Origin of the sequence: Ferroplasma acidarmanus Fer1, assembly GCF_000152265.2 — an archaeon.
Taxonomy (GTDB): domain Archaea; phylum Thermoplasmatota; class Thermoplasmata; order Thermoplasmatales; family Thermoplasmataceae; genus Ferroplasma; species Ferroplasma acidiphilum.
In genome coordinates this window covers 922747-1153432 of the sequence record NC_021592.1, presented here as the reverse complement: position 1 = coordinate 1153432, position 230686 = coordinate 922747, and the positions used below count along the sequence as shown (strand labels likewise).

At 37.1% G+C, this 230686-nt stretch carries 261 protein-coding genes, 10 tRNA genes and 2 rRNA genes (2 of these 273 running past the window's edge); 119 read left to right on the top strand and 154 right to left on the bottom strand.

Going from position 1 to position 230686, the window contains the following annotated elements; all coding sequences use genetic code 11:
• Both FACI_RS05935 and sat read left to right on the top strand, forming a co-directional pair.
• Positions 1–701 carry the 3' portion of a phosphoadenylyl-sulfate reductase gene (locus FACI_RS05935; protein WP_009887224.1) on the top strand. 37 nt of this gene lie to the left of the window's left edge, so only the last 701 of its 738 coding nucleotides appear in the window; the start codon falls outside the window, past its left edge; its stop codon occupies positions 699–701.
• Positions 694–1842 carry a sulfate adenylyltransferase gene (gene sat / locus FACI_RS05930; RefSeq protein WP_009887223.1) on the top strand — a complete coding sequence of 383 codons (1149 nt, stop codon included), beginning with the start codon at positions 694–696 and terminating at the stop codon, positions 1840–1842. Before FACI_RS05935 ends, sat begins: the two co-directional genes overlap by 8 nt.
• 128 nt (positions 1843–1970) lie before the next feature.
• Here sat and FACI_RS05925 read toward each other — a convergent pair whose 3' ends face one another.
• The 5 genes from FACI_RS05925 to FACI_RS05910 form a co-directional block, all read right to left on the bottom strand.
• On the bottom strand, positions 1971–3545 hold the full coding sequence (locus tag FACI_RS05925; RefSeq protein WP_009887222.1) for a DUF5591 domain-containing protein: 1575 nt from the start codon (positions 3543–3545) through the stop codon (positions 1971–1973).
• Positions 3546–3583: 38 nt separating this feature from the next.
• On the bottom strand, positions 3584–3799 hold the full coding sequence (locus FACI_RS05920) for an LSM domain-containing protein (RefSeq protein ID WP_009887221.1): 216 nt from the start codon (positions 3797–3799) through the stop codon (positions 3584–3586).
• A gap of 9 nt (positions 3800–3808) precedes the next feature.
• The gene (locus tag FACI_RS10260; protein WP_009887220.1) at positions 3809–3967 is read right to left on the bottom strand and encodes a hypothetical protein; all 159 of its coding nucleotides are present in this window, start codon (positions 3965–3967) and stop codon (positions 3809–3811) included.
• Positions 3954–4529, bottom strand: a complete 576-nt coding sequence (locus FACI_RS05915; protein ID WP_009887219.1) for an exosome complex RNA-binding protein Csl4 — start codon at positions 4527–4529, stop codon at positions 3954–3956. Before FACI_RS05915 ends, FACI_RS10260 begins: the two co-directional genes overlap by 14 nt.
• Positions 4530–4643: 114 nt before the next feature.
• Positions 4644–5537, bottom strand: a complete 894-nt coding sequence (locus tag FACI_RS05910) for a heme o synthase (protein WP_009887218.1) — start codon at positions 5535–5537, stop codon at positions 4644–4646.
• A 136-nt stretch (positions 5538–5673) separates the two neighbouring features.
• Between FACI_RS05910 and FACI_RS05905 the strand changes: the two genes are divergently transcribed.
• The 4 genes from FACI_RS05905 (at position 5674) to FACI_RS05890 (ending at position 7758) form a co-directional block, all read left to right on the top strand.
• On the top strand, positions 5674–5979 hold the full coding sequence (locus tag FACI_RS05905) for a hypothetical protein (RefSeq protein ID WP_009887217.1): 306 nt from the start codon (positions 5674–5676) through the stop codon (positions 5977–5979).
• A gap of 34 nt (positions 5980–6013) precedes the next feature.
• Positions 6014–6574, top strand: coding sequence for an METTL5 family protein (locus FACI_RS05900; RefSeq protein ID WP_019841610.1), 561 nt, complete (start codon positions 6014–6016; stop codon positions 6572–6574).
• Positions 6575–6616: 42 nt separating this feature from the next.
• A tRNA-His gene (locus tag FACI_RS05895) sits at positions 6617–6688 on the top strand.
• A 131-nt stretch (positions 6689–6819) separates the two neighbouring features.
• Positions 6820–7758: a deoxyhypusine synthase gene (locus FACI_RS05890; RefSeq protein ID WP_009887215.1), complete on the top strand. Its 939-nt coding sequence runs from the start codon at positions 6820–6822 to the stop codon at positions 7756–7758.
• Between the two features lie 29 nt (positions 7759–7787).
• Here the strand turns inward: FACI_RS05890 and FACI_RS05885 are convergent, their stop codons facing one another.
• Entirely contained in the window at positions 7788–9116 is a 1329-nt protein-coding gene (locus FACI_RS05885; RefSeq protein ID WP_009887214.1) for an MFS transporter, read from the bottom strand.
• Between the two features lie 122 nt (positions 9117–9238).
• Here FACI_RS05885 and rrf point away from each other — a divergent pair.
• Together rrf and FACI_RS05875 are read left to right on the top strand one after the other, a co-directional pair.
• Positions 9239–9359 (top strand): 5S ribosomal RNA (rrf, locus tag FACI_RS05880).
• Positions 9360–9422: 63 nt separating this feature from the next.
• Positions 9423–10715, top strand: a complete 1293-nt coding sequence (locus FACI_RS05875) for a tryptophan--tRNA ligase (protein WP_009887213.1) — start codon at positions 9423–9425, stop codon at positions 10713–10715.
• Here the strand turns inward: FACI_RS05875 and mtnA are convergent.
• The gene (mtnA, locus tag FACI_RS05870; protein WP_009887212.1) at positions 10691–11707 is read right to left on the bottom strand and encodes an S-methyl-5-thioribose-1-phosphate isomerase; all 1017 of its coding nucleotides are present in this window, start codon (positions 11705–11707) and stop codon (positions 10691–10693) included. The genes FACI_RS05875 and mtnA overlap by 25 nt on opposite strands.
• Positions 11708–11857: 150 nt before the next feature.
• Here mtnA and FACI_RS05865 point away from each other — a divergent pair.
• The 6 genes from FACI_RS05865 (at position 11858) to FACI_RS05840 (ending at position 20409) form a co-directional block, all read left to right on the top strand.
• Positions 11858–11931, top strand: a tRNA-Lys gene (locus tag FACI_RS05865).
• A gap of 13 nt (positions 11932–11944) precedes the next feature.
• Positions 11945–12205 (top strand): DNA-directed RNA polymerase subunit H, encoded by a 261-nt coding sequence (locus FACI_RS05860; protein ID WP_009887211.1) that lies wholly within the window; start codon positions 11945–11947, stop codon positions 12203–12205.
• Between the two features lies 1 nt (position 12206).
• Positions 12207–15794, top strand: coding sequence for a DNA-directed RNA polymerase subunit B (locus FACI_RS05855; RefSeq protein WP_009887210.1), 3588 nt, complete (start codon positions 12207–12209; stop codon positions 15792–15794).
• Positions 15791–18454: a DNA-directed RNA polymerase subunit A' gene (gene rpoA1, locus FACI_RS05850; RefSeq protein WP_009887209.1), complete on the top strand. Its 2664-nt coding sequence runs from the start codon at positions 15791–15793 to the stop codon at positions 18452–18454. The genes FACI_RS05855 and rpoA1 overlap by 4 nt, the downstream gene beginning before the upstream one ends.
• Positions 18451–19968: a DNA-directed RNA polymerase subunit A'' gene (gene rpoA2, locus FACI_RS05845; RefSeq protein WP_019841609.1), complete on the top strand. Its 1518-nt coding sequence runs from the start codon at positions 18451–18453 to the stop codon at positions 19966–19968. Before rpoA1 ends, rpoA2 begins: the two co-directional genes overlap by 4 nt.
• A 9-nt stretch (positions 19969–19977) precedes the next feature.
• On the top strand, positions 19978–20409 hold the full coding sequence (locus tag FACI_RS05840; protein WP_009887207.1) for a NusA-like transcription termination signal-binding factor: 432 nt from the start codon (positions 19978–19980) through the stop codon (positions 20407–20409).
• Between the two features lie 152 nt (positions 20410–20561).
• Here the strand turns inward: FACI_RS05840 and FACI_RS05835 are convergent, their stop codons facing one another.
• Complete coding sequence (locus FACI_RS05835) at positions 20562–22310, bottom strand: APC family permease (protein ID WP_009887206.1); 1749 nt, start codon at positions 22308–22310, stop codon at positions 20562–20564.
• Positions 22311–22649: 339 nt separating this feature from the next.
• Here FACI_RS05835 and eif1A point away from each other — a divergent pair, with 339 nt between their 5' ends.
• The 4 genes from eif1A to FACI_RS05815 all read left to right on the top strand — a co-directional run bounded on the left by eif1A (position 22650) and on the right by FACI_RS05815 (position 24402).
• Positions 22650–22982 carry a translation initiation factor eIF-1A gene (gene eif1A, locus FACI_RS05830; RefSeq protein WP_009887205.1) on the top strand — a complete coding sequence of 111 codons (333 nt, stop codon included), beginning with the start codon at positions 22650–22652 and terminating at the stop codon, positions 22980–22982.
• Positions 22972–23736: a serine protein kinase RIO gene (locus FACI_RS05825; RefSeq protein WP_009887204.1), complete on the top strand. Its 765-nt coding sequence runs from the start codon at positions 22972–22974 to the stop codon at positions 23734–23736. Before eif1A ends, FACI_RS05825 begins: the two co-directional genes overlap by 11 nt.
• The gene (locus FACI_RS05820) at positions 23729–24286 is read left to right on the top strand and encodes a KH domain-containing protein (RefSeq protein ID WP_009887203.1); all 558 of its coding nucleotides are present in this window, start codon (positions 23729–23731) and stop codon (positions 24284–24286) included. The genes FACI_RS05825 and FACI_RS05820 overlap by 8 nt, the downstream gene beginning before the upstream one ends.
• Positions 24287–24327: 41 nt before the next feature.
• A tRNA-Met gene (locus tag FACI_RS05815) sits at positions 24328–24402 on the top strand.
• Here FACI_RS05815 and FACI_RS09980 read toward each other — a convergent pair.
• The 3 genes from FACI_RS09980 to hemL are packed head-to-tail and all read right to left on the bottom strand — an operon-like array spanning position 24384 to position 27200.
• A complete protein-coding gene (locus tag FACI_RS09980; protein ID WP_009887202.1) occupies positions 24384–25103 on the bottom strand; it encodes a uroporphyrinogen-III synthase in 720 nt (239 codons plus the stop codon). The two genes, FACI_RS05815 and FACI_RS09980, sit on opposite strands and share 19 nt — an antisense overlap.
• Positions 25090–25947 carry a hydroxymethylbilane synthase gene (gene hemC / locus FACI_RS05810; RefSeq protein WP_009887201.1) on the bottom strand — a complete coding sequence of 286 codons (858 nt, stop codon included), beginning with the start codon at positions 25945–25947 and terminating at the stop codon, positions 25090–25092. Before hemC ends, FACI_RS09980 begins: the two co-directional genes overlap by 14 nt.
• Positions 25938–27200 carry a glutamate-1-semialdehyde 2,1-aminomutase gene (gene hemL, locus FACI_RS05805; RefSeq protein WP_009887200.1) on the bottom strand — a complete coding sequence of 421 codons (1263 nt, stop codon included), beginning with the start codon at positions 27198–27200 and terminating at the stop codon, positions 25938–25940. The genes hemC and hemL overlap by 10 nt, the downstream gene beginning before the upstream one ends.
• A gap of 120 nt (positions 27201–27320) precedes the next feature.
• On the opposite strand from hemL, the gene FACI_RS05800 reads away from it, so the two are divergent.
• A complete protein-coding gene (locus FACI_RS05800) occupies positions 27321–27848 on the top strand; it encodes a PadR family transcriptional regulator (protein WP_019841607.1) in 528 nt (175 codons plus the stop codon).
• Positions 27849–27949: 101 nt separating this feature from the next.
• Here FACI_RS05800 and FACI_RS05795 read toward each other — a convergent pair whose 3' ends face one another.
• Positions 27950–28894 (bottom strand): alpha/beta hydrolase-fold protein, encoded by a 945-nt coding sequence (locus tag FACI_RS05795; protein ID WP_009887198.1) that lies wholly within the window; start codon positions 28892–28894, stop codon positions 27950–27952.
• A gap of 87 nt (positions 28895–28981) precedes the next feature.
• On the opposite strand from FACI_RS05795, the gene FACI_RS09800 reads away from it, so the two are divergent.
• The 5 genes from FACI_RS09800 to purF all read left to right on the top strand — a co-directional run bounded on the left by FACI_RS09800 (position 28982) and on the right by purF (position 32301).
• Positions 28982–29959, top strand: coding sequence for a class I SAM-dependent methyltransferase (locus FACI_RS09800; RefSeq protein ID WP_009887197.1), 978 nt, complete (start codon positions 28982–28984; stop codon positions 29957–29959).
• Between the two features lie 35 nt (positions 29960–29994).
• Complete coding sequence (locus tag FACI_RS05785; RefSeq protein WP_009887196.1) at positions 29995–30444, top strand: phosphate-starvation-inducible PsiE family protein; 450 nt, start codon at positions 29995–29997, stop codon at positions 30442–30444.
• 91 nt (positions 30445–30535) lie between these two features.
• Entirely contained in the window at positions 30536–30790 is a 255-nt protein-coding gene (locus tag FACI_RS05780; RefSeq protein ID WP_009887195.1) for an LSM domain-containing protein, read from the top strand.
• Between the two features lies 1 nt (position 30791).
• Positions 30792–30956, top strand: coding sequence for a 50S ribosomal protein L37e (locus tag FACI_RS09975; protein ID WP_009887194.1), 165 nt, complete (start codon positions 30792–30794; stop codon positions 30954–30956).
• The gene (gene purF / locus FACI_RS05775) at positions 30877–32301 is read left to right on the top strand and encodes an amidophosphoribosyltransferase (RefSeq protein ID WP_009887193.1); all 1425 of its coding nucleotides are present in this window, start codon (positions 30877–30879) and stop codon (positions 32299–32301) included. The genes FACI_RS09975 and purF overlap by 80 nt, the downstream gene beginning before the upstream one ends.
• On the opposite strand, the gene FACI_RS10390 is transcribed toward purF, so the two are convergent.
• From FACI_RS10390 to rpl3p, 30 genes are read right to left on the bottom strand one after another with little or no spacing between them, the layout of a single operon-like run.
• Positions 32292–33014, bottom strand: coding sequence for an NOP5/NOP56 family protein (locus FACI_RS10390; RefSeq protein WP_236940637.1), 723 nt, complete (start codon positions 33012–33014; stop codon positions 32292–32294). The genes purF and FACI_RS10390 overlap by 10 nt on opposite strands.
• Positions 32899–33954 carry an RNA-guided pseudouridylation complex pseudouridine synthase subunit Cbf5 gene (locus tag FACI_RS05765; RefSeq protein ID WP_009887191.1) on the bottom strand — a complete coding sequence of 352 codons (1056 nt, stop codon included), beginning with the start codon at positions 33952–33954 and terminating at the stop codon, positions 32899–32901. Before FACI_RS05765 ends, FACI_RS10390 begins: the two co-directional genes overlap by 116 nt.
• Positions 33955–33981: 27 nt before the next feature.
• Positions 33982–34524, bottom strand: a complete 543-nt coding sequence (gene cmk / locus FACI_RS05760; protein WP_009887190.1) for a (d)CMP kinase — start codon at positions 34522–34524, stop codon at positions 33982–33984.
• Complete coding sequence (locus tag FACI_RS05755; protein WP_009887189.1) at positions 34521–35207, bottom strand: DUF106 domain-containing protein; 687 nt, start codon at positions 35205–35207, stop codon at positions 34521–34523. Before FACI_RS05755 ends, cmk begins: the two co-directional genes overlap by 4 nt.
• Position 35208: 1 nt before the next feature.
• Positions 35209–35751, bottom strand: a complete 543-nt coding sequence (locus tag FACI_RS05750; RefSeq protein ID WP_009887188.1) for an adenylate kinase — start codon at positions 35749–35751, stop codon at positions 35209–35211.
• A gap of 2 nt (positions 35752–35753) precedes the next feature.
• Positions 35754–37514 carry a preprotein translocase subunit SecY gene (gene secY / locus FACI_RS05745; protein ID WP_009887187.1) on the bottom strand — a complete coding sequence of 587 codons (1761 nt, stop codon included), beginning with the start codon at positions 37512–37514 and terminating at the stop codon, positions 35754–35756.
• Positions 37507–37914: an uL15 family ribosomal protein gene (locus FACI_RS05740; protein ID WP_009887186.1), complete on the bottom strand. Its 408-nt coding sequence runs from the start codon at positions 37912–37914 to the stop codon at positions 37507–37509. The genes secY and FACI_RS05740 overlap by 8 nt, the downstream gene beginning before the upstream one ends.
• Positions 37895–38389, bottom strand: coding sequence for a 50S ribosomal protein L30 (locus FACI_RS05735; protein ID WP_009887185.1), 495 nt, complete (start codon positions 38387–38389; stop codon positions 37895–37897). Before FACI_RS05735 ends, FACI_RS05740 begins: the two co-directional genes overlap by 20 nt.
• Positions 38367–39032 carry a 30S ribosomal protein S5 gene (locus tag FACI_RS05730; protein WP_009887184.1) on the bottom strand — a complete coding sequence of 222 codons (666 nt, stop codon included), beginning with the start codon at positions 39030–39032 and terminating at the stop codon, positions 38367–38369. Before FACI_RS05730 ends, FACI_RS05735 begins: the two co-directional genes overlap by 23 nt.
• Positions 39033–39034: 2 nt before the next feature.
• Complete coding sequence (locus FACI_RS05725; RefSeq protein WP_009887183.1) at positions 39035–39508, bottom strand: 50S ribosomal protein L18; 474 nt, start codon at positions 39506–39508, stop codon at positions 39035–39037.
• Positions 39486–39962 carry a 50S ribosomal protein L19e gene (locus FACI_RS05720; protein ID WP_009887182.1) on the bottom strand — a complete coding sequence of 159 codons (477 nt, stop codon included), beginning with the start codon at positions 39960–39962 and terminating at the stop codon, positions 39486–39488. Before FACI_RS05720 ends, FACI_RS05725 begins: the two co-directional genes overlap by 23 nt.
• On the bottom strand, positions 39959–40363 hold the full coding sequence (locus tag FACI_RS05715; protein WP_009887181.1) for a 50S ribosomal protein L32e: 405 nt from the start codon (positions 40361–40363) through the stop codon (positions 39959–39961). Before FACI_RS05715 ends, FACI_RS05720 begins: the two co-directional genes overlap by 4 nt.
• Positions 40353–40898 carry a 50S ribosomal protein L6 gene (locus FACI_RS05710; RefSeq protein WP_009887180.1) on the bottom strand — a complete coding sequence of 182 codons (546 nt, stop codon included), beginning with the start codon at positions 40896–40898 and terminating at the stop codon, positions 40353–40355. Before FACI_RS05710 ends, FACI_RS05715 begins: the two co-directional genes overlap by 11 nt.
• Positions 40899–40910: 12 nt before the next feature.
• Positions 40911–41300: a 30S ribosomal protein S8 gene (locus tag FACI_RS05705; RefSeq protein ID WP_048074184.1), complete on the bottom strand. Its 390-nt coding sequence runs from the start codon at positions 41298–41300 to the stop codon at positions 40911–40913.
• A 10-nt stretch (positions 41301–41310) separates the two neighbouring features.
• The gene (locus tag FACI_RS09965) at positions 41311–41469 is read right to left on the bottom strand and encodes a 30S ribosomal protein S14 (protein ID WP_009887178.1); all 159 of its coding nucleotides are present in this window, start codon (positions 41467–41469) and stop codon (positions 41311–41313) included.
• A gap of 5 nt (positions 41470–41474) precedes the next feature.
• A complete protein-coding gene (locus FACI_RS05700) occupies positions 41475–42002 on the bottom strand; it encodes a 50S ribosomal protein L5 (RefSeq protein WP_009887177.1) in 528 nt (175 codons plus the stop codon).
• A complete protein-coding gene (locus tag FACI_RS05695) occupies positions 41992–42708 on the bottom strand; it encodes a 30S ribosomal protein S4e (protein WP_019841601.1) in 717 nt (238 codons plus the stop codon). The genes FACI_RS05700 and FACI_RS05695 overlap by 11 nt, the downstream gene beginning before the upstream one ends.
• The gene (gene rplX / locus FACI_RS05690) at positions 42698–43198 is read right to left on the bottom strand and encodes a 50S ribosomal protein L24 (protein WP_009887175.1); all 501 of its coding nucleotides are present in this window, start codon (positions 43196–43198) and stop codon (positions 42698–42700) included. Before rplX ends, FACI_RS05695 begins: the two co-directional genes overlap by 11 nt.
• A 9-nt stretch (positions 43199–43207) precedes the next feature.
• Complete coding sequence (gene rpl14p, locus FACI_RS05685; protein ID WP_009887174.1) at positions 43208–43606, bottom strand: 50S ribosomal protein L14; 399 nt, start codon at positions 43604–43606, stop codon at positions 43208–43210.
• Positions 43607–43927 (bottom strand): 30S ribosomal protein S17, encoded by a 321-nt coding sequence (locus FACI_RS05680; RefSeq protein ID WP_009887173.1) that lies wholly within the window; start codon positions 43925–43927, stop codon positions 43607–43609.
• Complete coding sequence (locus FACI_RS05675) at positions 43924–44226, bottom strand: ribonuclease P protein component 1 (RefSeq protein WP_009887172.1); 303 nt, start codon at positions 44224–44226, stop codon at positions 43924–43926. The genes FACI_RS05680 and FACI_RS05675 overlap by 4 nt, the downstream gene beginning before the upstream one ends.
• Positions 44223–44522: a translation initiation factor gene (gene yciH / locus FACI_RS05670; RefSeq protein WP_009887171.1), complete on the bottom strand. Its 300-nt coding sequence runs from the start codon at positions 44520–44522 to the stop codon at positions 44223–44225. Before yciH ends, FACI_RS05675 begins: the two co-directional genes overlap by 4 nt.
• Complete coding sequence (gene rpmC, locus FACI_RS05665) at positions 44519–44716, bottom strand: 50S ribosomal protein L29 (protein ID WP_009887170.1); 198 nt, start codon at positions 44714–44716, stop codon at positions 44519–44521. Before rpmC ends, yciH begins: the two co-directional genes overlap by 4 nt.
• Positions 44700–45368, bottom strand: a complete 669-nt coding sequence (locus FACI_RS05660; RefSeq protein WP_019841600.1) for a 30S ribosomal protein S3 — start codon at positions 45366–45368, stop codon at positions 44700–44702. The genes rpmC and FACI_RS05660 overlap by 17 nt, the downstream gene beginning before the upstream one ends.
• A 4-nt stretch (positions 45369–45372) precedes the next feature.
• Complete coding sequence (locus FACI_RS05655) at positions 45373–45822, bottom strand: 50S ribosomal protein L22 (protein WP_009887168.1); 450 nt, start codon at positions 45820–45822, stop codon at positions 45373–45375.
• Positions 45823–45826: 4 nt separating this feature from the next.
• On the bottom strand, positions 45827–46282 hold the full coding sequence (locus FACI_RS05650) for a 30S ribosomal protein S19 (RefSeq protein WP_009887167.1): 456 nt from the start codon (positions 46280–46282) through the stop codon (positions 45827–45829).
• The gene (locus FACI_RS05645) at positions 46276–46974 is read right to left on the bottom strand and encodes a 50S ribosomal protein L2 (protein ID WP_009887166.1); all 699 of its coding nucleotides are present in this window, start codon (positions 46972–46974) and stop codon (positions 46276–46278) included. Before FACI_RS05645 ends, FACI_RS05650 begins: the two co-directional genes overlap by 7 nt.
• Before the next feature lie 10 nt (positions 46975–46984).
• Complete coding sequence (locus tag FACI_RS05640) at positions 46985–47233, bottom strand: 50S ribosomal protein L23 (RefSeq protein ID WP_009887165.1); 249 nt, start codon at positions 47231–47233, stop codon at positions 46985–46987.
• A complete protein-coding gene (gene rpl4p / locus FACI_RS05635; protein WP_009887164.1) occupies positions 47234–48004 on the bottom strand; it encodes a 50S ribosomal protein L4 in 771 nt (256 codons plus the stop codon). It abuts the gene before it with no gap.
• Between the two features lie 2 nt (positions 48005–48006).
• Positions 48007–48999 (bottom strand): 50S ribosomal protein L3, encoded by a 993-nt coding sequence (gene rpl3p, locus FACI_RS05630; RefSeq protein WP_019841599.1) that lies wholly within the window; start codon positions 48997–48999, stop codon positions 48007–48009.
• A 348-nt stretch (positions 49000–49347) separates the two neighbouring features.
• On the opposite strand from rpl3p, the gene FACI_RS05625 reads away from it, so the two are divergent.
• Positions 49348–50724, top strand: a complete 1377-nt coding sequence (locus FACI_RS05625; protein ID WP_009886083.1) for an IS1634 family transposase — start codon at positions 49348–49350, stop codon at positions 50722–50724.
• Between the two features lie 22 nt (positions 50725–50746).
• On the opposite strand, the gene FACI_RS05620 is transcribed toward FACI_RS05625, so the two are convergent.
• From FACI_RS05620 to FACI_RS05595, 6 genes are read right to left on the bottom strand one after another with little or no spacing between them, the layout of a single operon-like run.
• Positions 50747–51361, bottom strand: coding sequence for an MBL fold metallo-hydrolase (locus FACI_RS05620; RefSeq protein ID WP_009887162.1), 615 nt, complete (start codon positions 51359–51361; stop codon positions 50747–50749).
• A 31-nt stretch (positions 51362–51392) separates the two neighbouring features.
• The gene (gene cyoE / locus FACI_RS05615) at positions 51393–52259 is read right to left on the bottom strand and encodes a heme o synthase (protein WP_009887161.1); all 867 of its coding nucleotides are present in this window, start codon (positions 52257–52259) and stop codon (positions 51393–51395) included.
• 56 nt (positions 52260–52315) lie between these two features.
• Positions 52316–53146 carry a cytochrome c oxidase subunit II gene (locus FACI_RS05610; protein WP_009887160.1) on the bottom strand — a complete coding sequence of 277 codons (831 nt, stop codon included), beginning with the start codon at positions 53144–53146 and terminating at the stop codon, positions 52316–52318.
• 10 nt (positions 53147–53156) lie between these two features.
• The gene (locus FACI_RS05605) at positions 53157–53771 is read right to left on the bottom strand and encodes a sulfocyanin (protein WP_009887159.1); all 615 of its coding nucleotides are present in this window, start codon (positions 53769–53771) and stop codon (positions 53157–53159) included.
• The gene (locus FACI_RS05600) at positions 53768–53989 is read right to left on the bottom strand and encodes a hypothetical protein (RefSeq protein ID WP_009887158.1); all 222 of its coding nucleotides are present in this window, start codon (positions 53987–53989) and stop codon (positions 53768–53770) included. Before FACI_RS05600 ends, FACI_RS05605 begins: the two co-directional genes overlap by 4 nt.
• A gap of 11 nt (positions 53990–54000) precedes the next feature.
• Positions 54001–56508 carry a cytochrome c oxidase subunit I gene (locus tag FACI_RS05595; RefSeq protein WP_009887157.1) on the bottom strand — a complete coding sequence of 836 codons (2508 nt, stop codon included), beginning with the start codon at positions 56506–56508 and terminating at the stop codon, positions 54001–54003.
• Between the two features lie 444 nt (positions 56509–56952).
• Here FACI_RS05595 and FACI_RS05590 point away from each other — a divergent pair, with 444 nt between their 5' ends.
• Positions 56953–57711, top strand: coding sequence for a DUF929 family protein (locus tag FACI_RS05590; RefSeq protein WP_009887156.1), 759 nt, complete (start codon positions 56953–56955; stop codon positions 57709–57711).
• Between the two features lie 778 nt (positions 57712–58489).
• On the opposite strand, the gene FACI_RS05585 is transcribed toward FACI_RS05590, so the two are convergent.
• A complete protein-coding gene (locus FACI_RS05585; RefSeq protein WP_009887155.1) occupies positions 58490–58708 on the bottom strand; it encodes a hypothetical protein in 219 nt (72 codons plus the stop codon).
• A gap of 82 nt (positions 58709–58790) precedes the next feature.
• Entirely contained in the window at positions 58791–59012 is a 222-nt protein-coding gene (locus FACI_RS05580) for a hypothetical protein (protein WP_009887154.1), read from the bottom strand.
• 623 nt (positions 59013–59635) lie between these two features.
• On the opposite strand from FACI_RS05580, the gene FACI_RS10255 reads away from it, so the two are divergent.
• Positions 59636–59791 carry a hypothetical protein gene (locus FACI_RS10255; RefSeq protein ID WP_009887153.1) on the top strand — a complete coding sequence of 52 codons (156 nt, stop codon included), beginning with the start codon at positions 59636–59638 and terminating at the stop codon, positions 59789–59791.
• A gap of 104 nt (positions 59792–59895) precedes the next feature.
• Here the strand turns inward: FACI_RS10255 and FACI_RS05575 are convergent, their stop codons facing one another.
• Positions 59896–61434 (bottom strand): hypothetical protein, encoded by a 1539-nt coding sequence (locus FACI_RS05575; protein ID WP_019841594.1) that lies wholly within the window; start codon positions 61432–61434, stop codon positions 59896–59898.
• Positions 61435–61572: 138 nt separating this feature from the next.
• Here FACI_RS05575 and FACI_RS05570 point away from each other — a divergent pair, with 138 nt between their 5' ends.
• Both FACI_RS05570 and FACI_RS05565 read left to right on the top strand, forming a co-directional pair.
• Positions 61573–63744 carry a 4Fe-4S binding protein gene (locus FACI_RS05570; protein WP_187288938.1) on the top strand — a complete coding sequence of 724 codons (2172 nt, stop codon included), beginning with the start codon at positions 61573–61575 and terminating at the stop codon, positions 63742–63744.
• An 11-nt stretch (positions 63745–63755) separates the two neighbouring features.
• The gene (locus FACI_RS05565) at positions 63756–64532 is read left to right on the top strand and encodes a hypothetical protein (protein WP_009887150.1); all 777 of its coding nucleotides are present in this window, start codon (positions 63756–63758) and stop codon (positions 64530–64532) included.
• 2 nt (positions 64533–64534) lie between these two features.
• Here FACI_RS05565 and FACI_RS05560 read toward each other — a convergent pair whose 3' ends face one another.
• Positions 64535–65161, bottom strand: a complete 627-nt coding sequence (locus FACI_RS05560) for a helix-turn-helix domain-containing protein (protein WP_009887149.1) — start codon at positions 65159–65161, stop codon at positions 64535–64537.
• 66 nt (positions 65162–65227) lie between these two features.
• Complete coding sequence (locus FACI_RS05555) at positions 65228–65389, bottom strand: DUF2080 family transposase-associated protein (protein ID WP_009886141.1); 162 nt, start codon at positions 65387–65389, stop codon at positions 65228–65230.
• 35 nt (positions 65390–65424) lie between these two features.
• On the opposite strand from FACI_RS05555, the gene FACI_RS09795 reads away from it, so the two are divergent.
• From FACI_RS09795 to FACI_RS09790, 6 genes are all read left to right on the top strand, one after another.
• Positions 65425–66465: an ISNCY-like element ISFac3 family transposase gene (locus tag FACI_RS09795; RefSeq protein WP_009886142.1), complete on the top strand. Its 1041-nt coding sequence runs from the start codon at positions 65425–65427 to the stop codon at positions 66463–66465.
• A 129-nt stretch (positions 66466–66594) separates the two neighbouring features.
• Complete coding sequence (locus FACI_RS05545; RefSeq protein WP_019841591.1) at positions 66595–67806, top strand: MFS transporter; 1212 nt, start codon at positions 66595–66597, stop codon at positions 67804–67806.
• 77 nt (positions 67807–67883) lie between these two features.
• Positions 67884–68381, top strand: a complete 498-nt coding sequence (locus FACI_RS05540; protein ID WP_009887147.1) for a hypothetical protein — start codon at positions 67884–67886, stop codon at positions 68379–68381.
• 62 nt (positions 68382–68443) lie between these two features.
• Positions 68444–68517 (top strand) — tRNA-Lys (locus tag FACI_RS05535).
• Positions 68518–68610: 93 nt separating this feature from the next.
• Positions 68611–69006 carry a hypothetical protein gene (locus FACI_RS05530; protein WP_009887146.1) on the top strand — a complete coding sequence of 132 codons (396 nt, stop codon included), beginning with the start codon at positions 68611–68613 and terminating at the stop codon, positions 69004–69006.
• Positions 69007–69055: 49 nt separating this feature from the next.
• Entirely contained in the window at positions 69056–70210 is a 1155-nt protein-coding gene (locus FACI_RS09790) for a DNA recombination protein RmuC (RefSeq protein WP_009887145.1), read from the top strand.
• Here FACI_RS09790 and FACI_RS05520 read toward each other — a convergent pair.
• The 6 genes from FACI_RS05520 to FACI_RS05495 form a co-directional block, all read right to left on the bottom strand.
• Positions 70198–70482 carry a DUF357 domain-containing protein gene (locus FACI_RS05520; protein ID WP_009887144.1) on the bottom strand — a complete coding sequence of 95 codons (285 nt, stop codon included), beginning with the start codon at positions 70480–70482 and terminating at the stop codon, positions 70198–70200. The genes FACI_RS09790 and FACI_RS05520 overlap by 13 nt on opposite strands.
• A 51-nt stretch (positions 70483–70533) precedes the next feature.
• Positions 70534–71754, bottom strand: coding sequence for a translation initiation factor IF-2 subunit gamma (gene eif2g / locus FACI_RS05515; protein ID WP_009887143.1), 1221 nt, complete (start codon positions 71752–71754; stop codon positions 70534–70536).
• A complete protein-coding gene (locus tag FACI_RS05510) occupies positions 71754–72143 on the bottom strand; it encodes a 30S ribosomal protein S6e (RefSeq protein WP_009887142.1) in 390 nt (129 codons plus the stop codon). Before FACI_RS05510 ends, eif2g begins: the two co-directional genes overlap by 1 nt.
• An 80-nt stretch (positions 72144–72223) precedes the next feature.
• A complete protein-coding gene (locus FACI_RS05505; protein ID WP_009887141.1) occupies positions 72224–72772 on the bottom strand; it encodes an XTP/dITP diphosphatase in 549 nt (182 codons plus the stop codon).
• Positions 72773–72926: 154 nt separating this feature from the next.
• The gene (locus FACI_RS05500; protein ID WP_009887140.1) at positions 72927–74522 is read right to left on the bottom strand and encodes a bifunctional N(6)-L-threonylcarbamoyladenine synthase/serine/threonine protein kinase; all 1596 of its coding nucleotides are present in this window, start codon (positions 74520–74522) and stop codon (positions 72927–72929) included.
• Positions 74523–74612: 90 nt separating this feature from the next.
• Entirely contained in the window at positions 74613–74885 is a 273-nt protein-coding gene (locus FACI_RS05495) for an HU family DNA-binding protein (RefSeq protein ID WP_009887139.1), read from the bottom strand.
• Between the two features lie 283 nt (positions 74886–75168).
• On the opposite strand from FACI_RS05495, the gene speE reads away from it, so the two are divergent.
• Positions 75169–75990, top strand: coding sequence for a polyamine aminopropyltransferase (speE, locus tag FACI_RS05490; RefSeq protein WP_009887138.1), 822 nt, complete (start codon positions 75169–75171; stop codon positions 75988–75990).
• On the opposite strand, the gene FACI_RS05485 is transcribed toward speE, so the two are convergent.
• Genes FACI_RS05485 through FACI_RS05475 form a run of 3 tightly spaced genes read right to left on the bottom strand, consistent with a single transcriptional unit; the run spans position 75991 to position 77688 of the window.
• Positions 75991–76356 (bottom strand): DUF3198 domain-containing protein, encoded by a 366-nt coding sequence (locus FACI_RS05485; protein WP_009887137.1) that lies wholly within the window; start codon positions 76354–76356, stop codon positions 75991–75993. It abuts the gene before it with no gap.
• Positions 76357–76378: 22 nt separating this feature from the next.
• Positions 76379–76666 carry a DUF5611 family protein gene (locus FACI_RS05480; RefSeq protein WP_009887136.1) on the bottom strand — a complete coding sequence of 96 codons (288 nt, stop codon included), beginning with the start codon at positions 76664–76666 and terminating at the stop codon, positions 76379–76381.
• An 8-nt stretch (positions 76667–76674) separates the two neighbouring features.
• Positions 76675–77688 carry a TIM barrel protein gene (locus FACI_RS05475; protein ID WP_009887135.1) on the bottom strand — a complete coding sequence of 338 codons (1014 nt, stop codon included), beginning with the start codon at positions 77686–77688 and terminating at the stop codon, positions 76675–76677.
• A gap of 325 nt (positions 77689–78013) precedes the next feature.
• Here FACI_RS05475 and dnaG point away from each other — a divergent pair, with 325 nt between their 5' ends.
• The 3 genes from dnaG (at position 78014) to FACI_RS05460 (ending at position 81834) form a co-directional block, all read left to right on the top strand.
• A complete protein-coding gene (gene dnaG / locus FACI_RS05470) occupies positions 78014–79300 on the top strand; it encodes a DNA primase DnaG (RefSeq protein WP_009887134.1) in 1287 nt (428 codons plus the stop codon).
• Complete coding sequence (locus FACI_RS05465) at positions 79285–80766, top strand: ATP-binding protein (RefSeq protein ID WP_009887133.1); 1482 nt, start codon at positions 79285–79287, stop codon at positions 80764–80766. Before dnaG ends, FACI_RS05465 begins: the two co-directional genes overlap by 16 nt.
• Before the next feature lie 438 nt (positions 80767–81204).
• Positions 81205–81834, top strand: coding sequence for a MarC family protein (locus FACI_RS05460; protein ID WP_009887132.1), 630 nt, complete (start codon positions 81205–81207; stop codon positions 81832–81834).
• A 160-nt stretch (positions 81835–81994) separates the two neighbouring features.
• Here the strand turns inward: FACI_RS05460 and FACI_RS05455 are convergent, their stop codons facing one another.
• Complete coding sequence (locus FACI_RS05455; RefSeq protein ID WP_187288937.1) at positions 81995–82663, bottom strand: type I 3-dehydroquinate dehydratase; 669 nt, start codon at positions 82661–82663, stop codon at positions 81995–81997.
• A gap of 84 nt (positions 82664–82747) precedes the next feature.
• On the opposite strand from FACI_RS05455, the gene FACI_RS05450 reads away from it, so the two are divergent.
• Positions 82748–83014 (top strand): hypothetical protein, encoded by a 267-nt coding sequence (locus FACI_RS05450; RefSeq protein ID WP_009887130.1) that lies wholly within the window; start codon positions 82748–82750, stop codon positions 83012–83014.
• Between the two features lie 196 nt (positions 83015–83210).
• Positions 83211–84419: an NAD(P)/FAD-dependent oxidoreductase gene (locus tag FACI_RS05445; RefSeq protein WP_009887129.1), complete on the top strand. Its 1209-nt coding sequence runs from the start codon at positions 83211–83213 to the stop codon at positions 84417–84419.
• 41 nt (positions 84420–84460) lie between these two features.
• Here the strand turns inward: FACI_RS05445 and FACI_RS05440 are convergent.
• Positions 84461–84534: transfer RNA gene (locus tag FACI_RS05440), tRNA-Thr, on the bottom strand.
• 64 nt (positions 84535–84598) lie between these two features.
• Complete coding sequence (gene pdo / locus FACI_RS05435; RefSeq protein ID WP_009887128.1) at positions 84599–85261, bottom strand: protein disulfide oxidoreductase; 663 nt, start codon at positions 85259–85261, stop codon at positions 84599–84601.
• A gap of 469 nt (positions 85262–85730) precedes the next feature.
• On the opposite strand from pdo, the gene FACI_RS05430 reads away from it, so the two are divergent.
• Complete coding sequence (locus FACI_RS05430) at positions 85731–87107, top strand: transposase (protein ID WP_009887127.1); 1377 nt, start codon at positions 85731–85733, stop codon at positions 87105–87107.
• Positions 87108–87147: 40 nt separating this feature from the next.
• On the top strand, positions 87148–87864 hold the full coding sequence (gene alaXM / locus FACI_RS05425; protein WP_009887126.1) for an alanyl-tRNA editing protein AlaXM: 717 nt from the start codon (positions 87148–87150) through the stop codon (positions 87862–87864).
• Here the strand turns inward: alaXM and FACI_RS05420 are convergent.
• A complete protein-coding gene (locus FACI_RS05420; protein ID WP_019841589.1) occupies positions 87851–88966 on the bottom strand; it encodes a pyridoxal-phosphate-dependent aminotransferase family protein in 1116 nt (371 codons plus the stop codon). The two genes, alaXM and FACI_RS05420, sit on opposite strands and share 14 nt — an antisense overlap.
• Positions 88967–88968: 2 nt before the next feature.
• Positions 88969–89871, bottom strand: coding sequence for an NAD(P)-dependent oxidoreductase (locus FACI_RS05415; protein ID WP_009887124.1), 903 nt, complete (start codon positions 89869–89871; stop codon positions 88969–88971).
• Positions 89872–90119: 248 nt separating this feature from the next.
• On the opposite strand from FACI_RS05415, the gene FACI_RS05410 reads away from it, so the two are divergent.
• The 3 genes from FACI_RS05410 to FACI_RS05400 are packed head-to-tail and all read left to right on the top strand — an operon-like array spanning position 90120 to position 92310.
• Complete coding sequence (locus tag FACI_RS05410) at positions 90120–90713, top strand: hypothetical protein (protein WP_009887123.1); 594 nt, start codon at positions 90120–90122, stop codon at positions 90711–90713.
• A gap of 56 nt (positions 90714–90769) precedes the next feature.
• Positions 90770–91690, top strand: a complete 921-nt coding sequence (locus FACI_RS05405; protein ID WP_009887122.1) for a transcriptional regulator — start codon at positions 90770–90772, stop codon at positions 91688–91690.
• 2 nt (positions 91691–91692) lie between these two features.
• On the top strand, positions 91693–92310 hold the full coding sequence (locus FACI_RS05400; RefSeq protein ID WP_009887121.1) for a hypothetical protein: 618 nt from the start codon (positions 91693–91695) through the stop codon (positions 92308–92310).
• On the opposite strand, the gene FACI_RS05395 is transcribed toward FACI_RS05400, so the two are convergent.
• Genes FACI_RS05395 through FACI_RS05385 form a run of 3 tightly spaced genes read right to left on the bottom strand, consistent with a single transcriptional unit; the run spans position 92307 to position 95329 of the window.
• Positions 92307–92891, bottom strand: coding sequence for an SAM-dependent methyltransferase (locus FACI_RS05395; RefSeq protein WP_009887120.1), 585 nt, complete (start codon positions 92889–92891; stop codon positions 92307–92309). The two genes, FACI_RS05400 and FACI_RS05395, sit on opposite strands and share 4 nt — an antisense overlap.
• A gap of 8 nt (positions 92892–92899) precedes the next feature.
• Positions 92900–93274 carry a glycine cleavage system protein GcvH gene (gene gcvH, locus FACI_RS05390; protein ID WP_009887119.1) on the bottom strand — a complete coding sequence of 125 codons (375 nt, stop codon included), beginning with the start codon at positions 93272–93274 and terminating at the stop codon, positions 92900–92902.
• 48 nt (positions 93275–93322) lie between these two features.
• Complete coding sequence (locus tag FACI_RS05385) at positions 93323–95329, bottom strand: threonine--tRNA ligase (protein WP_009887118.1); 2007 nt, start codon at positions 95327–95329, stop codon at positions 93323–93325.
• Between the two features lie 92 nt (positions 95330–95421).
• On the opposite strand from FACI_RS05385, the gene FACI_RS05380 reads away from it, so the two are divergent.
• Positions 95422–95757: a DsrE family protein gene (locus FACI_RS05380; RefSeq protein WP_009887117.1), complete on the top strand. Its 336-nt coding sequence runs from the start codon at positions 95422–95424 to the stop codon at positions 95755–95757.
• A 53-nt stretch (positions 95758–95810) separates the two neighbouring features.
• Here FACI_RS05380 and FACI_RS05375 read toward each other — a convergent pair.
• The 3 genes from FACI_RS05375 to tpiA all read right to left on the bottom strand — a co-directional run bounded on the left by FACI_RS05375 (position 95811) and on the right by tpiA (position 97278).
• Positions 95811–95883 (bottom strand) — tRNA-Gly (locus FACI_RS05375).
• A gap of 59 nt (positions 95884–95942) precedes the next feature.
• A complete protein-coding gene (locus FACI_RS05370) occupies positions 95943–96623 on the bottom strand; it encodes a hypothetical protein (protein ID WP_009887116.1) in 681 nt (226 codons plus the stop codon).
• A 4-nt stretch (positions 96624–96627) separates the two neighbouring features.
• On the bottom strand, positions 96628–97278 hold the full coding sequence (gene tpiA / locus FACI_RS05365; protein WP_009887115.1) for a triose-phosphate isomerase: 651 nt from the start codon (positions 97276–97278) through the stop codon (positions 96628–96630).
• 231 nt (positions 97279–97509) lie between these two features.
• Between tpiA and FACI_RS05360 the strand changes: the two genes are divergently transcribed.
• From FACI_RS05360 to aroF, 8 genes are read left to right on the top strand one after another with little or no spacing between them, the layout of a single operon-like run.
• Positions 97510–98763 carry a TrpB-like pyridoxal phosphate-dependent enzyme gene (locus FACI_RS05360; RefSeq protein WP_009887114.1) on the top strand — a complete coding sequence of 418 codons (1254 nt, stop codon included), beginning with the start codon at positions 97510–97512 and terminating at the stop codon, positions 98761–98763.
• Positions 98760–99494: a tryptophan synthase subunit alpha gene (locus tag FACI_RS05355; RefSeq protein WP_009887113.1), complete on the top strand. Its 735-nt coding sequence runs from the start codon at positions 98760–98762 to the stop codon at positions 99492–99494. Before FACI_RS05360 ends, FACI_RS05355 begins: the two co-directional genes overlap by 4 nt.
• Complete coding sequence (gene trpD / locus FACI_RS05350) at positions 99487–100461, top strand: anthranilate phosphoribosyltransferase (protein ID WP_009887112.1); 975 nt, start codon at positions 99487–99489, stop codon at positions 100459–100461. The genes FACI_RS05355 and trpD overlap by 8 nt, the downstream gene beginning before the upstream one ends.
• Positions 100458–101057, top strand: coding sequence for a phosphoribosylanthranilate isomerase (locus FACI_RS05345; RefSeq protein ID WP_009887111.1), 600 nt, complete (start codon positions 100458–100460; stop codon positions 101055–101057). Before trpD ends, FACI_RS05345 begins: the two co-directional genes overlap by 4 nt.
• Positions 101035–102186, top strand: a complete 1152-nt coding sequence (locus tag FACI_RS05340; protein ID WP_009887110.1) for a chorismate-binding protein — start codon at positions 101035–101037, stop codon at positions 102184–102186. The genes FACI_RS05345 and FACI_RS05340 overlap by 23 nt, the downstream gene beginning before the upstream one ends.
• Positions 102164–102724 carry an anthranilate synthase component II gene (locus FACI_RS05335; RefSeq protein WP_009887109.1) on the top strand — a complete coding sequence of 187 codons (561 nt, stop codon included), beginning with the start codon at positions 102164–102166 and terminating at the stop codon, positions 102722–102724. The genes FACI_RS05340 and FACI_RS05335 overlap by 23 nt, the downstream gene beginning before the upstream one ends.
• Complete coding sequence (locus FACI_RS05330; RefSeq protein WP_009887108.1) at positions 102721–103434, top strand: indole-3-glycerol-phosphate synthase; 714 nt, start codon at positions 102721–102723, stop codon at positions 103432–103434. The genes FACI_RS05335 and FACI_RS05330 overlap by 4 nt, the downstream gene beginning before the upstream one ends.
• Before the next feature lies 1 nt (position 103435).
• Positions 103436–104218, top strand: a complete 783-nt coding sequence (gene aroF / locus FACI_RS05325; RefSeq protein WP_009887107.1) for a 3-deoxy-7-phosphoheptulonate synthase — start codon at positions 103436–103438, stop codon at positions 104216–104218.
• Between the two features lie 28 nt (positions 104219–104246).
• Here aroF and FACI_RS05320 read toward each other — a convergent pair whose 3' ends face one another.
• Complete coding sequence (locus FACI_RS05320; protein ID WP_009887106.1) at positions 104247–105674, bottom strand: RtcB family protein; 1428 nt, start codon at positions 105672–105674, stop codon at positions 104247–104249.
• 95 nt (positions 105675–105769) lie between these two features.
• Between FACI_RS05320 and FACI_RS05315 the strand changes: the two genes are divergently transcribed.
• Genes FACI_RS05315 through FACI_RS05290 form a run of 6 tightly spaced genes read left to right on the top strand, consistent with a single transcriptional unit; the run spans position 105770 to position 109938 of the window.
• Positions 105770–106012 carry a hypothetical protein gene (locus tag FACI_RS05315; protein WP_009887105.1) on the top strand — a complete coding sequence of 81 codons (243 nt, stop codon included), beginning with the start codon at positions 105770–105772 and terminating at the stop codon, positions 106010–106012.
• A gap of 48 nt (positions 106013–106060) precedes the next feature.
• Positions 106061–106384: a transcriptional regulator gene (locus tag FACI_RS05310; RefSeq protein WP_009887104.1), complete on the top strand. Its 324-nt coding sequence runs from the start codon at positions 106061–106063 to the stop codon at positions 106382–106384.
• Entirely contained in the window at positions 106381–106911 is a 531-nt protein-coding gene (locus FACI_RS05305; RefSeq protein ID WP_009887103.1) for a GNAT family N-acetyltransferase, read from the top strand. Before FACI_RS05310 ends, FACI_RS05305 begins: the two co-directional genes overlap by 4 nt.
• 55 nt (positions 106912–106966) lie before the next feature.
• Entirely contained in the window at positions 106967–107983 is a 1017-nt protein-coding gene (locus FACI_RS05300) for an ABC transporter permease family protein (RefSeq protein WP_009887102.1), read from the top strand.
• Positions 107973–108794: a hypothetical protein gene (locus FACI_RS05295; protein ID WP_009887101.1), complete on the top strand. Its 822-nt coding sequence runs from the start codon at positions 107973–107975 to the stop codon at positions 108792–108794. Before FACI_RS05300 ends, FACI_RS05295 begins: the two co-directional genes overlap by 11 nt.
• The gene (locus FACI_RS05290) at positions 108781–109938 is read left to right on the top strand and encodes a hypothetical protein (protein ID WP_009887100.1); all 1158 of its coding nucleotides are present in this window, start codon (positions 108781–108783) and stop codon (positions 109936–109938) included. Before FACI_RS05295 ends, FACI_RS05290 begins: the two co-directional genes overlap by 14 nt.
• 2 nt (positions 109939–109940) lie before the next feature.
• Here the strand turns inward: FACI_RS05290 and FACI_RS05285 are convergent, their stop codons facing one another.
• Positions 109941–112301 (bottom strand): ABC transporter substrate-binding protein, encoded by a 2361-nt coding sequence (locus FACI_RS05285; RefSeq protein WP_187288936.1) that lies wholly within the window; start codon positions 112299–112301, stop codon positions 109941–109943.
• Positions 112302–112686: 385 nt separating this feature from the next.
• Here FACI_RS05285 and FACI_RS05280 point away from each other — a divergent pair, with 385 nt between their 5' ends.
• Positions 112687–113769, top strand: a complete 1083-nt coding sequence (locus FACI_RS05280; RefSeq protein ID WP_019841585.1) for a sugar phosphate nucleotidyltransferase — start codon at positions 112687–112689, stop codon at positions 113767–113769.
• On the opposite strand, the gene FACI_RS09785 is transcribed toward FACI_RS05280, so the two are convergent.
• Positions 113750–114175, bottom strand: coding sequence for a TIGR00304 family membrane protein (locus FACI_RS09785; RefSeq protein WP_009887097.1), 426 nt, complete (start codon positions 114173–114175; stop codon positions 113750–113752). The two genes, FACI_RS05280 and FACI_RS09785, sit on opposite strands and share 20 nt — an antisense overlap.
• Positions 114176–114382: 207 nt before the next feature.
• Here FACI_RS09785 and FACI_RS05270 point away from each other — a divergent pair, with 207 nt between their 5' ends.
• Positions 114383–115498 carry an RNA-guided endonuclease InsQ/TnpB family protein gene (locus FACI_RS05270; protein ID WP_019841583.1) on the top strand — a complete coding sequence of 372 codons (1116 nt, stop codon included), beginning with the start codon at positions 114383–114385 and terminating at the stop codon, positions 115496–115498.
• 124 nt (positions 115499–115622) lie between these two features.
• On the opposite strand, the gene FACI_RS05265 is transcribed toward FACI_RS05270, so the two are convergent.
• Positions 115623–116507, bottom strand: coding sequence for a coiled-coil protein (locus tag FACI_RS05265; RefSeq protein WP_009887095.1), 885 nt, complete (start codon positions 116505–116507; stop codon positions 115623–115625).
• 189 nt (positions 116508–116696) lie between these two features.
• Here FACI_RS05265 and FACI_RS05260 point away from each other — a divergent pair, with 189 nt between their 5' ends.
• The 4 genes from FACI_RS05260 to FACI_RS05245 all read left to right on the top strand — a co-directional run bounded on the left by FACI_RS05260 (position 116697) and on the right by FACI_RS05245 (position 121175).
• Entirely contained in the window at positions 116697–117671 is a 975-nt protein-coding gene (locus tag FACI_RS05260) for an aminotransferase class I/II-fold pyridoxal phosphate-dependent enzyme (RefSeq protein ID WP_009887094.1), read from the top strand.
• Positions 117672–117718: 47 nt separating this feature from the next.
• Positions 117719–119140 carry a cobyric acid synthase gene (locus FACI_RS05255; RefSeq protein ID WP_009887093.1) on the top strand — a complete coding sequence of 474 codons (1422 nt, stop codon included), beginning with the start codon at positions 117719–117721 and terminating at the stop codon, positions 119138–119140.
• Positions 119137–120093: a cobalamin biosynthesis protein gene (locus tag FACI_RS05250; protein WP_009887092.1), complete on the top strand. Its 957-nt coding sequence runs from the start codon at positions 119137–119139 to the stop codon at positions 120091–120093. The genes FACI_RS05255 and FACI_RS05250 overlap by 4 nt, the downstream gene beginning before the upstream one ends.
• A 71-nt stretch (positions 120094–120164) precedes the next feature.
• Positions 120165–121175: a nicotinate-nucleotide--dimethylbenzimidazole phosphoribosyltransferase gene (locus FACI_RS05245; protein WP_009887091.1), complete on the top strand. Its 1011-nt coding sequence runs from the start codon at positions 120165–120167 to the stop codon at positions 121173–121175.
• Between the two features lie 40 nt (positions 121176–121215).
• On the opposite strand, the gene sppA is transcribed toward FACI_RS05245, so the two are convergent.
• Positions 121216–121935: a signal peptide peptidase SppA gene (sppA, locus tag FACI_RS05240; RefSeq protein WP_009887090.1), complete on the bottom strand. Its 720-nt coding sequence runs from the start codon at positions 121933–121935 to the stop codon at positions 121216–121218.
• Positions 121936–121951: 16 nt separating this feature from the next.
• Positions 121952–122587 carry an orotidine-5'-phosphate decarboxylase gene (pyrF, locus tag FACI_RS05235; RefSeq protein ID WP_009887089.1) on the bottom strand — a complete coding sequence of 212 codons (636 nt, stop codon included), beginning with the start codon at positions 122585–122587 and terminating at the stop codon, positions 121952–121954.
• 79 nt (positions 122588–122666) lie between these two features.
• Here pyrF and pyrE point away from each other — a divergent pair, with 79 nt between their 5' ends.
• Positions 122667–123167, top strand: coding sequence for an orotate phosphoribosyltransferase (gene pyrE / locus FACI_RS05230; RefSeq protein ID WP_009887088.1), 501 nt, complete (start codon positions 122667–122669; stop codon positions 123165–123167).
• On the opposite strand, the gene FACI_RS05225 is transcribed toward pyrE, so the two are convergent.
• The 8 genes from FACI_RS05225 to FACI_RS05190 all read right to left on the bottom strand — a co-directional run bounded on the left by FACI_RS05225 (position 123162) and on the right by FACI_RS05190 (position 128562).
• Positions 123162–123818 (bottom strand): translation initiation factor IF-6, encoded by a 657-nt coding sequence (locus tag FACI_RS05225; protein WP_009887087.1) that lies wholly within the window; start codon positions 123816–123818, stop codon positions 123162–123164. The genes pyrE and FACI_RS05225 overlap by 6 nt on opposite strands.
• Before the next feature lie 4 nt (positions 123819–123822).
• Positions 123823–124095 carry a 50S ribosomal protein L31e gene (locus tag FACI_RS05220; protein WP_009887086.1) on the bottom strand — a complete coding sequence of 91 codons (273 nt, stop codon included), beginning with the start codon at positions 124093–124095 and terminating at the stop codon, positions 123823–123825.
• A 9-nt stretch (positions 124096–124104) separates the two neighbouring features.
• A complete protein-coding gene (locus FACI_RS05215) occupies positions 124105–124260 on the bottom strand; it encodes a 50S ribosomal protein L39e (protein ID WP_009887085.1) in 156 nt (51 codons plus the stop codon).
• 2 nt (positions 124261–124262) lie between these two features.
• Positions 124263–124604, bottom strand: a complete 342-nt coding sequence (locus FACI_RS05210) for a DNA-binding protein (protein WP_009887084.1) — start codon at positions 124602–124604, stop codon at positions 124263–124265.
• 48 nt (positions 124605–124652) lie between these two features.
• The gene (locus FACI_RS05205) at positions 124653–125105 is read right to left on the bottom strand and encodes a 30S ribosomal protein S19e (protein WP_009887083.1); all 453 of its coding nucleotides are present in this window, start codon (positions 125103–125105) and stop codon (positions 124653–124655) included.
• Between the two features lie 21 nt (positions 125106–125126).
• Positions 125127–126719: a hypothetical protein gene (locus tag FACI_RS05200; protein WP_009887082.1), complete on the bottom strand. Its 1593-nt coding sequence runs from the start codon at positions 126717–126719 to the stop codon at positions 125127–125129.
• Positions 126716–127489 (bottom strand): ABC transporter ATP-binding protein, encoded by a 774-nt coding sequence (locus tag FACI_RS05195; protein ID WP_009887081.1) that lies wholly within the window; start codon positions 127487–127489, stop codon positions 126716–126718. The genes FACI_RS05200 and FACI_RS05195 overlap by 4 nt, the downstream gene beginning before the upstream one ends.
• Positions 127490–127572: 83 nt before the next feature.
• The gene (locus tag FACI_RS05190; RefSeq protein ID WP_009887080.1) at positions 127573–128562 is read right to left on the bottom strand and encodes a VIT1/CCC1 transporter family protein; all 990 of its coding nucleotides are present in this window, start codon (positions 128560–128562) and stop codon (positions 127573–127575) included.
• A gap of 203 nt (positions 128563–128765) precedes the next feature.
• Between FACI_RS05190 and FACI_RS05185 the strand changes: the two genes are divergently transcribed.
• Positions 128766–130118, top strand: coding sequence for an acetyl ornithine aminotransferase family protein (locus tag FACI_RS05185; RefSeq protein WP_009887079.1), 1353 nt, complete (start codon positions 128766–128768; stop codon positions 130116–130118).
• Here the strand turns inward: FACI_RS05185 and FACI_RS05180 are convergent.
• Together FACI_RS05180 and FACI_RS05175 are read right to left on the bottom strand one after the other, a co-directional pair.
• Positions 130113–130628 (bottom strand): PDDEXK family nuclease, encoded by a 516-nt coding sequence (locus tag FACI_RS05180; RefSeq protein ID WP_148285732.1) that lies wholly within the window; start codon positions 130626–130628, stop codon positions 130113–130115. The two genes, FACI_RS05185 and FACI_RS05180, sit on opposite strands and share 6 nt — an antisense overlap.
• Positions 130629–130637: 9 nt before the next feature.
• Positions 130638–131120 carry an acyl-CoA thioesterase gene (locus FACI_RS05175; RefSeq protein WP_019841577.1) on the bottom strand — a complete coding sequence of 161 codons (483 nt, stop codon included), beginning with the start codon at positions 131118–131120 and terminating at the stop codon, positions 130638–130640.
• A 62-nt stretch (positions 131121–131182) separates the two neighbouring features.
• Between FACI_RS05175 and FACI_RS05170 the strand changes: the two genes are divergently transcribed.
• On the top strand, positions 131183–131944 hold the full coding sequence (locus tag FACI_RS05170) for an amino acid kinase family protein (protein WP_009887076.1): 762 nt from the start codon (positions 131183–131185) through the stop codon (positions 131942–131944).
• Between the two features lie 49 nt (positions 131945–131993).
• On the opposite strand, the gene FACI_RS05165 is transcribed toward FACI_RS05170, so the two are convergent.
• On the bottom strand, positions 131994–132602 hold the full coding sequence (locus FACI_RS05165) for a thymidine kinase (RefSeq protein ID WP_048074056.1): 609 nt from the start codon (positions 132600–132602) through the stop codon (positions 131994–131996).
• 141 nt (positions 132603–132743) lie between these two features.
• Here FACI_RS05165 and FACI_RS05160 point away from each other — a divergent pair, with 141 nt between their 5' ends.
• The 4 genes from FACI_RS05160 (at position 132744) to FACI_RS05145 (ending at position 134295) form a co-directional block, all read left to right on the top strand.
• The gene (locus FACI_RS05160; protein ID WP_148285731.1) at positions 132744–133043 is read left to right on the top strand and encodes an Lrp/AsnC family transcriptional regulator; all 300 of its coding nucleotides are present in this window, start codon (positions 132744–132746) and stop codon (positions 133041–133043) included.
• A gap of 4 nt (positions 133044–133047) precedes the next feature.
• Positions 133048–133305, top strand: coding sequence for a UPF0147 family protein (locus FACI_RS05155; RefSeq protein ID WP_009887073.1), 258 nt, complete (start codon positions 133048–133050; stop codon positions 133303–133305).
• A 104-nt stretch (positions 133306–133409) separates the two neighbouring features.
• On the top strand, positions 133410–133766 hold the full coding sequence (locus FACI_RS05150) for an ArsR family transcriptional regulator (protein WP_009887072.1): 357 nt from the start codon (positions 133410–133412) through the stop codon (positions 133764–133766).
• 52 nt (positions 133767–133818) lie between these two features.
• A complete protein-coding gene (locus tag FACI_RS05145) occupies positions 133819–134295 on the top strand; it encodes a hypothetical protein (RefSeq protein WP_009887071.1) in 477 nt (158 codons plus the stop codon).
• On the opposite strand, the gene FACI_RS05140 is transcribed toward FACI_RS05145, so the two are convergent.
• Positions 134283–135455 (bottom strand): AMP-binding protein, encoded by a 1173-nt coding sequence (locus FACI_RS05140; RefSeq protein WP_009887070.1) that lies wholly within the window; start codon positions 135453–135455, stop codon positions 134283–134285. The two genes, FACI_RS05145 and FACI_RS05140, sit on opposite strands and share 13 nt — an antisense overlap.
• Before the next feature lie 25 nt (positions 135456–135480).
• Positions 135481–136854 (bottom strand): bifunctional ADP-dependent NAD(P)H-hydrate dehydratase/NAD(P)H-hydrate epimerase, encoded by a 1374-nt coding sequence (locus FACI_RS05135; RefSeq protein WP_009887069.1) that lies wholly within the window; start codon positions 136852–136854, stop codon positions 135481–135483.
• Positions 136855–136938: 84 nt separating this feature from the next.
• On the opposite strand from FACI_RS05135, the gene FACI_RS05130 reads away from it, so the two are divergent.
• Together FACI_RS05130 and FACI_RS05125 are read left to right on the top strand one after the other, a co-directional pair.
• On the top strand, positions 136939–137148 hold the full coding sequence (locus tag FACI_RS05130) for a CDGSH iron-sulfur domain-containing protein (protein WP_009887068.1): 210 nt from the start codon (positions 136939–136941) through the stop codon (positions 137146–137148).
• A 220-nt stretch (positions 137149–137368) separates the two neighbouring features.
• Positions 137369–137875 (top strand): DinB family protein, encoded by a 507-nt coding sequence (locus FACI_RS05125; RefSeq protein ID WP_019841573.1) that lies wholly within the window; start codon positions 137369–137371, stop codon positions 137873–137875.
• Between the two features lie 133 nt (positions 137876–138008).
• Here FACI_RS05125 and FACI_RS05120 read toward each other — a convergent pair.
• The 7 genes from FACI_RS05120 to FACI_RS05090 form a co-directional block, all read right to left on the bottom strand.
• Positions 138009–138081 (bottom strand) — tRNA-Pro (locus FACI_RS05120).
• Between the two features lie 38 nt (positions 138082–138119).
• Positions 138120–139193, bottom strand: coding sequence for a hypothetical protein (locus FACI_RS05115; RefSeq protein ID WP_009887066.1), 1074 nt, complete (start codon positions 139191–139193; stop codon positions 138120–138122).
• A 5-nt stretch (positions 139194–139198) separates the two neighbouring features.
• Positions 139199–140707 carry a cytochrome ubiquinol oxidase subunit I gene (locus tag FACI_RS05110; RefSeq protein ID WP_009887065.1) on the bottom strand — a complete coding sequence of 503 codons (1509 nt, stop codon included), beginning with the start codon at positions 140705–140707 and terminating at the stop codon, positions 139199–139201.
• A 135-nt stretch (positions 140708–140842) separates the two neighbouring features.
• Complete coding sequence (locus tag FACI_RS05105; protein WP_048074177.1) at positions 140843–141658, bottom strand: menaquinone biosynthesis family protein; 816 nt, start codon at positions 141656–141658, stop codon at positions 140843–140845.
• Between the two features lie 185 nt (positions 141659–141843).
• Positions 141844–142248: a Zn-ribbon domain-containing OB-fold protein gene (locus tag FACI_RS05100; RefSeq protein ID WP_009887063.1), complete on the bottom strand. Its 405-nt coding sequence runs from the start codon at positions 142246–142248 to the stop codon at positions 141844–141846.
• 1 nt (position 142249) lies between these two features.
• Positions 142250–143422 carry a thiolase domain-containing protein gene (locus FACI_RS05095; protein ID WP_238553345.1) on the bottom strand — a complete coding sequence of 391 codons (1173 nt, stop codon included), beginning with the start codon at positions 143420–143422 and terminating at the stop codon, positions 142250–142252.
• Positions 143406–144461 carry a hydroxymethylglutaryl-CoA synthase gene (locus FACI_RS05090; RefSeq protein WP_009887061.1) on the bottom strand — a complete coding sequence of 352 codons (1056 nt, stop codon included), beginning with the start codon at positions 144459–144461 and terminating at the stop codon, positions 143406–143408. The genes FACI_RS05095 and FACI_RS05090 overlap by 17 nt, the downstream gene beginning before the upstream one ends.
• A gap of 286 nt (positions 144462–144747) precedes the next feature.
• Here FACI_RS05090 and FACI_RS05085 point away from each other — a divergent pair, with 286 nt between their 5' ends.
• Positions 144748–145593 (top strand): SPFH domain-containing protein, encoded by an 846-nt coding sequence (locus FACI_RS05085; protein ID WP_009887060.1) that lies wholly within the window; start codon positions 144748–144750, stop codon positions 145591–145593.
• On the opposite strand, the gene rsmA is transcribed toward FACI_RS05085, so the two are convergent.
• The 14 genes from rsmA to FACI_RS05015 form a co-directional block, all read right to left on the bottom strand.
• The gene (gene rsmA / locus FACI_RS05080) at positions 145571–146290 is read right to left on the bottom strand and encodes a 16S rRNA (adenine(1518)-N(6)/adenine(1519)-N(6))-dimethyltransferase RsmA (RefSeq protein WP_009887059.1); all 720 of its coding nucleotides are present in this window, start codon (positions 146288–146290) and stop codon (positions 145571–145573) included. The two genes, FACI_RS05085 and rsmA, sit on opposite strands and share 23 nt — an antisense overlap.
• The gene (locus FACI_RS05075; RefSeq protein WP_009887058.1) at positions 146287–146835 is read right to left on the bottom strand and encodes a DUF655 domain-containing protein; all 549 of its coding nucleotides are present in this window, start codon (positions 146833–146835) and stop codon (positions 146287–146289) included. The genes rsmA and FACI_RS05075 overlap by 4 nt, the downstream gene beginning before the upstream one ends.
• Positions 146836–147105 (bottom strand): Rpb4 family DNA-directed RNA polymerase subunit, encoded by a 270-nt coding sequence (locus FACI_RS05070; protein WP_369678025.1) that lies wholly within the window; start codon positions 147103–147105, stop codon positions 146836–146838.
• Positions 147106–147140: 35 nt separating this feature from the next.
• Complete coding sequence (locus FACI_RS05065; protein ID WP_019841567.1) at positions 147141–147437, bottom strand: 50S ribosomal protein L21e; 297 nt, start codon at positions 147435–147437, stop codon at positions 147141–147143.
• A gap of 6 nt (positions 147438–147443) precedes the next feature.
• A complete protein-coding gene (locus tag FACI_RS05060; protein WP_009887055.1) occupies positions 147444–148586 on the bottom strand; it encodes a tRNA pseudouridine(54/55) synthase Pus10 in 1143 nt (380 codons plus the stop codon).
• 7 nt (positions 148587–148593) lie between these two features.
• A complete protein-coding gene (locus FACI_RS05055) occupies positions 148594–148725 on the bottom strand; it encodes a DNA-directed RNA polymerase subunit P (RefSeq protein WP_009887054.1) in 132 nt (43 codons plus the stop codon).
• Positions 148718–148975 (bottom strand): 50S ribosomal protein L37ae, encoded by a 258-nt coding sequence (locus FACI_RS05050; RefSeq protein WP_009887053.1) that lies wholly within the window; start codon positions 148973–148975, stop codon positions 148718–148720. Before FACI_RS05050 ends, FACI_RS05055 begins: the two co-directional genes overlap by 8 nt.
• A 4-nt stretch (positions 148976–148979) precedes the next feature.
• Positions 148980–149762, bottom strand: coding sequence for an exosome complex protein Rrp42 (gene rrp42, locus FACI_RS05045; protein WP_009887052.1), 783 nt, complete (start codon positions 149760–149762; stop codon positions 148980–148982).
• Positions 149763–149764: 2 nt separating this feature from the next.
• Positions 149765–150487 (bottom strand): exosome complex exonuclease Rrp41, encoded by a 723-nt coding sequence (rrp41, locus tag FACI_RS05040; RefSeq protein WP_009887051.1) that lies wholly within the window; start codon positions 150485–150487, stop codon positions 149765–149767.
• A complete protein-coding gene (gene rrp4, locus FACI_RS05035; RefSeq protein WP_009887050.1) occupies positions 150488–151156 on the bottom strand; it encodes an exosome complex RNA-binding protein Rrp4 in 669 nt (222 codons plus the stop codon).
• A 107-nt stretch (positions 151157–151263) separates the two neighbouring features.
• Positions 151264–151956, bottom strand: coding sequence for a ribosome assembly factor SBDS (locus FACI_RS05030; RefSeq protein ID WP_009887049.1), 693 nt, complete (start codon positions 151954–151956; stop codon positions 151264–151266).
• 29 nt (positions 151957–151985) lie between these two features.
• Complete coding sequence (locus tag FACI_RS05025) at positions 151986–153098, bottom strand: OFA family MFS transporter (RefSeq protein ID WP_009887048.1); 1113 nt, start codon at positions 153096–153098, stop codon at positions 151986–151988.
• Positions 153099–153128: 30 nt separating this feature from the next.
• Positions 153129–153374 (bottom strand): hypothetical protein, encoded by a 246-nt coding sequence (locus tag FACI_RS05020; protein ID WP_019841564.1) that lies wholly within the window; start codon positions 153372–153374, stop codon positions 153129–153131.
• Positions 153375–153411: 37 nt separating this feature from the next.
• Positions 153412–154014 (bottom strand): hypothetical protein, encoded by a 603-nt coding sequence (locus tag FACI_RS05015; RefSeq protein ID WP_148285730.1) that lies wholly within the window; start codon positions 154012–154014, stop codon positions 153412–153414.
• A gap of 115 nt (positions 154015–154129) precedes the next feature.
• Between FACI_RS05015 and FACI_RS05010 the strand changes: the two genes are divergently transcribed.
• Positions 154130–154738, top strand: a complete 609-nt coding sequence (locus FACI_RS05010; RefSeq protein WP_009887045.1) for a sulfite oxidase-like oxidoreductase — start codon at positions 154130–154132, stop codon at positions 154736–154738.
• Between the two features lie 82 nt (positions 154739–154820).
• On the opposite strand, the gene FACI_RS05005 is transcribed toward FACI_RS05010, so the two are convergent.
• Together FACI_RS05005 and FACI_RS05000 are read right to left on the bottom strand one after the other, a co-directional pair.
• Positions 154821–155579, bottom strand: coding sequence for an exodeoxyribonuclease III (locus FACI_RS05005; RefSeq protein WP_009887044.1), 759 nt, complete (start codon positions 155577–155579; stop codon positions 154821–154823).
• Between the two features lie 195 nt (positions 155580–155774).
• Positions 155775–156701, bottom strand: a complete 927-nt coding sequence (locus tag FACI_RS05000; RefSeq protein ID WP_009887043.1) for an IS5 family transposase — start codon at positions 156699–156701, stop codon at positions 155775–155777.
• A gap of 174 nt (positions 156702–156875) precedes the next feature.
• On the opposite strand from FACI_RS05000, the gene FACI_RS04995 reads away from it, so the two are divergent.
• A complete protein-coding gene (locus FACI_RS04995; protein ID WP_009887042.1) occupies positions 156876–157403 on the top strand; it encodes a winged helix-turn-helix domain-containing protein in 528 nt (175 codons plus the stop codon).
• 66 nt (positions 157404–157469) lie between these two features.
• Positions 157470–158054, top strand: a complete 585-nt coding sequence (locus tag FACI_RS04990) for a hypothetical protein (protein ID WP_148285729.1) — start codon at positions 157470–157472, stop codon at positions 158052–158054.
• Positions 158055–158167: 113 nt separating this feature from the next.
• Here FACI_RS04990 and FACI_RS04985 read toward each other — a convergent pair whose 3' ends face one another.
• The 9 genes from FACI_RS04985 to FACI_RS04945 form a co-directional block, all read right to left on the bottom strand.
• The gene (locus FACI_RS04985) at positions 158168–159700 is read right to left on the bottom strand and encodes a hydantoinase B/oxoprolinase family protein (RefSeq protein ID WP_009887040.1); all 1533 of its coding nucleotides are present in this window, start codon (positions 159698–159700) and stop codon (positions 158168–158170) included.
• Entirely contained in the window at positions 159697–161652 is a 1956-nt protein-coding gene (locus tag FACI_RS04980) for a hydantoinase/oxoprolinase family protein (RefSeq protein ID WP_009887039.1), read from the bottom strand. Before FACI_RS04980 ends, FACI_RS04985 begins: the two co-directional genes overlap by 4 nt.
• A gap of 198 nt (positions 161653–161850) precedes the next feature.
• Positions 161851–162873: a stage II sporulation protein M gene (locus FACI_RS04975; RefSeq protein WP_009887038.1), complete on the bottom strand. Its 1023-nt coding sequence runs from the start codon at positions 162871–162873 to the stop codon at positions 161851–161853.
• Positions 162848–163801 carry a M48 family metallopeptidase gene (locus FACI_RS04970; RefSeq protein WP_048074053.1) on the bottom strand — a complete coding sequence of 318 codons (954 nt, stop codon included), beginning with the start codon at positions 163799–163801 and terminating at the stop codon, positions 162848–162850. Before FACI_RS04970 ends, FACI_RS04975 begins: the two co-directional genes overlap by 26 nt.
• Positions 163802–163867: 66 nt before the next feature.
• Positions 163868–164341, bottom strand: coding sequence for a hypothetical protein (locus FACI_RS04965; protein WP_009887036.1), 474 nt, complete (start codon positions 164339–164341; stop codon positions 163868–163870).
• Positions 164342–164785: 444 nt separating this feature from the next.
• Positions 164786–165844 carry a DUF763 domain-containing protein gene (locus FACI_RS04960; protein WP_019841563.1) on the bottom strand — a complete coding sequence of 353 codons (1059 nt, stop codon included), beginning with the start codon at positions 165842–165844 and terminating at the stop codon, positions 164786–164788.
• Positions 165845–165952: 108 nt separating this feature from the next.
• Entirely contained in the window at positions 165953–166303 is a 351-nt protein-coding gene (gene pth2, locus FACI_RS04955) for a peptidyl-tRNA hydrolase Pth2 (protein WP_009887034.1), read from the bottom strand.
• Positions 166297–166854: a CDP-2,3-bis-(O-geranylgeranyl)-sn-glycerol synthase gene (locus FACI_RS04950; RefSeq protein ID WP_009887033.1), complete on the bottom strand. Its 558-nt coding sequence runs from the start codon at positions 166852–166854 to the stop codon at positions 166297–166299. Before FACI_RS04950 ends, pth2 begins: the two co-directional genes overlap by 7 nt.
• Positions 166847–167425, bottom strand: coding sequence for a CBS domain-containing protein (locus FACI_RS04945; protein WP_009887032.1), 579 nt, complete (start codon positions 167423–167425; stop codon positions 166847–166849). Before FACI_RS04945 ends, FACI_RS04950 begins: the two co-directional genes overlap by 8 nt.
• 96 nt (positions 167426–167521) lie before the next feature.
• Between FACI_RS04945 and tmk the strand changes: the two genes are divergently transcribed.
• The gene (gene tmk / locus FACI_RS04940; protein WP_009887031.1) at positions 167522–168142 is read left to right on the top strand and encodes a dTMP kinase; all 621 of its coding nucleotides are present in this window, start codon (positions 167522–167524) and stop codon (positions 168140–168142) included.
• Here the strand turns inward: tmk and map are convergent, their stop codons facing one another.
• The gene (gene map, locus FACI_RS04935; RefSeq protein WP_009887030.1) at positions 168143–169018 is read right to left on the bottom strand and encodes a type II methionyl aminopeptidase; all 876 of its coding nucleotides are present in this window, start codon (positions 169016–169018) and stop codon (positions 168143–168145) included. It lies immediately after the preceding gene.
• A gap of 52 nt (positions 169019–169070) precedes the next feature.
• Complete coding sequence (locus FACI_RS04930) at positions 169071–169601, bottom strand: DUF6789 family protein (protein ID WP_009887029.1); 531 nt, start codon at positions 169599–169601, stop codon at positions 169071–169073.
• Positions 169602–169745: 144 nt separating this feature from the next.
• Here FACI_RS04930 and FACI_RS04925 point away from each other — a divergent pair, with 144 nt between their 5' ends.
• A complete protein-coding gene (locus FACI_RS04925; RefSeq protein WP_009887028.1) occupies positions 169746–170519 on the top strand; it encodes a HesA/MoeB/ThiF family protein in 774 nt (257 codons plus the stop codon).
• Here the strand turns inward: FACI_RS04925 and FACI_RS04920 are convergent.
• Positions 170514–171263: a sulfite exporter TauE/SafE family protein gene (locus FACI_RS04920; RefSeq protein ID WP_009887027.1), complete on the bottom strand. Its 750-nt coding sequence runs from the start codon at positions 171261–171263 to the stop codon at positions 170514–170516. The genes FACI_RS04925 and FACI_RS04920 overlap by 6 nt on opposite strands.
• Before the next feature lie 122 nt (positions 171264–171385).
• Here FACI_RS04920 and FACI_RS04915 point away from each other — a divergent pair, with 122 nt between their 5' ends.
• Positions 171386–171859 (top strand): NOB1 family endonuclease, encoded by a 474-nt coding sequence (locus tag FACI_RS04915; protein WP_009887026.1) that lies wholly within the window; start codon positions 171386–171388, stop codon positions 171857–171859.
• Between the two features lie 2 nt (positions 171860–171861).
• Here the strand turns inward: FACI_RS04915 and FACI_RS09780 are convergent, their stop codons facing one another.
• The 3 genes from FACI_RS09780 to FACI_RS04900 form a co-directional block, all read right to left on the bottom strand.
• Positions 171862–172443 carry a hypothetical protein gene (locus FACI_RS09780; RefSeq protein WP_009887025.1) on the bottom strand — a complete coding sequence of 194 codons (582 nt, stop codon included), beginning with the start codon at positions 172441–172443 and terminating at the stop codon, positions 171862–171864.
• 347 nt (positions 172444–172790) lie between these two features.
• Positions 172791–174464 carry an FAD-binding protein gene (locus FACI_RS04905; RefSeq protein ID WP_009887024.1) on the bottom strand — a complete coding sequence of 558 codons (1674 nt, stop codon included), beginning with the start codon at positions 174462–174464 and terminating at the stop codon, positions 172791–172793.
• Positions 174464–174781 carry a Rieske (2Fe-2S) protein gene (locus tag FACI_RS04900; RefSeq protein WP_009887023.1) on the bottom strand — a complete coding sequence of 106 codons (318 nt, stop codon included), beginning with the start codon at positions 174779–174781 and terminating at the stop codon, positions 174464–174466. Before FACI_RS04900 ends, FACI_RS04905 begins: the two co-directional genes overlap by 1 nt.
• A 164-nt stretch (positions 174782–174945) precedes the next feature.
• Here FACI_RS04900 and FACI_RS04895 point away from each other — a divergent pair, with 164 nt between their 5' ends.
• Positions 174946–175773, top strand: coding sequence for an SMP-30/gluconolactonase/LRE family protein (locus FACI_RS04895; RefSeq protein ID WP_009887022.1), 828 nt, complete (start codon positions 174946–174948; stop codon positions 175771–175773).
• 153 nt (positions 175774–175926) lie between these two features.
• Positions 175927–177288: a transposase gene (locus FACI_RS04890; RefSeq protein WP_009886912.1), complete on the top strand. Its 1362-nt coding sequence runs from the start codon at positions 175927–175929 to the stop codon at positions 177286–177288.
• A 95-nt stretch (positions 177289–177383) separates the two neighbouring features.
• Here the strand turns inward: FACI_RS04890 and FACI_RS04885 are convergent, their stop codons facing one another.
• The 4 genes from FACI_RS04885 to FACI_RS04870 all read right to left on the bottom strand — a co-directional run bounded on the left by FACI_RS04885 (position 177384) and on the right by FACI_RS04870 (position 181361).
• A complete protein-coding gene (locus FACI_RS04885) occupies positions 177384–177956 on the bottom strand; it encodes an endonuclease dU (protein WP_009887021.1) in 573 nt (190 codons plus the stop codon).
• A complete protein-coding gene (locus FACI_RS04880) occupies positions 177953–178816 on the bottom strand; it encodes a ribose-phosphate diphosphokinase (protein ID WP_009887020.1) in 864 nt (287 codons plus the stop codon). The genes FACI_RS04885 and FACI_RS04880 overlap by 4 nt, the downstream gene beginning before the upstream one ends.
• 76 nt (positions 178817–178892) lie before the next feature.
• Positions 178893–179903, bottom strand: coding sequence for a zinc-binding dehydrogenase (locus tag FACI_RS04875; RefSeq protein WP_009887019.1), 1011 nt, complete (start codon positions 179901–179903; stop codon positions 178893–178895).
• Between the two features lie 45 nt (positions 179904–179948).
• Entirely contained in the window at positions 179949–181361 is a 1413-nt protein-coding gene (locus FACI_RS04870) for an MFS transporter (protein WP_009887018.1), read from the bottom strand.
• A 241-nt stretch (positions 181362–181602) separates the two neighbouring features.
• On the opposite strand from FACI_RS04870, the gene FACI_RS04865 reads away from it, so the two are divergent.
• The 4 genes from FACI_RS04865 to FACI_RS04850 all read left to right on the top strand — a co-directional run bounded on the left by FACI_RS04865 (position 181603) and on the right by FACI_RS04850 (position 184602).
• Complete coding sequence (locus FACI_RS04865) at positions 181603–182058, top strand: peptidylprolyl isomerase (RefSeq protein ID WP_009887017.1); 456 nt, start codon at positions 181603–181605, stop codon at positions 182056–182058.
• 73 nt (positions 182059–182131) lie between these two features.
• Positions 182132–182482, top strand: coding sequence for a hypothetical protein (locus FACI_RS04860; RefSeq protein ID WP_009887016.1), 351 nt, complete (start codon positions 182132–182134; stop codon positions 182480–182482).
• Position 182483: 1 nt separating this feature from the next.
• Complete coding sequence (locus tag FACI_RS10250; protein WP_171481805.1) at positions 182484–182720, top strand: hypothetical protein; 237 nt, start codon at positions 182484–182486, stop codon at positions 182718–182720.
• The gene (locus FACI_RS04850; protein WP_009887014.1) at positions 182689–184602 is read left to right on the top strand and encodes a type B DNA-directed DNA polymerase; all 1914 of its coding nucleotides are present in this window, start codon (positions 182689–182691) and stop codon (positions 184600–184602) included. The genes FACI_RS10250 and FACI_RS04850 overlap by 32 nt, the downstream gene beginning before the upstream one ends.
• Here the strand turns inward: FACI_RS04850 and FACI_RS04845 are convergent.
• The 4 genes from FACI_RS04845 to FACI_RS04830 all read right to left on the bottom strand — a co-directional run bounded on the left by FACI_RS04845 (position 184567) and on the right by FACI_RS04830 (position 188450).
• On the bottom strand, positions 184567–185655 hold the full coding sequence (locus FACI_RS04845) for a Cdc6/Cdc18 family protein (RefSeq protein ID WP_009887013.1): 1089 nt from the start codon (positions 185653–185655) through the stop codon (positions 184567–184569). The two genes, FACI_RS04850 and FACI_RS04845, sit on opposite strands and share 36 nt — an antisense overlap.
• 265 nt (positions 185656–185920) lie before the next feature.
• Complete coding sequence (lysS, locus tag FACI_RS04840) at positions 185921–187444, bottom strand: lysine--tRNA ligase (RefSeq protein ID WP_009887012.1); 1524 nt, start codon at positions 187442–187444, stop codon at positions 185921–185923.
• Between the two features lie 2 nt (positions 187445–187446).
• On the bottom strand, positions 187447–188028 hold the full coding sequence (locus tag FACI_RS04835) for an orotate phosphoribosyltransferase-like protein (RefSeq protein ID WP_009887011.1): 582 nt from the start codon (positions 188026–188028) through the stop codon (positions 187447–187449).
• Positions 188025–188450, bottom strand: a complete 426-nt coding sequence (locus FACI_RS04830) for an HIT family protein (protein ID WP_009887010.1) — start codon at positions 188448–188450, stop codon at positions 188025–188027. The genes FACI_RS04835 and FACI_RS04830 overlap by 4 nt, the downstream gene beginning before the upstream one ends.
• 248 nt (positions 188451–188698) lie before the next feature.
• Here FACI_RS04830 and FACI_RS04825 point away from each other — a divergent pair, with 248 nt between their 5' ends.
• Positions 188699–189595, top strand: a complete 897-nt coding sequence (locus FACI_RS04825) for a ribokinase (RefSeq protein ID WP_009887009.1) — start codon at positions 188699–188701, stop codon at positions 189593–189595.
• Positions 189596–189639: 44 nt separating this feature from the next.
• Positions 189640–190470 (top strand): Mrp/NBP35 family ATP-binding protein, encoded by an 831-nt coding sequence (locus FACI_RS04820; RefSeq protein WP_009887008.1) that lies wholly within the window; start codon positions 189640–189642, stop codon positions 190468–190470.
• A gap of 213 nt (positions 190471–190683) precedes the next feature.
• Here FACI_RS04820 and FACI_RS04815 read toward each other — a convergent pair.
• Positions 190684–193595, bottom strand: a 23S ribosomal RNA gene (locus FACI_RS04815).
• Between the two features lie 414 nt (positions 193596–194009).
• Positions 194010–194249 (bottom strand): hypothetical protein, encoded by a 240-nt coding sequence (locus FACI_RS04810; protein ID WP_009887007.1) that lies wholly within the window; start codon positions 194247–194249, stop codon positions 194010–194012.
• A gap of 85 nt (positions 194250–194334) precedes the next feature.
• Between FACI_RS04810 and FACI_RS04805 the strand changes: the two genes are divergently transcribed.
• The 3 genes from FACI_RS04805 to FACI_RS04795 all read left to right on the top strand — a co-directional run bounded on the left by FACI_RS04805 (position 194335) and on the right by FACI_RS04795 (position 195580).
• A complete protein-coding gene (locus FACI_RS04805; protein WP_009887006.1) occupies positions 194335–194559 on the top strand; it encodes a helix-turn-helix domain-containing protein in 225 nt (74 codons plus the stop codon).
• A 67-nt stretch (positions 194560–194626) separates the two neighbouring features.
• Positions 194627–195241: a peroxiredoxin gene (locus tag FACI_RS04800; RefSeq protein WP_009887005.1), complete on the top strand. Its 615-nt coding sequence runs from the start codon at positions 194627–194629 to the stop codon at positions 195239–195241.
• Positions 195242–195580, top strand: coding sequence for a carboxymuconolactone decarboxylase family protein (locus FACI_RS04795; protein ID WP_009887004.1), 339 nt, complete (start codon positions 195242–195244; stop codon positions 195578–195580). It begins immediately after the preceding gene.
• A 20-nt stretch (positions 195581–195600) separates the two neighbouring features.
• Here FACI_RS04795 and FACI_RS04790 read toward each other — a convergent pair whose 3' ends face one another.
• Both FACI_RS04790 and purM read right to left on the bottom strand, forming a co-directional pair.
• On the bottom strand, positions 195601–195954 hold the full coding sequence (locus FACI_RS04790; RefSeq protein WP_009887003.1) for a NifB/NifX family molybdenum-iron cluster-binding protein: 354 nt from the start codon (positions 195952–195954) through the stop codon (positions 195601–195603).
• A 58-nt stretch (positions 195955–196012) separates the two neighbouring features.
• A complete protein-coding gene (gene purM, locus FACI_RS04785; RefSeq protein ID WP_009887002.1) occupies positions 196013–197020 on the bottom strand; it encodes a phosphoribosylformylglycinamidine cyclo-ligase in 1008 nt (335 codons plus the stop codon).
• 265 nt (positions 197021–197285) lie between these two features.
• On the opposite strand from purM, the gene zfx reads away from it, so the two are divergent.
• Positions 197286–197720, top strand: coding sequence for a zinc-containing ferredoxin (gene zfx, locus FACI_RS04780; protein ID WP_009887001.1), 435 nt, complete (start codon positions 197286–197288; stop codon positions 197718–197720).
• 10 nt (positions 197721–197730) lie between these two features.
• Here zfx and FACI_RS04775 read toward each other — a convergent pair whose 3' ends face one another.
• Positions 197731–198321: a hypothetical protein gene (locus tag FACI_RS04775; RefSeq protein ID WP_009887000.1), complete on the bottom strand. Its 591-nt coding sequence runs from the start codon at positions 198319–198321 to the stop codon at positions 197731–197733.
• 121 nt (positions 198322–198442) lie between these two features.
• On the opposite strand from FACI_RS04775, the gene FACI_RS04770 reads away from it, so the two are divergent.
• The gene (locus FACI_RS04770) at positions 198443–199633 is read left to right on the top strand and encodes an argininosuccinate synthase (RefSeq protein ID WP_048074173.1); all 1191 of its coding nucleotides are present in this window, start codon (positions 198443–198445) and stop codon (positions 199631–199633) included.
• Between the two features lie 32 nt (positions 199634–199665).
• A complete protein-coding gene (locus tag FACI_RS04765) occupies positions 199666–200982 on the top strand; it encodes a lyase family protein (RefSeq protein ID WP_009886998.1) in 1317 nt (438 codons plus the stop codon).
• An 89-nt stretch (positions 200983–201071) separates the two neighbouring features.
• Here the strand turns inward: FACI_RS04765 and FACI_RS04760 are convergent, their stop codons facing one another.
• Complete coding sequence (locus FACI_RS04760) at positions 201072–201404, bottom strand: hypothetical protein (protein WP_009886997.1); 333 nt, start codon at positions 201402–201404, stop codon at positions 201072–201074.
• Between the two features lie 494 nt (positions 201405–201898).
• Here FACI_RS04760 and FACI_RS04750 point away from each other — a divergent pair, with 494 nt between their 5' ends.
• Positions 201899–204217, top strand: a complete 2319-nt coding sequence (locus FACI_RS04750) for a valine--tRNA ligase (RefSeq protein ID WP_009886995.1) — start codon at positions 201899–201901, stop codon at positions 204215–204217.
• Here FACI_RS04750 and glnA read toward each other — a convergent pair.
• The gene (gene glnA, locus FACI_RS04745) at positions 204214–205539 is read right to left on the bottom strand and encodes a type I glutamate--ammonia ligase (RefSeq protein ID WP_009886994.1); all 1326 of its coding nucleotides are present in this window, start codon (positions 205537–205539) and stop codon (positions 204214–204216) included. The genes FACI_RS04750 and glnA overlap by 4 nt on opposite strands.
• 311 nt (positions 205540–205850) lie before the next feature.
• Here glnA and FACI_RS04740 point away from each other — a divergent pair, with 311 nt between their 5' ends.
• Genes FACI_RS04740 through cca form a run of 3 tightly spaced genes read left to right on the top strand, consistent with a single transcriptional unit; the run spans position 205851 to position 208466 of the window.
• Positions 205851–206825, top strand: a complete 975-nt coding sequence (locus FACI_RS04740; RefSeq protein ID WP_148285728.1) for a hypothetical protein — start codon at positions 205851–205853, stop codon at positions 206823–206825.
• A 24-nt stretch (positions 206826–206849) separates the two neighbouring features.
• The gene (locus FACI_RS04735; protein ID WP_009886992.1) at positions 206850–207182 is read left to right on the top strand and encodes a nascent polypeptide-associated complex protein; all 333 of its coding nucleotides are present in this window, start codon (positions 206850–206852) and stop codon (positions 207180–207182) included.
• Positions 207183–208466, top strand: coding sequence for a CCA tRNA nucleotidyltransferase (gene cca, locus FACI_RS04730; RefSeq protein WP_009886991.1), 1284 nt, complete (start codon positions 207183–207185; stop codon positions 208464–208466).
• 3 nt (positions 208467–208469) lie between these two features.
• Here the strand turns inward: cca and FACI_RS04725 are convergent, their stop codons facing one another.
• From FACI_RS04725 to FACI_RS04685, 9 genes are all read right to left on the bottom strand, one after another.
• Positions 208470–208664 carry a MoaD/ThiS family protein gene (locus tag FACI_RS04725; protein ID WP_009886990.1) on the bottom strand — a complete coding sequence of 65 codons (195 nt, stop codon included), beginning with the start codon at positions 208662–208664 and terminating at the stop codon, positions 208470–208472.
• A 2-nt stretch (positions 208665–208666) separates the two neighbouring features.
• Positions 208667–208739 (bottom strand) — tRNA-Gln (locus FACI_RS04720).
• A gap of 65 nt (positions 208740–208804) precedes the next feature.
• A complete protein-coding gene (locus FACI_RS04715; protein ID WP_009886989.1) occupies positions 208805–209452 on the bottom strand; it encodes a DUF1641 domain-containing protein in 648 nt (215 codons plus the stop codon).
• 6 nt (positions 209453–209458) lie between these two features.
• On the bottom strand, positions 209459–210694 hold the full coding sequence (locus FACI_RS04710) for an NAD(P)/FAD-dependent oxidoreductase (RefSeq protein ID WP_009886988.1): 1236 nt from the start codon (positions 210692–210694) through the stop codon (positions 209459–209461).
• Positions 210695–210880: 186 nt separating this feature from the next.
• On the bottom strand, positions 210881–211951 hold the full coding sequence (locus tag FACI_RS04705) for an isocitrate/isopropylmalate family dehydrogenase (protein ID WP_009886987.1): 1071 nt from the start codon (positions 211949–211951) through the stop codon (positions 210881–210883).
• Entirely contained in the window at positions 211945–212427 is a 483-nt protein-coding gene (locus FACI_RS04700) for a LeuD/DmdB family oxidoreductase small subunit (RefSeq protein ID WP_009886986.1), read from the bottom strand. Before FACI_RS04700 ends, FACI_RS04705 begins: the two co-directional genes overlap by 7 nt.
• Before the next feature lies 1 nt (position 212428).
• Positions 212429–213670 carry a 3-isopropylmalate dehydratase large subunit gene (locus FACI_RS04695; RefSeq protein ID WP_009886985.1) on the bottom strand — a complete coding sequence of 414 codons (1242 nt, stop codon included), beginning with the start codon at positions 213668–213670 and terminating at the stop codon, positions 212429–212431.
• A complete protein-coding gene (locus tag FACI_RS04690) occupies positions 213663–214829 on the bottom strand; it encodes a homocitrate synthase family protein (protein ID WP_009886984.1) in 1167 nt (388 codons plus the stop codon). The genes FACI_RS04695 and FACI_RS04690 overlap by 8 nt, the downstream gene beginning before the upstream one ends.
• Positions 214830–214987: 158 nt before the next feature.
• Positions 214988–215060, bottom strand: a tRNA-Phe gene (locus FACI_RS04685).
• Between the two features lie 301 nt (positions 215061–215361).
• Between FACI_RS04685 and FACI_RS04680 the strand changes: the two genes are divergently transcribed.
• The 18 genes from FACI_RS04680 to FACI_RS04595 form a co-directional block, all read left to right on the top strand.
• A complete protein-coding gene (locus FACI_RS04680) occupies positions 215362–215589 on the top strand; it encodes a hypothetical protein (protein WP_009886983.1) in 228 nt (75 codons plus the stop codon).
• A gap of 234 nt (positions 215590–215823) precedes the next feature.
• Positions 215824–216930, top strand: coding sequence for a glycine cleavage system aminomethyltransferase GcvT (gcvT, locus tag FACI_RS04675; protein WP_009886981.1), 1107 nt, complete (start codon positions 215824–215826; stop codon positions 216928–216930).
• A 305-nt stretch (positions 216931–217235) separates the two neighbouring features.
• A tRNA-Ala gene (locus tag FACI_RS04670) sits at positions 217236–217307 on the top strand.
• 126 nt (positions 217308–217433) lie between these two features.
• Positions 217434–218162 carry an isopentenyl phosphate kinase gene (locus FACI_RS04665; RefSeq protein WP_048074052.1) on the top strand — a complete coding sequence of 243 codons (729 nt, stop codon included), beginning with the start codon at positions 217434–217436 and terminating at the stop codon, positions 218160–218162.
• A complete protein-coding gene (gene fni / locus FACI_RS04660) occupies positions 218162–219211 on the top strand; it encodes a type 2 isopentenyl-diphosphate Delta-isomerase (protein WP_009886979.1) in 1050 nt (349 codons plus the stop codon). The genes FACI_RS04665 and fni overlap by 1 nt, the downstream gene beginning before the upstream one ends.
• Positions 219212–219712, top strand: a complete 501-nt coding sequence (locus tag FACI_RS04655; protein WP_009886978.1) for a ZPR1 zinc finger domain-containing protein — start codon at positions 219212–219214, stop codon at positions 219710–219712.
• A gap of 47 nt (positions 219713–219759) precedes the next feature.
• Positions 219760–220653 carry an ABC transporter ATP-binding protein gene (locus FACI_RS04650; protein WP_009886977.1) on the top strand — a complete coding sequence of 298 codons (894 nt, stop codon included), beginning with the start codon at positions 219760–219762 and terminating at the stop codon, positions 220651–220653.
• Between the two features lies 1 nt (position 220654).
• On the top strand, positions 220655–222139 hold the full coding sequence (locus tag FACI_RS04645; protein WP_009886976.1) for an ABC transporter permease subunit: 1485 nt from the start codon (positions 220655–220657) through the stop codon (positions 222137–222139).
• Between the two features lie 99 nt (positions 222140–222238).
• Positions 222239–222466 (top strand): ATPase, encoded by a 228-nt coding sequence (locus FACI_RS04640; protein ID WP_009886975.1) that lies wholly within the window; start codon positions 222239–222241, stop codon positions 222464–222466.
• Between the two features lie 12 nt (positions 222467–222478).
• A complete protein-coding gene (locus FACI_RS04635) occupies positions 222479–223048 on the top strand; it encodes a V-type ATP synthase subunit E family protein (protein ID WP_009886974.1) in 570 nt (189 codons plus the stop codon).
• Positions 223048–224109, top strand: a complete 1062-nt coding sequence (locus FACI_RS04630; RefSeq protein WP_009886973.1) for a V-type ATPase subunit — start codon at positions 223048–223050, stop codon at positions 224107–224109. The genes FACI_RS04635 and FACI_RS04630 overlap by 1 nt, the downstream gene beginning before the upstream one ends.
• On the top strand, positions 224110–224418 hold the full coding sequence (locus tag FACI_RS04625; protein WP_009886972.1) for a V-type ATP synthase subunit F: 309 nt from the start codon (positions 224110–224112) through the stop codon (positions 224416–224418).
• Entirely contained in the window at positions 224419–226188 is a 1770-nt protein-coding gene (locus FACI_RS04620; protein WP_009886971.1) for a V-type ATP synthase subunit A, read from the top strand.
• Positions 226181–227557: a V-type ATP synthase subunit B gene (locus FACI_RS04615; protein ID WP_009886970.1), complete on the top strand. Its 1377-nt coding sequence runs from the start codon at positions 226181–226183 to the stop codon at positions 227555–227557. The genes FACI_RS04620 and FACI_RS04615 overlap by 8 nt, the downstream gene beginning before the upstream one ends.
• Positions 227557–228195, top strand: a complete 639-nt coding sequence (locus FACI_RS04610) for a V-type ATP synthase subunit D (RefSeq protein WP_019841541.1) — start codon at positions 227557–227559, stop codon at positions 228193–228195. The genes FACI_RS04615 and FACI_RS04610 overlap by 1 nt, the downstream gene beginning before the upstream one ends.
• A gap of 136 nt (positions 228196–228331) precedes the next feature.
• Positions 228332–228655 (top strand): V-type ATP synthase subunit H, encoded by a 324-nt coding sequence (locus tag FACI_RS04605; RefSeq protein WP_009886967.1) that lies wholly within the window; start codon positions 228332–228334, stop codon positions 228653–228655.
• A gap of 4 nt (positions 228656–228659) precedes the next feature.
• Positions 228660–230588: a V-type ATP synthase subunit I gene (locus tag FACI_RS04600; RefSeq protein ID WP_019841540.1), complete on the top strand. Its 1929-nt coding sequence runs from the start codon at positions 228660–228662 to the stop codon at positions 230586–230588.
• Positions 230589–230634: 46 nt separating this feature from the next.
• On the top strand, positions 230635–230686 hold the 5' portion of the coding sequence (locus FACI_RS04595) for a mandelate racemase/muconate lactonizing enzyme family protein (RefSeq protein ID WP_009886965.1). The gene runs 1124 nt beyond the window's last position; only the first 52 of its 1176 coding nucleotides appear in the window; the start codon lies at positions 230635–230637; its stop codon lies off the right edge, out of view.

Here is a 230686-nt window from a genome sequence, read left to right as displayed (position 1 = left end):
TTGAAATGCTGGGAAAAATTGGGAAATATTATGGAAAAGGTGCTGTGTTCACTTCAAGCCTGGGGCTGGAAGACATGGTCATCACAGATATGATTGCCAGAAATAATATTAATGTTGAAATTGCGACTATAGATACAGGAAGACTCCCTGATGAAACATACCAGCTTATGGAAACGGTAAGGTCGGAGATGGGTATTGATTTAAAAATATATTTCCCTGAAAGAGAAGATGTTGAGGACATGATCAATTCCAGAGGAATCAATCTTTTCTACCATTCGTTAGATAACCGCCATTTTTGCTGTAATGTGAGAAAGGTAAAACCACTTAAAAATATACTTCGCAAAAGGTCGGTTTGGATCACAGGAATAAGGGCAGAACAGACTGTTGCAAGAAAAAATGCCAGAAAAGTTGAATATGTAAGGGATCACAATGTCTGGAAAGTCAATCCACTTCTGGACTGGAGCAGGGATGAAATATGGTCATATGTGAGTATTCACAAAGTTCCATACAACATTCTGTTTGACCAGAACTATAAGAGCATAGGTTGCCAGCCATGTACAAAGGCAGTGGGAAAGGATGATGACGAAAGATCTGGAAGGTGGTGGTGGGAGAACGGCGTAAAGGAATGCGGCCTTCATTTGACAGGAGGCGTCAATACAGATCTTAATTTGGGAAAGAATTCTGGTGATATTGTTGATTAACTCTCCGGCAAATATGAATCTCTCAGCGCATGGTGGAAAACTTGTTAATATCCCTGATGTCAGTGATAGGGAAGCACACCATACAATTGAAGTTAGCTACGGTACTGCCATCAGGATAATGAATATGAAGATGGGAATCCTGAGTCCTTTGAAGGGATTCATGGGAGAAAGTGATTTCCATTCTGTGGTTGAGAACCAACGTCTGGAAAATGGTCTTCCATGGAGCATTCCATACACACTGGACATAGGAGAGAAAGAATTCAGATGTGTAAGAGCAGGTGATACTGTCAGGTTAAGCCAGAACTCAGGGGTAATTGCCATAATGGATGTAACAGATATTTACAGATATGACAGGATTGAATACTGCCGGAAAGTATTTGGAACTACCTCAACCGACCATCCGGGTGTCAGAAACATCAGGGAAAGTACGGGTATATGTATGGCCGGGGAAATCAAGTCAGCTAACCTTCCAGAAATTCCATTCCTGAAAGAAACACTTTTTCCGGTGGACACAAGGCAGATATTTCTGGAAAGAGGGTGGAAAACCGTTACTGGATTCCAGACAAGAAATGTTCCACACAGAGGGCATGAAGAGATGCAGAGAACTGCACTGCGTGTTACGGACGGCATTTTCATAAATCCTGTAATTGGTAAAAAGAAACCGGGTGATTACAGGGACGAGATTATTATGAAATCATACGATACCCTCATAAATAATTATTACCCTTCAAACAGAGTCCTCTTTTCACCCCTTCACTATGAAATGTCATATGGAGGGCCCAGAGAGGCCATGATACATGCAATCATGAGAAAGAATTTCGGGTGCACCCACTTTGTAGTGGGAAGGGATCACGCTGGTATCGGAAACTTTTATGGACCATATGACGCCCAGAAAAATCTCCAGGCCTTTGAACTTGGCATAGAAATCATGAATATGGATGAGGTCTTTTACTGCAAGAAGTGCGAACAGCTGGCAACTTCGCGGGATTGTTCCCATGTGGATGGAGATAGAGTTCATTTCAGTGGAACAATGGTGAGGGATACTTTGAAAAACGGATTATCTCCAGAAACTTATCTCTTTAGAAAAGACGTATATGAAACAATAAACAGGCATGATAATAAATTTGTAGAGCGAGTTTAGACAGGAATGCGAATGTAATTATGCAGTGAATAAGTAAAGAACAGGATGTGGAAAATATTAAGATGTGACTACCAGGCGAATGAAACGGAGGCACTATAACAATACATAAGGTTTGAGTGTAGTGGATATTAATTCCTAATTCCCGATCTTACCTTTACAGCCGCACCGTTATTCAGGTCTACCATGGCCCTTGATGGCATTAATGCTGTACCGGTCCCCCTTAATTCATTGTTGTATGTCATTATGACCTCATCAAAGGCTTTTATATCCGGTGTGGCATTCTGAATGCCCATGGCATATACAGTAGATGTGGGCCTGAAATCATCTATTGAAACATTGAATTTATCATTTTCAAGGAAAAATTTTCCCGATTCCGGAGTAATGGAAAAACGCCCTATGGATTCATTGTACACGAAAAGTATTCTGCTGCCCTCCACAATCATGTCCTGATGGAAACTGTTTATTAACTTTACATTGGAAATGTATGGAATTATCCAGTCACCAAATTGAAACCTCAATAAAGCACGGTAATCATCCAGTTTCTTGGCATATTGACTTTCTGCTGTCACGGTGTCCTTCAAAACAGTTGCAAGCCTTGCTATATTATTATCATCTGTAACTTTTCCCTCTATTATTTTTGCATTGTCTGGTATGGCATCACGAACAAAATCAAGGTCCTCCGGTATATATGCTATTACATCTTCATATCTATTTTTGTTAAAATATGCAGAAATGAGATTTTTCATCATGAGTTTTTCATCCTCATACCATGTGCCTATGACAGGTATATCATAAAAACGGGCGGGGTATCCCTTTTCCAGCTCCCGGGGAACTAGCCCAACGGGGGATGTAACAATCAATTCGTGGAGATATCTTCTGTACTGCCATATTCCTGAAAGTATTTTCTTATGGGTTTTTGAATCAGAATAGGGTTTTTTGGCGGAACATGGAAGCAGAAGTGCAATATTCCTGCGGTCTGGTTTTACATAGGATGATATTTTATTTCTGTAAGCAACAATATCAGGCCTGTTGAGTGACTCCAGGGAGTTGGCCTGGATATAGGGTGTCCTTGATGGAAATACACTGGAAAAATCTTCATAATATCTTGTGTCTGCTATTCTCAATATTTCCATTGCCTTTCCAGATATGGCAATTTTTTCTACTATTTCCCGTAATGTGTTATCCCGGGTTGAGACAAAAATTGATTCCAGTATAGATTCTGCAAATTGTATGTTCTCTTCAAAGGGTTCATAATCAACTCTTGATTTCCCGGCAACGTTGTATTTTATATGTTCCCTGCTTTCCTTTCTTATATACAGATCGTCAAAAATATTGACCCCAAGATAGGACAGTACCGGCATAAGATATGGATCTGAAATTCCCTGGAGATAAAACATTTTTGTGAAACCGTATTTTTTCCGTAATTCCATAAGAAACGAAACGAGGTGCACTGGCCTCTGTATTAATTCAAGGCCATTGTATATTATGATTATATCATTCCCTTCAATAATTTTTTCGCCGCTAAGGAAGGATGGATAGTATATTTTTTTTTGAAATTTTTCTCCCAATATTTCTATACTATCCTTCTCATTTTTATAGTCATCTGAAAATGTGTTTAATAAAATTGGGAATCTTTTTCCATTTCTGTATCCTGCCCATGTGAATCCCATCACGTATTGTTTGTCTTTTATCTTTTCAGGCATAGGATGCTATTAAAACAGATTATATATACTTTTAAAAATTATTTTGTGGTGATCCTTACCACATTGCTTCCACGTATGATGACTTTGCCGATTTTTCTCTGAACCTCTCCGTTCTCCTCTGCATCGTCCAGGGTCATGTTCATATACTCATCATACCCAACCAGTGTACCTACAAGCGACCTGTTGTCCTTTAATAATAACGTAACTTTTTTGTTTAAATTTTCCTCAAGCATTTTCATTGGTAATGTTGCCATTTTATTCACCTAATTATATTCATCCTCGTCGTTAAACTGATTGTCATGGTCCATCATGACTTTTATCAGGCCACCTAAAAGCTCCTTCATACTATCTATTTCCTTTCTCATATCCCTAACTTCTCTGGAAAGCTCCTGGACGTCCTTTATTTTATCAGCTTCTTTCATAATTAACACCTGATATATTTATATTGCCATAATCTGAGGCAATTTTTCTCTGTTCGACTCTCCCACAGTTCCTGCAGTATAGTTTTCCATTCTCTGCAACTAGGTCGCTCCTGCATATTGTACATTTGCTCTTCAGTATACCAAGATTGGGGTCAAATATTGTGGCATAAAGTGGTCGTGTACTTATAATTTTTGCCCTTACAAGGTCTCCAAGAGTAATAATATGAGAATACATAGTTTTGTTGGGAATTGGCAACTTAAGCCTGGCCTCTGTGTTGGCCGGTACAAGGGCATTTCCTTTTACAACCCCTGAAATCAATATTACTGCCTCCTTGTTTAATATTTTTATTATTTTGCCATATACAATGTCATATCTCTTTACTATTACTGGCTGCCTGGATGTATCAACCGATATGGTAAGAGATTTGTCATCCCTGCTGACTCTTCCGAAAGCAGTAGATATGACATCACCATCAATGTCCTGTGTATTCTTTCCTGAAAGGTATTCTTCCTCCTTGGCTATTATGTCACCTGGGAATACTATATCTTTAACTTGTTCCATTCAATTACCTCTATCACGCTATGCAATTATCAATTACTGGTTGATTCAACATATGTGCATAACATGCTTTTATATTAAGTAATTCATTTATTATTAATTTTTTGATTGGTACCCTCAGGCAGAATGAAGTAAATTTAATAGCCGCAACACGTTCAATATTATAATAAGGGTGAATACAAATGTGAGATACGGCGCAGTATACACAAACAGCCGGAAAGAGGTTTTTCTCCCTGGATTTTTTATGAAATTGTATGAGAATATTATTACAGGAATTGATAAAATTGCTACTGGTATAAGATAAACAAGATTGTAAAACCCCATAAAATAGGGTATTAAAGAGAATACTATCAGTAATACTGATGAAAATGATATGGCAATTGCTGTAGACCTGTCGGAATGAGTGACTGGAAACATTGGTACATTTGCCTTTTTATAATCTTCCCTGTATCTGTATGCAAGGCTCCATACATGAACGGGAATCCAGAACATGACAAGGAAAAATAATATCCATGGAAGCCATGAAAAGTCTGATGTTATAGTATACCATCCTATAAGGACGGGAAAAGCGCCGGAAAAGCCACCATAAATAATACTGTAGGGTGAAACCTTTTTAAGAAGATAACTGTAGATGAATACATTGTCAAATATCCCGATTGACATGAATATAGATGCTATGAATCTTCTGAATGCCAGCAGTATTATCACAGACAGTACTGCAAGGGAGTAGCCGAACATAAGAGCCTGTTTTTTGGTTATCTCGCCAGTTGGCAATGGCCTATTTTTGGTTCTTTCCATTGTAGAGTCCATTTCAAGGTCAATGTAATTTGTCAAACCCTCAGCGCCCATTGACCCCATTGTAACAGCTGCAATAGCCACAAGTATCATTATTATGTTATTAAAAGAAAAATTATTAACAGCCAGTATAGCCCCACCAAAAGCAATAAAAACTAGAAGCCACCAGACCTTTGGTTTTGAGTATTCTATATATATAGCTATTTTACTTGGCATTAAATCTTAATCTTTATGTTAATCTTAAATAAATATATTGGCTAATCCATGAAATTTATAGCTATTAAACTTACAGGATTAATGATCAAGACAATAAAAATGAAATGTTTATAAGGTTGTTATCAATGAAAGACTAATGTCAGACGGAAACAACATCAACAAAATAATGGAAAGGACAAGAAACGATAATAGCTTAAGGGATATCCCTGGAGTTCTCGTCCCAGTTTGGCAAATAAAAATACGTGAAAGATTTGGCATTAATGTTGACAGGGAAATAGCAGAATATATTGTTCTTGCGGTTCATGAAAATGGTACATGGAAAAAGCAGAGGGCTGTAAGAAAAATTGAAAAAATACTCATAGAGAGAGGCAATGAAATGCCGGTAGCCAAAAAACTCGCAAAAAACATATTGGAGATGGCAGTTGGAACCGCACAGGAATAAGATAAATAAGAAATCGCTGGAAATTTTTTTGTCCATGCTTGAAAAACCAGCTTCCTATAATATTGATCTGGAACAGTATCCCACTGATGCAAACTCTGCGTCAACCCTTTTGACTGAAGCATACATGGACGGAAATATTTTAGGAAAAACAGTAATAGATCTTGGAACGGGCACTGGAATATTCGCCATAGGGTCGTGCTACCTTGGGGCGAGCCATGCTACGGGAATAGACATAGACCCTGCTATGATTGAGATATCCAGAAGGAATGCAGAACCGTTTCCATGTGCTGAATTCATAAATTCTAGTATTTCAGAGGTTCATGGCAATTATGATACGGTCATAATGAATCCGCCATTTGGATCTGTTATAAAGCATGACGACATGCCATTCATAATAAAAGCCCTGGAAATAGGGACACACATATACAGCATACACAATATAAAGAGTTATGGATATATAAAAGAATTTTATTCAGAAAGAATGCGGTTAATAAGGCAGGAAAGGATTTTTATAAAGGTCCCCAGGATATATCCACACCACACTGAGGCATACCATGAAATAGAATCACTGCTTGTATATGGCATTAAGAATTAAAAAAATAATTATACATAGTTATAATATCCATTGGTTCAAATGGCCGGGGTGGGGTAATGGACATCCTTGGGGACTGTGGATCCCCGGACCCGGGTTCGATTCCCGGTCCCGGCCCTTGTTTCTTTTTCTGTAGCTATAGGAATACTATGATCAATTGTTATTCCTTTTGCCACTAAATAACATGTTTAAAGACCGCATAGGGAATGAAACCGATAGATTGAATTATAAAATTACTATCATGTCCCATGGAAATAAAAAGAGAGGATTTGTTAAAGAATCCTGTAAAGGACATGAAGATAAATAAAAACACTACTTTAATGCAATTAATGGAAATGTTTGGCACCAGCGGCGGTTTCACATCAAAAAAGATATACGAGGGTTATCAGATTTTAAAGGAGGAATTTACATCAGATGAAACCACATTTCTTTCATTCCCAGCAGATATAATATCCACTGGCACAAGAGGTATAATAAACCAGCTTGTAAAAAACAAACTTGTCGATGTTATTATCACCACCAACGGAACACTGGACCATGATATTGCACGTGTGTATACCGATTATTATGCAGGTACATTCAATTTTGGCGATGAAAAACTTAAGGACATGAATATAAACAGGTTGGGGAATGTATTTGTCCCTGATGAAAGCTATGGTGTCATAATAGAGGAAAAACTGATGCCCATGATAGAGGAGCTATACAGCAAAAAGAAAGAATGGGCACCTGTAGACCTGATTAGGGAGGTTGGGTTAAAGCTGAACAATGAGAACTCAATTCTATATAATGCCGCAAAGAATGGGATACCGGTATTTGTGCCCGGCATAACCGATGGCTCTTTTGGATCACAGTTATGGTCTTTCTATGAGATGCACCATGATTTCAGGATAAATTTGCTGGAAGATGAACACAGGCTTTCGGACATAGTTTTTGATGCAAAGAAAACAGGTGCACTGATGATAGGCGGTGGCATTTCTAAGCACCATACAATATGGTGGAATCAGTTCAGGGATGGCCTTAACGAGGCAGTTTACATAACCACAGCGCAGGAATACGATGGGTCATTGTCTGGTGCAAAGCTTGAGGAAGCCATCACGTGGAAGAAAGTAAGAAAGGATGCAAAATTTGTAAATATTTATGGGGATGCAACGGCCATTCTTCCCATTATGGTTGCACCGTTTCTTTAAACTTTTATCCATTTATTAGTTTTATAAATTCAGGTTAATGCCTTTCCTTTTGTTTCTGGGGCATATTTCAGAGTAAGGGCCAGTCCAATGAATTCGAATATGGCAAAGAATATAATTATTGCCTTTAATCCGTATAATGCATCTATTATTGGAAATGAGAAAACAGCAACTATAGACCCAATACGGGATACAGATGTAGCGAAGCCCATAGCAGTTCCCCGTATTCTTGTTGGAAATATTTCCACAGGATATGTATATGTAATCGGGCTTGGCCCAACGTTATGGAAAAAGTGGACAAAACCGAAAGCACTGAAAGTCATCAGTAGCCCTACAACCATGTACTGGTTAACAAAAAAGAATAATATCAGTACGGCAAATGACCCCAGGAATCCAATAATCAGGAGGAACCGGCGGCCAATACGGTCAACATAGTATATGGCAATTAGAAATCCTATTACTACTGGTATTGATTCTGCCATTCCGGTAAAGACCACATAGAGGTCGGCATAATATGATGTTATTTCAGTAGAGAATATAAGTGGTGAATATGTCCATATGCCATAACTCACAATATCATAGGAGAACCATGCTATGGAAATGAATATGATGTATGCTGCATATTTTCCCTTAAAAACATCCCTCAGCCTTGTCTTTCCCGGGCTTATTTCCGGAAGGTTTTCGATTGAATACCCTGTTGATGCTTCGAATTTGTCCTTTGCCTCTTCACCGGCCACTTTACCATATTTATGCTGTACCCAGTATGGGCTTTCTGGTATTTTTTTCCTTGAATATAGAACAAGAATAGGAAAAACAGCTCCTATCATGTACATATAACGCCATGCATTGACTCCTGTAAACAGAACAAGCGGCACGGCAAACCCCAGAAATATAAGAGAACCAATGGAAAATGAAAATATGTTAAAAAACATAAACTTTCCCCTGGACTTTGTTGGCGAGAATTCTGCCTGGATTGATGAACTTACAGGATAATCTGCACCTATTCCAATACCAACTATCAACTCAAGAATTGAAAAATTGATATAATTTGTTGCAAGGCCTGTAAGAAAGATAAATATTGAAACAAGAAAAAGGTCGTAAATATATATGAACCTCCTTCCGTAGATGTCGGCAATGTATCCGGAAATAAAACTGCCTATAAGAACTCCACCTATTGATGATATCCCCATAATTGAGATTTCATAGCTTTTCAGTGACATTACGTTTATCAGATAGAGCAATGCATAGGAAAAAACTGTGAGCGTGTAACCATCCATCATAACCCCCATGGAAGAAAGTACAGTAATTTTCCTTAGAAATGGCGAAGAGGGTGCATCTGATATTGTCTTATAGCTGTTCATTCCATGGATTATAGCAATGTAATATATAAATAATTAGTATTTACTTAAAATTAAGTATATAGGTAATATTATATGGCCCCTGTTAAAAAAAATATTTATATATCTGTTATTGATTAAGTGTTGACGACGGTCATAACATCGGGGAAATACCAGGTCTCATTCCGAACCCGACGGTTAAGTCCGATGTGTTGCATACTGTACTATCTTCCGCGAGGGGACGGGAACTATGTTTCGCTGTCGTTTTTCAATGTCCATTTTTTATTGGTTTTTAAGGAAAATTAATTAATATAATTTCCATTGGGTATTATGATTAATCCATGGAGTTCCTCACAGTATTTCGATTATGAGAAATTGATTAAGGAATTTGGCATTCAAAGGCCGGACAACTACTTTGACTATTTTATGTTCAGAAGACATCTGATATTCGGCCAGAGAGGATTGGATTATCTTGAATATTCCATTAAGAATAGGATTAAATTCAATGCCATGACCGGTTTAATGCCCTCTGGCCAGATGCATCTTGGAAATAAGCTTTCTATTGACCAGATAATATACTTCCAGTCACTGGGGGCGGATGTATACATTGCTGTTGCCGATCTTGAATCCTATGCAACAAGAGGTGTAGGGTTCAAAAAAGCCCGTGAAATCGCTATAAATGAATATATAGCCAATTATATTTCAATGGGACTGAAACCATGCAAGATATATTTCCAGTCTGAGAATTATGATACCCAAAGTTTATCCTTTGTACTTTCAAATGAGACAAACATGAATGAATTGAAGGCAATATATGGGCTTACGGATTCATCCTCAATTTTGCATGTAAATTCCCCTATCATACAGGCTGCTGATGTGTTGCACACACAGTTGAAACACCTGGGAGGACCAAGAGCCACAATTGTCCCTGTGGGAGTTGACCAGGACCCGCATATAAGGCTCATGCGCGATATAGCTAAAAGACTCAGGGTTTATAATGTGAAAGTGGAAAACAGCAAAATTTCCGTTTATATAAAGGGAAATGAGGATCCAAAAGATAAAATAGATCGTGCCATGGAAATTCTGGCGGAAAATGGATATGAAAGCAATGCAAATTATGAATACCGTGCCCTATACATAAAAAACTCATCGGTTGAGGATAGAATAAAAATAGATATGATTCTTGTACTGGAGGAAAGTGCCATAAATGATTTCGCCTTCATAGAACCATCCGCAACATTCCAGAAACTGGAAACGGGATTGAAAGGGGGTAAAATGTCATCATCGATTCCTGACTCCCTGATTAGCCTTAATGATAGTGGAGAAGAAGCTACTAGAAAGATAAAACATGCAGTTACTGGCGGCAAACAGACCATAGAAGAACAGAAAAAATATGGTGGCAACCCGGATATATGCCCTGTTTTTGAACTGTATAAATACCATAGCACGGATGATAAGTATGTCACTAGAGTTTATGATGAATGCAAAGGAGGTGTTAGAATGTGCGGAGCATGCAAATCAGAGGCAGCAGAAAATATATCAGGCATGTTAAAAATACTGGCTGAGAAAAAGGATGAATCACTTAAAAAATTGGATAATTACCTCATAAAGAGGTCTTCATGAATTAAACTATGCAGTTTTCTAAGCTCCTCCGGCCTGAATATGCCATATTCCGTTATGAATGCGGTTACATATTCATGGGGTGTGACATCAAATGCCGGATTTTTGGCGTGTCCTTCAGCCGGTCCCAGCCTTGAATTATTGACCATTAGTACCTCATTTTCATCCCTCTCCTCTATTGGTATTCCTTCTCCGGTTTTAAGTGAAAAATCAAAGGTGCTTCCCGGAGCCGCAACATAAAAAGGTATATTGTTCACCTTTGCCAGCACGGCTTTTTCATATGTCCCTATCTTGTTTGCAAAATCTCCATTAGCAGCTATTCTGTCGGCTCCCACAATTGCAAGGTTAATGTCCCCGTTTTTCATGAAATATCCCGCTGCATTGTCTGCTATTATGGAATAATCTATTCCCTCCTGCTGGAGTTCCCAGGCAGTAAGCTTTGCACCCTGCAGCCGGGGTCTTGTCTCGTCAACATATACAAATATTTTCTTGCCTGAATCATGTGCTATTCTCATGGGAGCAAGGGCTGTTCCCCAGTCGACAACTGCAAGGGCACCTGCATTGCAATGGGTCAAAATATGGTCATTGGCCTGTATAAGCGTGTTCCCGTATTCGCCTATCTTCCTTGACCTTTCAGTAATTTCCAGTGCATACCTCCTCGCTGCAGATTCAGAAAAATTATTTGCTTTCATGAAATCAATGGCTTTGAAAAGATCGTATGCAGTGGGCCTGGACGATGATATTGTTTTCACTGCTTTTTCCATGTCCTCCATATTTTTTGATGCCATGGCAAGCCCATATGCAGCAGTAACCCCTATTGCCGGTGCGCCACGAACAACCATATTCTTAATTGCATAATAAATATCATCACTGTTTTTTGCAGAGTATATTTCAATTGTTTCAGGAATTTTTCTCTGGTCTATAAGCTTAACCTGGTTTTCTTCAAACCACACTGCCAGAATTGCCTTTGATTCGCCGTTTATGTTAACTTTCATTATGGAATATGAGAGAAATAGATATTAAATTTTTCATGTAATTAAGCCTACACAAATCCAGAAAAAGTAAAACGTTAAAATACTATTTAGTAATGTCATAATACAAAAAAAGTTATATGTTTCAAATGTATATGGCTGACTACATATTGTGGGTCCGTAGCTCAGCTAGGTAGAGCGTCTGGCTTTTAACCAGGCGGTCAGGGGTTCAAACCCCCTCGGACCCGTTTAGGTGAAAATATGAGTAAATTCAATGTGCTTGAGCACGAAATAGTGCCAGAACACCATCTGGTTCCTGTGGAAGAAGAGGAAAGCGTTTTAACCAAGCTTAATGTGACAAAGGATGACCTGCCCAAAATTGGTATTAATGATCCCACTATTAAGGCGCTGGAGGAAATTCACGGAAAACTTGTACCGGGCAGGGTAGTTAAAATTATTCGCAAAAGCCCCACTGCAGGTTATTATGAGTATTATAGAGTTATTGTTAAGAGTGTGATATAAGATGAATCCTATTTTAGATGCGTTTTTCAAATCAGAGAGTGTAGTTAATTATCAGATTGATTCCATGAATTATTTTTATGCTTCAAAGAACAATCCGGATAATATAATGCAACAGATAGTGGACGAAACCAAGATATCCGATGATGCAACACCTGGAGTAATAGATCTTGACCCTTCAAAAACAAAGGGCAAGGACATAAAAATTTATTTTGGCAGGGAAAGGCAGAATGGCAAGGCTACGGGAGATCCAACGATATGGGTAGACAAACCTGAAATCAAGGAAGCTTCCGGTGCTACAAACCAGATAACACCACAGGAAGCCAGGCTCAGGGACCTTAACTATATGGCACCCATAATGTTGCGGCTGCGTATAGTGGAAGATGGGATAGAAAGAGATGCAAATACCATTAAAATAGGGGAAATACCGGTAATGGTAAGATCAAAAATATGTACATTGTCAGAACAGAATCTGGACCTTTACATTGAAAAAAACAATGGCCCTATAGATGAAACAAGGGAGAACAAACTGAGATATGTAGACGAGGATCCCACAGACCCTGGAGGATATTTTATCATTGGCGGATCAGAGAGGGTAATAGTTTCACTGGAAGACCTTGCGCCAAATAAGATACTTGTTGAGTATGAAGAAAAATATGATTCAAGGGTAGAAGTTGCAAAGATTTTCTCCCAGAAGAGCGGATTCAGGGCATTGATATCTATGGAAAAAGGAAGCGATGGTATAATTAACGTTTCTATACCCACTGTAGCTGGAACAATACCTCTTGTAATACTGATGAAGGCGCTGGGAATCGACAAGGATGTTGATATCCATGAAGCAATTTATACCGATCCGAGAATGGATCCATTAATCTATGCCAATATAGAGGATTCAAGAAATCTTAAAATTCTGCCACCCAATGGAATTAACAATAATGAAGATGCACTGTCTTACCTGGAAAAGAGGTTTGCTGCAGGGCAGGCCAAAGAGTTCAGGGATAAGAAGATCACACAGATGCTGGATCGTGCTTTGCTTCCACACCTTGGAGATGATGTTTCAGACAGGTTAAAGAAGGCTATTTACCTTGGAAGAATGGCAAGATCACTTCTTGAGCTTAATTTAGGAATGCGTCATGTTGACGATAAAGACCATTATGCAAATAAGAGAATCAAACTTTCCGGCGACCTTCTGGATGAACTTTTCAGAAATGCATTCCAGTCAGTTATGAAAGATCTGAAATACCAGCTGGAAAAAACTTACAATAAAAAAAGAGGTATCAGGCTGAGGCCTGCAGTCAGGCAGGATCTGCTCACACAGAAAGTACTGCATTCCATGGCAACAGGAAACTGGATAGGTGGAAGGACAGGCGTGTCCCAGCTGCTGGACAGGACATCCAATATGTCCACATTGAGCCATCTGAGAAGGATTATTTCTCCACTGACAAGATCGCAGCCGCATTTTGAGGCCAGAGATCTCCACCCGACACAGTGGGGGAGAATTTGCCCTAACGAGACCCCGGAAGGTCAGAACTGTGGCCTGGTTAAAAATGCATCACTTATAATTAATGTAACCCAGGGAATAGATCCTGATATTGTAATGGAAGAATTGCAAAACATGGACATACACGAAGTAACAAAGGAAGAAGCTTCCGGGCGTATTTACCTGAATGGGGATTTCATAGGGTACCATAATGACCCGGCAATACTCACCGACACAATAAGAAATTTAAGAAGGTCGGGAAAATTATCAAACGAGGTAAATGTTAAATACGATTCCAACACAAATGAGGTTATTATTAACTGCGACCGCGGAAGGCTAAGAAGGCCATTATTTGTCGTAAATGAAGGAAAAACAGTAATGAATGAGGAAATGCTCGAGAAATTGAGAATGGGCGAATATACAGTAAATGACCTTATTTCCAGTGGAGCCATAGAATGGCTTGATGCTGAAGAAGAGGAAAACGCATATATATCAGTATTTCCATTCGAATTTCCCGATAATTGCCCAGATTGTGGCAAAGTTCTTTACAGGGATAATGTCACATGGATAAATCCAGGAAATAGTGATGTTACTCTTGAGTGCGATGAATGCCATGCACACTTTAAGGGTACAAATAACCTATCCATGGATCACACACACTGTGAAATAGATGCTTCAATGATCCTTGGAGTTGTTGCTTCCCTTATTCCATATCCGGAACATAACTCCTCACCAAGAATAACAATAGCTTCTGCAATGATTAAGCAGTCCATAGGGTTGCCACAGGCAAATTACAGGATAAGGACAGATACCAGGGGGCATTTATTGCACTACCCGCAGATTCCACTTGTTACAACCAAGGTTATGGATTTCATTAAATACAGGAGGAAGCCTGCAGGCCAGAATTTTGTTGTAGCAATAGTATCCTACCATGGGTACAACATGCAGGATGCAATTATAATGAACAAAGCATCTATAGAAAGAGGGCTGGGCAGGAGTTCATTCTTCAGGACATATACAGCAGAGGAAAGAAGATATCCAGGAGGGCAGGAAGATAAATTTGAAATTCCAAGCCACGATGTGCTTGGGGCCAGAGCTGAAGAATATTATAAAAATCTTGATGAAAATGGAATAATATTCCCTGAATCCAAAGTAGAAGGTTCAGATGTGCTTGTTGGAAAAACATCACCACCGAGATTTCTGGAGGAAGAAAATGCCGACAAACTTGGCCCACTGAGAAGGAGGGAATCTTCTGTTACAGTAAGGCCTACTGAATCCGGATATGTTGACAATGTTTTCCTTACAGTTTCTGAAAGCAACAGCAGGATAATTAAGGTTAAGGTAAGAAGTGATAGGATACCCCAGCCAGGAGACAAATTTGCTTCAAGGCATGGGCAGAAAGGAGTTATAGGTTATGTAGCCGCCCAGGAAGACATGCCATTCACAGAGGATGGAATTATACCAGACCTGCTTTTCAATCCACATTCAGTTCCTTCGAGGATGACTCTGGGACATGTGCTTGAAATGATGGGTGCAAAGGTTTCTACAATGAGCGGTGAGAATATAGATTCCACAATATTTGATGGGGAACCTGAGAGAAGCCTTAGGGAACAGTTAAAGAAATATGGGTTCCGTGAATCCGGAAACGAAGTCATGTATGATGGAATTACCGGAAAGAAATTTGAAGTGGATATATTTATGGGCGTAATTTATTACCAGAAACTCCACCATATGGTAGCCAGCAAGTTCCATGCAAGGTCTAGAGGCCCTGTACAGATACTTACCAGGCAGCCAACAGAAGGCAGATCAAGGCAGGGAGGTCTGAGATTTGGTGAAATGGAAAGGGATACTCTGATAGCCCATGGTGCGTCTATGGTTATAAAAGACCGTTTGCTGGATCAGAGTGATGGTACAATACTCTATGTTTGTGGAAACCCTACCTGCGGGCATATAGCTATTTATGATTTCAGGAAAGGGACATTGCGGTGTCCTGCATGTGGCAATACAGGCAATATTTATCCCATAGAAACAAGTTATGCATTTAAATTGATGAGGGATGAATTAAGTTCAATGGGAATTGTAATGAGATTGGAGCTGGGTGATATGAAATGAATTTTAATAATGTTTCAAAGAGAATAGAAAAAATTAAATTTGCCCTTTTATCTCCTGATGAAATCAGGAAAATGTCACAGATCAGGGTTATAACGCCCGATACATATGACGATGATGGTTATCCCATAGAAAGGGGATTAATGGATCTTCATATGGGTGTAATAGAGCCTGGGCTTAAATGCGCTACCTGCGGTGGAAAAGTAGATGAATGCCCGGGGCATTTCGGGCACATAGAACTGGCAATGCCTGTTGTCCACATAGGTTTTATTAAGGAAATCAAAACCATGCTGGATGCCTCATGCAAGGAATGCGGCAGGATTAAATTAACAGATGATGAAATAAATAATTACCGTACACAGATAAGTTCTGTAGATTTTGAAACCACCGACCCTGAAATTATAGATATGACGCTAAAGAAAATTCTTGATGTGGCAATACAGAGAAACATATGCCCGCATTGCAGTTCAGAGAGCCCGAAGGTTATACTGGATAAGCCCACAACATTCCGTGAGGGTGGAATAAAAATAACGCCAAAGGAAATAAGGGAAAGGCTTGAAAGAATTCCCGACAACGACCTCTTATTTTTCGGGATCAACAGCACGGCAGCAAGGCCAGAATGGATGATACTTACTGTACTGCCTGTTCCTCCAATTGATGTCAGGCCTTCAATTACACTGGAAACTGGAGAGAGAAGCGAGGATGACCTTACACACAAACTTGTGGATATAATTAGAATATCACAGAGACTGAGGGAAAGCAGGGATAATGGTTCTCCACAGTTAATTATTGAAGATTTATGGGATTTATTACAGTACCATATTACTACATATTTTGATAACCAGACTGCAGGGATACCTCCAGCCAGGCACAGATCCGGGCGTGCTTTAAAGACACTTGTACAGAGGCTTAAGGGAAAAGAAGGCAGGTTCAGGGCAAACTTATCCGGTAAGAGGGTAAATTTCTCATCCAGAAGTGTTATCTCACCGGAACCATTCCTTTCCATGAATGAGGTAGGAATACCTGAAGTAGCAGCAAGGGAACTTACAGTTCCTGTCCTTATAAACTCCTTTAATATAGATAAAATGAAGGAATGGATAAAAAGAGGTACTGCACCCAGAACTCCTGATGGAAAATATTTAGCAGGCATAAATTACCTTATAAGGCCGGATGGCAGAAGAATAAAGCTTACAGACCAGAATGCTGAAATAAACAGTGACCGTATTGATATAGGATGGACAGTAGAGCGCCAGATGACAGAGGGAGATATTGTGCTGTTCAACAGGCAACCTTCACTTCATAGAATGTCCATGATGGCACATGCAGTAAGGGTTCTCCCGGGAATGACGTTCAGATTTAATTTATCAGATTGCACCCCATATAATGCTGATTTTGATGGGGATGAGATGAATCTGCACGTTATACAGAGTGAGGAATCAAGGGCAGAAGCCAGGATAATCATGAAAGTACAGGAACAGATCATGTCACCCAGGTTTGGTGGGCCTATTATAGGAGCCATACATGACCACATAACATCACTTTTCCTCCTTACGCACAATAATCCTCTGATCAGTGAGGATGATACACTGCATACAGTTTCATATATTGAGTTTGACAGGCTTCCGGAACCGGTTATAAAAGACGGCAAGAAGTATTACCATGGCAGGGATATTTTTTCGCTTATATTGCCTGAAGGATTAAATGTTAAATTCAAAAGCCATCTATGCGCAGGTGCCAAGGATAAATGTGAATATGAGGATGATCCTGCAGATACGTATGTTGTTATCACAGATGGAAAACTGGTTCATGGAACAATTGATGATGAAGCAGTTGGGCCATTTTCCGGTGTTATAGTTGATAAAATATTCAGAAATATAGGACCACAGGCAGCTGCAAAATTTATTGATAGTGTAACAAGGCTTGCTGTTGGGTTTTTGAGCCACAGGGGCTTCTCCACAGGTATCAAAGACTATGATATACCGAAGGATGCTATTTCCAGAATTCAGGAAATATCCAATGAAACACTTGAAAAAATAGAAAAACTGGTGGATGCTTTCAGGTCAGGACAGTTACAGCCGTTGCCCGGGAGATCCGTAGAGGATACCCTTGAAGTTGAAATACTTAGCAGCACGGGTGGTGTCAGGGATGAATCAGGTAAAATTGCATCACAGTATCTGGGGTTAAATGATCCGTCCGTTATCATGGCAAGATCCGGTGCAAGGGCAAAAATGCTTAATATAGCAGAAGTAGCCGGAATGGTAGGGCAACAATCAGTCAGGGGAGGCAGGCTCAACAGAGGATATGCGAACAGGACACTTTCACATTTCAAGGAGAATGATCTTGGAGCATATGCAAGGGGATTTATTAAATCCTCATACAGGGCAGGTTTAAATCCCACAGAATATTTCTTCCACAGTATTGGAGGCAGAGAAGGACTGGTGGATATAGCAGTAAGGACATCAAGGAGCGGTTACATGCAGAGAAGGCTTATCAACGCTTTCGAGGACCTCAAGGTAAATGAAACTAGAAGAGTTGAAGACACAATAGGTTCAGTTGTCCAGTTTAAATATGGAGAAGACGGCATAGACCCGACCAGAAGTGATGAGGGCCAGACGGTTGACGTAGATTATGCAGCATATGATGAATTTGGTGATGAACAATGATGTCACTGGTATGGAGAGATACAAAGAAGAATGTTGAACAGATCGCACAGAATGCACCGTGTGGCTATGCAATAGACTATATGCCTGAAGGAAAATTTGACACCGCTTATATTTCCACTGACAAAGTGAATGTTGATTATGAGGTAAAAATATCAGGTATTTCAAAATATGAACCTGCCGATGACCTTATTTTCAAAAGGAAAACAGGCCTTAAAGCTATACTGAAAATAGATAGCATAAGAAAAATTGACAGGGTACCTATCAGTGAATTTGATATGGAAAAAGGTTTTAAGGAACTTGCCTCATTTGCCATGGGGGAAAAATTCCAGGTGGATTACAAGGAAAAAGAGGCATTCCACCTTTCCACTGAAGCAACAAGTATTATGGAAGATGCAGAATCACGGGGATATAAAATTCCTGTTTCAATAGCAAATAAACTTGTAAAATACAGAAAAGCTTTTCCTGACAGCAAATATGAGAAACTTCTTGAAAGGGTTGACAGAGAATTAAGAAAAAGGGAAATAGACCCATTCGAGGCTGTTGGAATTATTGCTGCGCAGAGCATAGGTGAGCCCGGTACACAGATGACAATGAGAACGTTCCACTTTGCAGGAGTGGTAGAAATGAACGTTACCCTGGGGCTTCCAAGGCTTATTGAGATCGTGGATGCGAGGAGAATACCCAGTACTCCATCAATGACTATATACCTGACAGAAAAATACAGAAAGGATGAGAATAAAGTCAGGGAATTAATCAAGAATCTGGAAAATACCACTATAATAGACGTTGCCGAAATTGTAACTGATGTGGGCAATATGGAGCTAACGATCAGGATGGACAGCAATAAGAGCCGTGACAGGCTTGTGTCTATAGGTGATATACTCTCTGCCCTTGAGAAGAGAAAGGGAATAATTTTCGCTCAGGTTGATGATAGCAATATTTCCATTAAGCTTCAACAGGAATCGTTTAAGTCACTATACCAGGTCCAGGAACAGCTAAAGTCAACCCCCATAAAGGGAGTCAATAAAATAAGCAGGGCCATAGCAAGGATAGACCCGAAGGAAGATGCATGGGTAATTTATACACAGGGGTCAAACCTGCGGGAAGTACTGAATATTGAAGGTGTAGACTCAAACAGGACAACCACGAACGATATAATAGAAATAGAAAACGTCTTTGGTATTGAAGCTGCTAGAAATGCTATATATCGTGAGGCAGAGAACACACTTAGCGAGCAGGGGTTAAATGTTGATAAAAGGCATTTAATGCTTGTAGCTGATATGATGACTTTCTCAGGTGCGGTAAGAGCTGTGGGGAGGCAGGGGATTTCAGGACGGAAGAGCAGTGTCCTTGCAAGGGCAGCCTTCGAAATTACGTCAAAGCACCTTCTTAAAGCAGGGCTTCTCGGTGAAATAGATCCTCTGGCAGGCGTTGCTGAGAATATTATAGTGGGACAGCCTATAACACTGGGAACAGGTGCTATAGACCTTGTCTACAGGGGAAATAAAAAATAAAGGGATACCATGAATGAAATAACACTGGATAATCAGACAATAGGATTTATAAAATTATTTGAAAGCTATACTAGAACTAACGTATTTGAATGCCTTGAAAACGAAGAGATGGTCCTCTTTGTTGTAGGTGAGCACAAACTGGCAGATATTTTTAAAAAACATGAAAATATAATTGCAGATTTAAAAGCAAAGATCAACAAAAGGATAGTCATGGCAGAGTTTTCCCCTGACCTTCTAACATTTACAAAGAATTTATTTTACAGGTATGGGGTAAATGAGATTAATCTCATATGGAAGGACAATATAACAAACATTTTTGTAGGAATAGCGCCGGAAAATATAGGGAAAGCTATCGGCAAAGATAGCAGAAACATAAAATTAATGAGGGATGCTATTTCCAGGTACTTTAAAATAAAAAATGTAATAATAAAGCAGAGATAAATTTTTTAAAGTTTTAATTTATAATATCCTGAAATAAGTTTCTTAATTAATTTATATAAATTTTGAGTGCCGTTCAATGCCAGTATAAAATATCATAGAAATTTAAACGTAAAAAAAGTAAAATATATTAAATTGTAATTATTAAAAAAAAATTATTTTTGCCCTGCGGTAGTGGTAACATCCTCTTCCTGGATATACTGTGTTCCTGATTCTATTATATCGCTTATTTCCTCTGTCCTGTAGCCAGACCTTATGGATATCAGATAGAATATAATGGCTACTATTATTACCACAACAAAGTCATATGGGTATGGAAGAGTATTTGTTCCCCCATAGTCTCCTTCTCCAAGGTATGATAAAAGCGTTAAGACCAGTATAAATCCAGGTACCCACCATCCAGCTTTGATATTTTCTTTCGTGAATACGTTCTCCACTTTGTGTGTTGCCAGTATGATCAGGTAAACCACAATGCCCAGGAATATTCCTATTGCTAGGTACGGTATTGTAGGCCATCCTGACCAGTATACTATAAGTGTGGCACCGATGAAAGCTATAGGGGCAAGTATTTTGGCAAATGGGAGTTTAAATGGCCTTTTCAGTGCATCCGCTTCCCTTCTCAACACCATCAATGCTGATCCTCCCACTATGTATGTGAATGCCGTGGCTCCGGTTATTAATCCTACAAGGGCATACCAGCTCGGGAATGGAGCAAGGAATATAATACCGATGATCACAGATAGTATTATCGGCAGAACAGGAACATGGGTCTTTTTGCTTACAACTGAAAGCTGTTTCGGGAAATATCCGATTTCAGCTAACCCGAACAGGGTTCTTGTTGAAGTTCCGGCGTATACATTAAGTGTACCGGCTGGAGATACGTATGCGTCTGCGTATAATACATAAGTCAGGACAACAAGTGCAAATATTCCAGAGCTTTTTGCAAGGAATGCAAATGGCGCTGCTACAACACTGGCTGCATATGTGGTGGGGGTTGATGATACAAGCCCGAACCATCCTCCGGCTGCTGCAAGTTTAGTTGGGTCTATAGCCCCTATAAAAACAACCTGCAGCAGGACATATACAACAATACCTGTCAGCACAGAGAAAATTGTTGCCCGCGGAATGGATTTCTGCGGCGTTTTTGCCTCTCCGCCATAATCAAGCGCCTGCCTGAATCCCAGGAACGAAAATACTATCCCATCCGTTGAAACAGCTTCAAATATTGTTGCGCTGTTGTTTCCTGGAAGGAATCCACCGAGTGCTGGTGAGGTGAAGTTTGAGGTGTGAAAAACAAGGAATGCAAGCATTACTATAGTTATTGAAGGTATTATTAATTTCCACCATGTCATACCTGTATTTGTTTTCCCCATTATCCTTACACCAGCGTAGTTTAATGCAAAGAAAGCAACTATGAGTATAGCGGCAAGCAATATTCCAAGTCCGGTTAAAAGGGCCACAGTCGCTGATGGATTTATGGGATTCGGAGCGCTATATGATAGCCCTTTAATATATGAACTCGCATATGTAATTACAGCCTCAGCTTCTATAGCTGGCACTGATACAGCCGAGAGGAAATAGGTCCACCCGAAAAACAATCCAGCTACTCCACCGTGCGAATAGTGACCATACCTGCTAATTGCTCCGGTCCTGGGTATCATGCTTCCAAGCTCAGCATAAACAAGAGCGATAAACAATACTATGACACCGCCAATAATCCATGATAGAATAGCGGCAGGTCCAGTAGTTCCTGCAGATGCTGCAGCAGCGAAAAGCCATCCTGAGCCAATTATGCCACCAAGGCTTAGGAAGTAAAGGTCCCATGTGTTTAATGCCTTCTTTAACCTCTTATCCTGCAGTTTACTATTGGCGATAACAGTTTTTTCTGATATTGAATCAGCCATGTGAGAATATTTAGCAGTTATATATAAATATTTCTTAATAAATTTCGAACATATACATAGGATGACACGGAATTTAGCAAGCAAATTTCCGAAATATTCATGGAAGAATACATTGTTTCTTGCATATCCACCGGTAATTTTATATTTAATCTAGAGAATGCTAATATAAAAGCTTAGAAATTATTATGTGCTTTAAAATACCAGAATTTCAATGTAATAGAGGATATTGCCAAAATTAATCCCACGGCATGTGCGGCCTATTTGCCTATACTCCGGTAAGATAAAGTGCATGCAATTGGATTATATTTATATCCCTGCATATGATTATGTATTATATATATGGATCATAAAATAGAAGATAATGGAGAAAATATTACGAGGGTTATTACACCCAATAAAAGAAAGGGAGAAATATACGGAATAGTTGAAAAATTATCCGGTGCATCACGCCTTACCGTTATGTGTGAGGATGGCTCAACAAGAAATTGCAGAATACCTGGCAAAATGAAAAAAAGGATGTGGATAAGGGAAGGCGACCTTGTTATTGTGAAACCATGGGATTTCCAGGATGAAAAGGGAGATATAATTTACAGGTACACAAGGACCCAGGCATTATACCTTAGCCGTAACAGGATGTTGCCAGAGATTATAGATGTATTCAATGAACGATAAAAGTGCACTGAAGCAATTAATTGAATCGGATGAATTTTCCAACAGGCTCAATCTTGATAGGAAAACATACGGCCTTGTATTTGACAGGAGAACGTTAAATGCTATTTATGAAGTTATTAAAAAATATGATATAGATTACATTGATTTTCCAATTTCCAGCGGCAAGGAATCACTGATCTTCAATGTTAAGTTAAGAAATGGGATTACCAGGGCGCTTAAAATTTATAAAATGTCTACATTAAAATTTTCCAATACCATGGAATATATAAAAGGTGATTACCGGTTTGATAAGGAAAAAATTAACCGGTCAAATCTTGTATTTGTGTGGGCACAAAAGGAGTTTACAAATCTTCAAAGCCTCAGGGATTCTGGAGTCCATGCACCTAAGCCCTATGGATTCTATAAAAATATACTTCTAATGTCCTATCTTGGGAGTTCTAAAGGGCCAGCATTGCAAATTAAAGATCTCAATGGAGGTTTTGATGAAATTTATGTTAAATTGAGGGAGGCTATATGGAAGATGTATAATAAAGCCGGCATAGTCCATGCTGATCTCAGCGAATATAATATATTATATTACAGAAATAACCCATATATCATAGATGTTGGGCAATCGGTGTCCACAAAACATCCTATGGCACTGGAGTTCCTGAAAAGGGATATAAAAAATATATCAACATTTTTTATTAAAAAAGGGGTTAAATGTGACCCTATAGAACTCTATAGTTATGTTAAAGGTGATACACATGCTTGAAATAGGAAATATTAAAGTCCCCTTTGCCAGAATAGGGGTGCTTATAGGAAAGGAAGGGACAGTAAAAGCTAAAATAGAAGAAGAAGGCAAAGCCAAACTGGATATTGATTCAGAAAATGCAATAGTTACCGTATACCAGAAAAATGATCCATTGAAGGCCCTGATGGCATTAAACGTTGTTCAGGCTATAGCAAGGGGTTTCAATCCGGAAAAAGCCATGCTCTTATTTGATGACAGTGTTCAACTCATAGTAATATCCATTAAGGAATTTGTAAACAAAGATGCCAAAAGGATAAAAGAAATACGTGGGAGGTTAATAGGAAAAGAGGGGCATACGAGGGAGATAATTGAAGAATTAACAGGAACATATATTTCTATAAGTGGAAATACTGTTTCAATACTGGGTGATTTTATATCAATTCAATATGCAAGGGAAGCGGTAAACATGATTTTGCAGGGAAGAAAGCACAAAACCGTATACTCTTATCTTGAAAAAAATGTCGGAGAATTAAAGTTCAGGAAGATGGAAGAAAGCTTCGGCGGGAGTTGAAATCGTTAAAGTTTATATTCTTTCTTGCAATACATAATTACAGCGGGGTAGGGTAGTCAGGAGATCCCGACGGGCTCATAACCCGTAGATCAATGGTTCAAATCCATTCCCCGCTATTGCAGTTTTCCTTGTCTATTTTTTCTATCATGGCTTCGAAATCAGAATTTCCTGTTAATGATACCTTATATCCAAGTGATTCCAGTGTGGAAGTAGTTATTTTCCCAATTGAATAAATTTTTTTGCCACCGGTATAGGTTCCAATAGTTTCTCTAAATATCCTCGCCTCCATAGATGATGTAACTAATATTCCATTGCAACTGGATGAAAGAAATGAGTCCTTTAATCCTGTATTTTCCAGCTGTATTACATCGTATACATGATATTCATGGTATTTTACACCCCTTCTGGTTAAAGATTCCCTGATAATATTATTGGATTCATTGCTTCTGAATAAGGCAATATCTGTATTTTCATACCCTGAAAGCAGGTCCAGTACCCCGTATGAATCTTTTACTGTTGGAACCTTTACATTTCCGGCATATTTTCTTATTATGCCCGCAGTTTTTTCCCCTATTGCTACAAAATCCGGATTTACTGTAAATTTATAATAATTTTTAAAAAATTCCATGGCTCCAAATGAACTTGTAAGCACTATTACCCCTGGCTTTGCCTGAATTAATTCCTTACCTATATTTTCATCAAAATTGCGTGCCTGGATGGAAGTGAGAGGTATATTCAATATATCTATGCATTGAGTTTTTACAGGCTTGAATTTAATTCCAGGCCGTGTAGTAATTATGTATTTAGAAGTATCCATAGTCACTTATCCCCTCTTTTATATGTTCTACAACAGAATCCAGGTTTTCCGCACTGAACACCATATCCCTGTGTTCATCAGAATCCAGTGAATAGAACCTTGTTTTTATTTTTCCATCTTTTGAAAGTATTCCAACGGGCATGGAACACCCTAGATTTAATGATGTAGCGATAAACCGTTCGTTCTTCATGTCTCTATATGTTTCTCTGTCATTGATTTCTCCAGATATAATGGAGGCGGGGGAATTGCTTTTTCCAACTATAGCAATTATACCCTGGTTCGGCGCTGGCAGGAATTGTTCTTCAGAGAGGATAAAATGTTCAATATCCAGTTTCATCCGTTTATAAGCAGCCATGGCAATGATGATGCCAGTGTATTTTTTTTCCGTATACTTTGATATCCTGGTATCAATATTTCCCCTGATATCTGATACAGTTATTTCTGGATTCACTGTCATGGCTTGCCTGATCCGCCGCATGCTGGATGTGCCTATTACCGAACCTGCTGTCATTTCTTCCAATGGTGTCCGTGAGATTAAAACGTCCCTGAAATCATCTCTTCCCGTTACTGCTGTGATTTCAAGCCCTTTCTGTATATTTGATGGAATGTCTTTTGCGCTGTGCACTGCAAGGTCAATCTCACCTTTCAGTACCCGTTCATTCAATTCATCCACAAAAACACCGGTAGAACTCATGCGATACAATGGAATATTTTTATTTGAGTCACCTGCAGATGTGTAGCTCTTTATGTTAACTTCATAACCTCTGGATTCCAGGGCATCTTTCACACTGTTTGCCTGTATCAGTGCAAGTTTGCTATTTCTTGTGCCAATTGTTACAGGCATTTCAACACCGATGAAAAGGCATCCACGGTAGATTCCAGATCAGTTTCTGAGTGGGCAAAACTTACAAACTCGGTTTCAAACTGGCTTGGAGGGAAAAATATGCCCTTCTCCAGTAACGTATGGAACATTTTATTGAATTTTTCTGTATCTGATGCTGTTGCTCCCTTGTAATCGGTCACCTTATTCTTATTGAAAAATATCTGGAACATGGAGTGGCATCTATTGATAGTCGCATCAATATTGTACTCAGATATCAATGAGTTAAGTTTTTCTTCAAGCCTGGCTGCATAGTTAGTTATGGCTGAATAATCCTTGCTCTTTAACTGGTCAAGAGTTGCAATTCCTGCAGCCATGGTCAAAGGATTCCCCGAAAACGTTCCCGCTTCGTATACATCACCCTGAGGGGCTACATGCGCCATAATATCTTCACGCCCGCCAAACATGCCTACAGGAGCGCCTCCCCCGATAATTTTTCCCATAGTGGTAAGATCAGGTTTTATTCCTGCAATGTCCTGATATCCCTTAAATCCGAATCTAAAGCCGGTTATTACTTCATCAAATATGAGCAGGGATGAATATTTCTCAGTTATTTCCCGTAGAGAGTTCAAAAAATCATTCTCCGGATTTATAACACCGATATTTCCAAGAACCGGTTCTGTAATTACCGCAGCAATTTCATTCCTGTGTTCTTTGAACAGCTTTTCAATGCTTTCAGCGTCATTGTATCTCCCAACAAGCACTGTTCTGGAAACTTCCTCCGGTACACCTGCAGAAGATGGAACTCCGAATGTCATGGTGCCACTGCCGGATTTTATCAGGGCATAGTCATGTGCACCGTGGTATCCGCCTTCCATTTTTACAATGTACTTTTTCCCCGTGAATCCTCTTGCCAGCCTTATGGCATGCATTGTGGCTTCAGTCCCGGAATTTGTAAATCTTAGCCTTTCAATGGAACCCACAGCATTCTTTATGGTTTTGCCAAGTTTTATTTCATTCTCACTTATAGAGCCAAATAAGATTCCTTTATCAACCTGTGATTTTATGTGATTGGAAACATCAGGGTTTGCATGCCCAAGTATCATAGGGCCGAATCCCAGGGAATAGTCTATGTATTCTTTTCCATTTACATCTAAAATTTTCGAACCATGCCCCTGGGCAAACATTACAGGTTCAGGTGAATAATATCTAACAGGTGAATTTACGCCCAGAGGGAACAGTTCCAGCGCTTCCTTAAATAATTCCGATGATCTCATGTATCTACATTCTTATTAAGGATTTATTTTTTTACGCAGCCTGGCTGAAAAACCACAATGTTTAAATATCTATTATCGATATCTAATTTAGATATCTATAAAAGATATCTGGTGATATATATGTATGGAAAAAGATACAGTGAAAAAGATGAAAAGGATTGCAATGGAATGAATGGTGAGATGGGGCATCGTATGGGAAATATGGGACACCACAGAATGGGTTCAGGAGAAAACAGGCGTGGAATGCATGGATTTGGATTGAAATATCTCATACTTAATATGGCTTCCAGTGAGGAGATAACAGGTGTGGATGTAATAGACAGAGTAGACCGGAGAACAGAAGGAAGATGGGTGCCATCACCCGGAGTCATATATCCTGCACTGAGAAAATTGTATGAAGAAGGCTATCTTGAAATGAGGGAAGACAACAATAAAAAATACTACAAGGCAACAGAGAAGGGAAAAGAGGTAGTAAAAGATACAATATTTCCGTGGAACCAGCGCAAGGAGGAAATAAACAGCATAGATACCATTCTGGAAAGAATGGAAGATTATGCACAGTTCATTATTGACAACTCCAGCAAATTGAATGACACGGAAAAGGACAGGATTAAAAAAATAAACAGCCAGCTTGGTACGTTCAAATAATATTATTTTAAAATTTATTAATTTATTTTAATTTTATTTCTGCTTAAACGCTTGAAGTGTTACGGCACCCTTTGCAAGGGATATTAAAAATATTATTAATTTTAACTCAATTTTTCAACAAGAAACGGAAGTGATTCCTCATACCTTGGCGTGTTGTAAAAATGGCCGCCATCAAACTCATTATACCTGTGGCTTATATTGAAATTTTCCATCTTTCTATGCAGAGACCTCATCCCCATATACAGGTTATATTCATCCTTAATCCCGACATCAAGATAAATTGCGTCGAGTTTTTTCAGGTTCTCAATATTATTATCTACATTTCTGGCAGGGTCAAAGCTGGACCAGCGGCCCCATATATCGTCACGGAACATGCCGGTTTTTCTATCGAATGGGAGGTCGAATCCAGATTCAGAATTATTATATGAATAAAAGGCCGACATGCCAATTATATTAAGTGTCCTTATTTCATTGTCGTTGAGGTCTTCTTTAAGGGATTTTTCGTTAACGTATTCATTTATATCTTTATCTCCAAGTTCCCTGTATGTAACCGGGATATCCGGAATATACACATATTCGAATCCGCTATCACCGAAATGGTCTGCAAATCCATTGATAATTTCTGGATTTCTTGCAGCCAGTGTATAAGCCCCGAATCCCCCGGAAGATTTTCCAAAAAGGGCAGTTTTCCCGGTTTTATACCTTTCTGAAATAAAAGGAATAATCTCTTTAATTATAAAATCCTCATAGTTGCCTGCGGCTGGAGAGTTCGTATACTGGTTAACATGATATTTTGTAGAAAAATCCGGGTTAATTATCACTGCATTGCCCAGCATATTTTTTTTGTATAACTTATTCAGTACCTGTGAAAAACGGTTATTCAACTTTGGCGTTCCGTTCAGCCCGGCAAGCTCTATTAGCAATGGTGCTCCGGGAACAAGCTCTTCTGGATGGAAGACAAGGATTTTCCGTTCATCAGGGTCTCCAAGTGCATTGTTTCTCAAAACTTTGCTTTTAATATCAACGAGTTCTGACTGTAAAGGCATATATAGGTATTACTGAAAAATATTTATTTTTAATTAAATCTTGCCGCAATTTATAAATCTTAAATTGTATGATTTAATCTACCTGCAATGGAAAGAAGTTGCATCAGGTTCAGCAAAATTTCTGCAGATGATGCCATAAAAAAGTATAGGGCACTGGGATTGCTTGACACTACTTACCATATTGAACAGGATGAAAATTATGTATACATTCCTCTTATCAGGCATATTGACGGATCTATCACGCATGACTTCAAGCCGCGTGAAGATGCATTTACAGTAATAGGAAAAAAACCTGGACGTAAGGGATTGAAAAATACAGGAGCTTCATATATCAGGCTTGGCAATTCAATCATATTCAAATCCAGCATAAGCCAGAAGGTTGCACATGAATATGCATCACGGTTAAAAGTTGACAATGTATATGTGGAGACCGGCAAAATTCAGGGAATTAAGAGGGAACCATCGCTCAAATTAATTTACGGGAATGGTGGGGAAACAGTGGTAAGGGAGTCTGAAGTTTCCTATATTATGGATTTGCAAAAAGTCATGTTTTCGCCAGGAAATATAAATACCAGAAGCAAAATGAAATTTATAGATTTTACAGGCATGATTATCCTTGATATGTTCTGTGGGATAGGGTACTTCTCACTGCAAATTTTAAAAAATAGCAGGCCTGCCAGAATGGTAATGTGCGATATTAACCCAGATTCCATACATTATCTAAAAAAGAATTTACAGGTGAACAGGATTAAATCAAAGGTAGATATATACACAGGAGATTCACGGGCAGTATTGCCAGCCATGCAGGCAGATTACATAATTATGGGCAATTTTAATTCTATTAATTTTATGGTAGCTGCACTTCTGCGTTCAAGGATTGGAACGCAGATTTCAATGCATTACCTCACCCCAACTGAGAGTATGAATAGCACTCAGGATGTCATTATAGATATTGCAAGGAAATTGGGTTATGTTATTGAATGCATTGAAAATACAAAGGTGAAATCTGTAGGGCCACATTATCAACACATGAATACTATATTTAATGTGACCCGGATACTATAAATAAACATTAATATGCATATATCTTATACAAATAAATGGAAAAGCATTTCGATAAAAAATTCATAAACATTGTTTCACTATTATTAAGGTCTTTGCTGTTGATAGCATTCGTTGCAGTTATTCTCCATATGTTTATAGGAATTTATTATTCAGTGGTGGGGGCAGTAAATTCACCATCTTCCATTGAAACCTACATATATTCTTTTATTGATATTATAGTAGAGGACTCCCTTCTTGCAGTTGTAATATTTGAAATATATGAAAGTGTTGTGGAATTTTTCCATGGTGAAGGTGATACTATCCTTTACATTATAAATGGTGCCATATCGTTCACTGCCAGGGAAATAATAGTGACTGTCTTTACCGTACATATTTTTAGGATTGTAAATGTCTACGAAATCATAGGATTTTCAATACTTATATTTGCACTGGTAGCCTCCAGGTATCTGCTTGTAATCTCCGGAGCAGGGAAAAATGAATTATGAAATATTCAGGGTTATAAATCATAAAAGTTATTATATTATTTTCTAATCACCATTTAGGATAATGATACATCCATTAAATTGGTGATAATAAATGGTTAACAATAATAGGTCAGGATATGTTCCCAAACCAATGGAAACATTGAAAAACTCACTTGAAAAGAACATCATGATAGATGTTAAGGGCAACAGAATGTACTCGGGTATACTGGAAGGATACGATATATACATGAATCTTGTGCTGAAAAATGCTACAGAGACTATAAACAATGAAAACAAGGGAACTTTCAGCATGATGCTATTGCGCGGAGACAATATAATTTTCGTGTCTCCACCGGGAGGTGAATAAAATGAGCAATGGAACAGCATCAATGGGGAAGGCTAATACTAAAAAGATTCACATAAGATGCAGGAGATGCGGCCATAACAGCTACAATGTCAGGGAAAAAAGGTGTTCTTACTGTGGATTTCCATCCCCCAGAATTAGACATTACAACTGGGCAAAAGCCAAGTGAAGAATGTGCTGTTGTCGGATATATAGGCAACAATGCATATACCAATATAATTTTTGCACTGAGGGCACTGCAGCATAGGGGGCAGGAGAGTTCAGGCATAGCTACTTTTGATGGAAAAATACATATAAAAAAGGGTATGGGTTTTGTATCCGAAGTGTTCAGGGATGAATTTTTAGAGGGGAGAATAGGAATAGGCCATAACAGGTATTCAACTGCAGGATCCAAGGGTGTTGAGAATGCAGGGCCATTTGTAATATCTTCCTCCATGGGATATATAGGCATATCCCATAATGGTGAGGTTACCAATGCACATGACCTGCGGGAAAAACTAAAAGAAAAGGGTTACATATTTTATAGCTCCAGCGATACAGAGGTTATGCTCACAGAAATTGTGAGTGAGATCAATAAATACGGCATCAGGGATGGGATTAAAAAAGCCATGCTGAAAATTAAGGGTGCCTATGCGCTGGCTATTCTTATCAATGATACATTATATGCTCTGAGAGACCCTTTCGGATTCAGGCCACTCATACTTGGAAAGAATAATGATGGATATATAGTGGCTTCTGAGAGTGCAGCAATTGACACGGTTTCCGGGAAGGTTATCCGGGATGTGAAACCGGGAGAATTAATAGAGATCAGGGAAACAGGCTACAGGAGCATATTTACCATAGAACATGAGAAATCACACTGTATGTTTGAATATGTATATTTTGCCAGGCCGGATAGCATAATTGACGGAAAGGAAGTTTTTGATGTCAGGTATAACATAGGCGTAAGGCTTGCAACTGAAAACCCTGTAAACGCCGATGTGGTTGTTCCGGTGCCTGACTCCGGAAGGTCACAGGCACTTGGGTATTCTGTATATTCTAAAATACCTTACAGTGAAGGGTTAATCAAGAATAGATACTCTGACAGGACTTTTATACTTCCTGACCAGGAATCAAGGTATAATGCAATTAAAATCAAACTTAATACCATTAAATCCGTGATAAACGGAAAAAGGGTTGTTCTGGTAGATGACAGCATTGTGCGGGGCAACACAATGAGGCATATCATAGGAATTCTGAGAAAAGACGGAGCTACCGAAGTCCATGTCCGTGTGGGTTCACCACCGATAATAGCCCCATGTTATTTTGGTGTTGATATGAAAACCAAGGATGATTTCATTGCAAACAACAATTCAATAGAAGATATTAGAAAGGAAATAGGTGCTGACTCCCTCGCCTACATATCAATAGAAGGGTTAAAAGAGAGCATAGGGATGAATGAGTTATGCCTGGGATGCCTTACCGGAATATACCCTGATGACATACCGGAAGGAGCAAAGCCAAATTACACCTGAATATTCATTTTCTTTTTAATTTCATTTACCATTCCTTCAGTATCTCCATCTGTTTTAAAAAAATCCATTTTCAATGTTATTGCCATCTTATTTGCTATTGCCCTGGCAACCTTTCCACGCTGGTTTGGTGGCAATGCAGAAAGCCCGGGATAGTTAAAAATAATTCCATGTTTAGGTGGTGGTGTGCCCTTCCTCATATGGTTAAAAAAAGCTTTTTCTGCACCAAGTATTTGTAGGGTTCCAGCCGGGTATTTCACAAGATTTTCCAGGCTGCCAGATTTAAGAAGAAAGTCAAGTGCAAGTGTTTTCCCTATCAATGATACTGTATGTGGCATGTATTTTTCTATTTCATTGCCCAGATAATTGTCCAGATAAGACCTGAAGCTACACATATTGATTCCCATCTCAGCGGCCGCATTATCCACATCCTGCAATCCTGCATTTTTTAATTTTGAGAAATAAAGGCAGGGATCATTGTTATATTTTATATCAAGCAAAGTGTATATTGAAACAAGCTTCTCCAGATACAGGTTAATTATTTCCTCTAATTCCTTTTTAACAGAATAAACTTTTATGATGTACTGATCGTGGGAAAATTCAGAATTTATTCTTTCTTTTTCGAATTTTAGAAGGATTTCCCTTAAATCCGGGATTTTTTCTGAACATGTCTCTTCCGTTTCCGGGATTATCCCTTGCCTCAGGCTTTCTAATATGTTCATGTAATCTTTTTGCAGGTTTCTGTACAGGTATATTTTTTTGTCTATTATTTTTCCGTACCACATTATTTTCTCCATATTTATCACTCAATATTCCATCAAGGTCCACTGCCTTAAGGTCATTTAAACTGTCCACGAGCATTGTGCCAAAGGCAAGCAGCTCATTATCACCAGAGTATATAGCAACACGGCTTCCCTTGTGTATATCCCCTATCAGGGCTTTTATTCCGGAAGGGTATATATCCGAACCGTGCATAATATTTTTTATTGCCGTATTTTTCACGACAACCTTTGGAGAATCGGCGAAAACGAAATCCATAGGGATTACCATATTGTCAAACAATGATGTGTCTCCCTGTTTTTTTAAAACTACTGAATCGCTGAGTTCCTGCAGGGTGTGTATATGCGATTCATTAAACTGCCCTGTTGAAAGCCTTCTCAAATCCGCCATCTGGGCCCCTGTACCAATTACATAGCCCATATCCGTACATAATGTCCGTATATATGTCCCTGACTCACATTTAACCCTGAAAAGTATTAATTTTTCCTGAATTTCCAGTACATCCATATTATATATTGTCCTTTCCCTGACTTGCCTTGAAACTGCTGACCTCACAGGGGGCAACTGGTAAATCTTCCCGGTGAATTCTTTAAACACCTTCATTATATTATCTGTATCAGCAGTGGAGTAAAGCCTCATAACAGATATATATTCTTTTGGCCTTTCGTGTACTATATCTATCAGTTTTGTGGCCTTTCCAAGTGCCATTACAAGGACACCGGATACATTCGGGTCCAGTGTACCTATATGGCCCACTCTTTTTTCACCTGTGATTTCCCTGACCCATGCATCGATCTGGTGGCTGGTCGGGCCCTTCGGCTTGTCTATCACGATAAAACCGTTTATTTCTTCCGGGGTTGAATTTGAAGCATACATAGATTATAGTTTATTATAAACCTGATTTTAACCTTTGTTTTTATCAGGTTCGAATTTATTGTAAAAGTCTACTATATCGTTAACAATATTCTCAGGAGATATATGGTCTGTGTCTATTATATAGTCATAGTTTGTAAAAACCCGGTAATCTATTCCATAGAAAATCATATATCTTAAAAACTCTGACCTTGCCCGCGTCATTATTCCAGCCCTATCTACTCCTTTGTCTCTGCTGGCTAATCGATCAACTCTGGTGGCAATATCTGTGTTCAAATAAATTTTAATAGCATTTATATTATTCTTATATGCCATATATCCCGATAATCTTGATTCAAGTATAATATCGTCATTATGCTGCATGAATTCAACAATCATCCTATCTTCTTCTTTATCAATTTCAGGATGATGCTCCGCATAATTGCTAAAGTCAATTAGATCCATGTTATATTCTTCAGCTTTCTTCCTGAAAAAATAACCGCCAGAAAAAAATTTATAATTTAAACTGGAAGCCAGCAATTTGCCAACTGTAGTTTTGCCTGATCCTGATTCTCCGCTGATTGTTATTATCATAGTGAACGCGCTGAGTCATCATCCAATTTTCTTAGTTTGTATGTAAAGTCCACAAATTTCATAATACTGGTAACGAAGTATCCTACAGCAAGGTTTCCAAGTGTGTATAGTGCCATCCACAGTGGCATAATATATATTTTTGATGTAACTATGTTAAGATTTAAATCCCAGGGCATTGAAACATACTGGTAGTGTATTGTAAGCATAAAGACGTATAGCCATATAAATATCAGGAAAAAGAATATTTCTGTGACCATAAGTGGTTTCATTGTATTCATTGAAAGTGCAGCCTGGTCCATCTGCCTCTGCATTGACAATTTCTGTAATTTCTGCTGCCTTGCACGATCTCCAGACCTGTACGCTTCCCTCATAGCTTTCTGGTATGCCTTACTAATCATCTGTGTTTTTCCCATTTTCAGCCAATCAGTGAAGAAATACCTTGGTATTGAAGATATAAGACCCAGAACTATTCCGGTAAGCATTAAAGTCAAAATCGGCAGTTCGTAATTAAAACCTAATAATGGCATAAAAACATAATTAAGGTAGTGCCCCAGAGGATTTCTTATTGATGGATCACTGATAATGAATATTAACCCGAGACCTGCGAACATGAAAACAAACTCTATCATCATGAACTTAGTCATCTGCGGATTCTGTGCTGGCCTATTATTTCCCTGTTGCATATTATAAACCTCTCAAAATAGCCTCTGCTGCTATCTCTGGATGATTGTCTGGATTGTATATATACTTTATTGTGGCCCCAGAGTATACAGAATATGCTGCGGCATAATACCTGTTAACCTGCTGGTGTTCTTCTATGTCATTGATAGTATCTTCATCCCTGCTTCTTGTGGAATCATTGTCACGGCGCCGCTTAATTTCTGCAGGAGTTGATTCAATGAGAAAGTATGACGACACCATCAGTTCATTAAGAACCCATGCTGGCAACCCCGGAAGGTAACCTGCAGGAGATTTTATTGACATGTGTGTGTCGATAATGATATTATCCATCTTTCCCAGCTGGTTGGATGTTTTTTTCTGAAGATTTCTCTGAGTATCCACATCGAGCCTTCTTATATCATCTCTGGATTTGACCAGATCAAGGTCTCTGGCCATGTCAAACATAAGTGACCCGAAATTGATAATTTCGTACATAGACTTCTTTGAAACCATATCAAGTATTGTAGATTTTCCTACACCCGGTATTCCTGAAATAACTACTCTCATTTTTATCCACCATTGAAGAACTGTCTTATCAGAGGATGCATTTCCATAAGCTGTTCCCTTCCCATTGCTTCATAGAACTGGATTACTATTCCCACGGCCAGAAGCAAGCCGGTTCCACTGGTATCACCTACCGTCCCGATAAGGTCTGCAGCCCCCGCAAGGATACCAACTATAGCACCACTGAATATGGTTATGGCTGGTATATATTTGCTAAGCACCTTTGCCATTATACGGGGGTCTCTTCTGAAACCCGGTATCTGCATGCCACTGGACCGTATCTGTTTCGCAACTGCATCTGGACCCATGTTGGTTGTTTCAATCCAGAATTTTGCGAAGAGTATACTGAATCCGACCAGGAACACCATAAATACCACAATATGTATTAATTCCTCCACAGGCGTGTGACCCAATAACACGCTTTGAGATACAGATGGTTGCAATATGGGGAACAACCAGTCCGATAAGCCGTTAGGCGTATACAGATAATACGCGAGACCTCCGGTGGGAGTTGTGCTGGATATTCCCAACGCAGAGATCTGCGCAGCACTTGCATACGAACCTAAGAGATGGCTATGCCCCAGTATAGGAATTTTACTCAAGACCGGACTATCCCAGAACAGAAGTGTCCACATTGAGATATTTGCCAGCAGGGCAGTCGCAAGTATTACCGGTATGTTAGATGCATATAAAAGCTGCAAAGGATACCGTCCCCGTGCTCCCCGCACCCGTTCATGCGCTATAGGCAATTCTATCTTGCTACTCTGGAAGAATGCAACCACAAAGAATATAAGCAGGGTTCCAACCAGTGCAATCATAGGATTTGGCTGTGCGAAAAGAATCTGCTCCATTCCTGTATTTGTTAGATATGAACCGGGAGCATTGATAAACAGGTAAAGTGCCTTTGGTATTGCTCCGGCAGGAGGATTAGATAATGATAATGGAGAAGTTATAGTTGATGGAATCCAGTTAAATGTGCCGGTAAACAACTGCTGTGACACACCTGCTGCTATAAAGAGCGAAATTCCAGAACCTATACCGTATTTTGATACTACTTCATCCATCAGAAATACAAGGTATGATCCAAAGAATAGCTGCAATATAATTATTGATTGTGCCAGAAACTCACCGTATCCAGGAACAACATGGGCTATGTTTGAGACAAGCCCTGCATCAGGTACCAGAAATCCAAAGGCCTGGGGTATAGCTTCAACAAATATCATTATTATTACCAGAAGTTTCTGGAAACCCTGATAAATAGCCTTATCACTGGAATCACTCAGATCCAGGTTAAATATTTTTGCTCCGGCGAAAAGCTGCATTACTATACTGGCTGTGACTATTGGGCCTATGCCAAGATCCATTAATGAACCTGATGCACCGGCGAATATTGCCCTGAATGAAGCAAAAACATCCACTGTTTTCGATGTGTTTAATCCATATATGTAGATATTCGTTAGTGCAAAATATATCAGCACTACTACAGCAGTCCACATCAATTTATATTTAAACGGTACGTGTCCCTTAGCCTTCTTAATTGCAGGCAACTTTGCGGTAAGATTTTCCAGCCCATATAGCCTGCTCTTCTTCGGTCCTTTATAACTCAATAACAGGTATGCAATAATAAATAATGGGGATGATAACAAGCCCAGTATGAACAGCTTTAGTCCTGTATAATGAGAAAAATAATAAAATACAACAATAAAAAGAGCGAATATGAATATTACTGGGATAGCCGCTCCCTTATTTCTACGGATTTCAGTCATGTTCTATCGTGATACCATGATTGGAAAGCTTATTAATAGATTTTTCGGTAGCCTTGGGAATTTTGATTTTGCATTTGATCTCAAAATTTCCGCTTGCTAGTAATTTTGTGTATCCAGCACTTTCCAGGTCTATAACGTCATTTTCTACATATCCGCTGGCTTTGAGCACTTCATACCTATCATTCAGCTGTCTGAGTGTTATAGGATTTTCATATGTAGTTGAATGGCTTGTAAATCCATGGACACCGTAATGGTTCTTGTCGTGAATGATCAGCCATATTTTCTTATGCCCGCCAAGCCCGGCCATACCGCTTCCTCCACGCTTTCCTTTTCCTCTTCCGGATTTCATGCCTCTGCCATAATGGCCTCCTCTTAATTTTTTAGTTTTTGTCCTTACCATTTAAATCTACCCCTGGAACAATCATGCGCCTAATAAGGTTATTAATCTTGCTGCCCCTGTAACCTGCAGAACCATTCTGATGGAATGGCTTCTGTATTGCTTCATAACCGCCCTTTGGCGGATTGAGCCTTATTACAGGTTTTACATCAGGAAGGTCTTTTATCTTTACTTTGTTTTCTGACAAAGCCTTTGCCAGCTCTTCTATAGAAGAGTAACCGGATGATTTTAGATAATCTTCCGTCAATTTTTTCCTTCCATTAAGGAGTACCCTTTCCTTAAGAAGCAACTCAAGGGTTTCAGTGTCAACCTCCCCCCATGTTACATAATCTTTGACCCTGTTCAACATACCGTTTAAACTTTCAGATTCTTGAAACAGAACCATATGGTTAATCCTGTTAAGGTTCAGCAGTTCAGCCGTTTTCCCTGCAAATGGCTTTATGCCAGTGCTTCCTCTAATTCTTATTATTGCTATCATGTTCTATTCCTCCTACGTATATGGGCGTTGTTAGATTAATCTGCGAATTCATCTTCATCGATACAGTTTTCTTAAGTGCATCAAATGTTGCAAGTGCATAATTTACTGTTGTTTTTGTGTGGCCTGATGCGAATCCCCATGCATCTTCTATTCCTGCCATCTTAAGTATAATTTTCACTACATCACCGACAGCAAGCCCGACTCCCTGGGGGGCTGACTTTAATTTAACCACAACTGAACCTGATTTTCCAATGATTTCAAATGGGAGTGAATGTGGCCTTCCACATCCGCATTCCCATGATCCACACCCTCTTTTAATTTCTATGATATTTGTTTTTGCATTGTTAATTGCTTTTCTTATTGCTGGAGCAGCTTCCTTTGCCTTGCCCCTTCCGATACCAACATATCCATTTCCGTTGCCTACTACTGCAGTAATTGAGTAATTCATTCTTCTCCCGGAGTCAGTCATCCTCTGGGCTCTCTCTATGTTAATTACCTCATCCTGCAGATCAGGAATTAGATAATCAACTATTTGATATTCCTGAAGTGGAAGCTTTGTATGTAAAGCATCTCCTATACTCTGAATTTCGTTATTTGCAACCAGCCTTCCAAGTTCCGTCTTCGGAATCCATTCTTCATCCATAATTATTCACCTTTTTTAACGTATTTTGAAATATCCACCTTATTTTTGAGATGTTCACCATTTATCCTGGATTCGTCAGGGAATACATCCTCGCTGGCAGGTATTTCTATCCCGGAATCAACTATTCCCTTCAATGCTGCAGCTAATCGGCCTCCGTGTATAAATTTATACCTTCCTGTATCAAATATTGCTGATTCTATTCCCTTTTCTGCTGCCTTTTTGCCTGCAAGGTAGCCGGCAAGGTACATAGCCTGAATGTTATTGCCATATACTCCGTATTCCTTTTGCAGTGTCTTGTCTGTAACAGTAACCTTTACCAGGTCTCCAGAAGGGCTGTAATCAACAAATTCAATCATGAGTCCTTTATTTGTTGGCCTTACAACTGCACGTGTCACGTTTGACTTTAATAATCTGTATCGTTTCTGGTAGTCTGTTATGCCCAGATTTCTTCTTTTAAGTACTGGTGTCGTTTTCATGTTTATCCTCCTTTATCAATGATTCCGTTTTAAGGTGAGAAACAAGCTGTGCCCTTGAAGAGAAAGACCCGCTCTTTATGGTTCTGTAATATTTGCGGTATGTTGTTTTATCGATTGATTCTTTCTCTTTTAAGGTTTTCAGTTCATCTCTTAAAGCCCTTATGGTTGTTATCCATCTTCTCTTTCTTGGATATCTCGCATATTTTGTTCCTCTGACAGAACCCGGACCCCTTCTTCTGCCTTTGGTTAGCTGGTTTATTCTTTTCTTCAGTCTCTGATTTGAATGGTTCTTCTTATCCCTTCTCTGTATTATATTAAGGCCTATCAGTTTCTTTATATCCTCACGGGATGTTGCATCCAGTACCCTATCAAGATTATTTGTATCTATCCAGACTCTGGATATGCCAACCTTAAGCTCATCTGCTGATATTTCCTTAACGCTGGACATTTTCATTTGACCACCCTATTAAATATGTGTATGCCGAGATTATCAGCTTCAGATTCTATATCTATTCTTTTTCTGTATCCAACAGAAGATGCAATTCTTGCACCTTCCAGATCAGGATTTATTTTAGACAGTTCATTTACATTGTGTACAAGAACTTCCCTGAATCCTGATGGATGAAGGCCCCTTACAGCTCTCGGGGTTCTATACCCGGGGCCGACTACAGGAGACCTGTACCCTAGATGTGTTCTGAGCTTTGAATGCTTTCCTCTCGGTCTTCTCCATGAATCATCAAATTTCTTATACCTGAACCATTCCTGCCTGTGGAATTCTACTCTTCTTCTATTTACTTCATTTTTTTTCTTTAATAGTACTTTCTGTTCCTTAGTTAATAAGGGCTTATAACTCATCCGGATTCACCCCCTTAAGCAGATATATTCCATCCTGGAACACACGGGCATCGAAATGTTTTATATAAGTTGCTCTTTCTATATTAGCAGCTGTATCCCCCATGTCCCTCTTGTCAATGCCTTCAATAATTACACGGTCCCCCTTTACCGATACCTTGCAATTTTTGATCTTTGCAATTCTCGGGGCTTTCCCGCCCAGGAAGTTTTCAACGTGCAGTTCATTTCCACGTACTGAAACCCTCATAGGGAAATGGGTGAAATCTATTTTCATTTCATATTTGAACCCATTGGACACACCGTGAAAAACAAGTTTTAGTTCGGAATACCATGTTCCTATGATTCCGTTTGTGAACTTGTTTTCCTTGCTAACCGCTATTATTATTGAATTTTCCTTTTTGTATACCTTTACGTATTTATCCCTGAAATTCCTTGAGGCTTCCCCAAGTTTTCCCTTAACATTAATGACAGTGCCATCAATGTCTAAACTTATTCCTTCAGGTATTTTTAATTCCATTTTATCTTTCCAATTTACCATTCATTCCACCTCTCAGTAAACATAGGCCAGCAATTTTCCACCTATCCCAAATTTCCTGGCTTCAAGGTGGCTCATAACACCCTTAGTGGTAGTAAGTATTATTATGCCGAAATCCTGTGCGGGTAGATATCTTGATTCATATCTTCCTATGCTAGATCTTGTAACAGATAGCCTTGGCTTTATTACACCACAGTTATTTATTGTATCGCTAAGGACAACACTGAATTTGCCACCTCTTTCTTCTTCTATTACCTCAAAGCTCTTTATGTAGTTGTAATCCTGCATCACTTTAAGGACACGCCCTATGATTCTCGAAGCGGGGCTTATGGTTATCTCGTTTTCACCTATTCTCGAGGCCATCTTTATGGTATTTATTACATCATTTAACGGATCACTTTTCATTAATATCACCTCAACTGTATTTACGGAAACCGATCTTCTCAGCCGTTTCCCTGAAACATTGCCTGCACATTCTGATACCATATCTTCTTACCAGACCTCTTTTCCTTCCACATCTGACGCATCCCTGAGAATGCCCGAAATTCTTTTTTGGTTGTAATTTTACCTGCATTGATATTACCTCACAATCTGAGCGTTGAAGTTCTCCTCAAGAAACTGTATTGTTTCTTCCTTTGATATTCCTATGCTTCTTGGTATACTCTTGGGTGCAATCCTTCTGCGTGGCAATCTGTATCCGCCTGCCCGTTTAAGTATTATAGCGATATCCATTCCGAATATTCCTATATCCGGATCATATTTCATGCCTTTGAAATCTGTATAATCTGTTATCCCGAAATAGGCATTTCCCTGCTTATCAAAGGAGTACACAGGAATTTTATAGTCCTTCGCATAAAATGCTTCTTTCAGGAATTTATAAGCATCATCTTTCCTGAGGGTGACCTTTGCGCCTATGTTGAGCCCTTTCCTTATGTTGAAATCCCTTATTGTTTTCTTAGCACTTGTAATCACGGGTTTATGGCCCGTCAATAATTCTATAACCTTGGTTGCTTTTGTAAGCCTCTCGCCGGCTGCACCAACACCAATATTTATTACTACTTTGTCTATGGCGATTTTCCTCATCGGGTTATCTGTTTTACTCATCATTTGATATCACCTCTATTTCCGGTGTTTTAAAGGTATACTTGGGCGTGCCTACGACAAACATATAATCTTTTATTGTTGAAAAGCCCTCGTTAAGATATACCATATTCTTAACTGATGATTTTTTTACCTCGATAGATTTTATAGTGGCAAGTTCGCCAACGTGTGAACCACCGGTGATAAACACTTTATCTCCTTCAGCTATTTTCAGCACATTTTCTATTTCAAGGTCAGGTATCTTCATTAATAGGACATCGGAAGTGTTTATGTCTTTTCTATCGGTAACTATTGTTTTTCCATCATGGAAACCAAGCTGTATTTTCCCTGTACCTATAATAGTTTTTTTAACAACTTTAAATAATTTCAATCCTTTGTTGCCAGGGGCATTCTGGCGAATTACAAGTTTGCCCTTCCTGTCATAAACAATTATATAGTCATTTTCCAGTGTATCTATTGAAAGAACATCCATGAATCCAACAGGAAATCTTCTATCTTTAACTATCCTGCCATCGACTTTTACCATATTGTTATTCAGTATCCTGGTAATTTCACGTTCCTTATCCCCGAGTTTAAGGTAATCCCTTAAAGCAATAAGCATCGGAATGGAATCCTCCTTGCTATGGGTGGCTGGAGTCGGAGTAACTGACCAGAAATTTGTTTTTCTTGGAATTTTCAGTTTTCTCGAAGCCATCATTATTTTAGTTTTCATTATCATCATCCTCTTTTATATCGTCTGTTTCTTCAGTGTCACTATTATCTTCCTCAAGTTCGTCCCCGTTATCTTCTGGAAGGTCAATAGTTTCGCCACTGCTTTCTCCTACATCAACTGGCTCAGATTCTACCGGTGTTGCTTCCGACTCCGCCGGTTTTTCTGGTTCAGGCGTTGGAAGGTTTCTCCTGGCTGTTATTTCTTTAATCTTGTTAAATCTGCCTTCTATTGAAAGATCCAGTTTGGTGACCACAAGATTGCTGTGGTCAATATAATACTCAACCTGTTTTCCATCGGCCTTGGCAATTGTTATGCCCTCTATTGCTATCTTCTTAGTTTTATGGCTGACACCTATAACCTTGCCACTCTCGCCTTTCCTTGAACCTGATACTATCTTTACTATATCTCCTTTAACGACCGGGAAACGGCGGATGCCATATTTCTTCTTCAGATCGCGATTCAGAGACACATTTATTTTTGTATTTAACATTATAATACCTCACACTATAGTTGACGCAATTGCGGCAATTCTTGGCCATCTCTCTGCGGCTTCCCTGGCAACAGGGCCTTTAATTTCTGATCCCCTTACTTCCCCTTCCGGGGTTACAAGCACAGCAGCATTATCTTCAAACTCGATAATATTGCCATCTGCCCTTCTATATGGCCTTCTCTGCCTCACAACAACTGCATAGACGACCTTTGCCCTCATTTCCGGTGTTCCTTTTCTAACACTGGCAATAAATAGGGTACCGACACCAGCAGCTGGTATTCTTCTAGCCACAGTATGCAAATCTTTAACCCCTATGAGGCTAATCATTTTAGCCCCTGTATTATCAGCACATGGAATAACAGCCCCGAGAGGCAGCCCCCTTGATTCATTTCCTGAAATACCCTTCATTTAGTTCACCCTTTCTATAACCACAAAATCTATGGTTTTTGCCAGTTTCCTGCATTCAGCAGCCTTAACGCTGTCACCAACTTTTACGTCTATACAGTCTGGAAGATGAGCATGGTATTTGGTAAATTTTGTTATATACCTCTCATATTTTTTAACATATACCTTGGCTTCCCTCCGTATTACAACACTACGCTTCATTTTGACTGAAACAACCTTGCCCTCCAGTATTTGACCATGGACAGGAAGTTCACCGTGAAATGGGCAATTAATATCATTGCATTCCTTTTCAGGTGGTTTCACATCTATTCCTATATTATTCATCTTGATTCGTACCCCCTTAATTTTTTATATATTTTTCTTTTCTCCTTTGTTCTATCTTCAGGCTTTATTAATATGGCATCTCCATTAATATCGTAATGTGCACCTTCATTGAATTCGATTCCAAATATGGTGCCTGATTTCTGTATGCTGCATATTTTAGACCCATTCCATATATACATCATGTTTTTTGTTTCGTCAATTAATTTGCCTTTAATGCCTACATTTTTAATGTTATGTGAATTTTTTACCGTTATATTTTTGCCGATAAATTCCATTAAATAGACTTCATTTGCATTCATGCCATCTGCACCTTGAATCCCATGCTTTCCAGTTCCTTTTTCATAACATCGCGATGGTCCCCCTGCAATTCAATACTCCTACCATCTTTGACCGTTCCGCCTGAGGCAGCTTTCTTTTTTAATGTTTTTGCGATGTCGTTTATGTTCTCTGTTTTCGGATCAATACCATCTATAACAGTTACAAGCTTTCCATACCTTCTTTTATCTACACTTATTTTAATAAGCTCACTGTCACGGTTAAATCCTTCCCATGGTTGCAGTTCTTTTGGCATTCCTGTGAAATCTTTATCTTTCATTCTCTTTTTTCCTCCATAACAGTAAGTATCCTTGCAATCTGCTTTTTTATAGAGTGCATTGTGCCCGGGCTTGCTGGAGCACCACCCATAGCTATAGCTGATCTCTCTTTCAAAAGGGATTCCTTTAAGGCCTTAAGTTTCTCATTTATTTCCTCATCGGACATTGCCCTTAATTCCTTAGCTTTTAGTTCCATCTTCCTCTACCTCTTTACTTTCTTCTGGCATCGATTTTTTATCGGGTACTGGTATTTTTCTTTCTGTGTTTATTGATATCTCATCCGGTAAATGGTAATCCTGCCTTAGCAGCCTTACGTAAATTCCTATGGCACCGGTTTTAAGCATTGCAACTGAGTACCCGGTTATGACACCAGCCCTTGCAGGTTCACCCGAATATTTAATTTCTCCATACATAAACTTCTGGGTTCTTGCTCTCTCTCCAGATATCTTTCCACCGATCCTGATTAATACTCCCCTTGCGTGTTGATCAATTATTCTCCTCAATGTGGTATTTCCTGCTTTTCTGTAATTCCACCCCTTTTCAAGGGAAAGTGCTATTTTTTTAGAAATAACCTGCGGGTTAAGATCAGCGTTCTCTACCTCCTTTACCTCGATCTGGGGAGATTCTAAACCATATTTGGTCTCCAGAATGCTGGTCATTGCCTTGATTTTAGATCCGTGCCTGCCGATAACAAGCCCTGGCCTGTTAACATAGAGCGTTATATTGGTTCCGAAAGGGGTACGCTTCATATCCATACCACCGAAACCGGCACTATCGTTCTCTGATTGCAGGTATTCAGTAACCAGCAGTTTTTTAATATTGTCACTTACAAATTTTTTCTCCTTCATCATATCACTCCTTTTCATTTTCTATTACGACTATATCAAGATTGATCAGATCTTTGAAATTCGCACCTGCCCTGCCGTATGCTTTGGGAGTGAATTTCTTAATCATCCTTCCCTTAGATGCGGAGATATGGAATATTTTTAAATCATCTGTTAAGCCTTTAAATTCGGCATTTGCTGATACATCATCAAGCAATTTCTGGAATGATTTGACCGCCTTTACAGGATATCTTCCAGGACCTATGCCTTTCCTGTGTGACACGGAATCAAGGTACCTGAAATAGGGCACAGCCATTTTCTTCTCAACAACAAGGTTAAGGGCATTTTTTGCTGCCTCAAGATCCATATTTCTGATGAAATGGGCTACGTTAACTGCATCCTTCAGAGATATATCGGTCTCTTTAACCTGTGCTCTAGCATGCTTTTCCGGCATTTTATCAATACTGTATCCTTTCATAATATCACTTCAGTGGCAGGAATTTTGATGACCTTGTAGCTCCGACTCCTGGACCGGAATGCTTTACCTCTTTTCTTGTTGGCGCAAACTCACCTAGATAATGGCCTATCATTTCCGGCTTGATTTCAAATTTCAAATAGGATGTGCCATTATATAGCTCTATTTTCTTTCCCACAAATTGTGGCAGGATTATTACATCCCTCACATGTGTTTTCAATGTTTCCTTATCCCCGAGAAGATCATCAAACAGTTTCTGCTGCTCGTGATTCATTTCCCTATTGTAGGATCTTCTTACACGGGCAGGGAACAACTCCAGAAGCTCCGGAAGTTCCATCTGCTCAAGTTCTTCTATAGTTTTTCCACGGTAGGAGAACTCTCTAGCTCTTCCCGTAATGGCTTTTTGAGCCTTTCGTGATCTTCTCTTTATCGATTTTACAGATACCTGTCTTCTAACTACCATTTCTTATCCCTCCTTTTTGGTGATAATCTACCAACCTTTGCTCCTGGTGGTGATCCTCTTGCTACAGTGCTTGGACCTCCAACATGCTGGTGATTTCCACCACCATGTGGGTGATTTACTGCATTCATTGCTACACCCCTGACGGTATACGGCCTTTTGGCCTTGCTTTGAAGATATTTTATATGCTTTCCAGCTTTTAATATTGGTATATCCCTGGCTCCTGATCCAGCTACCACGCCGACAGTTGCCTTGCAATTTGGATTAAGCTCCCTGGTTTTACCAGATGGTAATTTTATTGAAACTGAATTGCCATGGCTTATTATCAGTCCGGAAGACCCTGCAGTTCTGCAGAACTTCCCGCCATCACCGGGATGGTTTTCTATATTGTATACATATGTTCCATCTTCTATTTTTGATAGTGTTGTGGTAGTGCCGTTGTTTGAATTGCCGACCTCCCCTGCATACAATTTCTGGCCCTTGAAAGCTCCGTTGAAAGCTATCATATAACTGATCTCATTCTGTTCATTTTTAAGTGACAGTAACGGTGCATTTCTACCCGGTGCCTGAATTATATCATCTATACTGTAATTTCCATTGGAAAGATGCTTAATTTCAGCAAGATGCCTGTGACTCGGGCTCCTGTATGTTAATGAACCGTGTCCTCTCCTCTGTGCTACTATATGTTTTCCCATTATATTCACCTTAGAATATTCCTATTCTGCCGCCTATTTCCTCTGCGGAGTAATCATCGGATAATTTAGCTATTGCCTTTTTACCCTTTTTGGTTATCAGGATATTTAATCCAATTACTTTTACGTCAAATCTTTCTTCTATTTCCTTCTTTATATCTTTTTTTCTGCCTCTGCGGTCAACTATGAAAGTGAGTTTGTTCTCTTTTTCCATCATCAATGTGGTCTTTTCTGTAACCACCGGAGATATAACATAATCCATTTAATTCACCTCCCTAAGGTTTTCAATTGTGGATGCAGTATAAATTGTCAATCTCCCTGGATTTCCTCCAGGTGCGAGTTTGGTTATGCTAAGGCTATTAAGTGAAGCAAGATCAACGCCTGGCAGTGAAGCAAAAGCCCTTAAGCTCTCCACAGAAGAACCAACAATAAGTAAACTTTTAGGTTGCTTATATGTTCTGTTTCTCATTTTTCCACGTCCGGCCCTTATTTTCTTCCCGTCCTTAGATCTTAATACATCGTCATAAACACCAAGATTTGATAACACCTGAACTGCGTCCTTAACCTTTGTAATACTTTCAATATCATCTTCTACTACGACAGGAAACGTTAACTTTTCAATAGATTCCTCTGAAATTCTATGCCCTCTCTGCAGTATGCGTTCCTTATTTGCAGTAAAGGCGATCGCACTTAATTTAGCAAGCCTGCGTTCCTTTTTGTTGATCTTTTTATATAAAACCTTATCACTGCGTGGTGATAGGGCACTTCTTCCACCTACCATGCTGGCCAGAAGAACTCCCCTCGACCCGCTTGCAAGTCTTGGAATCCTTGAGATACCATGGTTAGGTCCAAGATTGTGGCCCACTCTTCTTGTTCCTGCCAATGGGCTAGACCCGTAAGGTTGCCTCATAGACAGCGAAATTGCCCTGAATGCCTTGTGTATCAAATCTTCCCTGGTTTCTATCTCGAATACCTGTGGAAGTTCTATTTCCTTTGTAACTTCTCCCTCAATAGAATAAACGTTAGTTTTCATTTTTAATCACCCTGCTTAGATTCTCTGGATATGTATGTAATATCGACTTTGTCCGTATTTGGAACAGCCTGCCTTGCGGGGTCTCTCATTTTAATAAGCCGTTTTGATGGCCCGGATATGGAGCCGTAAAGAAGTATGTAATCATTTCTGACAAGCCCGTACTTCAAGAACCCACCTTTGACGTTAATTTCGTCTACCTGTTCTTTCGTTGCAGTTTTCATTATCCTGATATTATGTATTGTTCTTTGGTGTAACCCAACCTGCCCGGCTTGTGGGACAGTGTTTCTTACCCAATCGGGATGCCATGGACCAAGGGTTCCGATCATCCTTCTGTGTTTTCTGTTGCTCCTTGGTAAAAGTTTAACTCCAAATCTTTTTACTACTCCCTGAAAACCTTTTCCCTTTGTAACTGATATGACGTCGACAAAAGAACCGGTAGAGTTGAAATCATCAAAGTGAAGTTCTTTGCCTAATTTTTCTTCTGCCAGTTTGATTCTGTCTGCTATGGTAGAACCTGATATTCTAACTTCAAATATCTCAGGGGTTTTAGTTGGAATTCCAGTAACAAGTTGAGGATTTGTATTCACAAGTAAGCGGACATCAGCGACGTCCTTTATTTCAATATTTTTTGGTTCTTTATTTTTAATTTCAGGAATCCTTTTGAATACCTCTTTCTCTATTTGTTCAGCTCTTTTCTCAGCGAAAACCTGAAGCCCGTTGTCTCCATCTTCATAGTATCTTATAGCTATGACATTGATCGGAGGAACTTCCACCACAGTTACAGGAACCATAATTGTTTTTCCAGCAGTTACACTGGTTTTTCTATAGTCAGTAACCTGTATGTGTGTCATACCTACTTTATATCCAGCGAATGCCTGAATCTTCGATTTGCCCTCTATCTCTGGCCATGAACGAATTTCAGCCCCAATTTTTTTAGCACGTACTCTGGGATAGTACGCCATTGATCCCCTTCGGGAATGATGCGGTGTTGCCATTTTATATCACCAACCGTTACACTTGCTATATTGCCAATAAATTGCAATATTACGGGTTGCATTTAGCATTGCCCAATGTGTATGGTTAAATTCTAAAGGTTATTAGATTAATATTTATTAAGTTTGTTATTTAATTTATACGTTCACTATGGATTTAGTGGATTATAGAAAAGATATCTTATGGTAGACTGAATATAAAAATATATTTAACCTTAACTATTAGTTTTTTACGTTATAGATCATCTTTATTCTTTCTATCAATGTAATAGTGAGTTAGTGTTTTACGGGGTTTATTACCACATTAGATTAGAGAAATATTTATATACATATTACGTATATATACGTTATATGAATAATATGCCAGACTGGGTACTGGAACATAAGGGCAAAGGGATAGAAATAAGGAGATTCGGTGACAGGTATTATGCATATGAATCGTCAAGCAGGTATGACAAGGATCTCAAAAGAGCAAGGAAAGTTACAGGCAAATACCTTGGTGTTGTAACACCTGCAGGGATAATAAAGAAGAGCGATGTTTCGGGCATAAGGGGAGACTATGAATATGGAAATATTGCATTACTGTATGGAATAGCAGGGAAGACAGTACTCCCGGTACTGAAGCAGGTATTTCCATACATGTACGACAGGATAATAATATATGTTATCCTCAGGGATATACAGCCACTTCCAATGAAATCTTTAAGGTATTTATATGAGAAAACATACCTTTCAAGAATGTATAGGGAATCCATGTCTCCCGGGTCTATTTCCGGAATGCTGTCATCACTGCCACAGGAAGGCATGGTAAATGCAATGGGGAAGCTCACGGAGAAGGGAGAATATGTTTTAATGGATTCAACAGCCATATTCTCCAGATCGGATAATATATCATTCCTGGAACCCGGCCATAATTCTAAGGAGATACACCTGCCACAGATCAATGTTATGATGTTATTCTCATCAACAAGGACTCTACCCACATTTATAAGGGTACTTCCAGGGTCAATAAGGGATGTGTCAGCTATGGCAAATACAATAGACATGGCAGGTATTGAGAAATGCGTTATAGTTGCTGACAAGGGTTTCTTCTCCGCAGACAATATTAAAAAGCTAAAGAAGAGGCACCTGAGCTACATAATACCATTGAGGAGGAATTCTTCCCTTGTACCTGATACTGATGATTTCCTTGGTGTATTCATGTACAATGGGAAACCAGTAAAGTACTGGAAGCCTGAGAATGGTGTTTACATGTTTGAGGACCCTGTTCTAAAATCAGAGGAAGAGAGGGACTATCTCATAAGGATTCATGACAATATAAGGCCTAAATCATCATACTATGACCATTCTGGTGACTTTGGAAAGCTTTACCTCCTTTCCGATATCAATGATGAACCAGAAAGGATATACAGATTGTACAAAGATCGTGAATACGTTGAATACGCTTTTAATGTGTACAAGAACGATCTTGAGGCAGATAGATCATATATAAGGGACGACCACATGCTTTCAGCATACATGTTCCTTAATTTACTATCACTGTACCTGCATTTCCAGGTACTTAACATGATAGATGGAAAATACAGTGTAAAGGATGTTCTCCTGATACTTTCAAGGATAAAAATATACAATACAGGGAAAACTGAGATGGTAAGTGAAATACCTAAGAAGGCAAAGGAGCTTATATCAAAATTAGGGATAGACCTGGACATATTACGTAAAAAATGAAGAGTTAAGGATTTAATGATGGTTATTCACACCTGTATGGATTCCCGTGTGATGGGAATAAGGTTGCCGGGCAAAATTCTTTAATTTTATCAAGAGACGATCTAGCCATCTGCATATTTTGTGTAAACATGCTATCAATTTTTATTTTGTTCCTTTTAATTATAATAGAGTCCCCAACAAATAGTGAATTTTTATCACGAAAATAAATTGAAACATTATCCATGGTATAACCAGGAGTTCCAATAACTTCCAGAAAATCAATATCCATTTTGTTATATGAATAAACGTGCTGTATTCCTTCAAATTGTAGCCCTTTGCCTTCTACTTCAAGAATACCCCTGAGCGTAGGACCATTTTTCATACTCCCCATTTCCCTCTTTGGAACGTATATTTTCGGATTGTATACGTCGTAAATATCCCTTAGTGCGCCTACATGGATGTAATCTACCGCGGTAATCAGAATGTAGTCGGGGTTCAAGCCGGAATCCTTATAAAAATTGATAACTTTATTAGCGTCAGATTTAATTCCAGCATCTATCTGTATAACTGTTCCCATATATTTTATAACATATACATTTACAACCGTATTTGGTATGATCATAATTCCTTCAGGAAAATCAAAATTAATTTTAGACAAATATCATTACCCCGAATGCTATTAATTTAAATTATATAAATGGATATATTATGATTACCAGCAATAATATCATAAGATACATATTGGAAAAGCCGAAAGCTTTTCTGAAATATTTTTTATCATACGACTTGAAAGCTGGCTTTAGAACATAGTATAACAGAATTATATCCATTATGATAGCTATTGGTATATATGGCAGGCCAAGTTTTATTGAAGGTACAAATAGAGGTATTAACGAATAAAATATTAGAATCACAGTATTTATAACAATCCAGAACTCTGTTTTCTTTATTCCAACTATTGCTGGAAGCATTGGCACTTGGCTGGCTTTGTAATCGTCCACATTGTTAATTGAGAGATTCCAGAAATGAGTTGGCGTCCACATGAACACAAGAAAAGCCAGAAATAGAGATGTAAAGGATACAGAGTTGGTTAATGCTGCCCATCCAGCCAGAGCTGGAAAACCTCCCGCTATACCACCAATAACTATATTCCATGTAGTTCTTCTCTTGAGAAGAATAGTATACAGGAAAACATAGCTAAGGAAACCCCCAAAAATGAATAACGCCGTGAGTAAGTTAATAAATACTGAGCTTAAAACAAAAGAAACAACTATCATTGCAGCAGCTATACTGAAGATAAGCCCTCTTGTGCCGGGATTAAGTGTAGATGACCGGGACCTTGTTCTCTTCATTTTGGTATCTATATCCATATCATAAATATTATTGAACATGCTGGCTGACATCGATGCCAGAGTCCCACTCAAAATCAATAAAAACAATATAAGAGGATGGGAAAAACTGCCTGGTACCAGAATAAATGCTGTAATGGCAACTAAGTCAATTAGAATCGTAATTTCTAACTTTGTAATTTTCATGAAATTTGTAATTTTGCTCATAATTAGTCACCATAAATAATGTTTATTAAAAATTTTAAAAGATAAATTTATTTTATTTATGCACCGGCTGAAGGTGGAGTTATTACAGTTCCATTATCATAGTTGTTGGGTCCGTAGTTTTCAGAGTAAGTACCGACATGGAATTGTTCTACCATTTCGCCTCCCCTGGTTGTTTTTAACCAGCTTTCATACTGTGCTTTAGGAAGGACGAAAGCCTGTCCTCTCATATGAGCGTGTCCAAGACCGCAGAGTTCGACACACTCAAATTGGTATTCTCCGGTCAATGTAATATTAGACCATACATAGTTGTAATGACCCGGGAAAGCATCCACTTTAGTTACGTTAATCAGGTAAAACGAATGCATCACATCCACACTAGTTACATTAAACTGTATAGGCGTATCAGCTGGAAGTACAAGGAAATGCCTGCTTGATGCTCCGTTGGGGTATATGAACACCCACTGCCACTGGTAACCTACAACATTGATATCCATATAATGGTGGCTATCTGTAGGTGCGGATGGTGCAGCGCCAGCGACCCTGATACCATATGCAGGCGGTAGGTCATAAACCAGTAAAGACAGCAATATTAACACAACAAATAAAACGAATATTTTAAATATTGTTTTATTGCCACGTTCAAGGTTTTCAATCCTGCCCGGCCTCATATCCATATCTTTGTTGTATTTCTCCTTCTCAAATTCATCTGCATTTTTAGGCTTATAGCTTTTTAAAAAGACATATACATACCAGAGGGCAAAACCCCCTCCTATCAATATGCCTGGTAATACATAAGCCAGAAATATAGATGTTATTTCGGCCCCCGTAATGGAACCCCTGGGTATCAAATGATACACACTTGGAATTATATTATATATTTCAAACATCTTATCCACCTCATTTTATAGTATAGTATGGAGTAGTAACGCTACTGCTAACTATCACAAACGCATACATGCCTGCTTCAGCGTGGGTAGTTAAACCACAGACTACCCAGTAATGGCCAGACGCTGTATCGTTCCACCATATTGATCTGTAATGTGCGACATTACCATACCATATAGGATCTATTGTTCCTGTACTGGCTATTACTTTTTTGACGTGCACACTGGTATGTGCCCATATAGGACCTGTCGACCACTGTGAACTATACGGTAATTCAAACTTCAAAGTATGTGGTTTTACCTCATAATTTGTCATGTTAGCATGAATATCGGCATTCGCAGGCAGATAAATGGTCATCGCACCGTATGAAGTCCCATTAAAGTTAAACGGGTAGGCGTTAGGATACCCATTCCCCTGACCCCATGCGGCAAGTGACAGGTTCACAACTTCAACATGTGTACCATTGATTGTTGTGTTGTAATATGGTATATCCCGGTGCGAAACTGCTCCCTGATCAGACATTATTGTGTTCATCGGATGATACTCAGCCGTCACAATACCTATAGCAGCTATTAGTACTATAGCTATTGCCAACACAGCAAATGCCGCCTTCAGAATCGGTTTCAACTAAACCACCTCCCAAGGAAGACCTGTAGAAACAGCCATAGTGAAAACCATATGGCTATTATAATAATAGCCACTGCATATGGATTTTTCAATATCCCTACCTGGTTATATTCAAGGTCGTCATCGCCTATTTCCATGTCAATATCTTCATATCCATATTTCAATGGCACTTTATTGACATTTACATTTTCTGTTTGTTCTTTATTTAAATTATCCATATTTTCTCACCTCATACCACGAAAGCTATAGTAGTAAAGATACCTGTTAGGAACACAAACGCAACAAACCACATCACGACATCCGCCCTTGTTGCGGTTCTTCCCCAAAGTATCTTCTTTCCCCTCTTTAGATGTACTACGTAATTTATCATCACGGCTATCACACCTATAGAGAATAGCAGGTCCATAAGGGATATTAGCCAATACATTGACGCTATAGGATTATTCGCAGTTGCGCCACCATAGCTTAATGCCGGATGCGCATTGATTACAATTAGGGAAAGCAATGATGTTATCAGTGATATCACTGCTAATACAACACCTGCAGTCATATAATTGGCGCTTTTATTGCGTTCCTTTCTTATTGCTCCATATGTAGAACCCCATGCTAGCAAAGCTGCTATTCCTATTGCAACTATGGAAATTACTATGTATACTGTTGCCATGGTCGGGAAGAACCAGGTAGTAGGATCATTGCCATCCACGTATGGTGATGCGGACTGCAATTTAAGCCATTCAACCATCCCATAGAAAGTCGCCATCCATATCATGTTGCCTGCAAGAAACATAAGCATACCTAGCCTTGTATTGTTAAATCCTTTCATTACAGGCTCTTTCTTGTACATAGGAGGTACATTCGGTGATCTCAGTTTGAAGTCATCATACATCCATCCTATGGTGCCCCACAGGAATATAGCTGCTGCAAATGCTATTATTCCATATCCAAGGTAAGCATATGCAGGACCAAAGGCGTATGGCTTGTATCCCATAAGAGTAACAGCTGCACCGATGAATGCTAGAACTACTCCCACTCCAATTAATAATGGCCTCGTAGAAAGTTCCACCTTTGGTGGTTTTATCGGATTATTTTTATCCAGTAGAAGATCTCTGTGATCCTCTCCACCGACATATGGCTCGTAATCGAAATTGTAGTATTTCGGTGGATTTGATGTGAACCATACAAATCCAGCTGTAGCCTTATATGGATTCTGATCTGTAAGTGGTGCATGTTTTTTCATAGAATAGGCGAAATTCGCGAACATTATCAGGAATGATAAACCGAAAATAAATGCCCCCGCCGTTGATATTTCGCTAAATATAGTATATCCGTAGCCAGCCGGATATGTGTATACCCTCCTTGGCAAATCGTAAAGGAAGAACATCGGGAAATAGAGTACATTAACTCCAATATATGCAATAGCCCAGTGTATTCTTCCCCATGTTTCACTATACATTTTTCCAGTGAACTTAGGGAAGTAATAATACAGGTTTCCCATTAATCCCATCACAGCAACTCCTACCATGAAGTAATGGAAATGTGCTACAACGTAGTAATCTCCATGCACAATTGTGTCAATTGCAAGTGAAGATTGCGTTACACCGGTAATTCCGCCGATCATAAAGGATGTTGAAGCCGCAAGTGCAAATAGTATGGGTGTCTGGAATTTATGCTTAGCTCCCAATAGCGTTGCTATTAATCCCACTATAAGCATTCCAGTTGGTATTGAGATTGTCTCTGTAAATACACTAGTTGCCATTAACCATGCAAATACTATTCCAGTCATGAATGTGTGGTGTAGGAACACCATTACGCTATCGACAGAAATTGCACCCATGGCAGCTATCATCCATTTCTTCAGGTAGGGTGCCCTATGACCAAGATTAGATAGATAATCGAACATTGCTCCGGTACCTGGCAATAATAGTAAATACACTTCCGGGTGCCCGAAATACCAGAACAGGTTTTCCCACATCAAAGCACCGCCATAAGTGGATATGAAGCCACTAAGTCCAAGAACATTAGATACAACGAGGGTAAAGAACATTGCGCCGATTTCAGGGAACACATACCATGATATCATGGATACCCATAGAACTGCCCATACAAATAGGGGCATATTCATTAATCTGAAGCCACGGGCCCTTGCCTTGAAAACCGTGGCAATTACCTCCGTCGACGCAATTATTGTCCCAAGGCTCCTTACAACCACAGCGGCTGCTGCAGTATCTGCCCCTAAGTACGGCGTGAATTTAAAAGATGATAATGGCTGATACACTGTCCATCCGGTATCAAGGTTTCCTCCTGGCAGGAAGAAACCTATCCAAAGGAGAATACCGCTAAACAGATAAAGCCAGTAGCCAAGGGCATTAATCCTCGGGAATATCATATCCCTTGAGCCAAGAGCCAGTGGGACCAGATATATACCAAGACCGAATCCAAGTGGCCCCAAAAACCATATTAACATCGGGAAACCATGTATAGTTACAAGCTGGTTATACTGCAACGCATCCAAGAATCTTCCTGAAAATAATCCATAGTGCACAAGATCATATCTGGGTATAGCGAGCTGAACCCTCATTAAAAGAGCCAGCACTCCACCACCTATAAAGAAAACCAAAGATGTAAGTATATACAGCAGTCCAACTTGTTTATGATTCGTAGTAAAAATCCAGCCTCTGACTGAATTGTATATTTTGTTATTTCTTTCATAAATCTGGTCGTTACTTTCAGCTTCCATGGCTTTACTATTTCACTGTTCAATATAAGACTAATTATAGAATATTTTCGTGGATAATTTATGCGTATATTTTGATTGCTTACGATTTACAGCACTTCTTTATTGCGTTTTTCCATATTATCGTCCGGGAAATAGTTTAATTAAAAAAATAACCACACAATGAAACAAAAAAATTTATTTCTGGATACAAATATCAGTTAACATATATTACATGTTAAATTGTGTACTTTTTTATATACCTGCCCATAAATAAAGGTGCTCTAAATGAATACACATGATGAAACTTTGTTTGTTAAAAGGGTTTGGTGTGTGAGGTCCTTAATTTACATTAAAATGTGGCTAAATCATGTCGGGTTAATAGGTACGCCCTTCTCTTGTTACTCATATTGTCGCACATCAGTTCTATAAAAATATCTAAATATCTTATTAAACTTATTATCCAAAATGACCGATGAGAGAAAAAATAACAGAAAATTACTGGCATTTTTTATCGTATTTTTTGTTGTAATAGCATTTCTTGCTATTTATGGAGCGGAACATTATAATGCTCATGATGAATCTATAGAACTAGAAACATATTGCAAAGTTTCAGACAGTGCACTGATTAAAGATAATACCAGCACGTTTGTTTACTATATTACCTGGGGTGGAAGCCCTACAGGGGATGCAGGTTCATGGGCTCTGTATGATTTCCTCCACAGTAACGGGTTTAATATGAATGGAACATTCAATGAAACCCAATCCATGAGTGGTTACCAGTACAATAATACTCCCGGACTTATCTTTAATACCAGTTATACGTATAGCGTTACATATGATCATAGAAATACAATTGTAGTTCCAGTGTATCTTTATGGAGAAAATTTGAATAATAATACAACACCTGCAGCCGGCTTAAAAGTTTTAAAGGCAGACGTTCCTTCATCTGTATATAACGTAGTAAAAGGATATACAACTGAGGCGATAGTTGGTGGATTAAGTATTTCCAGTGATAATATGAGCAGTATACCGCATATAAACTCAGTTACACTTATTACAGGGCCATCTGGGGCATACCTTTTCAACGGGTATATAGTTGATCCAGCTGATTATACAAATGACACGCCTGGAGAAGTACTACATGATGTAAATAATAATACTAATGATAATGGAATAAATACAGGCATGGAAGGTTTGGAAGCAACTATCAAAGATGTCAGATGATTGTGCAAAAATTTTTGTTTCTATTAAACTCTTTATTATCAAATATCCCGTTACATTATAACTTGATTTTATGACAATTTATATTATGTATATTGACAACGACAAGCAACTTAAAATTGAGTTGATATAACGTTCAAATCCTAACCTGTTAATTTTTTTAAGAAAGTTAAGCTAGTATCCTGGAAAGTAAAAGGGACCGCGATACATATCCAGGCAAACTAACAGAAGGCCGAGTATAAGACTGTTTGTATCCTGGAAGTGGATCATAACATTATCATCATATAAAGAAACGACTTATTAATTGTGCTGCTAAGATACCATACATAATAATCAGGTGGCTAGACAACTGGAAAGTACAGAGATTTGCCACTAGTAGAGAGAAAACGCTATGCTCCTAGTCGAAGAATTTAAAATGATGCTTCCAATGGTTGAATTCCACTGCACAATAGAACATGCAAAGCATGTAGACAGAGGATAGGTGGAGTTCAATGCAATAAACACAGATGGTATATGGAATGTTTAATTTTATGAGAAAATCTAAAAGTTGTGAGGGCAGAAAAGAAGGTAGCAAAAAAGTGAAAAATTAAAAAGGAAAAGTTATAGGGGTCTTCTAAAATATAATATGGAACAATTCACTTGCAAAGGTTATAAGACATATAAGTTAACTATAACTATATGCTTTGATTATAATACTTCAATAAAAGTGATACATATGGCAAAAATAGATATTGGTTCGATAAAATACATGGCATAATTTTATATGGTCCCGTGCATCAAATTAGGATTTAAACTTGCCCTTGAATTTCAAGATAATCAGAGCTGCAATAAAGGCAATAGCAACAGCCAGCATGAATAAATCCACTGCATACCCATCAGCATAAAATCCGGACACAATGGAACCCGTTGAATCTGGATTGAATGCAAGCAACAACGCAAACATTCCCAATAGGGGCATTGAGAATAATTTTTTATTAAGATTTTCTAATTTTACTGTCATGTATTTCTATAATTTTGTATTATACTTAAAAGTAATTGTAAAATATATTTATAATTTAAATATATCATTAATGAATGAATATCTAATCTATTTTATTATCATTTCCGGCATTCAGAGAAATTTTAGTTGATGCCAATGCTGTAATTCCTAGTCCTATGATAAAAACTGCCACACCCAATATTGCAGTATAAGCTTCGAATGGCAAAAGGGAATATATAGAAAGTATAGCAGTTCCGAATCCGCCTAGTAACAGCCCCATACCTGTAGCTAATAGTTTAACTCCACCTATTTTTATGTCTATCACCGTATAAGTATAAACTAATTATATTTAATATTTATTATAGAATTTAGTTAGTGAGGTACTGTTTTGATATATATTATCACATTAGAGACGGCAAATATGATTTTCTCAGGTGTTCCGGTTTAATTGAAATGAGACAGCGGTAGAATACTTAATTACCATAAGTTGATTTTTATTCTAGCCATCATAAGTATAGTGAAAGTTTGCGTCAATATTGGTAGATAAGATTACTATAGTGTTATTATTGAGATTTTTATTCCAGTTTTTGCGATAATTTTTTGGCCCAGTTTATCTTCCTTTTGTATTCCAATGAACATAGAAATATTTGCCAATAGAAAATAATTTCGGTTGAAAATACATAAAACACTGCCAAATTAATACTGCATCCTTTCCGGGGAATACAGAATAGAACATGATAAGAGACTTCAAAACTATATTGCATAAAGAGACTATTATATTCCGTATCTTTTTTCCAGGATATTATTTTCAAGTTTAATACAGGTGCCTAACCTAATCACCAGCCTTATAATTTGTGGAACTTATCATATGTGGTGAGACATGTTTGGAAGTGAATAGTTGAATATATTCATTAATAAGTATTTTATATGTATATGTAATAAATTACTATGATACCAGATATATTAACAGCGATGATTACTCTTCATCCGGCAGCTTATAATCCCAATACCGAGACTTTCTTTTTAGAGGTTATAATGGGAATGTGTGCTGCGATTACGATAGGTGCGACTATTTTCGTAAAAGAATTTATTTTAAGGAAATAAATTCAAGTTACCTTTATATTTTAATAACTCTTTTTAAATCTTTTTGATTATCTCTTGGAATATTATGATTTTATAAAAATTAGTTAATTTTAAAAATATTACAATTATTTACCGGCCTGTATTGCTTTTCCCTGGTGGTGGGCTTTTTGCAATATTGGTGTATCAACTATAGAATGCCTGTACATTGTTTCAATTGTACTCAACCACATAAATGGAAGTGTTATTCCCCACAGGATAGCAGAAAAATACAACTGTTGCTTTATACCATAAAATGGGAAAAGATCATCAAGTGATATTATGGATATGTAGAAAAATACAAGGGCGGTCATACTGAACATCATAGAGTTAAACTCGATATAAGCGGCCTTAAATTTAGATATGTTAAAGTACACCAGATAGGTTAAAAGCCCTGAAATTACACCCATTATATTCATGAGAAAATAGTAATAATAATTGGTATATGCAAAATATGCAACGGGCGGGATAAACCAGATAAACATCAAAATTGAAGCAATTGCCGCAAGTATTGCCTTTATCTTAACAGTTTTGATAAATGGTTTCATACCGATCTTTGTAATAGCATACATCAAAAATATGCCTGATACAAACATCAGTATGTTAACTCCATAAAAGAATGTTAACGAAGTTAATTGAAGATGATAGAATATTCCTATTACCTCCATGACTGGAATTAACATAACAAAAAATATTGCAAGGAGAGGAAAATAATTACTATTTCTAAGATCTTTAATGTGTGATATGAGTTTAACTCTTGCCCGCCGGTTGAAAAACACCGTAAGCATAAAATTGCTGATTAATAGCAATAATATACTTTCTGACAGCAATGCCGTGGAAATGGCCGAGGCAACAACGGCAGCAATAGTTGGCAATATAGCCGTCAGTCCTTCGCACTGGCAACTCAGTGCGGATACAGCACCACTTATTGCAGGCGTTACCATTGCACTTGCCCCTCTTCTTCCATTTGATTTTTTTCTCGAAATCCCACCGTTAATATTTACTATACTGAATATAAGGAAGTAGTTCTCGGTTAACAGCGCTGCCAATATCAAATAAAGAATAATTGATTGGATTCCCATTGTAAAGTCAATATAATTTACCCTCATTATAATGCCATAATAGAATAGGAATGGCACCTGTGAATGTGGGAAATCGGCGTATATAGAATCAACAACTATTTTCGTTGGTTCAACCGGTACAGATATGACAAAGAACCTGGACACCAGCAACATTACAAATAGGATAAGCACAAATGTTGCACCACGGTAAAATAGTGGCTTATTTTCCTTATAATATAAATTGTCTATAATATCTGTATAAAATGCTATTGTAAGCAATACCATTATCTCCATCAACGGGTAAACTATGTATGTGAATAAGAGTACAATAAATGAAAATAGCCCTATAAATAAGAAATATAGATATATCCTGTTAATCACCGAGTTTTTTCTGAAGAAAACCAGAAGAGGAAGCACAACATAAGGCAATAGAAAAGCAAGAAATTGGTATATTGATGGATATAATCTTGTATTATAAACTACAAATACCCCCGTAATCGCGGAGTATATAAACAGATAAAGTGTAAAAACCGAAATTATTAGACTTTCAACTATTTCTCGCTTCATTTTATCCTTTGAATATTTCTTGATAAGGATAAGTTTAATTATAGAATAATATCTACAATTAATTAATAATAAAATCACTTAATGCACAGCCACATGTTTGATACGATATTTTTGATTGGAATTATGACAATTATTTTTATGGTAACTTACATTATTTTTGTATTTTCATATATACTCAGACATAAGACTGATATATCGTTTCTTAGAATTGCAGCAATAGGAATTTTCACGGCCATGATGGCAAGTATGCTGGACGCGTTCCTGCTTTATATAACCACAGTTCACAATTTTCTGGACACAGGTCTGGCATTTACATTTGGTATGATATTAATGTCACAACCCGTAGTTGCAGTATTTGTAGGTGTAATGCATGGTGGTTTGGATAGAAAAGGGCTTACAAAGGCAAATGCAACAGCATTTACTGGTTTGATTATATGGAATGAAGTTTCAATGGGGCTGTTTTTGTTTTACCTGTTCAACCCAACTATAATACATTTCGATTATTATCATACTATTTATTCATTTGATTTTGTAAGCGCACTTAGCAATGGGATAAACACGATATATTTCATTGTTCCAATGAGCATAGAAATGTTTGCCCTTTTCCTTGTATACAAGCCAAAGGGCATGCACAAATATGCTGCAATATCTATATTCACCATGGATCTTTTCGCACCAACGCTTCTAGGCAATGACAAATTCGTCTTTATAGGTGGTGTTGGGGAAACAGCTATCATGATAATATTTATGATTATATTTTTTGAGTTCATGGCAAAACACAAACTCATTTTACCAAAAGATGATGCTTATCATATTAAGATGATATTTATTGATTATCTCTTAATGGGTATCGGCACCTTCATCGGAACTATAATCTTGAAACCTTTCGGATTTGCCTGGATATTCTTTGCAGTGGCAATACTGTTTGGCATGTGGTATTACTTTAGCAGTATGTTTTCTGTGAAAACGCCATCTATTAACGTGACAAAAACAGAGAATAATGTCGTAATTAAAAGGAAAAAGATAATTAATAAACCAGCCAGATTAATATTTTTTGTGCTTGTTGCATCCTTTGTATCAGAATTGTTTATGGCGGGTTCAATGGATTTTGCAACGTACAATTACCTCCCATTTTTCAGGGCAATAGACACATTGCCATCATTTCATGGAGTATCTGTGGCGGGCTTTTATGCGCATGATGTTTTAAGAGAGTTTGTTTCACCATTTGTGCCTGCATCTACCGGGACTTATAATTTTTTGATGTTTTATGGAATGGTAGGTGGTGTTTATAAATTTACACCGGTATCCACATTTATTGAAATTCTTTACATAATAGGTTACATAACGGATTCACCAACATTTCTTATAATTATGGGAACGGAAATGATAGCTCTTGTTATAGCCCGGATGAGAGTTTTAAAGGATAGAGGAAAGAAAATAAATCTGGCCTTTGCCATAACAGCATATATTCTCTATACGACAGTGGGGCCTAATTTTTTAAACCCCCTATATTATAATAAACTCCCATTCTGGGCCAATACTGGAGCACAGGCTGCACTATACCCTTACCTTGTTATACCACTTCTGGGTTCATATGCATTATATGCATTCCTTGCCCTCCTTTTCGGCAGGAGGTCCTATTGTTCAACCTTATGCCCATCAGCAGTAATGTATGGTGGAACACTCGGGCAGGCAATGGGGAGGTATAACTGGGAAGCAAAACCCAGCCGCAAAATGAGATCAAGCCATTTTACCGATTCAATACTGTTTATAGCCAGTGGGGCATGGATATGGGCTATCCTGGCATCCCTATTCTCATATATGTATACGGCAACTGGGAGCCTTAGTTTTAGCATTTATGGAATAGATCCATCCGTGTTTTATTCCTATTTTATATGGAATATTCTGTGGTATGTATTCTTCTTTTCCATCCCGTTTGTGGGTATGAGCCCATGCAGAAAGTATGGGTGGTGCTCCACAGGTACGCTGGTTGGTTTCTTCAGTGTACTGGGTTTCTTCAAACTTAAAGTAAAGGACAAAAATGTTTGCAGAACCTGTGAAACAAAGGCATGTGCCACTTCCTGTGAGGTTGGAATATCTACTTTGCCGGGCCAGTTTATAGAGAAAGGGTCTTTCAAAAGTGTTAAATGTGTAGGAGCCGGGGATTGCAAGAGGGCATGCCCATACGACAATATATACTTTTATGATGTCAGAAATTTTCTTAACGAAAGATTAGGAATATGGAGAAAAAATAAAGATTATAGTAGTGATATTGTAATGGTAAAGAAAAATTCGGGGTTTAAGAAATAAAGGTGAATTTAATGAATGTAATATTATATTATTATTTTCTATTCCAGGTAATTCTTGCATTTGGAATAGTTATAGTTGGCGGGACAGTAGAAGGATATGGATATGGATTGTCACTCGGGACAAAGTGGCCATATACCAAAGATATGCCTCTGAAAGCAAAGGCAGGTGACCCTGAAGTATGGCACAGGATACTGGCCACATTGCTCGGGGTTGACGCTGTAATTATGGTAGTTCTTATCCACGGAACACTGGAAATTACAGGGCTAATTCTTGTAGTTTTAACAGCATTGCTGGGAATGGCAACGCTATATACCCTTGCTGGCAAAGCACCATCAGTTGTTCAGGGCCTGCATGACATACTGGCTTACTCAACAGCATTGACATATTTATTGATAATATATCCTGTAGCTGGAAATGTGCTGGAGCTTGTGATACACAACATTCCATTATACTTTTTCTTTGCAGTAATATATATGGGAGGAATGACAACAGGCGAGCGTGGATATCAAAAAGCAATCGGGTATTTCAAAATACCTAAAACAAAAGCGCAGTGGATATGGACTATACACGGGCTAGCGGTATTGTTATTCCTATTTACCCTGATATTATTCTTCTTCACTTACAACGTTGCTTTAATAATAATAGGAGTACAGATCATAGTAGGAATAATTGTTTTCATATCTGTAAACAAATCAGCATCGAGGCCAGGATTTATAATTCCTATGCACCAGTTTTTTACAATATTGATTGTTCTTTCAATAGTATTCCAGCTGAGTATTTTTAAATAAATTTATTTTATTGTTTGTTGTATAACCTGCCTTAGCTGCCTTCTTAATAATAAATCAAGCGTAGTTGGTGGGATATCAAGCGTAGATGACAGCTCTTTTAATCCTATCTTTTTCGGAACATCAAAATATCCCCTTTCGAATGCTTCTTTTAAAATATACTCCGATTTAATGCTTATACGCCTACCATTGAAGGTCTTTATATTACTATCTTTTATATCGTATATTTCCCTTAAGGTATCGTCAATATGCCTGATTTTATTGTAATTGCTAACATTTAATTCCCAGAATAGGTTGCCGGAGTAGTCTATCCGTTCAAGTTTAATTTTACTATCTGAATTCATTAACTTTTTCTTCATAACTTCGACAAGCGGGCAGCTTTTAGCAACAACGTTAAGCGTTACAAAATTGGCACCTTTCTCTACGATAGTCACATCTTCTGAATGTTTATAGTTTTCAAGGTAATCAATTGTTTTTTTGAGAATATCTTCAGATTCTGAATATAATGATAATGTTTCATAGATATATTTGTCGCGAAATTCCTGCTCAACTATTTTGATTCTGATCTTAAAGTCATTTATAAGTTTTGAAGCAAAACAATTTTCGTATTTAAATGAGTATAATATTTGCATGCAACATCGAACAAACATAACCACCTAATTATTAAAGATTTTCATTTTTTCGGGTGTGGGACACTATTATTCGTCCCTGGTTATTACAATGTAAACCCTTTTGCCGAGAAATTCCTTAGGGCAATCCACCTTTGCACCCGATCCGAACTTTGTTACTTTCCTCTCTATGAATCCATATATTCCTTTTATAGAGACCTCTGTTGTCTCATGTATTTCCACTTTTCCCATAGTAATGTATATATACATTGTATATATATCTATCTATGGGTCTTGTCAGGAGTGAGGACATACAGTATAAACTTGAGGAGATAAACAATATACTGGGGAAGAAGTATGTACAGGAACATCCGGAAAAGGGGAGAAACTGGAGAACATACGAATCCGAGTTTTCACGGAGAATTAAAACTGCAATGAAGGAACTTGATCCCCTTATTGAAAAAGCCGTATCCATTATGCATATTGCTAAAAGGCCAGGGCATCCACATTCATTATTACTTGCCCAGAGGGTGAAATTAATACTTATAAAACAGCTTGTTGGCGAATCAAACAGGATGTTTGTTAATATGCTCGATATATTTTCTATGCTTTCAGGCATAGATGTATCATATAAAACAATAGAAAGGCTATATTCAGACAATGAAGTTGTAATGGCCATATTCAATCTCCATGTATTGTTACTGAAGAATAAGAATATTGCAAATTCAGATGCAACAGGCGATGGCACGGGCTATTCATTAACAGTAAAGAAGAACTACGAATCCTATGCACAGAGGTTGAAAGACCTTGCAAAGGAGAATAAAGAAATTGGAAAGGAAGAACATAAGGATAAAAAATCAAAAGGGCATAGAAAAAGATTGTTTGCATATTCCTTTTCCATTATGGATTTAAGGACAAGGATGTATATAGCCTCCGGAACAAGCATGAAATCTGAAAGAAATGCATATGACAATGCAATGAGGATTGTCAACAAAATAGGTATTAATATAGATTCTATAAGGCTTGACAGGTATTATTCATCACCTTCATATGTAGATAAATTAGGGGATACAAAGGTATACATTATACCTAAGAAGAATTCTACATTGCACGGTTCACATAAATGGAAATCTATAATAAGGGAATTTCTCAATGACACTATGAATTACCTTGAAAAGTACCATAAAAGAAGCAATTCAGAATCAGGATTTGCAGCAGACAAGAAGATGCTGGGATGGAATATGGCACAGAGAAGGGATGACAGGATAGGCAATGCACTGTTATGCACCAATGTCTGGCACAATTTATTCAATATGGGGAGGTATTAGAATAGTGTCCCACACCCCATTTTTTCTTACCATTTGTTAGATAACAAATATGAAACAGTTTTTATAAAATTATTATAGTCATATTTTGTCGAAAAATAGCACTTAATTAATGATATAGTACAATATAGCATGCAAAATAATATAATAAATGGCGCTATTTGTGGATACATGATGCGCGCTTTTGATAAGAATCAATTTAGAATCCTTTCACTCGTTTCAGTTACAATTGGGTTGAGAACACTGGGATTATTTATGGTATTGCCTATATTTACATTATATGGAGAAAAATTCACAGGATCGTACTTATTAATTGGAACAGCACTAGGAGCTTACGGCATCACAATGGCTTTATTCCAGACTTCCCTTGGGCGGCTTTCTGATAGGTATGGCAGGAAGTTAATTATCTCTATAGGAATTGCAACATTTATTATAGGCAATCTTATATGTGCTGATCCGATCAATATTTATGGCCTCATACTGGGAAGGCTTGTAGAGGGGGCAGGAGCAGTAAGTTCTGCAGGAATTGCCCTTGTACATGAAAGCGTTCCTGTAAACAGGCGGAACATATCAGATGCAATTATAGGAGTTGCAATCGGGTTATCATTTATGCTTGGGGTTATAGTAGGGCCTTTGCTTGCAACTATTTTCAATTATTCTTCAATTTTTGTTATAGCGGCTATCATAGGTGCCATATCTTTTATCCCTCTATGGAAAGTTAAAGAAACAAAGAAGGAAAAAATGTTTAAAATAAAGGCGCACATAGATTCAAAATTGGCAGTTATATCAATAATCAGTTTTTTCATTTATTTTTATATGATTGTGTTTTATCTTTATCTTCCAGTATTTTCATTGAAGTATTTCCCTGTTAGTAGATTCTATGAATTCCTTATTCCTGTAGTTTTCATTGCTGGTATAATAGGGCTTGCTATAGCAAGGCCGGCAGATAAAAATAAAACAGTGCTATTTTCACTTGTATCACTCATTGTGTTACTGATAAGCGTGCCGTTGTTCTTCCTTAATACGCACGTAACTGATGTTACATACTTCGCTTTAAGTGTTGCAGGCTTCTATTCCGGGTATATAATTAGTGAAACAGTTTTTCCAACACTTATAACCAGATTGGCTCCGAAAAACAGCTACGGTGGAAACCTTGGATTTTATACCTCAATGCAACATGCTGGTGTGTTCTTCGGTGCAGTTGTAGGTGGATTGCTTATAATCAAGGTCAATCATGATATACCTATAATGATTATTATCTTTACACTATTCGTATTTAGCATAGTACTGCTTTACTTTATTACGCAATTCAGGGAGATATATTTGAGCAACAATGTGGAATAGATATATTATTTAAGCTATTTTGTAGAATATATTAACCAATATGAAATTTAAGTTATAAAGCCCTATTAGAAATATTTATGAAAAAATGGATTCTTGTACTTGGCGTGGTGATGTTGATAGTTGGTGTTTCTATGTACGTATACAGTGGCATGGAAAAACCAAAAATTAGCGAAAATAATTTTACAGTTAAGGGAAATGAGTACATATCAAAGAACATATCAGTTGATTCCAAACATTTTATAATATCTATTACCAACCCCGTAACCAGTTCTGGGCTTGTTCCATCTAAAGATATAGGAAATGTTACTAATACCACGGCTTTATCCGCTTTAAGCCTCCCTACCTATACAAGTTTCGGGAACATAAAAGAGTATAGGAACATGACTGAAGGAAGTTATGCTTTCATAGAATTTACAGGATCACATCCGGCTACTTCCATAACATACGGGCCGACTGGATATCTGGTTTATATCGGGTATGTTGCAGATTTTTCCACATTCCTCATATTGATCGGTATTATAGTAGCAATTGCTGGTATTCTACTGAACAACAAATTTAGATTAAGGGACTTTTAAATTGTCAACTAAATATTTAAAAAGTTAAAATAGTATTTTGTTATAACCTTATTTAACTAACTGGGTCCGTAGCTCAGCTAGGTAGAGCGATGGACTCTTAATCCATCGGTCAAGGGTTCAAATCCCTTCGGACCCGTATAATATAAAATTGTTTAAAATCCGGTTTCTAGTTATCCAATATCGTATCTTTTTCAAAAAAGATTATATATAAATATTCCAATAAGGGACTATGAAAACAAAGGACAGAGAATTTAACGGAAAGAACATAGACCTGGATAAATTATCAAATGTTGTAGAGCAGTATTTTCAGAATGAGAAGTTTAAAACCCAGCTAGGAAAACATCCAAATGGAACCCTTATCCAGGCAACAAAGGAAGGGTTGCTAAGAAGCATAGCCGGTATGGACAGATCATATTCTATTACTATTTCCGGAACACCGGATAATGTAAAAATAAGTATTGGAATGGGCAAATGGCTACAGAATCTGGGGGTGGCAGCAATAGAAAGTTTTCTTTTAACTCCTGAACTGGCATTTTTCGAAGTCCCTGAATCATTATGGGGATTTGAAATCGAGGATAAATTCTGGAAATATATAGAAAACCAGATAGATCTTGGCATACAATAAACACAATTTGTATGACAAATTTATTTTATTTGTTTAGTATATTGTAAATATGTTTTTTGTGCTTGTAATAGGAATTATTGCAGGATTCATTTCTGGATTTGCACTTGCTATAGTAATATACTCAATGATAAATAGAAAAATGTCCGGCAATGTTGAGGATAAGTTAAAAGCTTCCATGCATGAATTTATTGAATCTGAGAGCAGGAACCTTCTGAATACCGGCACAATTGCTTTTAAAAATGCACTGGAAATTGAGAGGAGCGAGCGTGAAAATACCGGATTAAAATTGAATGGCCTGATAGAGCCATTAAAAGATTCTTTGAAAACCTACCAGACATACATAGAGAATATAGAGCGTGAACGCAAATCCGAATCAGGTGCATTGAAAGATAATCTGGATACACTATCACGGAAAATAACAGACCTTGAACATGATACTATAAAATTATCAGGCGCCCTCAAAAATCCGTCTATAAGAGGCAAATGGGGTGAGATCACATTAAGGCGAACCGTAGAGATAGCAGGCATGACGCCATATTGTGATTTTATCGAACAGGCAGTTTCTGAAGACCGGTTAACTAAGCCAGACATGATTATAAAGCTCCCAAACCGCAGAACAATAGTTGTTGATTCAAAGGTCCCCCTATCCGGATATTTTGAACATATGAATGGTGAAGAGGACAAAACTTTCCTGGATAAGTATATGCTTGCTTTCAATAGCCATGTGAGGGACCTTGCATCAAAAAAATACTGGGAAAAATTCGATGGGTCTGTTGATTTTGTCGTTATGTTTCTCCCCATGGAATCATTGTTAAGCCTTGTTATGTCAAATAAACCGGAAATTATAGAAGATGCAATATCAAAGAAGGTAATTATAGCAACGCCGGTAACATTGATATCTCTATTGCTTACCGTGCACATGGGATGGAAAGACATCAATACTGTGGAAAATTTTAATGGCCTGATAGCAAAAATCAAGGAGTTTTACAACAATATGCAAACCTTTGTGGGAGATTTAAATGAAACATCAAAAAACCTTTCAAAATCAATAGATTCATTCAATAGGATGACAAGGGATATTAAAAATAAGCTTGAACCGGTTATTGAGAATTTAATAAAGACAGATGTGGCAAATAACGGTGCAAATATGGATTTGCATGGAGTTGAGAAAAGTCCAGATGACTATGATAGTTATTTAAAATGAGTGAAGAGCCTGTGATCTGAGTTTCCATCGAACAGCCCTATGCGGATTGCCGAATCTATCCACCCATATGAATAATTAAGAGCCGCAAAGGCGTTAATAAAATCATTTTTGCTGTAGAAGTATTTTGCATCATTATAATAATTTAAAACCATGTCCATATGATCTTTGGCTATTCCGTATATGTATGAGTCTACAGGAGCTATTATACGGATCTTGTCAAGTGCAGCTTTTTCAATTTCAAAATATTTCTCAACCTTTTCCTTCAATTCCATATTCCAGAATATAATGATGATATTTATTTAATTTTATAATGGTTTGAAAAATTAATATATAGTCAGTATAGAGCCGTATCCAATAAGTCTCCATCTGTTGGATATACGCCTTCCTATCGCCATTCGGTCATTTATACTGGCAGCTACGGGATATTTCAATGAGACACCGACACGTTTGTCTTTAATTGAAGTCACAGTTCCTATTGTATTTGCAGTCCCTACAGTTAACATGATCATTTCATTTGATTTTAATGGTTCAACATTAACTTCTTCGTCAAAGCCGACAACACGGTTAAGCAGATGTATATCCATCTCCATGTTAAATACGGTTTTCGGAACATTGCCCTTTAATCCGATTATTCTGCCTGTAAATGAATCTCCTTTTGTAAGGAATGGGTCAAGTTCAGTTCCAACTGCTGCCAATCCACCTGGCAAAATAGATTCATATGAAGACGAACCTGCCATCAAGGACGTAATTTTTGTTGTGACATTATCCCATGTAGTTTTATTTCCTTTAGTAATCTGAACTCCCGGAGCAATTTCAATTTCATCTCCTACTGTAAGTTTGCCTCTAATTAAAGCACCGCCGAGTACGCCCCCTTTCAATTTTGAGGGTTTGGTTCCCGGTTTGTTAATATCAAATGAGCGGGCTATATACATCATAGGTGCATCATTATCATTGAATGGTGGAGTTTTAATTATTTTCTCTATGGCTTCAAAAACTACGTCAATATTTGTGTTATGATATGCACTTACAGGGATAACCGGTGCATTTTCTGCAATGCTGCCCTTAAGAAAATCCTTTATTTCTTTGTAGCTTTCCATAGCCCTTTCTCTGGTTACAAGGTCAATTTTATTCTGTACAACTATGATTTCCTTTATTCCCATTATTTCCAGGGCAGTTAAATGTTCCCTTGTCTGTGGTTGTGGGCATTCTTCATTTGCTGCTATTACAAGGATAGCACCGTTCATGATGGCAGAACCTGCGAGCATTGTAGCCATTAATGTTTCATGGCCAGGTGCATCCACAATCGATATTACGCGGGAAAGCTGGCAATTATCAGAATTTTTCTTATTGCTGTAAAATTCTTTTCCTGTTTCATCTGTGCACCTGTATATGGGTGTATCAGCGTATCCAAGTTTAATTGATATCCCACGCTTAACTTCCTCAGAATGCACATCTGTTTTTTTGCCGGTTAAAGCAAAAGTCAGGGTGCTTTTTCCATGGTCAACATGACCAACCATACCTATATTAACAGATGGCTGCTCCATTATTGTTCTCCTTTTTCTTCTGTTTCTTCCTTAGCATCAAGTGGTTTTGTACCGTACTGTGTAATAACAAGATTAAGCTGGGATATATCTGAACCTATTGTATTCCCCCTGAATGTTACTCTTTTCCTAACACCATTTTTCCCCTTTCTGCCTTTATTATAGGTTATAAGTATCCTCTTTTTGCCCATAATTGAAAGGTCTTTCTTCATAGGAAACCCGTCATTTGCGCTTCCACCGGTTAACTTCATCTTATAACCGGGCATTTCAAAAAATATACCGTCTATCTCTTCTCCTATTTTTCTGCCAGCTAGAGAACCAAGAACATCCTCTGAGATGTCCTTCTTGTATGTTTTACCACTATTCCTATCCGCAATTACTGCAACAACCATAATATACACCTTAAACTTTATTTATTCCTAATTATATGCTCATTAATAAAATTATAGATTAAAATAGTTCTGAAAAACTATTATTTTATACCTCTGGAAGATAGGAAATCCATGAATTTATCGAGTGCTCTGCCACGATGTGAAATAATATTTTTTTCCTCTGTCGAAAGCTCTGCCAGTGTTTTATCATAGCCTTCTGGTATAAATATGGGGTCATAACCGAATTTGTTAGTTCCGGATTCCTTCTTTGCAATATGGCCATTTAATATTCCTGTAAATGTGTAGATTTCACTTTCCATGCTAAATCCTATCACAGTTTTGAAGTGTGCCTCTGAACCTGCCCCAATTTCCATGATTCTTGAATTCCCTAATGTAGACTGTACGTATGAGGCGTATGGGCCCGGGAAGCCGTTTAAAGATTTTATATAGAGCCCAGTATCATCAATAAAAAATGGAGAATCAATTTTTTCTGTTAACTTCATGCAGCTATCCCTGCATATTAATTCATTATCCTCTGCCTGGATTTCCTCATATTCCATTTTAACCCATGAAAGCTCTATATTTTTGCTTTTAAATAATGCCTTTGCCTCTTCGTATTTATGGCTATTGCTGGTAACAAATTTTATCATATAATACAGGAATCATATTATAATTTATTAATTATGCTGTGATGTTAATAATAATTTTAATACCCATAGTTAAATATACTCACGGAACAACACACGATTAAACAGGGCACTTCCAGGTATAACATATTACAGAAATTGTATATATTGTTTTATATCAAACATATCTCCTTCTTTGCTTTATTTCATCCAGCGTTTTTATAATTTCTACATAATTGGTGGATTTTTCCTTATAAGAACTTATAAAATGATTTTCAAGCACATCATAGTTTGAATACAGATTTTTAAATGATTCTGTGAGGAGGAAAATGTCATCTGCCATATCTTCTATTTCACAATTAAATTTTCCCATGCTGGGGTCTATTAGATATATATCTGGCCCAACAACCATGATATTGTTGGGGTTCAGATCGCCATGTGAGATTAATAGGTTATGCATTTCTCCTATTATCTGGCCAAGTTTATTTATAACCGCCATATAGTTATCCCCAGACCTGATTAGTTTATTGAGTGTTATACCATCAAGTTTTTGCATAACTAATGTGAAATTATACTTATCAAAATCATACAGAATAGGAGAATTTATTCCATTGCTTTTTAGCCTGAATATAAGGTTAAACTCATTTTTCATTCTTTCTGTTCTTATTTTGCGATCCAGTTCCTGATTTCTGTATTCTTTTTCTACGCGCTGTTTTGTAATAGTTTTCCTACCATAAAACTGCGATTCTGAAATCAATGCTTCTGCCCCCCTGTTATTGCTTATAACAGGCTTTTTTGAGTTAATCCAGGGAACCTTGACTTCATCGATCCTGAAACTTTGATTTACCTTTGTATCCATTATATGCTGCCTCTGCCCAGAAAGATACATTAACATGCCTGCCTGTGCGATCATGGCACCATTATCCATACAGTATTTTTTATCTGTAAGATAGGCAACATATCCAGATGACTTTGCCATATGTGAAACCATTGAACGGAGCCGATCGTTTCTGGCTACCCCTCCTGCAAGTAAAATCTCCCTTTTATCTGTATAATATAATGCCCGTTCTAAAACCTCTACCAGCATGGAAAAGGTTGTTTCCTGGACGCTATAGCATATATTTTCTATGGATTCCCTTCCTATATAATTCCTGGCTGCTGTATAAATTCCTGAAAATGATGTATCCATTCCCTTTACAGAGTATGGCAAATCCAGCAATTTATCACCTTTTAAAGCAAATTCCTCTATTTTTGGTCCTCCTGGAAATGGTATGCCTACATCCCTTGCCAGTTTGTCCAGCAGATTTCCCAGCCCAATATCCATGGTCTCCCCAAGAACTTTATAGGAATTTTCTTCATGTGCTATAATCTGTGTATTCCCCCCGGAAATATATAACATTATAGGATCCTTTGCCCCGGAAAGTTTCCTTCCTATTTCCACATGCCCGAGCGGGTGGTTAACACCTATTAATGGAATCCCGTATTTAATTGAAAATGCCCTGGCAGCTGTAGCTACAACCCTCAAACACGGCCCTAGGCCGGGGCCCATGGAAAAAGCCACCAGGTTTATCTGGCCAGGTGATAGGCCACTTTCTTCAAATGCTTTCTTCATAACAGGCAATATGTTATCGGCGTGGTGGATTGCTGCTTCCCTTGGATGTATGCCACCATTTTTTGGTATGTAAGTTGATGAGAAATTTGAAATGATTCTATTATCGTCTACGATACCGGCACTTATTGTATGAGCTGTGCCCTCAAGCCCCAGGACTTTCATAGTACATTATTACCATTTATTATTTTACCATTATAGTTATTTAATTAATAGAAAAATTATTGTTATGTATAAAAATCTAAAAATTTTGGATTAATCTTTGTATTTTATAGCAGAAGATGCCCTGAATACAAATTTGTCTTTAGCTGGAACTTTGATTTCTTCTCTGGTTTTAGGGTTTCTTGCAACTCTTTCCTTCTGTTCCTTTCTTTCAAAGATTCCGAAATCAGCAAGGTTGACTTTGTTTCCTGCATTGACTGATTCTACTGTTTCCTTAAGGAATGCCGTTATTATCTCTGCTGTCTTCTTCTGGGTCGTGTTTGTAGTGCTGGCAACCTTCTTTGATAATTCACTTATACCTACCATTATTTCACCAATACATAATATAATTTGTAATATAAAAACTTTTCTCTAAAAAATCCAATAAAACCTTAAAATTACTGAATTTGCTTTAGATTTGAACTGGAATGCATACATTTATTACACTTATTCATGGAGTGCCAATTGAAATATAAGGAATATTAACTCTATTCTGCCTTTAAATATGGTAAGGATTTATAACTCAAATAATTTCCAGGCATTTCCTGCTATGGAATAAAATTTATACGGGTTCCGATAAGAATTATATACGCAATAAATATAAACTTACATGAGATTAATAGAAAATTGGTTTTCGGAAAGATACTCGGACAATTTGCAACTATCCTTCAGGGTAAAGGACCAGCTACTTTCCGTTAAAACGGACTACCAGAGAATAGACCTTTTCGATACCTATGATTTTGGAAAGTTATTATCCATAGATGGAACCGTGCAATTAACTGAAAAAGATGAATACGTTTACCATGAAATGATAACTATGGTTCCCCATTATTTCAACTCCAGGCCATCAAATGTATTAATAATAGGCGGCGGGGACGGTGGAGCAGCCAGAAGGTTGCTGGACCTTGGGACAGATAAGATTACAAATGTTGAAATTGATGGAAATGTTGTAGAGATTGCAAAAAAATATTTTCCAGATATATCGTCATCTTTCAAGGATAGCAGGGTAAAATTAATTGTAGGGGATGGAATAAAATACATAAAAGAAACAGAGAATAAATTTGACAGGATAATAATAGATTCCACGGATCCTGTTGGCCCGGCCGAGGGATTATTCTCCAGAGATTTCTATGAGGACATAAAGGCACATTTAACAGATGATGGAATAGTGGTAACACAATCGGGTTCTCCATACTATCAGCCAGCTGCCCTGGCTATGGCACATAAAGGCATGTCAGAGGTATTTAAAAGCGTAAAGACATACTGTGCATTTATACCCACATATCCAAGCGGACTATGGTCATTTACAATGGCATCTTCCGGAGAAATGAAACTGAGGGATGAAAAAGCAAAGTCTGGCAAATATTTCAATAGTGATATATTGACCGGTTCATTTTATCTTCCGGAATTTGTTAAAAATATACTAAAATAATTATTTTTTTATTCCCCATTTATGTTTTGCCTGCTTAAGCAGCTCATCATAGTTTTTCCCAAGCCTCTTTGAAATTCTTTCCAGGCTGGGCATATTATCAATAAAAGTTTTTTTGCTGCTGCTCTTTAATAATTTTTTAAATGTGTATATATCATTAAGTATTGAATATGTCAAATAAGCAAAATATATGAATACAATTGTTGAGGCTATCAATATCCAGTACTGCCAGTTGCCAAGTGACTTTAACGGGATCAGGTTTATCAAATATTGATTATGGAATAGCAAACCGTTTAGAGAGATTATAAGAAAAAATAGTGATACAATGCTTATTATAATATATACTATATATAATTTATCCCTGTACATCTAGTAATGGTAATAAGATAAACTATTTAGATATTAGCTTCTTACGTTCCTTTGTTGTATATCCGGTGAGGGCTTCAAGCAGGTTGTTGAAGAATTTTATTGTTTCCCCTGGATTACTGTACTGGGTATCTGTTTCTGTTTCAACATATAATTTCTTCCCGTCTGTCCATAGTTCAATTTTTTTTAGTCCGGGATATGAAGAAATTATATGGTTTCCTTCCTGTTGAAATTCAAGGTTTCTAGATTTCAGGGTTTCCATTACATACGTTTCATTAATTTTAATTGTTTTTTTAACAGGATATGTTCTCATTTTTTCACCTATATTTTCTTTGCGAGTTTTTTCTGATATTTTTTTGAAAGTGCCCTCCAGTACATTAACTCCATATACTGGGCATCATGTTCAAGCAGGGGAGACATGGATATAATATCCATATCCCTGTCACTGGTAGATATTACCTCTGCAAGAGTTTCGAATTTGAGGTCTCCGTGTTTTATTGCAGTTATCTTTAATTCGTTCCCGTTATCGTATTCTACTCCACCAAATTCTGAATACAGATCATACTTTGCATATTTCGCAAATGCAGCAACCACATCTTCAAAGTTCTTCGCGTCTATAAGTGAACCATTATTTATGGAGTGGATGTGTGGGAAGTTAAGTATGGGTTCCACCTCCGGTATCCGATCCGCAAGATAAAACAGTTCTTTCTGTGTCCCGAACAGGTCTTTTTTGCCGGAAGCTTCTACGCCAATATATGGATATCCATTTTCATGTGAAAATTTTTTTGCAACGTCTGCATAAATATCAAGGGCGTTTTTGAGGCTTTCAGATTTTTTTCTGGTATAAAATCCTGTATGGGTAATTATTCTTTTAGCCCCCATGGCCTTTCCTATTAAAAGCGACCATCGCAAATGGTTAAGTGACTTCTCTGCCATTTCCCCGCCATTTAATAGATCCATATAATATGGAGCATGCATTGATATATCCACATCAAGTTCCCTGGCTATTTCACTTCCCTCTTTCAATTCATCATAATTGCGTGCCATATTCCAGAAAATTTCCTGCACTATGTCATCTTCTTCTATTTCCTTTTCAGTGCCTATGCTTCTATAGTTACCGGTGTCATCAGGCCTTAAAACGTCAACAATGATGGAGTCTGTAACATCCTTAGGATACATATCAACATATTCAATTGCCGGGTCTTCACTCACATTTACCCTTAAAAGTTGAACTTCAAGAGAATTTAAGCCGAGATTTGCCACTTCCTGAATTGAATCCATATACGTTCTTCCCTTACTGGTAAGTGGTATTCCAGCAACACCAAACTTTATCATTCTTTTAATGATATATCTTACTTATTTTAACCTTTTGAAAATTCCTGCATATTCTCTACGAATTGAGGAAGCATTATAAATAATGCACAGTGAAAATATTCTTTATATTTTATCTCCAGATTGAGGTACTAATTATAGTTATAGAAATTTTGAAAATTCATGCTATGGTTTAATCTTCTGCAGGAATCAGCACTGCATATTGCTTTAATTATTAATTCATGCCAGAAATGATAACGAATAGATTATATACATTTTATACATAACAATTTAATGGTAAGTAAAAATTATCATAATAACTTAATTAACACAAATAACGGTGATAATAATGAATGTCGATCCAAACATAACGAAATATGTTATCAAAGCAAAGATAGTAACTGACGGAGTTGTTGAAAAACCAGATGTTGTTGGTGCAATATTTGGTCAAACTGAAGGATTATTGGGTGAAGAATTAGATTTAAGGGATTTGCAAAAAAGTGGGAAAATTGGAAGAATTGAAGTTGAGATAGATACTAAAAAAGGCAGAACAGAGGGCTTTGTCCTTATTCCGTCCGGGCTTGACCAGGTTGAGAGTTCAATTCTTGCTGCTGCTCTTGAAACTATAGACAGAATAGGGCCCTGTAAGGCGAAGGTTGATATAGAAGACGTGGAAGACGTAAGAATTAACAAAAGAGATAAGGTTATACAGAGAGCCGAGGAATTGTATAAAAAAATGGGTACAAACGGGAAAAGCCTCAGTGAAAGTATTATCCAATCTGTAAGGGAAGAAGTCGAAAAAAAGGAGATTCTTTCCTATGGAGAGGAACACCTCCCTGCTGGACCGGCTGTTGGAACTTCAGATTCTATTATAGTTGTTGAAGGCAGAAATGATGTCCTTAATCTGTTAAGGTATGGCATAAAAAATACCATAGCTGTACAGGGAACAAGTGTTCCAAAAACGGTTAAAGAGCTTTCCAAAGCAAGGACTGTAACATTATTTGTTGATGGTGACCATGGGGGCGAACTAATAATAAAGGAAATGCTCCAGGTTGCTGATGTTGACTTTATAGCCAGGGCTCCACCAGGAACAGAGGTTGAGGAGCTTACATATAAGCAGATAGTAAAAGCACTTAAATACAAAGCACCTGTAAACCAGTATCTTGAATCCCACGGAATGATTGAGGAACTGAAGGAATTTACCGAGAAAAACAATAAAGCCATAGCAGATATGAACGTAAATACTACAGTTAAGGAGGAGCCCCAACAGAAGAAACAAGAGAAAGAGCCTAAACACGTGGAAACCGCTGAAGTGGAAGCACCGGTAATAGAGGAAATCAACGATATAAACGATCCAAGATTTGTGAGAAATAAATTGAACGAGTTATTTGAAAGCAAAGCCGTTGAAATTTATGATGATGCGGGAAATCCCATAGCAAGATATCCAGTATCCGATGCAGCTGAATTGATGCAGAGCGTAAAAAACGGAACAACAATTATTAGTGGCGGAGTAATATCCCAGAGATTTGTTGATATTGCTTTCAGCATGGGCGTAAAATCTATTTATGGCATGAAAATCGGACATGTGACAAAAAAACCGGATGAGATAAGGGTGGTTACATGGGAACATATGTAAATTATACAGAATACCCCGATACATCATTCATAAAAATCCCATCTAACCCCCTTGATAGAGTAATAGGGCAGGAAGAGGCTGTTCGCCTGGCATTAATTGCCGCAAAACAGAGAAGGAATCTTTTACTTGTAGGTCCACCCGGTGTTGGAAAATCAATGATAGCCCAGGCAATGTCATTTTACATTAGCAGGCCTGAGGAAGAAATAAGGGTTGTCCACAATCCTTCGTATCCTGAACGGCCGTTTATTGAGGTCAGGACAATTGCCGAAATTGAAAATGAAAAACACGAAATGAATTCGATAGAGGGAGAGATTATAGAACCAAAAGATGCACCTGATAATGTTGCACAGAGGCTGGGTTATAAATGCCCGCACTGTGGTTTTTACTCATCTCCTACGGAAAGTGTTTGCCCGAACTGCAACAACCCGAAGGTTGTAAACAACACACAGGGCCCATTTAATGATGTTTTCAATGTAATAGGAGTTGCTTTTGGTGTAAACAACAACAATGACAGGGTAACCCAGACAAGAAAAGTGGGAGATAAAGAGCAGATAGTTGTATACGAAAAATACGGTGACAAAATACGTGTCCTGGATGAAAAAACTCTGGAACGCAGGCGGAAGCTTGAGAAAAAGAGCCCGAGCAAGGTTATTGTCCCAATTGATAGAAATCCATTTGTGCTGGCTACAGGAGCCAGTGAAACAGAACTTTTAGGAGATGTAAGGCATGACCCCTATGGCGGGCACCCCCAGCTGGGGACTATGCCATATGAGAGGGTTGTTGCCGGTTCAGTGCATATGGCCCATGAGGGTGTTCTTTTCATTGATGAAATCACACACTTAGGCAATCTACAGCGTTTTATCCTGACAGCAATGCAGGAGAGGAAATTCCCAATAGTCGGAAGAAATCCACAGAGTGCTGGAGCCAGCGTCAAGGTTGATGATGTGCCAACAGATTTTATTCTAGTAGCTGCTTGCAATATTCAGGACTTGCAATATATACTCAGCCCGTTAAGATCCAGAATTGTGGGCAATGGATATGAGGTATTAATGGAAAATTCTATACCTGATACAAAGGAAAACCGCATGAAATACCTTCAATTCATAGCACAGGAGATAAATGTAGATGGGAAGATTCCACATATGACTATGGATGCTGCTGATTTGATTATAAATGAGGGCAGGCGCAGGGCATTGGAGGAGCATAAAAGCAATGCTTTGACACTTAAATTGAGAGAACTTGGCGGCCTGATTCGCGCCTCCGGTGATATGTCAATTGAAAATGGCCACAAACTCATAGAAAAATCCGATGTTAAAGAGGCATTATCGCTTTATGTCCCGGTTGAGGAAAAAATAAAGAAGTACTATGGCAGCATGAATAACGCACTGGGTGAGGAAGCGACAGGTTCCCAGCGTGGAGAATACTATAATTACTACAACAACAGTGAGGACCGGTCATACCAGTGAACTACCTCATGCTAAAGCATAGAGACTTTCTGCTTCATTGACCATACTTTAACTTCACATAGGAGCTAATACTAAGCCATTCAAAGCCGGAGGCAATAATCTCCACAGGCGTAAATTCCCTGCTATCCTCAGGTACAATATAGGTGTTGATGCCTTATGTTTAAGTGCGCCGGTTATTCCACCTATATCTATGGGTTTGATATTATTGTATAAGCCTTGCGGTACATAATAATTATCTCAAAAATGTTTAATTTATTGTTATTTTAAAAATTATTCCATTCGTAGTATTTTAAAATTGTTTAAATATTAATTAATTATAAGATGTTTAACAATTCCAGCAATTCATCCACATCGTAAACTCAGTGGCTTTCTTTCTGGTAGAATGATTTGTAATTTTTTAAACCAAAAGCATTAATACATTTTACTTATGCACATTAAATGGCAATTCTACTTTTGTTTATCACTGTATTCGTGGCATTATTCGCAATAATGAATCCAATAGGTGCAGTCCCTATACTGATAACGCTTACAGATGGATACAGTCTGAAAGAACGGAAGGAAGTTATACGTAGAAGTGTGTACATGGCTTCCGGCATGGTTTTCGGATTTATGTTTCTGGGAGTTTATATTTTTGATATACTTGGAATTAGCATTTACGATTTTGAAATAGCTGGAGGCATACTGCTTTTCAAGGTTGGTTTTGATATGCTTCAGGGCAAAACATCAACAACAAAGATAACAAATGCAGAACAGCAGGATTCAGCTGATCGGGAAGGCATAGCTATAGCACCGATAGGAACGCCTCTACTGGCAGGGCCAGGAACTATAACCACAGCAATTATTTACTTCAACAGAGCTGGAATAGACATATTTTCCAGGCTGATGGTAGTTCTAGCAGTAATACTTGTATTAGTCCTGGCGTTTATTATTCTCAGGTATTCCCTTCCCATATTCCAGAAAATCGGGAAGACCGGATCAATAGTAATATCAAGGATAATGGGATTGCTGCTTACTGCTATAGCCGTTGACCTTATTACAACAGGTATCATCCATATTTTTCATGTGTGATAAATTTTCTGGAATAGAAGGCATAACTTAATTCCGTGATGCCTTAGTTAATGGCTGAGTTGTACCGGTTTTAATTATCCCCTGCTATTTGATATACTATAGTCAATAATTTCTATAAACTCATATATAGATGCTATGGCATAGCAACATACGGCGTTTCTCATACGGGGGTGTCTGGACGGAACATTTCCAGAACAGCTTGAAATTGTTCCTTCGATATTTGCCCGGGAGCTGTAGGTTGTGTATATGATGCGTAGGAATAATCGGAAACGAGATATGCAGATACTACTCTTAAAAAACTATTTTCCGAGCCCATAGGTATGTAAGCTAATTTTATCCCGTTCTTTTTTCTGTAAGCATAAAGGTAATTGAGGTCCTTGAGAAATTTTTCTATGTCAGTATATGCGAGTGCGATCTTGTAAATGTCAGGGTTGAATTCTGACATATCTTCTAACAGGGCTGGAACATCATCATTATTATCTCCGTGGAACGATATCATAAGCTTTGAGTTGTTAAACATATTTCTATTGAATGTAAATGATTTAATATCAATATCAATAACCGGTGGGCTGAATTTTAATGCAGTACCATATACCTTCTCTATTTCATTTTTATCTGCAGACCTGAATGTGAATATATAATCAACCTTATGTGAATTTAAATACATAAGCATATCTTCTAGATTTTTCAGGCTCTTATCATTAAAAAGGTCGTATCTGATTTCATAATGGCCCTTGAAATTATCTTTATTTTTGTCAAATTCCAGTTTCATCTGGCGGGAGTCAGGAAAAAACATTGACGTATATATAATGCATGAATTTTCAGGCATAATTGAATATACAACACTCATATAAAATTATATATATAATGCATAGTACGATAAACCTTTTTACATAGAATACTATACCAGAATATGGATATGATAGAAATTAAAAAAGGCGGTGTGTACACAGTTGTTTCATCAAGCGGTGATGACAAGCCGATGATTACTGAAGGCGAATACGTGGGATATGCAATACTTGGTGAGGAAGGTTCCCTGGTTTTAAGAGTAAGCTCGGAGGGCAAGTCAAAATTAAGGCTTATACCTGTTGGAACAATATCATATATCGAATTCGATGAAGAGAATATAGTGTCAAAGAATAAGGAAGATGACAAAGGGAAAACAACATATTTTAATTAAATTTTTAAAATAGCATGATAAATTCTTCCATGAACCCTTATTTTAGAGTAATGGATGAACATCATACACCCACGCAGAATGAATGAGAAGAAATAATATGTATGCATTTAAACACTTGAAATCAATAGCTTTGATTTCAAGGCACTGAGTTATAGCCCTAAAACAATATTTTTATACACATTAAACATGAAATAATATGGCCAGTGATAAACATATTAATTCTGTAATAGTTGTAGGTGGGGGCAGTTCCGGAACCAGTATTGCGTATAATCTCGCAAACCGTGGGAAAAAGGTAAAGTTAATTGAAAGGGGAAATATAGCTTCCGGCAATACTGGAAAATCAAGTGCCCTTGTAAGGACACATTATAGCAATGAATTAATTTCATCACTTGCACTTTATTCTATCAGGGAATTTATGAATTTTGGCAATACTGGATATTCTGGTTTTACAAAGACAGGCATGGTATTCCCGTTTAATGGCTCAAATGCTTTGGAAGCCAGCAAGAATTTTAAAATGTTGAAATCCCTTGGAATTAATGAAAAAGAAATTTCTCTGAAAGAAGTTAAAGAGTTTTTTCCGGATATAAGTACAGAAGGTTATGATTATATTTTATACGAACCGGATAGTGGGTATGCTGACCCGGTTGCCACTTCCAATGCATATGCATCGGCTGCAAAGAACCTTGGTGCAGAGATAGTTACCGGTAAATCAGTCAAAACGGTTTCTTCTGATAATGGCATGGCACATGTAGAAACGTATAATGGGGAGAAATTCTCTGCAGATGCTATAGTTCTGGCGACTAATACATGGACAAATGACTTGCTCCAGAGGTCAGGTGTTTCCAGTGCAGACCTTTTGCCTATATATGCTTCGGTACATGACACAATATACCTCAGAAGGCCTGAAGAATATACAGGAATAAAGCCTACATTATGGGATCCACAAAATTCATCATATTACAAGATGGAGGGGGCTTCCATAACTGCTATAGGAAGCCTTGACCCTGCTATAGACACAAGAGAATTTGACCCGGATGGAGATATTGAAAACCACATAACCGATGAGTATATAGAACAGTATCTCGGAAAATTAACTGATAGGCTGCCTGGAATGGCTAATGCTTCTGTAATCTCAACCGTTTCCGGGTTGTACGATATGTCACCAGATGGGCAGGCAATAATAGATTCATTGTCAGGAATAGGGCTGGATAATGTTTATGTATGTGCTGGGCTGAGCGGGCACGGATTTAAATTGTCCCCTGCATATGGGAGAATAGTGGCGGATATGTTGACGGTAAATGAACCGGAAAAAGCATTGTTTGACTGGCGCAACTTCTCTGCAAGCAGATTTAAAAGTAAAAAACCCATTAAATCTATGTATTCAGGGATAGGTACAATATATTAACTTTATAGAGAATAAAACCATGATTATTATTATATTTAGCAAGCCATCGGAGGGATTCGATCCCCCGACCTGCTGATTACAAATCAGCCGCTCTACCATGCTGAGCTACGATGGCGTAATTAGTGTATTAAAAATTATTATATAAAATTTCTATTTATTCGAAAAATAAAATTAAAATTTTATTCCTGGTGGTTGTATGCTTCCATTACATATTCGGCAAACTGGTCATCAGGATATGCGCCTGGAAAAGTCACATCATCATTTATTACTATGTGTGGAACAGCAGATACTCCAGCATCTGAGGCTTCCTTGTCAAATTCCAGTGACTCTATCATCTCGCTTTTTATGTTTTTGTTCATCAGAGCAAATTTATGAGCGGTTATAACAGCCTTCGGGCAATACTGGCATGTGGGAGTTACGTAAACCTTAATTGTAATAGGTTTGTCTATTTTTGATATAAGGTCAACAGCTTTTTTGGAAACGTCGGCTTCTCCAACAGATACATTTTCAAGGTCCTCAATTAACGAACCGAATTCATATCCTGATGGAATTCCATAGTATATTATCCTTCCATCCTTATCATCGTGCCTGGCTACTATTGTTGCAGGATATTTCTCAACGCCATATTTTTCTACCATTTCCTTATCTTTTTCGTAGACATATTTAACAATGTTAATTTTGTCAGATAATGCGCCGACTTCATCAACAAGGGATATGGTGTCCTTGCAATACTTGCAATCGCTGCTTTCCGATGAAAATACAACCAGATCAACAGTATTTTTTAATTTTTTATCGAAATCTTCCCTAAGGAATTTTGCATCCTCGTCTCTTATTAAACTCATAATTATCTTTTTGATATTTTATTAAGTTATAAAAACTTTACTGCACAAATATGTATAGTGACATGATAATGTACCGGCAGTTATTCTCCCATAAAGTACGGTATTAACTGGTTAATGCACATTATCTATGCTTTCCAGTTTATACATTATTCCGTCCGTATTTAGAAGTCTTATAGGGGGCATTCCATGAAGGATAGACAATGTGGGTTATGCCGAGAAGTTTAAGCGTTGAACAGGTAATGACTTAATAAGTTCTTTAGATAGATGTCAGGTTAACGGAAATCATAACCTGAAAATGTGGAACTTCTCTATTTATTTCCTTTAAATTAATCCTTAACTCTTAGTTTTTTACGTTATATGTCACATTTTCTCTCTCCATCTATGTAATGGTAAGTTAGTGTTTTACTGAGTTTATTACCATATTTGATTGGAGAAATATTTATATACATATCACGTATATATACGTTATATGAATAATATGCCAGACTGGGTATTGAAACATAAGGGAAAAGGAATAGAGATAAGGAGGTTCGGCGACAGGTATTATGCATATGAATCATCAAGCAGGTATGATAAGGAGCTAAAAAGGGCAAAGAAAGTTACAGGCAAATACCTTGGGGTTGTAACACCTGCTGGAATAATAAAGAAGAGCGATGTTTCAGCCATAAGGGGAGACTATGAATATGGAAATATTGCATTGTTGTATGGAATAGCAGGGAAGACAATACTCCCGGTACTGAAGCAGGTATTTCCATACATGTACGACAGGATAATAATATATGTTATCCTCAGGGATATACAGCCGCTACCAATGAAGTCCTTAAGGTATCTATATGAGAAAACATACCTTTCAAGAATGTATAGGGAATCCATGTCTCCCGGGTCCATTTCAGGAATGCTGTCATCACTGCCACAGGAAGGCATGGTAAATGCAATGGGGAAGCTCACGGAGAAGGGAGAATATGTTTTAATGGATTCAACAGCCATATTCTCCAGATCGGATAATATATCATTCCTGGAACCCGGCCATAATTCTAAGGAGATACACCTGCCACAGATCAATGTTATGATGTTATTCTCATCAACAAGGACTCTACCCACATTTATAAGGGTACTTCCAGGGTCAATAAGGGATGTGTCAGCTATGGCAAATACAATAGACATGGCAGGTATTGAGAAATGCGTTATAGTAGCGGATAAGGGTTTCTTCTCCGCAGACAATATTAAAAAGTTAAGGAAGAGGCATCTTAGCTACATCATACCATTAAGGAGGAATTCTTCCATTATACCTGAAAACGGTGATTTCCTTAATGTATTCATGTACAATGGAAAGCCTGTAAAGTGCTGGAAGCCTGAGAATGGTGTATATGTATTCGAAGACCCTGTTCTAAAATCAGAGGAGGAGAGGGACTACCTCATAAGAATCCATGACAATATAAGGCCTAAATCATCATACTACGATCATTCCGGTGACTTTGGAAAGCTTTACCTTTTATCCGATATCAATGATGAACCGGAACGGATATACAGATTGTACAAAGAACGCGAATACGTTGAATACGCTTTCAATGTATACAAGAATGACCTTGAAACGGATAGATCATATATCAGGGATGATCACATGCTTTCATCCTACATGTTTTTGAATTTACTCTCACTTTACCTGCATTTCCAGGTACTTAACATGATAGATGGAAAATACAGTGTGAGGGATATCCTGCTTATCCTCTCCAGGATAAAAATCTACAGTACAGGGAAAACTGAGATGGTAAGCGAGATACCGAAGAAGGCAAAGGAACTCATATCAAAATTAGGGATAGATCTGGACATATTACGTAAAAAATGAAGAGTTAAGGATTAATATAATAAATAATATTATCACACATATGACTGAAAAACTGTATTATAATGATATGTACGGACGGGAATTTGATGCCTCCGTGATTTCGGTTAAGGATAACTATGTGGTACTGGACAAAACATTATTTTATCCTACAAGTGGAGGCCAGCCAAACGATACGGGTATACTCAAAACTTCTAATGGTGAAATGAAGATAATAGATGTTATCCAGGAAGACGGAGAAATCAGGCATATAGCTGACAAAATAGAGAATGTTACACCTGGGGCCAATGTACATGGCGTAATAGACTGGGATAAGAGGTATATACATATGAGATACCACACAGCAGTCCATATAATAGACGGCGTGGTGAATAATGATTATAAAAATGGGCTTCTAACCGGGGGACAGATATATGATGACCATGCGAGGGTGGACTTCAGTTTCGATATAATTGACCGCGACCTTATAACGCAGATTATCTCAAAGGCGCAGGATGTTATAAATTCAGGGCACAAAGTTTTTGCCCGTGAGATTAGCAGTGAAGAAGCACTGAAAATACCTGGGCTCGCCAGGACAGAACCGGGCAGGCAGTTAATAGAAAAATTGCCTGTTGTGCGTATTATAGAAATTGAGAATTTCGATTTCCAGGCTGACGGAGGGACACATGTAAAAAATACCGGAGAAGTGGGAAGGATAGAAATGCTAAAAATTGAAAATAAAGGAAAAGGGCACAAGAGGCTTAGCTTTAAGCTAGACTAACATCATCAACTAAAAAGTCAGGCAATCTGGTAGATGGTGGTATGTCGCTTTCCTTTATAATAATATTTTTTCCTGAGATTTTGAAATAGCTGTTCAGGAATTTTTCTATATAGTGGTTATTTATCATGCCCATTGTACCGACCCTCAATGTTGTATTTGCAAGTTTTCCCATTCCTTTAGAAACTGTTATTCCATGTTCAGCCAATTTGTTTACCATATCCGGATCATTGTTGTAGAAACATACAACAGTGCTGGAGTATGTGCCTTTATTTCCAAATATTTCTACACCATTATCAGAAAGGGAAGACCTTATGAAATCGGCAGATGATGTTATCCTTTTTACTCTGTTGGCAAACCCTTCTTTTTCAAGTATTTTCAGGGCAAAATTCAGCGATATAAAAGCACCGGTTGATGGTGTGTAAGCCGTTTCATTTTTTTCAAGAAACTTTAGTGAAGTTTTCAGGTCCAGATAAAATGGCGTATTTGTTGAAACTTGCGACATCACATCATTATACGCTTCAATAGAGAGGAATATTATTCCAATTCCAGGGATAGAGGCCAGGTTTTTCTGGCTGCCTGTTACCATAGCATAAATTCCATTCATATCCATATTATAACCGGCGAAACCGGATACATCGTCAACAAGCAGTTTAGCACCTTTTTCTTTAACTATTTTAATGATTTCTGTAAGGTCTCTTATTGCGGTGCCATTGGAAGTTTCATTGTGGACAAGGAACAATTTATCAAAATCCCTGCTGCGTATTTCTTCAAGAAGGGTTTCAATATTAAGCTGGTCATGCGTGATAAACTGAGTATTTGTGGTTTTTTTAGCTATTGAATCTATAAGCCGTTCTCCAAAGTTTCCATAGCTTATGGACAATACACGGTCATTATTGTTTATCAGGGAGAAAACCATGGTTTCTACAGCCAGTGTTCCGGATCCGGTAACCATTACTGTTTTATACGCTCCTGAAAATTTGTTGAGTAATGATTCATTTTCTTTGACAACATTCTTAAATTCTGGAGAACGATGGTTTGAAACAATGGATCCAGCATTTGAAACTGAATATGGGACTTCAACCGGGCCAGGTATGAGAAGCACTTTTACCACTCGTTAATTATATTGTCAGCGGTCATAATAGCAATCCGCTTCTGTGCTTCCTTTGTCTGTGCACCAAGATGTGGTGTGATCATGACATTGTCCAGCTTCAGCATTTCCATTTCATATTCTTCCTTTGCCGGTTCATTCCAGAAAACATCACTTACAAAAGCTGAAATTTTGCCATTTTTTAGATATTTTAACATATCCTTGCCATTTATTGCCCTCGCCCTGGAGGTATTCACTATGATTACTCCTTCCTTTAATTTTGATAGTTCATTATCATTTAATATGTAAGGAGAATCTTTTCTCATTGTAACGTTTATGGATATAACGTCGGATTGTTCCATTAATTCGTCAAGTGAGACTTTCTTGACATATTCAGGGTATTCTACCGGCATAGGATCGTATGCAATAAATTTCATTTTGAAAGTCCTGGAAGCATCAACTATTGCTTTTCCTATCCTTCCAAATCCTAAAATTCCTAAGGTTTTTCCCTCCAGTTCCATGCCCTTTAACTTTGTAAAATCATTCTTCCTTGTGTTTTCCATTCCTTTGTAAAGTGATCTGGCACCTATTACCATCATAGCAAGTGTAATTTCAACCACACTTTCAGTTGAAGAACCAGGCGCGTATACAACTTTTATATGTTTTTCCTCTGCATAATCTGTATCTATGTTATCTACACCAATTCCTGCCCTGGCGATTATTTTTAGCTTTTTTCCATTAGAAATTACATCCTTTGTGATTTTTGTCCGGCTCCTGACCACAACGACATCATAATCCTTTATAACTTCAAGGAGCTCCTGTGAAGATATTTTTGGTTTATAATCTATTTCAAATTTATCCTTTAACTTGTCTGTCATAACAGTGTCGACAGGGTCACATATCAGTACCTTTCCGTACATAGAAGGGGATGCCATTATTATTTATAACAATTTCTTTCTCGTTATAAAATTTTCGTACAGCGTTAATTTTTGCCAGTTCATAGACATATAAGTTAAATCTTTGGAGATACAGCTATATGTTAACAGTGGGGAGAAGTTCTATATTCTACAACTGCCTGCAGGATTGCCGACAAAATAAAAATATGTTCAGTTCCTGGAAATTATAAAATTCTGTATAAAGTATTTATATTATGCAGGATTGAACATCTATGCAGCTTGTATTCGACGAATATTTTAAAATCTATCCGGTTAAAAAAAGAATAGTTGAGGGGCTGTACGCCAGTGGAATTTCCATAGTAAACGAAAAATTTTACTTAAATAATATTGAAATTCCCCTTAGTAGCATTGCCAGTACATTAAAGGTTAACAGACGGACATTATACGAGACTATAAAATTTGTAAATAGAAACCCTGTAGTAAAAGAAATTATGGAAAACGTTTCAGTGTTGCCGGACACAAAAAAAATCTCCCTTCTAATGAAGAATGAAGTGGTTACCGTTTTCATTGATAAGGGAATGTATTTCAAAGTGATACCTGAAATAATAAGAATCCTGGAAAAGCAAATGTCAAATATCAAAGAGATATATTCGATAAATTCAGATTATGAAACAAGTTTTATCAGGCTAATTTTTTACAATGAGGTTGAAGAAGAGGTATTCAGGAAATTTAACAGTGTAACGGGTATTAATAAAATTCTAATCGACTCCCCGGAGGAAATAGATGTTATCTGTGATAAATGCGAAATAAAAATATGCCAGCATAAAATATCAACGAGTTTTAAAGAGCATAGTATATATAAATAATTATATAAATGCCTATATAATAGAAAATTATATATACAGACGTATTTTGTTATATCGTGGACCAGAGACAACAGTTAATCAGGGACATATACGATTTCCTTAAAAGAAATGATTTTGTAGTGTCAGAGCCAGATCTATATGGCCTTGTCACATTTGATTTAATTTGCAGGAGAGGAGATGAACGGTATATTCTCAAAATTCTGTATAATGTGAATACATTCAGCAGAATTGGAGTTGTTCCCCTTATCAAAATGAGTGTAATGACATGGTCAAAAACACTCATAATAGGAGAAAAGGCAGGGAACAATATGCTTGAAAGGGGCGTACTGTATTTCAGGCACGGAGTACCAATACTTTCATTTGAAAGCTTTAAGGATTATATCGCAGGTGAGCCCCCGTTTATATATTCTGCTCCGGGAGGCTTTTATGTCGGGATTAATGGGCAGAAAATGAGAATATTGCGTGAACAGAACAATTATTCCATAGGGTATATAGCACAGAAGCTTGGTGTATCAAGAAGGTCTGTATCACTTTATGAATCTGGCAGTTCAGCAACAATTGATATCTATTTGAAGCTTGAGTCTATATTGAGAGGCGACATAAGCAGAAACGTGGATGTATCTATTTCAAACGAGGAGCCGATGCCGGTTAATGCGGCAAGTGGCTTTATAAACGAAGTGCTTACGGTAATGAATAATATAGGATATATTTCCGAATATATTAGCAGGAATCCCTTTGATGGGCTTTCATACAATTCAGATTCGCATCTGATCATAGGGGCATTCAATAACGTAAATGAAAATACAAATAGAATAGTATCCATAAAGAAAATCAGTGAGGTTCTTGGAGATATCCCTGTATTGATTAATAAGGAGAATTCTAACAAACGCAATATACATGGATGCACAATAATAAGTTTCAATGAGCTTAGAAAAATTTATGATGTTGATAGCTTTAATGAATTCCTAGAAAAATAAAAATGATGCATAAAATTAATGATAGATTTTACATATTCGGTGGAGTAAAAGGATTGGTGAGGGATGGCGATGAGCTCAGGAAAGAACTTTTAGAAAAGCGCCCGGATATAGTTTTTATTACAATAGCACCTGAACAGGTAGATGGTATGAAAGAGTTCCTGGAAGACCCATTCGAAATGAATCTTTCAGATTATGAGATTTTGTATGGAATCAATCTTTCCAGATACGGTGAGGTTATGACGCCATCACCTGTATATATAGAGGCAACAAGATATTGCAAGGAGAACGACATAGAAATGATCGGGCTTGACATGGATGAAGGAGATTACCAGATAATTTACAGCAAATATGTAAAAACAACCGACCTTCTCAGGCATTCTATGCGAAAGAAAAAGGTAAGCAAGTATAAATTTGACGCTGAAACTCCAGAGGAATTTGTAGAATCCTGGAATAATGTGGTAGATTTAAAATCTTTTAAAAAAGTAAATGCTGAAAGGAAAAAATACATAATAGAAAGAATAGACAGCCTGCAAAAGGAATACAGTGACAGAAATATATTCTGCATAGTCGATTATGATTATTACAAAGATGTTTTAAACCATTTTGAAAATAGATATTAAATTTTATCCTTGAATATTATGTAAACTTCCCTGCTATGCTGCCTTGATGCATTTGGCTTTGTAACCTTATAATAGTTAAAATAAACCTTCCACTTATTTACAAATGCCATCGTTGAGTCTCCCTGAAACTGCTTTAAAACAACATTTCCACCCGATGACAGCAAGTCTATTGACAGGTTCATGACATTATCGCAGAGAAGATAAGACCCCATATGATCCCGGTCATAATTGCCGCTGGTTTTAATCATAGCATCGGATAGAACTGTTGATACTGAGCTTATACCAAGGGAATCCATAGCAATTTTAATTTTTTCTGATAATTCTGGGTCATTTATATTGCCCTGCACAAATGTCACATTTTCAATGGGGTCCATTGGGCTAATATCAATAGCGATTACCGGCTTTTCCGTTAACTTTTGAACTACCTGGGTCCACCCACCCGGGGATGAACCGAATTCAATCACATAATCGGTTTTCCATATTACATTAAACTTTGATTGTATTTCAAGAAGCTTATATGAGGCGCGGCTCCTGAAATTATCCTTTTTTGCCCTGGTATAATATCTGTCTTTTCTATTCATGCTTAATTTTATTCTCCTATGTATGATTTATATTCTGCCGCGGTCATGGAATCGTATTTATTATCAGTTAACTTTATTTTGACAAGCCAGTTTTCATAGCAATCAGAATTTACCAGTTCAGGCTTTTTATCCAGTTCTTCATTTGTTTCTATTACCTCTCCACTGACGGGGAAAAATACATCCTCTGCGGATTTTACTGATTCTATTGTTAAAAGGGTATCTCCTGCCTTTTTTACGGTGCCTTTCTTAGGCATATCAACATAAACTATATCCGTAAGTTGATGCTGTGCAAAATCTGTGATGCCAACGGTAGCCACATCTCCATCAATTTTAAACCATTCGTGTGATTTGGTATATTTTAAATTTTCCGGTATTTTAGACATAATACTGTATAAATATTAAATATAAAAATGCATAGGCAGTATTGCGGATTAAAATGCCTGTTCTATTTTCTTTTCCCTTATTTCTTCTGCCATTATGCCCATAAATTCATCCATGCCATATTCCCTGGTCTTATCCTTTCTGTTTCTTACTGAAACTGAATTATTTGCAAGTTCTTTTTCTCCCACTACCAGAATATATGATGGCCTCATGGTTCTGATAAGTTTGATCTTCTTGGATATTGTCCCGTCGGATATGTCAACCTTTGACCGGATGCCTTTTTCTCTCAATTTCTTATTTATTTCCGTTGCATATTCGTTATATGCCTCTGACACAGGTATTATGTATGCCTGTAACGGGGTTAGCCATAATGGAAGTTTCCCATTGAAATGCTCCAGAAGTATGGCTATAAACCTTTCGTAGCTTCCATATATAGCACGGTGTATTATTACCGGCCTTACCTTAGTGTCATTTTTGTCTATATAATATAGATCAAAATTGGCTGGCATAAAGAAGTCTATCTGTATGGTAGATAGCTGCCACAGGCGGCCAAGGGCATCCTTTATATGTACATCTATTTTCGGACCATAAAATGCGGCTTCTCCTGGGTATTCAGTATATTTTAATTTTAATTCTTCAAGTGCCCTTCTGAGATTTTCAGTAGCATTATCCCACATTGAAAAATCGGAATTCAGATTTTCAGAACCGCATGCCGGGCATTTATATTCCTGTGACGCTGCCCTTAGCATGAATTTTTCTCCACAGCTGGAACATTCGTATGACATCAGATAGTTCTCAGGATGCTGTTTGTCCATTACACTGAGATCGTATGTAATTTCCTCTGTACCGAGTATCGTTTTGAATATTGATGGGATAATTTTAAGCAAAGAGATGGTTTCATCAAATATCTGATCTTCCCTTACAAAGCCATGCCCATCATCTATGGTGAATCCTCTTGGTCTTGTTAATCCACCCATTTCTCCTGATTTTTCATATCTGTAAACTGTGCCTGCTTCTGAATATTTAACAGGCATATCACGGTAGCTGTAAACACTTCTCTGGAATATTGCTATATGCCCCGGGCAGTTCATGGGCTTTAACCCGTAATTGTCACCGTTCGGGAGGGTAAAAAGAAACATATCATCCTTATACTTATAATAATGTCCAGATTGTTTCCATATAATGTCTTTGAAAGCATGTGCGGTCCATACCTCTTCCCACCCGCTTTTTTCATTCAATTCTTTCATATAATTTATCAATTCATTCCGGATTATTGCACCGTTAGGGGCGTAAAAAGGCATACCAGGTGCACGTTCATTATCAAATGTAAATAGATCCATTTCCTGGCCTATTTTCCTGTGGTCCCTCTTAATAGCTTCCTCCCTGCGCAGCAAAAATGCTTTTAACTGTTTTTTATCCGGGAAAGCGGTTCCGTATATCCGGATCATTTTATCTTTGTTTACGTCACCTTCGTAGTTAGTACTTGATATTGACAGCAATTTAAAAGCGCCTATATATCCGGTGGATGGAACATGTGGCCCCCTGCAGAACTCTTTATAATTTCCCTGGATATATATGCTTGAGTTTTCTCCATCCGGAACATTTTCATTTATCTTGTCAAGTTTATATTTATTATAGCTAAATTCTTTAAGGATTTCATTCTTAGGCAGTATTTTTCTCATAATAGGTATATTTGCCTGCACCAGTTCCTGCATTTTCTCCTCTATCAAAGGAAAATCTTCTATGGATACGGGCTTCATATTGAAATCGTAATAAAATGTATCTTCACTTTCGTTGCTGGTATTTGGTAGTGCGTCAGGGTATAAATCAACAATAGCATTGGCAAGCAAATGGGCGGTGCTATGAAGCAGTATTTTTTCCCCCTCAGGTGAATTAATTTGAATAAATTCTACCTCTCCATTATCCGGAGCCACGTCGCTGAGATCATATAATTTGTTTAGAAATCTTGCGGCCACAATGCTGTGCCCTGATTTTTCAGGAACTATCTCCTGAAACTGTTCACCCTTATGTATATTAAAAAGTTGCTTTGAATTCATTATATGCAATATTTCATACGTATATTAATTTATTTTTACTCCACTGCTATTTTCAATAATAAACGGTAAATATAGTAATGTAATTTTCATCTATGTACAATGTTATAGTTTGCGGGAATGATTATTCCATTATGAAGACAATTTTAAAGCAAATTGGAAACTTGAAGAATTCTATGCCTGATGCCAACATAGAAGTTGTATTTAACAGGTCTGCAGTTAAAGCTTTGCTTAAAGGGGATGAATTTATGCCGAAAATCAAAGAAATTATAGATTCAGGTGTTAAGATAAACGCATGCAAAAACACGCTGAAAGAATTGAAGTTAAGCGAAGATGATGTGGATAAAGGATCTGGAATTGGCATAGTTACAGCTGCGGTAGAGGAAATTGTAAGGAAACAGGCTGAAGGATATTTTTATTTGCAATTATAAGAAATTTTTATTTTTATAAGTGCAATGGTAAAAATATTACATATTTATAAAAATGCAGGTGCCGGGATTTGAACCCGAGTCGAAAGCTTGGAAGGCTTCCGTGCTACCAGGCTACACCACACCTGCTTAATCCATAAGGGCAAATATATTTATTTATTTTTCTATTTTAACCACAATTAATATTATTAAGATATACCAAAGAACTGTATAGTTTCATGGGTTGTTACAGTTGAAGTTTCATTGATGTTAATAGATTCGGTTGACCCGGCTGTAGGCATCGTTAAGTTAAAGTACACATATCCAGTACTACGATCATATTTATTGCTTATAGCTTTCCCATTTTCCTGTATTGTTATGTTGGTTATATTATATTTGTACTCTGTGTAATATCTTAACTGGAAACTGTGCCCTCCTAAAAGGTCATATTGTTTATTGGTTTCATTTAATTTAGTCCAGTTCCCATTATGCATATATTCGAGGTCTATTACCTCAGGACCTGAAACAACATGTAATGGTGGGTTCAGGGCGATTATCCAGAATACCAGCCATGTAATAATCAACTCAAGGTACATCAATAATTTATGTGATGTTTGTTTCGGTATCGCTATTTTGAATAATGTTATAATACTCCTCAGGAAATATATAACTACTATAATTAATATTATTGAAATATACCAGTAGCCATAAATTTCAAGTTCCCCGGAAAGAAGCCCTATTAACGCTCCTGTTATAAACACCGATATTATAGCTTTTGCCCTTTCCCTCTCATATGTAAGGTACTGCCTTTTATCGAATTTCGGTTCCTCAAACAATGGTTCTTCATTTTTTTTGGGATTTTGCCTTGGATTTTGACCGGGATTTGCCATAAATTTACCTATTACCCATTAATGAAACTAACCTATTTATTGGTTTCGCATTTTTAATAATTCCTGAAGCAATTAAAACGCCGGCAGCTCCCAGAGCCATAGATGTATCCACATCCTCCTTTGTTTTCACGCCTGCACCCACAAGCAGTTTTGTTCTACCTTTGCATATCTCTGCTGCCTGCCCTATTATTTCCGGCCTGGCTGAGGAGACAGATATGTCTCCGCCAATAAGTTCCGGAGGCTCGTATGCTATATATGCTGGTTCCAGTTTGGAATATTTTTCAGCTTCATCGAGGTTCTCAACGCAGAGTATGATTTTGAACCCCAATTCTTTTGATTTTTTAACTACAGACTCTATTATTGAACTATCAACCCTTTTTTCAGAATGGTTCAGAAGCGATCCTTTAACACCCAGGTCAAGCAAGGATTCTATAGAAACTGAACCTGTAAATGCACCATATCCATTTGAATCTACATGCTGGCCATAAATGTGCAATCCAGGGAATGATTTTTGAAGGTATAGGTCTGTCTCTGCCATGCAATAGTACAGCCCGTTTTGTTTTTTTATTGACTTAAAATCCGTTAAAAGTTTTTCAGAATTAGTTCCAACAGCATTGTCATAATGTTTAAAGTTTATAAATATCTCCGGTTCCATAATGCCATATCACGCACTAAAATATAATATTATAACATTGGTTATTTAAAGAAAAACCAGGATGTCTTGCCTTTTTGAATATAAGGGAATTTAAAACAAAATTATCCCGGATTTTAAATATTTGCCTGAATTTTATGTTTTCTGAGATTCTATAGCATTGTATATATAATTTATATTTATACAATAATAATAATCAATAATGTTTAAATAATGTGTATTAATATACAGATTATGATAACAGCAATGAATAAAGAAATAATACCTGATAACTGGTACAATGTAGTTCCTGACCTTCCAGAACCCCTGGCACCACCCAGAGATTCGAAGAGTGATATATCATCAATCAATTTGCTCAATAAAATTTTGCCAAAGGAAGTTTTGAAGCAGGAATTTACATTCAAAAGATATGAAAAAATTCCTGATGAGGTAATGGAAGCATATGAACAGATAGGAAGACCTACACCGCTCATAAGAGCCAGGAATCTTGAAAAAAAACTAGGCTATTCCGGAAAAATATACTATAAATATGAAGGCGCTACTGCTACAGGTTCCCATAAAATAAATACAGCCATACCACAGGCATACTATGCTATGAAGGAAGGAGTAAAAGGAGTTACAACAGAAACCGGTGCCGGGCAATGGGGATCAGCAACCGCACTTGCAGCATCGCTATACGGTCTTCCTTCACAGATTTTTATGGTAAAAATTAGTTTTGAGCAGAAACCATTGAGAAAAACCGTCATGAACCTTTATAATGGAAATGTTGTGGCTAGCCCTTCTACTTTAACTGCATACGGAAGGAAAATATTAAAAGAACATCCGGACACGCCAGGAACTCTGGGAATTGGAATTAGCGAAGCAGTGGAATATGCACTTGATAATGATTACAGATATATGGTTGCCAGTGTGATGAATGTATCACTTACACACCAGAGTGTTATAGGCCAGGAAACGAAGAAACAGCTTGAACTCATTGGGGAGCATGCAGATGTATTGATAGGGTGTGTGGGGGGAGGAAGCAATTTCGGTGGTTTTACATTCCCATTTATACCTGATGGAGATGATACAGAGATAATAGCAACAACTGCCAATGAAGTCCCGAAGTTTTCTAAAGGCGATTATAAATATGACCTTATGGATTCTGCAGGCATTCTGCCACAGGTGAGAATGTATTCACTGGGTGCGGATTTTGTGCCACCTACAATTTATGCTGGAGGCTTAAGATACCATGGTGCATCCCCATCACTATCACTTCTGATCAACAAAGGCAGAATCAAAAGCGATGAGGTCACAGAGGAAGAGGTAAAAGAAGCTTTAAGAACGTTTGCAAACACCCAGGGGATAATTGCTGCACCTGAATCAGGTCATGCAATTGCAAGCGCGATAAAGTATGTAAAAGCCCATATAAATGAGAAAAAAACTATCGTTGTCAATGTCAGCGGACATGGGTATCTGGACCTTTCAATATTCGGTGAGAAAAAATGAAGAACCTTATACCATATTTTACACTTGGATATCCGAATAATGAAACGCTTTCACATTTTCTTGACCTGATCCCTGTTGATAAAATAAATTATATAGAATTCGGCTTTCCTTCAAATGACCCGAGATATGATGGGCCTGTTATAAGAAAAACACATAATGTTGGCAACATAAATTTCTCGGATGATTTTTATAAGAAATATTTTGACCACTTCCATAAAAACCATGTAAAAATGTATTCCTTATCCTATTATTCTGACATAAAGGCTCGATTTGATGAGTTTATTGATTACCTCCAGAAAAGAAATTTTTCAGGAATTATAATACCTGACCTGATTATTGATTATTACAGTGAAGGCAAGGAAATAATTAATAAATTGAACGATCGTGGTTTTGAGTATATACCATTTTTTTCACCCTCTACTCCGGACTCCATAATAAAGGATGTGTCTTCCATGACGAATTCATGGATTTACTACGGCCTCCAGCCCTCCACCGGCATCGATATACCCTACGAACTGGACTATACAACAGAAAGAATTAATGAATTGCTTCCTGGCAGGGAAATTACATACGGATTTGGAATTAAAACTGATGATGATATTAGAGACCTTATGAAAAATGGAGGGTCAGGAGTAGCCATAGGAACTTACCTTATTAAGATGACAGAAGCAGGAGACGAGAAGGGATTTATAGACTATATTAACAAAATGAGGGGTGTGCTTGATGAATAATGATATCAACTATGCCGCAACAGGAAATGAGGTATTAAAAGCCAGGGATACCATGATGGAACTTGTGGACAGCCCTGATTCTGCAAAAATTTCATTTCTTACAGAGATCCACAATAGAGGTGAAACGCCTGCAGAGATTGCTGGATTCGCCATGGCATTGAGGGAACTGTCATCGTTAAACTTAAATTATCCTGAATTAACAGATGTGGTAGGCACAGGTGGTGATGGAAAAAATACTGTCAATGTAAGCACAGGAGTGAGCATATTGCTTGCATCCATGGGAATTAAAACTGCCAAACATGGAAATTTTGGGGTCACAGGGCACCATGGCAGTGCTGACTTCATGAAGTATATGAATTATAATTTTAAAATGGATAAGAACACAATTATTGAGAATATATCAAGGAAAAATTATGTGTATATTCTCGCTCCAGAGTATAACAAAAGCTTTGCAAAATTTTCGGCAGCCAGGAAACAGATTAGCTTCAGAACTGTGTTCAATATTCTCGGACCCCTGACAAACCCGCTTAATCCCGCCCGTGTTGTTCTCGGGACATACAGTGAAGATCTGGCAGAATTATATGCAAAGGTAATAAAAGAGGAGAAAAAGACAGGATTTATCGTGCATGGCTCAGATGGCATGGATGAGATATCACCGTCCAGCAAAAGTACGCTGTACAGGGTAGATGGCCATTTAGATAAAATTACAATTGACCCTGAAAAACTGATAGGGCATAGCATAAACCCCGAGGATATTTCTACCACTGATTCCATAAAAAGTTTTGAAATGCTGCTTAATGGGCTTTCAGGAAAAAATAAGGATGTCATGGAATTTATTGCCATTAACGCTTTGCCGGCTGTGATATTAAACCAGAAGGCAGAGAGTTTTGAAGAAGCATACGATCTTTCAGTTGATTTTATACAGAGTGGGAAAGCCATTGAAAAATTAAAGGAGGTATGCAGATGAAAGTTAAAGTTTGTGGCATAACCAGAATTGAAGATGCGGAATATGCAATCAAGATGGGCGCAGATTTAATCGGTGTTATACTGGACCCTGAAGTTGGGCGGCATGGAAGCCAGGCGTTGATAAGGGAGATAAAAACAAAATACCCTTCAACTCCTATTGCTGGCGTATACACATCTATGCCCGAACATGCAGGTTATGAGGATTACATACAGCTCCACTTCAACCATTCTGGAGAAGATATTATTGCAGCTAAAAAGGCATTTAATAAGAAAATTATCTCTGTTGTAGATTTCCATGAGGAGGGAATAGCTGACAAGGTGGATTCACACATGAAGTCCGGCGCCGAAATCATACTTCTTGAGGATAGATCTGGAATTATAAACAGGATAGACCAGGTAAAGGAATTACCCCGGGAAAGGTTGGGGATAGCAGGAAAAATTGATTCAAACAATGTTCAGAAGCTCCTTGCAACAGAACCGTATCTTGTTGATGTAAGCAGTTCTCTGGAAGAGTACACAGGCAAAAAATCATTTAAAAAAATAGATGAGTTTTTTAATAAAATTGGTGAGTATTATGCTGTTAGACAGAATCAATGAGTTCAAAGGAAAAAACTTTGCATATTTCTGCAAATTTGATGATGAAAGGCGTACTGGAACCGAAACACTTTTTGTTTCTGGCAAAGAACCGGTAAATGTGTACAATGGTGCCATCAACCATATGAACAATGAGTTTGCTGAGATAATAAAATCAGGAAAAAATATTCCGGTGATTGTATCATACGACTTCATTGATGATATATATCCCGATATTAGATTGAAGAGGTCTTCATGGCCACAGGTTTCTTATATAATACCGGAAGAGGAATTTAGCGATACATATATCAGGGAAAAAGAACAGACAACCATAGCAAATGGCGATCTAGATGATAATGAGCTGGAGGGAAAAATAGGGGATGCAATAAAAAGGATAAAAAATGGCGATCTTCTCCAGATTGTATTGTCCAGGAGATTTGACCTTGATGTTTATGACCCTCTATATGTGGCAAAAAAATTCCTGAAAAATGATAAATCACTCTATGTTTATTATTATAAATTCGGTGACCTTGAGGTAATAGGAAGCTCACCGGAAAATCTCCTTTCAGTTCAAAACGGGACAATAACTATATATCCGGTGGCTGGCACAAGGAAAAGGGGCAAATCAGAATCTGAAGATAAAGACCTTGAAAATGACCTGAAAACTGACCAGAAGGAGCTTTTAGAACACAGGATGCTTGTTGACCTTGCAAGAAATGACCTTGGAAGAATATGCTATCCCGGGTCAGTTGATGTATTAAGTTCAATGGAAATAAGGAAATTTGCCAGTGTAATGCACATAGTCAGCACGGTATCAGGAAAACTTGAAGAGTATGCACCGGGAAATATTTTACGGTCGGTATTCCCTGCTGGAACAGTAAGCGGGGCACCGAAAAAAAAGGCTATAACCCTGATCAATGGATATGAAGATATGCCAAGGGGTGCGTATGCAGGGGCACTTGGAATTATAGGAAATAATGGCATGGACCTTGCCCTTTTAATCAGAAGCCTTTTCAAATCAAAAAATGAAAACTATACACAGGCAGGTGCTGGAATAGTTAAGGATTCTGTGCCCTCCAGTGAGATTGCAGAGATGTACTCAAAGATTTTAACTGTAACAGGTGGTTTATATGAAAAAAATATTAATTATTGATAATTATGATTCTTTTGTTTATAATATATACCAGTATATAAGTTCCCCTGAAATACATGTAGATATCAGGACAAACGATAATTTAACAGATCTTGAACCCTATGATGGATATATAATTTCTCCGGGACCAGGAAATCCAAAGAATAGTGAAGATCGTGGAGGGCTTTATGAATTCATAGATAGGAATAAAGAAGCTAAATTCCTTGGAGTGTGCTTCGGCAACCAGATACTCGGGTACTATCTTGGTTCTGATATTACACTGTCAAAAAGGTTGATGCATGGCCAACCGGATACCATATCCCACGGAGATTCGCTATTATACAGGGACGTACCGGAAAAGTTTACTGCAATACGTTACCACTCACTTGTACTGGAGCCTGGAAGCAATATCATAGTGGACGCGGTTTCTGAAACAGATGGAGAGATTATGGGATTCCACTCAAAGGATGGAAGATTTTTTGGGGTCCAGTACCATCCTGAGAGCTATTATTCCGAATATGGAAAACAGATATTCAAAAATTTTGTTGATGCCATATGATCGTTGATGAGATTTACAGCAAGAATAGTGAAAGAAAACTACAGGAATTTAATATGAGGGAAAGGGGCATTATAAGCCTTAAAGACGCCCTGGAAAAAAATCAAAACGGCCCCGGGATCATAGCTGAGTACAAGAGAAAATCACCATCAGGTTTCAGCAATAAATCTAATACTGACATACTTAAATACTTTGATGGTATACAGAGAATCATCGCTGGAATCAGTATTTTAACGGAACCTCAATACTTTGGTGGAACACCGTTAGATGCAGAAGCCGTGCAATGCTATAACAAACCAATCCTCATTAAGGATTTTATCTCCAGTGAATCCATGATAAAATCCTCATATATGTCAGGTGGAGATGCCTTCCTGCTTATATGCGATTTCCTTGATTACGCTAGCATAAAAAAGCTGGTGCAGTATGGGAAAAAATTGGGGATGGATGCCCTGGTGGAAGTACATGATCCTGCCAGTGTAAAGAACATATTCCCGGATGAGAATGTAATACTGGGATATAATAGAAGAAACCTGAAAACATTGAAAATGGAGGATAACTCAGAGGAAATGTATGATAACCTCAAATCATACGGGCTTCCAGTAGTACTGGAAAGCGGCATAAACCATGAAAACATAAATAAACTCCATATAGAAAAATACCAGGGGCTGCTCATAGGGTCATCATTACTTTCCGGCGATACGATAAGGTGGTAATATGGTGGACATAAAAATAAATGACGAAATCAGGCTTACAGATGATAAATTTCTCATGATAGCAGGGCCATGCTCCGTTGAAAGTGAGGAACAGATTATCAGGGTTGCCACGCAATTAAGGAAAATTGGGGTCAATGTGCTGAGAGGAGGCGCATTCAAACCAAGAACATGCCCTGATTCCTTCCAGGGCCTTGGAGAAGAAGGGCTAAAATTGCTGGCTAAGGCAAGGGATGCCACAGGAATGGCAATTATAACCGAGGTTATGGACATGGATGAATTGCCACTTGTTGCAGAATATGCAGATATTCTCCAGGTAGGATCAAGAAATTCACAGAATTTTTCACTCCTTAAAAAGATTAGCAGGTACGATAAACCGGTACTGTTGAAGAGAGGGTTCGGGAATACTGTTGATGAACTGATATCATCTTCAAAGTATCTTTCCATGAATGGCAATAAGAGGATTATGTTTTCAGAACGTGGAATAAGGACATTTGAACAATCGACAAGGTTTACACTTGATATCTCAGCCATTCCTGTCCTGCATGAAAAAACTGAATACCCGGTGATAATAGACCCTAGCCACCCGGCAGGGGTTAACAGATATGTAGAACCACTGGCACTGGGTGGTACAGCCGCAGGCGCTGATGGCCTGATGATAGAAGTCCATCCTGACCCACCAAAGGCACTCAGTGATTCAGCCCAGCAACTTACCGTCCCGCAATTCCAGAATTTATATACAAAGGTAAAGAATATAAATGCAGTTCTAGGGAAAACAGTAATATGAGAAATATATAATTGTTACAACGATAATCCTATCCTTTCATGACCGCTACAGGCATTAGCCTTGCTACGGGCGCAGCTATTTTTGCACCGTTAATTACCCTCACCACCTCATCAATGTTTTTATAGCTTCCAGGGGATTCCTCAATTATAGCTTTTTTTGTTGTAGCGCGCAGGTATATTCCACGTGATTTTAATTCCATTTCAACATCTTCTGCATTGAACTGCTCATTAGCCCTTTTTCTGCTCAAAACTCTTCCGGCTCCGTGGCATGAACTGGAAAATGTTATTTCCTCATTTCCTGGCATGCCTACCATCACATAGGATGGGCCACCCATGTTGCCTGGAATTATAACCGGATGGCCTGTTTCGTTAAAATATCCTGAAGAGGCATAGGCTGGCAGAGCACGTGTTGCGCCTTTCCTGTGCACCATTAACTTTCTCTTATTGCCATCTACATTATGTATTTCTGCCTTAGCCATGTTATGTGCCAGGCTATATAGTGTTTCTATTCCAAGATGTTCGAAATCTTCACCGAATATTTTTTCGAAGGCTTTTCTGATTTTATATGTAATAATCTGCCTGTTTACAAACCCGAAATTTGCAGCTGCATTCATTGCATTTAGATAATCCTGCCCGGTCCTGCTATGTATGTATGCAGATATGAGCTGCCGGTCATCTTCGCTTTTAATGCTGCTGTCCTCCTCATTCAGGCGCATTAAATAGTCAGTAGCCACCTGATGCCCAAGCCCGCGGGATCCGGTATGTACCATTATGGCAAGGTTATTTTTATTATTAATCCCGAATTTCTTTGCCTTTGCTTCATCCATTATACTCTCTATGCGGTCCATTTCAAGAAAGTGGTTTCCTGCCCCCAGTGTTCCCAGTTCATTTTTGCCCCTTTTTATTGCCTTTTCACTTACGCCCGATATGTCTGAAAGCATTTTTCCATTTTCTTCCGTTCTTTCTATATCTTCCCTGGTTGCATACCCATTATTGTATGCCCATTCAATTCCGGATGACAGAATTTCATTTTCATCATCAATACTTATACGGAAACTGGATTTATAATCAATTCCTGCCGGTACAGTTTTATTTATTTCATCCAGAAGGATATTTATTTTATCGCGGGCTTCATCATAATCTATGTTAGTAGTTATAAGCGAAACACCACAATTTATATCATAGCCAACGCCACCGGGGGATATTATCCCATCATCGTAATCGAAGGCAGCCACGCCACCTATTGGGAAACCATAACCTAAATGTATATCCGGCATTGCCATCGAGCTTTTTACTATACCGGGAAGGGATGCCACATGCATTACCTGTTTTATGGGTTCATCGTCGGTAAAATTTCCAAGAAGATCCTGACTGATATAAATAGTTCCTGGAACACGCATATTGCCGGTTCTTGGTATTTCATACCGGTAATCATCAATTTTTTTTACCTGTACCATTTATGCTAAATTACATTATCAAACATAACTGTTTTCCAGCATCAGATAATCGTAAATAGGAAAAATTAATAAAATAATAAAGTAATAAGGGCTAAATGGTTAAGGCTTTTGACATAAATAATTTCAATGAACGGAAGCAATTCGAAATACGCCTGCAGATTGCATTGCTGCATAACACGCTGAAAATTAAAGCAAATTCAAAAAACCCTGACAAATATGATGAGTATATTGAGGAAAGGATTGAGAAGATACGGGTCCTTGTTGATACCACGGCAAAGTTCACAATAATGGATAAGGACAAGGTTATTTATAGCTCTGAAATCCTCAAAAATTCTTAAATTTGGTTATTTTAAAAAGTAATAAATAATGCCTTGTTATTTGTTACCATGAATGACTATTCGATTTTTAAGGAAATCCGGGAAAATATAGAAACCCTGGAACGGCATATGACTATAATTAAAACATTGCTTATGGAACAGCCATTGGGCATAATTAAAATGTCCCAGCAGACAGGCATACCGGAACATAAAATCAGGTATTCCCTTAGAATTCTGGAACACGAAGGGATTATTGAAGCATCAAGGGAAGGGGCTATTCTGACGTCTGATTTCCTGGGCAATAAGGATCAGATACTGAAAGCTGCAAGGGAAAGTTCCGAGGGCATCGAGAAGATTTACAGGGAATTGAAAAACATTTTAGAATCATCATGATATTAAAAAGAGACGGGGCAGTTCAAAATTATGCCATAAGGAGAGGAGTCCCTGAGGATGCTAAGGGGATTATTGAATGCATGCAAAGCGTCATGGATGAAAAAATTTACCTTGTCAGTGAATACTATTTATTGACAGAGCGTGGGGAGCGGGAAAGGCTCAAGAATAAGGATGACCTGACGCTTGTCTGCGAGTTGAATGGCAAAATTGCCGGGGTGACAACAATCCAGAGGGGCATGTACAGGAAAAACCGGCACGTTGCATCCCTGGGTATTGCAATAAGAAAAGAATACCGGCATATGGGTATGGGTACAGGGATGATACAGGATGCAATTTCATGGTCAAAGCAGCAGGGAATAGAGAAAATAAACCTTGAGGTATTTTCCAGCAACATCAACGCAATTCAGGCTTACAGGAATCTGGGGTTCCAGTATGAAGGTGTAAGGAAGAGGCAATTTCTGATTGGCGACAGGTATGTTGATGATGTGCTTATGACATATTTTACATCTGCGTGGAATGAGGATTAGGCTTATGCTGTCTGACATAAACATTTAAATTTATAAATCTTATCAGCAATTTATAATGGGAAATCAGAAACCTGTAAATATTCTGGCAAAATACTTTTTCATATTTATAGGTTTTACTATCCTCCTGTTTATTATTTATAAATTTGTTCCGATCACCATATTAAAAAAAGATTATCCGGGAACTTCCATCAACGTCCTTGGATTGCGCGAAAATGATTTTTTCCAGTATTTTTATTTTCTTTATGCCCTTATCACCGGAAAAATGGGAAACGTGAATACTTTGCTTTATTCAGGCACAGTAAAAAGTGCAGTCTCAATTATTCTTCCTGAAACAATATTTTTTCTGGTTATCACATTCCTCATATCATATGCACTTGCCTATTTAATTGGTTTCTACTCAGGAACAACATTCAGAACCGTTAGAAGGTTAAGCATGAGCATATTTCCGCTGCTATTTCTTTACATGGTATCCGGGCTTACACTTGTTACAGTTTTTTCTGGAATCCTCGGATGGTTCCCCTCCGGTAGCATACTTTCAATACATTCAATTATAGGGCATAGCTGGATTTCATATTCCGGGCAGGGATTATTTATTACATCCCCGACAAACATAATTATACTGGATAGCATTATACACAATTCACCTGTTGTGTTATTTGATTATCTGAAACATATGGTATTGCCATTTATAGCCCTGTTAGTGCCAACTACCATATACCTTAGTGTGTATATAAGCCATGAAGCATCTATAGAGTACAACAGCAGTTTCATGAGGGCCGGAACAACAAGGGATGCGTTCAGGGATAATTATATATTATACGTAAAAAGAGGGATCCGTTCCAGGCTTCTTGAGGAATTAAAACCTGTATTTCTTATATTCATGGGAGGTCTGGTTCTTATAAGTTTCATTTTCTCATATATGAACCTGGGCGAGTTTGCAGTTTATTCGTTTATGAATTATAATTTCGGGTTTATGGGGGGGCTATACAGTGTATTTATGCTTGCTATAATAGTAATTATATTTGATGCCATTATAGATTTGCTCAACAGGGAGGTCAAACATGCGGATTAATTTAAGGCAGGCCTTGATATTTATAAGTTCTCTGGTTATCTTCCTCTATTTGCTGGTCTTTGTTCTGGATATCATATATCCAGAGTACCTTGGTGTCCACAATCTCAGCACACTACTTTCATTCAGATACGGCCATGATATTGCACCACACTCACCTTCATTATCCTCTGGATGGAAATTATACCTTGGAACAACATATGACAGCATAATGCTATTGCCCGCCCTTCTTGGTTCATTAAAATTTGATTTCACGGTGATGCTTGCATCATTATTGATTTCATCCGCAGCTGGCATTGCAATTGGCTTTACAGCAGCGAAAATTGGAAAGGGTTACAGAAAAGCCATAATTTATATAACTAAGATTTTCTCCAGTGCTCCATATATACTGGTTATGCTTCTGGTGCTCTATGTCGCCAGGCCCATGGAGATCGGAATAATTATTGCAATTTCTACCGGATGGTCTCCATTCTACATTTTAAGGGCCATAAAATTTTTTGATGATAATACTGGAAACAGGCAACAATATAGTTATAAAAAAATTCTGGCTGGTTTTGCACCTTATTTTATTACTGATTTAGGTGCCATTACAGGCGTAGTTACAATAATTACATATTTCGGGTTCTATTTTCATAATCCTTTCATAGTGGATATAGGAAATCTAATGTACCTGGATGGAAACATAAGCACTTTTATCCAGTCCGGTGTCTGGTGGGTAATAATTTTTCCACTTGCGTTTATTACAGTGTTTATTGGATTTGCTGCGCTTTTAAGCTATGAACTGAACGGGGGTACGGACGATGCCACAATATGATAATCAGGAAAATGAAAATTCTATTTCTTTCAGGGAATTTAGCATAAAATTAAACGGAATCACTGAGATAGAAAACCTGAATATTGATCTGGGATGGGATTGCGATGTGCTCTTATATTCCAGAAATAGGAATATTTCTAGAATAACAGGGCTTTTTGTTTTTGATATATTTAACAATATGGAACCGGATGGAAAATTGATGCACGGTGGAAGGGACATGGTTGAACTTATAACTAAAATAAAAAAGTTCAGGGTCAACGGGAACAGGATAGGGATCCTGGGGCGCTTACTGGGTGATATATTTCCCATACCGCCTGATCCATTGGATGCTTTCGATCCCGGAATAAAGATTTCCAGCCAGATACTTGATTTTGTCCCATATCAGACGAGGATAGAGGCACTTAATGCCATAATAAGGAGGGAAATGATTAAGCTTGTTGAAATAAGGGAAATTATAAAAAATTTTGATGCTGCAGAAGATAAGCTTACCTATGCAATTATAAAATCACAGGATTTTGGTGTTCTCCCAAAGTATACAGAAATGTATAATATCCTTAAATCAGAATCGAAAGATAGGGAAAATTTGCTAGCAGGTCTGATGATAGGCCAAAAAACCGGTGTTAATCTGGCTGATATGGTTATGTTGAGGAATTATTACAGATACAGGTTAACTCTTGACGGGCTTAATGGAGAAATTTGTGAATGTAACGTAAAGGGAAAATCATGCCATAAAATCCATAAGAAGAGGAAGTCCGTTATGAAAAAGGGAAGGAAGGATTTCAATTTTATGAATTTTAAGGTTGCAAAATCATACAGTGAAAATATTTTAAAAATTGAAATTATTAATCTGGTTAAAAGTTATATGAACATTACAGGTATTCAATATGAAGAAGGCATCTATGACATATTTCCCACAGATGCAAATATTTCAGACCTCTACAAGCTTTTGACCTGCCTTGCGTTTCTAACAGGAAAAAGTGTTATAATTGCCGATATTACCCTTAATCCAGGTCATGCAACAGAAATTGTTGAATTCATAAAACGGCTTAAATCGATACAGAATATGGCATGCCTGTATATCTGTACAGATGATGAAGTTGCTGAAAACAAAAATAGAATATTTGACAGGGTTATAAGGGCATAGGGCTATATTGAAAGCCTGTTGAAAATAACAATTCCCTGGCTATCGAATGTGCCGTTCCCGGCAGTTATATAATTTTGCAGGTAAAGCTTCGTATTTATGCTCCTGGAGGTATTTATGTACAGATAAAGGCTGTTCATAAGTGATTTTGTTTTAACGAGATTTGTCTGGTTATAATTCATAACTAGACTGGATATATTGGAATTTAACTGGCTCATAATAATTGACTGGTTCATATGGCTTGCAGTAAATGAATAATTGCTGAATCCATTATTGTAGGCGTGGGTATAGTTCATAGTGCTGCCCAGGTAACTATAATATGCGGATAAATTCATGTTTTCTGCAGTTATAGTTTCATATATGGGCATAGGGTTCAATCCTGAATATGTGTATTCATTGAAGAACGACACTGGCTCTGTAACAATGGAAAAACTGGAGCTATTATTTGTCATTTCCTCAAGGTTAGCAGCAAATTGGGACAGATTTGGACCGGAAACCAGCGGCATGGCAAATATAGGAATCTCCAGCGGTTTGTTATTATACTTCCCGGAAGGGTCAATATGGAACCTGCTCGAGGTATTTGTATTACTAATAAATGACTTCCACAAAGCCTCCGCGGATGTTAAATTATTTCCAGGATAGGCTTCCATGAAAGCCTCCCTGACGGTTATGTTAGAAAATAAGTTTGCGGGAAAATTCACATTGTCTGTATATTTTCCCAGAATAGTTTTATTTACATTGGCATTAAAGTCGTATATGGTTGAAACGTTATAAGAATTATTATATGGTTTAACAGTTGTTAAATATGAAGTATATGGATATGTGTTAGGGAAAATAGCCAGCTGGGAAGTATTAAATCTTAAATCCTGATAAATAGATGGATACTGGCTTATGTAATCAATTGTAACTGAATTTATTGTAGGAACGCTGTTATTGGCATTTCCAATGAAAAACGGGTTTCTTACCATTGTGATGTATTCACCAGGAACTGAAGATAATATCATATAGGGGCCATCTGAAATGGCACCTGACATTGTATATGTTTTATTGCTGTTCTCAAACGTCCTAACCCCTGCTGACGACAATGTTAAATTTTCACCGTTCTGCAATAAATAAGAATATGACGATATAAATGTCCCTGGAGAAGAAAGTATGCTGAATACTGTATCTGGTTGAAGTTTTGCTGTAAAATTCAGGGTAACCGTCTGTGTGGAATTATCATATGTAATTGCATTCTTTATATTTGTATAATTATCTGTGCTATGGTAATTCCCCGGCAGGAGATACTGGGCAAGTAGCCATCCAGGGGTCTGTGGCTCTTTATTTTCCAGAAGGAGGTCCATAACAAGTGAATAATAAACATCGTAAGCCGTTACCGGTTGGCCTGTAGAAAATTTAGCCTTGCTGCTTATATTGAAAGTATAGCTGTTGCCATGAATCCCATGTGGGGATGGGAGGGAAGCTGCAATTTCAGGGAAGTACCCGGAACTGCCATTTCCTACAAGGGTTTCCTCTATGTTGTCAAGTATTTCAAGTTCAGATGTTGTATAAGCTTCCTGTGGATTAAGATTTGAATATGGCGTAAGGCTATCCATCACTATTGAATTGTTAACGGTGTTAATATATAATTTCGCGGCTGGGTTTACCGGAATATCCATGTAATAATAAGTTGTATAATTTGTTCCAGCCTTATTGGCTGTAGTAGTTGAAAGTTTTAGCATATAATATCCAGTATTAACTGTAAGTGTGTCATTATTTCCAGGAGAAAGTGTTTTATTTAAACTCCCATTTTTATAAACATACAATGTCTGGTTTAGTATTGTGAATGTTGAGTTTGAAGGATTGCCTGCATTGCTGATGTTCATTCCTATAGTTGTGTTATTGCTATATATATTAGAATTTGCGACTACAGGAGAAATGGAGCTTTTCAGAATTGTGAGTGTTCCTTCCGCCGTTCTATTGCCGGTGCCTGCACTTTCAACATAAACAGGGATGTATGTGTTGAATTCCTCCGGCCCTGATGTAAAATTTGCTATGTAGTATATATAGTATATGCCAGGGCTATTATATATGTGCGATACTGATACTGTTTCCTGTGTATAGTTTAATGCTGTACTGTTGCCGTCTCCCCAGAAAATTGTCAGCGTTTTATAGGGTTCATTTGCTTTCAGTGATATTGTATAGTTGCTCCCGGTTTTCAGATAATTTGGAGCGGTATCCACAGAAATATCAGGAGATTTAGATTCAGGGTGTAATAGAGAAAGGACCCCTAATGATGATATTATAAGTACGAGAACTATAATTACAGCATACCATTTTTTTCTTGTAGACCTTGGTTTTTTTGGATAAGTCTCGGGATCTGGCATGCTGGATTTCATGCAGACGTTATTTAAAATTGGATAATTAAGGTTTTCTAATAGTGGCATATACACATAAACAAAACCCGGGCATACCGTTTCAACTACACTGAATAAATTTACAGAAGGTTGAATTCAAACAGCCAGTGCGTTATAATATCTTTAAAATCAGGTTGCATGGCTTTTCAGATACCCGGAAAATGTAATAATCAGGATTATTTATTTTATAACCACTTGACTATGATATGTTCAACTATATTATATAAGAAATTGATGTTATTTATGCTGGTTGTTTATGTCCATACAATAAATTATTATTCCCATATTGCCGCATCAACCTGCAATCCAGCACCTATAATACAAAATAATATAAATGATTGTATTATCCAATTTTATGAGTATTAAAGCCGTTGTTATGGCAGGTGGGAAGGGTACTCGCTTAAGGCCTATAACATATTCAATTCCAAAACCAGTGGTTCCAATTGCTGGCAAACCATGCATGCTGTATTTGCTGGACTCCTATTACAATGCTGGAATAAAAGATGTTATAATCACAACAGGATACAAATTCAGTTCGCTGATAACAAGCATTATAGAAAACAGGCATAATGACCAGGCTATACTCTTCTCAGTAGAGAAAGAACCCGCAGGAACAGCTGGAAGCGTAAAAATGGTCTCAAATTTTATAGATGATACTTTAATTGTTGGAAGCGGAGACATACTTTCTGATTTTAATATTTCAGATATAATAAATTTTCATAAAAAAAACAAGGCAATGGTAACAATAGTCTTAACTGAAGTAGAAGATCCGAGGCAATTTGGAATAGTAGAAATGGAAAATAACAGGATTGTTAGGTTTTTGGAAAAACCGGACAGGGACCAGACATTTTCCCATATTGCCAGTACGGGAATTTACGTTATAGAACCAGAAATTCTGGATTATATAACAACAATGCCCTATGATTTTGCCAAGGACCTGTTTCCGGAACTTATGAAAAGAAACATAGATATATATGGTTATATGGGAAAGGGTGTATGGCTTGATACTGGAAGGCCTAATGACCTTATAACGGCAAATCAGATTATGGTGGAGAAATATGGCAAACCAAGCAATGTGGATTTTATAAAAGGGAAGAATATAATACTTGATATGGCAGGAATCCATAATACAGGGATAGACAAATGCTATATAGGAAGAAACATAAAGGCAGGTGATAATGTATATATCAAATATTCAGCCCTTTATGATAATGAAGTTATTGGGAACAATGTTGAAATAACAAATTCTCTGTTGATGGATAATGTTACCGTCAGGGAAAATACCAAAATCAGGAATTCGGTGATAATGAAAAACTGTGTAATAGGTGAAAACTCGGAAATCGTGGACAGCATAATTGCCCCGGATATGGATTTACGTGGAAAATCCAGAATATATAATGTTTCACTTGCATCCAAAGTCATAGAAGATGAAATATAAATGATAGGTATAATGCTATGATGAATATTGCTATGGCAATTGATATATAAACCATCTTTTTATCATTTCCGAATATTATAGGAATTGGTCCTATCATCAGGAAACCACCAAAATGTGATTCATTTTCTTCTTTTTCATGTTCTGATTCCGTGTATATGCCGTATTCCCTATTGTATTCTTTATTCGAATTTAAAGGAAAAGATATGAACAGTAAAATTATTCCGGAGAAAATGAGAATAAACGGGATAAATGCCAGAGGGCTGCTGCTAACTATAAATGGGAAGAAAAGCAAAAAGCCTGCCCTGGCAAGCCCTTCTACTGCGAGGGTGAACAATATGGCAAATCCTGATAATATCAGGAGAATTCCTGCATATAAACTATTTGAACTGCCGTTTTTCCCTGGCATTTTAATATCACCACCGGAGCTTATAACCGGTACATTATTTAGTTTATCATTTTAATTTTGCCATATTATGTTTAAGATAGTTAAATCAACAACATTTCAATAATTTAATTTGAAATCTGGATCACGACCCCTTCGCAAGGAAGCCTATGACTTCAGTCATAGGAGGAGTTGCGACAATTTTATATATTGAGTTTATATTTGAATATTGTGCTCAAAACCCTTCAAATCAAGTTGCTTCCAGACGATAATCAGAAGGCTCTACTCCTTGACACATTCAGGCAGTTCAATGAAGCATGCAACTTTGTCTCTAAAATAGCATGGGATAATAAAATATACAATAAAATATCCCTTCAGAAATTAGTATATTATGATATTAGAAACAAATTAGGGTTATCAGCACAGTTAACCATAAGAGTTATTGCAAAGGTTGTGGACACCTACACAGTTGATAGATCAGTATTCCATGAGTTCCGTGAGTATGGCTCAATTGTATATGACCAGAGAATAATGAGCTTTAAAAGTATGAATGAAGTAAGCCTTAACACCATTAAGGGAAGAATAAGAATACCTATAACCATTGGAAAATATGCTGATATACCCTTTGATATGGTAAGGGGCCAATGTGACCTTGTAAGAAAGCATAAAATTTTCTATCTAATGGTAAGTATTGATATACCGGAACAACCAGTTATTGAACCTAAGAATGTTATAGGTGTAGATATGGGTATAGTAAACATCTCCGTGGACTCCACAGGCAAATACTATTCCGGAGATGAGATCAAGAATGTAAGGGAACACAATTTAGATCTCCGTTCCAGATTGCAATCCGTTAATACTAAATCAGCAAAAAGGCATCTTAAAAAGCTTTCAGGAAAAGAGCATAGGTTTGCTACAAATACCAACCATATAATATCCAAAGAAATAGTAAATAAAGCCAGAGGCACCTCTTCCGCTATTGCCATTGAAGATCTCAGTGGTATAAGAATGAGGGAAACTGTTAAAAAAGGAAATAGATATATCCATAATTCATGGGCTTTCTACCAGCTCAGGCTGTTTATAGAATACAAAGCTATGGAAGCAGGCATTCCCGTTATTGTTATAGACCCACATAACACAAGCAGGGAATGCCCTAACTGCCATACTATATCTAAAAAAAACAGGCCTGAGAGGTCAGTTTTCAAATGCATTTCCTGTGGATTAAAGGGAGAAGCAGATTATATTGCTTCCCTTAATATCAGGAACAGGGCTGTTGCCAACCAGCCTATTGTAGCGGGTGATTTTATTGTCCATTGTGACAGCCCAGTTGCAAGCTCACTGCTTTAGCTGTGGGTAGTTGACGGAGTATGCAACCGATATAGCTAATAAATTTAAATCTTCGTTCCACTTAAAATAAATTATAAAATATGAAAAATTGCTGGTAAATGTAATATGCAAACTAAAAACAGGATTAAAGGAAACCTGCTTTCTGCAATATTAAAAGGTCTTCTGTAGTTAGCTGCTCTCCTGCCTTGAATTTCTCATACAGTTCAGAAGCCTTTTCCTGGAGTTCAGATTCCTTTTCCTTTCTCTTTGTGACTTTTGATTTATTCCTTATGGAATATATAGCCTTCTCCATGTCCTTGAGCTCTATTTTTGCCTTCAGGAAAGCTGCGTGTTCTGCTTCGGACTCCTGGCTATATTTAATAAATGTTTCGTGATTCTCGTCAGCGACCTTGCGAACCTCATCAAGCTTTTGGAGTTCATCGTTAATTTCATCACTGAGCTGTGAGATCCTGTTTGACAGATCTTCTATTTCCTTTTTATATCCTTCTCCTACAGTCCTTTCTTCATTGATCTTGTCAGTAAGTTCCTTTACATCGCCATTCTTTAAAAGTTCCTGCTCCCTGAGTGTTTTTGACTTTTTTATTTCATTGTTTAACCTTCTTATTTCAACAATGATTTTATTTTCTTCGTCCTTTTTCAACTCGGTTGTCTGCTGCCTTCTCTCAAGGTACTGCAACTCTTTCTCTTTAGCTTTAATGTCCTTAATATCAATATTGGTACCAAGGCTTGACCTGTACTCACGTAGCTGCTTTTTCAATTCAGAAAGATTTTTGTAATGAACTTCCTTTTCGTCCCTCAAAGTTTTAATTTTCTCAATTAACTCATTTTTTTCAGCGATTTTTTCCTTTGCGTGTTCACGCATTTCGTGGGTTTTCTGATTTAACTCATCACGGATCTTCGCGTACTTCTGGGCTTCTGCATTGGCTTCATCTCGCTTTTTAATATGGAGTTCTACTTCATCTCTGATTGCCTCTTTTTTTGTCTCAAAATCTTCCAAAAGGTCTGTCATGCTAACACTTCGATATCTTATTTCAGATAATACGGAAGGATTAGTAAAAATCCATTTCACATATATCTGCAATTAAAATTTGTATTTAAAAAGACTATATAAGTATTACTGTTAACTAACAAATACAACAATATTATAAATTTGCTTTAAAATTATATAAAATTATATAACAAATAATGATAAACAAAAATGCATGGTGGCAACATATACGACTTTGCCCGGGAAAATCAGGCAAGTTTGTCCAGTATACTGGATTTCTCAGCCAGTATAAGTGATTTTAACAGGATTAAAAATTTTATTATAAAAAAAGAATATATAGAAAACTATCCGGAAACAAACCTGGCTGCATATAAAAAGATTCTGGCGGGCAATGAATTTAATCCGGCTAATATTTCTCTGGTTTCAGGGCTTACAGCATTCATTCATACGTTCCTGGCATCAATTAAAGGCAATGTAATTATTATTTCTCCTTCCTTTACAGAATATCTGAAACCTCAAATTGAGGGAAAGAGAATAATTATTCCTTTTAATGTTGTAAATGATCATCCTGAGATTTTAAGTAATTTCAATTTTGAAGCATTATTTCTTGTATACCCTGATAGCCCCACAGGGCAGTTGATGAGCTCTAGCAGCATTTATTCCATAATAGAAATTGCAATGAAGAAAAATTCAACAGTATTTCTGGATGAGTCATTCATATGGTTTGTAAATAATAGGGAAATAATGGAAAGAGAATTGATTGAAAAATATAACAATGTTATAATCGGGAGGTCAATGACAAAAATACTTTCAATTCCGGGATTAAGGCTCGGGTATATTGCATCTAACAGTACAACAATACACAATATTGAAGAGAAGCTGGAACCCTGGAGAATCAATCAGGCAGCCCTTGCATATATAGATGGGAACATACAGGATTTAAGCAATGTGGCACTGAGCACAGAAACAGAAAGAAATTATCTTATAAAATCCCTTAAAAATATAGGTTTCCGTACTGTGGGAAAGCCAAGGGCAAACTACATAACATTTCAATTGCCAGCCAGTATTGATGGCTCCAGGCTTAAAGCATATCTGGCAGGTAAAAATATAATGATAAGGCTGCTGGATGATTACAAACGAATTCGGAAGCAACTATATGAGAATCAGTGTAAAAAAAAGGGTTAAAAATAAAGTTTTAATTAACGCCTTAAATTGTTATACCGGTGAAATACATGGTTAAAATGATACAGGTTCTCGGAACTTCCTCAGATTCAGGGAAAAGCACACTGGCTATGTCCCTTTGTTACTATTTCTCCGGAAAAGGCTATAGAGTTGCACCGTTTAAGGCAGTAAATATGTCCCTGAACTCCATATCTTTGAAGGATTCTTCTGAAATATCAAGGGCGCAGTGGCTTCAGGCTATTGCAGCAGGAGCAGAGCCTTCTAAATATATGAATCCATTTCTTATAAAACCGGAAGGGATGGGGAAATCACAGATTATAGTAGAGGGAAAATCTATAGGAAGCATGAAAATAGAAGAGTATTACAGTTATCTGAAAAATAATGCTCAAGCAATAATAAAGGGTGCAATAGATAGGCTTTCCGGTGAATATGACATTATAATATCCGAAGGTGCAGGTTCGGCTGCAGAGATCAATATGCAGGATCGTGATTTTGCAAATTCATATGTTTCCAGCATGTACGGTACCCCTGCAATTCTAATTTCAGATATTGAGAGGGGGGGCGTCTTTGCATCCCTTTATGGCACTGTAAAACTCATGCCTGATAGCAATCTTGTAAAATACCTGGTAATAAACAGGATGAGAGGAAATTCTGAAATGCTTTCTCCAGGAATATTAAAACTGGAGGAACTAACAGGAAAGAAGGTTATCGGGGTTATCCCATATTCTGGTATTTCCCTTCCAGGTGAAGATTCATTAAATTATAATAAGCCGGCTATACAGAACCATAGAATTTGCATAATAAAATATCCACATATGGAAGTTTACAGTGATTTTGACCCATTTTACCTGCTCAATATTGGATTCACATTCGTGGATAAGGACAATATTGATGCCCTGGACAGATGCGATGTTATAATATTGCCAGGGTCAAAACTTGTGGGTGAGGATCTTCATTATATGGAAAAATATGGCATAGCCAGCAAATTGATAGCACTTCAGGCCACGAAAACAATAATTGGCATATGTGGGGGGTATCAGATGCTGGGCAAGCGGGTCATAGATACTGATAATGTGGAATCCGCGGAAAAGGAAATAAAATGCCTGGAAATACTGGATATAGAAACAGAATTTAAAAATAAAAAGATTACAGGTGCTGTGAGCTACACCCTGAATGATAAGATTTTTCCAGGTGAAATTCATGGAGAAGGTTACGAAATACATTATGGGTCAATAGTGAGGAACATGGAGCCACCCCTGGCATACATTGATGGAAAGCCTGAGGGGTCTGTACGTGGAAATATATATGGGACAAACATACACGGAATATTTGAGAATAGGGCATTACTGAATCGCCTGCTGAATATTGAGAGCGGAGATTATAGAAAAACCCTGATTAAAAATATAGATGCAACCTCAAAACTATTTACCGGGAATATGAATATGGAACTGCTAGAAGATTTGATATTATGATTGAATTGCTTGTCCTGGCATTGTTAATTTTATTTTTTTCTATTTTATTTGATGTTGTTATAGGGGAACCCCCAAACAGGATACACCCCGTAGTTTTTATAGGCATTACCATATCAAAGCTAAAAACACGGTTTATTTCAAAGAATAATAAAATAGCAGCCGGATGTTTTTTTCTTATTTCTATCATACTTATAAATACGGTTCCATTAGTTGCCGTACTGTATTTATTATACATAGCTAAAAATACAATATTGCTTATTCTTTTCGCTGTTATCTATATATATTTCCTTAAAAGTACATTTTCTATAAGGGGTATGGGAACACATGTAAACAGAATTATAAATGCACTGGAAAAAAGTGATCTGGATTCAGCTAAAAAATACACATCTATGGTTGTCCGGCGGGATACCTCCAGTATGGATTCTGAAAAAATAGCATCCGCTGCAGTAGAAACTATTGCAGAAGGATTTGTAGATGGATATCTAACTCCCATGTTCTTCTATGCGTTTTTTGGCATCGCTGGTGCAATGGTGGCCAGAGTTATCAATACTATGGATTCCAATATAGCATATCGTGACAATACCCACTATGAATTCGGGAGGTGCACTGCGATTGGAGATTCTATTACAAACTTTATCACTTCAAGAATGGCACCGTTTATGTTCAGCATCAGTGCTTTCCTTCTGGGTATTAAATACGCAAAAACCAGGATAATAAATACAACAGACAGCCTGAATGCAGGATACAGCATTGGGGCAATGGCTAAAGTGCTTGGTATCAGGCTTGAGAAATCCGGTGAATACATAATAAATCCTGATGCAAAATCCCCTGGTGTTAATGATATAAAGAAAGCAATGCACATATACTACCTTTCCTCAATTCTAACCCTGCTGATATTTGTTATTCCTGTAATGCTTGTCCTGTTTGTTTTGCATATCTTTCTCTTATTCTAAATAAAATATCCTTTAATGAATTTAAACATGATTTCAGCAGAAGTATTATAATATCGTGGCAATGGCAATTTATGGAAATAGTTGAAGGCAATAATGTTTATAACAAAATTACAGACAGGCATGATATACTTTATATTCTTCTTGGAGGTACAACTCAGGTATCAACAATTCCAGGTATTTCTGCGGCAGGTGCATCTCCAGAGCTTACCAAACTGACACCTGTACTGGATTCTGAAATAATATCAGAAGGGAAATGCATAAGCTATGATGTTGTTCCAATGACAGAAGAGGGCATTCCTACACCGTCAATAATAACAAGGGGCGCCAATGAAGTATCGGGCATAAATACCTTAATTATGGACGCTGGATTTATCCAGGATCCTGCAATTCCATTCATAAAAACATCACTGGGGAGTGCGGGTGATGGATCAAAGGAAAGGGCGTTGCAATTTTATGAAAGAGCAAAGGCCTATGGGAGTTATCTCGGAAATTTGCTTGATGGAAGGTATAAATTTATATTTCTGGCAGAAAGTGTTCCTGGAGGTACCACAACTGCCCACACTGTACTTTCCTCCATTGGCATTGGTGAAATGACAAGCAGTTCAATGAAAAATTCTCCAGATGCAATAAAAGAATCATTTACAGCCCGTGCACTGGAGAGAACTGGACAGTTGCCTGGTTATAATGATAGCGTGGCTGAATTCGGTGATTATATGATGGCAATTTCCCTTGGGATTAGCAGTGTTATTAAAAAATCAACATTATTTTATGCAGGAGGTACCCAGATGGCAACAGTATTTTACCTTGACAGGCTGATAAATGGCAATAATAACAGGTATGTCTTCACAACAGGCTATATTATGAAAGATAAGGATAAACTTATGAGAAAACTTGCCGGGCAAAGCGTATTATATGCAAACATGAATTTTTCCGGAATAACGGGATTAAAATATTACGATGAAGGATATGTAAAAGAAGGCACTGGATTCGGTGCGGCTTTCGGAGTATCGTACCTCCTTGGCGGCAATACTGCACCAGTATACAGCAATATAAAAAAAGTGTACAGATCCTTCCTGAAATGATATTATTGCCATATGGAGTTCGATAGTTAATTGCCTGAAATTATTTTATAACATTATATATGGCCTCGAAAGACATGGACATTAAACGGGAAATAAATGGCCTTTTTGGTGTGAGATTTTTTATAGAATTTGTTCCTGTTTTTGCTTTTAATTCATCAACCACAGTTTCCAGATTGGCTATGCCATCTATTAGCCCATTTTTCTTTGCCTGTTCTGCAGAAAATACAAGCCCTGTTGCAATCTCTTCCATGATATCTTCACCAAGGTTTCTTCTCTTTTTGACCTCTTCCCTGAATACTGAGTAAACGTCCTTCATAATATTGTTATAAATGGCATTTTCCTCCTCCGTCATTGGCCTGAATGGAGAATTTATATCCTTATATTTTCCAACCTTATTTATCCTCATTTTTATGCCCAGAGTATCAAGGAATTCTGAAAAGTCAGGTGACATGCTTATGACGCCTATTGAACCCACAAGCGATGTCCGCATAGCAAATATTTTTTCTGCTGAACATGCAAGCCAGTAGGCTCCGGATGCGCCTATTCCCTCTATCAGGGCATAAACCGGTTTTTTACTGGATATTTTCATTAATTGATTATAGAGTATTTCTGTGGCGTTGGCATCCCCTCCTCCAGAGTTTATAATAAGAAGCAATGCTTTTACCTTATTTTTCTTTTCTATATAACGCAGGGCAGGCATATAGGTGCCCGGCGAACTCCCTGTTATTGTACCTTTGAAATTTAAAACGCTAATATACATGTATTAATATGTAACTCTATTTATTTAATTTATTGTTAATACTGCTGGAAAAACCTTCAAGGGTTCCCAGCGGGTCAAGGGAGTTGTAAATAGATCTCCCGATTATTACATAGTCAGACCCTAAAAGCATTGCATTTACTATATCGCCGCCCTGGGCACCTACACCCGGGGAAATTATTTTTAATCCTTCTGAAAGTTCTTTGACTTTTTTAAGGTAATAGGGGCGGTTTCCCGGTGCAACCAGCCCGTAAACACCGGCCTCCCTTGATATTTTTATGAGTTCCTCCGTAATATTGTCAAGATATGACTCCTGTGACATTGAAACAACGGAAAATACTTTCATATTTCCAGCGCTTTTAACGACAGCTTTCAATGAATTTAACCCGGTAAATGAATGGCTGATTATACCATACCCGCCATATTCTTTTACCTTTGTTGTAATCATGCTCACAGTATTATCTATATCAGCAAGTTTAAAATCACATATTATATTTGCATATTTAGAAAGGTCCCGGACAATTTTTATCCCATTTTCTAGAATTACGGGCCAGTTAATTTTTATTGCAAATACCTTTTCTCCAACAGTTCTGGCCAGTTCCATAGCTGTATTGTAATCATAAACATCCAGCGCAAATATAATCTTACTTTCCATTGTTGTATATTTATTATGCGTATATAATAGATATGCGAAGGCAAGCATATAATTAAATAAACAGTTTTAATCAGAAGCCATGGATAAGAAAAAATTTATACAGTCAGGAATGATAAAATTCGGTGATTTTACCCTAACATCAGGAAAGAAATCAACATATTATGTGGATATCAAGGAAGCATGCACAGACCCTGCAACATTGTCTGAAATTTGTGATGACCTGGCAGGGAAAACCATATACGACACTGTTGCAGGCATGGAGCTGGGCGCTGTCCCGTTAATAGTAGGAATATCATTAAAAACCGGCAAACCGTATATAATAATAAGAAAGGGAGAAAGGGAGCATGGGACAAAAAAGCAGATAGTTGGAAATATAATTTCTGGAAGCAGAATAGACCTTATAGAAGACGTTGTTACTACCGGAAACTCGTTATTAAAGACTGCAAAGATACTCAGAGATAATGGGGCCATAGTAGACCACGCTGTATGCGTTGTTGATAGGGAATCCGGAGGAGAAGAGCTTTTAAAAGAAAATGGAATAAAACTGGAATCTGTGGCAAAAATATCTGAACTCTTATGAAAATATATCGTCTATTCTTCCAAGTTCTATTGATGTAGTAGCATTTCCAACCAGTATGCCGCTGGAATTTGCCAGAATTGATGCGCCGATGTAATAACTCCCATAATTGGCAGTTCCTGTTTTTACAGGGAGATGAAATATATCGCTTAAATTTTTTATTTCTTCTTCGCTTGCCTCAGGAGAAACAAGCATTCCTTTATTATTTAGAACAGCGACACTCCCAACTGTACTGACTCCAGCAATTGGTGTTTTTATTACCTCAACGCCAAGTGTATCGGCTATTGCCTTCTCAGAAGATTCAGTAAATGATGGGTGTATTACTGCAGCCCTATCGCTGGTTATAATATTATTTCCTATTGCATTTAACCGGTCCTTTAGAAAAACCAGCCTCCGCCCTCCAAGGTCGAGTCCGGAAAAATCCTCTTTGCTGGAGAGCCCGGAAACTACAATTCCATTTGAATTGAAGACAAGCATTGTGCCTATGAGGCTGAAGTTATCAACTATTACGCCGGCTGTTTTTACCTCTAGTGTTTCCTCTATTGAGAGGCGTGTTTCCTCCGGTATATTTCTGGGCAAAAAGGCAAAATCGTTGAATACCTTTGCGTATACGCCAATAAAATCACTTTCGAATATGGATAATTTTTTAATCATAATATTACGGGAGAATTATTTCTGTTGTGCCATCTTCCAGTTTAATGATTTTCAGGCTTATCTTTGTGGGTATATGCTCTCTCCCTCTGTCCCATATAAGTTCATTTACCTTATTATCTATCCATATCTTCTCTACTTCTGACTTTGTATACCTTGAAACTGCTTCCTTTATTATGCCTATAGCAGTGTCAGCTCTCCTGCGCCTTGAGGATGACCTTGCACCTCTGAGTGATACTGTTATGAGCTCTTCTGTTGATAATTCATTATTCTCTGCCATCTTTTACACCTATAGTTTTAAGTTGGACCTTCTCCAGTTCTTCCTTTTAGGATTCTGTGTCATTTTCCTGTCGGTTTTCATCATAACCCATCCAGGAACCCTCCTGTTTGAATTTACATGCTTCATTAATCTAATTTTCTTGCCAAGTGGCTTGTTTTTACTCATATTCATCTCCTCTCTATCTTTGTTTCCCTTGTGTTGCCTATCAATCTTGAAAGTATTCCCTTTAATTCTTCATCGCCTATAACCCTGTTGATTCTGCCCATACCGGCAAGCTGGATTAGTTGATTTTCAACATTGCTTACCAGATCCGGCCTTACAAGCTTAAGTGTGCTCAGTCTTTCACGTGCTTCTGTTGATAATATCTGGCGTAATATCTGTTGCCTTCTGGCTTCTTCCTCCTGGATCTGCTTTCTATTTTCCTCGTCATACTGGCCTTGCTGCTGATTTCTCTGCATTTCTTCGAGTTTTCTTTGCCTTATCCTATTTAACTCGTCATCATTATCCATTTACAACACCATTACCAGATATTAATACAATATTCATAAGATTTTTTATTAAAGGTATTTTTCAAAAACCTTATCCTTTTCGGCAAGGCTTTTCATTACTTCCTTCGCTGCCTTATCCAGCATGGACTGGCCTGCAGGTGTAAGTGACCTGCCTGTCCTTGTGTCTTTCTTGAGATATCCTAGCGCCTCAAGGGACTGAAGTATATTCCTGATTATAAATCTGCTTCCCTGCACAGGATGGTATCTCTTGGTGCCTCTATCCTGGCGACTGCCATATTCCTGGCTAAGCCTTGATATTCCTATATTTGTATTAAGATATACCTTCCTCATAATGGAAGCTAACCTTGTATAGTACCAGTCATCCTGTACCCACGCACGTTCCTTGCCTATACCATCCTTAAGGTAATTTACCCAGTCCGGTATCTCAACATTTTTCTCTTTAAATTCTGATGCAAGCTTATTTAGCAATAAATCTGCAGGAACTTCTTTAACATCTACCATATTATCACGATGCAGGTTTATTTATAAACTATTTATAACATTTTCGTTATTTTTAAAAATTTTTGGCTTTGCAATAAAAAATAATAACATAATAATATTTACAATCAGGTCTGTATAAGCATAATATAATATGCTATAGAATAATAAAAATGATAGGCCCAGAGCCAGGCCGACAGATATTCCAAGTAAAAGTATAGATAAAATAAATATAAATAGCATCGGATAGGTTCCAAAGGAATAATAATTAAGGTTTGATGTTCCAGGCGGAAGTTTTTTCAACAGGCGATTGATGTTTACCGTGAGTATAATATAAAAAAGTGTTATAGCATCAATGAGTTCGAAAAGATCGATTAACCCGATTTTGTGGCTGATCACTATGGTCACAACCGTGAATGCTATTGCAATAACCGAGAATATAATTAAACCAAAGATACTCTTATAAAAGGCAATAGACTGCTTCTTAATAGGCAATGAATTTAGAACTTCAATTCCCTTTCCCTCAACAACAAGCAGAAAAATTGCGTAAAATGAGGACACAAACTCTACCAGGTAGAGCAGGGTAAAAAATGAAGAACTGAAGCCATCTCCTATGCCAACTCCAAGGAAAAATGGAATTACAAATAGTACAGGCAGGAATATATATGATAGGTTCTGGGGTTTTCTGAAGGTACTTTTTGCATCCTTTTTAAGGAAAGCTGCAAGCATTTTATTCCCTTTTATGTTTGAATATACCTTTTCACTTGATTCGTTTTCCTCAGATGTCATGAGAATATTGTATATTTTCTCCCTTAAAGCAAAATATATGAAAACCACAATTGCAAGAAACAAAAGCGACAGGAGTATTTCTATTATCCTGTAGATTAGGGGGAGGGTATAATTTAAATATACAATATATTCTAAATTTATTGGAAATGCAAATATTCTGACATAATATGGAAGAGCGGCAATTGCACTGCTAACATAGCCAAAATAAGATGGATCTTCGATTAGAAGATAAAATGCCCCCAGGAAAAGGAAAAGTACCAGAATTTTAATTACATTTTTAATTGATGTGTGTGTTTTTGCCTTTTTCCCGGAATATATAAACAGTAGGGATGAGATAATAAAACTGACCATGAGCACAAGGAATGCGTAAATTATAGCCAGGAATATAGTTTCATAGTCATGTGTAAGAAGATAAAAAAATATGGCAGATGGGAAAACAACAAAAATATATGATGATGAATTGTAAATAAACCAGGATATAAATGGGACGTTGACATTGACCTTGATCGGGATTGACTTCAGAGGGGCCATTATATTGTTGCTATATACAGAGTTGAAAAAAACGATGGAATTATAAATGCCTATTATGAAGAGATAGAGAAACACAATAAGCCCGAAGGAAGCTAGCGCTGCTGTATCCTTCTCTTCAAAATAAACAGAATCAAGAAGCACAAAAATCATTGTAAAAAGTATTGCATTTGCGATATATGTCATCAATATATTTCTTGTGAAGTATGATTGTTTATTTATGGTATTTACGCTCCGCTGAAATTTTGGGGTATCTTTTAAAGCAAGATACCGTTGCTCAACCATTATTAATTTGCTTAAGAATAATGTCTGGTTTTTCATTTTATAGATTCCCTCAGAGAGTCAAGCAGATTGTCAAGGTCCTCGTCTCCGGTCAGTTTAAGGAATACCCCCTCAAGATCACTGTTGTTTGACCCTGCTTCACTTTTTAATTGATCAAGATTGCCGGTTCCGGCTATGTTCCCGTTATATAATATAGAAATGGTATCGCAGACGGTTTCCGCTATTTCCATTATATGGGTGGAAAAAATTACTGTTTTGCCCTTTGCTGTCATATCTTTTAATAGTTCCTTAATAATTTTTGATGATTTCGGGTCAAGACCATTCATGCCTTCATCCATGACAATTATTTTCGGGTCGTGTATTAAAGATCCGATAATAGCCACTTTTTGTTTTGTCCCGAACGATAATGACCCTATGAATTCATTAAGGTATTTCCCTATTTCAAGGGCATTGGAAAATGCATTTATCCGCTCTTTCAAAACGGAATCCTCGATTTTAAACACAGATGCAAGAAAGTTGAAATATTCTATGGGGGTAAGTGATTCGTATAATGCAGGTGTTTCCGGTATATACCCTGTTATGGATTTTATATTGTCTGAGTTGCCGGTAAGATTCATGCCATCAATCACAACTTCCCCTGAAGAAGGCGGCAATATTCCTGCAAGTATTTTCAATAATGTAGTTTTGCCGGAACCGTTGGGCCCAAGTATACCATATATCTGGCCACCGGCAATAGATAAACTGATACCATTAAGTGCTGTAGTGGTTCCATAACGTTTGTACAGATTCGTTACTTCTATTGTGTTCAACGATTTTAATAGTCATATCTATTATAAATATTTTTGTTGCAATGCATATATTATTTGCAGCAGGTTCTTGCCAGTATCCATTATCACAGCAGTGAAATGTGGAATATTATATGGAATATTTCTCCAGCGGCAAAGGTTGCTGCAGCAGCACCCAGAGCTAACAGTGAGGCCCTGAGCCCGGATTTAAGAATAGGTGTGTTGAGTGAAAGTGCCACAATAGAATTGGAAATCATCTGTGCTATGAAAACGAGTATTACTGAAAGTGCTACCGCCATGTACTTTTGAAAAAAAACAAAAGGCAATATGGGAATCACCGCCCCTGTTATATAGGAAATTGCTGTATTGAGTGCAGAAATTGTGGCTTCTGAAGAGTATTGATTGATCATGTTTTCCAAGCCCTTGCTTCTGGAAAATATATGTTTCCTGTTAAGCATGGCAATTTTATATTCTGATTCAGATTTCTGTGCCAGATATGCCCCCAGGGTCATGCTGAATGTTCCACTTATACCCACAACTACCCCGCTCAACGCAATATCTATATGGCTTGTGATTATTGCGGACAAACCGACCAGGGTTGCAAGGACCTCAACAAGGCCATCACTCATGCCATATAAAAAATCCCTGCTTTTTTGAATGTTTTTAACACTTTTTGATATTTTATTTGCAAATATCTCCTCATGCTGCATTTCAGAGGATATGAGGTCATTTACCTTTTTTTTATAATCATCTTCCTGCTTATAACTTTCAAGATAGGTTTTATATTTCCTGATAGACTGATATTCACCGTGTTCAAGGAGATTGATTATGAGATTTTTCCCAACTATGACCCTGATAATTTTCATAAAAAAAAATTTGGTTCTTCTGTATGTGATTTTATTTATGTCTACGTTTGATGATTTCAGAGACTGCCCCCAGAAATTTGCATGTTCATTTTCTATAGTAGCCAGTTGCTTGAAATTCTCCTTAAGTTCCGGGTCTTCTGTTTTTCTATACATATAAGTATAGAAAATCATGTCTGTCAGTTCATCGCGGAGAAATTTTATTTGATACCGGGAATTTGAAGTACCAACCATATATCTTTATAGATCAATTATATAAAACTTCTTTTGATAATTTTGGTTAACCTATGAAATTTTTGGGATTAAATTTTAATCTTCTACATATAACTTATGCCAGCCTAAATCATAGAATTTTTATATTTTTTTATTCTGTTACATAGAAATAGCACAAAATGTACACATGATAAAGTATATAACTGTCTAAATATTATAATTTTATGGAAAACGATGTATTGTTGAACGGCGTTAGAATAACAACTGAACTACCGGGGCCTAATGCAAAAAAAATTATGGCAGAGGATGAAAAATATCTGGCAACATCCACAAAGTCATTGCCTGTAGTTGCATACAGGGGCCAGGGGTGTTATATTGAAGATGTTGATGATAATGTTTTTCTTGACTTCTCCAGCGGAATAAGTACAACAAACATAGGTTATGGCAATGAATATGTTATCTCAAAAGTCCAGGAACAGCTGCATAAATTGTGGCACTTTGCAGGAACGGATTTTTACTATAGCGAGCAGGTAGAAGCAGCAAAGGCACTGATAGGAGTATCACCTGGCAGCCACGACAAAAAGGTTTTTTATGCAAACAGCGGTGCTGAGAGCAATGAAGCATCACTGAAACTGGCAAGGAGCTATACAAAAAGGCCACAGTTTATCGGATTCATAGGCGGATTCCATGGAAGAACAATGGGGGCACTGTCATTTACGGCATCACAACCAGTGCATCATGAGGGTTTCTTCCCGGAAATGGCCGGTGTTACACATATACCATTTCCAGACCCATATAGGAATCCATTCAACATAGATGGCTATGAAGAGCCTGAAGACCTGACAAATGCGGCCATAGATTATCTGGAAGATTATGTGTTTGGAAAGTTTTTGCCATCCAATGATGTTGCAGCTATACTTGTAGAGCCAATACAGGGTGAAGGTGGATATATTGTGCCACCGATGGATTTCCACAAAAAACTCATGGAGCTAGCCCATGATAATGAAATACTGTACATAATGGATGAGGTGCAGACAGGATTCGGCAGAACCGGATATTTCTTTGCTTCGGAATATTTCGGTGTTGACCCTGACATTATGTCTGTAGCCAAATCAATAGCCTCAGGAATACCTATGGGTGCATCTGTTGTAAAGAGCAAATATAATTTTGAGAAATCAGGGTTGCACTCCAACACATTTGGCGGGAACCTTCTTGCCTCTGTTTCAAGCCGTGCCACAATAGAAGAAATAAAAAATAAAAATATGGTTGAAAACGCAAGAAAGGTTGGAGATTACCTTAATAAGAGGCTACACGAATTGCAGGAAAAATATGATAACATAGGAGACGTTAGGGGGCTTGGATTAATGCAGGCAATAGACTTTGTTAAAAATAGAAAGACCAAAGCCCATTTCCGTGGGCTCAGGGATAAAACTATAGAGAATGCCTATAAAAACGGGCTCATATTGCTGGGTGCTGGTGAGAGCGCCATAAGGTTTATACCTCCCTTGATCGTGAATGAGAAACAGATTGACGAGGCTATAGATATACTTGATAACTCAATAAAAAAAGCCTTATGAATTTAAATAATTGACAAGGGTGGTGAGTGGCAATCCGCCCTCCCATCTCAGTATATAATTTCCTGTTCTAGTTATTTCCTGCTTTGGGAGAAGTTCATAAAGCCCGCGCATTTTTCCCCTGTACTGGTAATCGCTCTCTATTGAAAAAAATCTCCAGAAATCCCCTTTATAATTTTTTAACCTGTAGGCATATGTTATGAAAAGCCCGGATAGAATACACCTGTTATGGAGTTTTAAGGCCTGGTCCTGCTTTGTCCCGGAGGCTTCACTGAATGTTAATTGTGATCTGGAAGACGATTTTACTTCAATTACGAGAGAATAATCATCGCGCAGTGCCACAAGATCTGCACCAAATGAACCTGCTGCCCGGGCAACGTAAAATGGCTTATCCATCATTGTATATACCACATCCTTTGAAACGGGGTCAAGATTTTTCGTTATCCTATCCAGTGTGTTTTTCGTACCTATGAGTATATTCATTAACTCCCTTTCGTAGATGCTGCCATTCACTTATACCACTTATTTCAAATCTGCTTTAACAGATTTTAAGGCTTGAAGCCGGAGTTCTAATCTCTTTTCGCCATCCACGAATCTTTTACGTTCAATATCATTCTCCGGTATTATCTCAGGTATCTCTGTTGCATGGCCATTTTCGTCCAGTGCAACATATGTAAAAAACGCCCTTGTTGTAACATTGCTGTTACTGGTAATGACATTTTCAGAAGATACATCTATCTCAATTTCCATTGTTGATTTTGTTGTATAGGTAACAAATGAATGCAGATGCACTATATATCCAAGTTTTATTGGTGAAAGAAAGAACAGGTTATCTATGCTGCCCGTGACCACTTTCTTTCTGCTATGCTTAAAAGCTGTTATGCTCCCTATGTTATCCATCCATTCAACAAGCCTCCCACCATACAGGTCACCGAACATATTGGTGTCTCCGGGAAGTACAATGATTTCGGATGTTACATCCGATTCGCTAACTCTTTTTCCCATATAGGTTGATTGTAAATAATTTAATAATCTTATCATATATCCATAATTATTGATGGGATTTGATGAAAAGAATTGTAATGGCAATTGGCAACAATTATCCGGGCTATAACCAGAAATGCGGAAGCTCTGGATTAATTGATGATATATTCGCTAAATCAGGTAAACTGATATCAGAAAATGAAATTGTAGTGACATGCGGAGATAGTTATCCTGAAAATGCAGATACTTTTTATCCGGTGGATATCATCAATGCCTATGATCGTGTTAAATACAAATATGGATATTCAAAGGAGATTATTGCAGTTTTTACCAGGGTAGAAATCAGGAAAATTTCCAATCCTTCAGTACAAACAGGAGATAATTATACAGAAAGTGGAATTCCTGAGAATAGGAAAACGGAAGAATTCCTTGAGCCGATAGATATACCAGAAAAATCGGCAATTATGACGCTTATGTCCGATGGGTATTTACCCATAATTATTGGTGCAGGTTTTCCTGTGGTGAGAGAGTTGCAGTATTATAATAATTGCCATGGAATGGTTAATAATTATTCTTCCTCGTCACTTCTCGGAACGCTTATTGAGGCGGATGAGTTAATAATTATATCCGGGCATAAAGATGAATTTGAAGGAATCGTAAATAGCGGGAAATTATTGAAGAATATAACATTTAATGCCCTGATGGATATCTATAAAAGTGGGCACTTTAATGATAACATAACTGGCAAAAAGATAAAGGCCATGCTTGATTTCATTTCCAAGGGCGGGAAAAAAGCAATATTAATGTCAGCTGATATGGATAATGTAATTACACTTATACAATGATTCCAGCCACTGTAGTTATTTTCCAAATTTATTGCAGGAAATTGCAGTATTACTCTTCAAGCCTTTGAACTTCAGATACATCAGGGTAAACAAAACATTTTCTGCATCGCGGTTCATAACTCTCCATGCCGCCTATTTTTATCTGCTCGCCGAATATTTCTTTGCCATTCAAAATTCTCTGAGAAAATGTCGCATCTTCACCGCATTTTGCACATACTGCGGTCAATGAATAAACCTGATCTGCCCTTGATATAATATCCATAGAAGTTTTAAAAGGGTTTCCAAGATGGTTTTTGTTCAGGGCGGCTGCATAAACAATTTTATTTTCACTGGCAATTTTATCTGCTATCTCAGGCAATATGGACCCGTGATTCCAGAACTGGGCTTCGTCTATGCCTATCACATCCACATTTTTAGACAGGTTATACATTTTCTCCACGCCCTCATTATCTGTATTTAACACTATTGCTGGAAGCCTCATGCCCTTATGGGTGGTCACAAATGTTGTATCATATCTTTTGTCCATTTCTGGCTTAAATAATAAAGTATTTCGCCCTGCCAGAATTTCCCGTTCTAACAGTTCAATTAATCTTGAAGTTTTGCCTGAAAACATAGGACCGGTGATAACTGTTAGTTTTCCTATAATGATATTTTTCATTATTGTTAGTATTATTAACTCATATAAGTTTTTAACCAGCATGGCACTTTATAATAATGACTGTCATGCATACAATTAAGTTATGATGTATTAGAAAATATTATGAATATAGAGATGATTATGAATAACCTGGGTGAATTAATGGAAGCAGAAATTACAAATTTTAGGGAATATTATGATAATAAAATTATCACAGCGTTGATAGGAATAGAAGCCGAGATTAACAACGTTGATGCAATTGGAAGGATAATAGGAGAACATAAAAATGTCGAAGAGGTCTTTGTTGTTACCGGAGAATATGATCTTATAATAAAGGTCAGATTTCCCGATTACATAGCCCTTGAAAAGTTTATAGTTAATAACCTTAATTCGATACAGGGTATAAGAAAATCCAAAACAATGATGGTATTATCCATCATTAAGGATATGTATATGAGGTGATAGAATGGATGAGAATTTGTTTAACGAGGTTCTAGCCTTGATGGATGATCTGGAAGATGATTCGTCCATACCGAGGAATGTAAGAAAAACGTCTTCCGAAGCAAAAGAAAAGATGAAAGATGGCAAGGAAAGCCTTGATTTAAGGTGTGCCAATGTCATATCTGAACTGGATGATATCTCCAATGACCCGAATGTGCCGTCACATGGGAGGGCAGCCATATATACTATAATCAGCAAACTGGAAGCACTCTCAAAATCATGAGTTTATTATAAATTAAACATAGAAAATAAGCATTTTATAATATATTAATTTTTTTTTGTATAGTTAAATATATATAACATTATAATATTATTATCCGATTAAAAATGGCGCTTTCAGAAGAAGTTAACAAGCTGGCGAAATACCTAATGGTGTCTGACATCCCCAGAAGTGTGGCATACACACTGGTATATATAAAAGACAAGGGTGAAATTACCTCTGTTGAGGTTGAGAGGGAAACCGGATTAAGGCAGCCCGAAGTATCTATTGCTATGCAATGGTTGCGTAGAAAAAACTGGATTGCAAAAAGAAATATGAAAAAAGAAGGAAAGGGGCGGCCCGTGCACGGATATAAATTATCCAAGGATTTCAATGAAATACTTGAGGAAATAATAAATGAACGTGAAAAGAAAATAGATGAGATAAACAGTACCATAAACCAGTTAAAAAATTTTAAAAACTAAAACTATTTTTTTAATATATAAAAATATTAATTGTATATAAGCATGTAGAAATATGTCTTCGTTCAAGGATGGAATTATTGCAGGCCTGAAATCCGGGTTTATTTATTTTATTATTGCCTCAATAGTGAATGTTATTATACTCTACATATTTTCTGCAGAATTTGCATTTGCCTATGGATATACCATTACATCCAAAAATCTGTCACTTTTATTCACTGTGCTATTGGTTTCGCAGGTACGTGATTTATTGATACTTGGGCTGGTTTTTGGTGTGTTTTACTCCATTCTGCTGGCAAAATACTTTGATATTATCCCGAGAAATACACTGGATGGCAAAATAAAGTTTATGGTAATAGCTTACTGGCTCGTCTTTTTTGTGATAATAACGGTTTATAGCCTTGGCTTGTTAGGTATATACGATTTAATATTTTACTTCATAACATACATAGTAGCAAATTTCTTCCTCTCATTATTATTCGGGTCATTGCTTAAAAAATATAACTCGAAATATTTAACTCAAAGTGAATAATAATAATTATCCACAACTTTTACCTTGGTGTATGAGTTGTACCATTCATATTCCTTTTTCTTATTATTTTCATAGATTGCTGGAAGATAAGGTGTTTTAATTAATAACTCATTTTCAGGGTTTATCATGCATTCCACATAATTAACCGGCATACCAAATGACCCCACACGTATATCATCAAAGGGGTTCATATGTGTTGTAAGTGTGAACTGGTCAGATCTGCCCGCAATCAGGGGAATATTTGTGTATTGATGGAAAGCATTTTCTATTTCTCTATCGTAAAATGGCATTATACAGTATTTTACGCCAGAAATATTTATTTTTTTCTCAATGATGTGTGAGTAAAATGAAGGAGTCCCCACTACAAAATCACAGGCATTCCGGGAGATGGAAGCTGGGCTGTTTATGACAATGGTCCCTGAAAATGATATGGGAAGGGCTATTGAGTAGATTAAACCAAGAGGGGTTGAATGGTCTATATCAGAATAAAATACAGGTTTTCCATCAAATTTTGGCAACCAGTAATTGATTATGAATGTTTCTCCTATGATACTTTTCATGTTGAATGCCAACAGTTCATTTTTAATATGGAACATAATGCAGGAAGGTTCATGTGCTTCAGGCAGGGCCGGAACATTATCACTGTATATAAACTCATAAAATTTTAAGACATTATTTCCGTATTTAACATATGAACGATTATAGATATTATTAATTAAGGCTTTTCCCAGAGTGAGGAAATCATTAGGGTCCGATACAATATATTTTATCTGCTCATTTTTTGCTTTTTCTGCAAACTTCTTGCATATGATCATTACCTTTATGCTATATTTATCAATATATCCGTTAATAGTATTATCATCTGTTTTCCCATCAATTATCAAAATGCGTGCACCTATTTTTATAGATGAAATTATGGAGATAATATATGGTGGTGAAAAGTCCATTATGATAGCTATTGTTTCTCCTTTTCTGACGTTTAGCCTGTGTTCAAGCTGATATGCCATAGAATCCACATATTTAAGTAATTTTGAATATGTAATATACTTGTCATAAAATATTATTATTGGCCTGCTTCCATTTACTTCGGCATTTCTCAGCAAAAGTGAATACATTGAGATGTCAGGAATGTTAACATGGGTATTTATTGCCTCGATCATTGTTATATATAATCATTAAACAGATTTAAAATTTATTATGCATGATGATTTTAATATTATCTATCATATCCATTATGCCGTAATAAGAGCCGAATTTTTCAAAAGCTATGTCACCACATTTTTTGTTAATAAAAGACCCGAGGCTGGCTGATCTCAATGGGCTTACCTTTCTTGATGCAATGCCAGCAACTATTCCAGCCAGTACATCGCCGGTCCCGCCCATTGTCATGCGGCTATTGCCACCATATGAATAACGGATGTTAACACCATCGGTGATTATATCCTTACTTCCCTTCAATAAAATTATAAGGCCATATTTTTTAGCCGTTTCAACTGCATTTTCTTCTGTGGGTTCCAGACCAGTAAATGCTGTAAATTCCATTGAATGTGGAGTAATTATTGCATTTCTATCCTTAACTTCTGATGGGGTTATAAGTTTGAATGCGTCAGCATCCAGTATTAACTGCCCATTATAATTCTTTACTGCGTACTTTATTAAGTCCTCTGCTTCCTTGCTTTTTCCCATTCCAGGCCCTATAAGCATCGAATTCAAGCCTGATAAAGCCGGAAAATTCTTTCCGTTCACAGGATAAAACATTAAACCCGGATTATACGGCATTATTATAGACCTGTTAACCTCATTTGTAAATACTTTAACAAGGTCAGGGCCCACATTATACGCAGAAAGCGATGACATCACAGCTGCACCTGGAAATTCCCAGCCAGCAAGTATTCCAACTGTTCCGTTCATGCCTTTATGGGATTCTGGGGCTGAAATGGGCATGTAAACCATGTCACCGGGTCCTACAGCGGATTTTATTTGTTCCGGTATTCCTATATCTGATACAGTAATTTTACCGCTATTCTCACGATTCATTCCGGTTTTAATATCTGTAAATGTAACCGTATAATCAGGTTTTACCTGTATATTTGTCTGGAATCCAGATGGTACATCCACAGAGATTATGGTTTTTCCACTATTATTGATCTTTTCTATTATTTCAATGTATGGCTTTCGCGGATCACCGTTGATCCCAACTCCAAAAATTGCATCTATTATTATATCAGATCGGGAAATAAGCTCATCAAGGGAAGATAATGGGTAGTATGCCCCATTGTAATCATTTATAGCTCTCCTGGTTTCCTGCGTTTTTAATCCTTTCACATCTTTAATCAGCAGGACAGAAACATTATACTTTTTAAGAAGATACTCGCCGGAACATATACCATCCCCGGCATTATTTCCTGTGCCACATATTATTGCTATGGATTTGCCAGGAGGGATTGTATGTTCCACAAAATCTGATATGGATTTGCCTGCCTGTTTCATCAGTTTATATGTATCACCATAGGTACTGGCATAATTAATATCCATAGATTTTTCATCGAGATAATCCATGCAAAAACATTATACGGATCTACTTAAATATGACTGATTAGAGTTGAAACATTAAACATATATATTAATTCATCATGTTTAATCATGTCTAGAATTGTTTTGCATGAAAGGGACAAACCATATATGGTAAAGGTAGGCGATAAAGAGGTTCATATATGTGCATGTGGCCTGTCGGAAAATAAACCATATTGTGATGGACACCATATGAAGACCGTAGACGAAGATGGCAAATTGTATGTTTATGACCATAATGGGGACAGATTAGAAGTAAGTTCATTCTATAAAAAAGAATAAATAAATTTTATACCGCTCAGCTTGCCCGTCATTAATCATCAAATCATTTATTTGTAAATATCATCATAGCGGTATATCTTTATGATTTTATTGTATATTAAATTTATAAGATATGCATAGCACTATTTTTTCACGGTTAGTAATAATGTGAATTATTTATTGTAAGACCTGAAAAATGAATACCATCATAATTTTTATATCCTGATTATAATTTTATATTATGGGCATTTCGTTACGGGAAATGGTTAAAACTTTAAGATTTCACGGAGGTTTAATTCATAGCGCACTGGAATCTATTGATTCAGAATGTCTTGAAATTATCCCGATAAAAAATTCGGGATCATTCGGTAAACAATTCAGGCATATACTGGACGTTAGAAATTCTTATTTAGATGCTTTACAATCTGGAACCCTTGACTTTTATAGGAAAGATATTAACCATTTGCTGGAAAATAATAAACAGGAACTGCTAGAAGAGCTGAAATGCGTTATGGAGGAATTCTCCAGTATGGTTCTGACATATAGCAGCCAGAAAGTTTCAGATAAGTGGATAGATTGTACTCCCTCTATGAAATATCTCGGAGAAAACTTCAGAAATATTAGCCCATTACAGTTGACGGGTATGATAACCGAACATGAGATTTTTCACGAGGGCGAATTGGCTTTATATTATAGAGCTACAAATATAAAGTTTCCAGATAACTGGATAGTCTGGGGATTAGTTTAATCCTTTATTCTAGAATTGAGAATTATCAGAAAAAGATGGAGTTATAAAATGACTCAATAACCGGGATAACTCACAATTTTCAAATATACCATATATCATGACTACAAAACTATACACTTTTGTTAAATAAAAATGGGGCTGCCCGAATTTGAATCGGAGTCTCAGGCTCCCAAAGCCCGTAGGATGCCAAGCTACCCCACAGCCCCTCACAACTACAGTTTAAAAAGGTATATAAAATTTTTATCTAATGTTTTGGTTCTGGAGCTTTTACAGTTGGCTTTTGTTCAGGTATTAGCCTGGCTATTCTATGATTGGATACGTAAGCATAGTATATCATCATAAATACAAGCCATATTCCACCTACTACCGAAATTATAAAAGCAAGGTATTCCATAGCAGAATTCGTCGTAACTTTGGGTATATATGCTGCCATATTGGCGCTCCCGAATACATAGGGGTAAGCCTTCAGTTCAAGGAAAGTTATAGATATTATAGTAAGAATAACAATAAACGGCTTATATGATGCAAGATGAGTTGTTCCCTTAAATGCATACAGTATAGGTATTACCAGAGCAAGCACTATGGGTATTACTATAAGCGCATTATTGACAGAATAATCCTTGGCACTGATAGAATAATAAGAGGGCATGAATATTGCCAGGCCGACTATAACCAGTATTAATGGAAGGAATTTCCCCATTGCTGTTTTTATATCTGTTAACCTGTAAAATACCATTCCAATTCCATTTGCAAGTATAAGTGCACCGATAATAAATCCTATAACTCCAAGATGTGAATAGAAAACTCCAAAATTTGTGTAACTACTTGCATAGCTCGTAGATGAACCTTTAACGAATCCGTAAATATGCACACCGTATCCGCTTGTTATGGCAGCAAGTACTGATAATGCCATTATTCCCATAATAAATGTTGCTATAGAGTATACAGCGTATAATTTTCTCTCATCAAAATATTTGTTTTCATGCCATACGAATTCTGCGTATATGATAAAGGAGTTTCTTACCACAAGGAAAAATATGAATACTGCAAATAATGGAAATAGGGCATATGCAATTGAAGGCATCAGCACAGGTATAACATTCTCCATATCTACCAGCCAGAGAACAAAAAATGTACCCACAACTTCCCACACAGGGACTATGTATGATAGAACATTTACCCTTGTTTTATTATCCTTAAAACGTGTTGCTATTGGAACTATAGCCATTAATTCTGTTGCAAACATTGTAACCATGGATGCTACAACCACAATTAAAAATAGTACATCGAAATTTATGCCATAAATTAAGTTCGCCATTTATTTCACCTCATACCTGCCTTCGCAGAAACAGATTTCCTCGCCTTTCTTTCGTCTTCCATTTTTATGTCATCTTCACCAAGTTTAAGGTCTTCGTCCACATTTGATAATTTCATTACCTTTCCCGCGAAATAGAACGTTAAGGGGAATACTGCGAGATAGAATATGATAATTGCAATTCCAAGTGGAAACACAAGTGGTGATGTTGAGGCAGCCTGAGCAATTGTCATAGTACCGTAATGTTTTACACCGTCAACAACAAAACCTCCGGGCACAGGTGATCTTATTATGTATGGAACTCTGCCAACTTCGGCTGTGTACCATCCATCTTCCATGGTAAATACACCCATTATTGCAACTGCTATCCCACCAAGGAGTGTGAACCTGTGGCTTAACGGGTCTTTCTTCCTGAAATACTGTACCACAACATAGAGCCAGTATAATCCCATTAAAACACCAAACCCTACCATAAGGTCAAGGGTGTCATGCACTATGTATGGTGGCCATACTCCGTAATCAGTAACACCCTTATATGTCGTTAAAGGTATAAGCCCGGGAATAGATCCCTTCCCGAATGTTAAAGGAAATGCCAGCAAAGACTGGATATAAGGGAATGAGGGAGCATATGCAAGCTTATGATTTATTAATACTCCGAATATATGCTCCGGTGCCATGGTAGCGAATGACGTCCCTATTGTGGCATGCAGGTCAAGTTCCAGTGCAGTATATTTTATAGGTTCTATTACCATTAAAGTTGAAAGTTCATTTGAACCGGTTATGCCCAAATATATGATATCCAGAATCATGAAAACTGCTGTTATATTTATGCCTCTCCTGTAGATCATTTTTTCAGACATATTAGTTGTCTTCAAATATTTGTATATAAGATATCCGAGAATCATGGCTATGCCAGCGTAGTATACAGCACCTGACATGTGAAGTTCCTCTGCTGCCGTCGAAGCTGTGATAAATGGAGCGAATGGATTAACATTGGTTACTGCTCCTGTAGTAACAAATTTAGCAACATCGAATCCATTAGGTGTATTCATCCATGCGTTTATTTCAGTAACTGTGAATGCAGAAAGGTATGTGCCAATTGTAACTGCGAGGCTTAATCCCCAGTGTTCCCACCTGTTTTTGAAATCTTTCCAGAAATATACATACATTGGAAGGGCTATAGCCTCAAGCAGGAAAGAGAAAACTTCGACGTAGAATGGCCCCATAGCAACTTCCCCAACCAGCTTCATAAAAGATGGCCAGAATAGGAATAATTCCATAGCCATTACGGTCCCTGAAGCGGTTCCCACTGCAAAGAATATCACAAGAGCCTTTGAAAGTTTGTATGCAAGTGTATCATAATATTTATCCTTCTTTTTCAGTGCAAGGAATTCTGCTATAGTTACTGTTATTGCCAGACCCATACTCAGTGATACCAGCAAGATATGAGCGGATATAGTGTAAGCAAACATTGCACTATCCCAAACCGGGTATGATATGTTGAACATGTTTATCATTTTGCGATTACAAAATAATATTTAAAGTTAATTTAATTCACAAATTAACTAATTGTTATTAAAAAATCCTTGTTGTGATATTTTTATCACAAATATTGTAGTTTTTGATTTTTATAAAAAATATATTTTATATATTTAAACTATGGTAGGTTTAAATGGCTTAATTATATTTTTTTCTGCAGCCCTTTTATAATAGAGGTCCAGTGCCTTCCGGCCCTTTTCACCGAAATCTACCGAGAGTTCATTTACATACATTAAAATAAACTTTCTTTCAAGCTCAAAGTCATCGTATCTTGAATATTTCATTGCGTATTTTACCGCGTCAGTTTCGTGTTCAAATGCATATTTTATTGAATTTTCAAAGTCCGCTTTATATTTCAATTTATCCTCTATCGGCATATCCTTGCGTATTGCATTAAATCCTAAAGGTATGGGGAGGTCCCCTGCATATTTTTTCCATTCATCGTAAAGGTTCAGAACAGGTACAAGCCCCTTATCCTGATAAGTCAACTGTTCATCATGTATAAGTATTCCAGCATCTACTTCATTTTCCATAATTGCGTTTACGATTTTATCAAAGCGTATCTCTTTTAATGTGCCTGCTTCCGGTGCAAACATCCTGTACAGCAATTCTGCGGAAGTGTATTTTCCTGGGCTTGCTATAGTCTTTCCTTTCAGGTCAATATTTTTTTTGGCTATTACCTGTGGCCCATAACTTATACCAAAACTTGCTCCAGAAGTTGTCAGGTCATATTTATCAGAAACATGCATATATCCATTTGCAGATATTGCAGTGACGTCGTACTTTAAATCTACAGATTCCTTGTTCAGTGTTTCTATATCTTTTACTACCTGGTCATATTCAAATGATGTCTTGATTTTATGCTCAAACATGGCGTAAAACATAAAGGCGTCATCCGGATCCGGTGTGTGTGCTATCAACATTTTCATACCTGTCATATTACAATAAGGTTAAAAGTATTTTTTATAACACAACATCTTTGGGGAATTTAAAATTCAGGAATGAAAAATTACCTGGTAGAAGGTTGCTATATAAATATGAATCTATGAAGCCATATGGTTTAAAATGAACAGAATGCCTCTATGTACTTAATCAAAAATAATAAAATAGTGTATTAAAGATTTAATACAAATTTATATCCATATTCTATTATACCGCTGTCCCCGTCCTGCCTGATTTTCCTGAAAACGGAATGTACCTTCTTCCCCATATCAACATCTGCAGGATCACAGTCCACTATCTGGGCAGTAATTACAGGGCCTTCTGACAACTTTATGAGCGCAAGTACATAGGGTACCTGCCTTTTAAAGCTTGGAGGTGCATCATGCACAACTGTGTAAGATATTACTTCTCCATTGCCACTGAATTTTACTTTTTCCATTTTTCCTATAGATTCCCTATGGCATACAGGGCATACATCCCTCGGTGGGAAATATGAATTCCCACAATTTTTGCATTTAAATCCGATAAGATTGTATCTATACTCTGTTTCTCTCCAGATTCTCGATAACTCTGTCATTTTATTCACCCAGTATATGTATTATTGATGATGTCCCGGTTCCAGCCATATTATGCAGAAGTGCATATTTTGCATCCTTAATCTGGTTATCGCCTGCCTTGCCCTTTAACTGCCTGTATGCATCTACAGCCTGGCCAACACCAACGGCACCATATGGGTCACCCTTTGCTTTCAATCCGCCTGAGGGATTTACAGGAATGCTGCCATTAAGCTTTATTTCATCGTATACAAGATCTTTTGCTTTGCCCTTTTCTGCGAATCCAAGGTCCTCGAGTTCCAGCAAACCAAATATTGAAAATGAATCATGAACCTCCATAAATGATATATCATTCCTTTTTATCCCTGATTTCCGCAATGCCTTTTCAACTGCAAGCTTTGTGGAGTTCAATGTGTATATAGATTTTCTAGAGCCAACAGAAAGATAGTCTTCTGCCACAGCTGAACTCAATATGCGTACTCCCTCGCGTTTGTTCTTTTTAATGAAGCTCTCGGAAGCCAGAACCACTGCAGCTGCACCATCGCTCATTGGAGAGCAATCCATCATATTCAGTGGGTCAGCAACTGCAGTTGAATTCATAGCCTGCTGTATGGTTAATTTATTCCTGAACTGTGCGTCCGGGTTTTTTGAACCATTAAGATGGTCGTTTACGGAAAACATTGATAGTGCTTCTTTCTCAACTCCAAAATCGTGCATATATTTCCTGGCTATAAGCGCTGCCATTGCTGCAGGCGTAGCACCAAAAAAGGCTTCCCATTCCCGATCCAGAATGGATGACGATTTTTCAAGTATGTCACTTCCGTGTATATCTGTCATTTTTTCTACACCACCAACTACAACTACGTCATATTCTCCAGATTTTATGGAGAGGTATGCGTCCCTCAACGCTGCGCCTCCGGAAGCTGTAGATGACTCTACCCTTAAGGAAGGTATTCCTTCAGCGGATAAACCTGAAAAGTCAGCGATCAGAGCGCCTATATTTTCCTGCATGTTTATGATTCCAGCAAGTGAATTCGCACCATAAATTGCATCGATATCTTTTGAATATATCCCTGCATCCTCAACTGCCTTCAATCCAGCTTCAACTGCCAGATTTCTCAATGATTTGTCCCATAATTCACCGAACTTTGTTTCGCCTGCGCCGATAATATAAACTTCATTACTCAAGGCTATCACCCATAACCAGTATTTTCCTAAACTTTGTATATATAGCATAATCTATGAATTTCACATTTTCAATCATTTTTCTTACACCTGGAGCGTTTTCACGATGGTAATTTTTCATATTTTCTGTTATTGTTATATCAAAGGCATCGGAGCCTGCACCGGAACCAAATGATACTGCAAGAATCCTGTCACCCGGTTTTGCTTCATCCAGTATGGCTGATAGGCCGGTCATTGTAGAACCTGAATATGTATTCCCTATATAGGGTGTCAAAAGGCCAGTTTTATACTGTTCTTCTGTAAAATTAAGCATCTTTGCCGCCCTTGTTGGGAATTTCCCATTTGGCTGGTGAAATACAACATAATCATAATCGCTGCTTTTTGTTCCCATTCTTTCCATCATTGCCTTTGAGGCAGCTAAAACGTGCTTGAAGTATCCGGGATCGCCTGTAAACCTTTCTCCATGCCGGGGATATGGTTCTCCTTCCCTCCTCCAGAAATCAGGGGTATCTGTTGATACTGACAATGTATCATTTATTTCTGCTATTACATTGTCCTTTCCGATAATCATTGCTGTTCCGCCCGCAGATGCACTGTATTCCAGAGCATCCCCTGGAGCACCCTGCGATGTATCTGATCCAATAGCAATGCCATATTTGATATAACCGGAATCAACCATTGCCTTAACATTCTGCATTCCGGCAGTACCTGCTTTGCATGCAAATTCATAATCTGCGGCAAAGTATTCAAGCGGCATCCCTATTGCAGCTGCCACTATGGTGGCTGTCGGTTTAACGGCATATGGATGTGACTCTGAACCAACATAAATAGCGCCAATATCTCCCGGATTTATATTTATTCTTTTAAGGGCATTTCTTGCCGCTTCCACAGAAATAGAAGCAACATCTTCATCCGGTGAAGGTACCGATTTGCTTAATATAAATAGATTATTCTTCATTTTTTCCGGATCGTCGCCCCATATCCTGGCAATTTCCTCTGGTTTTATCCTGTATATTGGAACATATGACCCGTAACTTACAATTCCAGACATAGTTGTATAGTATTATACTATATATAAAAATTCACGTTTAATATTTCGGCAATCGGTGTAATACCACATAAATTATTACCTGTGTAATTCTTCATATTTTAAAAGTTCTGTTGGTTTGCTGATTTCTCTCTACTGGAAAAGGTAAATTTAACGGCAAAAATTTGAAGTTTGCTAATTTTATATAAAATCATTTAAACCGAATTTCTGTAATATCCCAATATATTTAAGGGAAATTGGCGATCATGACATTTAAAAATGTTTATATATAATATATCATTGTTATATCATGGTAGCTATTGATGTTGGAGAAGTTATTTTAATTCTTGTACTGATTATAATTGTAGCAATTATACTATCGGGAATTCATATATTGAAAGAATGGCAGAGGGCCCCGGTTTTAACACTGGGAAGATATACAGGATTGAAAGGGCCGGGGCTTGTTTATGTGACGCCTATTATAAGTAAAATTACTGTAGTGCTTTCCACGAGGATACAGGCCGTGGCTTTTAAAACAGAATCTACATTTACACAGGATAATGTTCCAGTAAATGTCGATGCAGTTATGTATTTTCAGATCATTGACCCGGACAAAGCAGTGTTAAATGTTGAAAATTATGCGGCTGCAACACAGCTCGCAGCACAGACAACCTTAAGGGAAGTTCTTGGAAAATCATCATTTGATGAAATACTGTCAGAAAGGGAAAAGATAGGTGAATCAGCAAGGCAGATAATTGATGAGAAAACAGAACACTGGGGAGTAAAGGTATCATCCGTTGAAATCAGGGATGTGCTTGTTCCACAAACATTGCAGGATGCAATGTCAAGGCAGGCAGCTGCAGAGAGGGAGAGGAGATCCAGGGTTACACTTGCCCTTGCAGAAGTTGAAGCAGCAGGAAAGATGGTGGATGCTGCAAAACAGTATGCAAACAACCCTACAGCTTTCCAGTTAAGATGGATGGATATAGTTTACCAGATAGGCCTGGAAGGAAAAGGTTCACTAATAATGATACCCCAGAATGTACCAACAGTAGGCGATACTTCCCAGTTCTTCACAGCAACTGCGTTAAACAATATACTGAGCAAGAGTACCGGAAATGTTGGTAACAGCACTAATTCCGGGAGTAAAGAGTGATCAACTGGCTTAAGTCCAGTTCTTCCGGCCTTTTTTCGCTAAACGGCCCATTATAATTTAATATTGTTGATAATTTTTTTCTTCTCATGGAAAATATTTTTGCTATGAATTTATCAAAATTTGCCAGATCTATGTCAACATCTTTTTTCATGATAGAAATAACTGCAGAATCTACATCTGGAACTGGAGAAAACACCTTCCTTGTAACATTAAAAAGAATTTTAATTGTTGACCTCACAGATGTATTGATGGTTATTCTGGAATATTCCTTTGTACCAGGCCTTGCTACCAGCCTCCGGGCGAATTCCTTCTGGACCATGAGTATGGAAGATTTAAAGTTAAAATCCAGAATTTTAAACAGGACGGGTGAAGAAATATTATACGGGATATTGCCTATAATATGGTCAAAATAGGATGGTTCCGTATCAAGAAAACTTTCTTTAATAATATTAAATTTGCCTGATACTATATGATCGTGATAACTTATTTTCAAACTCTCATAAAATCTATGGTCTGGTTCTATGGCAGTTAGCTTTACCGGTTCAGATAGTAGAATTCCGGTAAGGATTCCATGGCCCGGGCCTATTTCAAGAACATGGTCTCCGGGTTCAATTCCCAGGAGCCGGACCTCTTTTGCAGCAATATTTTTATCGTTTAAAAATACCTGTCCGTATTTTTTTGCAAAGTTAACAGTCATTTTGCAACAAACAGCTTATATTTCTCATATCTGTTCTGCAGTTCATCCATTATTCTGTTCACAACCATTTTCTTTGGATTATGTACGCTTTTTACCCTTTCACTTATATCTTCAAATGATTTGAAAGGCCCCTTTTTTCTTTCGTCAAGAACAGACCACATACTCTTATTTCCAAGTCCTGGCAAAAGTTCAAGTGTATGCATCCTGGTGTTAATTGCTTCTGCGTTATTGAAAAAATCAACGAATCTCTGTGGATTGTCGTCTATTATATTCTCTATTGTGTATGGAAGCTCACTTATAGCTGCACTGGTTAGATCTTTATAGGTTATCCGCCTCTTGATTGAAATTATTTTATCTCTCTTTTCAGGTGATTTCCCAATATAAATCTTATCGCCTACAGTAACTACGGCGTCCACCTTCGGAATAATCTCAAGTAATTTGAATTCACTTTCACCTATTGCAAGTATAAGGGGCGATTTGCGGAAATTCTTATCGTCTGCCCTGCCCTGGGGTAGAAAATCTATGATATAAGCGTACTCTTCCATTTATAAAACCCGAAGTATATCCAATATACTATCTAAAACTTTGTTATCGGCAGCAACATTATATGAGTTTAATATTGCCATTAGCTCTTCAGTGGAAGACGGTTTAATGTCTATAATTTTCACTATTGCTTCCCGTGGAAGCTTGTGTACCTTGCTTATATCATTATAAATCTGCTTTAAATCAGCATCTTTGTCGTATTTTAAAAATTTTTCAACGTATGCCAGTGTATCGTTTTCGCTCGGAGTTCGCTCTTCAACGTTACTGAGCATATTAAAAACTTCGTTATTTGTTTTATAGGTTATTTTCATTGGGGCAACCTCTTGAGATGAACAGGTGCTGATATTATTTTTCTTTCTGTGTTTCCAATTTTTATTTTCAGGATATAGCAACTACCCTGCATCCCTGTTATTTTTCCTGTTCTTCCCTGAAAGTTGTGAAATGGCATCCCTTTCTGTATAGCCGGTTCTATTACAACAGCAACCGTCTCGCCTATTTCAAATTTCTTTAAAAGGCTATTAACCTTTGGCATTCCTCTTTGCTTTATCTTCTTCGTTAACTTACTTCTTGAACCTGATCTGGTTCCATTAGACATTCGTGTCATGTTTATTCACCTCTCTATTTTCAATACATCCAGGCATTTTACCTTTAATTCATATCCATAGACAGAAGAGAGACTGGGTGTGGTTCTTCCTCCGTCCCCATTTATCAGCTCCTTTATATATGTGCCTGATTGAGACCTGATTTTAACTACTGCTTCCTTATCATGTATATCTTCTATATTTATATATTTTATTTCTTTTTTTCTAATAAGGTCAGATCTATTTCCGATAACCCTCGTAGGTGTCCTCTGGGATATTGTAAAATTCCTGAACGTATTAACAGCCATAAGCAATGTATTTTCGTTTATGGGCGTATTGCATTCAACCACTGCCCGGTATATTTTATCGTATGTGGCTTCCTTTATCTCCTTTACCCTTTTCTTGCCCGTAAATTCGAGATTTGAAATTGATATGCCGTTTCCTGAGTTATTGACTTCTTCCATGAATTCTTTTATGGAAAAGTTTCTGATTTCAGGTTCATCTACTTCCATGATAAACTCCCTCCCATTGCCAAGCATCATCACATCAACATCTTCCCTTCCGGAGCCGTGCAATTTGTAATTTTTTCCACCGGTGAATTTCAATAGCTTTTCACCTATAAGCGATTCAATGGAATCCCCGCTGCCATTAATCCATCTTGTCTGCGGTATATCCCTGCGTTCCTTTTTATATGTACCGTAAATATAAAGTGGCCTTATGATTAAATTTACATTATCATAAATTGTATTTATCTCAATAACTATATCAGCATCCTTTGAGAATTCTTTTCCAGAAATGCTGGAAAAATATTTTCCAAATTCCCTGTTAAATTCTTTTTTAATGCTTTCTCCATTATTGCCGTATTTATTCTGTATTTTTGCCTCTTCCAGCAACGTTTCTGGATCAAATTTTGATCCTATCAGGATAGTTGTGTATTCCTTTGTTCCTATAGCATCTTTTACCATGTTAAAGTATTTATCGAATTCATTAAAAATTCCATTGCAGAGCCAACAGGTATCCGGGGCATTGTATGTTCCATAAAATGATTTATAGGCAAATGCAAGCATAGTGCCTCTCTGATAATCTGTCATTCCAGTATCAATATTTGCAAAAATACGCCCGGTACATCTGATGCACAGGTTATGTGAAAATAAATTTATAAAATCGTCCATAAAAAAATTATCTTGCTTTCACTATTTTTTCGACGCTAGGCCTTTCTTTTATAAATACCCTTGAACCACATTCACATTCTATATCTGTGGTTCCGAAGGTTTTTTCAAGCTGCCTTCCACATCTGATACATTTATACATGGTTGTTTATCTCCTTAACGATTTCACTGCTGTATTCAGGAGTGTATGAACCACCTGCGAACTTATAGCTGCAGTGCCTGCACTCCCATATTCCATTCGCTACTCTCTTTACCTTTTTCTGTTTGCAGGAAGGGCATGTGTAGAAACTGATTTTCTGTTTATATATTTTATTCCATGCTTTCCTTACGGTAACACCATACCTTGGCCCAAAACGTCCTGAAGCCCCTACTTTTACTGTGTGTTTTGTCATATAATTACCTCAAATATGATTCTCTTAATCTATTACCTATATCACTTGATGTTTTTATAGCTTTTCTTATTTCATCAAGCGAAAATTCTCCTATATCACCTTTCTGCATGGCATGGATATTATGGTCTTCAGCTATAGTTACCGTTATCCTTCCATTGGAAACCTGTTCCTCCTCGAGGTCGGGGTCACATACTATTTCATCTCCTATTTTAACCATTGTAATTGATACAGGAGTTGCGTTAATAGGAAGGCTATAATCTTTCTGCCCGATTTTCGATGCAGGGACAACAGTGTTTTTCAAAGCTGTCACAGCAGCGAGGGTTGCGGCATCTATTATATTCCCGTCATAGTTCAGGACATCGATATCCACAAATATCATCCAGACTCTTTTTCCTGATTCTATTACAAGCTTTGATGTATCAACCATTTTGCTTTCCCTTATTCCACGGTCAACCACACGGGAGTACTCTATAGCCTGCTCACTGGGTGGCCCTGATTCAAAGGTTGGGAATGCCATTGGCAGCAATTCTATGTTCAGTGCCATTACACCGCTATCAGGAGAATCCTCGAACGGGTCTCCTTCTTCTACTTTTATGCCGGCTACAACCTTTGTTTTACCGATTTCAACCATGGCAGAACCTGCTGCCTTGGGGACAAAATTTTCTGTTATCTTGATTTCACGGTAATCCTGAAGCCCCCTTCCATCCAGGCGTTTCCCTGTTTTTATGCTTTCCAGGATAAATCCTTTTCTAATTTCAGATAATACTGCACTTGAATCCATAGGCATTTTTATTCACCATCCTCTATACTGTATTTGCTCATCAAAGCGTTTCTCTGCAATTCCGAAATTCTTGGCATTGCATCCATCATCATCGATGTGGCTTCATTAAACTCTTCTTCTGTAACGTCCCCGTCAAGCTGTAATAATACTACTTTTCCAGTTCTGGGCAAAATAGCCATCGGTATATCTGCCTGGCCGAAATTGTCCTCATCCTTTGAAAGGTCAAGTACAATCTTTCCATCTGCCTTTCCTGCAGTACATCCTACTACAAGATCCCTCATGGGAACACCGGCATCTGCAACAGCCACTGATGAAGCTGTAAGGCTCGCTATTCTTGTGCCTGCATCAGCTTCCAGAACCTGGATAAACACATCAATTTCAGCCCTCGGGAGCTTTTCAAGGACAATTGCAGAAGATAATGCTTCCGAAACAACCTTCGATATTTCCATGGTCCTTCTGTCCGGACCCGGGCGTTTTCTCTCCTCTACTGAATATCCTGACATATTATACCTTGCCTTTACTATAGCCCTGTCAATATTCTGGGCATGTTTTGGATAGGCTTCCCTTACGTATACTGCAACAATGATTTTATTAGCACCCCATTCTATAAATGCTGAACCATCTGCGCGTTCCACAACTCCTGTCTGGATCTTTATGGGGCGCATTTCATTCAATGACCTCCCATCAAGCCTGAGCCCATCTTCTCTCATCAATTTTATATTTCCTTCCATTCAATTTTCACCTTTCATATTCTTGAGGTATTCTTCCATCCGGTCTGTTAATCCTATTGTATGTGCTTCTTTTTCCACAAGCCTTATTGCATCTATGGCTTTTTTAACATTATCTACATTGCCATCGAGCCATATAAATCCATTCTGGCCTACAATTATTTTTGTATCGGTATAGTTTTTAATGATATTTATCATATTTCCTCCTCTCCCGATAACACGTGGAACCTTCGGAGGCTTTACCGATATTATCCTGCCTGACTCAAGCTTTCTCATTCCATTATCCCTTAACGAAATCCAGCTTTCCTTAATTTCGTTGGATACCGATATTCTGGCGTATATATAATCGCCCACGTTCAGATAACGCTCGAGGTCCCCGGATGAAACATGCCAGGGAGTATCGTTCATATGCAATAGGGAATAATATGGAGAGTTAATATCAACTGTCCACATAGTGGGACCTATATCCATTATTTTCCCTATTATCTTGTCGTTTGCCCTTGGCAAATATGGACTATTAAATGGAGCAACGTCAATAAATTTCTCGCTTTCCTGAATTACTCCAAAGTATTCAGAGAAGAATTCCGAATTATATTCATACATGCCATTTCGGGGTTTCAATTCAGCTATTTCTATTTTGTCCCCCGGATAAACTATTTTTTTTGTTTCCAATTGAATACACCTTTTACTTTATGAAATATACCTTCGTAATATATTTATCTTTGTGATTAATTTTAAAATATTATATAAATAATTTTAATAATGCCAACTTTTAAAAATCATTTCAATAATTTAACATCTGCATCCCCGCTGGTTTTTCTATTGACAAGGTCAATGAGGTCTCCCTGCATGCCGGCTGGAATTTCTATGACACATATATAATCGCCGGCATTGGACCATTCTTCCTTAAGTATTGTTCCCATTCTTGAAATGTCACCATAAAGGCGCCCGTAGGCATCTCCGGTTAGCCTGATAGCCATCCTTGCCTTTTCCATCCTTATGGGTATCAATGGCCTTATTGCCTTTAGCACTGCCTGTACCTGTTCGTCCACGCTTTTAAAAGGGTCGATCCGTACCTTTGCTTCCTCCATAGCCGCCTCTATCCTGGTTACAGGAATAGGTGTATTTGTCTGGGGATTTATAGCTTCCCTTACAATTTCGTTAATAACCTGTTTCCTTTTGAGTTCCAGCATTTCCTTCCTCTGTTCTGTGGTAAGCTGTATCTGCCCCCTTTTTACTATCTCTATAGCTATCTGCCCTATATCCGTAGTCTTAAAAACCCGTTTAAGTATTTCCTCGTTTGTCCTTTCCCCTTTTCTGGCATCCTTAAATATTTCAGGCAGTGCCAGATCGTTTTCAATATCTATTTTTCCCGCCCGTATACGGGAAGCTGCATCAGGGTCAACAAGGATTTCAAATTTATAACTGTCATATTCGAATCTTGCTATAACCGCCTCGTCTGTATTTACCATTGTTGATAATCATTTATTTAAATAAAAAATTATACATTTGGCTTTTTCTTCGGTACCGATGCAAGAAGGAACATTATTGCAGCTATGCTGGATATAAGGACAAATATGAAGGATATTTCATGGTCAAATAGAAATAGTGCCGCAAAAATTGTACTTCCCATGAACCCGGATATTGCTTTTCCCGTATAGAATATACCGTTGTTTGCAGTTGAAAACCTGGTGCCAAAAATATCACCAACAAGTGAAAAGTACATTGAAATCATGGCACCTCCAAAGAACCCGATAAAGATTATAGCGAAAACATATAACCTTAAGATCAGGAATATTGAACCCAGTATCAGGAATGAATCTATCAGCATTACAACCTTTACCCGCCCTATTAGATCTGATACATACCCCAGTATGGGCCTGCTTACACCACTGAGCAGAGGGAACAGGGATACAAGAATGGTAAATTCTACGAGCGGCAATGTTTCGCCCAGATATCCAAATGAAGCTGAAATTACTATTAATGGAACAGCACCCAGGATAAATGAGATATAAAGTATCCAGAATCTTGTGTTTTTAAGGTTTTTTGATGTCTTTTCGCCTGTCAGCTTGGCGGTTTCCGGGTATCTGGCTTTCATAAGCAGGGCTGGCAGGATGATTATTTCAGCAATCCCTATTATCAGCATTGGTGTCCTGAATGAAACGGCCTTTGCTATGAATATATTTGCAACTGCTGCACCAAGGCCAAAACCCAGGGAGACAAGCCCTACTGCAAAACCTCTCCTGCCTTTGAACCATTTAACCGCTAAATTGGTGGATATGCCATAGAGTATGCCTTCCCCTATGCTTCCGAGGGACCACAGTACATAGAATAAATACAGGTTATGGATAAATGATGTCCCTAAAAAACCGATGGATGACAGAATGGCAGATAATATGCCAATATTTCTAGGCCCATTCTTATCGGCAAAATAGCCGCCAATGCCCTGAAAACCGGTTGAGAATATGGCAAAGAGCGTAAAGGCAACTTCAACCTGGACTAGAGTAACGTTCAGGCCGGTTTTAAGCAATGGTTCGAAAACATCCCATGAATATTGATAAAGGGAATTAAAGGACATTATCACAATGCCTATTATAATGTAGCCCTTTTTCATTTTTTAAAATTTATCAGGATAATATAAATATTATTGTTTTTCACTTTTTTTAGCTTTGCCTATTCTTTTGACATACCTGTTAATGGAAAATATCCCCCAGACCGATTCTATAGCACCAAATGGATACACACCTGCTAGAATTCCATAAATTGCTGAGCCAAAACAGGTAATGCCGAAGAAAAGCGAATACACAGGAGAACGTGATTCCAGCAGATAAAAAATCATCATCATGGTCAGTACTACTGAACCATAAATTGTCAAAAGGCTTAACAACATAATACCTGATATTATAATAGTAAATGTTATTTATGAATTAAAATAATACAAATAGAGTTGTTAATAACAGTATAATTGCAACAAGATAATCTATTTTCTGTGGTGTGAAGGTAGCAAGTTTTTTCATCAGTATTTTGCTCAGAAGCAATGTCACCAGAAGAAGTGCCAGGGCAGAAGCCAGAACAAATATTATCAGCGTTATATATACAAAGTGGATGCCATAAACTACAGCAATCAATATGATCGGGACTATAGCAGGGTCAGGTATTATGCTTACCAGCAATATGGATTTCTCTATTTCACCGCCCCTGGAATCCTCTGACTTCTTCTCATGCATTGCGTTCAGGATTATATACAGAGCAACAAAGACAAGCAGCGCCACAGCAAATATTTTTAAGTAGAACTCTGGCAAAAAGTACATCCCAAGTATGGCTATTCCAAATGATAAAATAGATGAAAAGATTCCATGAATAAGGCCTAAGCTGAATGACATTGTGCCAATCTTTCCTGTTCTGAATTTCTTCTGGAGGGAATATGATAGTATGGATGTCCAGTGGTCTGGTGCTACCATGTGTAGCCCGGCAATAAGGATAGTTAGGCCAACAATAGCCACTGGAAGCAAAATATAAATCATGAGCATGAAATGTGATAATTCCATAATATAATAATTTATAGCCATGATCAGATTGGATAATACAATATATTTTAAAAATAGCTTAAAAAATTGTTAAATAGTAAATAAATATGATTGACCAATGGAAAAAATTGAGATTAAAAACCCCGGCCAGTATTATGTTAACAGCTGGATTATATATGATGCACTGGGAGGTCCTGCAATAGATGAAAATAAATGGTCTTTAAAGGTTACCGGGCTTGTAAAAAAACCTGCAGAATATACATATCAGGAATTAAATAAAATGGATGGAATTGAATATATTTCAGACTTCAACTGTGTCACAAAATGGTCAATTAAAGATGCAAAATTTAGCGGGCCGTCATTGAAGGATCTTATAATGAAATCTGAACCTTTACCTGAGGCCGAATGGGTAATGTTTGTCTGTGCAGATGGTTATGATACACCTATTCCATTTGATGATGCAGTGGATGAAAAGAGCATACTGGCACTTAGAATAGATGACAAGCCCCTTGGAGTTAAGCATGGATTTCCTGCAAGGCCATTTATGCCATCCCTTTATGGGTGGAAAAGTGCAAAATGGGTCACCGAAATTAAATTAATGGAGAAATATGAGGATGGGTACTGGGAAGCATATGGATACCACGAAAGAGGCAAAGTGGAAGATGAGGAACGGTTCAAAGGTTTCGGATGGAAGAAAATAAAAAGGCATTCTGAAATAGATAAATAGAAAGATTTAGTAAAAACCAGGCCACTTCCAAAAATTTTCAAAATAATACTTTAATATATAATGGAAAAAGAGAATTGTCCAATCACTGTTTTAATATAAGTTCAAGTGGTGCGTGGTCTGAACCTGTAACATTCTCCAGAATCAATGAATCCTCAACTTTCCCAATAAAATTATCACTTACAAGAAAATAATCTATGCGCCAGCCAATATTCTTTTCACGGGCATTGAACCTGTATGACCACCATGAATAGTGCCCGGGTTCCTTGTGGAAATAACGGTATGTGTCTACATAGCCGTGTGATAAAATTTCAGTCATAGAATCCCGTTCCTCAATAGTAAATCCAGCATTTTTTTCGTTCCCCTTTGGCCTTGCTATATCTATTTCTTCATGTGCAACGTTGAAATCGCCTGTAATGATTACAGGTTTTTTAGCTTTCAGCTTATCCATATATTCCAGTATCTCCCTGTTAAACTGAATTTTGTAGTCAAGCCTGGTGAGCCCGTGCTGTGAGTTCGGGAAATATGAATTGATTAAATAAAAATTATCGTATTCCAGTGTTTGTATTCTTCCTTCCACATCTTTATTATTTTCACCTGTTCCTGTGGTGTAACTTAATGGTTCCTGTTTTGCCATGGCCATTGTGCCACTGTATCCTTTTTTATCTGCCGGATTTACATATATTTTATATCCAGTATGGTGCAATTCTTCAGGTATGTCCATTTTATCGGCTTTCGCTTCCTGCAGAAGTATTATATCAGGATTTTCATTTTCAAGAGTTTTTATTATTCCATTCTTAACCGCAGCCCTGATTCCGTTTACATTCCACGACAGTATTTTCATATTATTGTAATAATTATGTTATATATAAAGCAGGGTGTGGAATTTATCAAAATTACAAAACTTTCCTATCCGGATAAATTGCAAGATCTGTAATATGCTATGGAAATATGGATAAATAAAGCTACTGGTTACACAGTAAGTTCGAGAAATAAATGAAACATAAATGTTATTCATAAAATGTAGTGTGTTGCATAATTAATAGGCATGTGTCATCCCCCTCATAATATTGTAATTGACTACCTTAAGAGCTAATTCCTGTATAATATACTCTATTTTCTTAGCTTTAATTATCTCTGTCATTACTCTTTTTAATCCTGAAAAATATATTTCCACGAGCCACCTTTTGCCATAGCTATTGTTCTCTTTCAACTGTTCCATAGAATTCTTTTTAATATATCTTACAATCCTGGCCCTTGTGGATGAACCTCTGGATTTGGTAGAAGCATTTTTCCTGGGAGGTATTATTGCATTATATCCGAACATATTGTAAATATACTTTGAATCATATCCCCTATCTCCAAATATTCTTAGAATATTATTTTTCATTTTACTCAATAGTTTTCTAGCAGCTTTAGAATCATGTGTATGCTCATCTGTAATTGTGAATGATAATACAGTAACATCTTTTAATGATATTATTACATGTAATTTGAGCCATCCATTCCTTTTCCTATGCCATTTATGCCTTAAATAGTCTCCCCTTATTGTTATCTTAGAGCCAGTAGAATCTATAATGCAATCCAGCTTACTGTTAATATTGCTATTCAGATCTGGCTTAATTCTCCTTATCCTCCTGAATATTTCACTATATGATATTGATTTTATATTAGCTATAATTGCTAAGGACCTTAACATGCCTTCAAGTGACCTGAATGGAACATTGAATATAGATCTTAATCTAGCTAAATACATTATCAATGCATCGGGTACTTTGTATGGATGTCCTATTTTACCATTATTATTTTCCTCCAATAGAGAATCATAATCCCTTATGAATGATAGATCTGCAAGGTATTCTATTCTATCTGCAAGTGATTCATTATACTTTTCCCATCTCCTGTTTGATCCAATCCAGTACCTTTTTATACTTCTATTTATTTTATTATTGATTTGTGGAGTCAAAGCAAATCACCCCTATATTTCACTATATAGGGGGTTTTCCTTTTAAGTTTTAAATTTATTATGGAATAATTATTAAATTGAAATGAATTATGCAACACACTAACACTGGGAGATATTTTTATAAATAACAATAGTGGGAATTTCATTTTTACGCTGGAGAAGATTTCAGAGGGTATGTCTGTATTTGTATTTGATGGAGATATAAAATTGGTCCTGATTAATCTATCAGGCAACACAAATAATAAACTGAAAATTTTATCGGAAGTGAATAATTTTTATAAAAATAATACTGTTAAGAAAATAGCACTTTATTCTGGAATTATTGATCAAAAGATAAAATATTATTGCAACACATATTCTATTAGCCTCATGAAAACTATTAAACTCTTAAACGGAGATTTAGAAATAAGCATTAAGGTCCATAAGAATTGGCTGATGGAGAACAGTGTAGACAAAAATAGGAGAAGGAATAAAGATGAAATTATATTAAACATACTTGAAACAATTAGGGAGACAGACCTAAATATTACAAATATTGTATACAGATGTAATTTGAACTACAAATATTGCATTGATTTGATAGACTCAATGATTGAGAAAAAAATTATTGAGGCGACTGAACAGGACAAAACAATTAGGTATAAAATAACCAGTTATGGCATAGAATATATGCACAAACTGGAGAGCATAAGAAACATGTAATTAAAAATATCAGTGGTACATATTAATTTTACATAGTGCATAAGTAATCGGCATATCTAATTTATTGTGTATGTATTAGATATTACATTGATCCTGGTTTTTGGAGTTTCGTATATTTTACTAACCATGTACATAAAGCATCTATTAAATGCCATGGATAACAGAATTAAGAATGTTGAAAATATTTTAGATATGGAATTTATAAAGTCATTTATAGTTTTCATTTACAATGATAAATTACTCAATAACATGGACTTGATAATAGAAAATCTTAATGATGGAAAATTGGACTCGGTGGATTCTTTATTTGAAAATATTATTCCGGACGCCGAAAATGCAATAACAAGCATCTACAAATTCCTTGGCAAAAAGGATGATCTAACAAAAAAATTTGTTGCTGTCATAGAAAATTTCCAGTGGGTCAAATATTTTTTTGTCTGGTATGGTATTGTAATAATCAGTTTATACCAGATATACTATTTTTACAGATTTAGCAGATATATGGAAATACATGGCCAGTTTATTTTTGGCATGCTATATTCCTTCCTGGCTGTTTTTATTTTATCAGTAATAGTATTCACCACCATTTCGTCCATCAGGGTTCATAATATAAATACCATAATAAAAAATATAAATATGAATTTTAAATAGATATACTGATTTGTTTTGCCTATCATCAGGTGTATCTACAACAGATATACTTATAATAATATTAAATAGTGGAAATATAGATAAATTTTAGCAGAACGTGGAATATAAGGAAGTTATTGTTTCTCCCCGTATGCTGCTCCACCCGGGGTTTCAATTACTACTTCATCGTTTTCCTCAAGTACGGTGGAAAATTTACTCGGCATGGACTTCTTGCGACCATTGCTGAGTATATAAATTTTTCCGGTTTTTCCAGGGAAACCTCCATGAAGCCCCCATGGTGGTATTATAAACCTGTCTGCAATAACCGATATATAGGTTCTGCTGCGTACCTTGAATGACCTTACAATACCTTCTCCGCCGTGATACTTTCCTTTGCCATAACTATTCTTTCTCAGGTTATTTTTTGTAAAAAAGAATGGATATTCCTTTTCAGCTATTTCAACTGGAGTGTTCAAAGTATTTGTCATATTGCTATGTATCCCGGATTCTCCATTGGAATCGTACCTCCCGCCATTGCCACCGCCTATTGTTTCATAGTAAGACCAGTATTTGTTTCCATATTTCCCGCCCAGCATAAGATTCATCATTGTCCCTGATGAGGCAGCCGGGATATAATATAGAAACTCGCTTAATGCCCTTAATGTAACATCGGCTATTCTCTGGGTTGTTTCAACATTTCCTCCTGAGACAGGGTAATTTCTTTCAGGATTTACCAGAGAGCGTTCCGGGGCCTTAATAGTAATCACGGAATAAAAGCCGTCATTGGTGGGTATAGAATATTGCATTGCACTTCTTATTGCATATGCCACAGCAGAGAACGTGACACCTTCTACTGCATTCAGTGGATACTCAATTTCCCCATGCGTGCCATCGAAATCAGCTACCACGCCACCTGCACTTATTTTTAAATTTATATTTATATTTATTTTCTCAATTCCCTTTTCAAGATAATCTATTGCCTTATATTCACCTGCCTCCCATTCTTTGAGTGCCATTAACGAAAGTTCTCTGGAATGGTCTATTAGTGAATTCCATGATGATTTTATCTCATCTGACCCGTATTTGGCCATTAACTCCTTTATTCTATTTATCCCCATCCTGTTGGCGGATATCTGGGCATTAAGATCTCCATTGGCTGTTTCCGGGTCTTTAAAATTAGCAAGTATCATTCTGATAATGTCCGGGGTTATAACCACCGGTGGTATTATAAGCCCTTCCTGGTATAGATTGCGTGCCTCCGGGTTAAGGCTGCCAAAGACAGGGCCGCCAACATCTACATTATGTGCTTTATTAATCACATAACAGAATAGTTTATTATTATCATATACCGGAGCTATAATTGTAACATCGTTCAGGTGTGTGCCAGAAATATATGGATCGTTTGTTATGAGCATTTCATTTTCTTTCAATGTAATTTTCTTTTCCCTCATATAATTTATAATATTTCTTGAACCGATTTTAAATGATCCTAGATGTACAGGTATGTGTTCTGCCTGTGCTATTATGCGCCCTTCTGAATCAAGCACTGCACAGCTGTGGTCCATTCTTTCCCTTATGTTAGGCGATATGGCCGATCTCTTTAACGCAACTCCCATTTCCTCTGCTATAAACTGTGTAGCCTTTCCAACTATTTCCCAATCAGTCATAATCTCACCGCCCTCAATTCATCATTTTCTCCGCGGAATATTGTCCATCCAGGCGGAACAAAGGTGCTTGACCCATCTTCTTCAATTACAGATGGCCCTTTTATCTCCTTCTTTACTGGCAATGAATTCCGCTGGTAAACCTCAACATTTTCCCATTTGCCATTTATGTATACATTTCTCTTCTGTGGAGCCAGTTCCTTGTTTTTTACACTATGCATATCAGGTTTTACCCTTTTCTTTATTGCAAAAACCCTGATAGTAAGTATTTCAACCGGGCGATCCAGTGTAAAGCCAAAAGTCCTGTTATGGGTATCAGTAAAGGATTTTATGATCTCATCCCTGTCTACTATTTCAACAGGTATTGTAAGCTCTGACCCCTGCCCAACGTACCTGCAATCGGCATATTTTATAAATTCAGGATTTTTTACCTGGTACGTAAGCCTCTGTTCCAGTTCATTGAATCCGGCTTTCAGATCCTCGGGATATGACATTCTGGCTTCGTATTTTATATCTGCAAGCATTAGCCCGAGAGCACTGAATACTCCAGGTTCTGGAGGTATTATTACATTTTTTATTCCGAGCTCATCAGCAACAGGCATGGTAACCTGCGGCCCTGCCCCGCCAAAGCCAAATAATGTAAATTCAGTAGGGTCAAGCCCCCTTTCAACAGTAACAAGCCTTATGGCCCTGGCCATTTCAAGGTTTGCCAGCTTAATGGCTGATTCGGCCACTTCATATGGATCGCCCAGCTTCTGGAGTGCTTTTAAAGCCAGGTCTTTCCTTAATATTTTGTCAGAACCAGACATTTTATCATTTATAATGCCCATGACAAGGTTTGAATCTGTAAGTGTAGGCTCTTTTCCACCCCTGTTATATGCAACAGGCCCCGGTTCAGACCCTGCGCTCATAGGCCCTATATTAAGTGCACCTGTTTTATCTTTCCATATAACTGTGCCACCGCCTGATGACACTTCTGAAAGGTCTATAAATGGGAACCTCACAGGATAGCCGGATCCTTTCACTATACGCCCATGGTGTGAAGATCCGCCAACCTCATATTCTGCGGTGATGTCCACATTATAGTTAATAACCGTACCTGCCTTTGATGTTGTTCCACCCATATCAAAACTTATTACATGGTCAATGCCAAGAATGCTTGCAAATTCACTGGCTGCAATTACCCCTGCTGCTGGCCCTGATTCTATTATATTGACCGGCTTTTTAATAACTTCATCAACGGAAACCAGGCCTCCTGCATTGGACATCATATTTATTTCCGGCGAACCGAATTTATCCAGTACAGACTTCAATCTTTTGAGATAGCCCGAAACCACAGGCATAAGGACAGCATTAACAACCGTAGTTGATGTCCTTTCATATTCCCTGGGTTCCGGTGAAACATCGTATGATATGGAAATATTATCAAAGTATTTTGATAAATAATTCTTAATATTCATTTCATTTTCAGGCCTTAAATAGGAATGCAAAAAGCATATTGCAAGGGATTTTACATTATTTTTAGCCATAGATGCCCTTATGGATTCAAGATCAGATGTTTCAACCTTTTTAAGTATATGCCCATTAACATCAGTACGTTCATCTAACTCATAGCGCAATTTTGATGGTATAAGTGATCTGGGCCTGTGAAAATCAAGATTATAAAGTTCAGGCCTGTTCTGCCTTCCTATTTCTATTACATCCTTAAAACCCTTTGTGGTCAGAAGGGCGGTTTTTGGCAATTCAAGGCCATACTGCCCCAGCAGTGAATTTGTAGCGATTGTTGTTGCATGCACAAACTCATCAATATTTTTATTAAGGTATTTACTTAATCCGTCCATGACAGCCTGTTCAGGATTGGCAGGCGTTGTTGGAACTTTATAATAGTGTATTTCTTCATCTATTACAATAATATCAGTGAAAGTCCCACCTATATCAATTGATACTGTAACCATATACTTGGGATTAGCTTTTACATTATTAATATTTTCACGGAAACTTTAAATTTTTACTATATATTGATGGCTTTTACCATTTATTAACGCAAAGGTAGATTAGAGTTTTACATGACTTTTCGAAATTACAGCGATTCAAATTCATGTACACTATCACAATGAGGTCCATTGAATGGAATTTAGTTTAATGCGTTTGCCTTACCTTAACATATAAGATTCTATATTAGCGGCGATAAATATGAGAAACATAGAAGTGGCAAAATAAAATACTCCCATAGGTATCTGTGCTTTTAAAATGCTTTGAAACTTTTTGTAGCTGATTCCTTTAATGTAATTCTCTAAAAAACTGGTTACAATTGTAACCACGCACATTGCAAATGCGATTCCTAAAACATATGCAAAGGTTTCCGGGAAAAATTGTGGAAGGACTTTATCCGCAAAAGTGTACTTATTCCCAAGAAGTGCCATACCCATTATAGACCCCTCCAGTAGTGAGGAAGTGTATAATACAAAAATTGTAGGTATTAACAAAAAAAGCCCACCAATTTCCAATTGAAGATCATACGATGTGTTATTCCCAATTAGTATATTATTCAATTGGTTAAATGTGGGATTGTGATAGGGTGCTATCGAACCAGAGCCACCTGAAAAATATGTTTTACCAATCATTAAAGTTATGATAGATATAGTGAATAATGGGAGGTAATACAATATTGCTGATATAAGTATGTAATCATATATATGCTTCTTTTTAGCATTATCAACATAAAATATATGGAATACCTGTTCAGTAAATTTTTGTGGCTTTTCTCTTTTCCTTAGCAAACCGAGAGAATCTACAATATTTGCAATTGGGAATGCTTTGATGGCGGTTCTCGTTAATATTTTGCTTATATAATTATTATTCGTTTTCAATAAAACTATTTTGCCATGGACAAGCTTATTTCCCAATGAGAAATTTCCATATATTTCAAAAAAGAAATATACAAATGAAACAAGAACAAATATTATAGATGAAATCAGTAATTTATCGGCATATGATGTAGTAATTCCAGCAGTGCCATAGGAATAAACTTCCACTAAATCAAAAAGCTCAAACTGCTTATGTAAAGGATAAAGAATAAATGATGTTATGCAAATTAATAGAGTTAGATCTATAATGTATGCAAATGTCCTTTGAAAGAAAGTTGCTACTTCAACTTGGGAATTTTTCTTCACCATGCTTATAACTCCATTCATTGATTTTTTTTATTCTGACACTGGTAGATGGATGACCGAGAGTTAAAGAAAAAGTATACATGTACTTAGGACTAAACTTTAACGGGGTCTTATTGAGGTTGTCTATCTTCACAAGAGCTGATTTAACAGCATCTGAGCCTACGACTTTACAGGCAAACAGATCGGCTTTAACTTCATCTTTCCGTTGTAATAATGGAAATATCAATATGATAAAAATATAAAGGTAAGCGATTGAGATAGGAATCAGTATATAAAATCTTTTTTCAATCAATGCAAACAGGAAACCGTTAATACCAATTACCAGTGCCAACCAGTCAATCAAAAAATGTTTTAAATTGTGTTTCATGACTAAATGCCCTATTTCATGTGCCACAACAGCTTCTAATTCTATCTGTGACAGATTTGAAAACAGATAACTTGTAATATAAATATAGTATTTGTCCGATTGGTATCCATTTGCTATTTTAACGCTGTTTGTATCTATTATTTTTATGTGTGGTGTTATGTTGTAATCCTTAAAAACCTTAAGTATTGCCTGTATCTTTGGGTCTTCGTTATTTTCTATTGATGGAGTCTTATTATATTTTATATTTGAGATTGGTTGAAACAGTACCAGAAGTAGGAATATGACAAATGCAATATTTATGTATAATAAAGTCTCAATATACATATGAGTCATAATATAATATGCGGAAACGAACATAAAGAATAATATGAGCACGAATAGTGGCCCATAGATATTAAATTTTAGATATTCGGCAAATGTTGCCGATATACCCTTATCTTTCCTGTCAATAAGATATGTTAAAAAAACGAGAATAAACGCTACAAATTCTGAACCTATAAGAGTGAGTAACCATATTAACAGTATAAAATGATAAATAATAATTGATGGTATAAATAAAAACATAGATATCGGATACAATGTACCGATTATTATGTGTTTTTGGAAATTATTCATCTCATATCTATGTTATTAATAAGCTGCTATCGCAGCGCCAATGGCCGCACCAACATATCCACTTGCCGCTAAAATTGTATCTGCAGTTGCTGCTGTAATCCATCCTGCAGCCCCTAATGCATCAGCGACAATAGTTGCGATCGAGGGTTCCAGCCCCATAGTAACAGTTAACCAATTAAACCAGGTGGATGATGAAGGAAAATGACCATGCGTGAAGTAATAATATAAGAAATTTCCATGTGACGTACCTGTATTAACTAGTGCTCCGGGAAGCATATGACTCGCGTCTTCAATAATAGGAACTCCGGCAATATTTAAGTATCCTGCTCCCGCTATCATACAGAAGAGTGATACCATCACAATAGCTTTTGCAACTCTCTTGTAGTGCTCCCTATTATCTTTTCGCATGGACCCAATTGCCATGTTTGAAGATAACCCTGTTCTTTTATGGTAGAATACACTACTCTCAACTATGTTTATTTCAAACATAATATATATATATATATATATAAATTATATTTAAACTTTTCTATATAGCCAAATTCTTTGTATGTCTTACTATATAATTTAAATTATTTGTTATACCCTGTAGTTGTAATATCCAGAAATAGTTTCATTAATAAATTTATTCCTACTTATTAGTCGAATTAATTTCAAAAAACGAGGCTTTCTCTGCTCTTTAATTATTAAATTCATTGAGAGTATAGAGTTTATATTTACACAAAATTATGGACACGGTCTCTATAGTATCAGCTATTTAAGCATCAGTATTTGCTGGCTATGCATCAATTATATTATTGACAACTATCAAAATTGCACCGACTATTTACACACGCCATACACGTTATTCCAATAGTAAGGCTCCAGAAAGCAAGTTTTAGAATAGGAGACCAAATATTGCATATAAATAGTACCCAGCAAAAAATTGATTTTCTATCTACTGGATAGACTATAGCTCATTCTGGCAAGGCGCTTTGATATTTCTGCATAGTTGCTGTTTCCGTTAAGTATTTCCTTATAAAATTTTATAGCTTCATCATAATCGTTTATATTCACGGGCTTTGGAACGCCATCCTTCCCACCAAGGCAAAAAGAATATTTAACCGGGTCTGAAAAGGATGGTTTATTTCCATAAACAATTTCAGCAAGATATGAAAGTGCCCTTATAGTTGATTTGGAAAGTCCGGGCATGTCCATTAATTCATCGAACTTGCCAGGATTATACTCGTAAAGTTCTTTCATTTTCTGCCAGTTAATTTTATAATTCATGTCAAGAACAGGTGCTGATTCCATAAAATTGTCAAGAGAACGTTGTTTGCTGTATTTTAGGGGATTATCCTGTATTATATTTATTATTCCTTCCCTATTTTTTTCACTTTTTTTGGTTGAAAGGTCAAGTGCAATATTTTCTTCATAGCCAGAAATGCCATTCCGTTTATCATCATATAAAGAAATATCATTGTTTTTCCAGTGGTACCGTCTGGCAAGGCTTGAAACAGTATTCATTCCCTGGTTGACTATTGTATAATTTCCTTTATAATCCATCAGAATAAATTGCATATAAAGGTTAAATCCGTCCTGAAGCAGCTTTTCATCGACCTTTGCTATTGATTTCGCATCCTTCTTTATCCGGTAGAGATATTTATCCTCAACATTTCCTTCGGATTCAATCTTGGCGATCTCCTGCCCTATATTTCCCATATGCTTCCCCTTGCCCCCTATAATTCTTAAACTATCGCCCTTATTGATATGATCTTTTAATGCACTCAGTGTAGCAGTTGTTGTTCCACTGGAGTTCCAGTCAAATCCAATTGCAAGGGATAATGAATGGAACCAGAACGGGTCTGCAATTTTTTCAAGGAAGAAGTTTTCACTGTAATTCTGAATCATAAGGTCTGATATAATCCCACCAAGTTTTACCATTCTTTTATAGAGGTATTCCGGAGGATGCCCGTAATGCAATGGCATTATTGAAGAACCATGATTTTGCATTGTATAACATCAATCATAAAACATATATAGTTTTTTATTTCCTGAAATTTTGGTTTATATTCGACAAATCTACCTCAATATGGGAAATTGTTTGAACAGGATGCATGGCTAAAGCAATCCATAACTTCCTGTAATCTGATCGAGGAGGTCGTCTTCATCAGGGCCTAAGCCTATGCATGTTACTGTGCCTGGGATAATCTGCGTGAATCCTGCATCGGTTATTGTTTCACTTATAACTCCAAGGATTTTGCACTCTTCCTTGATTTTATAAATTTCCTGCAGGTTATCTACCTTTACAACTACTTTCTTCTGCCCTGTTTCATACCACTCATTAAAAGTTTTTTTATTCTTTTTCATAGAAATAAGTGTGCAAGCTACCGCTGCGTGTGCCACCTGGGCGGCTATTTTACCTTTCCCCATTGCGAGGTCTTTTCTTACAGCAATTACCATTTTTACCATGGAACATCCTTCATTTTAAATTTATATGCCAGTATATTTACGCCCCTGTGTATTGGCGGCGTTATAATCAATATTACAGCAACAGGTATAAGGTCTCCATAGAGCTGCATAAAAAATCCCCTTGCAAATATGAATACTAGCAGGAAAGATACTATAACAAATGGCCACTGGTCCAGTATTGACCCACGAGCGCCACGCTTCATCCCTATTCTTCTCTTTATGAATGACCCGGACATATCCCCCAGAAGTGAGCCAAAACTCATTGGTATAAGGACGAGTATGGCGTCTATAATGTTTTTTCCGTAATCAGGATATGGAATTTTCAACACTATAACAATATAATAAATTATTATGCCCGATAATATTCCTATAAATGAGCCACCTATAAATCCTGACCATGATTTCCCATCCCCGAGTATGCGTTTGCCTTTGTATGTTTTTCCCCGGTCTATTACCCAGTGCCCGCCGGTTATTACGGCACCGGGATTGGCTATGAACGCAGGAGCAAATAGAATGATTGCGTATAATGTGAAAAGTACTATATTACCCATATGTTTCAACTGCTTTAAGCACATCTGCTTTTGTTATTATTCCCTTAAGTTCTGTCCCATCAACTATTAAAACGGCATTGGAGTATTTTAAAAGCGGGTATATCATGGATATAGGGCTATTCTTGTCAAGTTGCGGGAGAACGCTGCCCATAACTTTCTTTATTATGAGATGCTTCAGCGATTCTATGCTTGTCCCTTTTATTAACATGTCGTTTATATTGGATTCTGTAATAGTTCCTATAATCCTCTTATCCGATGTTACAACAGGAAGTTGTGAATATCCTTTTTCCCTCATCCTGTTAAGTGCTGATATTATAGAATCGTTCATCTCGCATGTGTCAACGTCTTTTGTCATTATAAGTTCAGCCTTTATGTCTATATCCTTGGCACGGTTTCCAGAATTGTTGAGGTACTCAAAAATTTTTCTTACTTTATCGTATGCAGGATTGATTTCACCCTTCTCCAGCCTTGCGATATAAGATTGGCTGACCCCACTGATACGGGCCAGTTCTTTCTGGCTTATACCCAGTGATTTTCGCATTTTTCTTAATTCTTCAATACTAGGAAGCATTTATATGTTATAATTAATTACTATTAATAATTATTTTAAATTCCCATGGACATGGTACATAAATAATAATTTATAACCGTTAATTATAACCATTTAATGTTTATCACTATAGAAGGCATTGACGGGTCAGGAAAAACAACACTTGTAAATTCACTCAGGAAAATATTTGATAACATTCACTTCACCAGGGAGCCGACAGATAAATTCCAGCTGGCAAACCTGAAAACCCTCAGTACCCCCTTCAATTCATTTTATAATTTTTTCCTGTTTACATATGACAGGCTGGAGCACCAGGATGAAATAAACGGATTTAAAAATGTTATATGCGACAGGTATCTTGCATCGTCCATTGCCTATGAGGGGCCCATGATTGAGGAACTTTTTGGGGATAAGAAGGAAACGGTACTCTGGATGTTGGAAGTGTCAAAAATGCTAAAATTGCCAGATATGATAATTTATCTGGATGCTCATCTGGATGTTGCTCTGGAAAGAATAAGGAATAGCAGGAAAAATTTGAATTTCAGGGGAAAGCAATTATCAATTCTGGAGGAGAAGGAAGGTTTGAAAGCAATACAGGATTACTATGAATACTTCCTGGGCAATATAGAAATGTTTACCAAAAAACAGATAAAAATTGAGAGAATAAATGCAAATAGCCCAATGGAAGATGTCCTTTATAAGGCCAAAAATATAATAAATAAAACTATTGAAAAATAATTATTTTGTTGTAACAATTATTTCGTCTCCCAATACCATGATAGTATGTTCTGACTGGGCTATCATCGACTTGCTGTGTTCTTTCAATACAGGGAATCCTGAAACATATTTTGTTGACATTTTCTTCCTTATATATTCCTGGTCATTTTTCATCAGCCTGGAAACCCATCTTTCGGCGAATGGAGCCGTATTGAAATTTTTATATAAAATCTCATCCCTGTCCCTTACCCCTGGCTTGTCAATAATGTAAATATTCCCCATCTGCCCGCTATGTATCATTCCTATGCCTGTGCTGGCAAATGGTTCAATTGCAATAACCTTGTCCGTTTTTATTGTTTCATCGTTCCCGTCATCATAATTTGGTATAAAAATTTCAGAGTGCAGATCATAGCGGTTAATTCCATGTCCACCGAGGTTTTTTATAGGGTTGAATCCACGGGATGTTATGACATTGCCTATTTCTTCTCCAATTCTATATATATTAATAAGTGGGCGCAGTATTTTTATGGCGGAGTTCAAGGCATCCCTTGTTGCATCTATCAGGTCACTGTAATTACCGGTATTTCCAACTTCAATGGTAGCGGCGTTATCCGACATATAGCCATCTACCATAGCTCCGAGGTCTACTTTAACAAGGTCACCGGTCTTGAATTTCTTTTTGTCCCCCTCATATGGTGTATAATGTGCGGCTTCATTGTTAATGGATAAATTGACCGGAAATGATGGTACAGCACCCTTATCCCGGATAAATTGCTCTGCTTTTTCTGCAACATCATAGAATAATGCGCCTGGCTCTATGAGTGTTTGAGCGTATTCCAGTGCATCTCTGCCTATTTTGCCGGCGAGAATATATTTATTTTTTACATCGGCATCCATAAATATCTTACATTTATTTCTTTATCCGGCATTAAGTTATCTTAGGAAAATATTAAAGATTTCCTGAATTCATTTTATTAAATTCCTCATCTGTCACCGGTGTATCTTTAACTTCCCATTTATTATATAGTGTGCCCAGGATAAATCCAAATACCACCAGAGGAATAATATCAAATGCAATGGATGCAATATAATATGTAAGTCCGTATGTACTGATATCTACTGCGCCGATAAGCACATCAAATATAATCCATAAAATAAGACCAAAAATCTCACCTTTTATAATCATATTCTTGCCCGGTATTTTATTATGTGTATAAGCAAATATTATGCCAAGGATGATACCGATAATAAGGCCTCCTACTATACCCTCTACAGGTGCAAGTGTAAGGTCTGTAGAATATAGTTGTGCACCTGTGACTTTTATGCCCAGTGAAGTTTCCTTTGCTGCTAAGGTAGACATAACTTTCATTACGTCCGTTTTAAATATTACCAGCACTACATATGCAAATATGCCATCTAAAATACCATATACAAGGCCTGCAACAACGCCGGCCTTTGCCCCCAAACCTGCCTTTCCCATATTAGACTATAATAGTTACATATTTAAATTTTGCTCTATATATTATAGAACACATATATTAATTATAGATTAATATTATAAACTATGAGTGGCATCGATTTATTGAACCTGAAAATATTTAAGTTATTGTTATAATAAGTACCAATGGACATGAAAAGGTATTCGCGGCAAATTGTTTTAAAGCAAATTGGAGAAGCTAACCAGAAAAAGCTTCTCGAAAAAACTATTCTCATAATTGGCCTTGGTGGCACCGGGAGTGCTGCGGCAGAGATGTTTTCACGATTAGGAGTTAAGAAGTTAATACTTGTGGACAGGGACAGGATAGAGATTACAAACCTTCACAGGCAGATACTTTATGATATGGATGATTTGAAAGAGTACAAAGCGGAAACAGCAGCAAAAAAATTGCAGAAAATTAATCCTGATGTGGAGGTTGAGTTCCATAATAGTGCTTTTGATTCCTCTCTGGCTTATATGGTAAATTCAGCAGACCTGGTTTTTGATGGAACAGACAATATGACCACCAGATTTATAATAAATGATGCCTGTGACAAATACGGAATACCATGGGTGTTTACATCCGCTATAGAAATGTATGGTGAATTTAAAGCTATAATACCGGGAAAAACGTCATGCTATGCCTGCTTTAACAGTGAACCTGCTGAATTGCCATCATGTGAAGTAACCGGTGTATTGAATACTGTGCCGGCCCTAATCGCATCATATGGTGTCAACCTTGCCGTGAAAATTTTACTGGATTATGGAATAGATGGCAGCATTTATTTTATAGATGCCTTCAATTTTGAAATTAATAAAATAAATGTTGAGAGAAACAGTAAATGCAGGTGTTGCCATGATAAGGATTATAAGTACCTCGGTAAAGAATATTCGGGCATAGGAAAATCAATTCTTCTATAGGACAACAATCTTCACAATTTCACTTATGACCACAATTATGAAGACAACGCCTATAAACCGGTATATATATTTCTGCTTAATTTTATGTGCAAATATTGAGAAATAATAGCCGGAAACCAGTGCCACAACACCTATAAGTATTGCTGCCAGGAAGTCAATATGCCCTATGTCATAATAACCTATAGAACCACTTGCTGCGGACAGAAACATTGCAAGTGTTGCGGTACCTACCATATTCTGTGCCTTCATTGAGAAAAATACCATGATAATTAAAACAAACATAATTCCACCACTGGTTCCTATAACCCCTGTGAGAATGCCAACCGGGATGCTCAGGGCAAAACCGATTATCAACGCTAAATTACGGCTTAATTCCATCTTTCTGACCCCATGGCTATCGATGTTGTACGATTTTTTAATCACATAATAGCTCATATATGCTGCCATGGCAGTAAAAATGATTTCCAGTGGAAGCACAGGCAATATTCCTGCAATAAGGGAGCCAAGCTGTGCACCAATTATTGCACCGATTCCAAGTACTATACCTATTCCGGGATTAAGGGTTTTTTTCCTGAGATATACATATATCACAATTGTTGTAGTTACCACGTCTACCAGCAGGCTTGTACCTACAGATGTTTTAAAATTGATTCCCATATATGAAAGGACAGGAACAACAACAAGCACGCCACTGCTACCGGTAATTCCTGTCAGGGCGCCAACGGCTATTCCTATAATGAGCATAATAATGTATACCAGTAACATGGGATCGAAATTACACAGAAGTTAAAATATGCTATTAAAAATGGAAAATCATTTATGTATTGTTTAAGGTAGATTTATTACTAATAATAATATTTTGCCATGTGGAAGGGAAGAAAAAATATATTATAGATACCTCAGCAATGTTATCTGGGAATCTCAATATTTCAGAGGATGGTTATGTTTACCCTGAGTCTGTTATCAATGAAATAAAAAAAGGGTCACTTGAAAAGATCCTTGAAGTAGCGAATATAACGACACGCAGCCCTGGAAAGGAGTATATTGCAAAAGCCCGTGAAGCAGCTTTAAGTACCGGGGATTACAATGCGCTAAGTGCCACTGATATTGATGTGCTCGCACTTGCAATTGAATTAAATGGGATAATAATCACAGACGATTATGCCATACAGAATGTTGCAAAATATTGTGGGATTGCCTATTCAGGAGGCGGGATATCTGGCATAAAAAAGGGCATAATATGGAAATACAGGTGTACCGGCTGCCATAAAATATATGATGAATATATTAAAACATGCCCCATATGCGGGCATGATGTGAAGCGCTATTCAAAAAAATAGATTTATTTACGGTGCAATTCAAAATCTATTACATCAATAATTTCCCTGATTTTTTCCTTGTACTGGGAGAAATTGCTATATAAATTTAAAACAAGTGGCATCCACTCTATAAGATTTTCCGGTGGTATGAGCTTAACTTTATAATAATTCTTGAATTCTTTAACTTTTTTTCCGGATGGTTCATACATAACGTTGAATTCACGGTATATACTCTTATAAAATTCAAAGGGCTCAAACACGGAGGGTTGTATTATAAAAAGATGTTCAAAGTATTTTCTTGATATTTCAACGTGCGCAAACATTTTTCCATATTGCTTACCATAATTAAAGAGCCTGATGTGCAGTTCCCATGGAAACGCTATTTCTTTAGCCATACTGTATTTCTCGCCTTTGAAAAAACTCGGAGTTGCGTCGTGGAATCCATTTTTTATGAGATTTATTGCAATACGATCGGTAGATTTCTCCGGAAATAGCATTGAAAACAATGACTCGTCAGTAATTTTATCCCTTTCAATATGTATACTTTCCCCATTTTCAAGAACTATATTTTTTGGAAAATTTATGGTGACATTATGCATATCCATTATAGTTAATACCGGGGTAGTAAATTATTATTTCTAAACCTCAACTCCACAAATTTACAGGGAACATACATTCTACTCTTTATTATTCCCATGTTTCCATAGTTACAATGATGCTAAATATTGCTGGCAATCCAGAAAATATTTATTTAATGTACAATCAGAAAGGTGCATAGCCATTTGATTATATGAGGACCGAGCTCGAAAACAACCGGACAAATTTGCGAAATGATGATTACATAAGAGTTTTTTATTGCTTCTTTACCGTTATATCATCGGTAAGTATTTCTGATCAAAATGACAGACGTATTGAAAAATAAATTATCTGTAAGAATCTAAAAGTTCCCCTATTATTTATTAACAAACGTATAGAGGTTTTCAATAAATTCATGCGTATCCATAATCATGCCAAAATCTGAATGTTTAAATATATCTGCATCAGGATTGTTGTTAACAGCCATTACCTTGCCTGCGTATCGGATGCCAACTATATGGTTATCAGATCCCGATATGCCCAGAGCAACATATAAGGAAGGTGATATTGACATTCCGGTAAGGCCAATCTGGAATTGCCTGGGAATTCTTCCCATATCTACCACCCTTCTTGTTGCACCAACAGAAGCGTTTATTTTTTCCGCTATTTCCAGAATGTGCGGGATATCTTCAGCATGCACGCCTGTGCCGATTCCAAATATCACAGGGGTATCAAGGGGATGTAGATTGCTGTCAATGGGTGTGTTATCAATTTCGTGGAAATTTTCATTTTTTTCCAGATTTACGGTCTGCACATCATATGATTTGCTCCTGAATTTAATAGGAAACATGCCTTTTCTCACAGTTGCCATATCAGGTTCAGTTTTTGATTTAATGACTGCTATTATGCCACCTCCAAAAGAGGGTTTATACTGGACCATTTTTCCTGATTCAAATTTTATATCCACACAATCTGCAGTGAGGCCAAGGCCAATAGATGCAGCTATGTGTGATGATATGTCCCTTCCGTTAAGATTTGAGGGTGCGAGAACGTGGCGCACTTTATTTTTCCTTATAAATTCCGCAACATATTCAGAAAATGAAACATAGTCTGAGTTATCAAGATATATGTATTTGTGGCATGCCATGCCATTCAGCCTGGATGGGTTTATATTCCCTATTACAACTATTCTATGGCCTCCAATCTCTGCTATTTTAGAAGAAATTTCAAGGGATGTCCCTGGATCGTCCACTGCTAACCCCAGAAAAATTTCCTCTGTTGCCGGGTCATCCAGAATCTTATAGTCTGGATCCTGTTTTACTTCTCCCGAGGAGTTAAGTATTCCCAGAAATTCCTGAAAAGTAATAAATTTATTATTCCTTGTATTGGCCATTGAAAATGTATCAACCACACTTGTGGGCGAATCACTTCCCTTCCATGCGGTAAATCTGGAGTCATATATATCAATATTTTCAACCTTTGCAGATGGGTCTATTTGCCTTGCCCTGTTAATTTTCTCGCTGACTGAGAGGAATACCGGAAATGAAACTTCCAGTTTCCTTATGCCATTATCTTCATCCCTGGCCACTATTACCCTATTTTCGGCTATTTCTATTGATGATACGTTTGAAACAAAGTTGTATCCTGCCATCTCTGCTGTTTCCGGAGGAACCTGGGATGTTTCGCCATCCAGTGAAGATTTGCCGGATAAAACTATGTCCGGGCTAATGTGCATTATTAATGAGGATAGAATCCTGGATGTTACATAGGTATCTGAACCTGCAAAATTTGGATCGTTTAACAGTATAGCATGGTTAATTCCCATTTTCATTGAATCGTTCAGTACATCTCTGGCATCCCCGGGGCCCATAGAAACAACGTATGTTTCACATTTATATTTTTCTGACAGCCTTACTGCTGCTTCAACTGCCTTTTTATCATAGGAGTTAAATGATAATTTTACCCCTGCCCTTATTATCCTTTTAGTCTTTTCGTCAAATCGTATTGCATTGACATCAGGTACCTGTTTAACCAGAACTATGATTTTCATTATATATCCGCCATTATCATCCCATTCTCTATCTTTGTATTGTATGACTTCAAATCTTTAATTGTTCCGGTCTCACCTTCAGGCCCTGAAATAACCTTCCCATCTTTCAGGTTAAACGAAGCAAAATGGGCGGAACATACAACACTGCAACCTTCTATGAATCCTTCAGAAAGGGAGGTTTGCTCGTGTGTGCAGTACAGATCTGTGACATATATTTTCCCATCTATCCTTGATACAAGCAAAGGAACCCCTTTTACTGTAATATCCTTCAAGGCATTGTCCTCAATTTTATCCATTTTAAACAGAGTTTCCCACATAATATTTATGAATGATTATAGGTATTATAACTTTTCTGGGATATTGCAGGTCAACTACCCGTGGCTAGAGCACGTGGGCTTCCTTGCCACCTGATCGTGAATAATAATTACCGGGATAAAAATTATCTGCTAAGAATATATAGCATTAATGTAATAATGTTTACATGTTAAAAGCTAAATTAATACATGAGTCGCCACAGTTAAAACTGGGGGAATCCCCAATATGGAGAGATGGGTTGCTATATTATGTTGATATATTAAACGGAAAAATATACTCTTATGGTGAGAATATAACTCAGCTGCATACTGACAGTATTATACCTTTCATAGTCCCATGCGATGATGGACTGATTTTTGCCACAAAGGATTCTATAAAACATTTAATTTTAAAGAGTGGAAAAGTTGAAACTATTTTTAAGATGAAATTCGATGAGATTGTTAGATTCAATGATGGCAAATGCGATATGAACGGAGTTCTTTTCGCCGGTACTATGGATATGAATGAAAAAGACCCCCTTGGTTCACTATATGGATTTGATAATAAAGAGAGTAAAGTGCTTGACAGGATCACCATATCAAATGGAACAATATGGAATTACGATAAAAAAATTATGTATTATATAGATTCTCCCACAAGAAAAATAAGGGTTTTTAACTATGATAATAGGAATTCGGCTATTCTTGATGAAATGGAAAGTATAGATGTTTCAGTATTTCCTGGTGTACCGGACGGTATGACAATAGATTCTATGGGCAATTTATATGTAGCCTTCCATGGTGGTTCGTCTGTAATAGTTTTTGACAGCAATGGAAAGGTTATAAAAAAAATTTATGTGAGTGCAAAAAATGTTGATTCCTGCGTGTTTGGAGGGGATGATTTAAAAACCCTTTATATTACAACTGCTATGGATGAAAATGGAGATGGTGGAAATCTTTATAAAATTAAAAATGAGATTTCCGGGATTCCATCTGAGAAATATAAATTCATATGATTTATATTGATCTTAAATGTTATGCTATGAATTAAGATATTAATGATTAATGTGTGAAACCTAAACTCCGAGCTTATTTAGGGAACATTTGAATTATTATCCAGTATTTGGCGAAAGATTTATTTGCTTATATGTGTTCCCTATATACAGAACATGACAAGGGAAATTAAAAAGGTAGGGAAATACAATTACGTATATGAAAGCAGCATGGTATGGGATTCAGAACACAGTAAAAGGCACAAGGTTTCCAAATATGTTGGAAAGGTAATTAATGGTGACATAGAGAATCCTAAAAAGGTAAGAGAGATTGTATCAATCCATGGAATATATGAGATTGGCCATCTGGAGCTTGTGTTCTCCCTTATGAAAGATGTATTGTCATTATTAAGGGAAGAATATCCTGATGATTATATGAAGCTCGTTGCATTCTCCCTTAACAGGCTAATATTTCCAATGCCATTGAAGTCCATAAAATCATGGGTAGAGAAAACATGGCTCTCCAGAACAATACATGAACTATCACCAAAATCATTGTCAGCTATGTTAAAGCGCATAGGGCAGGATCAGGATAAGCAGAAGAGTATCTATATGAAACTGATGAAAAAGAATGAGATCATAGCATATGATACATCAGCTTTATTCTCCTATTCACCCGGAATAAGGATGGCTGAGTTCGGGCATAACAACAATGACATCAATCTTCCAATGATAAGGATCATTATGGGATTTTCAAGGTTAAGGAATGAGCCATGCTATATTCGCCTGGTACCGGGAAGTGTTGCAGATATTGATACATTAAGAAAGACAGAACAGGAAGTCCATACTGGAACATTATTCGTTATGGACCGTGGATTCATAGATGATAATAATTTTGGTAAAATGGATACGAATGGATTGTACTTTATAACGCCATTGAAGAGGGATTCAAAGCTCCCTGACTATTCCATAAATGGAGATAATTTCTTCATGTTCAGAAAAAGGGCTATAAGATACTCTTCCACTACAATAAAAAACTATGATATTCATGTATTCGAGGATATAATGCTCAGAGCCATGGAGGAGAATGAGTACTATTCGCTTGTTGACTCCGGAAAGAAACCATTATATTCACCTGAAAAGGCAGGAAAGATTGCACTTATTACCAATGTAAGGGAAAAGCCGCAGTCAATATTTGAATTATACAAGTTCAGGAATGACATAGAAGAGTCATTCGATGTATTCAAGAACCTTTTACAGGTGGATACACCATACCTGAGGGGTGACGATACTTTAAAAGGGTATGTATTTGTTTCCTTCATATCTCTCATTGCATATTACAGGCTCTTGAAACTGTTAAAGGAAAAGAAAATCAACAATAAAATTAGTGTAAAGGATGCTCTTCTGCAGCTGTCAAAGATATACCTTACTGACATTGGTGATAAAATTATAATGGCAGAGATACCAAAGAAAGTCAGGGAACTTGCCGAAATCCTGGAACTTAAACCGGAGCTGTTCCCTAAAAATGTGCCGAGTTAAGGGTGAAACTGAGGATAACGTAAAGTGCATACTGGTTGTATTTCAAGCAGCAAATAAATTAGATTTTTTATATTTATTTATATATTTTGAGTGTTTTATGTTTTTCCATAGCTTTCTCCACTTACAATGGCTGTTGCTATGAGATGTGCCATTCTAACAGGTTCAGGTATATTACCCATTATAGTGGTTTTCTTTATAAGATAAAGGGCATCATTCACAGATATCCCGCAACAGTTTGCATACACTGTCTTTCCAGAAAATTCAATTTTATTTATTGAAGTGTTTTTTAAAAGTTCTGTTCTTTGCATATAATCTGAAAAATGCAATTTAAGTGCGGAAAACATAGAATCCATATCCGGTTTCTTTCTTGTTATTGAGATTATTGGGATTCCTGATAACCGGTTTATCATCGGGATATCCATAATATTGAAACCGCCAAATGTTATCCCATTTGACATTATAAAATCTATATCTTTGCTGAATCTCCCATTTAGCATAGACATTATAGTTTCCGTGGAATCCATGCCATCAACCGTTATAGTTCCTGTTGAGATTCCCTCAACATAGGAGTTTAATCTCATTAAAACCCCTACCATAACAGTTTTTGTATCGGAATTCCGGTTAAACGGGCCATCATCTAGCCCGAGAACCCTGAGCCCATTTTTCATATACTTATCTTGTCTTTCAGGGATTCTGCGATTTCCCCTGAAATTGTTATATTGCTATATTTTGTTTCTATGGTATCTGTTACAGTGAGCTCATTTACATATCTCTCTATTTTCTCATTGCTGTTGTTTGCAAATACGCCATGTATTGCGCAGGCATATATGTTTCTGGCACCTTTGTCTTTTAACATCCCGGAGGCTTTGATTATTGTGCCCCCGGTTGAAATTATATCATCGAGAATAAGAATATTCTTATCTTTATAGTCTTCCTCCGGAAGGGTCATTTTTACCGTGGTTGAATCAATTCTTTTTTTGTCAATATAATAGGCAGGAATGCCCAGTTTTGAACCCATCAGTTTAACGCGTTCATATCCGCCATCGTCAGGGGATATAACAAAATCTATGTTTTTATCCATAAAATATTTATATATTGGATTTATAATTTTAATATCGGTAAATGGAACTTTAGAATAATTCAGTGTCTGCTCATCGTGAAGTTCAACAGTTATAATCCTGTCAGCATACTGATTTATTGCCTGTGTAAAAACCTTTGAAGACACCGGTTCGCCGTTATTATATCTCATATGCTGCCTTGCGTACCCGAAAAACGGCACCACTGCAGTTATACTTTTCGGCTCTTCCTCCTTTATAGCATCCAGAAGCAGGAGGTATTCAATTATATCCTGATCACTCCTTGTGTTTCCCACAAGAAGTACATCCTCTCCTTTAACATCGTCAATAATCTTCAAATACATTTCATTGTCCGGAAATCTTTTCCTGACAACCCCGGAAACGTTGCATGAAAAAATACTTGCCAGTTTCCTGGATACATTATAAGCGGTAGATGAGGGCACAATATACATTTTATTATCTATACTCCATTATAAACTTTTAAAAAAGGTTTTTGTTAAGTTAAATTTTAACATGGAATATATGATGCTAAAATTTTATCAGCAACCTGCCCAGTACTTTCCTATCAAGCATGTTTGCATAACCATCATTTATATCCTGAAGTTCTATTTTATTGCCTATTACAGGGGATATCTGCGATTTTGAAAGTTCCAGGGCTTTTTTTAAATCATCTCTTGTGGAGCTTATGCTCCCTTTTATGCTATTGCCCTTGAGGATAATAAGCCCGAGAGGTAGTTCAACAGGCTCTGGCTTCAAATTCCCTATAACTACCAGTCTGCCCCCTGTCTTAAGGCTTCTCAGGCTTTTCGAAAATGTTGCAATTCCCACATCTTCAAGTACAATATCTGCACCCTGGCCTGTAATTTCCTTAACATCCTTATTATATTCCCTTTCCGGAGATACAACATATTCCGCACCGAGTTTATACAATTCCTCTTCTTTCCATTTGGATCCGGTTTCGGCTATGGGATGGCCTCCAAGTGCCTTTACCATCTGCACTGCATGTACACCAACGCCACCGCCTGCACCGGTGATTAAAACATAATCACCCTTTTTTATTTTTCCTACCCTCCCTATCGCATGATAAAGCATTGCTATGACACAGGCTGCAATAGGGACTGTTTCCTCTGGAACTTCCGGGGGAACTTTAACCAGAGACCTCTCATCTGCGTTTACATATCTGGAATAACCGCCATTTCTGCCTTCGCCATATGCAACTTTATTAGGGCATAGATTTTCATTTCCTGATAAACAGAATTCACATTTTCCGCATGGCACGTATATAAGGCTGGAAACCCGATCTCCAATATTAAAGTCTTTAACATTCTTGCCTTTTTTTATTATGGTGCCCCCTATTTCATGGCCAGGTATTACTGGAAGTGAGACTCTAGGAAAGAAACCCTGCTGTGTAAGTATGTCCCTGAAACATACACCGGTATATTTCTGTTCTATTGTTACCTCATTATCCCCCGGTTCCGGTGGCTCATAATCTTCTAAAATTATTTCAGAATTTAATTTATTAAGAAATCCAGCTTGCATCAGTTAAAATATTAAATAAATATTTAAAAATTGTTAATGTTCCATTCAATCAATCCGTTTTGTTTCCTGTACTGTCTTTGATTTTCCCTCCCTGGATTTTGTATGCCTTTTCTCTGCTTCCATTGCATTTCTCTCCAGAGACCTGTTTTTTGTTTCAAATGACAGGAAATAAAGAACTATCCCGCCAATTATTACCATTATGGCATCGTATATGAAGGAATAGAACAGCCCTATCAATGCATATAATGTCAGTGCAGGCAATGAAAGGCCGAATTCAAATAGTTTCTCCCACCCTACAGCAAGGCCCCTGGATTTTGTGGTAGAAACCTCTGCAGCCGGGAGATATTGAAGTGTGCCTACCAGGCCAACGTTTATGAAGAAGAATAGCCCGAACATAGATATTACAAGCGGTATTGTCATTGCGTGGTATATATCTGCCACTATAAGGACGGTAAGTGGTATGGCTCCAAGGACAAAACCGAAGAGCCCCATAAGCCTCCTTCCGATCCTGTCAACAACAATCAGTGTCAATACAACGCCAAGTGTTCCCACTATATCAATTATCAATGTCCCTTCCTCTGCAAAGAATGAGCTTGCTCCGAGGTCTTCCAGGACAACGCTAGCATATACACTTACAAGGTTTACCGTCAATGCATATGCCGCGCCGATCCAGAATATGTATGCAACTGTTTTTTTATTCTTTGAGTTGAAGAATTCGTGTATGTTTTCCTTTATAGACTGGGGCTTATCCACTTTCACTGTTTCAGGGTCTATATCTATTCCTTCTTTGTGGAGTTTCTTTAATATTTTTGGTATCAGGTCTTTCCTGCCGGAAGCCTTTGCCCACCTGAGCGATGCGGGCATATCAAACCTTAATCCGAATAGTATTATTGCCGGTACTGCTGCTATCAGGAAATCATATCTCCATGCCAGAAGCACACCGACATAATATGTGAAAACCATGCCTATAACAACGGTGGCAATTGTGCCGAACATAAAAAACAGTTTTTCAGTGGAAAGGAGTCCTCCACGTTTCTTTGATGGGGAATACTCTGAAAGTAGTGGCACTGCAGCTGCATAATCCATACCTATGAACAGCCCCAGTGCCAGCCGTGCAAGGAAATATGAAATATATCCCGTGGCTATGGCACTGATAACTGCAAAAACGGCCATGCCAATTGTATCGTATAAAAATATCTGCTTTCTTCCTATTGCATCGGATGCTATGCCACCTAATATTGCACCCGCCGCTACACCTACCCAGTACGCTGCTGTTGCCATTGCAACCAGTACAGGTGGCAGGTGGAAAAGTATTCCGACAGCTATAAGGGATATTGATGCACCAAATTCATTGAAAGCATCTGTAAATGGGCCAAGTGCGGCCGTTACAGCCAGCCTCCTCTGAAACTTTCCTACTTTTGCATTATCAAGTACAGAATAAGCATCGTTTTCAACCATAAAATTATATTACGTCATTATATTTAAGTATAGCCTATTTTTTTACATATTATTTTAATATAATGAAGAATAATTAAGCATATTATTAAAAAATAGCTCTGCAATATAATAATATATATGGTAATTTTTTAATTTTTTCCTGTGTTGTATTTAATCTATTATAATATATAGCTATGGGAAATTAATATTAACAGAATAGGCTATCTGGAAAAGTATATAATTGTAGATATTATCCGATGATATGGCAACAGCAGTACTTGAAACCAGCATGGGAGATATAGAAATAGAATTGTTTGAGAAAGATATGCCTGTTACAGCAGGCAATTTCAGAAAGCTTGTTGAGCAGGGATTCTACAATAATACAATATTTCACAGGGTTATACCTGATTTCATGATACAGGGTGGAGACCCGACAGGAACAGGAATGGGCGGCCCGGGATACAAAATAAAAGATGAATTTACAAAAAACAACAGGAATGATAGGGGAACCATAGCAATGGCAAATGCCGGGCCGAATACTGGCGGGTCCCAGTTTTTCATAAATGTGGTGAATAACAACTATCTTGATAAAATGCACCCCGTATTCGGCAAAGTTGTAAAAGGGCTTGATGTTGCAGATAAAATAAGCAAGGCAAAGAGAGACAGGAACGATAAACCCCTTGAAAAAATTGTAATAAAAAAAGCTTTTATAAAATAAAATTATACATCTCATTTTCTCATTTTTTTAACCATTGCAGAAACTATTTCTTAAAATTGCTATTTTAATTTTTATGGGGCAGTTCAGCATTAGAAGCGGAAGTTTTGATATTTTGCGGGAAATAACACATTACATGCCCACAAAACTATTGATATCTGATGGAATTATGCTTGAAAAGAACATTTTAAATTTTAATATAAAAATCCAGAGAATTATGACTCCATATCAACTGAATAGAATAGTTATAGAAGGTGGCATCGAAAAATACCTTATATTGATATCATCGTTTGTGCTTGATTCATGGGGCCTTTCTGTTATTGGTGAGATAAATTATGTGATGGAACAATCAGTATATAATGGCAGTGTGGTAATATTTGATATTGTGGGTTCAAAAACAGTGAATGAAGAATTTATGGGATGGTAAAATGGGAAGGAACACACAGTCGTCGAGGGAATATGTAAAATCTATGGAAGAAGAAATTTTATCCATGCGCACATATATGAAAAAAGAAGATATTGAAATTCTGAAAGTTATTATGTCTATGGCAGAGAAACATTCAAATGAGATTTCAAATTTTAACCAGTTTTTTGCTGCTATTATTCTGGAATTATATAAAAAGCTGGATAGGTATGGAGAATATAATAAACGCCACTGGTTCTGATGTAATAGAACTGTGGATATACAGGAACGGAAAGATCATTAAAAAATATTTCAATAACAGGACATGGATATTTGTTTCAGGTGACCTCTATTATTTAACCATGCTTGAGAAGAGCCTGGACGCAACAAATTATATCTACCGTTATGCTACAATGAACGATATTTATGGATTGCAAAAGGGAATACAGATATACCTCAGCCCCTCTAAATCAAGTGATATGGCATCCAGGATAGAGGAATCATTTGGTTCCAGGTTGAAAATTTATAATGCTGACATAAATAATATTTTACGGTTTATGGTAAGCAGGGGAATGGAATTCTATAGCCTGAAAAATCCATATGAGGAGGATATAAGTTTGCCTGCAGCGGTAATAGAACCTGTATCCAGGTATGGCAGGATAAAATATGTTGCCATAAATGGCAATAGATATTCCAGCAATATCTATGAAGAAACAAAAAGGGCTATAGAGGAAAACATAATTATAATATATAGAAACTATCAAAACGAATTCAGCATTTTGCTTGACCAGATGAAAAAACATGGATATTATATTAATGCCAGATTTTACAGGGAAAGAACCTTTGAATCCTATGGCAGGCATTCTTATATGCCCGGGGCGGTAAAAATAAGGGATAGGATATGCATAGATTCGGATTCATTTGTATACAGGGAAGCTGGAATCCCTGGGTTGTTTGAGTTATCAAGGGTTTCATCCCTTCCAGTTGAAATAGTTTCCAGCATAACTCCTGGCACCGTTGTTTCTTCTATTGAGGAAAAAGAAGCATTAAAAAGAAAAATACTTGTGCCGTTTAGAAAAGATGATTATGAGATTGCAAAGAATCCTTTTGAATTATTCAGTGCAGACGCAGGTGGAATAGTTTTTAATCCGGAACCGGGAATTTATTCAGATGTGTACGAAATTGATTTTTCATCCATGTATCCTGGAATAATAGTTGAATATGGCATATCTCCGGAGAGCATTTCTGGAGGAAATACTGCCTATTTATCACAGTTTCTCAGAGGATTGCTGGACAGGAGGCTACTGTATAAATATGTGAACAGCAGATCGGATATCTATGCAAGCAGAAATAAGGCATTGAAAATCCTGCTTCTTAATTCCTTCGGGTACACCGGTTATAAAAATGCAAAATTTGGAAGGATAGATGTACATGAAAAAATAACAGGCATAGGGAGAAAAATAATAGCAGATTCCATGAGAATTTCAGAGAAAAATGGTTTCAACGTTTTACATGGTGTTGTTGATTCGCTCTGGCTATCCGGAAATGGCGATATAGAGAAAACACTCAAAGAAATATATGAAAAAACGGGCATACCTATAGTTCTGGATTCAAATTATAGATGGATTGCTTTTATGCCCAAGGCCAACGGCATAGGCTCCGCAAACAGGTATATAGGATTAAGGAAGGATGGGACGTTTAAAGTCAGGGGCATAGAACTCAGAAGAAGAGATTCACCACCCCTGGTCAGGAAGTTCCAGGAGCAGGCACTTGATGTATTGAACTGTGATTTTGATGAATTGCCCTTAAAAAAAGAAAAACTGGATGACCTGAAAAACCGTTATATGAAACTTGAAAACTTCCCTATTGAGGATTTCAGGATAGAATTCGGCATCAACAGGCACATTGATGATTATAAAACCAGAAATAGTACATATTATCTGCTAAAAAGCCTTGGCAGGGAAAAAAAGATATATCCCGGTATGGTTATTTCCGGAATTGTAGTTGACAAAAAACATAACGTTATAAAAAGCCACTCCGAATTTTTCGACAGGAAATATTATGAGAACCTTTTGAAACGATCATTTAAGCCCTTTGATTTTGTTATTTCAGAGTCTGCTAATAAGATCCCTGATCTTTATTGAAAGTATAGAAACAGGTACATCGTTTATAGACACCAGCTTTGATACACTTGACCGGTTTCCGCTGCTCTTCAGGGATGATGAAATAATGTCAAGGCTTTCAAGTTTGCGTATTACCCGGTATATTTCGGTTTTTTTGTATTGAATGCCATATTCTTCTCCCTGCAATTGAACCTCTTTTTCTATTGATGGTACGTCCACATAAAGTGTATCGGGAAGCAGAATGCATATTGCAAGGAGTATTACAAGTTCCCTTCTATCTAACAGTGAAAGTTTGCTTTCCGTTATATATGGATTTATGAGTGAAACAGCGGACCGGACATCATCGTTCTCAATTGTTTTTGAAAGGCGGTATTCTGCCATATATGCAGCTTTTTGCAGGAGTTCTATGGCAAACCGGGCACTCCCGAACTTCCCTGAAATTTCTGATATGTATCCCAATATAGAATCTGTGCATGTTCCAGGCTCCAGTGCCATGGATGCCCGATCTGTTATAATCCGTTGGATCTCATCGCTGCTATATTTATTGAATTTGAGTTCCACAATTGTCCCGTATTTTCTTTCCATATACATGAATGGGCTTTCTATGGAAATAAGTATAGTGCTTAATCCGGTCCCGTAGATTTCAGACGCCCTGAACAGGTTATACAACCCCGCAGTATCGCCTTTTAAAAAGCCGGTGGCTTCATCTATTACAAGAACTATGTCGCCACGGAATGATATTATAGAGTTGAGCATAGAAAAGATTTCAGAATATGAAAGCCCGTGATAGGATACTGGCTTTCCAAGCCTCGAAATAACATGTTCAAGCAGATTTTTTACATTTTTAAATGATAATGCATTTTCATAAATTATAGATTTATTCTCTCTCATGAGGAATTTTACAGTTGAAGTTTTGCCTGTGCCTGAGTCCCCGTGAATAATTATATTGTTTGATATCCCATTTCCTGCTGGCGCCAGTACTGCAGACCTGATAGCTGCTATCTTATCATCTCTGAAAAACAGTTTTTCCGGAACGTAAGAAGTGTCAAGCGGTGCTGGATTTGCGACTATCATTTTATATGAAGTCCCATTCCGGTAATAAATTTTACCGGTAATACCGGGCCTCTACATATTTTAACAATTCCAGAAATTTATCCGCATCGTAAACTCTGTGGCTTTCTTTCTGGTAGATAGATTTTTAAAAGTGCTAAACTTATTTTAGAAAGATTGGAAAATCGAAACAGGGAAGCATCTACCAGCTCATTAACTTTTGATGAAGTTGTGTGGGTTGTTAAAAAGAATCGGCATAATGGAATTTAAATGGTAGTTTTAATCCACATTACTGTGCAGAATTATTCTGGATAAGGCTTTTAATCCTGTTTACCACATAATTTTTGTCCATGCTTGACAGGAAATATCCAAGGCGTGGCCCCTTATCCTTATCTATAAAAACCCGGTAAAATAAAGTAAATACGTCCTTAGGTGTAAGCTTGCGGTCTCCAATTATATCGTAAATCACTGTATGTATGGAATCTGATGTCCATTCTGCACTGGCGAGTTTATCAAGGAATTCCTGTAATATCGATCTCTGATCATCTGTAAGTAGGAATTGCTTGTCTGTCAATGAGAATTTAATGTTTTCCGGGGCATATTTAGATAGCCAGTATTTTGCAATAACTATTTCATTTTTGAGATAATCGTCTATCTGATCCTTGTCGTACCCGCTTCTTTTAAGTGCAGAAAAGAAACTATTGTCATCCCTGTATATCTGGATCAGGGTTACTATATGCCTGAAATTTATTTTTTCAGGTGCATCAAGTATTTTAATGCGGGACATCTCATAAATGCGCTTAAAGTTTTCATTGTTTGATTCATCCAGGCCAAAGTAAGCTCTCTCCATCTTTTCGTAATCGTCTATAAGGTTCAATAATCCCATTCCGGGATCAAAATCTATATGCCTTCCAGGGTCATTCCTTGCTATAAGGAATCGCAATATCTCTGGAGGTGCAAATGTTGTTACCTCAGATGCAGTTATTGCCACACCTGTTGAGGAGTGCATTACCCCGACGCCTTTTAACAGTATTCTTTCATACATCAAAGGCACCGGAGGAGATATTTTAAAAATTTTAGCTGCGATTTCCTTTCCGGTATCATATGAACCTCCTGAGGCTGCGTGGTCTTTTCCAAAGGGCTCTATTGTAACACCAAGTGCATACCATTTTGCAGGCCATTCAACACGCCAGGGCATTTTCCCATCGTCTTTCCTTATATCTGCCTTATCTTCATTGCCACATGCCTTGCATTTATAATATGCATACGGATTTTCATATTTAGTAACTGTTGATGAATTAATTTTTCCGCATTTAGAACATCTGGGTTCATAGGGATACCATTCTGGACCGATATCGTATCCTGCTACATCATGCATGATCTTCGCTATTTCTTCCCTGTGGTTCATGGCTATGTCAATTGCTTCTGCAAGCTTTCCTTCCCTGTATAGTCCTGTAGTGCTGATAACTTCCACATTTACATTGATCTTTTTTAAGGTTTCAAGGAAAGGTTTCAGGAAATAATCTGAATATTTTCCATCTCCTTCTGGAGCAGGTATATAGCTGAGTGGCATGCCTACATACTGTGAATAACTCCCATCCAGAAATGGATAAACCTTCCTCAACGGGTCAAGGTCGTCACATAAATATATGAATCTTGATTCAAGTTTTTTATCAAGTGATGCTTTATAAAGTATATCGCCTGTGAGTATTTCCCTCATATTTCCAACATGTATTGGACCGGAAGGTGATATGCCTGTAGATATAAGCTGTGTGCCATTCAGGTTTTCGACCAGTGCATCTGCCCAGTACATTATTATCCCACCATAGTAGCCCGGATAAGTGACCTTACGGGAACATTATTTATTTCATCAGAATTTAATTTGGATACAAGTACGACACACAACACTACTTCTCCACCCTGGTTGTGTACGTCTTCAATAGTCCTCTTCATTGTTTCTCCTGTGCTTATAACATCGTCTATTATGACTATTTTCTTGCCTTTAACACCGGCAAAATTGCTGCTGAACATTCCTTCCTTCCCTGAAGGGTGCGGCCTGTATACTATTAGCTCCCTATCCAGTAAATCTGAGAGCATTGTTGCAAATGGTATTCCATTTATAGTTATTCCTATTATTGATGTTACATTATCCATGGATATTTCTTCAGTAACGATATCAGCCATGACCTCTGCTATTTTCTCTATCCTGTTGCCATATACACCCACGCTGCGCCATCCAATCTTTGTATCAGATACCCTGTTTCCCTTAAGGTCCTTGCTCAGAAGCCATGTTATGGTATTTACGGAAAGATGTAACTCCGTTGATATTTCCTTATCGGACATTCCCTTATTTTTCAGTTCCAGCGCTCTATTATACAATTCTTCAAGACTTTTCATAATTTTACCTCTTTTATGCCTGCCCGGATTTTGACAGCAATGATTTCAAGATCATCTATGTTTGCATTTTCCCTTTCCCAGTTTATCTTCTTCCTGTAATACCTGGGTATTATATGAACATGATAGTGCATAACTACCTGGTTTGCCACCCTGCCATTGTTCTGTCCTATATTCAGGCCATCTGTTTTAAGTACGTTTTTAACAGCTATAGATATGCGTTTCACGGCAAGCTGCAGTTCAAGGTATATATCCTTATCAATATCATATATGTTTTCATAGTGGTTTCTTGGTATTACAAGAACGTGCCCCTCTTCTATAGGTGCATTATCCATAAATGCAAGTATGTTTAAACCTCTGTAGACAAATGCGGCATTGCCTTTGTTAGCTATTTCCCTGCAGAAAATACATGTTTCATCGTACATTTAATGTATATTGTACACAGTATAAAAAATATTTTCGTTTGGATTTAAATAATTTCCATCATCCCATATAATTTATCCGGGCTAATGTGTATATTTCCAGTCGAAAAGTCCGGATGTTATGTATATGACTTATTGTTTTTACGAACATAATTTCGCATTCATGACATTTCCAGACATTTCAGCCACTGATTATTATTAATTTCCGGTACATTTCACTAAATATATAAATTATACCGGTATAATCCGGCATGCAAGGGATAAAGGTTGTCGGCAGTATCAATATGGATATTATTATGTCTTCGGCTAGATTGCCAGAAACCGGTGAAACAATAAAGGCAGATAAATATTATATGTATCCTGGCGGAAAGGGTGCAAATCAGGCTGTGTCTGTTGCCCGCACCGGCGTAAAGCCACAGTTAATCGGCAAGATTGGAAATGATTATTTTGCTGAAATGATTACAAATTACCTTAGAAAGGAAAATCTGGATTTGTGTTTAACCTATGGTGATAAAACCGGCATTGCAATGATTAATGTTGAATCATCAGGCAAAAATATGATCACTGTGTATCCCGGGTCAAATGGGAATATGTCCTATGATGATTTCCATAATATTGAACTGAAAAATTCTATTGTAATGTTCCAGCAGGAAATACCTTTAAAGACAATAAGGGATTTTATATCCAGTAATAGGGAAAATGGAAATCTGTTCATTACAGACCCAAGCCCATTTTCTGAAGATAACTATATACTGGAGAATAGTGGCATTTTGACTCCAAATGAAACCGAAGCCCAGTTAATAGCTGGATGCGCTATAAACAGCATAGAAGATGCGGAAAAAGCTTCCACATTAATATCCGGGAAATACAAAAACAATGTTATCATAAAACTTGGTTCCAGAGGTTCAATATCAAATTTTGAGGGAGAGATAAAATATCATAAGCCGTATAATGTAAAAACTGTTGATACAACAGGTGCAGGTGATTGTTTTAATGGTGCGTTTGCGTCGGAATTCCTCAGGACCGGAGATGTAGATAAAAGCATGGAATTTGCCAATATAGCAGCTGCGCTGTCAACTACAGGTTATGGCGCATTCCCGTCTTTCCCATACAGAAACCAGATTATTTCCATAATGGAAGATGAATAAATGGAAACCGGGTAACGTTATATATTAATATAAAATACAAGAATATGGCAGGAACAATAAAGATAAATGACCCGCCGCCAAGGCCGTCATTAACGCCCGGAAAATCTGTTAAATATAATGTAAAACATACAATAATGGTTATGAGTGGAAAAGGCGGAGTTGGAAAATCAACTGTAGCTACCAATCTGGCTGTTACCCTTGCACAGAAAGCATTTAAAGTAGGGCTTCTGGATGCCGATATAAATGGGCCTGATGACCCGAAAATGCTTGGCGTTGAGGAAGCGAAAGCCTTTGGAAATGAGGAAGGGAAAATAGAACCAGCTAAAACGAAATATAATGTAGATGTAATCTCAATGGAAATGGCATTGCCCACACATGATACCCCCGTAGTATGGAGAGGGGCAATAAGGCATAAAGCGGTTCAGCAGTTCCTTGAAGATACTTCATGGACTGATAAGGATTTGCTTGTTATAGACCTTCCGCCAGGAACAGGTGATGAACCGTTAAGTATTTGCCAGCTTATACCTGATGCAGATGGAATTGTTATAGTTATAACTCCACAGGAAGTGGCCCTCCTTGATGCAAAGAAAGCTATAAATTTTGCAAGGAAAGTTAATATGCCTATTCTTGGAATTATTGAAAATATGAGTGGATTTGTATGCCCGCACTGTGGCCAGGAAACTGACATATTCAAGAAAGGTGGTACAGAACAGATCGCAAAGGAATACAACATACCCTATCTAGGAAATATCCCTATTATGCCAGAAATAGTCCAGGATTCTGATTCAGGCATACCTGCAGTGGCTAATAATGATTATATAAAGAAATTTTTCGATGTTGTGGCAGATAATTTAATTAAGAATTTGAAAAAATAATTTTTTAATTTTGTACATATAATTTTTATTTGAAACATATTCTATTTGTCATATATAAGTCATATAATTGCATTAAAACTCGATAAAATATACAGAATGTTGTATAATGTATATTAAGTTTTGAAATTTTAGAATATGGGAAGATAATAATGTAATTTAAAATAAATAATTAAAATAATACCAATGAAATGGCAATACCGGATAATCGATTTATAGATTGTAGATTTTCGATCAATTAGTAGTCGTGGACTTAATACCTCGCAAAAGCTTGGTACTTATATCCCGACTCTATCAACCTCTTCTTTTAAGAGTGATCTCAAACAATGTCTATTTTCAGGGGCGACTTCAAGCTTAGATGCTTTCAGCTTTTATTCGCGTATGACGTGGCTACTCGGCAACTGCCCTGTCGGACAACCGATAAACTAGAGGTCACGAACCCCCGTTCCTCTCGTACTAAAGGCTCCTTCCCTTCAGACATTGAACACTCCCACAGAGAAGCAACCCTACTGTCTCGCGACGTAGTGAACCCATCTCAGGATCCCTTTTAATGGGCGAACAGCCCCACCCTTGGTGTCTTATGCAGCACCAGGATAGGAACAGACGACATCGAAGTAGCAAACCCTCGGGTCGATGTGTACTCTTACCGAGGACAACTCAGTTATCCCTGGGGTAACTTCTCTCTTATCACCTGCCCTCATAAAGAGGGAACTAGGTGGTTCGTTAGGCCCTGCTTTCGCATCTGCGTTCCCTATTGGCTGGAACACAGTCAAGCTAGCTTTTACCCTTATACTCTTTGAAGGATTTCTGACCCTTCTGAGCTAACCATTGGAGACCTCTGTTTTCTTCTTAGAGGCGTGGCGCCCCACCCAAACTGCCTACCAATAGTTGTCCCTTTCTTCGAGGTTAGTGACGCAACTTTTAAAGGGAAGTGTTTCATCGTTGCCTCCATTCTGGCCACGACCAGAACATCGACGGCTCCTTCCTACCCTACGCATTAAAAATCGCGTCACAGCTACAGGCTGCAGTAAAGCTCCACGGGGACTTCGCTTTCATGTGGGAGAGACTGGATTGTGCACCAGTACATTAATTTCACGGGGCTGAATGTGGGGACAGTGGGACTCTCGTTGAACCTTCATGCGAGCCGCCAATTAAGCGGCTAGGTATTACGCTACCTTGAGAGGGTCATAGTTACCCCCGCCGTTTATTGGCCCTTCTTCTCCTTGAAAAGAGCTTTCAGGTACCAACACTGGGCAGGTTTCGGCCGCTATACACATCCTTACGGACTAGCAGCGGTCTGTGTTTTTGGTAAACAGTCGGGGTCCCCTTGCCACTGCGACCTATCCTATTTCTGGATAGGCATCCCTTCTACCTAAGATACGGGACTATTTGGCCGAGTTCCCTCACATCCATTATTCCCAAACGCCTGAGACTATTCATCTAGGGGCACCTGTGTCGGTTCTTGGTACGAACTCAGGCTTGACCCATATATATCTTTCATAGGCTCCGGGACTTGAAAAAATTCCCATACGGGAACAGATATTACTTTGTAAACTTCTCGTCATTACAACTCTCCATTTACTTATAAATACCCATACGTAGACAAGCATACACTCTCTATCCCAAAGCGTATATATATGGCAAAACACCTGAGGCGCTGGAATATTAACCAGCTTCCCTTTCGATCACTTCCTGTTAGGGGTGACCTTAGGATCGGCTAACCCTCGGCTGACGAACATTGCCAAGGAACCTTTGCCCTTTCGGCGGAATGGATTTTCACCATTCTATTCTGCTACTTTTACCAGGATCCGCGATACTATACGGTCCATCCCTCCTCTCGAAGAAACTTCTATCCATATAGCACGCCCCCCTACCACATCACCTTTCGGTGGTCTAATGTATCGGTAACTGGCTTTAGCCTCTTCCATCTTGGAGGCAAATAACCTCGGTGAGTGAGCTGTTACGCACTCTTTAAAGGATAGCTGCTTCTAAGCTAACCTCCACACTGTCTTCGGTCATTAACCTCTTTAAATCGCACTTAGCCAATTTTAGAGACCTTAACATTAGTCTCGGTTGTTTCCGTCACGGGCGTAAAGCTTATCCCTACGCCCTAGCACCTGGTATCTTCGATTCTAGCAAGTTCGGAGTTTGACAAAGTGGTGCAGTATTTCTACTGCTGGCCACCCAATCGGTCGCTCTACCTCACTAGACATCTCCACCAAGGTCTACCTGCGGGTAGTATTGGGGGGAACCCGCTATTGCCACTCTAGATTAGCCTTTAACCCCTATACCCAAGTCATCCAAACGATTTGCACATCAGAACTGGTTCGGTCCTCCATCTAGCTTTCGCTAAACTTCAACCTGCTCAGGTATAGATCGAGTGGCTTCGGGTCTGCCACAGATGACTAAACGCATTTATTACGTTACTCCTCCATTGCTGTGCGAGTAATCGCTTTCGCTACGGCTGCTTCTTTTAGAATTAGCCTCGCCATCCATCACAACTCCCTGGCCCGTTCTTCAACACGGACTATAGAACACCGGTCCCTCTTTCGAGATCATTCCTTTAGTGCCCTATAAAGTTTTCACTGCTTGGTTTCAGGCTCTTTTTACAGCCCTTCCGGGTTGCTTTTCAGTTTTCCCTCACGGTACTTCTTTGCTATCGGACTTGAGTAATATTTAGGGTTGGATGTTCATGCCACCCATATTCCCACGCGAATAATGACGCATGGTACTCAGGATATCTTTCCTCGTAGCCTCTTTAGTTACTTCCAGGGGACTATCACCCTCTCTGGTAAAGCTTTCCAACTTTTTAGAATTCCTAAAGTAGGCATTGAGAAAGATCCGTACTCCACATATCTATTTCTTTACAGAAAAGATTCGGTTTGCCCTCTACCGCTTTCGATCGCCTTTACTAACGGTATCTCTATTGATTTCTCTTCCTCCCGGTACTAAGATGTTTCAATTCCCGGGGTTCCCTCTCCTTTCGGAGTGTTAAACAGGAAGTCCCATTCGGAAATCCTTGGATCAATGGCTCCATGCACCTCCCCAAGGCATATCGCAGCTTGGCACGTCCTTCATCGGTTCTCAAACCAAAACCATTCCCCAAGCAGTTTGTATGATACACAATCTATATCTCATAATTATCCGGTATCATCGGTTATAAATAACCTCGCCCTTCCCTATTAATTATTAAATCAATAGGTGCATTCATTTATTGGTATAATTGATATTACAAACTGTGATATAAACGTTTTGATAAAGGTAAGACAATAGAAAAATATACCTGTATATGAATAAAATATCTTATTTTTTGCCACTTAAATTATAAAAATATCAAAATTGCCCAGAACCTATCAATTTACATTGTAAATTGTAATATTGTAAATTTATTATAATTATATATTAATTCAAAACATAATATTTAAATACTCGTCGTATTTTATTATATATTAGACAGATAGCACAAATATACGGATGTTAAAACAAAATTACTGCATTAAATTTAATCTGCAGACCCTTAACGTGATTAATAAAGTGGCCTGTTATTTTCTTAAAAGTAAATAAATTTCATTATTTTCCCTGCATATATCAACAATGCTTAATTTGCAGTAATTTACAATCTTCTCAAATGTTTTATTGTCGTAGGGGAATTTGTCTTTAATAAGCATAACTTTTACAGTATCTGAAGGTTCAATTTCTATCTGTATGGATTTTATGCTGGACATTAAGAAATTAAAGGGGTCACCGCCGCACGAAACATTTCTGTAATCCATTTCTATCATAGATTATAATAATATACGTCAACTTAAAAAGCAGGTAACATTGCACCTAACAAAAAAATAATAAGATGATATATGCTATAAGTGTATGGAACAGGAACTTAAAATGCTTACACCTTCCACAAGGCTGGTGTTTATGATGCTCCGGCAGATGAAGGTTGCAAGATTATGCCAGATCATTGAAAGCACAGGGCTTTCCAGGAGGTCTGTTCTTTATTCCGTTAAAAAACTGAATTCTTTGGGTTTAATTGAGATAAGCATTTGCCTTTCAGATACCAGACAGAGGTTTTACTGCATTAAAATCAATGAATAAAGGTGCAAATTTTGCATCTTAAACAACCATATTATAGAATTTTTTCATAGGTGTATAAGGTAATAATATGGCAGTATATTTAGGACAGAAAGCTCCGGGTTTCCTTGTTAATACAACAAAGGGGCCATTGAGCCTGGAAGATTATAAGGGAAATTGGGTGATATTGTTTTCGCACCCCGCAGATTTTACGCCGGTGTGCACAACAGAATTCATGGCCTTTGCTAGAAGATACGATGAATTTAAAAAAATTAATACAGAGTTAATTGGTTTGAGTGTTGACAGTATCTATAGCCATATAGAGTGGATGAAAAATATAAAAGAGAAATTTGGCATAGAAATACCGTTTCCTGTAATCGCCGATATCAATAAAGATGTGGCAAGGGAATACAACATGATGGACGAAAAAACAGGTTCGACTGTAAGGGGCGTATTTATTATAGACCCGAATATGATTGTAAGGTTAATGATATATTATCCTGCTGAAACAGGAAGAAACATAGATGAAATTATGCGAACATTAAAAGCATTGCAGATGAACTGGGACAGAAAGCTGGCCGCGCCCGTCAACTGGCAACCCGGTAACGATGGCATTGTTTCAGCTCCAGGAACTCTTGATGAAGCAATTAATAGGGAAAAGAATGGCAGCAAAACATGGTATTTAACCTATGAGGCGGTGAGATAAATGGACGCAGGGAAAAAAATGGAAGAAGTAGGAAGGGTAATGCAATCAATATCAGAAGATAATAAGGAATATATGGGTGCATTTATGGGGCTAATGCAAAATACAATGAGGGCCGGAACACTTTCTGTAAAACAGAAGGAACTAATTGCCCTGGCACTCAGCATAGCAGCCAGATGTGAATGGTGCATTTCATATCATGTAAAATCAGCCATAGAAGCTGGCGCAACTAAAAAAGAATTGATGGAAACGGGATATGTGGTTGTCCTCATGTATGGCTCACAGGCAATGATGGAGCTTAACAGTATGCTGGACGCAATAGAAAAATTTTATAAAAAATAGTTTAATAAAAAAATATTTTTTTAATGTTCTCTGTAAAGAACTGGCTCTAACTCTTCAACAGCTTTACCTTCAAGTTCTTTCAGATTTTTTATTACGTCGGAAATTGGTTTTTCCTCAGTAACCACATATTTTACTTTTCCAAGAGACATATTGTATGATCCGGGGCACAGTGAGTTTTCTGTCACTACGAACATATCTGGCTTTAAGGATAGAATTCCGGCCATTGCAACCTCTCTCCCACCATGTGTTCTGCCAAATCCTGGATTTTCATACTCTTCTATCTTCTTTGTTTCATCGTCTATAAGGAATATTGAATTGCCATATTCCAGAGGGCTCAACATATTTTCTTCGTCTACTACGCATGCTACTTTCATAACTAAGGTAAATATAACAAAAAATTTAAGGTGATTGTATATTTTAAAACTAAAAAAATTAGTAATACCCGTGCATTTCCACAGAATATTCAGATATAGTAATACCGCTGCCGTTTTCAACATGCCCTACTTCCTTTACGGGAACACGATTTCTTACTATATTTAAAAAGTCTGTTTTGCTCTCAGGGTCTATTACAACAATATACCCCATTCCCATATTGAATATTTCAAACATTTCACTGAAGGAAAGGTTTCCCATATCCATCAGGCGCAAAAACACATTATCAACATCGAAAGGATTGTCAATAACATATTTCATATCTTTCATCCTTGCAATATTTTTTATTCCCCCGCCGGTAATATTTGCCATGCCCTTAATAGGCACAATGCTCATGGCGTCAAGAACTTCCCTTACATATATCCTTGTTGGTTCAAGAAGTACATCTGCAACTCTTTTGCTATCTCCTGGGAACTGGTCTTCGTAATCGATTTCATTATCCTTTATTATTTTCCTCACAGTGGTGAAACCGTTGGAATGGAGACCACTGCTTTTCAAAGCGAATATGAGGTCCCCGTCTGAAATCTTTTCTCCTGTAATTATCTGGTCTTTCTGTATTAATCCCAGGGCTGTTGCAGATATGTCTATGTTTTTTACCAGATCCGGAACTATTGCTGTTTCTCCTCCCACAATATTTAGATTGGCTATCTGGGCACCAACGTTAAACCCGATGCCAAGTTGCCGTGCTATTTCATTATCCATCTCCTTAAGTGAAAGGTAATCAAGCATAGCTATGGGTTCTGCACCAACTGTTATGGCATCGTTTACATTCATTGCAACGCAATCTATGCCTATAGTATTGTATTTGTTTGTCTCAGCTGCTATTATAGTTTTAGTGCCAACACCATCATTATTAAAAGAAACGGCGAAATTGCCCAGGTCTATCAGTGATGTAAATCCACCAAGTGAATTGATTGTCTTGAAATCGGACCTCTTAAATTTTATCTGCCTCAGAAAATTGGAAACAAATTCTCCCTGTGATTTCCTGTCTATTATCTTCCTTTCCATGTATAATAATTACATTCTTAAATAAAAGTTTATATATTTTTATAAATTATTTCCAGCATAAGAATAGAAAATAGGAGTTTAAATAGCAAAATAATGTGTGGTGGTAATTATATTCATTAAAGGATATGGCAATGTAACTACTTTATTTAAAATTTAAACAATAAAGATAGTATAGCATTGATTTCACTAACCTGTTGGTTATAGGACTTAATGGAAAAGGCAAATATTTTAAATAGATAATGCATTACTCTATAAGGTGACATAAATGGTTCAGAGAGAAGACGTAGATTTTGACCCTAAACATATAGATGAAAATTTTATGAGCGATGAGAAGAACTATCCTGTAACAGGAGAAGAGGATGGGCTTAAAGTAAGAGCAGGCGGAATGCAGAGAATGGATGACAATGGAAAACCATACCCTACAAAATTAGGAATTCATGGAACAACCGTTGCCGTTGATTGGGACGGATGCATTGCAGATGGTTCATGTATGGATGTCTGCCCTGTTGACCTGTTTGAATGGAAATTAAATCCTGGAAATTCCGGAACTGGAAACGACAAAAAGGTAGAAAAAGGAACACCGGAATGGGAAAAATACAGAACAGACAAGTCAAACCCCGTAAGGGAATCAGAATGTATATTCTGCATGGCATGTGTAACAGCCTGCCCGTGGAGTGTAATTAAGGTAAACAACGAGTAAATACCTTAATTTATTGATTCATAAGAGCTTCATAGGCTCTTATTGCATCCTTTCTATTTACTATTATTATAGTCTCGTTTGAACAGGATATTAATTGTAGTACGTTTATTTCATAGGAGAAAAGCCTTTCATTTATTTTCATAACAAAACCCGGCGTTTTCACTATCTCCATGGATGAGAATATATGCAGGGAACTAACATTGCGTTCAATAACAGCGTTTTTTGGAAGATCCAATTTTTTATTTTTTGTTTCATCCACTATATACACAATTGAATCGGTTAAATAAGTAGCAGAAAGGAAGTTCAGGTTGTCTATTTTCCTATCAACAGTGATAACCATTATTTTATCCTGCAATGTAATTTTGCTTTCCGATAGAAGCCTGTCAATATGAACTGTGTCCGCCGAAGAATTTTCCATAAATATCTTGTTCAATGCAGACCTGATAGAAATTATATTATATCCGGTTTCCTCCTGTGATATTTTCCTGGAGAGCTTGCTTACATTAAGTATTCCCATTCTCATGGAAATTATGAGCTCAGGATTCTTTTTAATGTAATCCCTCACCATAGTTTCCACATTTCCCCTGCCTGTTCTTGACATAATATGATATGTATAATTATAATATAATATTTTACATTAATACATATTATATGTTATTAATACCACTAATATGCTAAATATTTACAAAAAATATCATATATACAGAAAATATTTGATACCCATGGATAAAGTATTATTATTATATTCAGGCGGCCTTGACACATCTGTTATGGCAAAGTGGATTCAGAAGGAAATGAAGAAAGAGGTTGTTACACTCACATTGAACATAGGCAACAGCAATCTTCAAAAAATAAAGGAGAAGGCTCTCGGGCTGGGAGTTTCTGATGCAATAGTACTGGATGTAAAGAACGAGTTTTCAGAAAAATATATTGCAAAAGAGATTTATGCAGACGGCATGTATGAGGGTTACCCCCTATCTACTGCTATTGCGAGGCCGCTGATGGCAGAAAAAGCGGTACTGTATGCTGAAGAATATGGCTGCAACACAATTGCACATGGTTCAACAGGCAAGGGCAATGATCAGGTAAGATTTGAGGTTACAATGAAAGCCCTCAATGAAGATATAAATGTAATCGCACCCGTAAGGGATTGGAATATGAACAGGCCGGATGAGATTAAATATGCAAAGGCAAACGGCATAGATATCCCCATGGGTGGAAAATATTCCGTTGATGAAAACATATGGGGGAGGTCGGTTGAAGGATCGAGTATAGAAACTGTATCAAATCCGCTTGAATACGATGTTTATGAATGGGTTAAGCCACTTGAGGAAACAGGAAATGGCGATATAATAGATATTGAATTTAAAAATGGGGTTCCCGTTTCACTGAATGGAAAACAGTACGCCCTTAAAGAACTTGTGGAGAAACTGAACGTTATAGCAGGGAACAATGGAATAGGGCTTATAAATCACATGGAAGACAGGGTAACCGGAATTAAAAGCCATGAAGTCTATGAGGTCCCGGGAGCTATGGCTATCATACAGGCACATAAAATGATGGAATCACTTACCCTGAATAAATCTGAACTGGATATTAAAAATTATATGGATAATCAATGGTCAAATTTTGTTTACAATGGATTATGGTATGACCCGGTGATGGAACACATAAACCAGTTTGAATCCAGCATAAATAAATACGTCAATGGAAATATAAAATTGAAGCTTTACAAGGGGAATATAGTAATGCAATCTATAGAAAGTGAAAATTCAATATACAACTATGATAAGATAAGCTATGACAACAGCAATTTCAATCAGGACTCAGCTAAAGGATTCATAGATATTTACAAAAACAATACAGTATATGCTAGCAATGCCAGGAAAGAGAAAATAAAATTAATCCAGTAAAATTTATTTATTCTATATTGGGATTGACAATTATGAAAATATGGTCTGGCAGTGCAGCGCCTGAATCGGGCAACGAAGCGTACAGAATTATGCTTGAGAAAGATATTGATGTTGATAAGTACCTTATACCCTATGAAATTTTATCATTAATGGCATATAACCTCAACATATATGAGAGAAATATATCTGATAGAAATAACTCAAAAGCAACTCTAAAGGAGCTTTTATCCCTGTATAATAGAAAAATTTCACTTGATCCAGATCTTGAAGATGTGCATGGGAATATAGAAAACATAGCTATAAGGGAAACAAATGGGGCTGCGAATAATATGAGGATGTTCATGTCAAGGAATGAACAGGTACATACCGATGTGAATTTTTTCCTTATTGATATCCTTCTGGAATACGAGAAAATCATATACAACACAATTACAGGGTTAGAGAAGTTAACACAGAATGGAATTATGCCGGGATATACACATTACAGGCAGGGCATGCCAGTTACATTCCAGACCTATGTTGATTTCATTAAAAATATAATGGTATATAACTTCAATAATATTGATTCAATATTAAATGAATTGAAAGAGCTCCCATTAGGCTATGGTTCCGGTTTCGGTTCAATGTCCGATGCAAATTTCAAAGAAGTTGCAGAATATATGGGGATGAAAAAGCAGATAAAGAATCCATTATTCTCTTTCATGCTTTATTCAGACAATTATATCAAAGTTTTATCCGCAATAAATTCATTTTTAATAGATATATCAAGAATATTCCAGGACATGATAATTTTCAGCGGAGATGAAATGAAGATTATTGAATTGCCAGCAGGATATGTTACTGGAAGCTCATTGATGCCAAATAAAGTTAATCCTGATTTTCTTGAAATATTCCAGGGATATGCGGCAAAATCCATTTCACTGATGAATTTGCTATATTCCGGGACGATAAATAAGACAACCGGGTATCATAGAGATTTCCAGATATTAAAGGATGAAGTAATACCGTTTATGGTTGAATTAAAGTGTGTGTTAAATGGGTTTCCAGAATTATTCTCCGGAATTAAGTTCAATAAAGAGGCCAGTGAAAGAATAATAGGCAATTCCATTTATGCAACATACAATTCAAAGTTAAATTTTAAAAATAATGGGAACTGGAAGGAATCCTATAAAATGACTGGGGACATGATTAGGTCAGGAAAAGCGTTGAAGCCATATATGCCAGAGGATGTAGTATCATACAGGAATTTTGATTTTATCAGGGATAAAATAGAAAATAATATTTCTTCTATGGATAATAGCAAAAACAGGTTATTGAAAATGGTAAATGATATAATATCTAATTTATAAAGTGGATAACTTACCAATTGTCCCCATAATTTTGTGTGTTTATGCAGGGCACATCTTTTTGGGCATGGGAGACATATTTGATCACCTTATTAAGCTACACCCTCCAAAGTACTTCTTAAGTTCTTTTTACCGAAATGCAGGAAATACCCCCTACAATCCATTATAAATATCCACATAGAACTACCAATAAGCTCCCAGGCATATGATAAAGGATCAGAAAGATTTAATTTTTGTGGGTTAAAAAGGAAGAATAGTGTTATGACTATTACAATCGATATCAAAGCTGTGGGCAATGTCCTTAGGAACTGCTTTTTTGTTATTCTCATTGACAAATACAGCCCGGGCAAATAGACATACGCAATGACGGACATAACCACTGCAATAGCAACAGTTAATACAGTTTCAAAAAATGGAAATCTCATTCTTTTTTCACCCTCACATATACAGTTGTTTTGATATTAGTTCGGGGAGCTTGTGCCCTTTTTATAGCTATTGCCTTTGATAGATAAAATAGTGCTATACCCATTATGATGAAATTAAGATGGCTATAAACAAAATAATGAAAAGTGCCCATTTGGAGGTGTACACTTTTTGCGTAATAGAAAAAGATGACAGCGTATAACATATATGCTGTATATCCTAATATTGCGTATATTAAATATTTTTTCCAATAGTGTATCATATGTGGACTCCTCTGTAATATATAGCTACCATCAATATGCCTGTCATAACCTTTTGTTGCTCATAATGATATTAACACGTAAATATATAAATATTGGTAAAATTATTAGAAAATAATTTATTGTTTATTAATTTGTCAATTAATTTTTATATTTATGACTTACCAGTTCCTTCATCAATAATTTTCACACACAGATAAAAAAATATATAATTATATGAAACATTAAGAGAATATATGATAGACACTGTGGCAATTGAGAAAAAATGGAAAGACTACTGGTTTAACAATAATATCTTCGCATTCAAGAAGGGTGATAAGAATTATACTATAGATACGCCACCACCTACAGTTTCTGGAAAAATGCATGTAGGACACGCATTCTCATACCCGCAGCAGGATTTTATTGCAAGATATAAAAGGATGAAGGGCTATAATGTATTCTATCCATGGGGATTTGATGATAACGGGCTACCAACAGAAAAATTTGTTGAGAAGGAAAGAAAGGTAACCATAGATAATACGCCATTAAAGGATTATATAGAAATATGCAGGGAAGTGAGCAGGGAGTCAGAAAAAGGCCTGTATCAAGCATGGTATGATACGGGCATAAGTGCTGACTTTAAGAACTATATCGACACATCATCCGATTTTTCAATTAAAATATCACAGGAAATGTTTCTTGACCTTGTTGCAAAAAAAAGGGCATACAGGGATGAAGCACCGTATATAACATGCCCAACATGCCGTACAGCAATATCACAGATAGAGATGAAGGATGCCATTATCAGCACAGAACTTGTATATATTAATTTCAACGGCATTGAAATAGCCACAACAAGACCAGAAATGCTGGGTGCATGTGTAGCTATTTTTGTAAATCCAGATGATGAAAGGTTTAAAAAATTTGTAGGAACCACTGTAAATGTTCCGGTGTATGGATATCCTGTAAAGGTTATGTCTGACCCGTCTATTGATATGGAATTCGGAACTGGAGCTGAAATGCTATGCACCTTTGGAGACCAGCATGACCTTGAACTGTGGAAAAAATATGGCATCAAAGCTAGGATAATTCTCAAAAATAACAGGATAAATGACGGGAGCGTTATTATTAACATGCCAATAAAGGATGCAAGAAAGAAAATTATTGACGAGCTTCAGAGTAAAAATTATATAATAAAAATTGAAAAAATAAAACATTCCGTAAATACCCATGAAAGGTGTGGAACTCCTATTGAAATAGGAATAAGCAAGCAGTGGTATATAAAAGATCTTGATATTAAAAATGAACTAATAGAATTCGGGAATAAAATAGAATGGGTACCAGGGCACATGAAAACAAGGTATGATAACTGGGTAACAGGGCTGAAATGGGACTGGTGCATATCCAGGCAGAGATACTTTGGTGTTCCTTTCCCTGTATGGTATTGTGACAATTGCGGTGAGATTATTCTTGCTGGAAATGAAGAACTTCCGGTGGACCCGAGGCTGGATAATAAAAAAAGAAAATGTGAAAAATGCGGGTCTGATAATATAGTTCCGGAAACCGATGTTATGGATACATGGGCAACTTCATCATTAAGCCCAACATTATATCTTAAACACATAAACCAGATGGATTTATACCCGATGGACTCCAGGTTCCAGGGGCACGACATAATTACATCATGGGCTTTTACCACAATACTGAGGTCGTATTTACATTACGGCGAAATACCATGGCGCAAAATAGTCATCAGTGGGAATGTTTATGATCCCTTTGGCCAGAAAATGAGCAAAAGCAAGGGAAATATAGTTGAACCGCGGGCAATTATAGAGAATTATGGCGCAGATGCACTGAGATACTGGGCATCAACAACCATGCAGGGGGAGAACATAAAACTAAGGGAACAGGACCTGATGAGGGGGCGCAAAACAGTAATAAAACTGGAAAATTCATTGAAACTTATTATGATGCTTGCAAATAATAAAAAACCCGGGAACACAATACCGGAGTTTCCTGTAAATAGATGGATAACTACAAAGATGGAACGCACCATAAAAGAGGTAACAGAGTATATGGAAAATAATGAAATCATGAAAGCCAGAATAAGCCTTGATAAATTTTTCTGGAATGAATACTGTGACAATTATCTTGAAATGATAAAAAACGAATCATCCAAAGATGACAGGAGAGATGAAACACTTTCGACTGCATTTTCTGTATTTGAAAATATACTTAAGATGTACTCACCCATAATGCCATTTATAACTGAAGAGCTTTTCCACCAGGCTAATCCATCTTTTTCAGGCAGCATAGGCCTTGAGCCGTATCCTGAATTTGATGGGCAGATGATTTATAATGAAGAAAATGAAGTTGATTATATAATAGGCGTAATAGACAAAATACGGAATCTGAAAAGCCAGATGAAACTGTCAATGGCAGCACCACTGGACATTTTAAAATTGCACGGAGATGCTAAAATTATACAAAAATATGATTATATACTGGAAGGAATGATGCACATAAATAGTATGGAAATAATAAATTCAGAGGATACTTACATTGAAAATTAATAGATATCCAGGTACTTATTAATCTCCCAGTCCGTGACCTCTGACCTGAACTCATTCCATTCATTTTCTTTTATGCGCAGCAGATTATTGAATACAGATTCACCGAATATTTTCTTCATCAATTCACTGTTACGGAATGATTCTATAGCCTGTCCAAGTGAACCTGGCATGGACTTTATCCCATTCTTCTGCCTTTCTGCTAAATCCATTTCAAATATGTTCTTCTCAATTGCTTCCGGAGGATTTATTTTATTTTCTATGCCATCAAGGCCCATGCCAAGTATTGCAGCAAATTGAAGATACTGGTTTCCAGCAGCATCAGGGAACCTTAACTCCATTCTCTTTCCCTTAGGCGGTGCAGCAGGTATTCTAACAAGAGCACTCCTGTTCCTGTTTGCCCATGCAATGTATACAGGTGCTTCATAGCCTGGAACCAATCTTTTATAGGAATTTACAGTTGATGCAAGAACAAGTGATGCATCTGCTACATTATGCAATATGCCACCAAGGTAATGCATTGCATAGTCGCTCAATCCATACTTACTGGACTCGTTATAGAAGAGGTTTTCATCGCCTGAGAATATGCTCTGGTGCACATGCATTCCATTGCCATTTACACCCTTTACCGGCTTTGGCATAAATGTAGCATAATATCCATATTCATTGGCAGTTTCCTTTACAACGCTTTTTATCATAATTATTCTATCAGCCATTGTAACAGCATCTGAATATTTTACATCTATCTCATGCTGGCTGTATGCTACCTCATGGTGTGATGCCTCAGGGTAATAGTGCAACCCTTCAAGCTTCCTTATTATCTCCTGCTTTACCGTGAATGCCCTATCCAGTGGCTCCTTGTCAAAGTAACCGCCATAATCGCTTGGCTCTATTGTTGGCTCACCATTTTCATCCTGCTTGAAAAGGAAATATTCAAGTTCAGGGCCCAGATAATAGGTTTTATTTTCCTTTGTTAGCTTCTCAACCTGCTTTTCCAGTATATACCTTGGGTCTCCCTCAAACCTTGTGCCATCTGAATTGAATATCTTGCATACAAACCTTACAGTTTTCCCTGCATAGTTCTCATTGGTAAGTATAGTATAAGAAGAGAGTTCCGGTACTGCTTTCATATCGGAATCCTCTATCTGTTTGTATCCAACAATGGAACTCCCATCAAACATAACACCGTTGTAAATAACATCCTCAAACCTGTTATGTGGTATGGTTAATGATTTAACTGAGCCAGAAATATCTGTAAATTGCAGTTGCAAAAATTCAACTTCATCTTTCTTTAACTTTTCAATAAAGGACTCTTCATCCTGCATATAGCATAATGCAAATAGGTAATAAATACTTTTACGGGGATAATCCGGATAAATGATTTTGCTTAAAATTGGTATGTTCTATGTTAATATAGGTGGGTATCGGAAAACATTTAATATCCTTTTATAATAATCAAAAAGTGAATATTTTAAATAAAAATAGTGTAATTGATCTAATTTATTCAATAAAAAATGCGTCTCTATTATTCTTGTTTATTTTATTTCCATATCACTTATATAATAATTCCATGAAACTTTATATATTTCCCGCTATCATTATTTCTTTTGAAATAATTTATTACTTATCATATATTATGTCCAGAAATATTATAGAACTTGTGAAAAAATATTCAGTGTTTTTAGGAGGGGCTATTTTTGCTATTATTATGCCTTTTATCCTGTATATCAGGAGTTATTTGATTCTGGTTGTAATGATTGCCATTCTTGCCTTTGGCGGATCGATTATAGACAACTGGAACAATACATACAGGCGTGGGAACAATATTACTAATGTCTATACAGGAATTGCACTGGCAGGTATTTTTGCAACCATATATTTTATACATTTAAATTCAATCTATATTATTTTTATATTATCTGTATTGCTGGGAATTTTTTCAATAATTTATATATTATTCACTCACCAGAACATAAATTATAAGAAAACAGTGCTGACAAAAAAATTAAAACGGTATATAGTATCAATAGGTGATATAAAGAGGGTAAGAAATGGGTTAGAGCTGCTTTATACAATTTTTATTAATTCACTTTTATATATGGCTATTGCGCTTATATTAATCACCATTCCATTGCTGGCTGTAAAAGCAGGCGATATTAATTTAATTTACAGGTTTGTAGTAATTTCAGCAGCATCATTTTTTACTGTGTTTCTGGGTAGTATGGTAAAATCAAAAACCTTTCAGGGAATTTCTTTTGTATCCATATTTCCACTGCTCATTGTAATAGGATTCCTGATATCCATAAAAAATACGCCTCTGGATCTGAATATTAGCATTCTTTTTATCCCGGCCGTTGCGTTTCTGGTACCAGGATATAGAACGTATATCACAAGAAAGTTCCCTGGAAGTGAAAAGTATTATGTAAATAAATTTACAAATTTTTTTAGCGGGATTTTTTTAATCACCGTACCTTTTATAATTCTGACTTTTATTGGTTTTCCTATGTATGCAATTATAGTTGAACTTCTAGCTTCTTTAATTGCACTGATTATGTGCCTGAAATTTATCAATTATCCGGAGATAATACCACCGGCAAAATATAAAAATTAATAAAAGAAGTTATAATTAATCTACATGAATCCAAGGGACGTAAGAAGGATGATGAACCAGATGGGAATTAAATCCACCGAAATGCCGGACGTTAAGGAAGTTATACTGAAAGGTAAGGATAAAGATTACATAATAGAAAACGCGTCTGTCACAATGATAGAGGCACAGGGGCAGAAAACATTCCAGGTTCTGGGCACCATGAAGGAAAAACCCAAATCGGCATCTGTTGAAGAATTTGATGATGAAGATATAAAACTGGTTATGTCCCAGTGCAATGTTTCAAGGGAGAAAGCAATAGAGGCACTCAGGAAAGCTGATGGGGAACCTGCACAGGCAATTATAGACCTTGGAAATTAAATGAATTATTTAGAAAATAAGTTACAGGAACAGACTCCCACATTGCAGGAACAGGAGAAATTAAAAAACATAGTATCTGCTATTGCCAGTGATATCAATGCTATATGCAAAACAGAAGGGATAGACGCAACTCCTTTAGAAGTCGGATCAGTTTCAAAGGGTACAAATCTGAAATCGAGTGATATTGACTTATTTATTACTTTTTCCAGGTCATACCCTGTTGAATATATAGAAAAGAAGGGGCTTGAAATTGGACATGCTGTACTGGAAAATGCCATAGAGAAATATGCAGAACATCCATACGTTTCCGGGTCTGTATCCGGCATTAAGATCGATATAGTCCCCGCTTTCAGGATAAATGAAGGTGAAAGAATAGTATCCAGTGTTGACAGGACGCCACTACATACAATCTATGTTAAAAGCAGGACAGATAGTAAAATGGTGCATGATATAAGGCTGCTAAAGGTGTTTCTGAAGGAAATTAACGTTTATGGTTCGGAAGTAGCAAAATCAGGATTTTCAGGATATATCTGTGAAATTGCAATAATTGCATTTGGCACATTCGAAAAGTTTATTCAATACATGGCAAATTTAAAAGGAAAGTTGATAGTGCCGGAAAACTGTGATAAAGAATTCAACGAGCCGGTAATAATAATTGATCCGGTAGACCCCACAAGAAATGCAGGGGCAGCTGTAAGTGTAGAAAACCTTTCAAAACTGAAACTCGCAGCAAAATTATATGTAACACGCCGTGAAGATATACTTTTCAATCCAGAACCTGTAATAAAATACGATAGAAAAACTATAATGAAAGCATTTGTATTAAAAAAACCGGACATAATAGATGATATAATATACCCCCAGGCCGTACGCCTTAAAAACCGGATATGGGATATATTCCAGAAGTCAGGGTTCATGCCATTCTCATCCGAATTGTATATGGGGGAAAATATAGAAATTCTGATTGAATATATGAGAAATAAATTGCCAGATGCACAGAAACATATGGGCCCGCCAGCCGAATCAAACGAGTCTATAAAATTCATAGATGCATGGAAAGGAAATAGCCGGTTAATGCGTGGGCCTTATATTATGGGAGACAGAATATATGTAGATACAAAGCCAAGATATACCGAATTAGAAGAAATAATTAAAATTGAACTGGAAAAATCAGATATAGGCAAAAACCTGAATCAGTATAAAGGCGAAATAAAAGTAGTATCCGGAAAAGATGTCAATAAGTTAAATGTGGCTAAAAAATTCTATTCAAAGTCTTTATTTTAAATATTATCCACCGGAAAAAATTTCAAGGAATACCAGATTGTCTTCAGGATTTACAATAGCATCGGAAGTTGCGGGGTTACCGTTAAGTATAGCCACAAATCCATCCTCATCTATATTAAAAGCACTATAGATATCGCTAAGTTTTTTAGATTCTTCAATGTGAATTTTTCTTTTTTCTTTTCCTATTATTTCTATCATAACAGCTCCGGGCAGATTCGAACTGCCGTCATCGGATCCAAAGTCCGGAATGCTTGTCCACTACACCACGGAGCTATAATTACCATAATCGTAAATAAATATTAAAATCTGTTGAGAAAATTGCTTATAAAAAAAATATTTTATTTTTTGGCAGAGCAGTTAAATTCATCACTGCATGTTTTTCCAAGGCTTCTCAGTATAGAAAATACTATTCCAAGGCCTTTCTGGGCATCTTCATCTTTCATTGCGCGAAGAGTTCCCATCATACCCCCAACAGGCGTTACCGTATCAGTTTTTATCGCGTTTTCTACTGCTTTAATCATATTTACGTAATGCGGTGCAACGCTAAGGTCCAGTGTTCCAAGGGAAGCAAGAATTGGTTTCTCATTCATGAGAAGATTCATGGTAAAATCATTGGACAGCAGTCCCATAATAGCTCCCATTGCAGCATCATCTTTCAGAATCCCCATAACTGGATCAATCAGGCCCTTGTTCTGTATTACTGTTACTATTTCAAGCAGATTGCTGAGCGCCTTTACATTCTTCTCCTCTGACATTATTTTTAGCAATACCATTACTGAATCTGTTTTGGTAGTAAGTGATAGTACATCATCGCTTGTCAGTAGACTGAAGACTGTCTTTAAAGTTTCATCGTCACTCAATATTCCGGATATTACATCGAGAAAGCCAAGGTTATCAAGCTTTCTTATAAGCTCAATTGCCCTGGTCAAACTGGAAATATATTCCGGTTTCATCAATTTTTCTAACTGTTCATCTTCAGACATCATATTAAATCACCAGCTCGCAAGATATTTGTCAAGTGCCATATCGCCATTAGTCCACATAAAGTATTTGGTAAATAACTCCTTCTTTATATGGTTTGTGGCTGAGGGCTGTGCGATTTTTTCATCTCCACCATAAAATGTTGTATCATTCACGGCAATTGCAAATCCTTCCAGAGGATTATCTGCTATGCATACAACTTCAGGTGTGTATGTATCAACTTTTGTTGGGACTCCAAGCCTGTTAGCCAGATCCTGCATTGCAATCCTGGATGTCATCACCGCGAGGAAGCCAAGCTTTGGAACTGTTATCTGGTTTGAGTCTCCACATGAGTATACATTTGGATATTTAACAGATCTCATATGCTCATCTGTAACAACAAATCCACCATCGTCGAACAGGTCAGGTGTGGAATTCTTCACTGCGTCGTTAGCTTCATATGGAGGCAATACTATAGCTATATCTGCCTTTATGGTCTTTCCATCCTCAGAAACTATTTCGCCTTTCTTTAATTCCTTTAATTTGAAATTCCATACTGTATCAAATCCGGCCTGGGCAAATAAGGACTTTACAACGCCCCTTGATTCCTTTGCAATATCCGTAAGAATTTCCTCTCCAGGAGAGAATATTGTTATGTGTGTTTTATCCATAATTCCTCTCTTTTTAAGGTATGCCGGTATCATCAATGACATTTCAAAAATTGGCCCTTCACATGCTGAATCAGCAACTGATGCCCAGTTTTCAGGGTATTTCCCTCTTGGCTTAAGTGTGCCCTGATAAAATACTCCGGAGCCTATTGCTATATTTCCTCCCTCGAATTTCTCCAGCTTCTCATGAAGTGCAGTTGCAAAATCAGGTTCGCACACACTGGATCCATAGTCATCCCAACCATTCAGATGCTCAACACCAAGTTTTGCTCCGAATGCAACGACAAGATAATCGTAAGTAATATTCTCCTTTTTGCCATCAGGTGCCGAATATTCAACCTTATTCTTTTTGGCATCTATGGCGTTAACAGTACCTAATACAAATTTAATTCCCTTTGCTGGTAAAGCTGTTGCAAGGTCTACCTCAAGGTCTTCTGCTTTGAAAACTCCGATACTGACATGGGGCATTCCTGGCCTGAAAGCCGCATACGGAGTATTATTTATGAGTGTTACATCCACTTTATCCCCAAGCAATCTTTTTGCTGTATAAGCTGCCGTCAATCCGGCAAATCTTCCACCTAAAACAAGTAATTTAGTCATATTTCACCACTTAGATTATAATATTATAGTTATATATTAAGTTTTTTATCACATTTGTGAAGAAAAATACCTTTTTAGTATAATTTTTTGTAGTTATTTTATATATAGCACAGTATAGTTTTATATATGCATTGTAAAAAAATAAATAATATGATGTAAATTGATAATTAATAACATAATAAGGCATTAAATATTATTTTTCGTCATTGTGCAATAATTTTTAACCTTATTTATAAATTCATGTGTCCCGGCATTGCCTCCAGATTCTATTGGAATTGTACCATTTCTTATTACATTTTCTACTGATTTCTCCATGATGCCTGCAGTTTCTGTCTGGTTCAAATGCTTTAACATCATTATGCATGAAAGTATTGATGCTACAGGATTTGCTATATTCTTCCCTGCTATGTCAGGCGCACTGCCATGTACCGGTTCGAACATAGACGAATAGTCGCCTATATTGCCACTTGGTGCATACCCGAGGCCCCCTACCATAGCACTGGACATATCTGAAAGTATATCCCCATATAGGTTTGGAGCAATTATATACCTGTATTTCAACGGGTTATTTATCATATTGTAAGCAAGTGAATCCGCATATTCAAAGTTTATTTTTTTACCGGCAGGTTCTGATTCCTCTATAGCTATTTCACGCCATAATGAATACATGTCTACAGCATTAGCCTTATCTGTAATTGTCACAGTTTCAGTGTCAGCAATTTTGTATGCCATATTAAAAAAGCGTTTTAAATTTTTTCTTGAAAGGAAGCCCATTGTATAATAAATAGTATCATCTGATTCAGAATTTATATCAATATTATAATTGTAAAAGTTTCCTTTTTGCCTGAACAGTTTATGTTCATTTAATGATCCTGAAATATCAGAATAAAAATCCTCCTTATTCTCCCTTAAAATTGTCATATGTATATTATTCCCTGTTATCCTGCTAAATGAGATGGCAGGGCGGATATTCATATAAAGATCCAGTTCCTTTCTGAGCCTGAGTATGACACCCTGTTCCATGATTCCTGGCTTTACCCTGAAATCACCTATGGCACCGAAAAAAATTGAATTGTAGCTTTTTAATTCATCTATTTCGCTATCTTTTATTGTTATGCCTTTATTAATATATCTTTCAGACGATATATTATAAAACGTAAAATTAACTGATGGGTCTATAGAGGTTACCAGATCACAGACCTGGGGTATTATTTCCTTTCCAATGCCATCACCTGGTATGACAGCTATATCTACCATTTCCCGGACCTCACATAATTGACAAGCCCCTTGCTATCTATAATGTTCCTGAGAAATTCAGGGTATTTTTTAAACTGTGTTGTAATGCCATTGTGCATTATAATGCTTTTATCAAAATCTATTGATATTTCACCATATTCTGTAGCTTCTATCTTTGCTTCTATTACCGGTATCCCTGTATTTATTGCATTTCTAAAGAATATCCTTGCAAAGCTTTCAGCAATAATACATGATATGCCAAGGCCTTTAATTGTTATTACTGCATGCTCCCTGCTTGAACCGGACCCGAAATTTTTCCCTGCAACTATAATATCGCCCTTCATAATATTTGCCGCAAGGTCAGGGTATTCATTTTCCATGAAATGTGGTGCCAGTTTATCCGGTTCAGATGTGTTAAGGTATTTTGCCGGTATTATCTGATCTGTATCAACATTGTCTCCTAATACAATTGCCCTTCCTTTTATATTATTTACCATTTTATATCTCCTCCGGTGTTCCAATTCTTCCAAGTATGGCTGATGATGCAACTATTGATGGATTTGCCAGGTATACTTTAGAAGTTTTATCTCCCATCCGCCCTATAAAATTCCTGTTTGTTGAAGAAATACATACTTCATCAGGGCCCAGTACGCCCATATATCCACCGAGGCAGGCACCACATGTCGTGCCTGAAAAATAGCCACCGGCTTCCACTATAGTATTTATGAGTCCTTCCCTCAGTGCCTGGTTATATACTTCCTGGCTTGCAGGAACTACCATAAGCCTGACATTTCTGTTAACTTTCCTGCCCTTCAGTATTGCAGCTGCTTTTCTTATATCTTCTATTCTCCCATTCGTGCATGACCCTATGTATGCCTGGTCTATTTTCTCATGTATTGCAGAAGCAATTCTAACATTGTCAGGCGAATTGGGAATTGCAATAGAGGGTTCTATATTATTCATATCAATATTGAATGTTTGAGAGAAATCAGCATTTTCATCTGATTTTACTATTTTATAGCTGCCTGTATTTCTCTGGTTCAGGTATTCTATTGTTTTTTCATCTGTATCAAAAAATGAACATTTAGCTCCTGCTTCTGTTGTCATATTGGCCATTGTCATTCTTTCGTTGATATCAATATACTTTATATTTCCGGAAAATTCCATGCATTTATATGCTGCACCACCGTTTTTGATTTTTGATAATACATGCAGTATAATATCCTTCCCTTCTACGCCTTTTCCAGGTTTTCCTGTAAGGTTTATCTTAATTGTTTCAGGAATTTTGAACCACATTTTGCCAGTAGCAAATATTACGCCTGCTTCTGTACTTCCTATGCCGGTAGAAATTGCTGACAGTGCACCATATGTGTTTGTATGGGAATCTGCACCTGCTATTAGCCTTCCCGGTGCAGCAAAACCCTTCTCCATCATAACCTGGTGGCAGACGCCTCCATGGCCTATATCATAAAACCATGTTCCATTCTCAAGCGCAAAATCCTTGGATTTTTTATACTGTTTCGCAGAATTGATGTCTTTCGGCGGAACAAAATGGTCCGGTATAATTATTATTTTGTCGCTTTTTGGCTTCATTCCAAGTTCGTTAAAAGCATCTATGGCTATTGGGGCCGTAATATCATTGGCCATTACATAATCCACATTTGCCACTATATAATCGCCACTTTTTGAATCTGTTCCACTCTTCTCTGAAAATATTTTCTCTACCGCTGTCTTACTCATTTCTTGCCACCTCTAATAAAAATTTGTCATCAATTGTTTTATTTCCTTCTTTCTTCACTATCTGTAATATATTATCTATTTCATCATCAGTTTTATGCATACCATTATTCTCCAGTATGTATTTTATTGCTGCCTTCCCGGAATGCTTGCCTATAACTATTCTTCTATTGAGCCCAAAAATTTCCGGGTTTATAGCCTCGTATGTTTTCGGGTTGTTTATTATGCCCTGGACATGTATGCCAGCTTCATGTGAAAACGCATTTTCTCCTGTTATGGCTTTGTTCTTCTGAGGTATTATTCCGCTTGCTGCACTGACATATTTTGATATGCTGTATAGTTTTTCCATTTTTATATCTGTGTATGAATTTAAAAATCCATAAATTGATGACACAACCTCCTCTAAAGAGGCATTTCCAGCTCTCTCACCGATTCCGTTTACTGTTACCTGGGCTTCATTTGCACCAGCCATTAAACCTGCAAGGGTATTGGCTGTAGCCATTCCAAAATCGTTATGACAATGGATGCTTATGCCGGTGCTGGTAAATGATTTTATTTTGTTAATAAAATAATACATAGAGATTGGATTCATTATGCCTATAGTATCTGGAAAATTTATAGTTTCAACCTTAATGGAAGAAACTATCTGCTTAAGGAAATCCATGCTGGTTCGTGTTGCATCTTCTGGAGAGAAAATTATTCTCATGCCATAGCTCCTTGCATAATCTATAGATTCCATTATACTGTCAAAAACCTGTTCCCTGGTTTTTTTTAATTTATATTTCATATGGATATCCGATGTTGCAATAAACAGGTGTATTATTCTAGAATCTGACTCTATTACCTTATCTATATCATTTCTATTGCATCTTGCCAGTGAACATATATTTTCCATATCATGATTTATCTTTTTTATTGATTTCATTTCATCATTAGAAACGGCAGGAAATCCAGCCTCTATTATATTGACACCAGCATCATACAGCATTTTTGCTATCTTATATTTCTGATCTGTGTTAAATGATACTCCGGGTGTTTGTTCTCCATCCCTCAGTGTTGTATCAAATATACTTATATTTTCCCTGTTAAATTCATAGCCCATTCTGCTGTATTCACCCATATTGAAAAAATCGCTATAGCTTCCGCCACCATAAAAATACATCTTATTACCTCCAAAAATTCTAATGAAGATAACGTTTACTCAAGCAACAAAAAGAACAATTGCTCAATAAACATTATCGAATTCATCTACAGGTGAATTAACATAATGTTATATAAATATATCTATAACTGCTCTTGAATCAAATACAAAATTAAAAATGCCGTGAGCCGGGATTGAACCAGCGACCTCCAGATCTTCAGTCTGGCGCTCTCCCAACTGAGCTATCACGGCTACATAGTTACACTGGTAAATTCAGAATAGTCTCAATTTACATTTGATAGTGTTCAATATAACACTGTACCAGCAATTTCAGCGCTGTACACATTATAGCCTTAAACTATCCTGTGTTTATTGTTCGGATAATGATAAACTTTTCGCTCATTTTTATCTATAGGCTACAGAACATGAATCCCATGGAATGTGTACAACAACCCTTTCGATGCATACTGGCTATAAGACATATAATTAAAATCAATATATATCAATAAAAATAGGGCTAAAGTATATATAGTTAAGTTTATTCATTATCTCGATGAGAAAATTTTCAGAATATTTCACCGTATTCTTCTTCTACCGTTTAACAGGTATTATTCTATTCCTTAGTGGATTTGTTTTTTACTTATTCTGGGGAATAGAATATTCTGGATGGAAAGATTCTGGCCTTATATCCTTTGTTGTTCCATTGATACTTTTAGGCCTTTTAACAATATGGCTAGGAAATGAAAAAGAAAAAGAGAATAGAAAGCTGATTAAAAAATAAATTTAAAAAATTGTTTATTAATTTTTCAGGATTGTGGATAAATAAATATATTGGTTTTTATTGTAATGGTATGCTTAAAAGAGGGTTTGGTGTTGCAAAGGCGATAAATTATAAGGCACGGGTGTATTTCCAGTGGAAACTGTTTATTTATAAGTGTTATGAAAGTAAAAAATTATTAATTGAAATGAAAAATAATACCCGCACTTATATAGGGGGGGGAGGGGTGTATTTCCTATGGAAGTGAAAAATGGTACCCCCCTGAGAACTGCTCTTTATGATGAACATAAAAAATTGAATGCTACAATGATAGATTTCCATGGATGGGATATGCCGCTTCAATATACATCCATTATAAAAGAGCATATGTCTGTAAGAAACGATGTTGGAATGTTTGATATTTCACATATGGGCGATATTGTAATATCCGGTCCGGGATCAGACAATTATGTTGATTATATTTTCCCATCCAGGATTTCATTATTAAAGAACAATGAATGTATGTACACTGCATTTCTTAACCCATCTGGGAATATGATTGACGATACAATAATTTATAGATTATCCGGTGAAAAATTCTTTTTAATACCAAATGCGTCCAATATCGATAAAATTTATAAGTGGATGATAGATAATAAAAAAGATTACGATGTAACAATAGAAAATTATTCAAATATAATCAGCCATATTGCAGTACAGGGCCCTAAATCTGTAGATGTTTTGAAAAATTTAGGAATGGAATTCCCTGAACAGTTTAAATTTTTATATTCAGATGCAAAAAAGTATAATGCAATAACTGGAAAAAATGAAATAATAATATCAGGAACAGGTTATACAGGTGAAAAAGGTGTAGAACTTATAGTTCCAAATGAACTTGCAGCAGATATGTGGAATAGTGTATTAAATGAAGTTAAAAAGTTGAACGGGCTTCCATGCGGACTGGGCGCCAGGGATACCTTAAGAATGGAAAAAGGAATGCTATTATCCGGACAGGATTTTAATGAAAATAAGAACCCATATGAAGCGTCTATATCTTTTATTGTCAATATCGACCATGAATTTATTGGAAAAGAAGCTTTGATGAAACAGAAAAATGAGTATACGGATATTTTTAGGGGATTTAAACTGGAAAACCGGAATATACCGAGAAATGGGTTTAATATATATATAAATGGAAATATAGAAGGAACAATAACAAGTGGAACTGTATCTCCTATTCTAAATACGGGGATTGGATTGGGATATATTAATAGAAAATACAGCAAAAGTGGAACTGAAGCTTTTATCAAGATAAGAGATAATATGGTAAAAGCTGAAATTGTAAAGCCAAAAATTTTGAAATAATAATTTTTTTACTTTTTAATTAATATAATAATATATTTTTTTATTATTAATAATAAAAAAAGTGTGTCACTTTATAATAATATAATTTAAACTTTTATATTATATTATATATCATATCCTATTAATTATATATTTATTATTTATAATAATATAATATCATTATACCCACATACCCTTTTTTACGTTCCACTGGAAATGCACCTCTCCCCCCCTCCCGGCTATCCGAACTAATTTTCTATGTCAATAAATTAAATCCAGTTTAGAAACATTTAATAATTTTAGTATAATTTCCATTGAATTATGATGGGCCGATAGATCAGCGGTAGATCGCTTGCTTTGCAAGCAAGAGGGCTCGGGTCCAAATCCCGATCGGTCCATATTTGGATACAATGCTTTTTAAAAATATGTTATCTGTATTATTAAACCTAGATTTGCTATTTAACCAGATTCTTACTACCGATGCAATAGTCAAATTTAATAACACTTTTTATATTATTTATACAATGATTGTAATTAAGATCGGTGGGAGCATTATAACAGACAAATCAATGTATAAAAAATTCAATGGGCAAATAGTAGAAAACATTGTTAAAACTCTAAAACGTATAGATAAACAAATGGTAATAATTCATGGGGGTGGTTCTTTTGGCCATATAAAATCTAAAGAATATGGTTTGCCAGGCCAGGTTTCTGAAAGAACAATGGAGGGCATGAATATCGTACATAATGATATGGCAGAATTGGATCTTAAAATTTCAAAAATTTTTCAGGAAAATAAAATCTATAATATTTCACTTCCTGTTTCATCACTTGTTTATAATAATAAAAAAAATTATAATATTTTTTCAAAATATCTGGAACTGGGCATAACCCCCATTTCATATGGAGATACATACATACATAGCAATGAAATAGGTATATACTCTGGCGATAATATTGCATATGATATTTCAAAAATATTGCATCCCGAATTTGTAATATTCTTTTCAGACGTTGATGGCATATTCGATAAAAATCCGAAAAATAACCCTGATGCAAAGCTCTTAAAAACAATTTCAACAGATTTTCAATATGATACTATTAATCCAGATGTCACAGGAGGAATAATGAATAAATATAATAAAATGAAACTAATTTCTGATATAGGAATACCTGTATACCTCATTAATGGACTTTATCCGGAACGAATATATAATATAGGAAAGGATAATTTTACAGGAACGGTGGTTTAATGATAGAAAACAGAAAGGAAGAGCATATTAATATTGCTGAGAATATGAATGTTACTTCAGAGCACAATTTCTGGGATGATATTAGATTAATACACAGGGCTATACCTGAAGTTGATTATGATTCTATAAATACAAAAATTAATTTTCTAGGAACTGAATTCGGTTTGCCATTCCTTATATCTTCCATGACAGGCGGTACTGAAAAAGCAAGAAAAATAAACGAAAACCTTGCCAGGGCAGCTGAAGAATTCAAGATAGGCATGGGTGTTGGGAGCATGAGGGCTGCTATAGAAAATAAAAATATAGCAGATACATTTTCAGTTATAAATAATTATAAGATACCGGCAAGATTTGCAAACATCGGGGCACCACAGCTAATCGGGCAGGAAAAGCCTCCTATTTCTGATAAAGACATTGAATACATATTCAATCTTATAGGTGCTAAATACCTGATTGTCCATTTTAATTTTTTACAGGAAATGGTACAGCCGGAAGGGGACAAAAATGCTAGAGGAGTGATGTCAAGGCTAAAGGAAATAGCAAAATCTTATCCTGTCATAGCTAAAGAAACCGGCAGCGGATTCTCAAGGGATGATGCTCTGGAACTAAAAGATGCAGGTGTCAAAGCAATAGATGTTGGGGGTCTTGGTGGCACTTCATTTGCTGCAATAGAATATTACAGGGCTGAAAAAATTCAGAATAAAGAAAAAATGCACACCGGCCAGACATTCTGGAACTGGGGAGTACCTTCACCAGCATCTATTAAATTCTGTTCCGTTGGTTTGCCAATTATAGGGAGTGGAGGAATAAGAAATGGCCAGGACGTAGTAAAATCTATAATTATGGGGGCAGACATGGGTGCTATGGCGAGGAATTTCCTAAAGGACGCAGACACATCATACGAAGATCTGGTATTCCATATAAAAAATATAATAAAAGATATTAAAATTTCTATGTTTTTAACAGCTTCGAAGGATGTATCAGAACTTAAAAACAAAAGATATATAGTTTTAGATCCATTATATTCATGGCTAAACCAGGGTGATTAAATGGATGAAAAGAAAACAGAATCAAGATGCCCGAATTGCAATAGTTTTTTATATTATATTGAAGCAGACAATGAAATACCATACGAAGGCAAAATTACCATACATACATACGTATGCAAAAATTGCAACTATAAAAATATCACTATAGACAGGCATGAAAAGGGAGAGCCAAAAATTATAAAGTTTAAGATAAAGAATAAGAACGATTTAAAAACAATAGTTTACCGGTCTCCAGACGCAAGTGTCCATATTCCAGAACTGGAGGCTGAAATATCCCCTGGAATAGCATCTAAAGGCTATATTACAACCATAGAAGGCATATTAACAAGCATAAAAGAGAAACTTTCTATCATGGGCGACGATGAAAATATAAATGTACTGAGGCAAAGAATAGAAGGTATAATAAGCGGCGCAGAGGAGAGCGTAACCATAATACTGGACGATGATTCAGGGCAGAGCAGGATTAATAGCAGCAGGGTTGAAATAATTAAAAAGAAATAGCATTATTTATAAGAAATTTAATATATATCCAATCTTATTCCATATCAATGATAGAAATTTTACACCTTTCAAAATCATTTAAAAATTTTAAAGCAGTATCAGATTTAAACCTTGAAATAAACAACGGGCAAATAATGGGGCTTGCAGGCCTGAATGGTGCCGGAAAAACAACAACAATAAGGGCTGCATGCGGTATAATATTTCCAACTTCAGGAACGATCACCGTTAATAATTTTGATATAGTTAAAGAAAAAATAAAAGCATCCAGAAACATTGGCTGGGTTCCGGAACTGCCAAATTTTGAACCAGATGCCAGGCCAGTACCCCTTCTGAAATATTATGCAGGATTTTACGGTATAAAACCGGACGAAGCGGAGAAAAATGCTATTGAAATGATGAAACAGTTTGATATTTACAATTACAGGAATAGAAAATTAAAGTATTACTCCCAGGGAATGAAAAAGAGATTTGCACTCATAGCTGCAATGATAGGAAATCCTGACAATTATCTTTTCGATGAAACATTGAATGGGCTTGATCCAAACGGTGTTAAAGAGGTAAGGGATTTAATTATTAATCTAAAAAAGCAGGGAAAATCTATACTCCTTTCATCCCACATATTAGAACTGCAGAACGTTGCAGACAAAATTGCAATAGTAAAGAATGGTTCTGTAGTCAAAACGCTTTCAAGGGATGATCTGATGCATCTAGGGACAACAGGAACAAAAATACACATAAAAAACCCCGATGCCGGTATGGAAAAAATATTATCGGAATTCGGGGAATTTACATCAGATGGCACCTATTATTACATCAAAAATAATGGTGAAGTTGATGTTTCTGAACTTAACAGGCAACTTGTAATTAAAAATTACAGGGTGGATTATATCAGCATGGAGAATGAAACACTGGAAGATTACTTTTTGAATATGGTGAAATAAGATGAATGGATTTTTATATGATATAAAACGTACTATTACAGGAAAATTTACCATTATACTCATAGTTCTGCTTGTACTGGTAACCGCAGCATCTGCTTATGGAGCCGGAGTCAGTTCTGACTATGCACATCCAGGCAATACCGCTATCGTAATGCCATATATTAACCAAACTGGCAATTCAGTAAATATAACTGATTATGTAATAAATGGCTATGGAGACCCGGTTTCAGGGTTGCATATAACTTCATCTTTATATTACAATTTGAATAATAGTTTAATAAAGCACTTCAGTGGAACAACCAATGGTACAGGCTACGTTCATTTTAGCATTAAGAATTTATCTACAAATTTAACATACCGCTATAACGAATATTATCGGGATGGAATCGCACTGGTTGGATCCAATAATACCATGAATTATTATAATGGGCAGAATATTTTAATAAATGACGCATTCACCTTTGCAGCACCATATTATTCAATCAATTTTAACGATTCTAAATATCCATTATATGCAGTAAATTTGAAGGATAAATCTGACCCTGCACTGGTAAGCACAATGATATATAACCCGGACTATAAATCCACAGATAGCCCTGATGTCTATTATAATACATCTTCTACGCTTTTAAATACCGATCACTTTAACAAAACGAATACAGTATACATAGGAAAAGTAAACTCGAACAGGTTTATTGTCACACCACCCCTGAAGACCGCAGATGCCGGCAAATCTGTAAATATTTATATTGTTAACAGCACAGGTGCAGTGATAGTACCATTTCTAAATTACGAGTACACTTACATAAAGCCCGGTTCAATATTACAGGATGAGCTTGCCATATTTTTCGGTGTATTGCTGATACCAATAATGGGGATATTCTCAGCATATTTCTATTACAGCAAGGATAAGACTTCAGGAGTCCTGGAATCAATAATAGTCAGGCCCATAACAAAAGGCAAACTTATGATGTCCAGATTTGCTGGAAATTCCGTTAGCTTCCTTGCAGGATTATTGATAGCTCTTGGTCTTGCTGATTTTATCCTGTATCATTATACAGGTGTTTTTATATCATCCGGAACGTTCCTTACAATACTTTTAGGATACCTTGTAGAAATAATAGGATTTGCAGGAATTATTTACCTGGTTTCCCAGTTTGAAAAGACCCAGGGGCAGGTATTAGGAACAGGGCTTGGAATGTTATTTATTATGGGATTCATGTGGTCAACTATAGTTTCACCAGCTATCCTGTATTTACTGCGTGTTAAATCTACGGGAATTGCATATTTCAAGGACCTCCTTATAGTCAATTCTTTTTCTCCATCATATTTCCCTGATTTAATATCGGATTACCATCTCGGTTCATACAGTACATATAAGGCGTCGGCAGTTGGCATTAACATATATTCTATAATCGCAGTCGGACTTATCTGGATACTGGTTCCGTCTTTACTGGCTTTATATTTTGCCAGGAAGAAGGACTAGGACTTATTTTTATTATTGTAAAATACATATAGTTTAAATATAACACTTCGCAATAAATAATTTTATATAAGTTATTTCAATGGGGAATTAAGGATATTTATGATTACTACACCGGATGCTATATTGGCTTTGGCAGCTTCAATTGCCATTGCCGGCGGATTGATTGGAACTGGAATGGCTCAACAGGGTATCGGAGCTGCTGGAATGGGTATAATTGCAGAAAAACCAGAAAAATTTGGTCAGGTATTGTTTTTCTTTGTAATACCGGAAACCCTGTGGATTATTGGTTTTGTTCTGGGAATTATATTACTGTTGCACGTAATATAAGAAAGATTTTTTATGTCACTTGAAAATATATTAAATGAGATAGATAATACGACCCAGGCAGAGCTCAAAGCCATAAGAGATGAGTATTCTGCCAAAATAGAGGCTATTATAAAATCCTGCAATGATAAAATATCCAGGATTAAGAATTACTATGCTGTAAAATCTGATAATGATGTTAAGAATATAATAAAGCAGTACGAGGACAATATTAGATTGCAGTCAAAAAAAATCATTGATGACAAAAAAAAGGAAATACTGGTTAACACTATGCAAAAACTAAGGTCCTATGTCACATCACTTAACAAATCTTCCAATTACCCTGAATTGCTAAAAGCTATGGTTAATGAATCGAAAAAAGAACTTGGGAATAAGTTCACCGTATACTGTGATGAAATGGAAAACGAGAAACTTCAGGGTTTTAAATTCCCGGATTCAATTAAATTTATTATAGACAAATCAATAAAATCTGGAATTATAGCGGTCAGTGCAGATGGGAAAAAAGAAGTAGATATGCGCTTAAGCAGTATTTTTGATGAAATTTCATACGATGTAGAAACATATCTATATGAAAATATTAAATAATGGTGGTTCCAATTAACACTACATATTCAGGAAGTTATGGAAGGTTAAAGATACATTTCAATGATTATCTTAGCGATAGTTTTGTAAAATCACTTCTTGAACTTGATATTAAAGATATAAGGTTGAAATTATATGAGACATCATACCGCGATGATATAGATAAAGCTACAACAATAAGCAATGATGATGTGGATATTCTGATTACAGCAATTAACCGGCATGTGATAAACAATGCTAAAATAGCACTGTTCGCAGTCCCGCCCCAGATAAAATCGTTTATGAAATCATATGTATCGAAATGGGATATAGAAAGTATAAAGGCGATTATTACTTCTAAAGTTATACACCACGATATAAAATATAATGACAGTTTCATAATGAGTTTCAGGGATATCCCTATGGGAATATATGCAGGAAACCTGAAGCGAGATGATTTCAGGGCTATAATGGAAAAAAACGATGTGGATTCTGTGATTAATTACCTTCTTAATTACGGTTTTAATTATCTGCTGAAAGAGCTGGAAGAATACAAGAAGACAGGAGATACATCATCCCTCCTATCAGCTATGGATTACCGTTATTATAATGACCTTATTAAAACCGCATTGTTCTATAATGGGGATGAAGGGCAGATTATTAAATATGTAAAAACCCTAGTGGATTTAAAGAATATTCTTACACTGGCAAAGGCAATTGAGCTCAACGTTCCATTTGAAAAAATAGAAAACAGTATTATAGATAATGGCAATTTTTCCAGAACAGCACTTTCTGATACTTTCAGGTCTGGAAGTGTTATTGAGCTGCTTTCACTTTTTAAGCATTTTAACATAGATGAAGCTCTGGATTACTATAAAGAAAATAAAAATCTGAGCCAGTTTGAGATAGGCATGAGAAAGTCATTATTCCATGAATTCGTCCCGGTAATGATCAGGGACACAGCATCTCTCTTTATTTTTGCATATATCCTCTATGCAGAAAGAGAACGTGATAATCTCAGGACAATAATAATAGGCAAGTCATATAAGCTTGATAATAATACAATAGAGAGGATGCTGATTTAAATGTACGATCTTTGTTTGATAGGGGAAAGGGAACTTGTAGCAGGCTTTAAATTAGTAGGAATCAACGATACATTTACTGCAGACCCTGAAAATGGGAAATCCATTGTAAAAGAATTGTTCAATTCAAAGAAATATAATGTGATTATGGTTTCACAATCATTTGAAAAGTATATGACCCCCGATGAAATAAACTTATACGCAGGGTCTATTAGCCCGCTTGTAATATTTATTCCCCTGCCAGGAATAAAAGAAGAGGAATCGGTATACGATCTGGCAAAAAAAATTTTGGGCATTGATATTGGTGATTAAATGGAAAATAAAGGAAGTATATATAGTATATCTGGACCGGTAGTAATAGCAACAGACCTTGATGGCAAAATGTTTGATGTGGTACGGGTTGGTGAAATGGGCCTCGTAGGTGAAGTTATAAAAATAGTTGGAGATAAATTTACAATCCAGGTTTATGAAGATACCAGCGGGCTCAAACCAGGCGAACCTGTATATTCAACAGGCAAACCCCTCTCTGTCGAACTTGGCCCGGGCCTGCTTAAATCCATATATGATGGAATACAGAGGCCTCTTGATATAATTCAATCAGAAACAGGTGATTTTATAGTAAGGGGGGCAACAGCACCTCCACTGGATGAAAAGAAAGAATGGGATTTCGTTCCACTGTTAAAGGAAGGGGATGAAGTTGAGCAGGGATATATACTTGGCACAGTTCAGGAAACTAATATAATAACCCATAAAATTATGGTTCCGTATGGCATTCGTGGCATAATAAAAAGCATAAGCAAAGGAAAATTCAAAGTATCTGATACTGTATGTATGATCGACACTGGAACTTCCAAATATGATATAAAATTGAAGCAGATATGGCCTGTCAGGCAGGCAAGAAAGGTATTTCTTAAATTTGCACCTGAAATACCATTAATCACAGGCCAGAGGGTAATAGATTCATTCTTCCCTGTTGCTAAGGGCGGCACTGTAGCAGTTCCGGGCCCATTCGGGAGCGGAAAGACAGTAATACAGCACCAGCTGTCCAAATGGTCTGATGCAGATATAACCGTTTATGTTGGCTGCGGGGAAAGGGGAAATGAGATGACTGAAATACTTTCAACATTCCCTGAACTGCAAGATCCCAAGAGCGGAAAACCACTCATGGAAAAAACAATACTTATTGCAAATACTTCCAATATGCCTGTGGCAGCAAGGGAAGCCAGTATTTATACAGGAGTTACCATAGCTGAATATTACAGGGATATGGGTTATGACGTAGCTCTTATGGCAGATTCAACAAGCAGGTGGGCAGAGGCACTGAGGGAAATATCTGGAAGATTGGAAGAAATGCCAGGTGAAGAAGGATATCCTGCCTATCTGGGAAGGAGAATATCTGAATTTTATGAAAGATCTGGAAATGCCCAGATAATAGCACAGGATGAAAGGACAGGCTCTATAACCCTTATAGGAGCAGTATCGCCTCCAGGTGGAGACCTTTCAGACCCGGTTGTGCAGAATACCTTGAGAGTTACAAGGGCATTCTGGGCTCTTGACGCCTCACTTGCATCCAGAAGGCATTTTCCTTCAATTAACTGGCTTAACAGCTATTCGCTTTACCTGGACTCCCTTTCCGGGTGGTTTAAATCAAACGTGAACCCTGAATGGCCACAGATGCATTCACTCATGATGGGTATACTCCAGAAAGAATCAGAGTTACAGGAAATTGTGCAGCTGGTGGGATATGACTCATTGCCAGAGAATCAGAAAAACGTTCTGGACATTGCAAAGATTATCAGGGAAGATTTTCTCCAGCAGAATGCCTTTGATGATACAGATACATACTGTTCAATAAAGAAACAGTATGAAATGCTTACAATTATTAAAACACTTAATGAAATGCAGGAAAAATCCATAGCTTCTGGATTGAAGTTAACCCAGACTGCAACACTTCCTGTGAGGATGAAAATATCAAGAATGAAAGAAATTCCAGAAAACGACTTTGAGAAATTCTACAATGACGTGATAAAGGAAATAAATAATGAATATGATAATATAATGGAGGGTGTTGAAAGTGTCTGATATTATTTACAGGTCAATTTCACAGATAAATGGTCCACTTCTATTTGTGGACGACGTGAAAAATGCATCGTATAATGAAATTGTTAGCATAATACTGGATAACGGAGAGCGTGTTAAAGGCCAGGTACTTGAAACCAGGAACGGCGTTGCGGTTGTCCAGGTGTTCGGTTCAACTACCAGCATGAGCCCAAAGAGTACCGGGGTATCGTTCACAGGAAGCACATTCAAGCTTCCAGTATCTGATGATATGCTTGGCAGAATATTCAATGGATTCGGTGAACCGGTAGACAATGGCCCGAAGATTTATTCAAAGGATAAGGTAGATATCACAGGTGCTGCAATCAATCCATATTCACGTGAAGAGCCAAGTGAATTCATAGAAACGGGAATATCAACCATAGATGGAATGAATACACTTGTTATGGGACAAAAGCTTCCAATATTCTCTGGAGCAGGATTATCCCATAACAGGCTGGCGACACAGATAGCGAAGCAGGCAAAAACCCTGAAAGGCGGAGAAAAATTTGGTGTTGTATTTGGCGCTATTGGAATAACAAGTGAGGAAGCAAACTATTTCATGAAGCAATTTGAGTCGTCAGGCGCACTGTCAGAATCCGTAATATTCCTGAATCTGGCATCAGATCCATCCATGGACAGGATAATACTGCCCCGTGTTGCATTAACAACTGCAGAATACCTGGCATATGAGAAAGATATGAACATGCTGGTTATCCTCACAGATATGACAAATTACTGTGAAGCACTCCGTGAAATATCATCTTCAAGGGAGGAAATCCCTGGAAGGCGTGGATATCCTGGCTATATGTATACCGATTTAAGTACAATATATGAAAGGGCAGGAAAAATAAAGGGAAGGAACGGCTCAATCACACAGATACCTATTCTTACAATGCCAGGGGATGATATAACAAACCCGGTGCCTGACCTTACAGGATATATAACTGAAGGGCAGATAACACTATCAAGAGACCTTAGCAGGAAGGATATATATCCAGAGGTAGATGTCCTTTTATCCTTATCACGGCTCATGAACCAGGGTATAGGGTCTGACCATACCAGGGAAGACCACAGAGGCCTGGCCGATCAGCTATATTCCTCATATGCAAAGGGAAAAGACGCCAGAGCATTAAGTGAGATTGTTGGCGAAGAAGCTTTGAGTGTATCAGATAAAAAGTACCTTCAATTTGCAGAGGATTTTGAAAGCAAATACGTAAACCAGGGAGATACTGACCGTTCCATAGAAGAAACTTTGAATCTTGGATGGGACCTGCTTTCAATTTTGCCTAAAGAAGAAATGAAAAAGGTAAAATCCGCATATATACCAAAATACGGGAAATGGGAGGAATAATGGCAAATACTGTAAGACTTACCAGAATAGAACTTATAAATACGAAAAAACGGATAAAAGTAGCTTCTAGAGGACTCGAACTCCTGAAAATGAAAAGACAATCCCTGGTAATGGAATTCTTTAAAATTAGCAATGAGGTCAGAGGGCTTAGAGAAAACATCAAAAATGATATAGAAAAAGGGTTGAATGCAATTAAAGTGGCAGAGATAATAGATGGAACTCTTGAAATCGAAAGAATTTCATACATGTTTTCTTCGCCAGAAATTAAAATAGGCGGGAAAAATATAATGGGTGTTACAATTCCTGAAATGTCAGCCCAGGCAGGAAAAAAGATAATTGACGATTCATATCTTGCAAATTCTGTTCCTGTGTCAATCTATGATGCAATTACACTCTTTAATAAAATATTCAAAGAGCTTCTGGAAGTTTCCCAGAAAGAATCATCAATGCGCAAATTGTTAAATGAAATAGACAAGACAAACAGGAGATCCAATGCAATAGAAAATATAATGATTCCAAGGTTTAACAACAACTATAAAATCATCAGGGAGCATCTGGACGAATTGGAAAGGGATTCATTTGCAACCCTGAAATTTGTAAAAAGCCATGTAGTTTCAACTGGAGAAAATAATAAATAGGTTTGGCCCTATTATATATTCAAAGGGAATATATGGGCAATGTTGAAAAATTCAAAAGGATAAGAAAGATCATACGGATAATAAATATCCTGCTTGCAATAGCATTTATTGCAATACTGATAATGGTGATAATTAAATGACAGAAATAGATGAATTGAAGGTAATTAAAAACAAAGAAGAAGCAAAAAAACGTTCCATAGCAGAGCTAAAGGAGGAAATGGAAAAACAGTTAAACCAGCAAATAGCTGAATGCAATGAAAAGGCAAAAAACCTGGAAAATCAAATAATAAATGATTACAATAAAGCCATAGAGGAAATAAAGAAATCAGAAAGCAGGAAAATGGCTGATGCACTTGATACCCAGAGAGCCAGATCAAATGTAATGAAAGTTGACATATCTAACAGAAAGCTTGAAGAGAAAGTGTATAATCTTATTCTGGAATATATTACTAAAATGTGATAAAATGCTAAAGCCCGTGAAGATGACAAAAATCAGGATTATTGGCCTGAATACGTATAAAAATAAAATAGTAGATGATATGCATGATCTAAATGTTATACAGATAGAGAATGCAGAACCTGAGGTTGCAAAGGTATTCAACACCCAGGGCTCCAACGCCAATTACAAGGTTTTATCTGAAAATCTATCACGGTTCAAGGGATTTCTTTCAATACTTCCACAGAGGGAAGTTAAACATAAAAAATACTACAGTTCTCCGGAGGAAGTCCTGGAAGATATATCAAAAATATACATAGCCGGCGAATTAAACAAACTCAAAGATGATGAAGAGAAACTTACAGCAAAGATCCAGGAAAATAAGATTACCTTAAAACCACTGGAGTTATTATCGGGCTTTGGTGAAGATTTATCAATATTAAATAATGATTACGTTGAAAGTTTTATAATTAAATCGTCAGATGAAACTGAAAGTCTCAAAACAGATTATGCAACATTCATCAATTTAAATAATGGCTATTCAACCGTTACAATAAATAGAAAAAACGAACCAGAATTTCTTTCCATACTTTCATCAAAAACCTATGATATGATGAAGATCCCGGAATTGAACGGGACCGTAAAGGAAAATATAGAATTAATCCATAACACCATTAATGAAGCTTCAAACGCAATAGAGGGAATAAAATCATCCCTTAATGCATTGTCAGATAAATATTATGAACCTGTGGCACAGATAACAGAACAGCTTGAAATATATGTGAAAGAAGAAGAAATTTTAAGCAATATTGCTTTTTCTGAAAATGCTTTTGCTCTCGAGGGATGGATTCCCGAATCTGAATATGAAAAAGTTTCTTCAGTGCTTAATGAAGATTCAAATAACACAATGTTTATCCAGAAGATAGAAACAAAGGAAGACCCTCCAACAAAACTCTCGAATCCAAAGCATTTTAAAATATTCGAATTTTTCATAAGATTCTATTCATTGCCAGAGGAGTATGAATTTGATCCGACAATGATATTTGCCCTTGTTTTCCCTGTATTTTTCGGTTTAATGGTTGGTGACGCAGGGTACGGCCTTGTTATCCTCCTGATATCACTGTTTATAATACACAGGGTTGACCACCCACCGGCAAAGAGCCATATACCAAAAAAATTATCCGGATTTATTCTTATGATAATGGGAAAGAATTCTTTAAAAACACTCGCAAAAGCACTTATACCATCTTCAATAATCGCAATAATATTTGGTATAGTATTCAATGAATTCTTTGGATTTACCATATATCCGGTGCCATTCAGGCTCAGTTCCACTCCAGTGCCGGTCATACATATTGGAGAATTGCTGATGATTTCCGGTTATATCGGGCTTGCTTTTGTCACATTCGGCTTCGTCCTTGGAATAATTAACAATGCGTACATAAATCACAGAAAAGCCGCAGTGGCTAAAGTCGGGTGGATACTGATGGCATGGGCCTTTGCAATACTCGGCCTTAATCTAATACACAGGGTCAGCCTTAGCCCCCTGGAAACATCCTCACTTATTGGCTATGTAATGCTCATAGTTGGCTTTATAACCGTAGTTGTTTTCGAAGGCACACTTAGCCTTATGGAAATTCCATCAATTATTTCACACATACTTTCATACACAAGGATTGTAGGGATACTCCTGGCATCTGTTGTCCTGGCCCTTGTCATAGATACCGTATTCAGGGCAACATTATCTGACCCATTTTATTTTATAATAATCGGTGTTGTGGTGCTGGTTGTAGGGCAGCTGTTCAATCTAATAATAGCTGTATTTGAGCCAGGCATACAGGGCGCAAGGCTTCTATACGTGGAATTCTTCTCTAAATTTTATTTTGGAAATGGAAAGCCGTTTTCACCATTCGGGAGCAACAGGCGTTTTACCCTGAAGAAATTCGACAAAAAATAATTTTTCTCCATCCAAAAATTAATATGTATTATATAATTGATTATGCATGGAAACTATAAAAAACATTGAAATATACGAACTTGGGTCTCCTGAAGAAA

Coding starts and splice junctions, on each gene's coding strand:
- FACI_RS05925 (WP_009887222.1), bottom strand. CDS start 3,545: ATGCCTGAAAAGATAAAAGACAAACAATACGTGATGGGATTCACATGG.
- FACI_RS05920 (WP_009887221.1), bottom strand. CDS start 3,799: ATGGCAACATTACCAATGAAAATGCTTGAGGAAAATTTAAACAAAAAA.
- FACI_RS10260 (WP_009887220.1), bottom strand. CDS start 3,967: ATGAAAGAAGCTGATAAAATAAAGGACGTCCAGGAGCTTTCCAGAGAA.
- FACI_RS05915 (WP_009887219.1), bottom strand. CDS start 4,529: ATGGAACAAGTTAAAGATATAGTATTCCCAGGTGACATAATAGCCAAG.
- FACI_RS05910 (WP_009887218.1), bottom strand. CDS start 5,537: ATGCCAAGTAAAATAGCTATATATATAGAATACTCAAAACCAAAGGTC.
- FACI_RS05905 (WP_009887217.1), top strand. CDS start 5,674: ATGTCAGACGGAAACAACATCAACAAAATAATGGAAAGGACAAGAAAC.
- FACI_RS05900 (WP_019841610.1), top strand. CDS start 6,014: ATGCTTGAAAAACCAGCTTCCTATAATATTGATCTGGAACAGTATCCC.
- FACI_RS05890 (WP_009887215.1), top strand. CDS start 6,820: ATGGAAATAAAAAGAGAGGATTTGTTAAAGAATCCTGTAAAGGACATG.
- FACI_RS05885 (WP_009887214.1), bottom strand. CDS start 9,116: ATGAACAGCTATAAGACAATATCAGATGCACCCTCTTCGCCATTTCTA.
- FACI_RS05875 (WP_009887213.1), top strand. CDS start 9,423: ATGATTAATCCATGGAGTTCCTCACAGTATTTCGATTATGAGAAATTG.
- mtnA (WP_009887212.1), bottom strand. CDS start 11,707: ATGAAAGTTAACATAAACGGCGAATCAAAGGCAATTCTGGCAGTGTGG.
- FACI_RS05860 (WP_009887211.1), top strand. CDS start 11,945: ATGAGTAAATTCAATGTGCTTGAGCACGAAATAGTGCCAGAACACCAT.
- FACI_RS05855 (WP_009887210.1), top strand. CDS start 12,207: ATGAATCCTATTTTAGATGCGTTTTTCAAATCAGAGAGTGTAGTTAAT.
- rpoA1 (WP_009887209.1), top strand. CDS start 15,791: ATGAATTTTAATAATGTTTCAAAGAGAATAGAAAAAATTAAATTTGCC.
- rpoA2 (WP_019841609.1), top strand. CDS start 18,451: ATGATGTCACTGGTATGGAGAGATACAAAGAAGAATGTTGAACAGATC.
- FACI_RS05840 (WP_009887207.1), top strand. CDS start 19,978: ATGAATGAAATAACACTGGATAATCAGACAATAGGATTTATAAAATTA.
- FACI_RS05835 (WP_009887206.1), bottom strand. CDS start 22,310: ATGGCTGATTCAATATCAGAAAAAACTGTTATCGCCAATAGTAAACTG.
- eif1A (WP_009887205.1), top strand. CDS start 22,650: ATGGATCATAAAATAGAAGATAATGGAGAAAATATTACGAGGGTTATT.
- FACI_RS05825 (WP_009887204.1), top strand. CDS start 22,972: ATGAACGATAAAAGTGCACTGAAGCAATTAATTGAATCGGATGAATTT.
- FACI_RS05820 (WP_009887203.1), top strand. CDS start 23,729: ATGCTTGAAATAGGAAATATTAAAGTCCCCTTTGCCAGAATAGGGGTG.
- FACI_RS09980 (WP_009887202.1), bottom strand. CDS start 25,103: ATGGATACTTCTAAATACATAATTACTACACGGCCTGGAATTAAATTC.
- hemC (WP_009887201.1), bottom strand. CDS start 25,947: ATGCCTGTAACAATTGGCACAAGAAATAGCAAACTTGCACTGATACAG.
- hemL (WP_009887200.1), bottom strand. CDS start 27,200: ATGAGATCATCGGAATTATTTAAGGAAGCGCTGGAACTGTTCCCTCTG.
- FACI_RS05800 (WP_019841607.1), top strand. CDS start 27,321: ATGTATGGAAAAAGATACAGTGAAAAAGATGAAAAGGATTGCAATGGA.
- FACI_RS05795 (WP_009887198.1), bottom strand. CDS start 28,894: ATGCCTTTACAGTCAGAACTCGTTGATATTAAAAGCAAAGTTTTGAGA.
- FACI_RS09800 (WP_009887197.1), top strand. CDS start 28,982: ATGGAAAGAAGTTGCATCAGGTTCAGCAAAATTTCTGCAGATGATGCC.
- FACI_RS05785 (WP_009887196.1), top strand. CDS start 29,995: ATGGAAAAGCATTTCGATAAAAAATTCATAAACATTGTTTCACTATTA.
- FACI_RS05780 (WP_009887195.1), top strand. CDS start 30,536: ATGGTTAACAATAATAGGTCAGGATATGTTCCCAAACCAATGGAAACA.
- FACI_RS09975 (WP_009887194.1), top strand. CDS start 30,792: ATGAGCAATGGAACAGCATCAATGGGGAAGGCTAATACTAAAAAGATT.
- purF (WP_009887193.1), top strand. CDS start 30,877: ATGTCAGGGAAAAAAGGTGTTCTTACTGTGGATTTCCATCCCCCAGAA.
- FACI_RS05765 (WP_009887191.1), bottom strand. CDS start 33,954: ATGTATGCTTCAAATTCAACCCCGGAAGAAATAAACGGTTTTATCGTG.
- cmk (WP_009887190.1), bottom strand. CDS start 34,524: ATGATAATAACAATCAGCGGAGAATCAGGATCAGGCAAAACTACAGTT.
- FACI_RS05755 (WP_009887189.1), bottom strand. CDS start 35,207: ATGCAACAGGGAAATAATAGGCCAGCACAGAATCCGCAGATGACTAAG.
- FACI_RS05750 (WP_009887188.1), bottom strand. CDS start 35,751: ATGAGAGTAGTTATTTCAGGAATACCGGGTGTAGGAAAATCTACAATA.
- secY (WP_009887187.1), bottom strand. CDS start 37,514: ATGACTGAAATCCGTAGAAATAAGGGAGCGGCTATCCCAGTAATATTC.
- FACI_RS05740 (WP_009887186.1), bottom strand. CDS start 37,914: ATGGTAAGGACAAAAACTAAAAAATTAAGAGGAGGCCATTATGGCAGA.
- FACI_RS05735 (WP_009887185.1), bottom strand. CDS start 38,389: ATGATAGCAATAATAAGAATTAGAGGAAGCACTGGCATAAAGCCATTT.
- FACI_RS05730 (WP_009887184.1), bottom strand. CDS start 39,032: ATGGATGAAGAATGGATTCCGAAGACGGAACTTGGAAGGCTGGTTGCA.
- FACI_RS05725 (WP_009887183.1), bottom strand. CDS start 39,508: ATGAAAACGACACCAGTACTTAAAAGAAGAAATCTGGGCATAACAGAC.
- FACI_RS05720 (WP_009887182.1), bottom strand. CDS start 39,962: ATGAAAATGTCCAGCGTTAAGGAAATATCAGCAGATGAGCTTAAGGTT.
- FACI_RS05715 (WP_009887181.1), bottom strand. CDS start 40,363: ATGAGTTATAAGCCCTTATTAACTAAGGAACAGAAAGTACTATTAAAG.
- FACI_RS05710 (WP_009887180.1), bottom strand. CDS start 40,898: ATGGTAAATTGGAAAGATAAAATGGAATTAAAAATACCTGAAGGAATA.
- FACI_RS05705 (WP_048074184.1), bottom strand. CDS start 41,300: ATGAAAAGTGATCCGTTAAATGATGTAATAAATACCATAAAGATGGCC.
- FACI_RS09965 (WP_009887178.1), bottom strand. CDS start 41,469: ATGCAGGTAAAATTACAACCAAAAAAGAATTTCGGGCATTCTCAGGGA.
- FACI_RS05700 (WP_009887177.1), bottom strand. CDS start 42,002: ATGATGAGTAAAACAGATAACCCGATGAGGAAAATCGCCATAGACAAA.
- FACI_RS05695 (WP_019841601.1), bottom strand. CDS start 42,708: ATGAAAACTAAAATAATGATGGCTTCGAGAAAACTGAAAATTCCAAGA.
- rplX (WP_009887175.1), bottom strand. CDS start 43,198: ATGTTAAATACAAAAATAAATGTGTCTCTGAATCGCGATCTGAAGAAG.
- rpl14p (WP_009887174.1), bottom strand. CDS start 43,606: ATGAAGGGTATTTCAGGAAATGAATCAAGGGGGCTGCCTCTCGGGGCT.
- FACI_RS05680 (WP_009887173.1), bottom strand. CDS start 43,927: ATGAATAATATAGGAATAGATGTGAAACCACCTGAAAAGGAATGCAAT.
- FACI_RS05675 (WP_009887172.1), bottom strand. CDS start 44,226: ATGAATGCAAATGAAGTCTATTTAATGGAATTTATCGGCAAAAATATA.
- yciH (WP_009887171.1), bottom strand. CDS start 44,522: ATGAAAGATAAAGATTTCACAGGAATGCCAAAAGAACTGCAACCATGG.
- rpmC (WP_009887170.1), bottom strand. CDS start 44,716: ATGGAACTAAAAGCTAAGGAATTAAGGGCAATGTCCGATGAGGAAATA.
- FACI_RS05660 (WP_019841600.1), bottom strand. CDS start 45,368: ATGAAGGAGAAAAAATTTGTAAGTGACAATATTAAAAAACTGCTGGTT.
- FACI_RS05655 (WP_009887168.1), bottom strand. CDS start 45,822: ATGAAAGGATACAGTATTGATAAAATGCCGGAAAAGCATGCTAGAGCA.
- FACI_RS05650 (WP_009887167.1), bottom strand. CDS start 46,282: ATGGTAGTTAGAAGACAGGTATCTGTAAAATCGATAAAGAGAAGATCA.
- FACI_RS05645 (WP_009887166.1), bottom strand. CDS start 46,974: ATGGGAAAACATATAGTAGCACAGAGGAGAGGACACGGTTCATTAACA.
- FACI_RS05640 (WP_009887165.1), bottom strand. CDS start 47,233: ATGGATTATGTTATATCTCCGGTGGTTACAGAAAAGACCACATTGATG.
- rpl4p (WP_009887164.1), bottom strand. CDS start 48,004: ATGAAAACTAACGTTTATTCTATTGAGGGAGAAGTTACAAAGGAAATA.
- rpl3p (WP_019841599.1), bottom strand. CDS start 48,999: ATGGCAACACCGCATCATTCCCGAAGGGGATCAATGGCGTACTATCCC.
- FACI_RS05625 (WP_009886083.1), top strand. CDS start 49,348: ATGAATAATATGCCAGACTGGGTACTGGAACATAAGGGCAAAGGGATA.
- cyoE (WP_009887161.1), bottom strand. CDS start 52,259: ATGAGCAAAATTACAAATTTCATGAAAATTACAAAGTTAGAAATTACG.
- FACI_RS05610 (WP_009887160.1), bottom strand. CDS start 53,146: ATGTTTGAAATATATAATATAATTCCAAGTGTGTATCATTTGATACCC.
- FACI_RS05600 (WP_009887158.1), bottom strand. CDS start 53,989: ATGGATAATTTAAATAAAGAACAAACAGAAAATGTAAATGTCAATAAA.
- FACI_RS05595 (WP_009887157.1), bottom strand. CDS start 56,508: ATGGAAGCTGAAAGTAACGACCAGATTTATGAAAGAAATAACAAAATA.
- FACI_RS05590 (WP_009887156.1), top strand. CDS start 56,953: ATGACCGATGAGAGAAAAAATAACAGAAAATTACTGGCATTTTTTATC.
- FACI_RS05585 (WP_009887155.1), bottom strand. CDS start 58,708: ATGACAGTAAAATTAGAAAATCTTAATAAAAAATTATTCTCAATGCCC.
- FACI_RS10255 (WP_009887153.1), top strand. CDS start 59,636: ATGATACCAGATATATTAACAGCGATGATTACTCTTCATCCGGCAGCT.
- FACI_RS05575 (WP_019841594.1), bottom strand. CDS start 61,434: ATGAAGCGAGAAATAGTTGAAAGTCTAATAATTTCGGTTTTTACACTT.
- FACI_RS05570 (WP_187288938.1), top strand. CDS start 61,573: ATGGTAACTTACATTATTTTTGTATTTTCATATATACTCAGACATAAG.
- FACI_RS05565 (WP_009887150.1), top strand. CDS start 63,756: ATGAATGTAATATTATATTATTATTTTCTATTCCAGGTAATTCTTGCA.
- FACI_RS05560 (WP_009887149.1), bottom strand. CDS start 65,161: ATGCAAATATTATACTCATTTAAATACGAAAATTGTTTTGCTTCAAAA.
- FACI_RS05555 (WP_009886141.1), bottom strand. CDS start 65,389: ATGGGAAAAGTGGAAATACATGAGACAACAGAGGTCTCTATAAAAGGA.
- FACI_RS09795 (WP_009886142.1), top strand. CDS start 65,425: ATGGGTCTTGTCAGGAGTGAGGACATACAGTATAAACTTGAGGAGATA.
- FACI_RS05545 (WP_019841591.1), top strand. CDS start 66,595: ATGCAAAATAATATAATAAATGGCGCTATTTGTGGATACATGATGCGC.
- FACI_RS05540 (WP_009887147.1), top strand. CDS start 67,884: ATGAAAAAATGGATTCTTGTACTTGGCGTGGTGATGTTGATAGTTGGT.
- FACI_RS05530 (WP_009887146.1), top strand. CDS start 68,611: ATGAAAACAAAGGACAGAGAATTTAACGGAAAGAACATAGACCTGGAT.
- FACI_RS09790 (WP_009887145.1), top strand. CDS start 69,056: ATGTTTTTTGTGCTTGTAATAGGAATTATTGCAGGATTCATTTCTGGA.
- FACI_RS05520 (WP_009887144.1), bottom strand. CDS start 70,482: ATGGAATTGAAGGAAAAGGTTGAGAAATATTTTGAAATTGAAAAAGCT.
- eif2g (WP_009887143.1), bottom strand. CDS start 71,754: ATGGAGCAGCCATCTGTTAATATAGGTATGGTTGGTCATGTTGACCAT.
- FACI_RS05510 (WP_009887142.1), bottom strand. CDS start 72,143: ATGGTTGTTGCAGTAATTGCGGATAGGAATAGTGGTAAAACATACAAG.
- FACI_RS05505 (WP_009887141.1), bottom strand. CDS start 72,772: ATGATAAAATTTGTTACCAGCAATAGCCATAAATACGAAGAGGCAAAG.
- FACI_RS05500 (WP_009887140.1), bottom strand. CDS start 74,522: ATGAAAGTCCTGGGGCTTGAGGGCACAGCTCATACAATAAGTGCCGGT.
- FACI_RS05495 (WP_009887139.1), bottom strand. CDS start 74,885: ATGGTAGGTATAAGTGAATTATCAAAGAAGGTTGCCAGCACTACAAAC.
- speE (WP_009887138.1), top strand. CDS start 75,169: ATGAGATTAATAGAAAATTGGTTTTCGGAAAGATACTCGGACAATTTG.
- FACI_RS05485 (WP_009887137.1), bottom strand. CDS start 76,356: ATGTACAGGGATAAATTATATATAGTATATATTATAATAAGCATTGTA.
- FACI_RS05480 (WP_009887136.1), bottom strand. CDS start 76,666: ATGAGAACATATCCTGTTAAAAAAACAATTAAAATTAATGAAACGTAT.
- FACI_RS05475 (WP_009887135.1), bottom strand. CDS start 77,688: ATGATAAAGTTTGGTGTTGCTGGAATACCACTTACCAGTAAGGGAAGA.
- dnaG (WP_009887134.1), top strand. CDS start 78,014: ATGAATGTCGATCCAAACATAACGAAATATGTTATCAAAGCAAAGATA.
- FACI_RS05465 (WP_009887133.1), top strand. CDS start 79,285: ATGGGAACATATGTAAATTATACAGAATACCCCGATACATCATTCATA.
- FACI_RS05460 (WP_009887132.1), top strand. CDS start 81,205: ATGGCAATTCTACTTTTGTTTATCACTGTATTCGTGGCATTATTCGCA.
- FACI_RS05455 (WP_187288937.1), bottom strand. CDS start 82,663: ATGCCTGAAAATTCATGCATTATATATACGTCAATGTTTTTTCCTGAC.
- FACI_RS05450 (WP_009887130.1), top strand. CDS start 82,748: ATGGATATGATAGAAATTAAAAAAGGCGGTGTGTACACAGTTGTTTCA.
- FACI_RS05445 (WP_009887129.1), top strand. CDS start 83,211: ATGGCCAGTGATAAACATATTAATTCTGTAATAGTTGTAGGTGGGGGC.
- pdo (WP_009887128.1), bottom strand. CDS start 85,261: ATGAGTTTAATAAGAGACGAGGATGCAAAATTCCTTAGGGAAGATTTC.
- FACI_RS05430 (WP_009887127.1), top strand. CDS start 85,731: ATGAATAATATGCCAGACTGGGTATTGAAACATAAGGGAAAAGGAATA.
- alaXM (WP_009887126.1), top strand. CDS start 87,148: ATGACTGAAAAACTGTATTATAATGATATGTACGGACGGGAATTTGAT.
- FACI_RS05415 (WP_009887124.1), bottom strand. CDS start 89,871: ATGTACGGAAAGGTACTGATATGTGACCCTGTCGACACTGTTATGACA.
- FACI_RS05410 (WP_009887123.1), top strand. CDS start 90,120: ATGCAGCTTGTATTCGACGAATATTTTAAAATCTATCCGGTTAAAAAA.
- FACI_RS05400 (WP_009887121.1), top strand. CDS start 91,693: ATGATGCATAAAATTAATGATAGATTTTACATATTCGGTGGAGTAAAA.
- FACI_RS05395 (WP_009887120.1), bottom strand. CDS start 92,891: ATGAATAGAAAAGACAGATATTATACCAGGGCAAAAAAGGATAATTTC.
- gcvH (WP_009887119.1), bottom strand. CDS start 93,274: ATGTCTAAAATACCGGAAAATTTAAAATATACCAAATCACACGAATGG.
- FACI_RS05385 (WP_009887118.1), bottom strand. CDS start 95,329: ATGAATTCAAAGCAACTTTTTAATATACATAAGGGTGAACAGTTTCAG.
- FACI_RS05380 (WP_009887117.1), top strand. CDS start 95,422: ATGTACAATGTTATAGTTTGCGGGAATGATTATTCCATTATGAAGACA.
- FACI_RS05370 (WP_009887116.1), bottom strand. CDS start 96,623: ATGGCAAATCCCGGTCAAAATCCAAGGCAAAATCCCAAAAAAAATGAA.
- tpiA (WP_009887115.1), bottom strand. CDS start 97,278: ATGGAACCGGAGATATTTATAAACTTTAAACATTATGACAATGCTGTT.
- FACI_RS05360 (WP_009887114.1), top strand. CDS start 97,510: ATGATAACAGCAATGAATAAAGAAATAATACCTGATAACTGGTACAAT.
- FACI_RS05355 (WP_009887113.1), top strand. CDS start 98,760: ATGAAGAACCTTATACCATATTTTACACTTGGATATCCGAATAATGAA.
- trpD (WP_009887112.1), top strand. CDS start 99,487: ATGAATAATGATATCAACTATGCCGCAACAGGAAATGAGGTATTAAAA.
- FACI_RS05345 (WP_009887111.1), top strand. CDS start 100,458: ATGAAAGTTAAAGTTTGTGGCATAACCAGAATTGAAGATGCGGAATAT.
- FACI_RS05340 (WP_009887110.1), top strand. CDS start 101,035: ATGCTGTTAGACAGAATCAATGAGTTCAAAGGAAAAAACTTTGCATAT.
- FACI_RS05335 (WP_009887109.1), top strand. CDS start 102,164: ATGAAAAAAATATTAATTATTGATAATTATGATTCTTTTGTTTATAAT.
- FACI_RS05330 (WP_009887108.1), top strand. CDS start 102,721: ATGATCGTTGATGAGATTTACAGCAAGAATAGTGAAAGAAAACTACAG.
- aroF (WP_009887107.1), top strand. CDS start 103,436: ATGGTGGACATAAAAATAAATGACGAAATCAGGCTTACAGATGATAAA.
- FACI_RS05320 (WP_009887106.1), bottom strand. CDS start 105,674: ATGGTACAGGTAAAAAAAATTGATGATTACCGGTATGAAATACCAAGA.
- FACI_RS05315 (WP_009887105.1), top strand. CDS start 105,770: ATGGTTAAGGCTTTTGACATAAATAATTTCAATGAACGGAAGCAATTC.
- FACI_RS05310 (WP_009887104.1), top strand. CDS start 106,061: ATGAATGACTATTCGATTTTTAAGGAAATCCGGGAAAATATAGAAACC.
- FACI_RS05305 (WP_009887103.1), top strand. CDS start 106,381: ATGATATTAAAAAGAGACGGGGCAGTTCAAAATTATGCCATAAGGAGA.
- FACI_RS05300 (WP_009887102.1), top strand. CDS start 106,967: ATGGGAAATCAGAAACCTGTAAATATTCTGGCAAAATACTTTTTCATA.
- FACI_RS05295 (WP_009887101.1), top strand. CDS start 107,973: ATGCGGATTAATTTAAGGCAGGCCTTGATATTTATAAGTTCTCTGGTT.
- FACI_RS05290 (WP_009887100.1), top strand. CDS start 108,781: ATGCCACAATATGATAATCAGGAAAATGAAAATTCTATTTCTTTCAGG.
- FACI_RS05285 (WP_187288936.1), bottom strand. CDS start 112,301: ATGCCAGATCCCGAGACTTATCCAAAAAAACCAAGGTCTACAAGAAAA.
- FACI_RS05280 (WP_019841585.1), top strand. CDS start 112,687: ATGAGTATTAAAGCCGTTGTTATGGCAGGTGGGAAGGGTACTCGCTTA.
- FACI_RS09785 (WP_009887097.1), bottom strand. CDS start 114,175: ATGCCAGGGAAAAACGGCAGTTCAAATAGTTTATATGCAGGAATTCTC.
- FACI_RS05265 (WP_009887095.1), bottom strand. CDS start 116,507: ATGACAGACCTTTTGGAAGATTTTGAGACAAAAAAAGAGGCAATCAGA.
- FACI_RS05260 (WP_009887094.1), top strand. CDS start 116,697: ATGCATGGTGGCAACATATACGACTTTGCCCGGGAAAATCAGGCAAGT.
- FACI_RS05255 (WP_009887093.1), top strand. CDS start 117,719: ATGGTTAAAATGATACAGGTTCTCGGAACTTCCTCAGATTCAGGGAAA.
- FACI_RS05250 (WP_009887092.1), top strand. CDS start 119,137: ATGATTGAATTGCTTGTCCTGGCATTGTTAATTTTATTTTTTTCTATT.
- FACI_RS05245 (WP_009887091.1), top strand. CDS start 120,165: ATGGAAATAGTTGAAGGCAATAATGTTTATAACAAAATTACAGACAGG.
- sppA (WP_009887090.1), bottom strand. CDS start 121,935: ATGTATATTAGCGTTTTAAATTTCAAAGGTACAATAACAGGGAGTTCG.
- pyrF (WP_009887089.1), bottom strand. CDS start 122,587: ATGGAAAGTAAGATTATATTTGCGCTGGATGTTTATGATTACAATACA.
- pyrE (WP_009887088.1), top strand. CDS start 122,667: ATGGATAAGAAAAAATTTATACAGTCAGGAATGATAAAATTCGGTGAT.
- FACI_RS05225 (WP_009887087.1), bottom strand. CDS start 123,818: ATGATTAAAAAATTATCCATATTCGAAAGTGATTTTATTGGCGTATAC.
- FACI_RS05220 (WP_009887086.1), bottom strand. CDS start 124,095: ATGGCAGAGAATAATGAATTATCAACAGAAGAGCTCATAACAGTATCA.
- FACI_RS05215 (WP_009887085.1), bottom strand. CDS start 124,260: ATGAGTAAAAACAAGCCACTTGGCAAGAAAATTAGATTAATGAAGCAT.
- FACI_RS05210 (WP_009887084.1), bottom strand. CDS start 124,604: ATGGATAATGATGACGAGTTAAATAGGATAAGGCAAAGAAAACTCGAA.
- FACI_RS05205 (WP_009887083.1), bottom strand. CDS start 125,105: ATGGTAGATGTTAAAGAAGTTCCTGCAGATTTATTGCTAAATAAGCTT.
- FACI_RS05200 (WP_009887082.1), bottom strand. CDS start 126,719: ATGAAAAACCAGACATTATTCTTAAGCAAATTAATAATGGTTGAGCAA.
- FACI_RS05190 (WP_009887080.1), bottom strand. CDS start 128,562: ATGGTTGGTACTTCAAATTCCCGGTATCAAATAAAATTTCTCCGCGAT.
- FACI_RS05185 (WP_009887079.1), top strand. CDS start 128,766: ATGGAAAACGATGTATTGTTGAACGGCGTTAGAATAACAACTGAACTA.
- FACI_RS05175 (WP_019841577.1), bottom strand. CDS start 131,120: ATGGGAAAAAGAGTTAGCGAATCGGATGTAACATCCGAAATCATTGTA.
- FACI_RS05170 (WP_009887076.1), top strand. CDS start 131,183: ATGAAAAGAATTGTAATGGCAATTGGCAACAATTATCCGGGCTATAAC.
- FACI_RS05165 (WP_048074056.1), bottom strand. CDS start 132,602: ATGAAAAATATCATTATAGGAAAACTAACAGTTATCACCGGTCCTATG.
- FACI_RS05160 (WP_148285731.1), top strand. CDS start 132,744: ATGGAAGCAGAAATTACAAATTTTAGGGAATATTATGATAATAAAATT.
- FACI_RS05155 (WP_009887073.1), top strand. CDS start 133,048: ATGGATGAGAATTTGTTTAACGAGGTTCTAGCCTTGATGGATGATCTG.
- FACI_RS05150 (WP_009887072.1), top strand. CDS start 133,410: ATGGCGCTTTCAGAAGAAGTTAACAAGCTGGCGAAATACCTAATGGTG.
- FACI_RS05145 (WP_009887071.1), top strand. CDS start 133,819: ATGTCTTCGTTCAAGGATGGAATTATTGCAGGCCTGAAATCCGGGTTT.
- FACI_RS05140 (WP_009887070.1), bottom strand. CDS start 135,455: ATGATCGAGGCAATAAATACCCATGTTAACATTCCTGACATCTCAATG.
- FACI_RS05135 (WP_009887069.1), bottom strand. CDS start 136,854: ATGGATTATCTCGATGAAAAATCTATGGATATTAATTATGCCAGTACC.
- FACI_RS05130 (WP_009887068.1), top strand. CDS start 136,939: ATGTCTAGAATTGTTTTGCATGAAAGGGACAAACCATATATGGTAAAG.
- FACI_RS05125 (WP_019841573.1), top strand. CDS start 137,369: ATGGGCATTTCGTTACGGGAAATGGTTAAAACTTTAAGATTTCACGGA.
- FACI_RS05115 (WP_009887066.1), bottom strand. CDS start 139,193: ATGGCGAACTTAATTTATGGCATAAATTTCGATGTACTATTTTTAATT.
- FACI_RS05110 (WP_009887065.1), bottom strand. CDS start 140,707: ATGATAAACATGTTCAACATATCATACCCGGTTTGGGATAGTGCAATG.
- FACI_RS05105 (WP_048074177.1), bottom strand. CDS start 141,658: ATGAAAATGTTGATAGCACACACACCGGATCCGGATGACGCCTTTATG.
- FACI_RS05100 (WP_009887063.1), bottom strand. CDS start 142,248: ATGACAGAGTTATCGAGAATCTGGAGAGAAACAGAGTATAGATACAAT.
- FACI_RS05090 (WP_009887061.1), bottom strand. CDS start 144,461: ATGTCTGGAATTGTAAGTTACGGGTCATATGTTCCAATATACAGGATA.
- FACI_RS05085 (WP_009887060.1), top strand. CDS start 144,748: ATGGTAGCTATTGATGTTGGAGAAGTTATTTTAATTCTTGTACTGATT.
- rsmA (WP_009887059.1), bottom strand. CDS start 146,290: ATGACTGTTAACTTTGCAAAAAAATACGGACAGGTATTTTTAAACGAT.
- FACI_RS05075 (WP_009887058.1), bottom strand. CDS start 146,835: ATGGAAGAGTACGCTTATATCATAGATTTTCTACCCCAGGGCAGGGCA.
- FACI_RS05070 (WP_369678025.1), bottom strand. CDS start 147,105: ATGCTCAGTAACGTTGAAGAGCGAACTCCGAGCGAAAACGATACACTG.
- FACI_RS05065 (WP_019841567.1), bottom strand. CDS start 147,437: ATGACACGAATGTCTAATGGAACCAGATCAGGTTCAAGAAGTAAGTTA.
- FACI_RS05060 (WP_009887055.1), bottom strand. CDS start 148,586: ATGGACGATTTTATAAATTTATTTTCACATAACCTGTGCATCAGATGT.
- FACI_RS05055 (WP_009887054.1), bottom strand. CDS start 148,725: ATGTATAAATGTATCAGATGTGGAAGGCAGCTTGAAAAAACCTTCGGA.
- FACI_RS05050 (WP_009887053.1), bottom strand. CDS start 148,975: ATGACAAAACACACAGTAAAAGTAGGGGCTTCAGGACGTTTTGGGCCA.
- rrp42 (WP_009887052.1), bottom strand. CDS start 149,762: ATGCCTATGGATTCAAGTGCAGTATTATCTGAAATTAGAAAAGGATTT.
- rrp41 (WP_009887051.1), bottom strand. CDS start 150,487: ATGGAAGGAAATATAAAATTGATGAGAGAAGATGGGCTCAGGCTTGAT.
- FACI_RS05030 (WP_009887049.1), bottom strand. CDS start 151,956: ATGGTAAATACAGACGAGGCGGTTATAGCAAGATTCGAATATGACAGT.
- FACI_RS05025 (WP_009887048.1), bottom strand. CDS start 153,098: ATGAAAAAGGGCTACATTATAATAGGCATTGTGATAATGTCCTTTAAT.
- FACI_RS05020 (WP_019841564.1), bottom strand. CDS start 153,374: ATGTTGTTAAGCCTTTTGACAATTTATGGTTCAGTAGTACTGACCATG.
- FACI_RS05015 (WP_148285730.1), bottom strand. CDS start 154,014: ATGCTCATGATTTATATTTTGCTTCCAGTGGCTATTGTTGGCCTAACT.
- FACI_RS05010 (WP_009887045.1), top strand. CDS start 154,130: ATGGAAAAAATTGAGATTAAAAACCCCGGCCAGTATTATGTTAACAGC.
- FACI_RS05005 (WP_009887044.1), bottom strand. CDS start 155,579: ATGAAAATACTGTCGTGGAATGTAAACGGAATCAGGGCTGCGGTTAAG.
- FACI_RS04995 (WP_009887042.1), top strand. CDS start 156,876: ATGTCTGTATTTGTATTTGATGGAGATATAAAATTGGTCCTGATTAAT.
- FACI_RS04985 (WP_009887040.1), bottom strand. CDS start 159,700: ATGACTGATTGGGAAATAGTTGGAAAGGCTACACAGTTTATAGCAGAG.
- FACI_RS04980 (WP_009887039.1), bottom strand. CDS start 161,652: ATGGTTACAGTATCAATTGATATAGGTGGGACTTTCACTGATATTATT.
- FACI_RS04975 (WP_009887038.1), bottom strand. CDS start 162,873: ATGGTGAAGAAAAATTCCCAAGTTGAAGTAGCAACTTTCTTTCAAAGG.
- FACI_RS04970 (WP_048074053.1), bottom strand. CDS start 163,801: ATGTTTTTATTTATACCATCAATTATTATTTATCATTTTATACTGTTA.
- FACI_RS04965 (WP_009887036.1), bottom strand. CDS start 164,341: ATGTTTGAAATAAACATAGTTGAGAGTAGTGTATTCTACCATAAAAGA.
- FACI_RS04960 (WP_019841563.1), bottom strand. CDS start 165,844: ATGCAAAATCATGGTTCTTCAATAATGCCATTGCATTACGGGCATCCT.
- pth2 (WP_009887034.1), bottom strand. CDS start 166,303: ATGGTAAAAATGGTAATTGCTGTAAGAAAAGACCTCGCAATGGGGAAA.
- FACI_RS04950 (WP_009887033.1), bottom strand. CDS start 166,854: ATGGGTAATATAGTACTTTTCACATTATACGCAATCATTCTATTTGCT.
- FACI_RS04945 (WP_009887032.1), bottom strand. CDS start 167,425: ATGCTTCCTAGTATTGAAGAATTAAGAAAAATGCGAAAATCACTGGGT.
- tmk (WP_009887031.1), top strand. CDS start 167,522: ATGTTTATCACTATAGAAGGCATTGACGGGTCAGGAAAAACAACACTT.
- map (WP_009887030.1), bottom strand. CDS start 169,018: ATGGATGCCGATGTAAAAAATAAATATATTCTCGCCGGCAAAATAGGC.
- FACI_RS04930 (WP_009887029.1), bottom strand. CDS start 169,601: ATGGGAAAGGCAGGTTTGGGGGCAAAGGCCGGCGTTGTTGCAGGCCTT.
- FACI_RS04925 (WP_009887028.1), top strand. CDS start 169,746: ATGGACATGAAAAGGTATTCGCGGCAAATTGTTTTAAAGCAAATTGGA.
- FACI_RS04920 (WP_009887027.1), bottom strand. CDS start 171,263: ATGCTCATTATAGGAATAGCCGTTGGCGCCCTGACAGGAATTACCGGT.
- FACI_RS09780 (WP_009887025.1), bottom strand. CDS start 172,443: ATGGATATGCATAATGTCACCATAAATTTTCCAAAAAATATAGTTCTT.
- FACI_RS04905 (WP_009887024.1), bottom strand. CDS start 174,464: ATGAAAATCATAGTTCTGGTTAAACAGGTACCTGATGTCAATGCAATA.
- FACI_RS04900 (WP_009887023.1), bottom strand. CDS start 174,781: ATGTGGGAAACTCTGTTTAAAATGGATAAAATTGAGGACAATGCCTTG.
- FACI_RS04895 (WP_009887022.1), top strand. CDS start 174,946: ATGTTAAAAGCTAAATTAATACATGAGTCGCCACAGTTAAAACTGGGG.
- FACI_RS04890 (WP_009886912.1), top strand. CDS start 175,927: ATGACAAGGGAAATTAAAAAGGTAGGGAAATACAATTACGTATATGAA.
- FACI_RS04885 (WP_009887021.1), bottom strand. CDS start 177,956: ATGAAAAATGGGCTCAGGGTTCTCGGGCTAGATGATGGCCCGTTTAAC.
- FACI_RS04880 (WP_009887020.1), bottom strand. CDS start 178,816: ATGTATATTGTGCCCTCATCTACCGCTTATAATGTATCCAGGAAACTG.
- FACI_RS04875 (WP_009887019.1), bottom strand. CDS start 179,903: ATGCAAGCTGGATTTCTTAATAAATTAAATTCTGAAATAATTTTAGAA.
- FACI_RS04870 (WP_009887018.1), bottom strand. CDS start 181,361: ATGGTTGAAAACGATGCTTATTCTGTACTTGATAATGCAAAAGTAGGA.
- FACI_RS04865 (WP_009887017.1), top strand. CDS start 181,603: ATGGCAACAGCAGTACTTGAAACCAGCATGGGAGATATAGAAATAGAA.
- FACI_RS04860 (WP_009887016.1), top strand. CDS start 182,132: ATGGGGCAGTTCAGCATTAGAAGCGGAAGTTTTGATATTTTGCGGGAA.
- FACI_RS10250 (WP_171481805.1), top strand. CDS start 182,484: ATGGGAAGGAACACACAGTCGTCGAGGGAATATGTAAAATCTATGGAA.
- FACI_RS04850 (WP_009887014.1), top strand. CDS start 182,689: ATGGAGAATATAATAAACGCCACTGGTTCTGATGTAATAGAACTGTGG.
- FACI_RS04845 (WP_009887013.1), bottom strand. CDS start 185,655: ATGATAGTCGCAAATCCAGCACCGCTTGACACTTCTTACGTTCCGGAA.
- lysS (WP_009887012.1), bottom strand. CDS start 187,444: ATGTACTGGGCAGATGCACTGGTCGAAAACCTGAATGGCACACAGCTT.
- FACI_RS04835 (WP_009887011.1), bottom strand. CDS start 188,028: ATGAAAAGTCTTGAAGAATTGTATAATAGAGCGCTGGAACTGAAAAAT.
- FACI_RS04830 (WP_009887010.1), bottom strand. CDS start 188,450: ATGTACGATGAAACATGTATTTTCTGCAGGGAAATAGCTAACAAAGGC.
- FACI_RS04825 (WP_009887009.1), top strand. CDS start 188,699: ATGCAAGGGATAAAGGTTGTCGGCAGTATCAATATGGATATTATTATG.
- FACI_RS04820 (WP_009887008.1), top strand. CDS start 189,640: ATGGCAGGAACAATAAAGATAAATGACCCGCCGCCAAGGCCGTCATTA.
- FACI_RS04810 (WP_009887007.1), bottom strand. CDS start 194,249: ATGATAGAAATGGATTACAGAAATGTTTCGTGCGGCGGTGACCCCTTT.
- FACI_RS04805 (WP_009887006.1), top strand. CDS start 194,335: ATGGAACAGGAACTTAAAATGCTTACACCTTCCACAAGGCTGGTGTTT.
- FACI_RS04800 (WP_009887005.1), top strand. CDS start 194,627: ATGGCAGTATATTTAGGACAGAAAGCTCCGGGTTTCCTTGTTAATACA.
- FACI_RS04795 (WP_009887004.1), top strand. CDS start 195,242: ATGGACGCAGGGAAAAAAATGGAAGAAGTAGGAAGGGTAATGCAATCA.
- FACI_RS04790 (WP_009887003.1), bottom strand. CDS start 195,954: ATGAAAGTAGCATGCGTAGTAGACGAAGAAAATATGTTGAGCCCTCTG.
- purM (WP_009887002.1), bottom strand. CDS start 197,020: ATGGAAAGGAAGATAATAGACAGGAAATCACAGGGAGAATTTGTTTCC.
- zfx (WP_009887001.1), top strand. CDS start 197,286: ATGGTTCAGAGAGAAGACGTAGATTTTGACCCTAAACATATAGATGAA.
- FACI_RS04775 (WP_009887000.1), bottom strand. CDS start 198,321: ATGTCAAGAACAGGCAGGGGAAATGTGGAAACTATGGTGAGGGATTAC.
- FACI_RS04770 (WP_048074173.1), top strand. CDS start 198,443: ATGGATAAAGTATTATTATTATATTCAGGCGGCCTTGACACATCTGTT.
- FACI_RS04765 (WP_009886998.1), top strand. CDS start 199,666: ATGAAAATATGGTCTGGCAGTGCAGCGCCTGAATCGGGCAACGAAGCG.
- FACI_RS04760 (WP_009886997.1), bottom strand. CDS start 201,404: ATGAGATTTCCATTTTTTGAAACTGTATTAACTGTTGCTATTGCAGTG.
- FACI_RS04750 (WP_009886995.1), top strand. CDS start 201,899: ATGATAGACACTGTGGCAATTGAGAAAAAATGGAAAGACTACTGGTTT.
- glnA (WP_009886994.1), bottom strand. CDS start 205,539: ATGCAGGATGAAGAGTCCTTTATTGAAAAGTTAAAGAAAGATGAAGTT.
- FACI_RS04740 (WP_148285728.1), top strand. CDS start 205,851: ATGTCCAGAAATATTATAGAACTTGTGAAAAAATATTCAGTGTTTTTA.
- FACI_RS04735 (WP_009886992.1), top strand. CDS start 206,850: ATGAATCCAAGGGACGTAAGAAGGATGATGAACCAGATGGGAATTAAA.
- cca (WP_009886991.1), top strand. CDS start 207,183: ATGAATTATTTAGAAAATAAGTTACAGGAACAGACTCCCACATTGCAG.
- FACI_RS04725 (WP_009886990.1), bottom strand. CDS start 208,664: ATGATAGAAATAATAGGAAAAGAAAAAAGAAAAATTCACATTGAAGAA.
- FACI_RS04715 (WP_009886989.1), bottom strand. CDS start 209,452: ATGATGTCTGAAGATGAACAGTTAGAAAAATTGATGAAACCGGAATAT.
- FACI_RS04710 (WP_009886988.1), bottom strand. CDS start 210,694: ATGACTAAATTACTTGTTTTAGGTGGAAGATTTGCCGGATTGACGGCA.
- FACI_RS04705 (WP_009886987.1), bottom strand. CDS start 211,951: ATGGTAGATATAGCTGTCATACCAGGTGATGGCATTGGAAAGGAAATA.
- FACI_RS04700 (WP_009886986.1), bottom strand. CDS start 212,427: ATGGTAAATAATATAAAAGGAAGGGCAATTGTATTAGGAGACAATGTT.
- FACI_RS04695 (WP_009886985.1), bottom strand. CDS start 213,670: ATGAGTAAGACAGCGGTAGAGAAAATATTTTCAGAGAAGAGTGGAACA.
- FACI_RS04690 (WP_009886984.1), bottom strand. CDS start 214,829: ATGTATTTTTATGGTGGCGGAAGCTATAGCGATTTTTTCAATATGGGT.
- FACI_RS04680 (WP_009886983.1), top strand. CDS start 215,362: ATGAGAAAATTTTCAGAATATTTCACCGTATTCTTCTTCTACCGTTTA.
- gcvT (WP_009886981.1), top strand. CDS start 215,824: ATGGAAGTGAAAAATGGTACCCCCCTGAGAACTGCTCTTTATGATGAA.
- FACI_RS04665 (WP_048074052.1), top strand. CDS start 217,434: ATGATTGTAATTAAGATCGGTGGGAGCATTATAACAGACAAATCAATG.
- fni (WP_009886979.1), top strand. CDS start 218,162: ATGATAGAAAACAGAAAGGAAGAGCATATTAATATTGCTGAGAATATG.
- FACI_RS04655 (WP_009886978.1), top strand. CDS start 219,212: ATGGATGAAAAGAAAACAGAATCAAGATGCCCGAATTGCAATAGTTTT.
- FACI_RS04650 (WP_009886977.1), top strand. CDS start 219,760: ATGATAGAAATTTTACACCTTTCAAAATCATTTAAAAATTTTAAAGCA.
- FACI_RS04645 (WP_009886976.1), top strand. CDS start 220,655: ATGAATGGATTTTTATATGATATAAAACGTACTATTACAGGAAAATTT.
- FACI_RS04640 (WP_009886975.1), top strand. CDS start 222,239: ATGATTACTACACCGGATGCTATATTGGCTTTGGCAGCTTCAATTGCC.
- FACI_RS04635 (WP_009886974.1), top strand. CDS start 222,479: ATGTCACTTGAAAATATATTAAATGAGATAGATAATACGACCCAGGCA.
- FACI_RS04630 (WP_009886973.1), top strand. CDS start 223,048: ATGGTGGTTCCAATTAACACTACATATTCAGGAAGTTATGGAAGGTTA.
- FACI_RS04625 (WP_009886972.1), top strand. CDS start 224,110: ATGTACGATCTTTGTTTGATAGGGGAAAGGGAACTTGTAGCAGGCTTT.
- FACI_RS04620 (WP_009886971.1), top strand. CDS start 224,419: ATGGAAAATAAAGGAAGTATATATAGTATATCTGGACCGGTAGTAATA.
- FACI_RS04610 (WP_019841541.1), top strand. CDS start 227,557: ATGGCAAATACTGTAAGACTTACCAGAATAGAACTTATAAATACGAAA.
- FACI_RS04605 (WP_009886967.1), top strand. CDS start 228,332: ATGACAGAAATAGATGAATTGAAGGTAATTAAAAACAAAGAAGAAGCA.
- FACI_RS04600 (WP_019841540.1), top strand. CDS start 228,660: ATGCTAAAGCCCGTGAAGATGACAAAAATCAGGATTATTGGCCTGAAT.